Source organism: Pararobbsia alpina (assembly GCF_902859895.1).
Taxonomy (GTDB): domain Bacteria; phylum Pseudomonadota; class Gammaproteobacteria; order Burkholderiales; family Burkholderiaceae; genus Pararobbsia; species Pararobbsia alpina.
Map to the genome: position 1 here is coordinate 1 of NZ_CADIKM010000009.1, position 174424 is coordinate 174424.

General features: G+C 60.7%; 148 protein-coding genes and 2 pseudogenes. 78 read left to right on the forward strand and 72 right to left on the reverse strand.

Translation table 11 applies throughout. From position 1 onward, the window contains the following. The 3 genes from HV670_RS11905 to HV670_RS11915 all read right to left on the reverse strand — a co-directional run. A partial coding sequence (locus HV670_RS11905; protein ID WP_175104994.1) for an LON peptidase substrate-binding domain-containing protein occupies positions 1-333 on the reverse strand: 333 nt, incomplete at its 3' end. Between the two features lie 631 nt (positions 334-964). Further along, on the reverse strand, positions 965-1234 hold the full coding sequence (locus tag HV670_RS11910; RefSeq protein WP_175104995.1) for a hypothetical protein: 270 nt from the start codon (positions 1232-1234) through the stop codon (positions 965-967). A gap of 1148 nt (positions 1235-2382) precedes the next feature. Further along, positions 2383-3864, reverse strand: a complete 1482-nt coding sequence (locus tag HV670_RS11915) for an ATP-binding protein (protein WP_175104996.1) — start codon at positions 3862-3864, stop codon at positions 2383-2385. A gap of 490 nt (positions 3865-4354) precedes the next feature. Between HV670_RS11915 and HV670_RS11920 the strand changes: the two genes are divergently transcribed. Both HV670_RS11920 and HV670_RS11925 read left to right on the forward strand, forming a co-directional pair. Then, on the forward strand, positions 4355-5260 hold the full coding sequence (locus HV670_RS11920) for a trypsin-like peptidase domain-containing protein (RefSeq protein ID WP_175105124.1): 906 nt from the start codon (positions 4355-4357) through the stop codon (positions 5258-5260). Between the two features lie 18 nt (positions 5261-5278). Next, a complete protein-coding gene (locus tag HV670_RS11925) occupies positions 5279-5947 on the forward strand; it encodes a response regulator transcription factor (RefSeq protein WP_175104997.1) in 669 nt (222 codons plus the stop codon). A gap of 97 nt (positions 5948-6044) precedes the next feature. Here the strand turns inward: HV670_RS11925 and HV670_RS11930 are convergent, their stop codons facing one another. Together HV670_RS11930 and HV670_RS11935 are read right to left on the reverse strand one after the other, a co-directional pair. Then, a complete protein-coding gene (locus HV670_RS11930) occupies positions 6045-7433 on the reverse strand; it encodes an amidase family protein (protein ID WP_175104998.1) in 1389 nt (462 codons plus the stop codon). Further along, positions 7430-8512, reverse strand: a complete 1083-nt coding sequence (locus HV670_RS11935) for a tartrate dehydrogenase (RefSeq protein ID WP_175104999.1) — start codon at positions 8510-8512, stop codon at positions 7430-7432. The genes HV670_RS11930 and HV670_RS11935 overlap by 4 nt, the downstream gene beginning before the upstream one ends. A gap of 117 nt (positions 8513-8629) precedes the next feature. Between HV670_RS11935 and HV670_RS11940 the strand changes: the two genes are divergently transcribed. The 6 genes from HV670_RS11940 (at position 8630) to HV670_RS11965 (ending at position 16924) form a co-directional block, all read left to right on the forward strand. Continuing rightward, positions 8630-9529, forward strand: a complete 900-nt coding sequence (locus HV670_RS11940; protein WP_175105000.1) for a LysR family transcriptional regulator — start codon at positions 8630-8632, stop codon at positions 9527-9529. Positions 9530-9713: 184 nt separating this feature from the next. Further along, the gene (locus HV670_RS11945; protein WP_175105001.1) at positions 9714-10934 is read left to right on the forward strand and encodes an aspartate racemase/maleate isomerase family protein; all 1221 of its coding nucleotides are present in this window, start codon (positions 9714-9716) and stop codon (positions 10932-10934) included. Positions 10935-11027: 93 nt separating this feature from the next. Further along, positions 11028-12323 carry an MFS transporter gene (locus tag HV670_RS11950; protein ID WP_175105002.1) on the forward strand — a complete coding sequence of 432 codons (1296 nt, stop codon included), beginning with the start codon at positions 11028-11030 and terminating at the stop codon, positions 12321-12323. A gap of 177 nt (positions 12324-12500) precedes the next feature. Next, a complete protein-coding gene (locus tag HV670_RS11955; RefSeq protein ID WP_175105003.1) occupies positions 12501-13649 on the forward strand; it encodes a porin in 1149 nt (382 codons plus the stop codon). A 229-nt stretch (positions 13650-13878) separates the two neighbouring features. Beyond that, positions 13879-15423, forward strand: coding sequence for a methyl-accepting chemotaxis protein (locus HV670_RS11960; RefSeq protein ID WP_175105125.1), 1545 nt, complete (start codon positions 13879-13881; stop codon positions 15421-15423). A 97-nt stretch (positions 15424-15520) separates the two neighbouring features. Continuing rightward, the gene (locus HV670_RS11965) at positions 15521-16924 is read left to right on the forward strand and encodes an MFS transporter (RefSeq protein ID WP_175105004.1); all 1404 of its coding nucleotides are present in this window, start codon (positions 15521-15523) and stop codon (positions 16922-16924) included. Between the two features lie 42 nt (positions 16925-16966). Here the strand turns inward: HV670_RS11965 and HV670_RS11970 are convergent, their stop codons facing one another. Beyond that, positions 16967-22444, reverse strand: a complete 5478-nt coding sequence (locus HV670_RS11970; protein WP_246257257.1) for a trifunctional serine/threonine-protein kinase/ATP-binding protein/sensor histidine kinase — start codon at positions 22442-22444, stop codon at positions 16967-16969. 191 nt (positions 22445-22635) lie between these two features. Continuing rightward, positions 22636-23565, reverse strand: coding sequence for a LysR family transcriptional regulator (locus tag HV670_RS11975; protein WP_175105005.1), 930 nt, complete (start codon positions 23563-23565; stop codon positions 22636-22638). A gap of 170 nt (positions 23566-23735) precedes the next feature. Between HV670_RS11975 and HV670_RS11980 the strand changes: the two genes are divergently transcribed. Continuing rightward, positions 23736-24440, forward strand: coding sequence for an SDR family NAD(P)-dependent oxidoreductase (locus tag HV670_RS11980; RefSeq protein ID WP_175105006.1), 705 nt, complete (start codon positions 23736-23738; stop codon positions 24438-24440). A gap of 101 nt (positions 24441-24541) precedes the next feature. Here the strand turns inward: HV670_RS11980 and HV670_RS11985 are convergent, their stop codons facing one another. The 5 genes from HV670_RS11985 to HV670_RS12005 form a co-directional block, all read right to left on the reverse strand. Next, the gene (locus HV670_RS11985) at positions 24542-24925 is read right to left on the reverse strand and encodes a VOC family protein (RefSeq protein WP_175105007.1); all 384 of its coding nucleotides are present in this window, start codon (positions 24923-24925) and stop codon (positions 24542-24544) included. 313 nt (positions 24926-25238) lie between these two features. Next, the gene (locus HV670_RS11990) at positions 25239-25799 is read right to left on the reverse strand and encodes a dioxygenase family protein (protein WP_246257259.1); all 561 of its coding nucleotides are present in this window, start codon (positions 25797-25799) and stop codon (positions 25239-25241) included. Between the two features lie 194 nt (positions 25800-25993). Then, positions 25994-26212, reverse strand: a complete 219-nt coding sequence (locus HV670_RS11995) for a BON domain-containing protein (RefSeq protein WP_246257265.1) — start codon at positions 26210-26212, stop codon at positions 25994-25996. Between the two features lie 44 nt (positions 26213-26256). Beyond that, entirely contained in the window at positions 26257-29085 is a 2829-nt protein-coding gene (locus HV670_RS12000; protein WP_175105008.1) for an ATP-dependent Clp protease ATP-binding subunit, read from the reverse strand. Positions 29086-29354: 269 nt separating this feature from the next. After that, positions 29355-30245, reverse strand: a complete 891-nt coding sequence (locus tag HV670_RS12005; protein ID WP_175105009.1) for a helix-turn-helix domain-containing protein — start codon at positions 30243-30245, stop codon at positions 29355-29357. A 351-nt stretch (positions 30246-30596) separates the two neighbouring features. On the opposite strand from HV670_RS12005, the gene HV670_RS12010 reads away from it, so the two are divergent. Then, a complete protein-coding gene (locus HV670_RS12010) occupies positions 30597-31163 on the forward strand; it encodes a phosphate-starvation-inducible PsiE family protein (RefSeq protein ID WP_175105010.1) in 567 nt (188 codons plus the stop codon). A gap of 350 nt (positions 31164-31513) precedes the next feature. On the opposite strand, the gene HV670_RS12015 is transcribed toward HV670_RS12010, so the two are convergent. Further along, the gene (locus HV670_RS12015; protein ID WP_175105011.1) at positions 31514-32080 is read right to left on the reverse strand and encodes a lactonase family protein; all 567 of its coding nucleotides are present in this window, start codon (positions 32078-32080) and stop codon (positions 31514-31516) included. Positions 32081-33122: 1042 nt separating this feature from the next. Here HV670_RS12015 and HV670_RS12020 point away from each other — a divergent pair. Continuing rightward, positions 33123-33440 carry a hypothetical protein gene (locus HV670_RS12020; protein WP_175105012.1) on the forward strand — a complete coding sequence of 106 codons (318 nt, stop codon included), beginning with the start codon at positions 33123-33125 and terminating at the stop codon, positions 33438-33440. A gap of 804 nt (positions 33441-34244) precedes the next feature. Here the strand turns inward: HV670_RS12020 and HV670_RS12025 are convergent. After that, the gene (locus HV670_RS12025) at positions 34245-34724 is read right to left on the reverse strand and encodes a VOC family protein (protein ID WP_175105013.1); all 480 of its coding nucleotides are present in this window, start codon (positions 34722-34724) and stop codon (positions 34245-34247) included. Between the two features lie 147 nt (positions 34725-34871). Between HV670_RS12025 and HV670_RS12030 the strand changes: the two genes are divergently transcribed. The 6 genes from HV670_RS12030 to HV670_RS12055 all read left to right on the forward strand — a co-directional run bounded on the left by HV670_RS12030 (position 34872) and on the right by HV670_RS12055 (position 39481). Next, the gene (locus HV670_RS12030; protein WP_175105014.1) at positions 34872-35795 is read left to right on the forward strand and encodes an SDR family NAD(P)-dependent oxidoreductase; all 924 of its coding nucleotides are present in this window, start codon (positions 34872-34874) and stop codon (positions 35793-35795) included. Beyond that, on the forward strand, positions 35770-35913 hold the full coding sequence (locus HV670_RS12035; protein WP_246257267.1) for a hypothetical protein: 144 nt from the start codon (positions 35770-35772) through the stop codon (positions 35911-35913). Before HV670_RS12030 ends, HV670_RS12035 begins: the two co-directional genes overlap by 26 nt. 157 nt (positions 35914-36070) lie before the next feature. Beyond that, positions 36071-36793 carry a 2'-5' RNA ligase family protein gene (locus HV670_RS12040; RefSeq protein WP_175105015.1) on the forward strand — a complete coding sequence of 241 codons (723 nt, stop codon included), beginning with the start codon at positions 36071-36073 and terminating at the stop codon, positions 36791-36793. 159 nt (positions 36794-36952) lie between these two features. Next, entirely contained in the window at positions 36953-37657 is a 705-nt protein-coding gene (locus HV670_RS12045; protein ID WP_175105016.1) for a hypothetical protein, read from the forward strand. A gap of 246 nt (positions 37658-37903) precedes the next feature. Beyond that, entirely contained in the window at positions 37904-38224 is a 321-nt protein-coding gene (ppnP, locus tag HV670_RS12050) for a pyrimidine/purine nucleoside phosphorylase (protein WP_175105017.1), read from the forward strand. Positions 38225-38668: 444 nt separating this feature from the next. Next, positions 38669-39481 carry a sulfite exporter TauE/SafE family protein gene (locus HV670_RS12055; protein WP_175105018.1) on the forward strand — a complete coding sequence of 271 codons (813 nt, stop codon included), beginning with the start codon at positions 38669-38671 and terminating at the stop codon, positions 39479-39481. 16 nt (positions 39482-39497) lie between these two features. On the opposite strand, the gene HV670_RS12060 is transcribed toward HV670_RS12055, so the two are convergent. The 7 genes from HV670_RS12060 to HV670_RS12090 form a co-directional block, all read right to left on the reverse strand. Next, on the reverse strand, positions 39498-40268 hold the full coding sequence (locus HV670_RS12060) for an SDR family NAD(P)-dependent oxidoreductase (protein ID WP_175105019.1): 771 nt from the start codon (positions 40266-40268) through the stop codon (positions 39498-39500). A gap of 12 nt (positions 40269-40280) precedes the next feature. After that, positions 40281-41276, reverse strand: a complete 996-nt coding sequence (locus HV670_RS12065; RefSeq protein WP_175105020.1) for an acetamidase/formamidase family protein — start codon at positions 41274-41276, stop codon at positions 40281-40283. Positions 41277-41337: 61 nt separating this feature from the next. Then, positions 41338-41475: a hypothetical protein gene (locus HV670_RS12070; RefSeq protein WP_246257271.1), complete on the reverse strand. Its 138-nt coding sequence runs from the start codon at positions 41473-41475 to the stop codon at positions 41338-41340. A 302-nt stretch (positions 41476-41777) separates the two neighbouring features. Continuing rightward, positions 41778-42236: an MEKHLA domain-containing protein gene (locus HV670_RS12075; RefSeq protein WP_175105021.1), complete on the reverse strand. Its 459-nt coding sequence runs from the start codon at positions 42234-42236 to the stop codon at positions 41778-41780. Then, on the reverse strand, positions 42233-43816 hold the full coding sequence (locus HV670_RS12080) for a tetratricopeptide repeat protein (RefSeq protein WP_175105022.1): 1584 nt from the start codon (positions 43814-43816) through the stop codon (positions 42233-42235). Before HV670_RS12080 ends, HV670_RS12075 begins: the two co-directional genes overlap by 4 nt. 99 nt (positions 43817-43915) lie before the next feature. Continuing rightward, positions 43916-44578 carry a dihydrofolate reductase family protein gene (locus tag HV670_RS12085; RefSeq protein ID WP_175105023.1) on the reverse strand — a complete coding sequence of 221 codons (663 nt, stop codon included), beginning with the start codon at positions 44576-44578 and terminating at the stop codon, positions 43916-43918. Positions 44579-44770: 192 nt separating this feature from the next. Then, complete coding sequence (locus HV670_RS12090) at positions 44771-45031, reverse strand: hypothetical protein (RefSeq protein WP_175105024.1); 261 nt, start codon at positions 45029-45031, stop codon at positions 44771-44773. A gap of 132 nt (positions 45032-45163) precedes the next feature. On the opposite strand from HV670_RS12090, the gene HV670_RS12095 reads away from it, so the two are divergent. Then, entirely contained in the window at positions 45164-46534 is a 1371-nt protein-coding gene (locus HV670_RS12095; protein ID WP_175105025.1) for a diguanylate cyclase, read from the forward strand. On the opposite strand, the pseudogene HV670_RS30960 reads toward HV670_RS12095, so the two are convergent. Then, a pseudogene (locus HV670_RS30960) lies at positions 46535-46773 on the reverse strand (cysteine hydrolase); the annotation flags it as partial. It lies immediately after the preceding gene. Between the two features lie 621 nt (positions 46774-47394). After that, a complete protein-coding gene (locus HV670_RS12100) occupies positions 47395-47847 on the reverse strand; it encodes an NlpC/P60 family protein (protein ID WP_175105026.1) in 453 nt (150 codons plus the stop codon). 693 nt (positions 47848-48540) lie between these two features. Between HV670_RS12100 and HV670_RS12105 the strand changes: the two genes are divergently transcribed. The 8 genes from HV670_RS12105 to HV670_RS12140 all read left to right on the forward strand — a co-directional run bounded on the left by HV670_RS12105 (position 48541) and on the right by HV670_RS12140 (position 59913). Then, a complete protein-coding gene (locus tag HV670_RS12105) occupies positions 48541-49242 on the forward strand; it encodes an AfsR/SARP family transcriptional regulator (protein WP_175105027.1) in 702 nt (233 codons plus the stop codon). A 215-nt stretch (positions 49243-49457) separates the two neighbouring features. After that, positions 49458-51881, forward strand: a complete 2424-nt coding sequence (locus tag HV670_RS12110) for a hypothetical protein (protein ID WP_175105028.1) — start codon at positions 49458-49460, stop codon at positions 51879-51881. After that, complete coding sequence (locus HV670_RS12115; protein WP_175105029.1) at positions 51878-53143, forward strand: hypothetical protein; 1266 nt, start codon at positions 51878-51880, stop codon at positions 53141-53143. The genes HV670_RS12110 and HV670_RS12115 overlap by 4 nt, the downstream gene beginning before the upstream one ends. Positions 53144-53161: 18 nt before the next feature. Next, positions 53162-53497, forward strand: a complete 336-nt coding sequence (locus HV670_RS12120) for a hypothetical protein (RefSeq protein WP_175105030.1) — start codon at positions 53162-53164, stop codon at positions 53495-53497. Beyond that, the gene (locus HV670_RS12125) at positions 53494-54639 is read left to right on the forward strand and encodes a hypothetical protein (RefSeq protein ID WP_175105031.1); all 1146 of its coding nucleotides are present in this window, start codon (positions 53494-53496) and stop codon (positions 54637-54639) included. Before HV670_RS12120 ends, HV670_RS12125 begins: the two co-directional genes overlap by 4 nt. A 26-nt stretch (positions 54640-54665) precedes the next feature. Further along, positions 54666-57935 carry a M15 family metallopeptidase gene (locus HV670_RS12130; RefSeq protein ID WP_175105032.1) on the forward strand — a complete coding sequence of 1090 codons (3270 nt, stop codon included), beginning with the start codon at positions 54666-54668 and terminating at the stop codon, positions 57933-57935. Positions 57936-57987: 52 nt separating this feature from the next. Continuing rightward, complete coding sequence (locus HV670_RS12135; protein ID WP_175105033.1) at positions 57988-58899, forward strand: NlpC/P60 family protein; 912 nt, start codon at positions 57988-57990, stop codon at positions 58897-58899. A gap of 300 nt (positions 58900-59199) precedes the next feature. Continuing rightward, positions 59200-59913, forward strand: a complete 714-nt coding sequence (locus tag HV670_RS12140) for a hypothetical protein (protein WP_175105034.1) — start codon at positions 59200-59202, stop codon at positions 59911-59913. Positions 59914-60115: 202 nt separating this feature from the next. Here HV670_RS12140 and HV670_RS12145 read toward each other — a convergent pair whose 3' ends face one another. Continuing rightward, positions 60116-60352 carry an esterase-like activity of phytase family protein gene (locus HV670_RS12145; protein ID WP_217478411.1) on the reverse strand — a complete coding sequence of 79 codons (237 nt, stop codon included), beginning with the start codon at positions 60350-60352 and terminating at the stop codon, positions 60116-60118. Positions 60353-60357: 5 nt separating this feature from the next. Here HV670_RS12145 and HV670_RS12150 point away from each other — a divergent pair, with 5 nt between their 5' ends. From HV670_RS12150 to HV670_RS12165, 4 genes are read left to right on the forward strand one after another with little or no spacing between them, the layout of a single operon-like run. Beyond that, positions 60358-61563, forward strand: coding sequence for a substrate-binding domain-containing protein (locus HV670_RS12150; RefSeq protein WP_246257273.1), 1206 nt, complete (start codon positions 60358-60360; stop codon positions 61561-61563). A gap of 59 nt (positions 61564-61622) precedes the next feature. Next, positions 61623-63170: a sugar ABC transporter ATP-binding protein gene (locus HV670_RS12155; RefSeq protein ID WP_175105035.1), complete on the forward strand. Its 1548-nt coding sequence runs from the start codon at positions 61623-61625 to the stop codon at positions 63168-63170. A 27-nt stretch (positions 63171-63197) separates the two neighbouring features. Then, a complete protein-coding gene (locus HV670_RS12160; RefSeq protein ID WP_175105036.1) occupies positions 63198-64193 on the forward strand; it encodes an ABC transporter permease in 996 nt (331 codons plus the stop codon). 8 nt (positions 64194-64201) lie between these two features. Continuing rightward, the gene (locus HV670_RS12165; protein WP_175105037.1) at positions 64202-65194 is read left to right on the forward strand and encodes an ABC transporter permease; all 993 of its coding nucleotides are present in this window, start codon (positions 64202-64204) and stop codon (positions 65192-65194) included. Between the two features lie 20 nt (positions 65195-65214). On the opposite strand, the gene HV670_RS12170 is transcribed toward HV670_RS12165, so the two are convergent. Next, the gene (locus HV670_RS12170) at positions 65215-66390 is read right to left on the reverse strand and encodes a GGDEF domain-containing protein (RefSeq protein ID WP_175105038.1); all 1176 of its coding nucleotides are present in this window, start codon (positions 66388-66390) and stop codon (positions 65215-65217) included. A gap of 227 nt (positions 66391-66617) precedes the next feature. Next, complete coding sequence (locus HV670_RS12175) at positions 66618-67391, reverse strand: hypothetical protein (RefSeq protein WP_175105039.1); 774 nt, start codon at positions 67389-67391, stop codon at positions 66618-66620. A gap of 275 nt (positions 67392-67666) precedes the next feature. Between HV670_RS12175 and HV670_RS12180 the strand changes: the two genes are divergently transcribed. Both HV670_RS12180 and HV670_RS12185 read left to right on the forward strand, forming a co-directional pair. Then, a complete protein-coding gene (locus HV670_RS12180; protein WP_175105040.1) occupies positions 67667-67960 on the forward strand; it encodes a porin family protein in 294 nt (97 codons plus the stop codon). A 266-nt stretch (positions 67961-68226) separates the two neighbouring features. Beyond that, complete coding sequence (locus tag HV670_RS12185; RefSeq protein WP_175105041.1) at positions 68227-69984, forward strand: FAD-dependent oxidoreductase; 1758 nt, start codon at positions 68227-68229, stop codon at positions 69982-69984. Here the strand turns inward: HV670_RS12185 and HV670_RS12190 are convergent, their stop codons facing one another. Beyond that, entirely contained in the window at positions 69985-70611 is a 627-nt protein-coding gene (locus HV670_RS12190; protein ID WP_175105042.1) for a cysteine hydrolase family protein, read from the reverse strand. It lies immediately after the preceding gene. 249 nt (positions 70612-70860) lie between these two features. On the opposite strand from HV670_RS12190, the gene HV670_RS12195 reads away from it, so the two are divergent. The 4 genes from HV670_RS12195 to HV670_RS12210 all read left to right on the forward strand — a co-directional run bounded on the left by HV670_RS12195 (position 70861) and on the right by HV670_RS12210 (position 75690). Next, positions 70861-72219: an epoxide hydrolase family protein gene (locus HV670_RS12195; RefSeq protein WP_175105043.1), complete on the forward strand. Its 1359-nt coding sequence runs from the start codon at positions 70861-70863 to the stop codon at positions 72217-72219. 253 nt (positions 72220-72472) lie between these two features. After that, positions 72473-73219 carry an SDR family oxidoreductase gene (locus HV670_RS12200; protein ID WP_175105044.1) on the forward strand — a complete coding sequence of 249 codons (747 nt, stop codon included), beginning with the start codon at positions 72473-72475 and terminating at the stop codon, positions 73217-73219. 97 nt (positions 73220-73316) lie between these two features. Next, positions 73317-74045, forward strand: a complete 729-nt coding sequence (locus tag HV670_RS12205) for an SDR family oxidoreductase (RefSeq protein WP_175105045.1) — start codon at positions 73317-73319, stop codon at positions 74043-74045. A 187-nt stretch (positions 74046-74232) separates the two neighbouring features. Then, positions 74233-75690: an NCS1 family nucleobase:cation symporter-1 gene (locus HV670_RS12210; RefSeq protein WP_175105046.1), complete on the forward strand. Its 1458-nt coding sequence runs from the start codon at positions 74233-74235 to the stop codon at positions 75688-75690. A 60-nt stretch (positions 75691-75750) separates the two neighbouring features. Here the strand turns inward: HV670_RS12210 and HV670_RS12215 are convergent, their stop codons facing one another. Continuing rightward, complete coding sequence (locus HV670_RS12215; RefSeq protein WP_175105047.1) at positions 75751-76680, reverse strand: LysR family transcriptional regulator; 930 nt, start codon at positions 76678-76680, stop codon at positions 75751-75753. A 119-nt stretch (positions 76681-76799) separates the two neighbouring features. On the opposite strand from HV670_RS12215, the gene HV670_RS12220 reads away from it, so the two are divergent. The 3 genes from HV670_RS12220 (at position 76800) to HV670_RS12230 (ending at position 79339) form a co-directional block, all read left to right on the forward strand. Next, positions 76800-77720 carry a dihydrodipicolinate synthase family protein gene (locus HV670_RS12220; protein ID WP_175105048.1) on the forward strand — a complete coding sequence of 307 codons (921 nt, stop codon included), beginning with the start codon at positions 76800-76802 and terminating at the stop codon, positions 77718-77720. A gap of 147 nt (positions 77721-77867) precedes the next feature. Further along, positions 77868-78929, forward strand: coding sequence for an aldo/keto reductase (locus HV670_RS12225; RefSeq protein ID WP_246257281.1), 1062 nt, complete (start codon positions 77868-77870; stop codon positions 78927-78929). Between the two features lie 89 nt (positions 78930-79018). Further along, the gene (locus HV670_RS12230) at positions 79019-79339 is read left to right on the forward strand and encodes an L-rhamnose mutarotase (RefSeq protein WP_343054409.1); all 321 of its coding nucleotides are present in this window, start codon (positions 79019-79021) and stop codon (positions 79337-79339) included. 144 nt (positions 79340-79483) lie between these two features. Here HV670_RS12230 and HV670_RS12235 read toward each other — a convergent pair whose 3' ends face one another. Next, positions 79484-80311 carry an arylamine N-acetyltransferase family protein gene (locus tag HV670_RS12235; RefSeq protein WP_246257283.1) on the reverse strand — a complete coding sequence of 276 codons (828 nt, stop codon included), beginning with the start codon at positions 80309-80311 and terminating at the stop codon, positions 79484-79486. Between the two features lie 259 nt (positions 80312-80570). On the opposite strand from HV670_RS12235, the gene HV670_RS12240 reads away from it, so the two are divergent. From HV670_RS12240 to HV670_RS12270, 7 genes and pseudogenes are all read left to right on the forward strand, one after another. Further along, positions 80571-81032, forward strand: a complete 462-nt coding sequence (locus HV670_RS12240; protein ID WP_175105050.1) for a DUF4126 family protein — start codon at positions 80571-80573, stop codon at positions 81030-81032. 162 nt (positions 81033-81194) lie between these two features. After that, the gene (locus HV670_RS12245; RefSeq protein ID WP_175105051.1) at positions 81195-81959 is read left to right on the forward strand and encodes an SDR family oxidoreductase; all 765 of its coding nucleotides are present in this window, start codon (positions 81195-81197) and stop codon (positions 81957-81959) included. 176 nt (positions 81960-82135) lie between these two features. Beyond that, a pseudogene (locus HV670_RS12250) lies at positions 82136-83505 on the forward strand (MFS transporter). Between the two features lie 147 nt (positions 83506-83652). After that, positions 83653-84405 (forward strand): SDR family NAD(P)-dependent oxidoreductase, encoded by a 753-nt coding sequence (locus tag HV670_RS12255; protein ID WP_175105052.1) that lies wholly within the window; start codon positions 83653-83655, stop codon positions 84403-84405. Between the two features lie 42 nt (positions 84406-84447). Then, positions 84448-85551, forward strand: coding sequence for an alpha/beta fold hydrolase (locus tag HV670_RS12260; protein WP_246257285.1), 1104 nt, complete (start codon positions 84448-84450; stop codon positions 85549-85551). Between the two features lie 363 nt (positions 85552-85914). Continuing rightward, positions 85915-86607 carry a 4'-phosphopantetheinyl transferase family protein gene (locus tag HV670_RS12265; RefSeq protein ID WP_175105054.1) on the forward strand — a complete coding sequence of 231 codons (693 nt, stop codon included), beginning with the start codon at positions 85915-85917 and terminating at the stop codon, positions 86605-86607. Positions 86608-86945: 338 nt separating this feature from the next. After that, positions 86946-87146 carry an MbtH family protein gene (locus tag HV670_RS12270; protein ID WP_175105055.1) on the forward strand — a complete coding sequence of 67 codons (201 nt, stop codon included), beginning with the start codon at positions 86946-86948 and terminating at the stop codon, positions 87144-87146. Between the two features lie 715 nt (positions 87147-87861). Here HV670_RS12270 and HV670_RS12275 read toward each other — a convergent pair. Further along, positions 87862-90102: a thioesterase domain-containing protein gene (locus tag HV670_RS12275; protein WP_217478412.1), complete on the reverse strand. Its 2241-nt coding sequence runs from the start codon at positions 90100-90102 to the stop codon at positions 87862-87864. Between the two features lie 1151 nt (positions 90103-91253). Here HV670_RS12275 and HV670_RS12280 point away from each other — a divergent pair. Further along, the gene (locus tag HV670_RS12280; protein WP_175105056.1) at positions 91254-93002 is read left to right on the forward strand and encodes a cyclic peptide export ABC transporter; all 1749 of its coding nucleotides are present in this window, start codon (positions 91254-91256) and stop codon (positions 93000-93002) included. A gap of 27 nt (positions 93003-93029) precedes the next feature. Here HV670_RS12280 and HV670_RS12285 read toward each other — a convergent pair whose 3' ends face one another. Then, positions 93030-94052: an AraC family transcriptional regulator gene (locus HV670_RS12285; protein ID WP_175105057.1), complete on the reverse strand. Its 1023-nt coding sequence runs from the start codon at positions 94050-94052 to the stop codon at positions 93030-93032. A 347-nt stretch (positions 94053-94399) separates the two neighbouring features. On the opposite strand from HV670_RS12285, the gene HV670_RS12290 reads away from it, so the two are divergent. Continuing rightward, positions 94400-95233 (forward strand): class I SAM-dependent methyltransferase, encoded by an 834-nt coding sequence (locus HV670_RS12290; RefSeq protein WP_175105058.1) that lies wholly within the window; start codon positions 94400-94402, stop codon positions 95231-95233. 16 nt (positions 95234-95249) lie between these two features. After that, positions 95250-95387 (forward strand): DUF3563 family protein, encoded by a 138-nt coding sequence (locus tag HV670_RS12295; protein ID WP_175105059.1) that lies wholly within the window; start codon positions 95250-95252, stop codon positions 95385-95387. Positions 95388-95471: 84 nt separating this feature from the next. Here the strand turns inward: HV670_RS12295 and HV670_RS12300 are convergent, their stop codons facing one another. Both HV670_RS12300 and HV670_RS12305 read right to left on the reverse strand, forming a co-directional pair. Further along, positions 95472-96029 (reverse strand): BON domain-containing protein, encoded by a 558-nt coding sequence (locus HV670_RS12300; protein ID WP_175105060.1) that lies wholly within the window; start codon positions 96027-96029, stop codon positions 95472-95474. Between the two features lie 62 nt (positions 96030-96091). Next, positions 96092-96838: a dienelactone hydrolase family protein gene (locus tag HV670_RS12305; protein WP_175105061.1), complete on the reverse strand. Its 747-nt coding sequence runs from the start codon at positions 96836-96838 to the stop codon at positions 96092-96094. A gap of 303 nt (positions 96839-97141) precedes the next feature. Here HV670_RS12305 and HV670_RS12310 point away from each other — a divergent pair, with 303 nt between their 5' ends. Further along, positions 97142-97369 carry a hypothetical protein gene (locus tag HV670_RS12310; RefSeq protein ID WP_175105062.1) on the forward strand — a complete coding sequence of 76 codons (228 nt, stop codon included), beginning with the start codon at positions 97142-97144 and terminating at the stop codon, positions 97367-97369. A 141-nt stretch (positions 97370-97510) separates the two neighbouring features. On the opposite strand, the gene HV670_RS12315 is transcribed toward HV670_RS12310, so the two are convergent. After that, positions 97511-98002 (reverse strand): cupin domain-containing protein, encoded by a 492-nt coding sequence (locus tag HV670_RS12315; protein ID WP_175105063.1) that lies wholly within the window; start codon positions 98000-98002, stop codon positions 97511-97513. Between the two features lie 252 nt (positions 98003-98254). On the opposite strand from HV670_RS12315, the gene HV670_RS12320 reads away from it, so the two are divergent. Next, a complete protein-coding gene (locus tag HV670_RS12320) occupies positions 98255-98677 on the forward strand; it encodes an LEA/WHy family protein (RefSeq protein ID WP_425511417.1) in 423 nt (140 codons plus the stop codon). Between the two features lie 256 nt (positions 98678-98933). On the opposite strand, the gene HV670_RS12325 is transcribed toward HV670_RS12320, so the two are convergent. Then, positions 98934-99227: a GYD domain-containing protein gene (locus tag HV670_RS12325; RefSeq protein ID WP_175105065.1), complete on the reverse strand. Its 294-nt coding sequence runs from the start codon at positions 99225-99227 to the stop codon at positions 98934-98936. Between the two features lie 349 nt (positions 99228-99576). Here HV670_RS12325 and HV670_RS12330 point away from each other — a divergent pair, with 349 nt between their 5' ends. After that, positions 99577-100320: an SDR family oxidoreductase gene (locus HV670_RS12330; RefSeq protein ID WP_175105066.1), complete on the forward strand. Its 744-nt coding sequence runs from the start codon at positions 99577-99579 to the stop codon at positions 100318-100320. 350 nt (positions 100321-100670) lie between these two features. On the opposite strand, the gene HV670_RS12335 is transcribed toward HV670_RS12330, so the two are convergent. Together HV670_RS12335 and HV670_RS12340 are read right to left on the reverse strand one after the other, a co-directional pair. Further along, complete coding sequence (locus tag HV670_RS12335) at positions 100671-101018, reverse strand: carboxymuconolactone decarboxylase family protein (protein WP_175105067.1); 348 nt, start codon at positions 101016-101018, stop codon at positions 100671-100673. Between the two features lie 280 nt (positions 101019-101298). Beyond that, positions 101299-101721, reverse strand: coding sequence for an ACT domain-containing protein (locus HV670_RS12340; RefSeq protein ID WP_175105068.1), 423 nt, complete (start codon positions 101719-101721; stop codon positions 101299-101301). A gap of 304 nt (positions 101722-102025) precedes the next feature. Between HV670_RS12340 and HV670_RS12345 the strand changes: the two genes are divergently transcribed. From HV670_RS12345 to HV670_RS12355, 3 genes are read left to right on the forward strand one after another with little or no spacing between them, the layout of a single operon-like run. After that, complete coding sequence (locus HV670_RS12345; protein ID WP_175105069.1) at positions 102026-102586, forward strand: DUF2760 domain-containing protein; 561 nt, start codon at positions 102026-102028, stop codon at positions 102584-102586. Beyond that, positions 102583-104430, forward strand: coding sequence for an Hsp70 family protein (locus tag HV670_RS12350; RefSeq protein ID WP_175105070.1), 1848 nt, complete (start codon positions 102583-102585; stop codon positions 104428-104430). The genes HV670_RS12345 and HV670_RS12350 overlap by 4 nt, the downstream gene beginning before the upstream one ends. Before the next feature lie 5 nt (positions 104431-104435). Then, positions 104436-107207 carry an Hsp70 family protein gene (locus tag HV670_RS12355; RefSeq protein WP_175105071.1) on the forward strand — a complete coding sequence of 924 codons (2772 nt, stop codon included), beginning with the start codon at positions 104436-104438 and terminating at the stop codon, positions 107205-107207. A 154-nt stretch (positions 107208-107361) separates the two neighbouring features. On the opposite strand, the gene HV670_RS12360 is transcribed toward HV670_RS12355, so the two are convergent. After that, entirely contained in the window at positions 107362-109287 is a 1926-nt protein-coding gene (locus tag HV670_RS12360; RefSeq protein ID WP_175105072.1) for an AAA family ATPase, read from the reverse strand. Between the two features lie 558 nt (positions 109288-109845). Between HV670_RS12360 and gltS the strand changes: the two genes are divergently transcribed. From gltS to HV670_RS12380, 4 genes are all read left to right on the forward strand, one after another. Continuing rightward, positions 109846-111033 carry a sodium/glutamate symporter gene (gene gltS / locus HV670_RS12365; RefSeq protein WP_175105073.1) on the forward strand — a complete coding sequence of 396 codons (1188 nt, stop codon included), beginning with the start codon at positions 109846-109848 and terminating at the stop codon, positions 111031-111033. Positions 111034-111035: 2 nt separating this feature from the next. After that, entirely contained in the window at positions 111036-112529 is a 1494-nt protein-coding gene (locus HV670_RS12370) for a TAXI family TRAP transporter solute-binding subunit (RefSeq protein WP_175105074.1), read from the forward strand. A gap of 122 nt (positions 112530-112651) precedes the next feature. Further along, entirely contained in the window at positions 112652-113107 is a 456-nt protein-coding gene (locus tag HV670_RS12375; RefSeq protein ID WP_175105075.1) for a RidA family protein, read from the forward strand. Positions 113108-113220: 113 nt separating this feature from the next. Then, positions 113221-114339: an FUSC family protein gene (locus tag HV670_RS12380; protein WP_175105076.1), complete on the forward strand. Its 1119-nt coding sequence runs from the start codon at positions 113221-113223 to the stop codon at positions 114337-114339. A gap of 33 nt (positions 114340-114372) precedes the next feature. Here HV670_RS12380 and HV670_RS12385 read toward each other — a convergent pair whose 3' ends face one another. The 7 genes from HV670_RS12385 to HV670_RS12415 all read right to left on the reverse strand — a co-directional run bounded on the left by HV670_RS12385 (position 114373) and on the right by HV670_RS12415 (position 121596). After that, complete coding sequence (locus HV670_RS12385) at positions 114373-115506, reverse strand: MFS transporter (RefSeq protein WP_217478413.1); 1134 nt, start codon at positions 115504-115506, stop codon at positions 114373-114375. 504 nt (positions 115507-116010) lie between these two features. After that, entirely contained in the window at positions 116011-117384 is a 1374-nt protein-coding gene (locus HV670_RS12390) for a sigma-54 interaction domain-containing protein (RefSeq protein ID WP_175105078.1), read from the reverse strand. A 274-nt stretch (positions 117385-117658) separates the two neighbouring features. Next, positions 117659-119176 (reverse strand): succinyl-CoA:acetate CoA-transferase ScpC, encoded by a 1518-nt coding sequence (scpC, locus tag HV670_RS12395; protein ID WP_175105079.1) that lies wholly within the window; start codon positions 119174-119176, stop codon positions 117659-117661. 52 nt (positions 119177-119228) lie between these two features. Then, positions 119229-120008, reverse strand: a complete 780-nt coding sequence (locus HV670_RS12400; protein WP_175105080.1) for an alpha/beta fold hydrolase — start codon at positions 120006-120008, stop codon at positions 119229-119231. Positions 120009-120314: 306 nt separating this feature from the next. Beyond that, positions 120315-120566 (reverse strand): hypothetical protein, encoded by a 252-nt coding sequence (locus tag HV670_RS12405; RefSeq protein ID WP_246257287.1) that lies wholly within the window; start codon positions 120564-120566, stop codon positions 120315-120317. Positions 120567-120654: 88 nt separating this feature from the next. Beyond that, complete coding sequence (gene rclC / locus HV670_RS12410) at positions 120655-121233, reverse strand: reactive chlorine resistance membrane protein RclC (RefSeq protein WP_175105081.1); 579 nt, start codon at positions 121231-121233, stop codon at positions 120655-120657. A 9-nt stretch (positions 121234-121242) separates the two neighbouring features. Beyond that, positions 121243-121596 (reverse strand): carboxymuconolactone decarboxylase family protein, encoded by a 354-nt coding sequence (locus HV670_RS12415; protein WP_175105133.1) that lies wholly within the window; start codon positions 121594-121596, stop codon positions 121243-121245. A gap of 235 nt (positions 121597-121831) precedes the next feature. Here HV670_RS12415 and HV670_RS12420 point away from each other — a divergent pair, with 235 nt between their 5' ends. Next, entirely contained in the window at positions 121832-122836 is a 1005-nt protein-coding gene (locus HV670_RS12420) for an AraC family transcriptional regulator (RefSeq protein WP_175105082.1), read from the forward strand. Between the two features lie 76 nt (positions 122837-122912). On the opposite strand, the gene soxR is transcribed toward HV670_RS12420, so the two are convergent. Further along, positions 122913-123398 carry a redox-sensitive transcriptional activator SoxR gene (gene soxR / locus HV670_RS12425; RefSeq protein ID WP_175105083.1) on the reverse strand — a complete coding sequence of 162 codons (486 nt, stop codon included), beginning with the start codon at positions 123396-123398 and terminating at the stop codon, positions 122913-122915. 172 nt (positions 123399-123570) lie between these two features. Between soxR and HV670_RS12430 the strand changes: the two genes are divergently transcribed. Further along, a complete protein-coding gene (locus HV670_RS12430) occupies positions 123571-124149 on the forward strand; it encodes an NADPH-dependent FMN reductase (RefSeq protein ID WP_175105084.1) in 579 nt (192 codons plus the stop codon). A gap of 84 nt (positions 124150-124233) precedes the next feature. Here the strand turns inward: HV670_RS12430 and cynR are convergent, their stop codons facing one another. Further along, entirely contained in the window at positions 124234-125151 is a 918-nt protein-coding gene (cynR, locus tag HV670_RS12435) for a transcriptional regulator CynR (RefSeq protein ID WP_175105085.1), read from the reverse strand. 122 nt (positions 125152-125273) lie between these two features. Between cynR and HV670_RS12440 the strand changes: the two genes are divergently transcribed. The 5 genes from HV670_RS12440 to HV670_RS12460 all read left to right on the forward strand — a co-directional run bounded on the left by HV670_RS12440 (position 125274) and on the right by HV670_RS12460 (position 129051). Beyond that, entirely contained in the window at positions 125274-125933 is a 660-nt protein-coding gene (locus HV670_RS12440) for a carbonic anhydrase (RefSeq protein WP_175105086.1), read from the forward strand. Between the two features lie 41 nt (positions 125934-125974). Beyond that, the gene (cynS, locus tag HV670_RS12445; protein WP_175105087.1) at positions 125975-126445 is read left to right on the forward strand and encodes a cyanase; all 471 of its coding nucleotides are present in this window, start codon (positions 125975-125977) and stop codon (positions 126443-126445) included. Positions 126446-127100: 655 nt separating this feature from the next. Continuing rightward, a complete protein-coding gene (locus HV670_RS12450; RefSeq protein WP_175105088.1) occupies positions 127101-127847 on the forward strand; it encodes a GntR family transcriptional regulator in 747 nt (248 codons plus the stop codon). A gap of 17 nt (positions 127848-127864) precedes the next feature. After that, entirely contained in the window at positions 127865-128728 is an 864-nt protein-coding gene (locus HV670_RS12455) for a sulfite exporter TauE/SafE family protein (protein WP_175105089.1), read from the forward strand. A gap of 23 nt (positions 128729-128751) precedes the next feature. Then, on the forward strand, positions 128752-129051 hold the full coding sequence (locus HV670_RS12460) for a DUF1634 domain-containing protein (protein ID WP_175105090.1): 300 nt from the start codon (positions 128752-128754) through the stop codon (positions 129049-129051). A gap of 161 nt (positions 129052-129212) precedes the next feature. Here HV670_RS12460 and HV670_RS12465 read toward each other — a convergent pair whose 3' ends face one another. After that, positions 129213-129968 carry a hypothetical protein gene (locus HV670_RS12465; RefSeq protein WP_246257289.1) on the reverse strand — a complete coding sequence of 252 codons (756 nt, stop codon included), beginning with the start codon at positions 129966-129968 and terminating at the stop codon, positions 129213-129215. 369 nt (positions 129969-130337) lie between these two features. Here HV670_RS12465 and HV670_RS12470 point away from each other — a divergent pair, with 369 nt between their 5' ends. From HV670_RS12470 to HV670_RS12480, 3 genes are all read left to right on the forward strand, one after another. Then, positions 130338-131084 carry a Pr6Pr family membrane protein gene (locus HV670_RS12470; RefSeq protein ID WP_175105092.1) on the forward strand — a complete coding sequence of 249 codons (747 nt, stop codon included), beginning with the start codon at positions 130338-130340 and terminating at the stop codon, positions 131082-131084. A 422-nt stretch (positions 131085-131506) separates the two neighbouring features. Further along, entirely contained in the window at positions 131507-133318 is a 1812-nt protein-coding gene (locus HV670_RS12475; RefSeq protein WP_175105093.1) for an L-lactate permease, read from the forward strand. Between the two features lie 268 nt (positions 133319-133586). Continuing rightward, complete coding sequence (locus HV670_RS12480; RefSeq protein WP_175105094.1) at positions 133587-134939, forward strand: dicarboxylate/amino acid:cation symporter; 1353 nt, start codon at positions 133587-133589, stop codon at positions 134937-134939. Here the strand turns inward: HV670_RS12480 and HV670_RS12485 are convergent. From HV670_RS12485 to HV670_RS12535, 11 genes are all read right to left on the reverse strand, one after another. Next, entirely contained in the window at positions 134908-135036 is a 129-nt protein-coding gene (locus tag HV670_RS12485) for a low affinity iron permease family protein (RefSeq protein WP_175105095.1), read from the reverse strand. The two genes, HV670_RS12480 and HV670_RS12485, sit on opposite strands and share 32 nt — an antisense overlap. Positions 135037-135424: 388 nt before the next feature. Continuing rightward, positions 135425-137701 carry a catalase/peroxidase HPI gene (katG, locus tag HV670_RS12490; RefSeq protein WP_175105096.1) on the reverse strand — a complete coding sequence of 759 codons (2277 nt, stop codon included), beginning with the start codon at positions 137699-137701 and terminating at the stop codon, positions 135425-135427. Positions 137702-138180: 479 nt separating this feature from the next. Then, positions 138181-139878, reverse strand: a complete 1698-nt coding sequence (locus HV670_RS12495; RefSeq protein WP_175105097.1) for a long-chain fatty acid--CoA ligase — start codon at positions 139876-139878, stop codon at positions 138181-138183. Positions 139879-140047: 169 nt separating this feature from the next. Beyond that, positions 140048-141274 (reverse strand): acyl-CoA dehydrogenase family protein, encoded by a 1227-nt coding sequence (locus tag HV670_RS12500; RefSeq protein WP_175105098.1) that lies wholly within the window; start codon positions 141272-141274, stop codon positions 140048-140050. 49 nt (positions 141275-141323) lie between these two features. Beyond that, complete coding sequence (locus tag HV670_RS12505; protein ID WP_175105099.1) at positions 141324-142415, reverse strand: phosphotransferase; 1092 nt, start codon at positions 142413-142415, stop codon at positions 141324-141326. Between the two features lie 205 nt (positions 142416-142620). After that, positions 142621-143364, reverse strand: coding sequence for a GntR family transcriptional regulator (locus tag HV670_RS12510; RefSeq protein ID WP_175105100.1), 744 nt, complete (start codon positions 143362-143364; stop codon positions 142621-142623). 122 nt (positions 143365-143486) lie between these two features. After that, complete coding sequence (locus HV670_RS12515) at positions 143487-144590, reverse strand: mandelate racemase/muconate lactonizing enzyme family protein (RefSeq protein WP_175105101.1); 1104 nt, start codon at positions 144588-144590, stop codon at positions 143487-143489. 140 nt (positions 144591-144730) lie between these two features. Next, positions 144731-145558, reverse strand: coding sequence for an ABC transporter permease subunit (locus HV670_RS12520; RefSeq protein WP_175105134.1), 828 nt, complete (start codon positions 145556-145558; stop codon positions 144731-144733). 142 nt (positions 145559-145700) lie between these two features. Next, complete coding sequence (locus tag HV670_RS12525; RefSeq protein ID WP_175105102.1) at positions 145701-146603, reverse strand: carbohydrate ABC transporter permease; 903 nt, start codon at positions 146601-146603, stop codon at positions 145701-145703. Positions 146604-146692: 89 nt separating this feature from the next. Beyond that, the gene (locus HV670_RS12530; protein ID WP_175105103.1) at positions 146693-148021 is read right to left on the reverse strand and encodes an ABC transporter substrate-binding protein; all 1329 of its coding nucleotides are present in this window, start codon (positions 148019-148021) and stop codon (positions 146693-146695) included. 94 nt (positions 148022-148115) lie between these two features. After that, positions 148116-149222: an ABC transporter ATP-binding protein gene (locus tag HV670_RS12535; protein ID WP_175105104.1), complete on the reverse strand. Its 1107-nt coding sequence runs from the start codon at positions 149220-149222 to the stop codon at positions 148116-148118. 392 nt (positions 149223-149614) lie between these two features. Between HV670_RS12535 and HV670_RS12540 the strand changes: the two genes are divergently transcribed. The 5 genes from HV670_RS12540 to HV670_RS12560 all read left to right on the forward strand — a co-directional run bounded on the left by HV670_RS12540 (position 149615) and on the right by HV670_RS12560 (position 155117). Next, a complete protein-coding gene (locus HV670_RS12540) occupies positions 149615-150394 on the forward strand; it encodes a FadR/GntR family transcriptional regulator (RefSeq protein WP_175105105.1) in 780 nt (259 codons plus the stop codon). A 152-nt stretch (positions 150395-150546) separates the two neighbouring features. Continuing rightward, on the forward strand, positions 150547-151731 hold the full coding sequence (locus HV670_RS12545) for a PAS domain-containing sensor histidine kinase (protein ID WP_175105106.1): 1185 nt from the start codon (positions 150547-150549) through the stop codon (positions 151729-151731). Then, positions 151728-152183, forward strand: coding sequence for a response regulator (locus HV670_RS12550; protein ID WP_175105107.1), 456 nt, complete (start codon positions 151728-151730; stop codon positions 152181-152183). Before HV670_RS12545 ends, HV670_RS12550 begins: the two co-directional genes overlap by 4 nt. Then, complete coding sequence (locus HV670_RS12555; RefSeq protein WP_175105108.1) at positions 152183-154078, forward strand: hybrid sensor histidine kinase/response regulator; 1896 nt, start codon at positions 152183-152185, stop codon at positions 154076-154078. The genes HV670_RS12550 and HV670_RS12555 overlap by 1 nt, the downstream gene beginning before the upstream one ends. 385 nt (positions 154079-154463) lie before the next feature. Then, a complete protein-coding gene (locus HV670_RS12560; protein ID WP_175105109.1) occupies positions 154464-155117 on the forward strand; it encodes a peroxiredoxin in 654 nt (217 codons plus the stop codon). 353 nt (positions 155118-155470) lie between these two features. Here HV670_RS12560 and HV670_RS12565 read toward each other — a convergent pair whose 3' ends face one another. After that, entirely contained in the window at positions 155471-155836 is a 366-nt protein-coding gene (locus tag HV670_RS12565; protein WP_175105110.1) for a MarR family winged helix-turn-helix transcriptional regulator, read from the reverse strand. A gap of 288 nt (positions 155837-156124) precedes the next feature. On the opposite strand from HV670_RS12565, the gene HV670_RS12570 reads away from it, so the two are divergent. Further along, entirely contained in the window at positions 156125-156880 is a 756-nt protein-coding gene (locus tag HV670_RS12570) for an SDR family oxidoreductase (protein ID WP_175105111.1), read from the forward strand. A 49-nt stretch (positions 156881-156929) separates the two neighbouring features. Here HV670_RS12570 and HV670_RS12575 read toward each other — a convergent pair whose 3' ends face one another. From HV670_RS12575 to HV670_RS12595, 5 genes are all read right to left on the reverse strand, one after another. Beyond that, positions 156930-157352, reverse strand: coding sequence for an ester cyclase (locus HV670_RS12575; RefSeq protein WP_175105112.1), 423 nt, complete (start codon positions 157350-157352; stop codon positions 156930-156932). 211 nt (positions 157353-157563) lie between these two features. Then, positions 157564-159972, reverse strand: coding sequence for a xanthine dehydrogenase family protein molybdopterin-binding subunit (locus HV670_RS12580; RefSeq protein ID WP_175105113.1), 2409 nt, complete (start codon positions 159970-159972; stop codon positions 157564-157566). Further along, on the reverse strand, positions 159966-160466 hold the full coding sequence (locus HV670_RS12585) for a (2Fe-2S)-binding protein (protein WP_175105114.1): 501 nt from the start codon (positions 160464-160466) through the stop codon (positions 159966-159968). The genes HV670_RS12580 and HV670_RS12585 overlap by 7 nt, the downstream gene beginning before the upstream one ends. Continuing rightward, the gene (locus HV670_RS12590) at positions 160459-161334 is read right to left on the reverse strand and encodes an FAD binding domain-containing protein (RefSeq protein ID WP_175105115.1); all 876 of its coding nucleotides are present in this window, start codon (positions 161332-161334) and stop codon (positions 160459-160461) included. Before HV670_RS12590 ends, HV670_RS12585 begins: the two co-directional genes overlap by 8 nt. Positions 161335-161349: 15 nt before the next feature. After that, on the reverse strand, positions 161350-162003 hold the full coding sequence (locus HV670_RS12595) for an SRPBCC family protein (protein ID WP_175105116.1): 654 nt from the start codon (positions 162001-162003) through the stop codon (positions 161350-161352). Between the two features lie 158 nt (positions 162004-162161). Between HV670_RS12595 and HV670_RS12600 the strand changes: the two genes are divergently transcribed. Next, positions 162162-162953, forward strand: a complete 792-nt coding sequence (locus HV670_RS12600) for a TetR/AcrR family transcriptional regulator (protein WP_175105117.1) — start codon at positions 162162-162164, stop codon at positions 162951-162953. Here the strand turns inward: HV670_RS12600 and HV670_RS12605 are convergent. Beyond that, a complete protein-coding gene (locus tag HV670_RS12605; RefSeq protein WP_175105118.1) occupies positions 162910-163851 on the reverse strand; it encodes a LysR family transcriptional regulator in 942 nt (313 codons plus the stop codon). The genes HV670_RS12600 and HV670_RS12605 overlap by 44 nt on opposite strands. A gap of 111 nt (positions 163852-163962) precedes the next feature. Here HV670_RS12605 and HV670_RS12610 point away from each other — a divergent pair, with 111 nt between their 5' ends. Next, positions 163963-165474 carry a CoA-acylating methylmalonate-semialdehyde dehydrogenase gene (locus HV670_RS12610; protein ID WP_175105119.1) on the forward strand — a complete coding sequence of 504 codons (1512 nt, stop codon included), beginning with the start codon at positions 163963-163965 and terminating at the stop codon, positions 165472-165474. Between the two features lie 27 nt (positions 165475-165501). Here the strand turns inward: HV670_RS12610 and HV670_RS12615 are convergent, their stop codons facing one another. From HV670_RS12615 to HV670_RS12625, 3 genes are all read right to left on the reverse strand, one after another. Continuing rightward, on the reverse strand, positions 165502-167037 hold the full coding sequence (locus HV670_RS12615) for an MASE4 domain-containing protein (protein ID WP_217478414.1): 1536 nt from the start codon (positions 167035-167037) through the stop codon (positions 165502-165504). 524 nt (positions 167038-167561) lie between these two features. Next, positions 167562-168215, reverse strand: coding sequence for a DUF6064 family protein (locus HV670_RS12620; protein ID WP_217478415.1), 654 nt, complete (start codon positions 168213-168215; stop codon positions 167562-167564). Next, a complete protein-coding gene (locus HV670_RS12625) occupies positions 168215-169099 on the reverse strand; it encodes an aldo/keto reductase (RefSeq protein WP_246257298.1) in 885 nt (294 codons plus the stop codon). The genes HV670_RS12620 and HV670_RS12625 overlap by 1 nt, the downstream gene beginning before the upstream one ends. Positions 169100-169420: 321 nt before the next feature. Here HV670_RS12625 and HV670_RS12630 point away from each other — a divergent pair, with 321 nt between their 5' ends. After that, complete coding sequence (locus HV670_RS12630; protein WP_175105122.1) at positions 169421-170497, forward strand: AI-2E family transporter; 1077 nt, start codon at positions 169421-169423, stop codon at positions 170495-170497. 30 nt (positions 170498-170527) lie between these two features. Here HV670_RS12630 and HV670_RS12635 read toward each other — a convergent pair whose 3' ends face one another. The 3 genes from HV670_RS12635 to HV670_RS30975 form a co-directional block, all read right to left on the reverse strand. Next, a complete protein-coding gene (locus HV670_RS12635) occupies positions 170528-171856 on the reverse strand; it encodes a sialidase family protein (RefSeq protein WP_175105123.1) in 1329 nt (442 codons plus the stop codon). A gap of 187 nt (positions 171857-172043) precedes the next feature. Beyond that, on the reverse strand, positions 172044-173060 hold the full coding sequence (locus tag HV670_RS30970; RefSeq protein ID WP_246257304.1) for an Ig-like domain-containing protein: 1017 nt from the start codon (positions 173058-173060) through the stop codon (positions 172044-172046). Then, positions 173057-174334, reverse strand: a complete 1278-nt coding sequence (locus HV670_RS30975) for an SdiA-regulated domain-containing protein (protein ID WP_246257305.1) — start codon at positions 174332-174334, stop codon at positions 173057-173059. Before HV670_RS30975 ends, HV670_RS30970 begins: the two co-directional genes overlap by 4 nt. Positions 174335-174424 lie beyond the last annotated feature (90 nt).

Below are 174424 nucleotides of genomic sequence, written 5' to 3' on the forward strand. Positions count from 1 at the left end.
CGATTCCTGGTCTTCGATCGACAGGGTGCGCGCACGCTGAAGGCCCTCGACGAGCACCTTCACGGTCCCGTCGGGAAGCTTGAGCATCTGGAGAATGTTGGCGACGCAACCCACTTCGTACATGTCCGCTGGGGTCGGCTCGTCTTTCTCCGACGTCTTTTGTGCGACAAACATGATGTGCTTGCCGCCCTCCAGCGCCACCTCAAGAGCCTTGATGGACTTCGGGCGACCGACGAACAGCGGGCTCACCACACGTGGGAAAACGAGGACATCTCGCAGAGGCAGCAGCGGGAGCGTCGTGCGCTCGGAAGGAAGGCGCTGGGTTGCTGACATTTTCATTCCCGATAAGTGGCGCATCTACCGCCAAGTCCAGTTTGGTGAGCAGTCAGCCTGGCGGAAGACCGAGCGCTTGTGGACCGCAAAGTCCATGGAATCACGATAAACGAGCGCTCCAATGAAAACCATTCTACGAACGGACGCAACAGTCCTCCGTGGGCATAACGCGCTCATACGATTGGATATCTCGAGGTATCTAGGAAGCGAGTGTTCGAGACGTGGCGACGAAGCGCCCATGCGTGCGCGCAGGAGGCGCGGGTGATCGAGTCGTTGGTTGAGGCTGCGGTGCCACGGGTGACGATGATCGTCCCGGCACGAGGACTGCCTCTGCCTTCAGAGGCATGGAGTTCCGACAGTTCGGCGCGAGGAAGTCCGAGGGTTCGCCGCGGCATGCCACTGAAGCGAATGTGCTGTCTTGTCAGATCATCGAGTGCGGCCTGGCGCCATTCATAGGATCTACGCGCCCGGTGCAGACGGCGTGCTCGCCTCGGCTTTTACTCTGATGAAACGGGTCAGCGAGACTGTCAACGTCTCGCTGCCGTTCGCCTTCCGAAGGTGTGTGTGACTAAAGTGGCGTTCGCAATTGGAGAGCGTACCCTTACCCTCTATTACTGCCCGGGCTCAGGCGTTAGTGGATATCGCCGCGGCTCCCACCCTGCACTTCCGGCTCCTGCGCCCGCTGTCGCGCCTGCAACTCCTGATCCGCGTGTCGCAGGAGGCCATAGTGCTGTTCGATCTGTTCAAGATGGTCTTGCAGACGCTTGAATGCTTCCTGGGACACTGTGTCGTCCCGGTCCCTAGGGGCGGCGACCACCTGAGACGCCAACTCGTGCAGGCGGCCGAACGCGACAGCCAACTGGACCGTGCTTTGAAGTAAGCTGTCTCTGTTCTGTTCCATGCTGAAACTCCAGTAGGTGATGGGTAGACCACGGCCCATCACCGGTTGGACTGACGTGCGCCCTGTAGTTCACCTCGCTGATTCCCAACGTGTCAACTCCCTGGAGAGCGCAGCTTTCCCGCTCCTACTGCCCGCCCTCAGACACTAGTGGACATCGCGGCTATCGCGGCTACCAGCCTGTTGGCGCTCCGCCCCCTGCTGTCCGCGCTGCCGGCCCTGCCACTCTTGATCCCGCTGCCGGCCCTGATCCGCGTCGCGGGGGAGCCCATACAGCTGTTCGTTCTGCTCGATTTGATCTTGCAGGCGGTTAAATGCTTGCCGGGACACCGTTATAGTGTCGTCCCGATCTCTAGGGCCAGCGTTAACCAGCTGAGACGCCACGTCGTGCAGCCGGCCAAGCGCGACTGCTAACTGGACCGTGCTTTGAATTGAGTTGTCTCTATTCTGTTCCATGCTGATACTCCAGTTGGTTACAATTTAGGGCAAGTCGCGATTACCCGCTCATTGCAAGGCGCTCCTGGAAGATCTATCCACGCAGGACTGCGACAACTGCCCGTTGGGAGAACAGACAGGTCCACGGCTCACAAGGCGGCTATGGAGATCGAGCTAACTCACAAACCGCCCGCTACACCTTGGATGCCTATTCGATCGGTGTGGAATACTAAATAAAATCGAAACAGGAAACCTATCGAAGCGTTCAATTCCTCGGGGTTAGGACGCAGGTAGGTGGCTAGTTCCGTGCAACATAGAAGCAGTCCGATAGACTGCAACCGTCTTTGGCGCGTTGCTTTGTAAGCAAGCTGCTACACAACAGATCCAGACGAACAAGATAGCTTCCGCCCCAGAGAACGTTTTATCCCGTAGGATTCCTCACCACACCGCACTTCTCTAGGAATTTGAAGACTAGCCCGTTGCCCGTCATATTCAATGATACTTTTGTAACGCTAGTTATCGCCCAGGGCGACGATGTCGTATCCCCGCGTATCTGCCCCTTGGCAGTAAAACTGCAGCGGATTTGGCTCGGCCGGTTCCACACAGTCAAGCGACGGTCAAACGTCTTCATAGACGTGCGGACCTAGGACCGCAACTGGCCGACCATGGTCCCACGGCGATCCAAAATGCATTTTTCGACGGCGATTGTCAAAAATCTACGCATCTCGTTCGAATGGAAGACTGAACTCGAACCTTGCGCCGTATCCGGCATTGTTCATCACACGCAGCTCTCCGCCGTGAGCTCGAACAATTGAACGGCATATCGACAACCCAACCCCCATGCCCTGAGGCTTCGTGGTGAAGAAAGCCTCAAAGAGCTTGCTGGCGTTCTCGGCATCAATCCCCTTTCCCGAATCTTGCACCGCGACAATCACACTGCCCTCGTCGCTGCGCCGCAACTCTATCAAGAGCTCGCGAGCCCGATCCTCAACGCTGTCCATCGCCTGGATGCCATTCATGATCAGGTTAGTCATCACTTGCGCCAACTGGATCCGATCACCGAGGACGACGGGCAGGCCTGTCGCAAGCTTCGTCCTCAACGTAACGCTGTGATTCAAGACCTCACGTTGCACGAGGGGGAGAACGTCGTTGACCACCTCGTTGATCTCGAGTCGCGTCATCTGTGGGGGGGTCCGCTTGGCTAGCATGCGCACGCGCAAGAACAGTTCCGTCAAGCGTTTGCTTTCACAAACGACACGTCGTAGGCCGGGCAGTGCCTCCTCCAAGTTGGGCGTGTCCCGGTCGAGCCATCGTAGAGACGCTGTGGTGTCAGCGGAGATCGCGCAAAGCGGCTGCGCAAGTTCGTGAGCCAACGATGCACCCAATTCCCCAACCGTCGTCAAACGAGTCACCTGCTGCAGCGCTTCTTCCTTCCGCTTGCGTTCAGTAATATCCGTGCTCGTTTCGAGCGTCGCGATCGGTCGACCCTGATCATTTCGCAGCAGCGCCCAGCGGGTTGCCACTGCGGCTTCTAACCCGTCTCGCCGGGCATTGATCAATTCCCCCTCCCAGCGGCCCGTTGCAGACAGAGATTCCTTGATATCTCCGAGCGTCACGGGAAAACGCGTGCGCAGGACGGAGTGAGCAACCTTTCCTAGCACCTCTTCCTTCTTCCATCCGTAAAGCGCTTCGGCACCGTTGTTCCAATAGGTAATCACGTCTTCCATATCTCGAACCATCACGCAATCGTGGGTGAGGTCGAGAAGCTGCGCCTGCTTCCGATGGACTTCACTAAGTCGACGAGCCCGGTGCACGAGCGAGGTAACAACAAGGGATGTGGTGAGGAAAGCAAGCAATGCTGCGACATTCTGCACGCTATCTACTCGGAAGCTGAAGATCGGTGGCGCAAAGAAAAATTCGAGGCAGCCAACAGCAATCACCGAGAAGATGGCTGAGCAAACGAGGCAGTCCAATAGAGACAGCAGCAAGATCTCAATCAGATAGACAAACGCCGCGACCGTCAAGCCGACATCAAATCCGAAACACAGCCAGGTCGCGAGCGCCAAGCCAATGCCTCCCCCGGACAAGATTTTGGCAATCGAGCGCGATCTGACGATCCGGTCGGCCTTCGTGTCTGAGTGCAACATTTGGTAGGCACGGTACGAAGAGCGATCGTTCATTCCAGTATCGAGTGTCATGGCAACCCCAGCCGCCGATCCGACAGTTCCGTCAGACGCCGATGGTGAACCACCCGGTCGCGTTTTCCCTCATCAGCAGAATTAGGGCGCCATCCGGACTCCGCCATGTGAGCTTACTCGCATCAGCCTCGGCGTCCATCGGCGGCAACCCTCCTTAAGTCCTCACCTATCGCAAAGTTCCCTTTTCCGCTTCACGTTGGCTCAACTGGACCGATGACTGATGCCGATAACGGCGGTAAAGGCTGCTTAGGGGAAGCAGGCGTCCGAGGTGCTGACGCAACTGGCGCGCTACGCGATGTACCGGCTACCTCCAGCCAACTACCCGTTCGGGTGGTGTGCGTCCCTTGACGTTCTGTCATTCTGAATCCGCCCGTCGCCACTCACTAACACAGGATCCGTGTGCAATGGGCGGTGTCAGGCGCGAGCAGGTCGCGTCGCAAATGACCGGAGACTTCACATGGAAAATACATCGTCAAGCGCAAATCCGTTGCTGGAGCTATCCGCCAATCTGGCGGCAATCGTCGAGCGCGTCGGACAAAGCGTCGTCGCGGTACACGGTCGGCGTCGCATTCCGTCAAGTGGAGTAGTCTGGCGGCATGGCATCGTTGTCACCGCTGCGCACACGCTCAGACGCGAGGAAGGAATCGAGCTCACCCTGCCCGATGGCCGTGTAGCCGCCGCGGTCCTGGCGGGGCGGGATACGAGCACCGACGTCGCCGTGCTGAAACTGGACGGCGTGGACCTGGACCCCGTCGAGTCCGGCGATGCCCGCTCGCTCAAGGCGGGTCATCTTGTGCTCGCGGTCGCGCGGGCAGATGAGTTTGGCACCAGTGCCGATTTCGGCGTGGTCGGCAGCGCTGGCGGTCCCTGGCGCACTTGGCGCGGCGGTCGGCTCGATTCCTTCGTGCGACTGGATGGCGGCCTGCACCCGGGTTTCTCCGGCGCAGCCGTCGCGGATGCGCGCGGGCGGGTCATGGGCATCTGCACATCGGCGCTGGCGCGTGGCTTCGGTATCGTGATTCCCGGGATGACCGTGGAGCGCGTCACGGACGAATTGCTGGCTACCGGGCGAGTCTCACGGGGCTACCTTGGCGTCGGCACTCAGCAGGTGACCCTGTCGGATGCGTGGATCAAGAAAATGAACCTGTCTTCCAACCGCGGATTGCTGGTCAATTCGCTCGCGCCGGGCGGTCCCGCCGAGGTGGCGGGCGTGCTCCTGGGCGATGTGCTGATCGAACTGGACGGCAAGCCGTGCCGCGACATGGACGACGTGCAAACCGCACTTGGCTCCGTAAGCATCGGACAGCCCTTGAAAATCGGGCTGATCCGGGGCGGCGAACGCACCGAGTGCTCGGTCACCGTCGGCGAACGCCCACAACGGGATTCATGCAGGTGAACGCCGGGAAACGGTCAAATGTCGGATGGCCAGATGGCACAGATGGGCGCAGTCCAGGTCGCGGTCATTGCGGATTCGCCGCAGGTGCGCGCAAGCCTGCAAGCGCTTGTCGAGACCAGTCCGGCACTCAGATTCGTGGCCAGCGCAGCGGACGCCGAAATGCTAGCCGACCGTCTTGCCGGTTCAGTACCGGATGTGATCGTGATCGACGTGGAGCCCGCGGCCAGCAACGCACCCCAAGATGGACTGGACGCAGGGCACGCGCCATCGGCGCTCGTCCTGTTGATCGACGAGGCGGATGGCGACTGGATCCTGGATGCATTGCCGGGTGATGCGATGGCGATCGTGCTGCGCAACGCGATGCCAGGCGAAATCGTCGCATCGATCGAAGCCGTGGCCGCGGGCCTTGACGTGATGTCGCCGGAGATCCTCGCGCGACTGCTGGCCGCACGTAAACTGCCCCGGCAGACGGCGCCCGAAATGCCCTTCGAAGCCCTGACCTTGCGCGAGATCGAAGTACTGACGATGCTCGCCGACGGACTCGTCAACAAGGAGATCGCTCGGCAACTCGATATCTCGGACAACACGGTGAAATCCCACCTCTCCTCGATTTTCGGCAAACTGGGCGCAAGCAACCGCACTGAAGCGGTGATGCTCGGTATGCGGCGAGGATTCATCATGGTGTAGCGAATCGACGCGATGCCGAAGTGGGTCTATGGCGGGCTGCAGTCGGATGCAACCGACTCATATCGACACAGGGGTACAAGTCCCATTGCGAGCGTCTTCACGGATTCTCGCCTGCGATGATCGGCGCGAGCCCGACACCGGCGCGAAGCAGTCGCGCTTCGTGCGTGGCCGGCGCGCTGAGCAACAGGCTGGTCGGCATCTGCGCGGCGCCCAAGCCGTTCGGCAACGCAAGCCCGCAAGTATTGAGCATATTGCCAAGCAACGTATTGCAGATCGTCTTCAGGTTCACACGGGCGAACACGTCGGGATCGGCCGCAAGCGGCGCAATCGGCGGCGCGACGTGCGGCACCGTCGGCATCACGAGCAGCGCGTCGCCGAGCGTAGCCCATAGCGAGCGCTGCAAGGCGACGCGGCCACGCTGCAATGCGTCGAAGTCCTCTGCCGACATCGTCTTGCCGCCCATCATCCGCTTATAGACGGTCACATCGATTTGCGCATGGCGCGGGCTCTCGAGCAGTTCGCGATGCGATTGATAACCCTCGGCTGCAGCAATATTGCCGTGACGCGCGATCAACTCGCGCACCTGCGTAAGCTCCGGGACAGGTTGCCAGCGCACTTGCACACCGGCGGCCGCCGCTCGCTCAAGCGAAGCGACGAAGTTGCGCCGCACTTCTGGCTCAACCTCATCGAGTATCGCGTTTTCCGGAGCGACCAACGTCAGCGATGCCAACGACGTCGCGTCGGGTGCGAGCGATGGGGCCTTAAGGCCGCGCAATGCAAAGTCGAGCAAATAGCAATCGGCGACGTCGTGCGCGAACACGCCGATCGTGTCGAGCGTGCGCGACAGCGGGAATACACCGTCGGTGTCGATCCATTGCTCGGAGGTCTTGAAGCCGACCACGCCATTGAATGCCGCGGGCGTGCGCACAGAGCCGCCCGTATCGGTGCCGATTGAGACCGGCACGAGTCCTGCGGCGACGGCCACAGCGGAGCCTGAGGACGAGCCTCCGGGCACGCGCGGCATGTCGCTTGCGCGCGGATTCAACGGCGTGCCGAAATGCGGATTAAGCCCGAGCGCGGAGTAGGCGAATTCAGACAGATTGGTTTTGCCGAGCGTCACCATACCCGCGGCGGCGAGATGGCGCACGATCGGCGCATCATGCTGCGCTGGTGGCGCGTCCCGATAGACGGCTGACCCAGCGGTGGTCGCGAGACCTTCGATATCGATCAGGTCTTTCCATGCGACGGGGACGCCATCAAGCGGACCAAGAGGCCGACCGGCTCGATAGCGAGCCGCGCTTTGCGCCGCCTCGCGTCGCGCCCGTTCGAAGCAGGTGGACGTAAAGACGCCCGAGTTTTTCCCCCTCTCGATACGCTCGACGAAGTAGTCGGTCAGCTCGCGCGGTTCGACTTTGCGATCATGCAACAGGCGGCCGAGCTCCGCCGCCGTGAGCGCTTCAAACGGGGAAGACGATATGAACGTCATTGTTCCAATGCGGCGGCGATGGCCTTGCCGACGCCGGTAGTATCGGCTGTGCCGCCGAGATCCGGGGTGCGCGGTCCTTCGACCAGTACCGTTTCGATTGCATGGATGATCGCATCATGCGCCTCGCGGTAGACACCGCTTCCGTTGCCGAGGAAATCGAGCATCATCGCACCTGACCAGATCATCGCGATCGGATTGGCAATATTTTTGCCGTAGATGTCGGGCGCCGAGCCGTGAACCGGCTCGAATAGCGACGGGAACCGGCGATCCGGGTTCAGGTTCGCCGACGGCGCGATGCCGATGGTGCCGGCGCAGGCAGGGCCCAGGTCCGAAAGGATATCGCCGAACAGATTCGAGGCGACGACGACATCAAAGCGCTCCGGGCTCAGCACGAACCGCGCGGACAAGATATCGATGTGATATTTGTCCCAGTGCACGTCCGGATAGCACTTCGCCATCGCCTCGACGCGTTCGTCCCAATACGGCATCGTGATCGAGATGCCATTCGACTTCGTCGCCGAGGTCAGATGCTTTTTCGGCCGGCTCTGAGCGAGATCGAAAGCAAAATCGAGAATCCGGTCGACGCCCTGGCGCGTAAAGACAGTTTCCTGAACCACGAACTCGCGGTCGGTCCCTTCGAACATGCGGCCACCGACCGACGAATATTCTCCTTCGGTGTTTTCGCGCACCACATAGAAGTCGATGTCGCCCGGCTTGCGCCCTGCCAGAGGACACGGCACGCCGGGCATCAGGCGCACCGGACGCAAGTTCACGTATTGCGAAAAATCGCGCCGGAAGCGCAGTAGCGAACCCCACAGCGAGATATGGTCCGGCACGGTCGCGGGCCAGCCGACCGCGCCGAAAAAGATCGCCTCGAACTGCATCAACTGGTCGAACCAGTCGTGCGGCATCATTTCGCCGTGCTGTGCGTAGTAATCGCAGTTGGCCCAATCCATCGTGGTGAATTCGAGGTTGATGCCGAACCGACGTGCCGCCGCTTCGACCACGCGCATGCCCTCCGGCATCACTTCCTTGCCGATGCCATCCCCGGCGATAACCGCAATCTTGTGTGTTTTCATTGACTCTCTCGTCTTGCAATGGGCTTACCGGAACCAACGAAGCCTTACCGAGGCGAATCATAGCGCGCACGCTTCGCGATATAGTGATCGCTTGCGTGATCCAATCGACTACAAAAAGTGAACAATCTCCCATCGATGGAAGACCTGCGCCTGTTCTGCATGGTCGTGCGTAAGCAGAGCTTCGCCGCCTCCGCACTTGAAATGGGCGTGTCCAAAGCCTTGATCAGCAAACGCATCGCTGTGCTCGAGAGCATGCTCCAGGCGCGACTACTACATCGCACCACGCGGAAGGTTTCGGTTACCGAGAGCGGACATATCGTCTATCAGTGGGCACAGCGCATCCTGGAGGATGCCGAGCACATGGCCGAGGCGATTTCGTCCTCGAAGATTGTGCCTCGCGGACTACTGCGCGTCTGTACTAGTTCAGGTTTCGGCCGTAATCATGTGTCGCGCGCGGTGTCGGCAATGGCGCAGCATTACCCGGAACTCGAATTTCAGTTGGAGCTGCTCGACCGGCCCGTCGACCTGGTGCGCGAGGGGTTCGATCTAGACATCCGGATCGGCGCGGTGCATGAGGAGAGTCTTATTACGAAGCTGATCGCCCGCAACGCACGCGTACTATGCGCGTCGTCGAGCTATCTAGAGCAGTGGGGAACTCCGGCGCGCCTCGCCGACCTGGCACAACATAAATGCATCGTCATCCGCGAGCGCGATCAGGAGTTCGGCCGCTGGAAGCTGGAAGGCTCCAACGGCGCAGAAACGGTGCGCATCAGCGGACCGCTTTCCGCAAATAACGGCGAGATCGCGCATCGCTGGGCAATCGACGGACACGGGATCATCCTGCGCTCGATGTGGGACGTCGGGCCCAGTTTGAAACGCGGCGAACTCAGCCGCGTGCTGCCCGAATATCAGCAGGATGCCAATGTATGGGCTGTTTATCCATCCCGGCTGTCGACGTCAGCCAAGGTGCGCGTATGCGTGCAATTCCTCGAGGAATGGCTCGCAAATAACGTTTGAAGCCCTGTCATGGCCGGTCGCCGGCACGCGCGGGGGCACCATTCATACCAGCTAAAAAATCTGAGCGCAAACTCTGATCGTTCACATTTTGTGTCTTATGTTTTCACGAACCGACCGATTAGCTAGCAACCTATAGACACTACAATGCGGCGAGCTTGGCAATTAACCTGATCAAGGAACGCTGATGGGAAAGCAAACGAAACAGCTGGCGAGTCTTGCAGATGTGAAGAAGGTCGGTTTTATCACGCCGTCGTCGAATACGGCATTGGAGCCGATGACGATGGGAATGACCGACCAGATCAGCTCGCGGATCTCGACGCATTTCAGTCGGGTTCCTGTGACGTCGCTGACGCTCGACAGCAAGGACGTCAACCAGTTTCAGACGCAGAAAATGGTGGATGCGGCGGCGCTCCTGAGCGACGGCGGTATGGACGCTATCCTGTGGAACGGCACCTCTGGCAGCTGGACCGGCAAGGGGTTCGAAGCCGACGTCAGCTTGTGCGAAGAAATCAGCCGAGTCACGGGAGTGCCGGCGTCCACCTCTTCACTGGCCCAGATCGACGTGTTGAAGCAATATGGCATCAAGCGCTTCGCGCTGGCGGTGCCGTACGTCGAGGAACCGACTCGCAAGATCGTCGAGACTTATGGCAACCAGGGGTTCACCGTGGTCAACACCGCCAGGCTCGATCAAACCCAAAACGTCGTGATCGGCAATACGCCATTTGAGCGGATCAAGCAGTTGCTGCGCGATGCGGATTCGCCCGATGCCGAGTGCATCGTCGTCGCCTGCACCAATTTGCCGGCGACCACCGTGGTCGACGAGATGGAGGCGGAACTCGGCAAGCCGATTTTCGACAGCATCGCGGTAACGTTGTGGAAAGCGCTGAAGATGACGTCGATCGACGTGCCGCTCCATGGCTTTGGCAAATTGCTCAGGGCCAGTCCCGTGCTTGCCGAGCTTGAGCGTGTCATGGCCACCCTGCGCGAAGTGACCGGCGGCAGCCGCACCACATTGCGCATCGACATTCCCGAGCACAACTGCAATGTCGACAGGGTCTGCGCTGAATCGGTCGCGCCGGGCATCCCCGAGCTGAAACTGAATACCTCGTTGAATCAGCGCAGCCTCGCGACCGTGCAGTGGCTCACCGCGACTCGCAAGCCGTTGGCCCAGGACGACTGTGCGAACGCGGAGGTAAAGCCGCCGAAGGCGCTGATGGAAGTCTATGGTGTCAAGGCACAGATGCTGGTCGGCCTCGAGGCGGCCAATGGCGAGGTGATCGGATGGATCTCGGTCCATTACGTGCCGAGCACGCGCAAGTGGACCGACGCTGACGTCGCGGCGTTGCAAAGCGCAGCCGATCAGGTCCGCACCATCTTGCAGCAAAGCAACTGGGCGTCCTTTTAATAAGTAGTCGCTACCGGAGTTGGCCGTTCACACAAAGATTGTGTGCGGCCTATCGATCATTCTGTAGGACTACACACAATATAAGGGGAGACCATGAGCATACCTGTCGAGAATGTCGCCGTTCAGACCAAGACAGCGGTAAGGTGGAAAATCTTTATCGTATTGCTGGGGCTGGTCGCGATCAACTATATCGATCGCGCCTCGCTATCGGTCGCGATGCCGCTAATCTCGAGGGATTTCAACATAAAGCCGGCGTTGCAGGGCTTGATTTTTAGCTCGTTCTTCTGGACCTATGCATTGATGCAGGTGCCCGGAGGCATGCTGGTTGACCGTTTCAAGCCGCGCATCGTGATCGCCGCCGCTGCGGTCCTCTGGGGTGGGTTCCAGGCAATCGCGGGCCTGGCCACCAACGCCACCACGTTGCTGCTGACCCGGTTCGGATTGGGTGCGGCCGAGGCTCCGATCTATCCGTCCGGCGGCAAGCTGAACGGGATCTGGCTGACGCAGAACGAACGCGGCCGCGGCGCAACGTTGCTGGACGGTGGCGCTCCGTTGGGCGCGGCGGTCGGCGCGATATTGATTACCTCGTTGATCACCTTGCTGGGATCGTGGCGCCTGGCGTTCATCGTGGCCGGCGTCGGCACGGTGCTGGTCGGGTTCTACGCGTGGCACTTCATTCGCAACAGCCCGCGCGAGCATCGCGGCGTCAATGAAGCGGAGGCCACCTATATCGAGCAGGCCCGGGCGATCGAAAACGAGAGCGAGCCGACCCAGGTTAGCGGCAAGAGGCTCCACCTGTTCAAGTACCGGACCGTATGGCTCATGTTCTTCGGCTATATGTGTGCGAACGTCGTGTTCTACGGCTTGTTGACCTGGATGCCGAATTACCTGAGCAAGGTACACGGCTTCAATATCCAGCAGATGGGCGGGGCGAGCTTCATCATTTTCCTCTCGGGATTCGTTGGCGAACTGGTCGGCGGCTTTCTATCCGATAAATGGAAAAGTGCCGGCGGGTCGCCGAACAAGGTGATGCGCACCTTGCTCGCTTTCGCCTCGATTGTCGTTACCCTCGCCGTATTCTCAGTTGCCTACGCAAGCGGGCCCGCGCTGACGGTCGTACTGTTGTCGCTCACGTTGTTCTTCCAACGCTGGACCGGCCTCTACTGGAGCATTCCCTCGCTCATCGGGACGCGCGACAGAGTCGGCCTGCTCGGCGGCTTGATGAATCTCGGCGGCAATATCGGCGGGGTAGCCGTCCCGCTCGCGGTCGGCATGATCGTGCAGCTGACCGGCTCATACTTCCTCGCAATGATGGTCTTCACCGGTGCCGGTATCGGTCTGCTGCTCTGCTCGATGTGCATCAACTACGAGAAGAAGATCCCGGTCTGAGGTGCCTGCACGCAACGGGGGACGGTGCCGGTCCTGCAATGCAGGTCCGGCGCAGCCGAAGCGACGCAAAGCGAAACAAAACAAAACAATCGTCGGGGTACGCCATTGGTGGACAAGCTACTTCCGGACTGACAATCAAGACCAGTAGAAAAAATTTAAAAAAACTTAGAATAGCTAATGAAAATCAAAAACTACACCTCATTGCTGCCCACTCGCTACATTCTTACTTTTGCAATCCTCGCGTCACTGATCGCCGCCGCGCCTCACGCCCGCGCGCAAAGCAGCGTGACCTTATATGGGCTGATCTCGGTCGGAATGAGCTATTCGTCCAATGCGGGCGGCAAGCCTCTCTATCAGATGCAGAGCGGGCCCCAGCAACCGTCTCGCTTTGGTTTGAAGGGACAGGAGGATCTGGGCGGCGGGCGATCGGCTATCTTCGATCTGGAAAACGGATTCTCGGTCACGAATGGTTCCGCATCTCAGGGGGGGCGGTTGTTCGGTCGCCAGGCGTGGGTCGGAATCGCGGACAAGGAACTGGGTACGATCACAATGGGCCGTCAGTATGACGAGATGACCAAGCAGTTGAACTGGACGGAGTCCGCAGTTCAGTTTGCGACCTACGGTGCGCACATCGGTGACAACGACAACATATACGATGCGGTGCGGTTACAGAATTCGGTTCGCTATGAGTCTCCAGTTATCGATGGTCTTTCGTTCGCCGGGCAATACGCTTTCTCGAATCAGGCCGGGGCCTTTTCGAACAACAGCGCTTTCAGTGCCGGCAGCACCTATGTGCGCGGACCCTTTAAAGTAGCGGTCGCGATGTCGCAATTCAACCACCCCGCTGCGCCGGACAATTCTTCGGGGGCCATCAGCGACAACTACGGATTCACTTCCCCGTTTACGACGAGCCAAGGTGGTTCAGGCGTCGAGACGCAGCGAATTTTTGGCATCGGGGCGGGATACGATTTCGGAATCGTGCGAGCTACCCTCGCCTACACGAATGTGCTGTTCGACTACCTGGATACGACTGGCCTTCGGCTGCAGAACGCCGAGATATCGCTGACTCACAACATCACTCCAAGTCTCCTCGTCGGCGTAGGGTACATCTATACGACGGGTGAATATTCAGACTCGGAAAAGCCGCACTATAACGAGGTCAATCTGGGGATCGATTATTCGTTTAGCCCCCGTACGGATGTGTATCTCGTTGGCCTTTACCAGCGCGCCGGCGGTGCAGCGCAATACGCGCAGATTTTCTCCACGGCTGCCTCAACCTCCAATTCGGAAACGCAGGTCATCGCCGGGATAAGGACGCGCTTCTGACGGAGCGATTTACATTGGCACGGGGTCCCTGGTGTCCGTTTCGGCGAGAGAGTATGCCCATGACTAAGCGTCGAAAATGGCAAGCTCGATAAGGCGCTCGACAAAGCACCAGGCAAAGGATGGTTCGTTGTCGCCTTGAAGGCAGATTGGCTATCTGTGTTTCGAGCTGTCATCCCTTGCTGACCACTAAAGCTGCACGCTTGCGCAACCCAATCAGGAGATTTAGGTGATCAAGTTGTCTTTTTCGCAAAAACTCTGGCTGCCGCTGGTTCTCTGTCTTCTGTGCTTCGCCGGACTCTCGGTGATCGAGGCCTATAGCACTCGAGACGTTCGTCTAGAAGAAAGAAAAGCCGATCTAGTGCATGCCACGGAACTCGCCATTGCAGTCGTCAAGACGTTCGCCGATCAGGCTGCTGCCGGAACGATCACGGTCGACGAGGCGAAAAAGAAGGCCGCGGAGGCCGTGCGCCGCATGCGCTACGCGGGCTCTGACGGCTACTTCACGATCATCGACTCGAAGCACGTTCTGATGCATCCAATCTATCCGGAGATCCAGGGCCGGGACGTGAGAGAGTTCAAGGACCCGAATGGCGTACTCACCTTCCAGGTCGCCATCGATATCGTGAACCGAGAGGGCAAAGGCTTCACTCGTATAGGGTTTTCGAAGCCTGGTGTAAGCGGCGTCTTCCCGAAGATCACGTATGAGGACACCTATCGCCCGTGGGGCTGGATTATTCTGACGGGTGTCTATCTCGACGATATTAACGCTGCTTTCCAAACATCCTTGTACGAGAGCGTCGGTTTGCTTGTCGTGGTCGGCGCTTTGCTAAGCCTCGTAGTGATCTTGCTCAATCGCGGCATTCTGCGCTCGCTCGGCGGCGAGCCCGGTTACGCGACCGAGATCGCGACGCGTGTTGCGAACAACGACCTCACCGTCATCGTCAAGACCGCGCCGAGCGACCGCAGGAGCCTGCTCTACTCGATGAAGCGGATGCAGGATCAACTGACGGAGACAATCCGCACGATTACGACGTCGGCCGAGTCGATCGCATCGGCAACGGGCCAAATCGCCGCCGGCAACCGGGACCTCTCGCAGCGCACGGAGGAGCAGGCGGCGGCATTGCAGGAAACAGCTGCGACCATGGAAGAGCTCACCTCGACAGTCAATCAGAACGCCGACAACACCCGTCAGGCAAGTCAGGTCGCCGCGCAGGCGGTACAGGTCGCGCAGCGCGGCAGCGGCGTCATCTCGCAGGTCATCGATACGATGAACGGCATCCGAGCGAGCTCGGACAAAATTGCCGATATCGTCGGCATGATCGAAAGCGTCGCGTTCCAGACCAACATCCTCGCGCTCAATGCTGCCGTCGAAGCCGCTCGCGCGGGCGAGCAGGGCCGGGGGTTCGCCGTCGTTGCGAGTGAAGTACGCTCGCTCGCGCAGCGCTCGTCGTCGGCCTCGAAAGAGATCAAGGGGCTCATTCAGGACTCCGTGGAACGCGTGCGAGCCGGCGCCGAGTTCGTCAACGCGGCCGGTCTGACAATGGACGAGATCACACGATCGGTGCAGCGTGTCACCGACATCATGGGCGAGATCGCCGCGGCGTCGATCGAGCAGAGCAATGGTATCGGCCAGGTCAGCAAGGCTGTCACGCAGATGGACTCGGTAACACAGCAGAACGCGGCGCTCGTCGAGCAGGCTGCCGCGGCCGCGAGCTCACTCGAAACGCAAACCAGCGATTTGCGCTCGTCGGTGGCGGTCTTCCGGTTGCCGTAGGGAGTGTACAGGCAGTGGACTCACTTCGACTCATGCGCATCTTAGCGAAACGATTGTCACGCATTCACTTTAACTCACGGCAAAAAAACGGATTCCGATGACTTACCCAACCGATATCAGAGATGTCGAGACAATTGATCGCGGCACGCGAGTGCGGGCGCTGTTGGCCAGCGGGATCGGTAGCACCATCGAATGGTACGACTTCATCCTTTACGGAACCATGGCGGCGATCGTTTTTGGCCCCTTGTTCTTTCCCGCCCACGATCCGTCGATCGCATTGATGCTCTCGTTCGCTTCATTTGCGCTGGCGTTCGCGATGCGCCCCATCGGCGGCATCGTCTTCAGTCATATCGGCGACAGGATCGGCCGCAAGAAAACGCTAGTCATGACGCTCTCGCTCATGGGCGGCAGCACCCTGGCTATGGGACTTTTGCCCGATTACAACGCCATCGGTGTCTGGGCTCCTATCCTCTTGACAGTACTGCGCGTCATTCAGGGAGTCGCGCTTGGGGGTGAATGGGGCGGAGGCGTCCTGCTGGCGGTGGAGTACGCGCCCAAGAAATACCGGGGCCTTTTCGGCGCGGTCCCGCAAGTCGGAACCATGCTGGGCCTTGCTTTGGGTTCGCTGGCAGCATCGGAGGCGAGCGCGATCTTCTCGAAAGAGGAGTTTCTCAGGGTCGGCTGGCGGATTCCGTTCATTCTGTCCTTCGTCCTGGTCATCATCGCTTTTTGGATTCGCCGCTCGGTCGATGAAACTCCGTCCTTCAAGAAGGTCCTTGCGAGCGAGAGCGCGAACAAGGTTCCATTGCTGGAAACCATCAAATTCCACTGGCGGGCAGTGCTGATGACCATCGGGGCGAAGTTCATCGAAACCTCGGTCTTCTATATCTTCGCAGTGTTCTCGATTTCCTACACGATCGGCCTCGGCTTCGAGCGGACCGATACGCTCAATGCAGTGTTGGTTGCCTCGCTTTTATCTGCTCCGATGGTCCTCTTCAGCGCGTGGATTTCCGACCGAATCGGCCGGAAGAAGATTTTTATTATCGGCGCCCTCGCTAGTATGGCCTTCGTTCTACCCTTCTTCTGGCTCGTTCATCAAAGATCGATCGCGTTGCTGTACCTGGCCATCGTTGTGGGCTTCGCCGTCATCTATCCCATGGTCGGCGCTGTAATGGGTCCGTTGTTTGCCGAGAATTTCCCGCCGGAAGTTCGATACACAGGTATTTCGCTGGGTTACCAGCTCGGAACCGCACTGGTTGGTGGTCCACTCCCACTTATCGCTACGGCGCTCCTGGTTGCCTTTCACGGTTCCTATGTCCCAATCGCCATTTTCGTAGGTCTCTGCGGCATCGTTTCCTTAATTGCCATCTCGTTTGCCAAGGAAGGCCGCGGCCAGGATCTCGACGCCAGGAGGACCGTTCTTCCATTGGAGGTAGAACCTGCGCTCGACGCCGCCGAACGCCCGCCACGGCTCAGTAACCCAGTATCCGATAACGGATAAGACATGCCTGAGCCGGACGAGCCGGAATCAAACAGGTAGTCGTCATACCATGGCATTCGGCCAGCCGTGCTCGGGGCGAACGGCCTCGTGTCGTCCGTCAGGCAGGGTGAACTGAAAGGCGGCACCCCCTGGTTCATTCGTGCAAGCCCACAGCCGCCCCCCGTGCGCCTCGATGATCGAACGGGAGATGGGTAGACCCATGCCCATCCCGCTGGCCTTGGTCGTGTAGAAGGTCTCGAACAGGCGGTCCATATGCTTCGGGTCCAGGCCCGGCCCCGAATCCCGCACCGTGACGAGCACGTAGCCCGCCTCACCTTCCTCGGACCTGATCAACAGCTCTCGCGCTGCCTTGCTGACGTCGGTCATGGCCTCGACGGCGTTGATGATCAGGTTCAAGAGTACTTGCTGCAACTGGACCCGGTCACCGTAAATGAGCGGCAAACCGTCCGCGAGGTCCGTCCGCACCGAGACATCGTTCCTCACGATTTCACCACGGGTGAGCTCAATCACCTCGCGTATCGCCTCGTTGATGTTCAAGCGATCGTTCTGGGGCGGTGCCTTATTGATAAAGGCACGGATCCGGCCAAGGACCTCGCCCGCGCGATGGCCATCGGTGACAATGCGCGTAACCGCCTCGCGTGCTTCATCCAGTTCCGGTGGTCGATGGCCGAGCCAGCGCAGCGCCGCATCGGCGTTGGTGACCGTCGCCGCAATGGGCTGGTTCACTTCATGGGCAATCGAAGCTGTGAGTTGCCCCATGGTGGCGACACGGTTTGCGTGGGCCAGTTGCATCTGCATCGAGCGCAATGCCTCTTCGGCCCGCTTGCGCTCGGTCAGATCGAGCACGAAGGCGACACCCTGTTTGCGGGCTTCATCAAAGCTCGTTGAGCCGACGAGCACGGGCGCACGACTGCCGTCTTTCCGAAAGTACTCCTTCTCGTACGGTTGCACGCGCCCGGTCAACTTGAGTTCCGGAGTCCACCAGCGTTCATCGCGATCGAGCCACTCCGGGGGCGTCAGCTCAGTCCAGCGCAGTCGACCCGCGGCGACATCCTCACGGTCGTAACCCACGATCCGCAGAAACGCGTCATTGGCCCCGAGAATGGGACCTTCAAGGTCCCAGAAGAAGATCCCGATGATATTCGCCTCGACCAGGCAGCCAATCTTCGCTTCGCGCTCCGCGAGGTCGTGGTACAAGCGGGTGTTCTCCAGCGAGATGGCGGCCTGGGAGGCGATCAGCCGCAGCACCGAGGTCCGGGCCGGCGTGAAGACCCCCGGAGCCAGGTTGTTCTCGAGGTAGAGCACGCCGATGAGCTTGCTCTGGTTGACCAGGGGCAGGCAGAGAATGGACCGGGCCTGGTGCTGCCGGATGTAAGGATCCGCGGCAAATGCGGGTTCGGCCGCGGCATCGTCGAGGATCATGGCCTCGTGCGTACGAAGGACGGTCTGGACGATCACCTCAGACAGGGCCGTTGCGCTCAAGGCCTGGTCACGCAGCCGTACGACGATGGTATCGCCACCCGTCGTGGCTTCCGCCGCGATCCGCTGCTCGACCTCGTGGGAAAGAATCAACAGGCCTCGCTCGGCCCCAGCATGCTCGATAGCCGTGCGCATGAGCGTGTCGAGCAACTTGTCCAGCATCATCTCGCCCGAAACGGCTTGGGACACCTTGAGCACGGTCGCGAGATCCAGATGTTCGACCGGCGCTCGGATCGTGCTCGTCGGCCCGGGTGCCGGCTCTTCCTCGCCCAGATGGGGATAGAGCTGATCGAGTTGCCTCACCTTCCCGTCGGCGCCCCAACTCAGGTAACAATGCCGGGCGTTTCGCAGATACGCGTCAGCCATCGTCGGAAAGCCGCGCGTCGTACAAAACCCTGCGGCGCGTTCGTGGGCCAAGGCTTCGTTCTGGATGAACCCCCCCTCGCGCGAGAGCCGAATGGCCTCTTCATAGAGGCGTATCGCGTCCAGGTCCCGGCCTTCGAGGCGTGCCATCTCGGCGCCTACCAATGCCACGCGGTTCGCGAACGTTGCGGGACAGTTCTCCGCCCAGACCGCGAGTTGCTTGTGATGCGCTGCCAGCGCTTCCAAATGCTGAGGTCGCTGCTCAGCCGAGGTCAAATCGCAATGCGCCGCCCAGGCGAGTGCCCCATAGAAATGGTACTCAGCCCATTCAAATTGGGTCGGAGTCGTCCAAAGCAGCGGAGCCGCTTTCGATACAGCCGCCATAGCAGATGCCTCGTCCCTCATGAAGAGGCTCGCTTGCAGCCTGCGAATCCAATAGTAGGACGCGCCAACGGCCAACTGGGGATTGTCCTCCAGGTGTTGCTCGAAGCGGCGCTCGTCGAACGCCTCGTCATTGGAAGCGATGAAGTCCGGTGTCAGTCCACGAAGCATCCGGATGAACCTGAGCTGCCCGATGAGGCAGTCGCTGATGAGACCAAACCTGACTTTCCGCGCGAATTCAAGCCCATGCTTGACCTCTCGCTCGACCTCACCAAGCGAATCTCCGGTGGCAATACGGTTTGTGATCATGTCGACGCAGCTGTAGGCTGCATAAGACAGGTCACCGGCTTCCAGCGCCGTCTCAGAGGCGCGCTTCAGGAAGGCGCGAGACGTCTGCAAGGGCTGAGTCCAGTCAGCGACATGGACGGCGAAGACCAGATAGACGCGGGCCCTGAAGCGGTCCAGCCCGCGCTTCTCCACCAGATCCAGGCCAAGCATACCAAAGCGGAACCCTGCCTGGTATTCACCGAAGTACGTCCCCAGCACGCCGCCCAGCCATGCATAGCCGAGGGATGATCCGTCGCTGTTGCCATACTCCAGGCTGAGGGTAGCCATCTGACTGACGACAAGCCGGAACAGATTCAAGTCGGTGAACAAGGCCGGCGATGTGAGCACCGTGAGCACGTTCATGGTCGCGCATCGCTCCGGGTCTCTCATCAAAGGCAGGTCGAGCAGTGCTTCGATCGAGCCCGCCCCCAGCCGTTGCCACAATCGGTCATAGGTCTGGCGAACGTCCTGTGCTGTCGGGTGCGGCGACCATTGGCGGCCCACTCTGCGAAGAAACTCCAGGCCCACCTCGACAGCGTTGTCACTCTGGTCCAAGGTCGTGTAGAGATTGATGCGCACGCAGGTAACGGCCGCGGCGTCAACCGTGGTCTGCGCGAGAATCGACAGCATGGCGAGCCGTTTTTGCGCCGATGCCAACTCCCCGATCAGGTATTTGCACTCGGCCCAATTGAGCTCGAGGTCGAAGGTGAGCCGGTAGCACTGTTCCCATCCAGTCTGCGCCAGCAACGCCAGCCCGGCGGTGAAATACTGCAGTGCTGCATCATAGGCGGTTGCCGCCTTGGCACGCTCGCCCGCCATAAGGTTGAGCCGGGCGACCTGTTCGCGTTCCTCCTGCGTGCTGATGAGTACCGCGCCGCGACTGAACTGATTCACAATTTCAAAGATATTTTCCTCGAGGTCCTCCGGGGGCGTCCTGGCCGCGAGAATTCGGCCGATCCGAAGATGCGCCATCGCCCGCGTGCCTTCAGGGATGAGCTCATACGCCGCCTCTCGGATACGATCGTGAAGGAATGTGTAGGTGCTATCCGAGCGCAGGACAAGGCCGGATCGCACAGCGTCCCAGAGCGCCGCGTGCGTCGCCTCCTCGGCCTGCGCATGCACCACGGCGAGCGTATCCGCCTTTGCGACGCTCCCCAGGCAGGCTAGCTGTCCCAACGCTTTCTGAGTCTCTTCGGGCAGGCGGCTCAGCTTCGCCGCCATGAGACTCGCGACGTTATCGGTGAAGCCCTTCGCTCGGATGCGTGTCAAGTCCCACGTCCAGGCGGCCACGCCGGGATCGAATACCAGTAACGCCTGCTCAGCCAAGGCGAGCAGGAATTGGATCGTGAAGAACGGATTGCCAGCCGTCTTCTCGAACACCAGCTCGGCCAATGGCCGCACGCGCCCTGGCTCCATTTGCAGCGACTCCGCCAGCAGCCGCGCCACATCCTCCGGGCAAAGGGGCGCTAGTACGATCTCACGCACCCGCCCGCCGGCGCCGCGAAGTCTCGCCAGCATCCGCGCTAGCGGGTGCGCGGGATCGACTTCGTTGTCACGGTAGGCCCCGACCAGCAGCAAGTTGCGCATGTCCGGATGCGCAATCAAATGCTCGATCAAATCAAGGGTCGCCAAGTCCAGCCACTGGAGATCATCGAGGAACAACGTTAGAGGGTGCTCCGGCCGCGCAAACACGCTGAGGAAACGCCGGAATACCATCTGGAACCGAGCCTGCTGGTCCTGTAGCGAAAGTTCAGGCGGCGGCGGTGGCTCACCGATGATGAGAGCCAGCTCCGGGACGAGCGTGACCATGAGCTGGCCATTCGGACCCAGGGCCTCTTGCAATGCGGCGCGCCATGAACTCATCTCCGTGTCGCTCTTGCCGAGAATCTGAGAGACAAGGTTCTGGAAGGCCTGAGCCAGCGTCGCATAGGGGATATTTCGTTTGTACTGGTCGAACTTGCCTGATGCGAAAAGCCCGCGTGGCGGCACGAGCGCCTTGTGCAGCTCATTGACGACGGAGGTCTTGCCGATCCCGGAATAGCCGGAGACCAGCACCAACCCCGGAGTACCTTCGTAGACCACCCGATCGAAGGCGGAGAGCAAGGTCTCGATTTCGCGCTCTCTTCCGTACAATTTTTCGGGGATCAGCAGCCGGTCGGGAAAGTCGCGTTCGCCCAGCGGAAAGGGATTGATTTGGCCAACCGCTTCCCATTCAGTCAAACAACGGCGCAGATCATGCAGGAGGCCAACCGCCGTTTGATAGCGTTCCTCGGCCGTCTTGGCGAGCAGCTTCATGACGATGCGCGAGATTTGAGCCGGAATGCGCTCGACCCGCTCACTCGGTGGTACCGGCTTTCGTGCGATATGGCAATGAATCCATTCCATCGGCTCGGATGCAAGGAACGGCAGCGAGCCCGTGAGCATCTGGTAGAACGTGACGCCGAGCGAGTAGAGGTCGCTGCGCGCATCGATCGAGCGATTCATCCGGCCGGTCTGCTCCGGCGCCATGTAGGCGAGCGTGCCGGCAATGGTCTCGGGCGGTGCGGGCGATTGGCGCTCGCGTGGCACCCGTGTGGCGAGCCCAAATCCCGTGAGTCGCACAGATCCGATCGATTCGTCGACAAGGATATTGGCGGGCTTGAGGTCCTTGTGGACGAGGCCGCGCAGATGGACCTCGCCGAGAGCAGCGCAAATACCGATCGCGAGCCGCATGAAGCGATCCGTTTCGAGCGGCGCGCCCAGCAGCCGCTCGAGTGGCTCGCCGCCCAGGTCCTCGAATAGCAGCACGGTCCGATCGCCTTGACGCACGAGTTCCAGGGGCCGCACCGCCCATGCACTGTCCAGCTGCTCCTTCAAGCCGTATTCGTGCGACAGGCGATCCAGGCTGGCAGCCGTCGGGGGCTCGCCGGTAGACCACGCGGCCAGCACGGAAGTTTGCGTGCCGTCTGAGTTGACGTGCCACGTCCTCAAGAAGGCACGGTCCCTATCCTTTCCCAAGACCTCGAAGCTCGTATCCACGACTTCACCGACCCTATAAATCAGGTTCGATTGCCGGTCTGCGCCATCGAGCCGGTCGCCACGCCAGGTGGAGAACGCGAATTGCGCTTCGGCAGGTCAGAACCCTAAGATGCTAGTCTGCCACAGTACGGACGGCCGACGTTTCACAGCGGTACCCTTTGCCGACATACAGTTAGCACCAGTTGCCGAAGCCAACGATGAACCGGATCGACCTCTAAACGAGGATGCCACATCTGCGATACCGTAATTTTTTCGGTCTTCACAGGCAACTCGAAAGCAAAGGTGGCGCTGGATAGCGCCGATTCTTGATGTTCGGGTGGATTGCCCAGAAAAGACGCAGGCACGAGCGCTATCAAATCGGAGGCTCGAGCGACAGCCAACGCTGCGGGAAAGCTGGGCACCATGGCGACGATCGTTCGTTCAATTCCTAGCGCAGCCAACGCTTCATCCACGGGTCCGCTTGGGCGCTCGCGGCGCGAAGCGACAACGTGGCCGAAGGCGGCGTACCGTTCGGCTGTTACCTCGCGCTCCAATTCGAGCGGATGCCCCTTTCTGACAACACCGAGAAAGCGATCACGGAATAGCGCCTGCACGCGAACTTCCGGCCCCATTTCGCCCAGGACACCGATCTCAAGGTCGGCGGCACCCTCTCGCAATTGCGCTGCCGTCTTTTCAGTTTTTGGCGCGAATCGCAACTGCACGCGTGGGGCAACTGCCGTCGCCGCGGCGATGAGCGGAGCGCCAAAAGCTTCCACAAAGGCGTCGTTGGCTCGGATGGTAAAAGTTCGCTGCAACGTTGGAAAGTCCGGCTCTGTCATCGAGGGACGGAGTATGGCGCGGGCCTCATGAACCACATTTTGAGTGCGTTGACGCAATGCCTCCGCGTGTGGCGTCAGCACCATACGGCGCCCCGCACGAACCAACAAAGGGTCGCCGATCGCCTCTCGCAACCGGGTCAACGTTCGACTCATTGCCGAGGCACTCAATCCCAGTCGACGCGCAGCGCCGGCCACGCTGCCATCGGCAAGCAATTCGTCTAGCGCAATGAGTAGGTTCAAATCGGGTTCGTGCATGCCCGATCGTAGCACTAACCGTCCAGGCATGGCGTTTGGTGCATGTTATAGGTGCACACGCTGCGTCTTCCGCCATGTCTCCCGCATCGATATATTCGCTGGACCGACTCACCAACGAGCGCGCAGTTAGTCAATGCCGTTCAATCAGGTTTTATAACAGGGAGCTATCAATGCAAGACTTATCTCCACAGAAAGCCGTTCTCCTTGTCGGTGCATCCCGCGGCCTTGGCTTCGCAATGGTCGAGGAATACCTCAAGCGCGGCTGGCGAGTGATAGCCACTGGGAGGGAGGGCTCTACAGAAAAGCTTCATCAAATCGCGAAAGCCTCCCACGGCGCACTCGAAGTTGAAACGGTCGACATCACAATTCCTGAGCAAGTCGCCGCGCTACGCAGTCGTCTTGAAGTTCGGCGAATGGATGTGCTCTTCGTGAACGCGGGTGTCATAAACGACCATCGTGAGACGATCGCGGATGTCTCGACCGAGGAATTCATACGCGTGATGGTGACGAACGCGTTGAGTCCAATGAGAGTAGTCGAGGCGTTTCAGGACCTCGTGCAGCCGACCGGAACGATCGGCGTCATGTCGTCCGGGCAGGGTAGCCTCACTAACAACACTAACGGAAATTATGAGGTCTATCGGGGCAGCAAGGCAGCACTCAACATGTTCATGCGTAGCTTTGCTGCGCGCCACCGAAACGACGCGAGAACCTTGTTGCTGATGGCGCCCGGATGGGTACGGACGGATATGGGCGGTCCTGAAGCGCGTCTGAGTATCGAAGAAAGCATCCCGAACTTGCTGAGCACGATCGAGGCTTGCGAAGGGCATTCCGGACTGCAATATCTGGACTACCTCGGGAGAGTCGTTCCTTGGTGAACGGCGGCAAAAGACTCGCTGGTTCACGAGAAGTCCGGTGACGGCATCCTCGGCGCAATCACGCGGTACGCGGGCGCCGATCCCCGTTGAATTTCAATTCGCTAGGCGCCAATTTTATAAGGGCGGGTCATGACCTCAAGAAAATGACCGTCAGGATCGTTGAAATACATTCCCCGGCCGCCGTTGTGGAGGTAGGTTTCGCCGGCACGCTGTTTGCCAGGATCGGCCCAGTACTGAAGCCCTCTGTCACGAATACGAGCGAAGACCCGGTCGAACTCGTCCTCACTGATCAGAAACGCGTAATGTTGCATGGAAATCGCGCTGTCGCGTTCGAAGAAGTCGAGCGAGACGCCATTGTCGAGTTGAACGACCAGCATCTGTCCGAACTCAATGGGACTCGGAAGCCCCAGGATGTCCATGAGGAAGCTTGTCGACTTCTGCTTGTCGCTGCACCAGACGATTGTGTGGTTTAGCTGTACGCCCATGTTGTGACCCTCACTGAATGTGGCCAAATATGCCCTTCAGGCCAAGACGCGACGCTTGTCTCGCCATGGATCCAACATAGCCGACGCCTGATGGCATTCAAGTGAAATGTAAGTACGACCGGCAGATGATGGGCCGACAACTGCACGACGCAAGCGATCGAAAATAGACGGATCCTTGAGGGCATCGCGCGCGAGATCGGACTGTGGCGGTGGCAATCGGGCTTCGAAGTTGGTAAGCGCTGCGCCACTACCATGACAATTGTGCAGCAGGCTGCTGCACGAATTCTGCGTCAGGCCCCGACAGGTCACGGCTTCACGTAGACCTGCGCTTATCAAACGTGAGCACAAAATCAAACCGGGCCGCCTTTTGCTCGCCGTGGTCGGCGATCGTCATCAACAGCCGGCGATCGAAGAGGAAATCGCGAGCGTTGCGCTGCTCTGCGGGGAAGTACAGTTGGGTTGTGAGGATCGGCCCGTTTGGCGACTGCACCGTCACATGGAAGTGTCGCGTGCGTCCCGGATATAGACCCGGCACGATGGTTTGCAGGCGATAGCGTCCCTCGCTGTCGGCGAATTGGTGGCCGCGCAGCCGGAACCCCTCGAGGTCGTACTCCCCGGTGTCATTGGCCTGCCAGAAATCGAGCAATGCCCCGGGCACTGCCCTACATTCTGTCGACAGTACCCGCCCGATCAGGACGATCTTCGTTCCATTGATTCCCGGTTCGAGCAGCGATGCGCGTTGCGGCGAGTGCAGCAGGAAGAACGGACCTGCCGTCTGTTGCGGCGTCGGTTGGTCATCGTCCATGCAGGCGGGCGTAGCTGGAACTGCGCCTGCCCGGCGATAGCTGCCATTTCCGAGGGCCAACAGCAGCAACGTGGACGGGACTGCACCCGACCTGCGAAGAAAATTGCGCCGGCCCCGGCTCACACTTCGTGTCCGCATGTGAACGCTCCTTGCTTCCCGCTCGATCGTCACGCTGCGCCGGGCGCCCTGCGGAGCCGGCGAGCATCCGTGCGGGCGTCGTCGCGGTTAACGGAGCCTGCACCTGTGCCGACCATGGCAGCCCGTCAGTACTCGATGGTAATCCGGTTGTCGACCCTCATCACACCGGGAGCAAGCCATGCGACCCGCTCGGCTTCCTCGCGTTCGGCCCACGAGCGGACCGCTCCGAGCAGGACCACCTTACCGCCGTCGGCCTCGACGGTGATGCGCTGCGCGTCGACTTCCGCATTGCGCCTGGCGCGTTCATCGAACCGGGCGAATCGTGGATCTGGTAACGGGTGCAATCGGCGGCGTTGACTCCACCGGCCGCACCCGTCGTTTCCGCGCCTTAGGCCGAGGTTGCGGTGGCTTTCCTGGCATCTTCACTGGTCGATTCCTGCTTCGCCAGCTTCTTCACACGTACGGCCTTTTCGCCGGCATCCCAGCGGATTTCGTCGCGATCGCCGCTGCGCACATCGCCTCTTAACAGCGAGTCGGCGAGTTCCGATTCCACTTCCTGACGGATCTTGCGCTTCAACATCCGCGCGCCGAACTCGGGATCGTATCCAACCGTGGCCAGATGATCACGCAGTGCATCGTCGAACGACAGCTCGATATTCTGCGCGGCCGCCGTGCGCTGCACGCGCTGAAGCTGCAGGTCGACGATGCGGCGGATCTGCTCCTTGCCGAGCGCATGGAACACAACCACTTCATCGACACGGTTCAGGAACTCCGGCTTGAAGTGATGCCGCAAAATTTCCATCAGCCGGTCGCGCAGCGCGGGATAGTCGAGCTGTTTCGAATCGGCCTTCATGTTGTCCTGAATCATCTGCGAGCCGATGTTGCTGGTGGCGATGATCACGGTGTTGGTGAAATCCACGAGCCGTCCCTTGCCGTCCGTCAGACGTCCTTCGTCGAACAGTTGCAGCAGGATGTTGTGCACTTCGGAATGCGCCTTCTCGATCTCGTCGAGCAGTACGACGCTGTACGGGTGGCGCCGCACGCGCTCGGTCAGCTGGCCGCCTTCTTCGTAGCCGACATAACCGGGGGGCGCGCCGACGAGGCGGGCCACCGTATGGCGTTCCGAGTATTCACTCATGTCGATGCGCACGAGCGCGTTCTCGTCGCCGAACACCGCGGCAGCGAGCGCCTTCGCGAGTTCGGTCTTGCCGACGCCTGTCGGTCCTAGAAAGAGGAAGCTGGCGATCGGCTTGCCAGCTTCCGTCAACCCCGCGCGTGAAAGTCGCACGGCCTTTGATACGGCCGCTACGGCTTCGTCCTGGCCGACAACGCGTTCCCTCAAACGGTCTTCCAGACGCAGCAGCTTTTCGCGATCCTCGGCCGTGAGTTCGGAGACCGGCACGCCGGTCAGCGAGGATACGATCTGCGCGATGTCTTCCGCCGTGACTTCCTGCGAACTGGTGCCGCGTTCCTTCTTCCAGACCTCGGTCGACTCGTTCAGACGCGCTTCCTCGGCCGTGATTTTCTCCTGCAGTTCCTTCGCCTTGTCGAACTGTTTGGCCGCGCTCGCCGAGTCCTGCTCCTGACGCAGACGACGGATAGCGGCCTCGATATCGTGCAGCGCCTGCGGCCGCGAGTTCGACGAAATGCGCACGCGTGCCGCAGCCTGGTCGAGCAGGTCGATGGCCTTGTCGGGCAGGAAGCGGGCGGCGATATAGCGATCCGACAGCTTCGCCGCGGCCGTGATCGCCTCTTCGGTGATCTTCACCTTGTGATGCGCCTCGAGCCGGTCGCGCAGGCCGCGCAGGATATCGATCGTGTCCTCGATGCTCGGCTCGGGCACCATCACTGGCTGGAAGCGCCGTTCGAGCGCCGAATCCTTTTCGATGTACTTCTGGTATTCATTGAGCGTGGTCGCGCCGATCAGATGCAGTTCGCCGCGCGCAAGCGCCGGCTTGAACACGTTACCGATATCGAGCCCGCCTTCGCCGCCGCCCTGGCCCGCGCCGACGATCGTATGAAGCTCGTCGATGAAAACGATCAACCGGTCCTGGTTCGCGACGATCTCGTCGAGCACCTGCTTGACGCGCTCTTCGAATTCGCCCCGATACTTCGCGCCCGCCACCACGCTGTTGATGTTTAGCTCGACCACGCGCCTGCCGCGCAGCACTTCAGGGATCTGGTCCTGCGCGATACGTTGCGCGAGACCTTCGACGATCGCCGTCTTGCCGACGCCCGGCTCGCCGATCAGCACCGGGTTGTTCTTGCGGCGCCGCGCGAGCACTTCAATGGTGGTTTCGATCTCCTTGTCGCGGCCGATCACCGGATCGAGCTTGCCGCGCTTCGCCAGCTCGCTCAGATCGCGTGCGTATTTATCGAGCGTCGGGGTGGAGGAGCGGCCTTCGACGCTGCCATCTTCCGCGCCCTGGCCCACCACCTTCGCTGCTTTCTGACGCAGCGATTGCGACGTCAGCCCGAGTTTGCGCAGCAGCTCGCCGGCGAAGCCGTCTTCTTCCCCGACGAGACCGATCAGTATGTGTTCCGGGCCGACATAGCTATGGTTGAGCTCGCGCGACGCCACGAGTGCATTTTCGAGCGCGCTCTTTGCGCGCGGCGATACGCCGATGCGGGCCTCGTCGCCATCGGTTTTGGCCGTACCGCGCGGCGCGTCCTGTTCGATGGTGCGTTTGATATCGTCGGCATCGAGCTTGAACTCGCGCAGGATTTCGTTGACGACGTTGTTATCGGCGAGCGCGAGTAGCAGATGTTCCGTGTCGACCTCGTTCTTGCCGAACTCGACAGCTTTCTGCGCGGCCGCCTGCAGCCGGTCAAGCCCGCTTTCGCTCAGAAAGCTCTGCAGGTCGACGGCCTCGCGTGCACGCCTGCGTCGGCGAGGACGGGCACCGCTGCTGTCGGGGCCGCCCGCTGCTTCAGACGGACCGGACGACCCGGCCGAACCCGACGCGCGGCCAGGCGCGGAACGCCCGGCCCGCTGCCAGTCCGTGCCGCCGTTTTCGAATGGCGACCATCCCTCATCGAACAGGCGCTCGAACAGCCCGCCGTGGAAAAGCGACTCGAGCGGCGACAGACTGCGCTGATGACGTGCCATGAACTCCATGTGATGTTCATCGCAAAGCATTAACTGGCGGCGCTGGCCGTTCTCGGTGATCGTAATCTGTGTAGTCGCCGGTTTGCCGCAAACACTGCACTTGGCCATGATGTTCCTCTTCAGGTTCTGCCCACGCGTTGTGCGTTGCGATGTGGGCGGCTGGGCTGTCCATATCCTGGGTATTTCTGCCTCGCTGACGCACTGCTTCACGATCTCTCGCGGCGAAACGTCGCGAGGTTCGCGCGTCACCTGATCTCGATCTGCTTTGCGGTCTGCTTTGTCTCGCCCGCCTTGGGAGCAATGAACTGTATTCGCCTCTGGCGGAGCCATTGAAGCGATGCATTCAACACTACGCGCCGACAGAAGCGACTTCTTTCTCATTCCTGCGAAGACGTGTCGGGATTCTGCGATCCTGGCGTGCGCCTCCCGGATGCCGGCACTTCGCTTCGCGCGGCAAGGCGGAATGCGCGGGGAGTCATTCCCGTGTAGCGATGAAATACTTCGGTGAAATGCTGCTGGGTCTGGAAACCCGTGCGGGCCGCAACGTCGACGAGCGGCAATCGACTCGAAGACAGCATCCATTTGGCGAGCGTCAGGCGCTCGGTCGTCAGATGAAAATGAGGTGGGGAACCGGTGGCTTTCTTGAATGTACGCGCGAAGTGCGACGGACTCATATGCACCAGCGCGGCGAGATGCTCAACCTGAATGTTCTCGGCGATATGTTCGCTGATGTAGATGTTGATGCGCATCAGTTTTTGCTGGTCGATCGGTATTTCGGGGTCGCTCGCATGAGCGTTGCGGCTGTAATGGTACGAGATATGCAGGGCAATGGCGTCGACGAAGGCGTCGAGGCAGCCGACTTCCACGGCGGCGGTTTGAGAGAGCAAAATCAGCGTGTCGGCCGCCGCGCGCAGGAACGGATCCCAGGCCTGAAACCACAGTGGCAACTCACGGGCCGCCGATGCGAAAACCTGTCGTGATTTGGTTTTGAGCGTGTGCGAATCGAGCGTGATGACGAGCCCTTGCGGATCGCCCCTGGGCGCGGCTAATTGCGCGGTGGCTGGAACGAAGGCGATATACGGTGCACGAACGCTGATGTGGTTACTTTTGCCGGTTGCGTCACGGCTGCTTGCTTCTACGGCTGTCCTGTCGGCCGGTACCAGCAGGCAGATGTCGGGACGTATATCAGCCGACCGGTCGACGCACGCTGCGTGGGTCGGGTAGTGGAGTAATCCTTGAATGGGCGCGGGGGAAGCGGTACGTTCCATGTTGCGCTGTCGAGGTGCGGCCTCTGGGTCTGTTGCTTCTACTCCTGCTCTTGCTCCTACTCCAAGCTTAGTAGGTGTTTCGTGACATGCCAGGGCTCCTGCCCGCGAATATAAACAATGGCGCATTCGCCGATCCGGAGGGTGCGCGCAGGCGGCGGTGACTTATAACCTTCAACAACGACATCCGCCCGTTACGTTTTCAAGCAGCTATCTGCAAAGAAACAGCATGAACCCGAAAGACCGTGGCGCATGGGCTGCCGCATCGTCAACTGACCTGTGCACGGCGCATGTGCAATCCGCACGCCCGCTGTGTGCGCGCGCCGTATCGGCGGCCGCCCGGGGAGCCAAATCATGGACAGAAAGAAAAGCTGGCTGCGCAGGGATTTCGATGCGCTGCGTCTGCAGTGGGACGTACTCACCTTTTATGAGCGCTTCGAACAGCTTGTCGCGCATGTGCTGAGCGTGGTGATCTCCGCCATCATTCTCGTGTCGCTCTGGCAATTGATCCACGCGGTTACTGCATTGCTGGTTTCGGACGCGCTGAACCCGCTCGATCACGCAGTGTTTCAAACGGTCTTCGGGATGGTCATGACGTTGCTGATCGCATTGGAATTCAAACATTCGATTACGCGCGTGATGGCGCGGCGCGATCATATCGTTCAGGTCAAGACGGTGGTTCTCGTTGCGCTGCTCGCCATCGCCCGCAAATTCATCATTCTCGATCCGGCCAGCGCACCCGCGCAGATCGCGGCGCTTGCGTTTGCGCTGGTGGCGCTGGGGAGCGTCTACTGGCTGATGCGGCAGCGCGACGATCCGGTCGACGCGACCGCGGCGGCGCACGCCGAACTCGACCGGACCATGTATGCACAGCGGCAGCAGGAAACACGATCCGGCGAAGGCGCGCGGCGGGGCGATTGACTGGGGCCGCCGCGCAATGACAGCGAAAGCGCCGCTTTAGCGAACGTCGTCGACGGCCTCTTCGTGACCGCCCAATTACCTATGCTCTTGGTCGGACTCGGTTCGGCGCGTTGGGCCGAGTTCGACCCACTGCTGTCGCTCGAACTAGAGCTGCTATGAAGGCAGCTTTCAACTCCACAGCGGTCAATTGTCGACCACGTCGGCCGGTGTCTCGCGAAACCGATGGCGTTTAGCGACGTCAGTCGACCGTCGCCGATGCCGAGAAGAACGGTTACGCTATGTCGCACGCGCAGCCACTCCTCTCCAATCGCGAATCTCGACCCGGGCACTCGGTGTTCGGACCGTAGCACCTATTGCAGCGCGATCCCAAAAGGGGAATTCAATCCATTGGCACCTGAGTCGACGCAGTTCGACAGCCCACCATTTGCTCCAACGGTGCACTGAGTCACGGTGTTGTTCCCGCGATTAACCACATAGGCGAACCCGCCGAATATCGTCATCGCTATCGGCTGATTAAATATCGCGCCTGCTCCCGAGTCCACGCAACCGGTCAGCATCCCGGTACTGTTATCTACCCTGCATTGGAGGACCGTATTATTGGCCGTGGTGGCGTATGCAAACGCCCCGTTGAATACGACCGCGTCAAGAATAGCAGGCGCTGAATCCGTGACGCAGGCGGACACCAATCCCGAGGCGCCGATCGCACAGCGCAAAATAGACGTTTGATTTACGGGAAACACATAGAGCGTCGATCCATTGACGGCAACTTGCCCGATGAACCCGCCGCTAACCGGCAGTCCCGTGCAGCCTGTCAGATCCCCGGTCAGATCGATCGAGCACTGGAATATCGTGCCGGATGCCTGGTCGGACACGTAGGCCGTCGATCCTTTGATCGCCAATCCGATCGGGGAAGACATACCGTTGCCTGTGCTGGTACAGCCCGATAGCCCCGTGCTGTCGAGACTACATTTATTTACCGTGCCACTGGGATTTCCCGTCACATAGAGTCGACCACTACTTATGTTCATTCCCGTAGGAAGGCTGAACAGGGAGGATGTCTGCGGTGTGCAATCAACGAGTTGACCGGCAACCCCTACCTCGCACTGGCTCACTGTATTTGCGAAGACATTCGATATAAATGCGAAATGACTATTGGCGCTGTACGCAATAGTCAGGCTACTCGTTTGAGGTTGACCGCTATTGTCCGTGTAAGCGTACTGGAGCACCAGGTTGCTCGAAGCTGTTGTAACCGTCGGTGTATAGGTGAGCGCGAGCGTGCATGCCCCGTTTGCCACGACAGCAGCGCAGGGTAACGTCGAGCTTACCTGGCTCCAACCGACCGGTAATGCTGATGTGATTCGCAGGTTTGTGTCGGTGCTTCCGTCGCTACTATTGAAAGCCACCGTGACAAGCGCATTCGCACCTACAAACGCGCTAACGGGCCCCGCGGGAGTGGGCGTAGCCACGACCGTGCTCGGGGCCATCGCAATATAGGGTATGTTGACAGTTCCAGCCTCAGCCTGCCCTGCGTTATTCGTATAGCTATAGCCGAGCGTCAATGTGCTGGACGGTCGCGCCGCAGTGGGCGCATAGGAGAGGCCTAGTTGGCAAGACGTACCTGTTGTCAGGCTTGCGCAAGGTAATGACGAAGTGTCCACGCTCCAGCCGGGCGGCAAGCTTGACAGCCCACTGGCAATGTTGAGATTAGTAGCCGGCGTGCCGTCGCTTGTCGCGAATGAGACGCCGACGGGGTTCGTTGTTCCCACCAACGCCTGGATCGTTCCAGTGGGCGTTACGGTAGCGACTGCGGTATTTGCCAGTGTCGCCGAAAACGTCAGGTCGACGGTTCCCATGCGCTGTGCACCGGAACTGTCTATATAGGCGAAGCCTAAGGTCAGTACCTGACTTGTTGCTGCGGCGACCGGCATGTAGCGCAAGGACAACTGGCATCCGTTCCCATTGGAAACGCTCGGGCAGGCGAAGCTCGGCGTCATGGTGCTCCACCCATCCGGCAAGGAAGACAGACCCGTGGTGACTGCCAGGGATGTTGCCGGCTGCCCGTCCGTCGTGTCGAAGGTGACGGTCACCGATGTATTGCCGCCCACACTTGCAGCGATCGGCCCCGGACTATTGGTAGTGACCGTCACCGCGTTTGCCGGAGCGGCGACGGCCGGTGCGCTAGCCGCGGTTACTGGGGGCGCCGCGCTAGTCGCTTGCTTTGTGCTGCCATCGCCGCAGCCGAGCAGAAATGTGCAGGAAAGGATCGCGACGCAGTAATGGCGATAATCGCGCTGTCGAATAACTCTTATTAATTTCATCACTTTGTCATTAGCAAAGCCCCAGCCTTGCTCCCCGTTAATTTTTATTGCTGTTACATAGCGATTTTTATAAACATTACCACAGATCTACTTATTTGCGAGGCTAGTCTGAACCGCCCCGGGGCGGTTCAAGTCCTTGTGACATCTGGCCTTGTAATCGCCTCTGATATGCGAGCCCGGATCGGACACGTGCGCGACATGGGATTGTAAGTGAGGACCGGTCGGTCAGGCTATCCAGACAGGCCCACTTGAGCTCGGATTGTCCAATTTCTACCAGGCGCAAATTACCGCTTAACAAAGAAATAATTCACGGAATCGCACTGACCGCACATGCCGGCCCAGACTCCACGCAGTATCTTGGAGTGGCAAGCGACGGCGCCCAGACAGCGCCCACATCGGGCTAATGCAGATTTCGCGTCGGCTTTTTACTTGGTGCGCATGCCTTTTAAGGCTGGTCACTTGTAAGGCCCGAATGTGCCGATTCATATAGAGTTAGATTCAAGCAGTCGTTCCGAATTGACTACGACGCGGAAGACGCAAATGGAGAGTTGGCCGACGACCCGGTGGATAGCAACGTCCAATGAAGGGCCGCTGTCAGTGGGTATGCCGACGGTCAAATGTCCTCGCATCGGCTCCGATGAACGGCCGTGGCTGGCCGGTTGCCGGCCGACGCGGTCGACCAAAGGCAACCCGGAGCAGCCGTTCCCGGCCAACCCAAGCGGACGCTTAGTCGCGACGCGGGGCTGGCTCGGCATCGGGAGCGTCAGCCGCGTCGAGCGGCTTCGATCGCAGCTATGTCGATCTTTCTCATCCCCATCATGGCTTCGAACGCGCGCTTGGCTGCCGCTCGATCAGGATCGACGATCGCGTCCATCAGGACGCGTGGCGTGATCTGCCACGACAGTCCCCATTTGTCCTTGCACCAACCACATTCGCTTTCCTGGCCGCCGTTTTCGACAATCGCGTTCCATAAGCGGTCCGTTTCTGCCTGATTATCGGTCGAAACCTGGAACGAGAATGCCTCGTTGTGCTTGAACCCCGGGCCTCCGTTCAGGCCGAGACAAGGAATGCCGATCACCCTGAACTCGACCGTCAAGACATCGCCCTGCTTGCCCGCAGGATAGTCGCCGGGGGCGCGATGGACCGCTTTCACTGCGCTGTCCTGGAACGTCTCGGCGTAGAACGTCGCGGCGTCCAACGCGGTGCCGTCGTACCATAGACAAATGGTGTTCTTGCTAGTCATCTGAGCTCTCCTGAATGGGGACAATTACCTGCATTCAAGCCGCGCAGGCACTCGGGGCTGACACGCATGAGCGATCGCCCGCCACGGCGCCGCTTCCCATTCATTCTAGTCTGCACATCCTCAACGCAACGAAAATGGGTAAAGGACATGACGACGAAACCCGAACTCGACCGCCCGATCCTGGTAACCGGGGCGGCTGGCGCTGTGGGCGGCATCGGCCGCAGCCTCACCGAAATGCTTCTTTCCAAGGGGCACAAGGTGCGCGCCATGGTCCGCCGCGAGGATGAGCGCGCGGAAGATCTGCGCCGGCTTGGCGCCGAGGTCATGCAGGGCGACCTGACTGACCTCTCTTCGATGCACCGCGCCATCGAAGGCTGTTCGCGCATTTACTTTGGCATGTCCGTCTCCCCTTCTTATTTGGAAGCCGCGGTCAATACCGCCGCAGTCGCGCGCCACCACGGCGTCGAAGCCTTCGTGAACATGTCTCAGATGACGGTCACACAGATGAGCATCACTGAAACCACCGACAGTCCCCAGCACAAGCTGCACTGGCTCGCGGAGCAGGCACTGGAATGGTCGGGGCTACCGCTTGTCACGATGCGGCCCACGGTCTTTTTCGAAGGCTTCTTTCGGCTTCTCGCCGCAGAGGGCGTACGCGAACGAGACGAGCTGGCGGTGCCGCTTGGCAACGGCAGAACGTCGCCCGTCTCAGCGGTAGATGTGGCGCGTGCTGTGTCCGTGATCCTCGACGATCCGGCACCGCACATTGGCAAGGTCTACAACCTGACGGGACCCGAGTCGGCCGACCTGGAGCACTATGCACGCGTCTTTTCTGAGGTGCTCGGCCGAACGATCCGCTACCGCGACGTGCCCGTTTCGGCGTGGGCGGCCAAGCTTCGGGAGATGGGCGTGGCCGAGCATCTCGTCAAGCACTTTTCAACCATGGGCGAGCTTCACGCGCAAGGGCGGTACGACCGCATGACGGATGACGTGTTCAAGCTCACCGGCAAGACGCCAATAAGCATGCTCGATTTCGTGAAGCAACATGCCTCTGACTTCACTCGTGCGTGAAGCAGTAATGCTGCGTGAATCGCTGGGCGAAGAAGTCGAGCGGCTCGGGCCGGAGCTGTTCGAATTTGGCGGCAGGCATTGCGATCGCATCGTCACAGCCGTGCTCGAACGGCTGTGACAGCCATAGTGAGGGTCGATATGCTCCCAAAGACCTGTACTTTTCTTTACATCGCCAGTGTGTTGGAAGCCAGCACTGGCGCCTTAGCTCAATCCATTCGTATCGAATCCGGTACCTACGGCGCCAACTGCTGTTCGCGCCAACAAGGGAGGCACACATGGGTAAGCATTTCGACATCTTTTCGTCCGTTGGTCTCGGGTTGGGCTTGGTGTTGGCGCTTGCAGAAGGGTCGGTCGCGCAACAAAACCCGGTGACGGCGATCGACATCGCGCTCGAACCCGACGCGACGATGATTCAGCATGCGATGGACGCCAACGCTCGTCTGCTCAAGGATTTTCCGAAGGGCTTCACGCTGGATGAGACGCACCACCCTCACATCTCCATATTGCAGCAGTTCGTCCGCACAGATGATCTCGACAAGGTATATGCGGCAGCGAACGCCGTTATGGCCAAAGAGAAGCCCACAACATGGACGTTAAAGGCGTTCAAGTATTACTACATCCCATCTCCGCCGGTTGGCCTCGCGGGAATTGTGGTCGAACCGACTAAAGACCTGCATCGGCTGCAAGATGAACTCATTGCGGCCGTTAAACCCTACACCGTGAAGACCGGTACCCCGGCGGCCTTCTTCAGCGAAGAGGGCGGCCGCGACATCCAAAAATTCCTGATCAGCTATGTCGGCAATTTCGTTAGCGACGCGGCGGGCAAGCGCTTCAACCCGCACGTGACCATCGGCGTCGGAACGGAAACGTATTTGAACACGATGCTGGCGGAGCCATTCTCGTCGTTCACATTCTCGGCGGCCGGCGCGTCGGTCTACCAGCTTGGCAGCTTTGGCACAGCTCGGAAGGAGCTGAGTGCATTAACTGCGCCCCCCTGAGGCGAAACTCAGGTTTCGGGCGTTGCGTTCAATCGTGGGGGGAGCGGTCATCCAGCGGCCCGATGTTAACGTCTCCTGCTGGCCGATATGCGCCAAAAGAGATTTTTTTGAATGGTTACAATGCTGCGGATGCCCCCTCAACAGCATCCAGTGCGAGACATGCTGACCTCTTATTTCTGGAGTGGCGACGCCATCCGCAGTCGACGCGTAAGTGACATCGTGCTATCAGGCACGGTCGACGTCCCTGTGCCCCCTCCTCGTCTGCTTGCGGATTGGAAAAGAGAAACATCGTCGCGCATGGTCCTGGAGCCTGGGGACGTCGAGGCCATGCCTTTGCCGCGAGCGCGGGTGCGTTGGCCGGACTACACGCGCTGCGTGCAGGCAGTGTCCGATTGGGCGTGCGCGCTTGGACTGCCCTCGGTGCTTGCCTCCAGTGACGTTGCCCTCATGGCCTGCCGCGGCGCGAAGTACCACCATGACGGTGCGCAATATGGCGGTGCGGCCTTCTGTAATCTCTTCCTGAGCGAGGACCGGGGGCTGGACTTGCATTTTCCCGCTTTGGGCCATCGCATTCCCTTGACCCGGGGAACGGCTGTGATATTCGATACGGGCCAGCCTCATGGCGTCATTCAGCGTCACAGCAGTGGTTTCAATGCGGCTGACTTCGCGCCGGACCAGGATTGCATCCAGATATTCCTGACCTGGGAGCTTCCCATCGAAGATGCCCATGTCGGGCACGCACTCGAGGTTGCCTTCGACATCGCCCCTTCGACCTCGTTGCAACTTGATGCAGAGCAAGTTTGCCTGAACGGCGAACCGGCCATTGTGTGCCCGGATTCCGGTCGTTGGTGCCGGCTCGACTGATCGTCAGGGTCACACAGGTCATGCGTTCACATGCGTACGTCAAATAGCCAGGCATCCGGCGGCAAGCCGGAGGACGCACATGGCAAGTCCAATCACGTCGCTGACGGGCGCCGCCGACCGCCTGTATGATGGCGGGCCTGCGCGCGACCGAAAGCCCGCGCAGGCGACCCGCGCAGATCGCGCACCGCCCCGCTGCCGCTACGCGGCGCCAAGCATTCATTCACAGTGACCCAGAGGAAGACCGCCATGACGGCCGCAACGCAATTCGATCAGGTTTCCGTTATCAAACGAGCCAACGTCTACTTCGACGGCAAGTGTGTCTCGCACACCGTTCTCTTCGCCGACGGCACGCGCAAGACGCTCGGCGTGATCCTGCCCGGCCCGCTCAACTTCGGCACCGAAGCGCCGGAACTCATGGAGGTGCAAGCCGGCCAATGCCGCATCCGCCTCGAAGGCAGCGACGTGTGGAAGACGTATGGCGCGGGCGAGTCGTTCTCGGTGCCGGGCAAGAGCCGCTTTGATATCGACGTGATCGAAACGCTCGACTACATCTGCAGCTATCTGTAAGAAAGAAGGCGCCCATGGCGCCGGTGTGGCAGCGAACTGCAGCGGCAGGCCAGGTTGATGTCCGAAGTGGTAGCGCAGTTTCGACTGGGCGGGGCATAACCGACCGCAGGAGTTGATTCGCATGCCTGCACGGCGCGAGGCAGAATGGCCGGCGCGTCGTCTTACTGAGGCCCCGTGTTGGCAGTTGCGTGGCGCGATTTGATCGCCACGCTTCGATCAACTAGACGATGCTGTCCGGTGTAGCGCCGCGCTTATCACGTGAGCATATATGCGTAGCGAATTTTCTTCGTTGCCCTAAAGTGGGCACGCCAGTATATTGCCCGGCTCGCGTCGCCGACAGCGCTGCTGATCGGCCCTGAAGCACATTTTGAATGACACCCCGTCATTGGCCATATGAAGATTCCCCTACGGATCGAGGGCCTGTAAACGCTCCTATTGCATACAATGGCCCTGCCACACTTTGATTTGCCACACATTGATCCGATTTACTCGCTGTCCGGCCTGGGGGTCGGGTTCCTCGTCGGCCTGACCGGCGTCGGCGGTGGCTCGTTGATGACGCCGCTACTCGTGCTGCTCTTCGGCGTACATCCGGCCACGGCCGTCGGTACAGATCTGTTGTACGCCGCCGTGACGAAAGCCATTGGCACGCTCGTGCATGGTCTGAAAGGATCGGTCGACTGGCGTGTGACAGGCCGGCTCGCAATAGGCAGCGTGCCGGCCGCGGCCGTCACGCTATGGCTGCTCCACCGCTACGGCCTGCATTCGCCAGGCGGAGCAGCGCTGATACAGCGCGTGCTCGGCGCGGCGTTGTTGATCACGTCGGTGGCTCTCATATTCCGTCCGCAACTGGCCGCCCTTGCCGCGCGCCCCGACTCCCCCGTGCGTCCGGCCTCGCCCGTGCGCACGACGCTCTGGACGATCGTAACGGGCGTCGTGCTCGGCGTGGTGGTCTCGATGACCTCGGTGGGCGCGGGGGCCATCGGCGTGACGGTGTTGTTGCTGCTTTACCCCATGCTGCCGACGTCGCGCATCGTCGGCTCCGACGTCGCACACGCGGTACCGCTCACTCTCGTCGCCGGGATCGGGCATTGGATGATCGGCTCGGTCGACTGGGCCATGCTGCTTTCGCTGTTGATCGGCTCGGTGCCCGGCATCGCGCTTGGCAGCCATCTTTCGAAGCGCGCGCCCGAAGCGCTGCTGCGCAATCTGCTCGCAGCAGTGCTCGTGCTCGTCGGCGTGCAGCTCGCCGCGGCCTGAGCCGCGGCAGGGCCACTTAGAGCTGCACCCCGCGCGTGAGCGCGCCATCCACTACAAGATTCGCCCCGCTCACGAAGCTCGCCGCCGGACTCGCGACAAACGCGACCGCGTTCGCGATCTCCTGCGGGCGCGCCATGCGTCCGCTGGGATTCAACGCGAGTGCTTCCGCGAACAACTTCGGATCGCTGTGTTCGATTTGATCCCACACACCGCCTTCGAAATAGACGTTGCCCGGCGACACGGCGTTCGCGCGGATGCCCTTCGGCGCGAGGTGGAACGCGAGGCCTTGCATGTAGTGGATCAGCGCCGCCTTGAAAGTCCCGTAAGGTCCGGCGGCAAAGTCGATCTCACGGCCGGACACGCTCGATATCGCGATGATCGAGGCGGCCTTGCTCGCTTCGAGAAACGGCAGCGCGGCGTCGACCAGGTTGACCGTACCCATCAAGTCGGTTTCGAACTCCTTACGCCATGATTCGAGATCGTTGCCGATCGACAGCGCACTCACATTAGCGACCACGATGTCGATGCCGCCTAGTTGCGCGGCGGCGGCGCGTGTCCAGGCCTGTAACGCCGGACCGTTCGAAACGTCGACCGAGGCGCCGCACACCTTCACCGCACCACCGGTGAGCCGCGCGATGTCGGCCACCGTCTGTTCGACGACGGCGCCATCACGCGCGCAAAGCGCGACGTCCGCGCCTTCGGCTGCCAGCGTTTGCGCAATGGCGCGGCCGATACCCTTGGTGCCGCCGGTTACAAGTGCCTTCAAACCTTTGAGTTGCAAATCCATGGTGGCGTCTCCTCAGTCAGCCATTGCGAGATATTTCTTGCTGATCGCCGCACCGACCGTATATTTCGGGTCGACGAAATTGCCCAGTCGCACCTTGCCGCACTGGCTGAGCATCATGTAGGCATCCCAGCGGTCGAAGCCGAATTCCTTTTCCATCCACAACACCAGTTCGTGGTACGCGATGCGCGTCGCGTCTTCAAGCGGGCGCGCACTGCCGATCGCCATCAGCAGCTCATCGGTTTCGAGGCGCGGCCAATCGATGTTCCAGCCCTTGATCAGATCGACGTGGATCGTGGTCGTGCTGGAGTATTCGACGGCGGTGCCGCACACTTCGCCGTCGCCCTGGCAAGCGTGCGCGTCGCCGATAAAGAGCCGCGCACCGGCGGAGCGAACCGGCAGATAGGTGATGCTGCCCGGGCCCATGTCGGGCACGTCCATATTGCCGCCGTGGTTGTCCGGCGTGAGCGAATTGATCGAGTCGATTTCCGGCGACAGGCTCAGCGTGCCGATATGCGGCTTGTACGGCAGCGTGACGCGCTTGCTCCAATAGACGCCTTCTTCGTCCAGGTCGATCTTGCGGGTGATCTCGGGCAACGGCTCATTGAGTGTTGCGGTGTATTGCGTACCGGTCAGCGCGCCGAAGTGCGGAATCAGGCAGCAGGTGCCACGCGGATTGTCGCCGCGCGGCAGCATCGATTCGATGTACACCGCCACCACGTCGCCCTTCTCCGCGCCTTCTATCATGATCGGGCCGTTTTGCGGATTCAGGAACGGCACCCGCAGCTTCTGACTCGGCAGATCCTGTTCCGTGACGATCTTGCCGTCAAATGCATCGCGTGTCTGAACCACAACCCGGTCGCCCGGGGCGATGTTCATCACCGGCGTCGAGTACGGTCCGATGGTGTAGTGAAATTCGCCCTGACGGGATTCGTTGAGTTCATGCGTTTCGCGGACTTTGCCGCGTGCGACGCCGCGCGTGTACATGATTGATTGTTCGAGCCAGGTCATTACGGTGTTCCTGTTCAAATAAGGGTTGTCGAAGTGAATGGGCGCAACAGCTGACGCCGCATTACCGTGAAATTAATGCTTTGATGTTGTTGGCTGGTAGCCGGTCGCCGGTGCAGGCGCCGTCGGCGACGTCCAGCGACGCGTCGTGCAACGTGTGGCTGCCGTCGTAGTACTGATTGAGTGCGGATATATTCAGCATGCTCACCGTCTGAGATAAACCTGAATCACGCGTGCATCGTTACGCACGCTCTCCATTGATCCCGCGCCCAGCAACGGGTCTTTGTTCGGAAGAGGGGCTTGCCGATCAGTCGGGGTTCGGGTGGAACTGCGCGATCATAGGAAAGCAGGTGGCAATCATGCCATACAACGCCAGACCGAACAGGGCGAGGCACGCAAGCGTAAGAAGACTGAATGAATGAGGCCGCGGCTTCTGCGCGGTACGGACTGCCGCCGGCGACTGCTGGCAGGCTGCCCACCGGAGGAATCGGTTGGTATGTGCGATCAGATGTCGCGCGTGCGCGGGATGACAACCGCCTGGCCGTGCTGTTTGCCGTCCGCGTCGAGAAGTTGCCACAGCGTGGCTTCCTCAATCATGAAGCGCTGGCCTGACTTGGTGACGCGCACGCCCTTGTAGCCCGCCTCGTAGCCGAGCCGCTCTACGCGTGCCAGGAATTGCTGCCGCTCCTCGCGATTCGGGGCCTCGGCTGAGAGTCGGGACGGCAGTCCGGTGATTTCATCCCAGCTATATCCAAAGCGGCGCTGCGCGGCCTTGTTGCCGTAAATAAAAAGCGGGTCGGGATCGGTGTTGTGCGCGAGTACCGCGAACGGGGCACTCTCATAGAGCCATTCGGTAGCTTCGCCCGCGGGCATGGACTGCGGCACTAGGGGGCGACCAAGCAGCCGGGCGTAACTGTCGGCAAGGAGCTGATAGAAAGCTGGATTGCGGTGAAGTGGGATCATCTTGCTGTACTTCCGGCGTCCCGCAAGGCGTCGAGTTCTGTGCGAAGCGCAGCGACTACGCCAGTCCAATCACCTCGCGTTGTTTGTCGAAACAACCGCGCCTGTGCGTACCATGGACTATCGCTTCTGTCGAGTTGCCATCTCCAGTCCGGCATGAACGACAAAGCAATCCATACGGGCTTCCCGAGCGCCCCCGCTAGATGCGCCACGGCTGTGTCGACGCTGATAACGAGGTCGAGGCGAGCGATCAGCGCAGCGGTATCAGCGAACGAGGTGAGCCGCGCGGAAACATCGAGCAGCACCCCGCGCTGCTCAAGCTGCGCGAGGCACGCACGATCACTGTCGCGTACATCCCGTTGCAGTGCGAAGAACTCCGCGTCGGCATCCAACAACGGCTTCAGTTGCTCGAGCGATATAGATCGATTGCGGTCATTCACATGCGTCCGGCTTCCCGACCACACGATCCCCACTCTCGGCCGTGGAGCGGAGCCTGCAATCAGATCGTCCCATTGAAGAACAAGCGCGTCGTCTGCGTGAACATACGGACCGGGCACCGCGAGATCGGCTGCACGAACCTTGAGCGCAAACGGCAGACTCAGGGTCGGAATATGAAAATCGAAATGCGGCACTTGTTCCGTCTCACCAATGACTTCCGCCGCGCCCTGATAATTTTGGAGAAGCGGCAGCAGTGCATCCTGAACACGCAACACGACGCGAGCGCCAGCCGCACTGAGCCGATCCACGAAGCGTACGAATTGCAGCGTGTCGCCGAATCCCTGCTCGTAATGAACGAGTATTGTGCGGCCCCCTATCGGTTGGATGCCAGTCCATAGGGTGCTTTGTGGAAAACCGTGGGTATCGGTGCCATCACGCCAACGCCATTCGTGTTCGCGCCAGCCGTGTTCGAATTCGCCGAGCAGCAGATTCGTCTGAGCTCGATTGGTGCGGGCGCCGACGTCGTTTGGATCGAGCGAAAGCGCCTTCTTGAATTGAAGCAACGCCTCATCGAAGCGCCGCAGATCCCGCAACGCGACCCCAAGATTGACGTATGCGCGCACGAAACGCGGCTTGAGCGCGATCGCCTGCCGATAGGCATCCAGTTCGTCCTCATAGCGCTCCAACGTACCGAGCAGCGCTCCCCGGTTGTAGTGCGCTTCGGCTGAGTGTGGCTGGATTTTGCACAGATGCACCAGCACCTGGAGCGCACGCTGCGATTCGCCAAGCTGTATCAGCGACATTGCGACGCCATGCAATGAGGCGGCATGATTCGGAAACTGGGCAAAGCAGCGCTCGAACAGCGCAATCGCATCGTCGCGTCGGTGCGCCAACTGACACATCTGCGCGGCGAAATTCAGTTCCTCCATCGACATGGGCATATGCGCCGATGCCTGTATCAGATACTCTGCTGCGCGCGCATGATCGCCCTGTTTAGCGGCGACGTAACCAAGGCCTGCAAGAGCTTCACCGTGGTTGGGGGCGCTCGCCAGAATACTGCGCAGCACACGAGCCGCATCGTCGAATTGGCCGGCCAGGGAGTTCTTTTGCGCCGCGGCGAGAGCGTGTTCAATATCGTGGTTCATGGCGAGGTAGGCCGGTGCAAAATGCGACCTGTCGACGGATTAAAAACGGCTGATTGTACGGGATGAAACACAGCGGCAACGTCGGCCTTCAGCGAGTGGTTAGGCGTCCGTGTGCCCCTGGCGCCGTAGGACGACATGCGTGGCCTTCTCCGACGCTACGAATTCAACGCATTCGTATCCCAGAGCCCGCAAGTCAACCCCTTCGAACAGCGATTCTCCCCGGCCGAGTAGGACCGGCGCGATAGCAATGTGCAGTTCATCAATGAGGTCCTCACGAAGATACTGCTGGATTGTGTCCGGCCCACCGCCGATCCGCACGTCCATTCCGGCAGCGGCCTCGCGTGCACGGTCGAGCGCCTCGCGAATGCCGCCTGTTATGAAGTGGAACGTCGTGTCGCCTTCCATCTCGATGGGAGGACGAGCATGATGGGTCAAGATGAAGACTGGAACGTGATACGGCGGATTGTCTCCCCACCAGCCTTTCCAGTTTGTGTCCGGCCAGTCCTCACGAATGGGTCCGAACATGTTCCTCCCAAGAATCCAGGCCCCAACATTCTGAAAGCCACGGGCGGCGAAATCATCGTCAACCCCGGTCGTACCGCCGCCCTTGCCGAACAAGGCCCGCTGGAACGTGCGTGTTGGGACTAGCCACTGGTGCAGTTCCGTCCCGCCAGCGCCGAGCGGATTGTCGATGTCTTGATTCGGGCCTGCTCCGTATCCGTCGAGCGAGATGGTGAAGCCTTCAACGCGAACTCGTGTCATCGTTTGCCTCCGTTTAGACGCCCAACGCGATGTGGACAGAAAATCTGCATTCGCCCGGCGAAAACGTGTAAAGCCAACCCATCGTCCAACGTGTTCTTGCCTTTATAGATAAATCCGCTCGATCCCATCTGCGCTGATCTTTTTTCTGGCGCCGGACATAGAGCTCCGTTGCACTGTTGGGGTGAACAATCTTCACAAACTGATACGCATGGTCAAGCCTTGCAAAAAAAATCGATCAGAATGCCGTCTGTTGATAAACACCGGTCCGGGCTCTGTTGAAGAACCTGCCCAAATGAAAAAGGCCGACCGGGTTACGGTCGGGCTTGCCTTGCTCGTTAATACTGACACTAACGATTCCCCTCTTTTGCTGGTAGCAGGATACCCGCGTCGCGGCAGCGGCAGAAGCGCACGCTCGATGACACGACGGCGCAACGCCAGTTCCTTGTCGAACATCCGTTCCGCCGGGCTACCTGCTCCGTTCTCCCGACCCTTGCCCGCGGATACACTCGAAGAGAGGCTCGGGACCCGCGAGGTGCCGCTCAACTATGCCCCAAGCTTGGCCGATCATTTGCGTTGGCAGTATATTTGTCCCTGATAGTATGGGACTCCGCGTTCTCTGAGGTTGCAATCATCAAGATCCTGTTTGCAGGGGTAAGCCCCGCTTTAATCACCGTCCTCGAGCCACTCCTTCAATCCGCCAGCGATATGATCTCCGTCTCCGATGGACGCGACGCGCTCGATACGTTCTGCACCGAACCCGTCGATCTGATATTGATGGACATCGATTTGCCTGTCATATCGGGACTCGAGGTTGCGGGCAAGATCCGCGTGATCGAGGTGATGCAGGAAATGCCATGGACACCGATAGTTATACTCACCCCACCGGATTCGTTGGAAAACCCTGTCACTGTTATTCAGGCTGGAGCTGACGATCTTGTTTCGCAGACAGCGCCTGAAGATGTCCTGAAAGCGAAAATCCTCGCCATGGTCAGGACGTCGACAGTGAGGCGTCAGTTGGAAACGGCGAACGGCACGCTGAACAATATCCTGAACTCGGTTAGTGAGGGGGTTCACGTTCTCGACATGCGCGGCGTGATCATCGCCGAGAACGCCGCGTCTATGATCATGTTTGGCTGGGAAGAGGCGGACAACCTGGTCGGCAGGCCCGGGCACAAAACGATCCACCACCACCATGCCGACAACTCGATTTTTCCTGTCGAAGACTGTCCGATCCATGCCGTGTTATCGGATGGCCAGTACCGCCACGTCCAGGAAGACGTATTCTGGCGCAGGGACAATACCTCCTTTCCCGTTGAATACAAGTGCGCTCCCTTGCGCGATAACGCCGGCAACATGTACGGGGTGACCGTGGTTTTCCGAGATATCTCGGAGAGAAAGAAAGCCGAGCAGCACATCCTCTATCTCACCCAGCATTGCCCCCTCACCGATCTTCCTAACCGCGTTCTGTTTGGCGACCGGCTTAAGCAGGCCATACTCAACGCAAAACGCTCGCGTACGAAATTCGCCCTGCTGTTTGTCGACATCGACGGGTTCAAGCCGGTCAACGATCGCCACGGACATGCCGTGGGGGACATGTTGCTGCAGCGCATCGGAAAACGTATGAAGCAATGCCTACGCGAGTCGGACACTATCGCTCGCATCGGTGGAGACGAGTTTGTAGCCATTTTACCGGCCGTCAATGAGGCTGAAGACGCGGTTTCGATCGCCGAAAAGCTGCGTCAGTCCATCGAAGAGCCCTTTGCAGTTGAAAATTGCATCCTGGGGGTTTCGGCCAGCATCGGCGTGGCTATTTACCCGGATGACGGACTGGACGAAAAGACTCTGCAGGTCAATGCCGACCATGCGATGTATCAGGCCAAAAGCCATGGAGGCAATGCCGTCGTGCTAAATGAGGCAGGCATTGCTGGTAAATGCGCCTCGTCGGCTAGACCGTAGGCGATCGGTCGGGAAAAAGTAGTGTGGCGAGATAAAGACCGCAAACTCTTTGCCGCCTTGAAGATTCGCAGCATGTTTTCTACCGTCTTGTTCTCGGTCACGCTTGCTCCGACCGCGCCCCAGTTCTTGCCTTGCTTGCTTAAGACATCGACTTGCGGGTCGATGAAAACCATGGCCGTCTCAGTTCGATCAAAGGACACTTCGGGTCTCCAATGACGTGCATGACGGCTCACCGGCATTCATCGACTCGAGCCTCTTTGGGCAGATTAAAAAATGGAGGCTGGAAAAGCAACGACAGACCGACAGATTTTGATGCCGCATCGAGGTCCCTGGAGGTGGGCGCCGAGTGACGGGGCGCCTGATTACCCAGCGATGTCCACTCTGGGGGGCCTAGTAACTACAGGGAGGACGAAAGCGCACGCTGAACATTAGTGTCGAAATGATCCTGATACCATTTAATCATTCCCCGCATATAGCGTTCAGCGGGCGGCGCATCCTCCTCAGCGTATCCCGCACGTTCCAAGCCCTCACAACTATCGATGGCAGCGTTCAACACTTCACGAATCAACGTTCAATCAGTCTTCATTTCGCGCCCTTGGAGATAATGTCGATCAATATTTCGATGTTTCAAGTCGTATGAAGTCCACCCGAGGATTGTTGCTGATTCGAGGAGCCGAGTCGAGGTCCGCAGGTGGCCGCTCTCCGTTTCATTCAAGTGGCATACGGAGCCTGAACGCGAGTCGCCGATCGGCTGCTCGCGACCCTGAACGGTCAGCCGTGCTTCCCCGTAGGGGACATTCACACGAGCGCAGAAGACTCTCCAAAATCAGCGCCTTGCTTTTCAGTGAATACAGGTGGCGTCAGAACGACTGCGGCCATCGATAGCCGAGCACCGAGGCGACCGGGTAGGCTAACTCGCGAACCTCATCCAATTGGTTTCCGCCAAAGAGATAAATAAATTCATCGTCATGGCGAAGATAGAAACCGACATGCCCCCTCCAGCTTGTGGGATCTTCGCGCGTTAGGACCACAATACAGCCGTAGATCGGGCGCTCAAGCGCGATGCCCCAATCGAGCCATGACCGCGCCAATGCTGATCCCGTACCGCGAACTCCGGCGCTTGCCAGGCACCAATTAATGAATGAGGAACACCAAGAGATTTTGTCGTCGTAACCAACGAGGTTGGTTTCGTTGTTGTATTCGACTATCCGTGGATTCGTCTCGCCAACCGGAAAACGTCTGACGCCGCGTTCAGCAATCGCCACAAACATCCACGCAGGTTTGGCGGGGCCATCTCTGGTATCTATGATCATTCTCGTTGGAGGGTTTCTTTTGTGCTTCCCGCGATTGTCGCCGATTCGAGCCACGTGGTCGACTGGCCGTTCCTGGCCGAACTCGGAAGTACGCGATCAAGCCGAACAGCACCGGCCTCGGTCGCAGGAATTAGAGTTGACGAGCCCTTCTCGCGCTGACCTCTTCACCCCAAATACAATGCTGCATTATGTCTTTGGGAATTCCGGGGGCCGGCAAAAAATGACGCTATGTGGGCGGAGTGAGGCAAAGGGCGTAGATGACCCGGCGCTCCCTCGCATGGCAGAAGCGGTGCCGATGATCTAAGCTGTTTTCATCGAGGCGCCGCCCCTCGGGAGGCATCATGCATAAGCGACTTCTCGCGGCGCTACTCTCGGTAAGCGTTGGTCTCACTGGTGTTGCAGCTCAGTCGGACGGCAGGAAGCCAGCAACAAGTCAGGGCGCACCTAAGTTCACCATTGCTCCAACCGACAGTCATCAGGCGTTCTTCAGGGAGTTGGAGGGTTAATGACGAAGTATCCCGCTTCGGCCACGCGATTCGCCGTAGCGGACCGACAGGTTCGCGCGCCGAGGCTCAGCAAGTTGGCGCAGCGAGCCCACCAATGTCCGAAAGGACAGGGCTGCGCGTCGCCGGGCACTTTCGAGTCTTGTGAGCGCAACTTCCACCCGAAGTAACGCTCCGTCGAGTCGAAGGGATGGAACGACCCCACGACAACGTCAAACGCCGAATCGCGATCGTCGGACGCCTCGGCGTGTACCCGATGATGCGCCTTTCCTTGCCTGGCCGCCGCCTCCTGGCATATCTGGCGCTTCGCAGGCAACCCGCTGTACGCGGGTTGGCTTCGGCCCAACTTTGGCCAAGTGTGCCGGACGACGTAGGACGCGCGAACCTTCGCCGTGCGTTATGGCACGTGCCGCGCGGCTGGGTGACGACGATTGGCGACGAGCTGATGCTCGATGCGGAATGCGACCTGGAAGAGGCGCACCGTAGCGCGGCGCGTGCGCTGGCCGGTGAGCCCCTGTCGCTCGATGAGATCGCGCTCCTGTCCGATGACATCCTTCCCGGATGGTACGAGGAATGGGTACTGCCGGTGCAAGACGCGTTCCACATGCTGCGTGCGCATGCGCTGGAGGCGGCCTGCCGCACGATGGCATCATCGGGCCAGTACGGCCTGGCCGTACAGGCGGGCACTGCCGCCGTCGCCACCGAACCGCTGCGCGAATCCGCGGCCGAAGCGCTGATCGACGCGCATCTCGCGCAGCGCAACCGCTACCAGGCGATGCAGTGCTATCACATGCTCGCGCAACGACTCGCTCATGAGTTGGGTGTCGAGCCAGATCCCGCGCTGGCTGCGCGTGTCGTCGGAATCGACCACGCCAAACGGCGCTCGAGTTGACCACACTCATTTTTTCACCGCGCCCGCGTCGGCGCGGCATCGGCTCGCGCGTGGACGCAATACGGACGCATGCGCGACGCTGGGCGGTCAGACCCGCCTCGCCCCGGCAACGAAGCCTCTACCCGGCAGGGATGCCGGCGCGACGCTACGGCCTACGTCCGCGGACGGCGCACATGGTGTACTTCCACCATGAACCACCGACGCGGAGTCGTGACATGACGATCGTCCAGGAAGCGTACGAACGCGAATGGAGCGTTCGGTCCGACCAGAACCCCTTTGCCGAGGCGATGCCCGAAGCCGAGGCCCCATCGGCCACGGCCGATCGCGTCGCCTCCTTCAGCGAGAGTTCCACTCCATTCGCCGAAACCACAGGCGGCATGCTTTCCGAAACCGAATCCGATCGCCTGCTCGCGCAGGCATTCGCCGAGTTGCGCGACGAAGCGTTCGACGAAGCGATCGCCTTCCTCACGGAAGAGACTGAACAGGCTGTCGCCGACCGCTTCACCGACGAATCGCCATCCTCGAGCGCCGAACGCGAGCGCTACGCCGAAGCCCAGCTGTCATCCGTAAGATTCGAAGCACAGCAATACCTGGAATCGCTCGAAGCCGGCCTCGGCGGCAAGGACATCGAGTCGCTGACCGATGAGCAGCTCGACGAGGTGCTCGATCGCCTCGACCCGCAATCGGGTGAACTGACACCAGCCGGCGAGGAATTCATAGGATCGCTCGTGCGCAAGGCGAAGAAGGTGGTCAAGTTCGTCGCCAAGACCGCAAAGAACGTCGGCAAAGCCGTGGGCAAGGTCGCCAGCGCCGTGCTCGGGCCGATCCTCAAGAAACTGCGTGGGCTGATCAATCCATTGCTGAAGCGTGTGCTGTCGATCGCGATCGGCAGGCTCCCCGCACCCTTGCAGCCGGCTGCCAGGGCGCTGGCGGCACGCATCACATCGGAAGCGTCGGAAGACGAGGGCTACCTCTACGAAGGCATGCTGTACGAAGGTGCTCTCTCGCCGACCAATCTGACCGATGTCGAAACGTTGGCCGAATCCTTCGACGCGGCTCTCGCCGAAGCGATGACCGACGATACCGCGGGCGAATTCGTCGGCGAGTCGTACGAGGAGCGCGACGGCGAGTCGGGCGCGGACGGTCGTGAACTCGAGCGCCTGGCCGAGGCACGCGGCGTGCTGATCGATCGCCTTCGTACCGCGGGCGATGAAGAAGACCCGGCGCCCGCAATCGAGCAATTCGTACCGGCCCTGCTCGGCACGCTACGCATTGGCATCAATCTGGTCGGGCGTCCCAAGGTCGTCCACTTTCTCGCCGGCTACCTCGGGCAGCAGATCAAGCGCTGGGTCGGCCCCAACCTGTCGGGCCCGTTGTCGAACGCCATCGTCGACACCGGCTTGCGCCTGATCGCGCTGGAGGCTGAAAAAGACGCCACGGAGACGCGCACCGACGAGGCCGCGCCGATTGCGCTGGCAAGCGTCGTCGAAGACACCGTGCGACGCCTGGCCGAGAACGAGAACTACATACTGGAGAACGAGGACCTGATGCAGCTCGCCGCGGCGAATGCGTTCGGCGAGGCGGTGGCGAGCCATTTCCCACAGCGCTTCGTACGCCCTGCCCTTCGCCAGGCCCCCTCGATCGGTGGCACCTTCATCGCGCATCGCCCGCGCAGCGTACGCACGTACCGCAAGTACAGCCGAACGCCCGAAGTGGAACTCACCGCGCAGATCGCCGACGCGCTGCCGACGTTCGGCGGCAGCACCGTAGGTGCGGTGCTTCGCGCCGCCGGCGCAACCTTCCCGATCCGCGCGCGCATGCACATCTATCAAGCCGCCGTCGGCACTACGCTGCCGCGCATGATCAGGGTGGATCGCGCCAATGGCGGTGGACGCGTTCGTGCCGCATCGTCGCAGGTGCATCCGTTGACGCCGCAAGCCGCCGGCCTGCTGCTGCGCGAGCCGAAATTGGGCGTCGCGATCGCGCCGGCCTACCTGCGTTCGCGCAACCGCATCGCGGTCGGTCAGCGCTTCTACCTGTTCGAACCCATCGGCGCGGCGGGCGCGCTGGCGCTGTCCGGCGCCACTAATGCGGTGGCTGCACGACTGACTCCGAGCCGTGCCTGGACGGTGGTCAACCTGCGACGCTCCAAGATCACGGTCGGGTTGTATCTGTCCGAGGCCGATGCGCAGGCCGCCGCCGAAGGCATACGCCAGGGCCGCGGCAGTACCGCGCTGCTGCAGGCGCTGACGAGCGTGTACAAGGCAGCTGCGCAACCGACCGCCGCGGCACCCAACGGCCACCTCCGCATCGTGCGCGAAGACAGCGAGGACCATGAGGAGTTCGCTCCCGCCAGTCCTGCGCTGCCGCCCGCTACAACCGCAGTGCTGCGCCGGCAACTCGATGCCTGGGTGCTGCCTGCCCTCGCCGCCTGGGCGCGCGACAACGGCGAAGCGTTCGCGCGTGCCGCCGCGCATCCGGATCCGGGCGTTACCGTGCGCATCCGGCTGACATCGGTGCCCGGACTGGACGCAATCGCAGTAAGCACGGGCGGCACGAGCGCGGCGGCCGCGAAGAACGCATTGCGCGGCACGCCAACGATTTCGATCAGCGTAACGTCGGGCAGGCTCCGGAAATGAACCAGGTCGCGTCACTCGACCATGCCCTCGTCGTCGCCGACCTCGAGCGACAGGTCGCGCATTGGCTGGCCGCCTCGCGCACATTCCGCGATGCCGAGGAGTTCGCCTCGCTGGCGGCGTGGAAGTCGGTCGAACGCGAGACAGGCACACCGCTGCGCAAGCAGTTGCACGCCGCCGTCGAGGAATTGATCGCGCTTGGCGATGCCACCGTGGCACTGATCGTGAAGGCGCGCCAGGATCCTGCGCTGGTTGAGCAGGCCGCGACCGCAGTGCAGCGCTTCCGTCGTCGCTACGGGCAGGTCGATACGACCCTGGACTTCCTGGGCGACGCGGTCAATTCGCGTACCAGCCCGCTGCTGTGCGCAGCGCTGACGACGCTGGACCAACTGGCCGTGGCGAGCATGGCACCGGTCCTGCGGCGCGCGAACAAGCCGGTGCCGCGCGTGCTGGTGTATCAGGACAAAGGCACGGGCGCATCGATCCTGCGCGCAGGTGTGCGCCTGTGGGCACCCGGCACGATCATGCCCGTCGCCGCAATCAAGATCGTGCGCCACAACCTGTACCGGCCGACCTCGCTCTTCCACGAGACCGGACACCAGGTTGCGCACCTCACCGGGTGGGTTCCCTCGGTGCGCGCCGCTCTCGGGCGTGCCCTCGCCGACGACAGGCAACTGCAGGGGATGTGGACGCCGTGGGCCTCGGAGATCGCGGCTGACGTCTATGCCTTCCTCCTCACCGGCTATGCCTCGGTCGCCGCGCTCTACGACGTGGTAGGCGATGCGGAGACGATCCTGCGCTGGCCGATCGGCGACCCGCATCCGATCGGCTGGCTGCGAACGGCGCTGGGTTGCGCGTTCTCGACGCAATGCTTCGGTCCCAGCGGGCCGTGGGTGCAACTGCAGCGCGCGATGGAAGCACGCCATACGTTGTCGTCCGCCGACGAGAGCGTGCAACCGCTGCTCGTGCGCTCGCTGGCCGCGATGCCGCGCATAGCCGCCGCGTGCCTGTCCGCGCCCGTGCCCGCACTGCAGAACCGGCCGATAACCGACGCCCTAGATCCGCAACGCGTGTCGCCGAAGGCGCTTGCCGTGCTCGAGACTAGTGCTGCCGCGGCACTGTGGACCTCACCGCACTGGCGCCTGACCGAGGGCATCCGGATCGTCGCGCTGGCGGGCCTTCGCGAAGCCGAACATCCCGAAACCGCCTCGCACTGGATCGATCGGGCGAGAACGTGGTTGACTACCGAAGTCAAAGCAGCCTGATAGAAGAGGGCAATCACCATGGCAATCGATACACAGTCAGGCTCGAGCAGCGCAGCGCTCGAAGCGCGCATCGCGGTACTGGAGGAGCTGTTCGTTCGCCTTGCACAAGCTGGTGCGACGGAAAGCATCCTCGACAACGGATTCAAGACCATCGCCGAACGCCTGGAAACCATCGCCCAGCAGATGATGCCCTTGCGTGCACTCGGCCCCGAAGAGCCAACACTGACGGAGGATCAGGACCTCCGTGTGCGGAATCTCACGGCTGCGTTGGTATCGCCCGACTGGAAGGCAAAGCCGAGTCCGCGTGAACAAGACAGTGCCGCCAGCGTCCAGCAAATGAGGAGTGAGTCATGATCCGCCAACTCGTCAAGGGCATCTTCACCCTGGGGCTTCCTGCTGCACCGTCGTACCCGGTCGTTCCGACAGGCGATCTGGACAAAGCAACAGAGGCCATCCTGATCGCCGATCCGCTCGATTTGACGCTCTACATCGAGCAGTTCTGGGACTCCTACAGCCCTTCGGCCGGGCCGGCGCGCCGAAATCTGTGGGCGTCGGGTCGATTCTCCACGATCAACCCGCCTGCGCCCATCGCCCTGCCCAATCCCCCAGGTGACCCGGGTGTCCCGAGCTGGGACCACCTGGCCTACAGCTATGTGCTCGAGAACACGCGGGCAAGCCAGATCCTGCGTCGCGTGGTCCGCGAGTATCGTTCAGGCGAAGGCCTGGGCGTTCCTTCGCCCCAAACACGGCGATGGCTTGAATCTACAGAGGCGCTGCTGCATGGTGCGGGAAACCTGATCGCGCCCTGGCTCTCCACCAGCGCCGCCCGTCAGGACGCGGAGGGCGTCCGCCGCAATGCATACTGGCGTCTGCTCGGCATGGATCTGGCCTTCGGCACCGAGGACAATCGCCCAGCCGATTACGTCAAGGCGAGCGCAGCAAATACGGACTTCATCAGGTTGTTCGAAGAACTTCTGTACGAGTTGTGGCGTGCGATCTCCAACATCAAGAACCTCGTCGCCGGCAACGAAACCGACCAGGACCGCATCTTCCGCATTGCCCAGGAACTCCAGTTTGTACTGAGATCCCGCCGCCTTGGCGAAATGCTCGATCGCGAAGAACTGGCGGCTGCCACCGTTCTGGGCTGGATCGAGCTCACCCTGAGCAACGACAACTTCGTCGTAACCGACCTCAAGGCGCAATCCACTTCATCGGCCAATCGCTTGAGACTGATCGGCAATCGGGTCGGGCTGCAAGCGCACAGCAAGTCCGCCGCGCTGCTGTCCATGAGCGAGCACATCTCGATCCTGCTCAGGACAATCGAATCCGCGGTGATCACCGAGGCCACCGTCGCGATGCTGTATCAACCCGGCTTGGCCATCGGCGAGGCCACGCGTCGTGTCATCACCGAGTGGTCTGCTGCGACCGGCAGGGACCTGAAGGCGCGCGCCAAACCCGTCGAAATGAGCCGACCCCGGCTCGTCAGCGTGCAATGACACAACGCCTCTTCTGAGGAAAGACCATGTCCGCCGAAACCCCGACCCATCCGTATGACCCGCTCGGACTGGATGCTCCGTTTGCGGAAGGCAATGACGAGACGGATCGCTACGAAGCCGGGCCGGCATGGCACGAGCAGGGCGAGTCGCCGTACGCGGAGGCAACGCAGACCGCCGGTGTTTGGAACGAAGATCTGCAGCGCACCAGCGTTGGCGAAGAGGGCCTGGCCTGGCTCGACGTGGAGGCGGAGAGCGACGGCGCGGAGACGTCCGCCGAAGACCTCGCGCTGGACGGCGAGAAATTGGATGAACGCGAATACGAGCACGCTCGCGAATGGCAGCGCGACGCAACGGCAAGCGAAGCGGAATACCTCGATGACGAGGAGCGCGATGCCAGCGAATCCTCCAGCCAGAACGCGCAGCAGGAGTGGTTCGAGCTCGAAGACGATGCGGGCGGCGCTGCGCGACCGACGGCGCAGCTGTCTGCACAACAGCGGAAGTGGGTCCTCGCGCTCGACCGCTCCGCACTTGAGCGGCTGCCAGATCCGGCACAACGGACGCGCTTCCTGCAACAGGACTGGTCCGTCATCGAGTTCCCCGGCAACGTGCCCCGGGGGCAGTCCGCCACCGTCGAGATCAAGCGCAATTGGGCCCTCGCCCGCGAGCTGTTCGGTGCCATGGCCGGCGTCGTGCCAGAGCGCCGGGTGCCGAAGACGATCCGCTTCCGCGATCGCCCCGTCCGGCCCGTTCCCGGCCAACCCAGGCAGCAGCTCTTCGGCGAAGCGCGCGACGCGTTCGTCCGGATGCGCGAGGCCGCGCGGCAGGACGGCGTTGAGCTCTTCATCCTGTCGTCGTGGCGCAGCCGTGCGCGCCAGGCGACGGCGAGCGCGAATCAACCCAACCCCAACGCTGTCGCGCGCAAGGCATCGGCGCACATGTACGGGCTCGCGATCGACCTACGCATGGGCGTCGCGGGCCTACCGGTCAAGGAGATCAACACGCGGGTCGATCGCGCCACTGCCGCGAAGGCGGGCACTGCCGCGAAGATGGGCAACCTGGTGCGCATGTACCGCTCGCCGGTCTACAAGTGGATGTCGCTGCGCGCACGCGAGTTCGGCTGGTACCCCTATCGCAACGAACCCTGGCATTGGGAGTACAACCCACCCGGCCTGAAAGCGCGCTTCGAAGGCGACGCGAGCCACGAGTTCGAACAGGCCGCGGGCACCGACGAGTCGCGGGACACCGAGGCCGCATCGGAGGAATACGTCTACGAAGACGCGCTCCATGCCGAAGCGCGATGCCATTGCCAGGACGAAGAAGCGGCCTCGCCGTCGCTGCTGTGCACATTCACGGCGAAGGCGCTCGGCGTGAAAGTCGCCATCCTATTGACGCAGGCTGCGCGGACGTCGCGCCAGGTCGAGATGCTGGTGTTCGCGCACGGGCTGGATCTTTGCCGCCCGGTACGCAAGAACCGCCCGGCGACGTTCATTACCGCCCCCCCCTTCCACCTCGGCAACCTGGTCGAAGCGTCGGGCCGTCCCATCGTGCTGCTGGTTCCGTTCCTGGACTGGGAGCATATGGATGCGAATGGCATGACGTTCGGCAGGAAGTGGCACCGGCTGGCCCAGCCTGCCGTCTTCAACCAGGTCGCAGCCGAAGCGTTGGAACAGGTTCGGACGATAACGGGTAGCGCCTCTGCGCCGGCATTGCAGCGCTTGATTTTGTCCGGACACTCGCGCGCCTACGGCTTCTTCGACGCTCTGGCGCACGCGAGCGCTTCCCCCCAGATGCATTCGGGCGCACTGGGTCGCCCGCTACACATCTGGGCGCTGGACACGACCTACTCCGCACCGATTGCCGACTGGAACGCATGGCTGCAATCGCGCGACGATCTGCAGGCCACTGTGGTTTACCGCCACGGCACCTACAAGCCCAGGGGCTCGACCGCCGCGCGCGAACTGACGACTGGCATTCGCGGCAAGCAGTTCGGTAAGCTGGCAGCGAGCAGCCAGGGACGATTGACGGTGATACCCGTGGCTGCCGGCAAGGTTTCGCATTGCGCCATACCCAACACGTATTTGCCCGGCCTGCTCGCGGCGCTGCCGGCGTTGACGACGGGCGAACTCGAAGCCGAAGCGGAGAAATTCGGCTACGAAGAGGGCGAGGATTTGGCCGGACTCGAAGCCGAAGCGGAGGCATTGGCTCCGGGCGACGAGGCGGTCGACGAATGGGCTGAAGGCTTACCCGGCGAAGCCGCAGGCGCGCCCGCGCGCTTCGATGCGTTCGGCGATGAGCGCGATTCGGAGTGGTCGTCCGAGTCAAGCGAAGAACTCCAATCGCGCAACAACGTTGACGAGGAGCCCGAACAGCCACTGTCGTTCGAGTACGAGGAGCAGGAAACCAGCTTGGCCGGCAGCGGCCTGACGGTGGCCGAACAGAAGGCCGTGGAGATCACCAGCTTGTTCGAAACCGGCAAGCGCGGGGGCTTTTACGGACTAAGCGGCAACTTCGACGGACAGGGCCTGTCGTTCGGCCTGGTCAACTGGACGATCGGCACCGGTAGCCTGCAACCGCTGCTACGCGACTTCGCGAGGGAGCATCCCGCGCACTGGGCGTGGGTCTTCGGTGCCGACGCCTCGAGCTTCCTGCAGTTGATGGCACGCAGGAACGAGGACGCGCGCAAAGAGCAACACCGCTTCGCCGTCGAACAGATGAATACCGTCTCGACCGGATCGCACGGCAAGCGCATCTGGACCGTGCGCCAGCCGTGGGTCGGCTATTTCAGGCGCCTGTCGGAGGATCCCGCCTTCCAGCAGATCCAGGTGCGCTATGTGCGCGACCTGCTGGCGTCCGCAGCGGGCTACTGCCGCCGCTTCCACTTCACCAGCGAACAGGCGTTCTGCTTCATGTTTGATGCGGTGGCCAGTCATGGGAAGTGGTGGCTTCGGAAGAAGTTCGGTGGCGTCGAGAGGCGCAGGGGCCTCGTCAAACAGGCCTTCGAGACGCTGGCCGCGCGATTCGGCGTGGCGCGAGTGCCGGAGAGTGAGGCACTGCTTGCGATTGCAGACGTGCTCGCTACCACCTCCGCACAGCGTTGGGCCGACAAGGTGCGCCGCCGCAAGCGCTGGTTCGTCACTGGACAGCATCCGCGCGAACGCGAGTTCCAGGGATTGAGGCCGCGCGCGAATGTGCCCTACTCCACGTCGGGTGCGACCGCCGGTGAACAAGAGTCCCTGTCGTCGGAACGCGATGCCGGGGAATGGGAAGACGTGTTGGTCGACAGCGTGGCAGAGTGAAGGGGACGTCGGAGTAGGCGATGTCTAGCTTCATGCAGACGGGAATATGGCGATGCCCAAGACGATCTACGAAGTCAGAACCCGATCCCATGACGGCGCGGTACGACAGGTGTCGATGTTCGACCCCGGCAGCGGACGATGGCTGGCGTCGTTCACCATCGGCGCGCATACCGCGACTCTCCCAGGCCCGCTGCGGACATTCCGGGAGGAGCAGCACGTCGTCGGGCATGCGACGTGGGTACGCACCTACCCGCAACCTTTCCACGACGAATCCTTCGACCCGGACTGGCTTGCATCGGCACTCGAGGCAAACGCGCTTAATGAGCCCGACATCCTCGCGGTTGCCATGCAGTACATCGCCGGCAGCGCCCCCATCCACGCCGACGATGATCCGCAACTCCAGATCGCGGGCGATGCCAGTTACGGGCCGGAAATCGGAGACACGCGAGCAGAGGGCTCGGACTTCAACGACTACCTTGGGATCGCATGGCCTTACGTGGATGAAGGCACGGATCAGCCGGAAAGCCGGCAATACCGCTGCCTGGACTGCTCGGGCTACGTACGCATGGTGTTCGGCTATCGCCGCAACCTGTCGGGGCGCGATTCCGGAAACATCGCGTTATGTCGGCACCCTCGCGAGGACAGAGCGGCGATTCCGCGACGCGCCCATGAAATGGCAAGCCACGCCCCCGGCGTGCTCATCCTGCGCATGGCCACGCATCAGGCGACGGATTTTCTCAACCTCGCTGCGGGCGACCTCGTGTTCTTCGATGCCGATCCGGACGACGGTCCGCAGATCGACCACGTCGGCATCTATCTCGGACCCGACACCAGAGGACATCACCGCTTCATTTCCAGTCGGAAGCGGAGGGACGGTCCGACCATGAGCGACATCGGAGGGCGTTCGACCCTGGACGGCGACGGTCTGTATGCCCAGGCGTTTTGCGCTGCGCGACGTTTATAGGAATGCGCTCGGTGAAGAACCCCATCCGGAGGTGGGTCATGTCCAGGTGATTGATGTCGCATTCAACGCACTACAACATGGTGGCGCTGGCTCATAGAAATCATAGCAAGCGTCGGTGCGTTCCTCGCACCGACCTATGCCCACGCGGAGGTGACCAGCTACAGCTACGACGCCTTCGGTGCGACCACGACGGGGGCAAACGACAGCAGCCAGCAATTCACGGAGCGAGAGGACGACTGAACAGGGCTGTAGTTCTATCGGGCGAGCCACTACAGTCTGCGGAAACCCGATCGCAGCTTCGTGCTTGCCGATCAACCCGCTCTCGATCCGCTCATCGGTGGAACACCACGTTCGATCATCTATGTGACCGTCGAGATCAAACTGGCCAGCGAGGGCGGCGGTCTCTCGGTCAGCATCAAGAGCAGCGGCACGCTCAGCGATAGCGAGCGCGACGCGCCGGCACAACTCGCCGGCGGTTTTCAGCAGGCCATCGACGGCCTGAGCGCCGCCCCGCCCAAGCTCGACCTGACCGGCCTGACGCAGTTCGATACGTCGGTGCTCGCCTCCGTGAGCTTCCAATACAACGTCACAGGCGACGGCGACACCGACATCTCGGCGAGCTACTCGCAGGACAGCGCGTCGCGAAGCCTGAGCGTCACGAACGCCTCGGGCACGATAAACGTCAAGGTCGATACGAGCAATCCGGCGCTCTGGGGAACGAACGCGCAACGCGCCCAGTCAGTGGCGAGCTTTCTGCGGCAGTTCGAAAATGCCAATTCGCGTGGGCACGGCGACGAATCGCTGATGTCGATGTTCGAGAACGGCTTCGCGCAATTGAACGAAGTCTATGGAACGCCGTCGCCGCAGACATTACCGGGTGCCGCCTATACGCCATGGTTACAGCAATCGGATCAGGCGATGTTGACGGGACTCGCCGATTTCAGCGCATCGATCACGGATACGGCGACCTCGTCCAATCCGATGCGACCGAACGAAGGCGATACGTTCGCTTAGGAGGTATCGCAAAGCACCAAGCTTGATGGCACGGCGCTCACCGGCACCATCTCGCAGCACCAGCATTCGCATCTGCACGCGAGCTACCATAAGGCGCTGTCGGGCGCCGGCGAGCCGGTCCTTACGTCATCGATGTCGTCGCAGAACTACGACTACGTGTCGGACTATTCTGTCGCCCACTCAGCGAGTTTCGCCACAGTGTTCATGTTGCGGGCGGTGCCGGACCGAGGTACTTGCCGTCGGGGGTGAGGGTGAGGCCTTCCATGCCCTTGTTCGGCTTGCGCTTCTTCAGCTCGGCGGGCAGCGGCAGGTTGTTGCCCCGAACCCCCTTATTTTTGTTGGGTGGTTTCTTAAAAAGAAGAAAGCCTATATTCAGAAAATGAAAAGTTTGTGGCAAGGAGGATGTCTGGCATTCGTCAGAAAACAGTAGCGCTGCCATATTCCTTGACAGGGCTACTGCCATTGACCAGACTTATTCGGGCAAGGGTAGTACTCCGTCTAACCGATGGGAGTCGCTCAATGAAAAGCCTACAGAAAGTTCTTCGCCCCACAGTGGTTGGAACGCTGCTGGCAGCCGCGTTATTGACGCAGGCCTTTGCGGCCGGCCCGCAGGTGGTGAGCGGACCGGGCGTAGATCCAGGCTGTTTCAAACCGCAATCGGCCGACACGAAATTCTTCCAGTGGCCGGCCAAGCCTGGCCCCTACCGGATCGCCCTGGTGAACGGGTTCATCGCCAATGACTGGCGCGTCCAGATGATTCGGGTCGCCAAGGCCTATGTCGCCCAGCCCACGGTGCAGAAGGACATCAAGGAATTCAAGGTCGTCTCCGTCGGCCAGGACATCTCCGCGCAGATCGCCGCCGCCAACAATTTCATCGACCAGGGTTTCGACGCGATCATCGTCAACGCCAATAGCGCCGCGGCCTTCAAGGGCGTGGTGCGCAAAGCCAATGAAAAGGGCGTGGTTGTCGTGTCCTTCGACAACGTGATCGACAGCCCGGACCAGATCTCGGTCAATGTGAACCAACTCGGCCTCGGTGAGATGGCCGCCACCTTCTTGCTGAAGGAAGCGAAGAAGACGGGCGACCTGACATTCCTGCACGTGCGTGGACCGTCCGGCCAGCCGGTGGATCTCGCCCGCGACAAGGGCTTCCACGAGGTGCTCGACAAGTCGGGACGCAAGGTGAAGGTGGTCGACGTGATCGGCAACTGGGCACCCGGCGACGCGCAAAAGGCGACCGCCGACGCCATCGCCGCGGGCGGCGTCTTCGACGGCATTTTCGTTCAGGGCGGATCGCAGGGCACGGTTCAGGCGATGCTCGACGCCAACAAGTTCAAGGCGCCGATCTCGGGCGAGACGGAAAATGCCTATCGCATGCTCTGCGACAAAGCCGGACTGACCTGCCAGTCTGGCGGCACCGGTCCCGCGCAGAGCGCGGTGGCAATCAAGACCGCGATCGCGGCGCTGCAAGGCAAGATGGTTCCACAAAGCATTGCCCTGCCCACTTCGGTCGACTACTCGCCGTTCACGCCCGGCAAGAACGTCTTCCCGAAACTGCCGGGCAGCTTCTTTACCGGCAACGACTTCCCGAGCTGCAACATCGGCTTTTCGGCCGAGGAGATTGCGACGCAAAGCAGCCAGAACAACTGAACTGCAGGGCGCCGCAGGGATCGTCCTTGCCGCGGCGGGCAGGAGGGAGAGGCAAGGAGATGATCGAGCGGACGCCGGGTCCACTGCTGTGGGTGGAGGGTGTTTCGAAGCAATACGGCGGCGTTCGGGCGCTGGAGGACGTGCAATTCTCCTGCCGCGCGGGCTCGATCCACGCGCTTCTGGGGGAGAACGGGGCGGGAAAGTCCACATTCATCAAGATCCTCTCCGGAGTGGTACAGCCTGACCGCGGCCGCATCTTCCTTGGTGGTGCGCCAGTCAGCTTCGCTACGCCCGGAGCGGCGGCGGAGGCAGGGATATCCTGCATCTTCCAGGAGCTTTCGCTGCTACCCGATCTCTCCGTGGCCGACAATATTGGTATTACCCATCCGCCGCGCCGGTTTGGGCTGATCGATAAGAAGGCACAGCGGCGGTGGGCGGAGGAGATGCTGGCGCGGGTTGGCGGCGAGGACATCCATCCCGCCGCCCCGGCGGGGACCCTGCCGCTGTCGCGCCAGCAGATGGTGGAAATCGCCAAGGCCCTGGCGCGGCAACCGAGGGTGCTGATCCTGGACGAGGCGACCTCGGCCTTGACTGCGGCCGATGTGGCCAAGGTCTTCACGCTTCTGAAACGACTCCGCGCGGAGAACATGGCAATCATCTACATCTCTCACCGGATGCATGAGATCGCCGAACTTGCCGACGAATGCACCGTTTTCCGCAACGGCCGCTACATCGAGACCTTCGCCGCAGGCACCAAGTCGGATGACGCCATCGTCGAGATGATGATCGGCCGAGAATACTCGAGCGCCTTTCCGCCGCTCGGCGGGACCAGGCGCGAGGGGAAACCCGCGCTTGCGGTCCGCAATCTTTCCTGGGCGGGAGAGTTGAAGGATGTCTCGCTCGAGGTGCATCCAGGTGAAGTGGTCGGCCTTGGTGGGCTCGACGGCCAAGGCCAGCGGCAATTCCTGCTTGCGCTCTTTGGCGCGCTGATCGGTGTCGAGGGCGAGATTGAAGTGGCCGGTATGCCGGTCAAGATCTTGAGCCCCCGTCAAGCGAAGTCGCCCGAGCTCGGGTTGGCCCTGATTCCAGAGGACCGCAAGAATGAAGGGCTGATGCTGCCGATGACGGTGCGCGAGAACCTGTCCTTCGCCGCACTCGATGCCGTGAGCGGATTCGGCTGGATCGACCGTAAGGCCGAGGTAGAACGGATCGATGCAGTGGTGCGCCAACTGGCGATCAAGTCGGACGGGCTCGACGGCCCAGTGGCCGCGCTTTCCGGCGGCAACCAGCAGAAGGTGGTAATCGGCAAATGGCTGATGACCAAGCCGCGCATTGTGCTCCTGAACGATCCGACAAGAGGGATCGACGTTGGCACCAAGCAGGAAATCTACCAGTTGCTGCGGCGGCTGGCTGAGCAAGGGACGGCCGTCCTGTTCTATTCCACCAACTACGACGAACTGATCGGTTGCTGCGACCGGGTCGCCATCTTCTACGACGGCACCATCAGTCAAATGCTGCAAGGCGCAGAGTTGACCGAACACAACCTGGTCGGTGCCGCGCTGAACCTGACATCGGCCGCGCAGCGGCACGACTCGAATATCACCTAGCCAGACGAACGCCGCACGAGGCAGACCATGACGGGCAGACCGCGCGAGGGCAATTGGCACTACTGGTTCGCGGCGCAGCGCGGCGCGCTGGTCGCCATCGCCATCTTCCTGGCAATGTTTGGCGTCTATGGAGTGGCCCAGCCGATCGGGCTGAGCGCCGATGTCGTCAACACGGCGGCCAACAAGGGTGCGCTGCTGGCGCTCGTTGCCATGGCGCAGACGTTGCCGGTACTGACCGGCGGGCTCGACCTTTCGGTCGGCATGATCTTCATGCTGGCCAACTGCCTGGCATCGACCATCGTCACGGGCGATCCGGCGATGACAGCGCTCGGCATCGTCGGCGTGCTCGCAGCGGGCCTGCTTTGCGGGCTGGTGAACGGGTTGATCGTCGTCTACGGCCGGCTGCAGCCGCTGATCGCCACACTTGCGACCAGCGCGATCTATTTCGGCCTCTCCCTCGCCCTACGTCCGCAGCCGGGCGGTGAGATCAACAACGAGTTCGCCGATCTGATGACGCGGTCGACCTTTGGCGTGCCCTCCTCGTTACTGTTGATCCTGGGTGCCATCGTCTTCGTCTGGATGCCCTACCGGAATTCCACGCTAGGACGGGCGGCCTATGCGGTGGGCTCGTCGGAACAGGCGGCTTACATGTCTGGCGTCCCGATCGCACGGGTAAAGCTCTGGGCCTATACGCTCGCCGGGCTCTTCGCCGCCCTGGGCGGGCTGCTGCTGACCTGCATCACCTTTTCCGGCGAAGCGCGGGCCGCGCTCGGCGCCGACTACACGCTGAACTCGATCGCCGCCCTGGTGATCGGCGGCACCTCGCTCTTCGGTGGCTCCGGCGGAGTGGTCGGTTCCATCTTCGGGGCTTTCGTGATGCGGACGGTGGGCGATCTGCTCGTCGTGTTCAATATCAATCCGGTGCTACAGCCGCTGTTTGTCGGTGTCGTCCTGCTTTTCGCAGTCAGCCTCGGCTCGCTGCGCTTGCTGCGCGTTCGCAACAAGCTGGACCTCTTTCGCTAGCGCCCGCCATGCTTCGCTTCTTGCCAAGGATCGACGCCGCGACGCTGATCGCATTCGGCTGCATTCTGCTGCTGCTCTTGTTGGGCGCCGCAGCCAAGCCGGGCTTCCTGTCAGTCGACTATCTCGCCCAGCAACTCCAGATCGCCTCCTTCCTCGGCACGATTGCGACGGGGGCAATGATCGTGATCCTCATAGGGCAGATTGACCTGTCGATCCCCTGGACGATCGCCATCGGCGGCATGATGGCCACCGGCGCCTCGGGGATCCTCGGGGACGCCCTCGGCGTGCCGCTCGCCATCCCTTTCGGGATCTTCTGCGGTCTCCTGGTCGGGGTGGTGAACGGCTTGGGGGTTGCCTATCTGCGGGCGCCTTCAATGATCTTCACGCTGGGCATGAACGCCGTCGCCCAAGGCCTGATGGTCTTTCATACCGGCGGCTTCGCGCCGCAGGATCGAGCCACCGGGCTCATGGTCGCGATCGCTAGCGGCCAGTTGATCCCGGGAATTTCAAATCCCCTACTCGTATGGATCGTGCTCGGGGCAGTCACGGTCTACATGCTGACGAGCACCCGGCTCGGCCGCCAGATCTACGCGATCGGCAATCGGGAGCGGGCCGTGTTTCTCTCCGGCGTGGACAGCCGACGGGTTACCGTGATCGCCTTTGCGCTGTCCGGCACCTGCGCCGCGGCCGGCGGCGTGCTGCTTGCCGGCTGGGCGAATCGCTCCTATCAGGCGATGGGCGACCCCTATCTGTTGCCTACGATCGCGGCGATCGTGCTTGGCGGCACGAATGTGCTCGGCGGCCGCGGCACCTATCTCGGCACCGTCGCGGGCGTGATCCTGATTACGCTTCTGCAATCGATCCTCTCCGTGCTACAGCCGCAGGACTATTTCGCGGAGATTGGCATCAGACTGCCGGCCGACGTCTTCCGCCAAGTGGTTTTCGGTCTGGTGATCATCGTGATGATGATGTTCTATGGTCGCGAAAAGGTGGTTCGGTAGGCGCTGTTCACCCCAAATCATCAGGCAGCTGAGCGGCGTGCGCCGGGCTGTGCCAAATCGAGCCGGTTACCGCCCAGCGATTTCGCGATGTATAACGCTTGGTCAGCAGCTGCCAGCAGGTCGGTAAGCGTGGAGGCTGTGCTTCCAAGCTGCGCCAGGCCAATGCTGACCGTGGCCTTTACCTCAGTTCCGTTGACGCGATGAGAGATCTTCTCAGCGAAACGTCTAACTACGGCCTCGCCCACCTCTTTGGCACGGATGCTGTCATGACCAGGCAGCAGCGCAGCAAATTCTTCTCCGCCAAGGCGAGCGAGAATCGCCTCGGAACCCACCGCGCTCCTGACAACTTCGCTAAATGATTTCAGGATCTGGTCCCCCGCCTCGTGACCGTATCGATCATTGATCGCCTTGAAGCGATCAAGGTCGAAGGCAAAAAGTGAAATGGGCAGGGATGCTTCGCCGTCGCGAATGACGCGCGCGCCCTCTTCGAAGAACCATCTGCGATTGCCGAGACCGGTCAGATAGTCGGTTTGCGATTCCTGCACAAGCTGGCCATGGGCTTCCTCGCGGACGAGTCTGAGCAGCGACATCGGCAGAATGACCGAATACAGCACGCCCTCGTACATCGTGATTGTGCTGGCAATGGACTCAACATCATGCCCGTACCCTGTCACCAGCCAAGGCAAGATGAATGCCCTGAAGGCATAAAACAGCGCATGGACGCCCGACACCAACATGGTGATGTTCCGGGATTGCAACCCTTTCATCCCGTCGTTTCGCAGCAGTTCGAGAGATGTCATGCCGCAAACCAACCCGATTGGAAATGCGCATCCGTAGTACCAGATTGCATCCGGCCACTGCGCGCCTCCAACTGCCCACGTCAGCGCCATTGCGGCAAGCAGGCCCATCGAAGCTGCGCGGTATTGCCGTTTGTTCAGCGATGCGACACCGTGCAGAATCAACAGATAGCCGCAAAGGAGGATGAGGTTGCTCAAAGCAGAGCCTGTCACGCCGGGAAGGTCGTGACGTAACGTCACCGCAGCGCAGCCGATGGCAAGCGTCGCGTATCCCGCTGCCAATATCCCCAACTCCCTGCTGCGCTTTGGATGTATCCGACGCTCCCAAAGCGTCAGTGCAGAACTGGCGAACAGCGTCCCGATCGCAAGTAGATAAACGGTAATAAGATCAACGTGCATCTCTGATGTAGTAGCGCCCGATATATCGCGGCGGCAGGCGCATTTTCGCTCGCCGTGTATATCTATAACGGCCCGGAGGCGGAAAACTTGAGACTACAGCCCGTTCCGGTTGGACATTGGCTCAATAGCGTTGTTGTATGCAACGACGAGTGCGAGCGTGGATGTCCGTGATGGATTGCCAGCCACCTGACGTCTGCTTATCGGCCGGATGCGGCTGCGGGTCTTAGTCAGTCGCGTTTTAATACAGCGCTGTAAGCCAGATTGCCATCGGCGACGGCAAACAGGAAGTCGTTATCTCTTCCACTCCCGTCATCGACGAGGGTAGCGAGACCGGTCAGCGTTTGGCTGCCCACCTGCAGGGTCATGCCATAGGCATCGACCGTCGGATCGATAACGAATAACGTGCCAGGGAAAGCCTGTCCGGCCGCATCCCGGTAAGAGAGAATTCCGTTAACATCGATACTCAGAGCGGTGAGTGTCTGTGTGAATGAGTAGGCCCCTGCGGCGCGCGGCAGTGTACCCGGCTCGTTAAAGTAGTCCGGATAGAAGTTCAGGAACGAGATCGTCCCGCTGTCATCGGCAGTGGTGTAGTTGGCGAATGCGGTGCCGGTACGATCATCGAACTGTCCAACGATCTGGAAAGGTTGCACAGGCCCGGCACTAGCGGTCGGCGACACCAGCGTGACATCTGTCCCATCACAGTTTGTCTGTAGATAGGTCGTGCCGGCACCGGAAAAAAAAGGTCCGTTTGCTGCGATGTTTGCACTGATCTGCTGACAGTCGTTGGTGATAAGGCTCAACGCACCGTCCGCTGTCACGATCACGAACATGCCCGTGTCGCCGCCATTCAAGTTCGAGTGCAGATTGCCGTTCCAGATGCCTTCCATGATGCCGGCAACCCCGAACGGCCTTTGGGTGCTGTGATCGTCGTGGCCGCCGCCGCATGCCGCCACGCTGCCTAGCAGGACAGCCGACAATAGCCAAACCCAGAACGTCTTCATGGCTTCACCTGCATGTTACATAGACCCGAAAGTGGCCTGGCAAATAATGCAGCGGCGTAAAGCGGGGTCAGTGTGTCGTCGGCATGCGATTCGTCGCAAAGGCCAAATATCTGAGCAAGATCGATTCCCGCGGAGAAGCCGCCGCCGCCGGTTACCTGGTTGCTATGGCGTTTTAAGCGGCCATCGCCGAAGACTCAACGTAGCGATGGTGTTCCGTACACGGACCTCGGACGGCGGGACATGGAACTCGTGGAAATTCGACAACTTCGAGATCAATGATCAGTACTTCTTTCGGCCAAACTTTTGGCTCGGTGGCGGCTATATCTTTACCGACGCGCGACTCGCTTCGACCGTCGGCGGTTTCAAACCCGAGTTGGCATCAGATCACCCTGATGCTCGACTACGATGTAACCAAGCGGACGTCGCTCTATATGCAAGCTGAGGGGCAGCACGTGGTCAGCGCGCACACGGGCACGGAGTTTGACTATGCGGATAGCTTGGCAGCAGCGGATATGTCCTCGGGTGAAAACCAGGTGGTCTATCGCGTCGGAATCACTCACCGCTTCTGACGGGCGCCGCGCCTTGTGGCGTTTCCAAATCTCAAGATTCCCTGGCTGCCCCGCGACAACTCGATTACTCTTTTCATTGCTATCGCACTGGCGGCCAGGCACCCCGTCACTCCCTTGCGCGCCGGTGACCGCTGAAGAAGGGAGAGCGGAAATATTCAGCAACCGTTCCATCCTTATTTGACGTTGCGGAGCCTTCGGCTGCCGGCAGCGGCGGCAGCCGACCAGACGGTAGCGGCTTCGACCAGTCGCTGAAGGAGGAACTCGCGATGAGCAACGAGTCAAGACCGGGCGACGGTACGCCCGCCGATCAGATGGCAGGCGATGCGAGCCGTATCGACGATGAGGCGGTACTCGAGGATCCGAGCGTGCGCGACCATCCACGCTACCACCAGATGTTTCCGGTCCTCACGGAGGTCGAAGTCGACAGGGTGCGTCGCTTCGGCAGCCCGTTCTGCTACTTCAAAGGCGAATTGCTCTATCGTGCGGGAAGCCTTTGCCCGGGAATGTTCGTCCTGCTCTCGGGCAAAGTCCGGATAGTCGGTCGTGATGGCCTCGGCCACGAACGGATCATTCACACCTACACGCAGCGCGGCGAGTTCACCTCGGATGTCACCCAACTCTCGAGCAAGCCCGCGGTTGTAGACGCGCATGTTGTCGAAGATGTCCAGGCGCTGTTGGTGCGGCCCGACGAACTCAGCGCCATGATGATCAGCGAAGCCGATCTTGGCGAAAAGATCATGCGCGCACTGATTCTGAGGCGCGTCCTCGTGATCGAGCGCGGACAAGGTGTTGTTCTTGTCGGCACCTCCGGTAACCCCCACCTCCTCGCCTTGCAGAATTTCCTGCGCCGCAACGCTTTTCCTAACATGACGCTCGATGCGGACCTGGACATGGAAGCCATTGCGCTACTCGAGCGCCTGACGCCGAAGCCCGACGACTTCCCGCTCGTCGTTTGCCCGGACGGCACTGTGCTGCGAAACCCCGATGAGGGGCAGCTCGCATCTTGCCTCGGACTGATTCCCGAGTTCGATCCGACGCACGTCTACGATGTGGTAATCGTCGGCGCAGGCCCCGGCGGGCTTGCGACGGCCGTCTACGCGGCATCAGAGGGAATGTCGGTCGCGGCGCTCGATGGTCGCGCACCCGGTGGCCAGGCCGGTACGAGTTCGCGCATCGAGAACTATCTGGGCTTCCCCACCGGCATCTCGGGGAACGCTCTCGCGGGCCGCGCCTTCGTTCAGGCGCAGAAGTTCGGTGCACATATCGGCATCCCCTGCGAGGTCAAGGCTTTGTATTGCGACAAGCAACCGCCTGCCGTGGGGCTTGCCGATGGCCGCCGCATTACCGCGCGCACGGTGGTCATCGCCAGTGGCGCGGAGTATCGGCGGCCGGTCGTCGAAGACCTCGCGCGCTTCGAGCGCTGTGGTGTCTATTACTGGGCTACGCCGATCGAGGCGAGGCTGTGCCGCAAGGAGCCGGTGTTGCTGCTCGGTGGCGGCAATTCGGCTGGGCAGGCGGCGGTCTTCCTGGCATCACATGCCGAGCATGTGCATATGTTCATTCGAGGCGCGAGCCTCGAGCACAGCATGTCGCACTACCTGAGCGAACGTATCGCATCGCTGCCGAACGTTACACTTCATACGCGCATCGAACTGACCGCGCTTGAGGGGGATGCGCGACTCGAACGCGTGCACTACCGTGGCGCCGGTGGCATTGAAGGATGCATGACGGCACATCATCTGTTCGTATTCATCGGCGCGGATCCGAATACTGGCTGGCTCAACACATGCCGCGTGTCGCTCGACCGCAAAGGGTTCGTATTGACGGGCACTGACCTTGCGGAAGCTGGCGTGCAATCGATGCCGTTACAGACGAGCGTCGAGGGCGTCTTCGCAATCGGCGACGTTCGTTCAGGATCGACCAAGCGCGTCGCGTCGGCAGTGGGCGAAGGCGCAGCCGTGGTGGCGCAGATTCATCGTTTCCTGGCTAGTGCGCGAGAAAGCATGTCGAGTCCAGTCAGATAGTCATGCCGCGGGAAGGGCTGCGACCAGCTCCCGCGTCGTCAAGATGGCGTGCGCATAGGTGGGCCCGTTCAGCTCGTGTGCCGCATGCATCATCTCGTGCTTGAACGCGGCCGTAGCGTCCTTTACAAGGGTCACGTGGTAGCCGAGTTCCGTTGCAAATCGCGCGGTGCACTCGATGCAGGTATTGGCAAGCAGCCCCACTAGCACGACATGTGTGATGCCATGTTGTTTTAGCTGGAAGTCAAGATCGGTATTGGCAAAACCGCTCGAGCCCCAATGTTCGAGCGCGATGATGTCGCCCGATTGCGGTGCGAACTCTGGATGCCATTCCCCTCCCCACTCGCCCTTGGCAAAGTGGTGGCCTTGCATGATCTTGCGCTGATTCGGACTCGGATGGCACCAGCATTCGTAGTCGCCCGGCTGCCACCGGCGGTGCGGTGCGATAACGACCTGGATACCGGCATCCCGGACAGCCTTGTTGATGGTGCGAAGATTGTCGAGCAGTCCGACTTCTTCGGCAACGTCCTTGATAAACGGCCACACCTTGCCGCCTTCTGAGAGAAAGTCGTTATAAGGGTCGACGAGCAACAACGCCGTCGACTTTGCGCTGTAGGTTATCTGGCTCATACGAATTGCTCCAGAACAGGATGTCGCCATTTTATCGCCATGCTCGCCACACTTGGCGTGACTATACGTACTCCTTGACTATAAGTTTGGCGCCGCGCTTACTGTATCGGCCGGCGCGGAACCCAAACTACTTCGAAGCGAGACAATCTCCTCGTGAATTCATACAGGGCTCCAACACTTGAACACCACGCCCACCCGTACAGTTGAGCCTCTCGGGTTCTCCTAGTCTCCTCGCCAATCGGAGATCGTATGCCAGACAACATCCCTCCCCCATCGCCGTCTCGTCGCCGTTTTGTTGGTGTGGCAACGGCAACCGTTGCCGCAGGCACGATGAGTCGGCCCGCGTTCGCAGAAACGAATCAAGCTATCACTGAAGTTGTACAACCGGCGGGCGGCGACAAGACCGCTATTCGTCCGCTTCGCGTGCATGTGCCTGAATCACAACTTGTCGACTTGCGAAGACGCGTCAAAGCGACAAGGTGGCCTGACCGGGAAACGGTCACCGACGACTCGCAAGGCGTGCCACTCGCGATGATTCAGCTTCTCGCGCGCCATTGGACGACAGACTACGACTGGCGCAAGTGCGAGGCGAAACTGAATGCACTACCGCAGTTCGTGACCGAGATCGATGGGCTGGATATTCATTTCATCCACGTTCGTTCGAAACATGAAAATGCGATGCCGCTCATCGTCACGCACGGCTGGCCCGGCTCGGTCATCGAGCAGTTCAAGATTATCGATCCGCTGACCAATCCCACGGCATATGGCGCGAGCGCGTCGGACGCCTTCCATCTGGTGATCCCGTCTTTGCCCGGCTACGGGCTCTCAGGCAGACCCACCACTTCCGGCTGGGGTCCCGACCGCACCGCCCGTGCCTGGGTCGTGCTGATGAGGCGCCTTGGGTACACGAAGTTCGCGTCGCAAGGCGGCGACCTGGGTGGGATTATCTCGAATGTGATGGCCAAACAGGCGCCGCCGGAACTGCTGGGCATTCACGTCAACTTTCCTGCGACCGTGCCAGCCGACATCATAAAGGCGATCCAGGCAGGCGATCCGCCGCCATCCGGTCTCTCGGACGATGAAAAACACGCGTACGAGCGACTGAGCATCAACGCCATGAAGCGACGCGGCTACGCGATCGAGATGGCAACTCGCCCGCAAACGCTCTACGGACTCTCGGACTCGCCCGTGGGCCTCGCAAGCTGGCTCCTCGACCACGGTGACGGTTATGGCCAGCCGGCAGGCGCACTCACCTCGGCGGTGTTTGGGCGCACAGTCAACGGACTATCCCCGGGCGAGTTGACACGAGACGACCTCCTCGACGACATCACGCTCTACTGGCTGACGAACACGGGGATTTCCGCGGCGCGCTTCTACTGGGAAATTCACTTCAACTATCTCCTTGCTGCCGACGTCTCCGTGCCGGCTGCCGTGAGTGCCTTCCCAGGTGAGAACTATCAGGCTCCCCGGAGTTGGTCGGAACAGGCGTATCACAAGCTCATCTATTACAACAGGCCTGACAAAGGCGGCCACTTTGCAGCGTGGGAACAGCCGCAATTGTTCGCTAATGAGGTTCGCGCGGGCTTGAGACCGTTGCGCCAAGGCTGAAGGAGTCATCGTATGGGCGCAGCGAGCAGCAAAACTGTCGAGGCAATCGCCAAGAGGTCTGCCCGCAATGCATGAGCCTAGGGTTTGTCCCGAGGTTCGCTGGCCACAAAGGTAGCAAAACCCAGCGCTTCGATATCAGTGATGGACTAGGATTTTATCTGTTGTTACGCTCATCGGGCTTCAGCATGGATCGTCGATGCAGGAAGCGAAGCCTGCCTCAACCACTCCATGGCGAAAGCGACCATCGGCAAAAATGACAAACAACGCACTACAGGATTTCGCCGGGAAATCCGTCCTGGTTACGGGCGCCAGCAGAGGCATCGGTCGAACCATCGCCAAGATGCTGGCAGCACGCGGCGCGACCATTTCTGCGATGGGACGTTCGTCCGAAGATCTTGATTCGTTGCGCGCCGAAATCGGGGGGACCAGCCTGCCGGTCGACTTGGAGGACCTGGCCGCAACCCGACTCGCGGCCGAGGCGGCGATGCCTGTCGACTATCTGGTGAACTGCGCGGGCATGACCATCCTTGAACCCTGCCTCGATGTTTCGATCGAGACGTTCAACCGCGTGCTGACGATCAACACCCTCGCCCCCGTCATTCTGGCGCAAGCGTACGCACGTGATCGCATCAAACGCGGAGTGCCGGGCGCGATCGTGAATGTGTCGAGCGATGCTGCGTTCATGGGCATCCAGGATCATCTGGCCTATTGCGCGTCCAAGGCCGCGCTGGATGCCGTCACGCGGGTTTTGGCTGTGGAACTCGGGACGAATGGCATTCGGGTCAACAGCGTCAACCCGCACGTCACGATGACGGACATGGGCCGCATGGCATGGAGCGCACCAGAGAAGGCCAACCCGCGCCTCAATCGGCTGCCACTAGGCCGCTTCCTGGAAACGGACGAGGTCGCCGAGTCCGTCATCTTCATGCTGACCCACGGCGCGCGGATGGTGACCGGCCAGAGCCTGCGCGTCGACGGTGGCTACAGCGTGATGGGATAGTCGTCATCTTTTTCCGCTCCGTCCGCGCAGGTTGAATCCAGATGAGATGCCTGCAAGGACGGCCAATCAGAAAAACCAGAGATCAAGGACAGAGAGCATGGCAAGAGAATTGGAAGGCAAGGTCGCCGTTGTGACTGGGGCTGCATCAGGCATTGGGCTGGCCAGCGCAAAGGCGCTGTTGGCGGCCGGCGCGCGCGTGGTGCTGGTCGACCGCGACGAGGCAGCCCTGGCGGCAATTTGCAGCGAGCGCGGCGATGCGGCGATTCCGCTGGTCATCAATCTGCTCGACCCGAAGGCCTGCGCGACGCTTGCACCGCGCGTCCTGGAACTGGCAGGGCAGATCGACATCCTGCATGCCAATGCAGGCAGTTACGTCGGCGGCGAACTGGTCGACGCCGACACGGAGGCGATCGACCGGATGCTGAACCTCAACGTCAACGTCGTGATGAAGAACGTCCACGACGTCTTGCCCCATATGATCGGCAGACGGACCGGCGACATTATCGTGACGAGTTCCCTGGCTGCCCACTTTCCGACGCCATGGGAGCCGGTCTATGCATCGTCCAAATGGGCGATCAACTGCTTTGTACAGACGGTGCGGCGCCAGGTCTTCAAACACGGAATCCGCGTCGGTTCCGTCTCACCCGGCCCGGTCATTACCTCACTGCTCGCCGACTGGCCCGAGGAGAAGCTGAGCGAGGCCAAGGAATCGGGCAGCCTGATCGAAGCCAGTGAGGTCGCCGAGGTGGTGATGTTCATGCTGACGCGGCAGCGCGGCATGACCATTCGCGACGTGATCATGATGCCCACCAATTTCGATCTCTAGGGAGACCAATGACGGTTTTTGTCATGGTACGTTTTTCCATCTCGCAAGGGCGCGTACCCACCGGTTGCGGGCCGAGGTCGAAGTCCATACCGCTCTTGCATTCCTGCTTGCTTTAGACGCGGGGCATCGGCGCCCAGGGACCTCTGGCGGCGTTTGCTCCGTTCCACGAGTTCAAAGGAGTTGAGAGATGGAAATCCGCGACCCCTCCCCCGGCCTCTACAACGAAGATCTCGCGCCTGCCAAGGAACGCAACTGGGGGGCCTTCAGCATCTTCAACGTCTGGACCTCGGACGTGCACAGCCTCTGGGGCTACTACCTTGCCGCCAGCCTGTTCCTTCTGTGCGGCAGCTTTGTCAACTTCGTGCTGGCGATCGGGCTCAGCTCGCTGGTGATCTTCGCGCTGATGAACCTGATCGGCTACGCCGGCGAGAAGACCGGGGTGCCTTACCCCGTTCTGGCGCGCGCTTCCTTCGGCGTCTGGGGTGCCAACCTGGCGGCACTGGTGCGCGCCATAGTCGCATGCTTCTGGTACGGTGCGCAGACGGCAGCCGCTTCAAGCGCCATGGTCGCGCTATTGATCCGCAATGACAGCCTGATGGAGTTCCACAAGGGCACCCACTTCCTCGGTCACTCGGGGCTGGAGGTGATCTGCTACTTGATCATCTGGGCGCTGCAGCTGCTCGTCATTCAGAAAGGCATGGAGACGGTGCGCAAATTCCAGGACTGGGCCGGTCCGGCGGTGTGGGTCGCGATGCTGATCCTGGCGATCGGCCTGTGCGTCAAGGCCGGCGGCTTCACATTGGACCATGGCATGCCGATGAACCTGCTGCTCGAGAAGACCAAGGACGCCGGTGTCAGTGGCGAACCCGGCTCGGTTTCGGCGCTGATGGCAGTGGGCGCGACCTGGATCACCTACTTCGCTGCGCTCTACCTGAACTTTTGCGACTTCTCGCGCTACGCGAAGAACCGCAACGCAGTCAAGAAAGGAAATCTGTGGGGCCTGCCCGTCAACCTGGTCGCGTTCTCGCTGGTCGCCGGCGTCACCACCATCGCCGCCTTCAGGGTGTACGGCGAAATGCTGCTGCACCCCGAGCAGATCTCGGCCAGGTTCGACAGCTGGGTGTTGGCACTCATCGCGGCGCTGACCTTCGCAGTCGCCACGCTCGGCATCAACGTGGTGGCCAATTTCGTTTCGGCTGCGTTCGACATCTCCAACGTGTTCCCCAAGCAGATCAGCTTCAAGAAGGGCGGCTATATCGCCGCGACCATCGCGCTGGTGCTCTACCCGTTCGCGCCGTGGGAAGGCAATGCCGCGCACTTCGTCAACGCCATCGGCGCCACGATGGGCCCGCTGCTGGGGATCATCCTGGTGGACTACTATCTGGTGGCCAAGGGCAACATCAACGTCGCGGCGCTTTACCAGGAGCATGGCGAGTACCGCTATGAAGGCGGCTGGAACGTCAACGCGCTCGTCTCCGCGGCGGTCGGCAGCGTGTTTTCGACCTTCCTTCCCAACTTCACCAATCTGCTGCCGACCTGGTGGAATACCTATGGCTGGTTCTTCGGCGTGTTGATCGGCGGCGGCATGTACCTGATCATGGCGACGCTGCGGCCCCGTAACACAATTGCACCAACCCGCGCCTAACGGCGCTCAACGGGTTTGTCGGGTCGCTGCATGCGGTTACGCGCGTCGAGCTACCTCAATCTATCTGCCCGCGCGTTTCAATCGGTCGATGAACTGTAATGCCGGCGGTGACAATACGCCGAGCTTGCGCGTCACGATTCCGAAGGTGGGTGACTTCGACTTGAATTGAACCGGCAGGATGCGCAGCATGCGATGCCGGGTGAACAGGCTCGCGACCGCTGTCGGCAGCAGCGAGACCAGGTCGATACTGCATTGCAGAAGCGCGACGGTGATAAAGGTCGAGGCGGTGGAAATCGCGCTGATGGGCATCGCCGCACCCGCCAGTTCCATTTCCCGCTGGAGCAGTGCCTGCATCGGCATCGTGCTCGGATAGGTCACCCAGCGATGTCCGCCGAGGTCGGCGAAACTCAGCTCGCGCTTGGGCAGCGGCGCATGATCGAAGCCGACCACGACCGACACGGGTTCGTCGCCCAGCGATTGATATCGATACTTCGAGGGATCCTGGCTGACTGCCGAGCGCCCGATCACCAGATCCAGCCGGCCGTCGTCGAGCAGGGCGAGCATGCGCGCGCTGGTGTCCTCGACGATTTCGATCGACAGTCCGGGGCTGCTCTCCTGAAGTTCGTTCAGGATCGGCACGACCACCTCCGGAATGGCGCCCATGATGGCGCCGACCGCGAGACGACCGCCGGTGCCGGAGCGGATATCCGCGACCTCCTGGCACAGCGAGCCGAGTTCGGAGGCCAGCAGCCGCGCATAACGGATCACGCAGTGACCGAACGGGTTCGGCACGAGCCCGGTCTTGGTCCGTTCGAAAAGCGATGCCTCAAGCATCGCCTCGAGCTCGGCAAGCGCCTTGCTGGCCGCGGACTGCGTCATCGACATCGCGGTCGAGGCCTTGTGCAGCGACTTATGGTCGTCGAGCGCAATCAGCAACTGAAGCTGCTTCATGCGCAGGCGGGTCATCAGAACGTCGAGGGCGGTTTTCATGGGGCGGATTTCAGGCGCTTGGTATGAGTCCTGAAAGCGATCACAGGATGGAAAGCTTTCACTATGCAGCATCGGAGTCGCGCGGCATAGTGGCGGGCACGATAAAAGCGGAGACATTCATGCCCCAACCCGTATACAAAGGCGTATTCCCTGTCGCGCCCACGATTTTTGACGAGGCGGGACGGCTCGATCTCGACGGACAACGCCGCGCGATCGATTTCATGATCGACGCGGGATCGCACGGCGTCTGCATTCTTGCGAACTTCTCCGAGCAGTTCGCGCTGACCGACGAAGAACGGCTCCAGGTGCAGGACACGGTGTTGACCCACGTGGCAGGCCGGGTGCCGGTGATCGTGACGACCACCCACTTCAGCACGCAGGTCTGCGCGCAGCGCAGCCGCGCCGCCCAGGATGCGGGCGCGGCCATGGTCATGATCATGCCGCCGTACCACGGCGCGACCATCCGCGTGGGCGAACGGGGCATCCAGGAGTTCTATAGCCGCGTCTCCGACGCGATCGACATCCCGATCATGATCCAGGATGCGCCCGTGGCCGGCACCCCGCTGTCCGCGTCGTTTCTGGCAAAGCTCGCGAAAGAAGTCAGGAACGTCTCGTACTTCAAGATCGAAACAGCGCAGGCCGCTTCGAAACTGCGCGAGCTGATCGAACTCGGCGGCGATGCGATCGTCGGTCCCTGGGACGGTGAAGAAGCGATCACGCTGATCCCGGACTTCGATGCCGGTGCAACCGGCGCGATGACCGGCGGGGGCTATCCGGACGGCATTCGCAAGATAGTCGACGCCTATGCGGGCGGTGACACCGCCAAGGCTGCCGAGCTGTATCAGCAATGGCTTCCGCTGATCAACTACGAGAACCGTCAATGCGGTCTCGCCGCATGCAAGGTGTTGATGAAGGAAGGCGGCGTGATCCGCTCGGATGCGACACGCCATCCCTTTGCGCCCATGCATCCCGCGACCCGCGCCGGCTTGCTGAAAGTGGCGCGTCCGCTCGACCCGCTCGCGCTCAGGTGGGGAAAGTAGGCCGCCCTACTCGGTCGACGGGTAAGCACGGATAGTTCCAAAATGAACAACGTATACATTGGACTTTGTATAACGTATGCGTTATCCCTATCCGTGCTGTACATGAGCTAAAGCACATCCCCAACCATTTCCAAAAGGATCCCTGCCGTGTCGCAAGCCTTATCGAACTTGTCGGACCCACGCCTTTTCACGAGCCGCTCCGGCCGGAAACTGAGCTTCACCTCACTGGGTTTCGGCAGCGCGCCGCTAGGCAATCTCTATCGTGTCGTGAGCAACGAGCAGGCGCGGCACACCCTGGAGGCAGCCTGGGAGGACGGCGTACGCTATTACGACACCGCCCCGCTCTACGGCTATGGCCTCGCGGAAACGCGGGTCGGTTCGTTTCTGCGCGAACGGCCGCGCGACGACTATGTGCTCTCGACGAAGGTCGGCCGACTGTTGCGGCGCTGCGCACCCGAGCAGCGTGACGGTATCGGCAAGTTTTTCGACGTGCCCTCGCGTGAGGTCATCTACGACTATTCATACGACGGCGTCATGCGCAGCTTCGAAATTTCGTTCGAGCGCCTCGGTGCCGACCGCATCGACATCGCGCTGTGCCACGACATCGACATCTTTTCGCATGGCAGCGCAGAGGCCAGCGCGCAGCGCACCCGTGAATTTCTCGACGGCGGTGTGCGCGCGCTAAGCGACTTGCGCAGCCAGGGCGTGGTCGGCGCGATCGGCATCGGTGTCAACGAATGGCAAGTGTGCGAGACCGTGGCACGCAATGCCGATGTCGACCTGTTTCTCCTCGCCGGCCGCTACACGCTGCTTGAACAGGAATCCCTCGACTCGTTCCTGCCGCTATGCCAGCAAAAGGGCATGGGCGTCATCATCGGCGGCCCGTTCAATTCGGGCATCCTCGCGACCGGCCCGAAGCCCGGTGCGTATTTCAACTACGCCCCCGCCTCGCCGGAGATTCTCAAGCGAGTCGGCGATATCGAGAACGTATGCCGTTCGCATGGCGTGCCCTTGCGCGATGCCGCGCTTCAGTTTCCGTTGATGCACCCGGTCGTGGTCAGCGTCATCCCGGGTGCGATCACACCCGCCGAGGTCCGCGGCAACGTCGAGTCCATGCGCACCCCGATTCCCGCCCAATTGTGGAGTGACCTCAAGAGCGAAGGCCTGCTGCGTGCCGATGCGGTCATCGCCGATCGCCAAGCGGCTTGAGGCGCATGCGGGAAGCTTTCGAGCGCTACTAAAAACCGAATTCGCCCCACGGGGCGCAAAATAAATCGGGGAAACACACGATGGAACGAATGGGCTTTGTGCTCGGCATCAAGGCGGACGCCATACCAGAGTACAAGCGGCTGCATCGCGAAACCTGGCCTGAGATTATCGACATCATTTCCAGGGCCAACATCCGGAACTACTCGATCTTTCTGAAAGAGCCGGAGAACTTGTTGTTCGCCTACTGGGAGTATCACGGCAGCGACTTCGCGGGCGATCAGGCACGGCTTGCCGCGGAGCCGCGCATGAAAGACTGGTGGATGCTGTGCGAACCGATGCAAGCCCCTCTCGAAACACGACAGCCCGGCGAGTGGTGGGCACGCCTGGAGAGCGTGTTCCTCAAGCCATGAGTGGTCCACGGGACCGCTAACTCACGCGGCCATGCAGCCACGGTGGTTCATGGCCGGGAGGACGCCCCGGCCAGGCATCGCGCAGCAAACCCCACGGCTATGGGCAACAGAAGTGAACTCGCCGGACTCGACCCTGCACCCGCTTCAACTCGAGATCGCCAGGCGCTCCAGCAAGGGTCGCCATGCCGGCTCGACCGCGAGACCGAAGATATCGGCAAGCGCCGTCTCGAGTTCGTCAATGTGCAGACCGCGCTGTTCGTGAGAGCCGCCGCGATGTCGGATCGTCAGTCGTCCGTCCATCAATGAGAACCGGGCGTCCCGCGTGGCCCGGGCGACCATCAGATGCGCTTTGAACGGCGATGCCGGATGCGTCGACGTGAACCAGTTCAACGGCTCATAGTCCACGTCGAGCAACGGTGTCCCCGAGACTTCGTAGAGTGCTCGCCAGATGTCACCGGCATGAGCCTCCACAGTCGATGTGTCGCCGTTCGGCACGATACGGTAAATCTCATGCCGCGTCGGTTGCGCTTCGATAGCGTTGAAGCGAAGCGGGGAAACAGGGACGGTGCCGCCAAATCCGACGTCGACGAGCCAGGGCTCTCCATCGATCGTCACGCGCAGCGCCATATGGGTACGCGGTCGCGGCGGATCGTTTTCATGTCGGCCCCACAATACGCGGGCGGCCAGGTTTTCGACGTGGAATCCAAGTGTGGCGAGTACCGCTCCCAACAACCGATTTTGCTCGAAACAGTAGCCACCCCGCCGCCGCTCGACCAGTTTCGCCTCGATCGCCGCGAGAGAAATGTCGATGGGGCGTCCAAGCAAGACATCGATATTCTCGAATGGAATCGCTGCAATGTGGTGCTCGACGAGATCGGCCAGGGTCTCCAGGGTCGCATCCGACGAGCCTGTATAGCCGGTTCGTGAATAATATCGGTCGAGGTTGATCATCGGCTTGCCGTCGTTGCTCATTCGGGGAAGTTCGCTTTAGTTCAGTCCTCAAGCACGCGCTCAGAGTATGGCATATGGCTTTGATCACGAACGATCCGCATCAGCCGCTCCGAGAGACGTCGGGCTGCGGGCAGGAGGCGATGCTCGTACACTAGCTGCAGCCTGCGCGCGATGAACATGCGTGCGCGGTTCGCGCCGTCCACGGGACGTCGCAACCGCCATGCCGGCCACCTTCGCAGGCATTGCAAGCCCCGTGTCCTGATCAACCAGGGAGAGCCACATGCTTGTCTACGTTCTGGCACTATTGATCGGCATCGTCGCCGGTCTGCGCACCCTGACCGCGCCGGCAGTTATCAGCTGGGCAGCCTATCTAGGCGTGCTGCCTTTGCTGGACACGCCGCTCGCCTTTCTCGCTCATCCCGTCACGCCGTACATCCTTACCGTGCTCGCGATTGCCGAGCTGATCGCTGACCAGTTGCCCAAGACGCCGAGCCGCAAAGTCCCGCTTCAGTTCGGCGCGCGACTCGTGAGCGGCGCACTGTGCGGCGCCGCGATTGCCGCTCCGAGCGGAATGATTCCGGCCGGATTGATCATCGGCGTAATCGGCGCGGTCATCGGAACGTTGGGCGGAGCAAAAGCCCGCGCGATTCTTGCCGCCGCTCTGCGCCGCGATGTCAAGGCTGCACTGATCGAGGACGTCGTCGCCGTGGCCGGCGCGGTGGCCATCGCCGCATCGCTCTGAGCGCGTTGCCGGATGGCGGCCGGACGGAGACAACTTGACGCGCTTTGCGCGTAAGTCATCTTGCGCATACTCGACGCCAAGGCTTCCGGTCAATGAGAGGTATCTTCGGGTTCCATGGCGTCGAGGCCATTCCCTCGACAGACATTTCACGGGGGGGTCAAGATGAATCGGCTCGATGGAAAAGTCGCGATCGTTACCGGTGCGAGCGCAGGGATTGGCCGGGCGACCGCGCTCCTGTTCGCAGCGGAAGGTGCAAAGGTCGTGGTCGCGGCGCGCCGCGCAAGCGAACTCGAAGCGCTGGTCGGCGAGATCAAGGCCAAAGGCGGCGATGCGGCCTTTCTTGCAGGTGATGTCACGTCCGAAGCCTACGCCAAGGCACTCGTCGCGCTTGCGCTCGAGCGGTTCGGACGACTGGATGTGGCGTTCAACAATGCGGGCTCGCTCGGCGAACCGGGGCCCAGCACGCAGGTCTCGGAAGCCGGCTTCAGCGCGGCGTTGGCGACCAATCTCACGAGCGCCTTTCTCGGTGCGAAGCACCAGATACCCGCCATGCTGTCTGGCGGTTCTGGCTCGGTCATCTTTACGTCGACCTTCGTCGGCTATTCCTGCGCGTTTCCAGGCACCGCCTCGTACGCGGCAAGCAAGGCCGGCCTCATCGGGCTGACTCAAGCGCTCGCGGCGGAGTTCGGGCCACAAGGCATCCGCGTCAATGCCATCCTGCCCGGCGCGGTCGACACGCAAATGTATCGCGACATGAACGACACTGCGGAATCGCAGGGCTTTATCAGAAACCTGCATGCGTTAAAGCGTGTGGCCATGCCCGAGGAAATCGCACGCTCTGTCCTGTATCTTGCTTCCGACGACGCTTCGTTCGTCACCGGCACGGCGTCGCTGGTCGATGGCGGAGTGTCCATCACGCGAACATGAGTGGGGCGGTCGCGAGCCGAAAGACGACACTTTTGTCGCTGACTTTGCGCGCCGCCATTCACGACATCAATACCCGACATTTTCAATAGCCGGTGGAAGACTGTCCGTTACTGGCCCAGAATATGGCCCGATAAGCGAATTCCCCCTTCGCTGACAATTAAATAACGGAGACAGCAATGAACGCGAAAGGGAGCATCGACGTCGGCAAGGTCATTGACGGCGGACGCGTCAACGGTTTGCAGATCGGGCTGCTCATCATGTGCGGCCTGTGCCTCGTGCTTGACGGCTTCGACGTTCAGGCCATGGGCTATGTCGCGCCGGCCATCATTCACGCATGGGGCATCTCCAAGGCATCGATGGGACCTGTCTTCGGCGCCAGCCTGTTCGGATTGATGCTGGGTGCACTGGGCCTGAGCGTGCTCGCCGACAAGATCGGCCGCCGCCCGGTACCGATCGGTGCGACGTTCGCCTTCGGCTGCCTGATGCTGGCAACCACACGCGTCACGAACATTGACGCTCTGCTCGTGCTGCGCTTCGTCACGGGATTGGCATTGGGCTGCATCATGCCCAATGCGATGTCGCTCGCGGGAGAGTTCAGCGCGGCTCGCATGCGCGTGACCAGCATGATGTTGATTTCGTGCGGTTTTACCGCGGGGGCCGCCGCCGGCGGTTTCGTCAGCGCGGCGCTGATCCCCGCGTTCGGCTGGCCGTCGGTGTTTATTGCCGGCGGCGTGCTGCCCCTGATCCTTGCGCTCGCCATGGCGATTTGGCTGCCCGAGTCGACCAGTTCCTGGTCCTCAAGCATCGCGTGACAGGACGCAGCCGCGCACGCGTCACCCGCTGGCTCAAGCTGTTTGAACCCGGGCTGACCATCGACGACCGGACCACCTTCGTCCTGGCGGAGCAAGGTCACCGGGGTGTGCCTGTGGCCATGCTGTTTGCGCACGGACGGGCGAAGTTCACGGTGCTGCTGTGGATCGTGAACTTCATGAACCTGATCAATCTGTACTTCCTTTCCAACTGGCTCCCGACCTTGATTCACGACGCGGGCTACAACACGCGAACCGCGGTACTGGTCGGCACGACGCTCCAGGTCGGCGGGGTGATCGGCACGCTGCTGCTCGGCAGGTTCATCGAACGGTGGGGATTCATCAAAGTGCTCGCGACCTCGTTTGTGATCGCATGCATTGCCGTTGCCGCCATTGGGCAAACGTCCCATGCGCTGGTGCTGCTGGAGATCGTGGTCTTCGTCGCGGGCTTCTGCATTGTGGGCGGACAGCCCGCGGTCAACGCCTTTGCGGCAGTCGGTTATCCGACGGATCTGCGGGCAACGGGAATTGGCTGGAGCCTGGGGATCGGCCGGATTGGTTCCGTGCTGGGTCCGATCGTCGCGGGCATGCTGATCGCACGGAACTGGTCGACCCCCTCCCTGTTCCTCGCGGCAGCTGTACCGGCCCTGGCTTCCTGTGTGCTGATGCTGGCGCTTGGGCGGACGACCGCACGCCGGTCGGACTGGGAAATGTCGTCGGGAACGGCGGCTCGGTAACGCAGTGCTTTCCTGAAGATCAAGGCTCTGTGCCTATATCACGGCCCTTTGGCGGCAAGCGTTGACGGTTTGAATGCGGGCCTACGCTGACGAAACCTGGAAGATCCAGCCATACTGACGCTCACGTCAATGTCTGGAGGCAAATTCATGGGGTTCGATTTCAACGGCAAACGCGTCGTCGTCGCGGGGGGCTCGCGCGGCATCGGCCGCAGCATCGCGCTCGGGTTCGCGCAGGCAGGCGCCGCCGTGTCCGTCTGTGCACGCAACTTGGAAGGATTGAAAGCGGTCGAGGCCGAACTCGCCGTCCATGGCCATCCGGTCCATACCGCACCTTGCGATCTCGCTGACGGCGAGGCGATCACCGCTTACATTGGGACCGCTGCCGAGTCGCTCGGCGGTATCGACATCTTGATCAACAACGCATCCGGTTTCGGAGGCGGGGATACCGAAGCCGGCTGGGAGGCCGGCATTCAGGTCGACCTGATGGCAACGGTGCGCGCGGGTCATGCCGCACTGCCATTCCTGCGGCAGTCGGCCAACGCCGCCATCGTCAATGTGACGTCCATCGCAGCGCTGCGTCCGTCGACACGTACCCAGTCTTACGCGGCGATCAAGGCAGCGGTCGTGCACTACACGGCTTCCCATGCATTGACACTCGCCCCGGATCGAATCCGTGTCAACTCGGTTGCGCCCGGCTCGATTGAATTTCCCGGTGGATCGTGGGAACAGCGCAAGACTTCGGATCCCACGCTGTATGAGCGGATACAGCGTTCGGTTCCGTTCGGCCGACTCGGAACGCCTGCGGAGGTCGCGAGTGCGGTGCTGTTTCTCGCCAGCTCGCACGCGGGCTGGATCACCGGCCAGACATTGGTGGTCGATGGCGGGCAGGTGCTGACGTAGAGGTCAAGCGGAGCGTTTACGGCGCGTTTGTCGATGCGCTTGATGCCTGTCCCTCCATTGCGGCCATGGGCTATTGCGCTTGCCGCGATCATTGCGGCCACCATTACTTCTACTTCACTGACGATTCAACAGATGGATGATTATTTCACCTTCGATGCCGGCAACGTGGTGTTGCAATCCGGCACGACCTTCCGTGGGGCGAAGCTTGCTTACCAAACTTACGGCACGCTCAACAACGACAAATCGAACGTCATTCTCTATTTGACGTCGTTTGCCGCGCATCACTACGACATCGACTGGATGGTCGGGCCTGGCAAGGCACTCGACACCGACAAGTATTTCGTCATCATCCCGAGTTTGTTTGGCAATGGGCTCTCGTCTTCGCCGAGCAATGCGAGCGTGCCCTACAACAGCGACCGCTGGCCGAACGTCACCATGATGGACAACGTGCGCATCCAGCATCGGCTCTTGATGGAGCAACTGGGCATCCGCTCGGTGCGCCTGGCGCTCGGCTGGTCGATGGGGGGCATGCAGGCCTATCACTGGGCGGCCCTGTATCCAAACATGGTCGAGCGCCTGGTCGTGCTGTGCGGCGCGGCGAAGTGCTCACCGCATAACCAGGTTTTTCTCGAAGGCATTCGCGCCTCCCTGACGGCCGATTCCGCGTTTGAAAACGGCTATTTCGTGCGGCACCCCGAACGAGGCTTGCGCGCGATGGCGCGCAGCTACGCGGCGATGGCCATGTCCCAGACGTTCTATCGGTCCGAGATGTGGCGAGCGTCCGGGCACTCGTCGCTTGAGGACTATCTGGTCTTCTCTTGGGAAGGCAACTTCCTCAAGCGCGACGCCAACAATCTGCTGTCGCACCTCTGGACGTGGCAGCACGCCAATATCGCGGACAACGAACTCTATCGCGGCAACTTCGATGCGGCGCTGCGTGCGATTACCGCCAAGGCCCTGATCATGCCCGGGGATACCGATCTTTACTTCCAGGTCGAGGATAACCGGCTCGAAGTGGAGCAGATGTCCAATGCACGGCTGCTGCCGATCCGCTCCGACTGGGGACATCGCGCTGGCTTGCCGTCAGTATGCAAGGAAGACGCCGACTTCATCACCGCTTCGATCAGGAGCTTGCTGGACGATTGATCCCCTCGCGTGGGGCACGCATGTGCCCCACCGCCGCACACGAAACCCTCTTTACCCTATTTTTACTTGCAACACGCTTTGGGGGACGCCAATATTTATGGCGTGCTGCTGGGGCCGACGCCGGGGACGCGTCTCCTGTCAAAGTGCGAAAACGCCGAGCGAAATTGAACGTGCTATGGAAATGTTGAAATCGGAGATTCATCCAAGAACGGCGACCCACTGCGAATTGCACTATGAGTGTCGTGCGTGATCTAGCGGGAAATTCCACACGCTATGCTAACGCTGGCTCGAGGTCGGGTTGACTTATGGGCCTGCTTCTACTCCGAAATCCATGATGAGGCGTTGCTAAACCGATACCGGGCAATGATGTCCGGCGCGGAACGGCAAAAAGAATTGCGCTTCCGATTCGCTGAGGACCGGCGGTGCTACGTCGTGACGCGCGCCCTGCTAAGAACCGTGCTGTCCCGTTATGCTGCGCTCGATCCTTCGCAATGGTCGTTTGCGCTCAATGCCTATGGAAAACCAGAAATTGGCAACCCTTACAGGGCGAAACAGCGCATCAGCTTTAATCTCTCCCATACGGATGGCTTGATCGTGTTGGCCATCACTGCCGGTTCGGCGCTGGGCATCGACACGGAAAACGTACGCACCCGACGAGCCCCGATTGACATTGCTGACAGCTTTTTTGCAGCCGACGAGGTTGCGGCGCTCCGCCAGCTTACCGTTGAAGAGCAAGACAAGCGATTTTTCAGCTACTGGACCCTGAAGGAAGCGTATGTCAAGGCACGCGGCATGGGATTGTCCATTATTCCGCTTGACAAGTTTAGCTTCCATCTTTCCGGCGATCGGGGAATTGGAATTTCGTTTCGTTCGCCGCTGCATGACCCGTCTACTTGGCGTTTTTGGCAGTTTTGCCCGTCGCCCGACCATCTTGCGGCGCTGTGTATCGAATGTGACAACCCGATTTCCATAGAGTCGGAAGTTGCAATCAGGAAAGCCGTCCCACTGCATGGAGAAGAAACTATTACCTGCCGCGTAATTCGACAATCCATGTAGTGATATCAGTTGCGGGTAGTTCACTTGACTGTGTGCGCAACCTGCAGGCACGAGGACGGCGTAATCGACCTTACATCTCGTCAGCCCGCAAAGACCGGATTCGAAGGTTTTCGCGTTTTACCGACTTTTTAACACGCACTTCGATAAGATATCAATCGGTATGTCATATGTGTGGGTAGGCCACTCAGTCGCGATTTCCAAGGGGCCGATCATACTGGCCTGTCAGCTGCCAAGCAATCAATCGTCGATCAACTACGTGTCGTAATCATACGGCCTGTCCTTTAACTGATTGTCCTTATAGTGACAGAATACATTCATTATTTACCACAAGACTTGTTATGAGCGAAACCAGCGAAGAAATCTATATCGTCGTCGTCAACCACGAAGAACAGTATTCGATCTGGCCTGAATACAAGGCTATCCCGACAGGCTGGAAAACCGTCGGCAAGAGCGGACCGAAGCAGGGTTGCCTCGACTACATCAAGGAAACTTGGATCGACATGCGCCCGCTTAGTCTGCGCCGGCAAATGAGTCTCTGACTCAGGCACAATTGCGTGCGCCCCGACAACGGAGGCGCGCATGCAACTGCGGCCCCATTTTGAATGCCCCCCTGTAAGCAGCGGCCCGCCGCGCCGGTAGGCGTCCCGTCAAGAGACACCTACCGCCGAGCGACGCGTGCCGCTGCATGAAACGATCACGCCATTGGCCTTTTACGTCTCGACGGTACAGGTTGGAGTTCGCCTTCTCCTCGCAGATCGTATCCATTCAGAGTTAGTTCCAGCGTCCCACGACTAATGGGCGTGTCGCGTCCTCTCAGTTATCTATTGGCCACATCTCGTTCCCGACGTACCGGTTTGGCTTCGGCCTTTGCCCGGCGAGGTCGGTTCGACCGCAACCCACACGTAACGCTTCGCTTGTAGCGCTCTTCCCGCTTCCTTGCTCACTGTTGTCTCGTCGGCGGACACAATTTCGCAGTCGAGCAGGTGATCAAAAGCATGTTCACTAGCCGGTTGATCGAAAGCAAGCGCTGTTTGCCGGGCAGGTTAGGAATTCGTTCAGACCGCAGGCAAAAGTGTCACCTCGATAGCGCATCGCCCCAGTGTTTCGAGACCGGGGCGGTAACACTTCTAATTTGATCTATGGCTGGTGTGCAGCCGGAATCCAAAAAGGGGAGCGCCGAGTTGCCGAAAATCTCGGCGCTCCCCCGCAGCGAACTCAATTTTGAGATGCTTGCGGCCTCTGCTAAGAAAACGGCTACATGGACTCGTTAGCGACCTCCTGCTCGCTCCTCCCCTCGAAAGCTGTCCGCCACCAAACCGCCAGCTCCTGCACATGGGGTGCTTTGAGGACGGTGAAATGGTTCCCCGGAACATGCCAGACGCAGAGGTTGGGCGCATGTCGCCTCCAGCCCTCAATCGTCTCCCGCTGCGCGAGCTGGTTGGACGCAACGTCGAGCGCTGGGTCGTCGACCACCACCAACCTTACGGGCCCGGTATAGGGATGCCGCGGCAGGTAGATCGTGCGCAGCGCGGTCCCGAAGACCCGTGCCGGCCCGCGCATCGCGTCGGGTGTCGAGCGTTGCGGGAGCATGCCAACACGCACCATGCCGGAATGCAGCTGGCGCATCTGGCCAGCATCGTCCTGCGCGCGGAGCACCGCAGCATCGATGCCGAACGACTCGCCCGCCGCAAGTTGCATGGCCTCGACTAGCCGCTCCAATACGCCTGTTGCCGTATAAGGTTTGCCGACCATGCCGTCGCCCCCCGGGGCTTCACTGTCGATCAGCGTCAGCGAAGCCACGATACGACCTCGCGCGAGCAAGCGGGATGCCATCTCAAATACAACCCAGCCACCGAAGGAGTGTCCGATCAGGTGGATCGGGCCGTCGGACTGAACTGCGTCGATTGCCTTCAGATTGGCTTCGGCCGCGGCTTCTACACTACTGTATGGCACCAAAGCGCCGTCCAGTCCGCGCGGCTGCAGCCCGTGCATCGGCCAAGCCGGTCCGAGCGTATCTGCAAGCCCGACGAAGCCGGTTACGCTGCCTCCCGCGCCGGGGACACAAAAGACCGGAGCGTGACCGGCGCCACCGTTTTGGATAGTCACCAGTGGCTGATAGGACATTTCCGATAACACCGGAATTTGCCGCGCGGTGATTGTGCACACTGCCTCGCTGATGGCACGACCCAGCGCCTGGACATGCGGCGCCTCCATCATGGTCAGGTGGTCGCCCGGCACCGTGACACAATGCAACCGCGCCCAGGGCAGAACCTCGTCCCAGCCCAGACTGCCGGTAAGCGGCGGCGCGTCCTCACGACGCTCCTCGGCGACGAACACGTGCACAGGCACGGAGATCGGAAACACAGTGTAATTCGCCAGCGCATGGCCGTGCGCCACCTCGCGGTCAACGTATTGCCAAAGTTCGCCCGCGCTGTAGGCTGCCAGTTCCGGATGGAGCACCCCTTTCTCGCGGCACCGCCGCACTAGGCCGTCAAAGTCAACGCTGCCGACGTCCGCCCGCAAGCCGGACAATGTCCGCACGATCGGTTCAATATCCGTCTCGGCTGGCGCCTGCCTTTTCCAGAATATGTCGCATTTCTCCAGCAGAATCCGCTTGTGAGCGCTCTGGGGCAGCCAGCGCGACTTGTCGTTCTCCACTAGCTTCGGCAGAGAGGTATCGATCAGCCCGACGAACTCAACCTCCTCGTCCTGGCCAACGAGTTGCATCGCGATCTCATAGGCCAGCACGCCGCCGAACGTCTGCAACTGTGTTTCCCCCCAGGGGATGCCAGACAGTCCGTAGACAGGGATGTCCGGATCGATGTGCGCGGCCAGCGCCGGAAAATAGAGATCCAGGCCGGTGAACTCGTGCATCAGGAATAGCGGTCGTTGCGTGCCGCCCGTGCGCACCGGCACGATCGTGTCGCGCCGCTGAGTGTCTGGCGTCCGGCCCTGCAGCATCGACGCCATCGACGCGACGCTCTGATGCGCAAACAGCTCGCCTACCGCCAGTTCCACGTCCAAGCGCTGGCGCACCTGTGAGATCAGCCGCACTGCCAGCAACGAGTGCCCACCCAACTCGAAGAAGTGGTCGTGACGCCCCACCCGCTCCACACCGAGCACCTCGCACCACAGCCGCCCCAGCGTCTCTTCGAGCTCGCCTTGCGGCGCTGCGTAGCCGCGTGTGGCGTAGGCATCGGCCTCCGGCTCAGGCAGCGCTCGGCGATCCAGCTTGCCGTTCGGCGTCAGCGGCAAGCTGTCCAGCCGCACGTAGGCTGCCGGCACCATGTACGCCGGCAACTGTGCTTGCAGGTGCGCGCGCAGGTCTTCCGCTTCCGCTCCCGCGTTCTCCTCTTGCGCCGTGTAGTACGCCACCAGCCGCTTGTCGCCCGGCGCGTCCTCGCGCGCCATCACCACGGCGTCTTTCACGCCTTCGTGTTGGGCCAGCTTCGCTTCGATCTCGCCCAGCTCGATGCGGAAACCCCGGATCTTCACCTGATCGTCGTTGCGGCCCAGGTATTCGATGTTGCCGTCCGGTGTGATCCGCGTCGCAATTACCCAACGGATACCACTCGATCTGCGGCTTAAGGAGCTGCAGGCTCATGAGACGGGACCATCGTCATGCGGAAGCCAACCCGCAGATATCAGCATGGTCCACCGTCGATCTTCGGGCGCGATCGCGCAGTCACGGATGCCGGCTGATCGACAAATGTGCGATTCAGCTTGTGCCGCCCAAGACACGCAATCACACGACACAAGATGAGATGAATAACTCGACCGAGTCGAGATTGCACTCGAATCGCCGCAACACGATTAACACCGCGACTGATGTAGGCCACTTGCGGCCTCGTTGTCGCGCGCTGCAACGACATAGCTTGCTCCAGCTTCAATACCGAAGCCGAGTCTAGTAGTGCCGGTTGCGTGGCGGCAAGAAAAAATCTAGTAAACACTGACGAGAACCGCGGACCGATCAAGATTCGCGCCCACTGCGGCCCTCCGTTGTTGACCCGCATGCGAACTGCGCGCGCTTAGTAAACAAGGCATGCTCTGCTTGAAATCGAAATGTTCCGCAGTGGGAACGACCGGCGTCGGCTCGCTTTACATATTGATTTCACTGACCGCGCGCATGCGTGTTCCTGTCGGCAACATAACAATTGTGGAGGTTCGGGTAGCAGCGAGATTGACGTTGCGTAAGATTGCCGGCATGTGGGTGATTCGATATACAAGCCGCCCCGCACGGACGCTGCTGCGATCTTTAAATCTTCTCCTCAGACGGCCGTATTTTTGCGCGAGATTTATCTCGTGGAGCTTATGCTAGCTGTCCCAAACAACGGGGCGGCGACGCCCGGATAGCATGGCTTTCACACAACCACTCGATGTCCCCGACGTACTCGCCGAGGTGCGCAATGATCGAAGGGGCAGCAGGTCGCGCCGCACTGGGAGACCGGCGACGTGACAGCTACCAAAGTGCCCTGCCGCACGGGCGATCGTTATTCAACGGTGTGCACAAGATGCTCTTGCGCACGACTGAAACCGGCTCGCCCGCTACGGTGCCGGAGCATGACGCAGCCGCGCTGGTGCGGTGCTGAAATCCATGTGGCCCGCCGGATCCTTTTCAACCCACTACTTTTGGATCAGCCATCAGCATGTTGAGAGACATGTATCGACAGTCGCTGTCGTCGTTCTTGCTGGTGATCATCGTTGCACTGTGTGCCGGCATCGGCGGGGCGGGTGTCGTTCACACGATCAGCAAAAGCGTATCGAACGGCGCATCACTGCGCGCCCTCGCGCCACAGTTTTTCTTCTTCTGCCTGTTGCAGTTGTTGTCCAAGACGGGCTCGCAGTTCCTGTTGATGAGTCTGAGTCAGGAAGTGGTATGCCGCCTGCGCATCGATTTGTGCCGAAAGGTGTTGCTCACGCCTCATCGAAAGCTTGAAACCCTCGGCAAAGCGCGGCTTCAGGCAATCCTGACCGCCGATATCACCACTGTGACACAGGCTGCGCAAGTGATGCCCTCGGTGTTCGCGAGCACTATCGTGATCGCCGTCTGCATGGGCTATATCGCATGGCTGTCCTGGTGGGTGTTTGCCTGTTTTTGCGCGCTCTTCTTGTGCGGGGGCAGCGCTTACTACTTCGCGGAGCGGTGGCCGAGAAAACGCATGCGCAAGGTTCGTGAACAGCTCGACACGGTGTACGAGCATTTTCGCTCGCTGCTGGCAGGTTCGCGCGAGCTGCAGCTAAACGAAGTGCGCGCAAAGTACTTTGTAGACCATGTCGTCACTCCATCGGCCCGGAACTTCCGGACGCTGTTTCTGCGGGGGATGGGGGCTTATTCGCTCGTCGATAACGCCGGCAACACGCTGTTCTATCTGACCATCGGCCTGCTACTGTTTGTCATGCCGGCCTGGCATCCGCAGCCGGGATCGGTGATGACCACGCTGACCTTTCTACTGCTGTTCCTGATCCAGCCGATCACCGATGTCCTGACCGCCTTGCCGTTCATTAGCCAATCATCAATCGCCCTGGCACGCATCCGCCAACTCGAAGCGGACCTGATGCCGGGCACCGAGGCGAATTCCCAACTTTCCACGGCCGATCCTTTCGCGCATGCCGAAGCGAACGCGCCTTTCCTAAGGTTCGCATCGGTCTATCACCAGTTCCCCGGCCTCTCGGACGACCGGCCGTTCATGCTGGGCCCCGTCGATCTCTCGATCGAAGCGGGCGAACTGATCTTCGTGGTGGGCGGCAACGGCAGCGGTAAGACGACGCTCGCCATGCTGCTGCTGGGTCTCTACGAACCCGAGCGGGGGCGCATCGAGCTCAACGGCGTGCCGGTCGATCGACAGAACATAGCGCACTATCGCCAACATTTCTCGGCCGTATTCGCCGATTTTCATCTTTTCGATGAGATCCTCGGCGCGGATCACCAGGACATTGGGGATCGGGCCACGCAGTACCTCGACGCGCTCGGCCTTTCGCACAAGGTGAAAGTCGAGTCTGGGCGGTTCACCACCACCAGTCTGTCGACTGGGCAGCGCAAACGGATGGCGTTGGTGTCGTCGTATCTCGAAGATAGGCCGGTATACCTGTTTGATGAATGGGCGGCTGATCAAGATCCGGCATTCAAACGTGTCTTTTACCGGGAGCTATTGCCCGAACTCAAGCGCCGAGGCAAGACGGTGATCGTCATTTCGCATGACGACGCGTATTTTGATTGCGCGGATCGCATCGTTACCCTCTCTGAGGGAACACTGACTGAAGCCCCCGCCGCAGCATCAAGCCAATTCATTCACGCGGAGTCCGAGGGTAGTGAACGGGCAGCCCAAAGCATTTATCGCAATGGGCAACCATTAACCAAAACGGCGGTTAAGCCCCTGTCGAACACTCAAGCATAGACTTGCAAACTCACTGATCGATTTCGATCAGAGTGAGATAGTCGGCCCTGCAAAATTCAAGGACGCGCTATCGCTTTGCGCCATATGGCTCTTTCGCCATGCAGCCGGCGGCATCCCGAATTCGCGCTTGAATGCCCGATTGAACGTCGGCTCCGAATCGTAGCCGACCTGCTCCGCTAGCGCGGCGAGCGACTTGCTCCCGATCAGGAGTTCATGCGAGGCGATCTGCAGACGCCACCGCGCCAGGTACTGCATGGGCGGCTGTCCTAACAGGTCAGTGAACCGTTGCGCAAACGCCGAGCGTGATAACCCCACCTTTCGCGCGAGTTCATCAACGCTCCAGGAGTGGGCTGGCTGAGCATGAAGCATCGATAGCGCAGGCCCGACGAAGCGATCGCGCACGCCCGCCAGCCATCCCTTCCGGTCTGCGGGCAACGTATCGATACAGCGGCGCACCGCCTCGACAAAGAGGAGTTCGGATAGCCTGGCAAGGACAATCGCACTGCCAGCGCGCCACTGCGCCGCTTCGGCAACAGCGAATCGAAGCGATGATTCAAGCCATGCCGATTGAGGATCGTTGCGCATATCGATCTTGAAGAGCCGCGGCAGCGAGGACAGCAACGGGTTGCTCAAGGTACCGTCGCAGGCCAGAAAGCCGCACACGACACGCGTTGACGGTCCGCCCCCGCCATAGGAGAGTGTCATCACCTGGCCTGGTGCCGTTTCCATTTGAATGGCCAGCAGGGGGCCAGCAAGCCCAGGAGAAAGGTCCAAGGCGCTGCCGAAAATATGCGCTTCGCCTTGTGGCACCACCAGCAGTTCGCCGGCATTGAGGTGAATAGCCGAGCCGGGGTCATCGGCCAGTCGCGCTGAACAACTGCCTTCGGTAATCAGATGGTATGAGATCACGCGTTCTGATCCTGGCAGGAACGCGGCGCAGAGAGCCGCATCCGCCTGGCCAAACAGACACCAAGGGGTGGTGAAGTCTCCGTTGAGGTACACGGCACCGCTTAGCCGCACAACCCGAAGGACGTCGGAAAGGGCATCCATCAAAAAGATCCGTCAATCCCGGCGTCCTGCACAAGAGAACTGGACGCCTGGTCATTTATCAATATGACCTGCGAGTTGATACTAGCACCCACCTCAACGCACAACAACACACCTTTCAGGGGTTCGACGACGGAAGCAGCAGATGCAATGCAAAACCACCAAGGAGAACACATCATGCGCTTACAAAGGCGGCTGCTTTTTGCGACGCGGTTCCATTCACGGTCAGTGGTGATTCAGCCGGAATGGGCTATTTTCATTGTGATACATGCCGTCAGTAGGACTGAGCAAGCGTACCGCGTTGCCGCACCAAAAGCCTGTTCCTATTCAAAGTTACCTGGAGCACAGTCATGTCCGCACTCACATCCACTCCCTCGCCCGCCGTCGATCTCGCGGCTATCAAGACCCGTCAGCAAGCCGCCTGGTCCACGGGGAACTATGCCGTCGTGGGAACCACCCTGCAGCTCGTCGGTGAGCAGCTCTGCGAGGCACTCGATCTCCGAGCAGGCAGCCGCGTGCTTGATGTCGCCGCCGGTAACGGCAATGCTACCCTTGCCGCCGCGCGCCGCTGGTGCAACGTCACTTCCACCGACTACGTGCCTTCGCTGCTCGAATCCGGGCGGATGCGCGCCCAGGCCGAAGGCCTCACGGTCCATTTCCAGGAAGCCGACGCGGAAAACCTGCCGTTCCCCGATGCGTCGTTCGATGCGGTGATGTCAACCTTCGGTGTGATGTTCACGCCGAACCAGGAAAAGGCCGCTGGCGAACTCGCGCGCATGTGCAAGTCCGGTGGCAGGATCGGCGTGGCGAACTGGACGCCCGAAAGTTTCATCGGACAGCTGTTCAAGACGATCGGCAAGTACGTCCCTCCTGCGCCAGGCGTCAAATCACCCGCACTATGGGGCACGCGGGCAAGGCTCGAGGAGCTCTTCGGCGACACCGCGCGGGAGATCCGCACGACCAGCCGCGAGTTCACCTTCCGCTACCTCTCGCCGGCACACTGGATCGAAGTGTTCCAAACCTACTACGGCCCAGTGAACAAGACTTTCGGCGCGCTCGATGCCGAGAAGCAGGTGGCCTTCACCCAGGACTTGCTGACGCTCATGGAGGGCCGCAACCGTTCTGGGGACGGCACGCTGGTGCTGCCGAGCGAGTACCTCGAGGTGGTGATCGAGCGGAAGTGATGCACTGGAGTAGATCATGTTTGCATACCTTGCCAAGACGTTCCGCCACTTGCTTGAACGGGCTGAACATAGTCGCCGTGACGCATACCTCGATTCGTCGGTCGATCTATGCGACCTGGAACGCCGCATGCGCTCGATCGAGACCAACGGCTAGCGAAACAACAAGGCCGCATCGCCCTCGACCCGGGAAACCCAGGATGCGGCCGCCGAGCAGTTCATTGACTTCCGCGCTATCCGTCTACGGCATCGAGCTGCCGACCGCACCCGCTTTCATGCTGCCTTGCGATGACGGGCCCTTGTGGAACTGCGTATAAGGCACCCCCCGCTCCGGATGCGCAGTCGTTTCATCGATGACCCGCTCGACATCGGGAACCTCGCGTAGCGCGGCCATGAACGGCGCCACCGGAAAGCCTGGTGCCACGCAGCCCTGGATCTGGATCCAACGCCGCCACACCGTCACCCACAAGGTACTCTGCCGCCCACCCGGCAGGTTGGCCGACAGCCATTGCAGCCGGCGGCGCGTGCTGTCGGCAATTTCCTCATCGTAAGCGTAGGCATTCGGCAGGCGGCAGCGCCCTTCCAGCCAACAGTGGTTGCCGTGCTCGATGCGGTGATGCGATTCGCGCTTCCACTCGGCTTCATTCACGCGCGGGCCGGCGGGCTCCGGGCAGTTCGGTATCGCAGAGGAGACCTGGAAGAACGGGTCATGACCGCGGTTCTGCAGGTCGTCCTCGGCATGCGCGCCGGGCGTCACCAGCATCAGCGCGCACAGCATGCAGCGGTAGTCGATCGTCATCGATGTCCTTCGCAAAACGTGCGGGACTTCGCGCCCAGCGGTCCGATTTCAAAGTGAAGAGGTCAAACTCGACTTTTGAGTATCCGATCAAAAAACTCAATCATCCTTGACCATCCTCGCTCGGCAGCTACCGGATCGTAGACTGGGAAGTCTGGCTTCATCCAGCCGTGCGCTGCTCCGATATATGTCTCTCCAAAGTACCGTACACCGGCTTGATCGAGCGCGTTCTCGAGGCGCTGCGCCATGGGTAACGGATAGCTCTCGTCGCCTTCGGCCGCTGCGATATAGAGTTCGGCCTTCAATTGCGGTGCATAGCGATGTGGGCTTCCAGGTGCGTCGGTCGCGAGATTGCCACCGTGAAAGCTGGCTACAGCCGCAAAGCGGTCGGGATATGTACCTGCGGCGGCAATGGCCATGCCACCACCCATGCAGAAGCCGACTGCACCTATGTTTTTATGGTCGACATCCGTACGCGTGTCCAAGTAAGTTAGAAGCGCTCCCGTGTCCTCAGCTGCCTTTTCGTTGCCCGTGGTCGCCATCAATGGACCGAGGATCGACCGCACGTCACCCTTGAACACTTCCACAGGATCAAAAGGCCCATAAGGGCCGTACCGATAAAAGAGGTCGGGCAGCAGCACAACATAGCCGGCGTCCGCTAAGCGCTGAGCCATTCCCAATACAGCAGGCCTGACGCCCCCCGCATCCATATAGAAAATAATGGCAGGCAAGCGCGTTCCTGCATTGGACGTAAAAACGTGAACAGGGCAAACGCCATCGCGAATTGAAATGTTCACCTTTTCATAAGTCATGATCGTACCTGTAGCGGACGACAATAAATGGAACGTTTCACGGAGTCGCTTGAATTGAGATCACGTACTGCGAGCACGAAAGAAAATGAGCTGAGACCGGCAAGGGATTCAGGCATCGCGCCAGCTCCTTTCAAGGGGGAAGGCCAGCCGGCATTTGCCGAGCGATTGTCGACGATTCTACTCCCTACACTGAATACCCTTTGTGGCAGGAAAGGGGCCCTCCGCCCGCCGGCATCTGCCTTACATCACTGCTAGCGGATCGTGCTAGATTGCACTGACGATGCCTTCAACGGAGTTTCTCGCATGGATACCCGTACAATTCTCGGCATGATTCATGCTGAGGAGGCTTTGGTGGTCTCCCTCGTTCGGGCGTTGCCATCGGACATAAGACGCAAGGTCGCCAACGACTTCCAAGAGCAGGTCGAACTCGCCGAGACATCGCACCTGAGCTCGACAAGCGATCGCGAAACGAGGGACGCGTTCAGGGCTCATATCAGAAGGCTGTCGATCATGCTTGCCTCGCTGTCTTAACGAAAAATCGACGAATCCGAGGGGGTTCGCATGCGGCGTGTCGCCAGGACTTCATGAAGTGACAGTCGGGGCTGCTGCGTGAACGGCTGCATATCTGCCAAGCTTGACTGAGGGACCGTCTGCTGTCGTCGGGCGGACTGATCATTCGGCGCGCGGCTTGCCATTGTGCGCGCCGAGTGGACGCGACGGCCAATCGTCCCACCGATTTTCACGCGTCACCGCAAACGACGATTCGTTCAAGGGATAGTAAATGCGATTCTCTGGTTTCGTGACCTCGCCTATCACGAGCAGCCTGACTTCCTCACTGGTATTGTTGAGAAAGCTATGGCAAATGCCGGTGCCTGCAGGAAACGCTACCGAATCGCCCGGCCGCAGCCGGTGCAAATTGCCGTCGACCCAAACATCCGGCGTTCCCTCGAGCACATACACGAACTCTTCCTCCGCACTTTCCGCGTGAGGATACGAAGTGCGACGCCCGGGAGGTAGGCGATTGTGATGAATTCCAATGCGTTGAAGTCCGAGTTTTCGAGCCAGGGGGGCTCCGATCGCCATGAGTTCCGAATCACCCGGATAGTGGTTGCTGTCGCCATCCTCAACCTCGGTCCAGTGCCGAATAAAGCTGGGGCGTTGCATTCAAGCTCTCCTTGGAGGCGATTCGCCTCATGACAACAGATCCAAAATGTCCCTCGATGGCATCCCACAGGGGCGGCAATCTTCCGCAGTCGCCCCCAATCCAGTCACTGGTCACCTTCAAATCACGAGAGTCCCGCGCGAAACCCACTAAACTAACCGTGACATGCGTTCTTTCTGCGCGAGGTGCCCGCCATGCCTCCTCTCGATGCGGGGCGTTCGGTTCGCCTCCTCTGCATCTTCCTGTGCATCGTCATGTCGTTTGGCGGCTGTGCCGGGTTCATGGGACAAGAGCCGCTGCGAGTCAACGTAGCGGGTGTTGCCCCTCTCGAAGGTGAAGGGTTGGAGATGCGCTTGAACCTCAAACTGCGCGTCCAGAATCCGAACGATTCTCCTGTCGAATACGACGGTATGTCATTAGAACTGGAACTGAACGGCGAACCGTTCGCGAGCGGCGTTAGCGATCAACGCGGGGTTGTGCCGCGCTTCGGCGAGACACTGATCGAAGTGCCAGTGACCGTACCCGCGTTCGCTGTCGTGCGCCAGGCTTTCGCTTTCGGAAACAGCGAGCACGCCGGTGGCTTTCCATACACGCTGCGCGGACGGCTGGGGGGCGGCATGATTGGCGGCACACGTTTCGTCCATGAGGGCACGCTGTCACTGCCGGCGGCCCCATGACGGGCCAGTGACGGGGCGCTTCTCCCTGTGTTGCGGGTCTAAAAAAGCGACTGCAAGTGCCGCGGAGACTCTCGCCGGATGCCACTGTCGTCAAACCGACAGAATGCGAAAGATGAACTCAGTGCGCGGCTTCGAATTTGGTTTGCTTAATGAACAACAGTCCTATTAGCGTCCGCATAACACGCCAGACGCGTGACCGTTCATGGCCCGCGTCGCGAAAAGATACCGGCCCGCTTGCCGAATGCCCGTATGGTCTTTATGGGAGTTTCCCGATAATCGAGCTGAATTCATCTTTCGTGAACGCGCGGAGTGTTTGCGTGCGAACGTTGCCTGCAGAGCCGAGTGCGTAGCCGAACGACATGAGGCTTTGCTCATTGGGTGCCTCGATGACAGTGACAACGTCATATTTGCCTAACGTCCAGTAGATCTCTTTCATTTGACAGCCAAAGGACTTGGCTAGCTCCGCCGCCTGGCTGGCCCGCTGCGGGCTGTTTTTGATGGTACGGATGCCCTGATCAGTGAATTGTGAAAGAACCACATAAGTCGCCATGACGATTCCCCTTACGATTAGTACGAGAAGGAATTCACGCGTGCGAGTCAGATTGCAAACGGCATTACGGTGGCATTACCCGAAAGCGATCTACGCGTAGTCTGAGTGTATGCAACGGATGCACATGCCACCCGCTTTTTGCCTTCGGGGATATAGAACTTGTCTCCTCGCTCCACCGAATGTGATCTTGAGACGCGTACTCTTCACGTGCGACGCCTTCAACGCGATTGCCGCAAACCACGTACACTCTCACGCGGCCGCGGTAGCGCATCAATCGATCGTTAGGCAGCACGTGCTGCGTTGCGCTGGGCGCCGCCGCGTAGACCGCCTTATCACGAAAACGTCAAGCATGGGAAACAGCCAACTTACCAGCATTACTCTTCAACAAAGCCGGATCGTCGTGGCCGGGGGCACGTCAGGAATTGGTTTTGCCGTAGCCGAAGCTGCGGCGCGTTCCGGAGCCGACGTCATCATCGCCTCAAGCAAGCCGGAGCGCGTCGCGGCTGCACTGGAGCAACTACCTCAAGGTACACGCGGCGAGGCACTTGACTTTACCGACGAGTCGCAGGTGCGCGCGTTTTTCGCGCGCGTTGGTCCGTTCGATCATCTTGTCTACACGGCCGGGGAATCACTGCTCCTGCAAAACCTTGCTGAACTCAGTATCGAAGCCGCGCAGCGAGCCTTCGAAGTGCGCTACTGGGGCGCGCTCAAGGCCGTCAAATACGCGGCGCCCCTGATTCGCGCAGGTGGCTCCATCACCCTTACAAGCGGAGTGGCATCGTCGCGTCCGCTGCCTGCCTGGACGATCCCGTCCAGCATCCTGGGTGCGATCGAGTCACTCACGCGGACATTGGCTGTCGAGCTTGCGCCGCTACGTGTCAATGCCGTGGCGCCCGGCGTCTTGCGTACCGCCTTGTGGGACAACATGAGCGAAGCCGATCGCGAGGGTCTTTACGACTATATCGCCGAGAAGATGCCGGTACGGCGGGTCGGGGAGGCAAGCGACGTTGCCCAAACGTATCTTTACCTGATGCAGCAGGGTTTTAGCACGGGACAGGTCATCGTTGTAGACGGTGGCCACGTGCTGGTTTAACGGACGACAACTCGCCTCCTTCGCGAGTTGTCCTCATCGAAAGGCATGACCGGGCTCGCACTCAGCAGTCCGGTCTCTCTGCGAAACAGGCGTCTGAACGTCCAAGACACGGTATGCCGACCCGTTGTTGCCGGTCGGACGAAGTCTTTGACCGACTCATCTTGCGCCAACATGAGACGGTCGCCGCGTGCGCATCGACCTATCGGTCTTCGGTCATTACAGGACGCACATATTCGAGCCCGAGCGGGCAGTGGGGAATGGCCGCCCGCGCGGATGTTGCCCGTACCGGCAACCCGCTTGAGCCGCTCATCAAAGATCCAGGCTCGCCGAGCGGCCCACTGTGCAGACGCTTATTCCTTTGCCGAGAAGGCCGAGAAAGCGTCCATGACTCGGCCAGAATAGGCGACAGCGGCGCCGGCGTTCATCGCCACAGCCACGCCTAGCGCCTCGGCGATCTCCTCACGAGTCGTGCCGAGGTCGATCGCTTTCTTCGTGTGATTCGCGATGCATCCGTCACTGCGAGTGGTAACAGCGACCGCCAACGAGATCAACTCGCGTGTTTTCGCGTCGAGGTGTCCCGTTTGAGCGTCAGCGGCGCAAATCTGGCGGTAACCGCCGACTGTCTCCGGGCTGGCCTCGGCTAGTTCTTTCACGCTCCCGCCAACTTTAGGGAGAAACGACTTCCAGTCAATAAGCATAGGGATGGTCTCCGCAGGAATATCATTTTTAGTGGTCGAGGTGAGAGCCTCAGTGACGGTATCGATATGCCAGGATGAGTCGTTCTTTCATCTGAGGGAACCGTCAACGGGCGAGACTATCACGATTAACTGGGCGAGATAATCATTTTGGCCGGCGCACGGTCACTCGGCCCGGTGCCAGCCCTCAAACCCGCCGACTACGTCGAAACCCTTCATGGGTGCCTACGTTCACCGGCCGCGAAAGAAGAACGAGGCGGGTTCGCGGGCCGGCACGGACGCTTCAGGCCCTCTGTAAAATGTCCATCGCCTTTTCGGCGTCGTCCACTGACTCGATCGCAAGGTAAGCAATAAATTGTGTACCCAGTACAGCGGCCGAAACACCGCGGAGGTCGACGCCTTCGTCTGCCAACATCTGGGTCAATTGCGCGATGATCCCCAGTTGGTCCATACCCATGACACGGACGGAGTGAAGACTAGGGGTGACGCTGAATCCCACCTGTGCGGCAGCCTTGATCTCCCTGTCCCCCTGCAGCGGTGCAACGAACACGACCCCCTTGCCCGGTGATTCCGGTGTGCGACGAGCAACGACCAGCTGCAGGTCTACGCCCGCATCCCGCAAGGCGCTTAATACCTGTGCAAGCCCGCCCGGTCTGTCCTCGATGGTAGCCGTCCAAACATCTACACGTTCTACGCTCAGTTCCATGACAGACCTCCCGCCTAACGCATCCATAAGAAAATCTACTTCACCGACGACACGCAAGCAAGGCAGCGCTCAGTTCGTTCCCCTGCGGCCATTGCTTTGCCGACGGCGAGAGCGGTGTGTCGTAGTTGCCAAAATGCTCGTGTTCTACGGCTCTCGATCACATCAAGGCAAAATACGGCTTTTGACCCCAGTTGGGCTCAGGGATTAAATGCCGGCAGCGGGCCTTCAAAGCTTTCATCGGGCCTTGTCCCGCGTCCGGAAGGATAGCTCGTCGTCCACGCGAGCCTACAGGAGCAATTTTTTTATGACCGAATCGAACATATCTTTCCTCGGCAGACTTTCGCTTGCCTTCGGAACATTTTTCGCCGTGCTCGGCGACCGCGAATACGCCGCCCGCGTGCATCGGCTGCGCGACGGGGCAGAAGTCTCGGCACCCGTCACGGCGCCCCAACCCGCAGCAACGGCCGCACCCACGATCAAGGCCGCAAGCCCAGAGGCGGCGCTTCAGCTTCTGGGACTTCTCCAGCGTGACGCGCGCTTCGTCGACTTCGTCGAAGAGGACATCGCAAACTATTCCGATGCGGACATCGGCGCTGCCGCAAGACTCGTGCACGACGGTTGCCGCGCGACGCTGCGCGAACATTTCACGATTCGCCCAGTGCGTGAAGAGCTCGAAGGTAGCCGCGTGACGCTCACCGACGGCTTCGACGCAACTGCGATTCGACTGACGGGCAATGTGGTCGGCAAGCCGCCGTTCAACGGCAGCATCAGTCACCGCGGCTGGCGAGTCGAGGAAGTCAGGCTGCCGATGTTGACCAAGACGCATGATGCGACGGTGATCGCACCAGCCGAGGTGGAACTATGAGTGAACCGCGCTATTCGATCGGCATCGATCTGGGCACAACCCATTGCGCCCTCTCGTACGTCGACCTCGGTGCCAGTGACGGCGAGAAGACGCATCAGGGCGTCCTGCCAATCACGCAACTCACCGCAGGGGGAGTCATTGAAGCGCGCGAGCTGCTGCCCTCGTTTCTCTACCTGCCCCATCCGAGCGAACTGACGCCGGGTGACCTGGCCTTGCCGTGGACCGCCGAGCGCGACTTCGCGGTCGGTGAAATGGCGCGAAGCCGAGGCGCAGGCACACCGATCCGTCTGGTGTCGAGCGCCAAAAGCTGGCTCTGTCATCCCGGTGTGGACCGTCGCGCGGCAATTCTGCCGAGCGACGCGCCACCTGAAGTGACGCGCGTCTCGCCACTCGAGACCTCGGTTCGCTATCTCACGCATGTGCGTGAAGCATGGAACCACGCGCATCCCGATGCGCCGTTCAGCGAACAGGAAATCACCGTCACCATCCCCGCTTCTTTCGATCCGGCCGCCCGAGAATTGACGGCCGAAGCGGCGCAAGCGGCTGGCTATGCTCGCATGACGCTGCTGGAGGAACCGCAGGCGGCGCTCTATAGCTGGATCCAGAAAAGCGAGGGCGCCTGGCGCAAGCAGGTGAAGGTCGGCGACACCATTCTGGTCGTGGACGTGGGCGGCGGCACGACCGACCTGTCGTTGATCGCGGTCGTCGAACGCGAAGGCAATCTCGAATTGCATCGTGTCGCGGTCGGAGAGCATATCCTGCTGGGCGGCGACAACATGGATCTTGCGCTCGCCCACGTGGTCGCGCGCAAGCTGGTCGCCCAGGGGACGCAGGCCGATCCGTGGCAGTTGCGCGCCCTCACCTATGCGTGCCGGACAGCCAAGGAAACGCTGTTGACCGACCGCAGTACCGATACGGTGCCGCTCGTCGTGCCGAGCCGCGGATCGAAACTGGTTGGAGGTTCGATCCGCACCGAACTGACCCGCGCCGAACTGACGCAGACGATTCTCGACGGCTTTTTCCCGCAAGTCGATGCATCGGCTCGCCCGATGAGCCGAGCGCGAGCCGGCCTGACACAGATCGGCCTGCCGTATGCGCAGGATGCGGGCATCACGCGGCACGTCGCCGCGTTCCTCGGCCGACAGGTCGCGGCGCTCGCCGAGCTCGACGGTTTGCAGCACTTGCCGGCCGAGGGTGCGAGCTTCCTGCATCCGACAGCGGTCCTGTTCAACGGCGGCGTGTTCAAGTCACCCCTGCTCGTCGAGCGAATTCTCGAGACCCTCAACGGCTGGCTCTCCGCCGACGGCGCGGCGCCGGCGCGCCTTCTGGGCGGCGCCGATCTCGACCTCGCGGTCGCGCGCGGCGCTGCGTACTACGGCTACGTCAAGCGCGGCAAGGGCGTGCGCATTCGAGGCGGCACGGCACGCGCTTTCTATATTGCGGTCGAGTCGGCGATGCCGGCCGTGCCAGGCATGGAGCCGCCTGTTCAGGCCTTGTGCGTCGCGCCCTTCGGTATGGAAGAAGGAACGGACGCGGCATCGCTCGCTCAGGAATTCGGTCTCGTGGTCGGCGAACCCGTGCACTTCCGTTTTTTCGGTTCGTCAGTGCGTCGGCAAGACCAGGTCGGCACGATGCTCGACTCCTGGTCGCCTGACGAGTTGCAGGAGCTGGATGAAATCCAGGCCACGCTGCCGCCCGAAGGACGCACGCCCGGCGAAGTCGTGCCGGTGAAGCTCCATGCGCGGGTCACTGAAACCGGCACACTGGAGCTCGAAGCCATGCCACGCGGCACAAGCGAGCGCTGGAAAGTTGAATTCGATGTGCGCGGCAGCGTGGGCGCCTGAGTGCAATGAAGCAATACATCGTCGGCATCGATCTCGGCACGAGTAATACGGTCGTTGCGTACGCCAAGGCGGGTGCTGACGAGATCCGCGTCTTCGATGTCGATCAGCTCGTGGGCCTCGGCGAGGTCGGCGCGCGACCGCTGTTGCCGTCCGTGCGCTATCACCCGGCGCCGGGCGAGCTTGCATCCGGAGACCTGCAATTACCGTGGAGCGGCGCCGACGACCGCGAGACACAACCGGCCGTGATTGGACGCCTCGCTCGCACGCTGGGCGCGCAGGTGCCAGGCCGGCTCGTGACGAGCGCGAAAAGCTGGCTGTCGCACGCGTCGGTCGACCGTCTCGCGCCGATTTTGCCGTGGGGCGTGGGCGATGAAGTCGGCAGGGTCTCGCCAGTGACCGCCAGCGCCAGCTATCTGGCTCACGTACGCGCGGCGTGGAACCACCGTTTTCCGCACGCGCCGCTCGAAGATCAGGACGTGGTACTCACCGTGCCCGCATCGTTCGATGAGGGCGCGCGTGCGCTGACGCTGGAGGCCGCGCGCATCGCGAAGCTGGCCACCCTGCGCCTGCTCGAAGAGCCTCAGGCCGCGTTCTACGACTGGCTGTTTCATCATCGCGCGACGCTGGGCGCCGAGCTCGCCCAAACGCGGCTCGTGCTGGTCTGCGATGTGGGCGGCGGCACGACGGACCTCACACTCATCAAGGTGCATTTCGAGGACGGCGAGCCGCAACTGACCCGCATCGGTGTCGGCAACCATTTGATGCTCGGCGGCGACAACATGGACTTCGCGCTGGCGCGTCTGGTCGAGACGCGCATTGCCACGGAGCAAACGCGCCTGCCGGCCGCGAGCCTGTCGCAGCTCGTCGAAAGGTGCCGCGCCGCGAAGGAACAGTTGCTCGGCGCACAGGCGCCCGATTCCGTCGCGATCACGCTGCTCAGTGCAGGGGCCCGGCTTGTCGGCGGCGCACGCACGACGGAACTGAGCCGGCGGGAGGTCGAGCAGGTCGTCGTGGAAGGGTTCTTTCCAACGGGCGGCCCGGATGAATTGCCTCGCCGGTCGCGGGCCGCGATCGTCGAGTTCGGCCTGCCCTACGCCGCCGATCCGGCAATCACGCGGCACATCGCGGCGTTCCTGAACAGGCTCGCCGCGCAATCGCGCGACGCATTGGGCACGCCCGATACTGCGCAACCGTCGTTGCCGATACCCGATACTTTGCTGCTCAACGGGGGCGTCTTCCGCGCCAAAGCGCACGCCGACCGTCTGGCGAGTTTGCTCGGCACATGGCGCCAGCAGCCTCTGCATGTGTTGCAAAACGACCATCCCGACGTCGCCGTCGCGCGTGGTGCGGGCGCTTATGGGCTGGCCCGCGCGGGACACGCGCCGCGCGTCGGCGGCGGCTCGCCGCGCAGCTACTTCCTCGTCCTCGACGATGCGCAGGCATCGCGAGGCGTGTGCCTGTTGCCACGCGGAACCGAGGAAGGACACGAGGTACATCTCGAGGATCGCGTGTTTGCGCTGCGACTCGGACATCCGGTGCGCTTCCATCTGACCTCTACCGTCGCCGACACAGTTTGGAAGCCAGGCGAGCTGGCCGACCTCACGACGGGTGACTTCGTCCGCCTGCCGCCGGTCGCGACCGTGGTGCAGCAGCAGGACGCGAGCGGCCCTCGCGAGCGACTGGTCAAGCTCACGACGTCGCTGACGGAAGTCGGCACGCTGGAGACGCACTGCATTGCAACCGACGACCCTTCGGAGCGTTGGTTGCTCGAATTCCAGTTGCGACGCGACGATGCTGAACACGACGTCTCCGAAGCCGCCACGCGTCACCCGTCGCTCGACAAGGCCATCGAATTCATCGACCGCACGTTCGGCGCGCGCGCGGCGAATGTCGACCCCAAGGAAGTGAAGCGCTTGCGTGCACAGCTTGAACAACTGCTGGGGCCGCGTCAAAGTTGGGATAGCGCACTGCTTCGCGAACTGTTCGGGGCGCTCTGGGAACGCGCGGGCCGGCGGCGGCGTTCCGCGGATCATGAACGCCTGTGGTTGAATCTGGCCGGCTATTGTGCGCGGCCGGGATTTGGCTATCCGCTCGACGAGTGGCGCATCGAACAGCTTTGGTCGCTATTCGACGATGGCATTCAGTATGTCAACGAAGGGCAGGTGTGGTCGGAATGGTGGACGCTATGGCGTCGCGCGGCCGGCGGGCTGCATGAGGACGCACAGCTTCAGGTGCTAGATGCAATGGCCTGGCTTCAAGCTGCTGCGGGAACGAAGCGGCACAAGCTGCCCTTCGATCCCGCGAAGGTGGGCTACGCGGATATGGTTCGCCTTTACGCATCGCTTGAACGCATCGCCGTTGATCGCAAGATCGAATTCGCGCAACAGCTTATGGTCCGGCTTCAACGGCCCTCGGAAAATCACCAGGGCTGGTGGGCGGTTGGACGCATCGGTTCGCGTCGCCCGTTCTATGGCAGCGCGCATGGTGTCGTGCCACCGGACGTAGCGACCCGATGGCTGGACGCAATCTTCGCGCTCGACTGGAAAAAGGTGGAGCCGGCGGCATTTGCCGCCGCGCAAATCGCGCGCATGACTGGCGACCGCTCAAGGGATCTGCCGCTGCCGGTCCGCGAAACTGTCGTGCGACGACTCGAAGCCACTAGCGCATCGCCAGCGTGGGTCGAAATGGTTCGTGAAGTCGTGACACTCGATAATGCCGACACGGGACGCGTGTTCGGTGAGTCACTGCCTGCCGGATTGAAATTGATCGTCGAATAACAGGTCTTTCAAGGCATCGGCCGCGTTTCGTGTCGGACTGAACGTTGCGTTTGAGCGCCGACGTCGGCCCGTGCCCCCTTCAAATGAATCGCCACCACACTCGGCGAGCGGATATCGCGAAGCGCCTCGCGCCCGCGAGATGATGATCTCCGCTCTAAGCTCGCACCTCTTCCAGACGACTGCTCGCGAGGTGCATGCGCCCCCTGGAGGCCGCCGCGTGTTCCTTGATGAGGCGATAGACGGTATCGCCAGGCACAGTCTCTGATTCGAGCAATAGGTCGGCGATCGCGCGCAACACCGGTTCGTTGGCACGGAGCAGTGCATAGCAGGCGTCGTTCAACTCCTTGAGCAGCACGTTCGCGTGCTCGATGGCGTTCTTCAACTGCAGGCCAGCATACTCCTTTGGAAGTGCTGCAAGACTGAACAGGCTACTGTCGACGTTGAAGCCGAACTTCGACACCATGTCGAGGCCGATGCGCGACGCCTCCTGTAGATCCTGTGCGGCACCGCTCGATGCTTCGGCGAAAATCAGCAATTCGGCGTTTCGCCCGCCGAGCAGGACCTCTATCTCGTTACGCATTTCCGTTTCGCGGTACAGATACTTGTCCTGCGTCTTTGTGACCAGTGCGACGCCCAGTGCGCCGCCTCGCGGCAGTATCGTCACTTCCTCGAGCACCCCGGTGCCAAGCAATGCGGCAACGAGTCCGTGCCCGGCTTCGTGAACGGCAATGCGAGTGCGTTCTTCTTCCGACAGCGCGCGTTCGGCACCGCTGACATCGCCAATGCGCGCAATCTTGATCGCCTCGATGAAGTGCGTCGAGCTCACTACATCGGCGCCAGCCTTGCGCGCCACCAGACCCGCCTGATTGACGATCATCGAGAGCGTGGCGGGCGACAGGCCAGTGGTCAGGCGAGCGAGCTGGGTGAAGTCGATGTCGTTGGACTTCGCCGTTAGTTTCGCTGCGTAAAAGCGGAGGATCTCGGCGCGATCTTCGAGATCCGGCAGCCGCACCTGCACCGTGCGATCCAAACGGCCTGGGCGGCGCAACGCTTCATCGAGATTGTCGGGGTGATTCGTCGCTGCCACGATGATCACGCCTTCATTCGACTTGAAGCCGTCCATCTCGGCCAGCAACTGGTTGATGATGCGATTGCTCTCCGCTTCTACGGGGCCGCTACCCGTGTCCGTACGCTTGCCAAGACCGTCGGCTTCGTCGATGAAGATAACGGTCGGTCCATTCTTGCGTGCCAGATCGAAGAGGTGCTTGACCTTCTGAATGCCCACGCCGTAGTACTTCGCGCTGAAGTAGCTTCCAGTAATGGAGATGAAATTCGCGCCGCATTCGCCGGCGAGCGCCTGCGCAAGACGCGTCTTGCCTACACCCGGACCACCCGTCATCAGAATTCCGCATGGAGCGCGTACGCCCATGCCGATGAACTGGGTTGGGTCGGTCAGGTAGGCGTGCACGTCGGCAAGCGCGGCTTTCGCTTCACCCGCGCCAATCACGTCATCGAAGCGTATTGCCGGGGACTTCTCGAGCAACATGGCCCCGCCTCTCATCTCACGGCGCATGAACCATGCGAGGCCGCCTATCAACAGAAGTGGCAGAAGCAGGCTCAACACATCGCGCGTCTTGTCGAACACATCGGCCCAGCGTGCCATGCCCGGGTGGATGTTCGTGTCCGACAACCAGACCAACTGATACGGCGAACTGCTGCCGGCTTTCATTTCGCCAAGCAGGAGCGCATTCGAGAACGCGGCATTGTGATCGGTGACGAAGTATTTTTCGCCCCCTCTTGTCGACACGAGGATGGCGTTCCTGCTCACGCCGATCCCGACGACGTGGTCCTCGCGAAGATCACGCAACATCTCCGATGCATCCTTTTCCTCGCGAGTCCACGCAGACGCGTCGTTGCGCATCTGACTGGCGATGCCCGTCAGAGCGGCATGAGCCTTGGCGTCGCGCTGTTCATCCCGCCAATGCAGGAACACTACCGTTGCCGTAAGCGCCGTTGCGGCCGCACCCAAAATCACGTAACGGCCAATTCGTGACCACAGTGAATTCCTTGCCGGTTTCATCAATCAATTTCCAAAATGGGCCGCATGTAGAGCGCCACGGCTAGCTTCCTGGGAAACGCGAGAGGTGAACGGGCCCGTCGCTGGCGCGCGCACCGCCTGCCGGAGGCTGCAACATCAGATCGGCGCACGGCTGATCCGCTAGATGTCTCGGGGCGTCGAAATGACCGAGGCAGGCATGCTGTTGCTCAATGTCCGGCTTGACTCAAGGTACATGTGTAAGGTAGGCAAAACCATACTACCAACGGTCAGGACTGCTTCTACATCCGGGTAGCGATCTCATACATACGTATAGCGCGCGCAGTCGGGCGAAGCACGCTTAGTGGGTCCGCCGCTGGTCGGACTGCATCCTGCGCAAGTCGTAGCGGCGCGCGCAACGGCCTCCCGGATCCTGCGGGCTCTGTCGTTCGTCTCGCAGCACACCGTGCAAGCAAGCGGCGGACACCCCAAGAGGTGCCGCTCGCGGCGCTGGGTACCTGAACCGCTACTTGACAGCCCGTTTCCACCAGCTATGGTCAGTAATACGGGTCGCACCAGAACAAGCATCCAACGGGATATCCGATGAATCTTGACCCCCTTAGCTCCTTGCTGGCGGCTGTAGTTGTCCTGTTGATCGGTACGCTGGTCAATCGCAGGGTCGCCGTGCTGTCGAGATACAACATCCCGGATCCCATTACCGGCGGCCTGCTGTTCGCGGTGCTTGCCGCGCTGGTCTTAGAGACCACGGATTTCAAGGTCACCATCGACCAGAGCATCAAGCCGGTGCTGCTGCTGATGTTCTTCGGCGGCGTGGGGCTGGGCGCCGACTTGCGCACACTCCGGCGCGGCGGCAAGGCGCTCATCATTTTCCTGATCATCCTGTTTCCCTACATCGTCGTGCAGAATGCGGTCGGCGTCGCGATGGCAAAGGCCCTGGACCTGCACCCGATCTTCGGGCTGGTCGGCGGCTCGATCACCCTCGTCGGCGGCCACGGTACCGGCGCAGCCTACGCCGAACGCTTCGCGGAAGTGAACAACCTTCAGTCCGTGATGGACCTGTCGATGACCGTGGCCACGCTGGGCCTGATTGTCGGCGGCATCATCGCCGGTCCGGTCGCGCAGTACCTGATTACGCAATACCGGCTGCGAAGCGAGGCGAAGGAAGCCGCGAGCGACCGCGCACAGGAAGTGGCGACGCCCATTGCCACCGTTGGCGCGATCGGCGCGCTCGCCGGCATTTTCGCTGCGGTCGTCTTCAGCCGGTGGCTGGCTGCGCAGGTCTCCGGCGGCGCGATCACGATACCGGCTTTCCTGTGGTGCATGATGACCGGCATCGCCATTCGCAACCTGAGCCCCTTCATTGGCCTGCGCTTCGACGACCGCGCCACAGAACTCATCGCGAACGTGTGCCTGTCGCTGTTCCTGGTGATGACGATGATGGCGCTCGACCTGGTCGAAGTGGTGCTCTCGGCAGGGCCATTCCTTGCCATCATTGCCATGCAGGTGGTGTTCATCGTCCTGTACGTTGTCTTTATCTGCTTTCGCTTCATGGGCCGCGACTACGAGGCGGCAGTCACCTCTGCGGCGTTCATTGGCTTCAATATGGGCTCCACCGCAACCGCGATGGCGAACATGCAGGCGATCACCGCGAAGCACGGACCTGCGCCGACCAGCTACCTGATCGCTCCACTCGCCGGTGCGTTCTTCGTCGACCTGATGAACGCCTTTGTGCTGACGTTGTTGCTTGCGCTGCCGTTCATGGGAGGTTGACCATGCGCGCCACCATCGCCGTGCTCCTGGCGGTCTGCATGACCGTATTCCTGGCTGGCTGCGGCGGCGGCCCGGATGTCACAAGCCTGCGGGCCGGGGTCAACGCTCGTCTGGCCCAGGCGCTGCCCGCCGGGACCGTGGAGCTGGTCGGCCTCGAGCGGCGAGGCTCCAAGGCGGACACAAAGGCGCCCGCGGGCGAGACGCGCAGGACCGTCTATTTCGATGCGCAGCTGCGGCTCGCGCGCGACTTCAATTTCGGCGGGTGGGACGCGCCGGGCGTCGCCGGCCTGGTTTCCGCGCTGGGCGCGGGCCCGAAGGGCATTTCCGGTGTGACCTCGGGCGGCAACAAGGCGGGCGACATCATCCGCGCCCACGGTACGGCGCTCTTCAAGCGCGAGGGGGATCGGTGGATCGCGGTCACGTCCGGCGGCTACCGGCCGGCCGAGGCGCCGGGCTATGCCACCAACGCTGCGCCAGGCGCCGCGGCCATCCTGGATGCGATGCGCAAGGTGGTCGATTCGGTTCCGAAGGACGCTTCGCCCGCCGAGCAAGCAGCGATACAGCAGGAGCTATCAGCGGCCTACGCCAACATTCGCTCACGGCTTGCGCGCGCGGCGGACGGCTACGCCATCGCTGCCGGCGCGGAGCACGGACAGTACCTACGCTTCGCCCGCGCGCTGGCCGATGAAACCAAGGTGCGGGTGGTGCCCCTGATCACGCGCGGCGGCGAAGAGAACCTGCGTCTGCTGCGGGCGGGCAAGGTCTCCGTTGCGCTTGCGCAGGGCGATGCCGCGCTCGATGCCTATGAGGGCAAGGGCTCCTTTGTCGCGGACGGGCCGTACGCTTCGCTGCGAGCGGTAGGAAGCTTGTATCCGGAAGCCGTCCATGTTTTGGTGCGGGCCGACGACTCGCTCACATCGCTCGCGGATTTGCGCGGCCACAAGGTCGCCATAGGCGAACCGGGCTCGGCGTCGCGCCTCACCGCGCTGCGCGTGCTCGAGGCGCATGGGCTTGGCCTGAAGGACATAGCGCCGCAGGAATTGAGCATCGGCGCCGCGCTGGTGGCGCTACGTCAGAAGCAGGTCGATGTCGTGATCCAGGTGATCGGCGTGCCGGCGGACAGCGTGCGCGACGCGCTTACGGACGTACCGATGCGGCTGTTGCCGCTCTCGGAGCGCGGCATTGCCGCGTTGGCTAGCGCGAATCCCGCGTACTTTCCCTACACGCTCTCGCGGGGCGTCTACCCGAACCAGCAGCAGGACGTGCATACCGTCGCGACCGCGGCGCTGCTCCTCACGGCTACCGACCTTTCCGATTCGGAGGTGGCCGCCCTCACCCGCCTGGTTTTCGCGAACGGCAACGATCTCGCGGCGCGCGGCAGCGCGCAAGGCGCGCAGGTTTCCGCAGCGACGGCGTTGCAAGGGCTGCCTGTGCCCCAGCATCTCGCCGCGTCAAAGGCACTCGATGCGATGACCGGTGGCGTCAAGCGTGAGTAGCCCGACTAGTGACACTCGCGCTTTCATCGACTTACACATGACCAGGAAACGAGACCACAATCCTGTAGTGCCGTGTCGACTCTTGCACGCTATTGCCCCTTCACATCTCCCCCGAGAAAAACATGAACGTATCCGAACGCCTCGCGCAAGCGGGCCTCGAATTACCGCCGCCCGTCAACCCGCTCGGCTCCTATCGAACGGTCTCCGTTTCGGGGAACCAACTCTATGTTTCCGGTCTTGGCCCCTTCGAGGATGGCAAGCCAATCGTCGGAATCGTCGGCGGCGATATGTCTCTGGAAAGGGCTCAGCATGCGGCACGTCTGACGATGCTCATGATCTTGGCCTGCGTCGATCAGGCATGCGGGCTCGACAACGTAGAGAGATGCAGCCGGCTGACAGTCTACGTGCGCGCTGAACAGTCGTTCACTCAGCATCCGCAAGTGGCCAATGGTGCCAGTGAGCTCTTGCTGACGTTGTTTGGGCAAGACAGGCTTCCGGCTCGAAGCGCGCTGGGCGTGCACACCTTGCCGATGGGCATGCCGGTCGAGATCGACAGCATCTTCGAGTTGAAGCGCTAAGAATCTGCCGAGTCACACGATACGCCGCCCTGTGTGACGGTTACGATTGCACATCCTTGTTCTCGGGCGCATTGCTGCTCGCATGTGCCCTGGAAAAGATCACGGAAAAGCGCATGAATGACAACCGGCAAGGCTCTGCGGATCTTCGTTGGAAATTTCTCCGGGGCATCCTGCTGCCAGTAGCGGCCGTTGGCCGTTGGCTGGACCGGGTTGACCCCGGTACGCACCGTCGAATCAAAGGGTTGCGGCTCGTGACGGCGTACGGCATCGCGGCAGCACTCGGGACGTTGCAGGATATTGCCCACAGCGTGCCCAGCAGCATCTCGCTGGGTTACCTTGCCGGAAGTTTCGCTCTTTGGGCGAGCGTGTCCGAGGGGAAGGCGACGCGCGTCGAGTCGAGCCGTGATCTCATGCTGCTGAGTCTTGCCGCCGCGCTAGGCGCAGTCCTGTTCGTGGTTCTTTCCCGGCCGTTGCAACTTGTGGGTCGAGCGGAACCGGAACTGGTTCTCGTGACCGGTGCGTTTCTGGTCGGATATCTCAAACGATTCGGCATTCTGGGCGCAGGAATCGGATCGCAAATCTTTATTGGGGAGTTGCTCGCATACGGCGCCCGTCTGACGACTGACGATCTTTGGGCTATTGGGGTTGCCGCGCTGATCGCCGCGCTGGCGTCGGTCGTGCCACGCGTGCTAAGCGGCCCCGCAGAGCGGCCCGTCGCGGTGGCGGCGCTCGCTGCCGGACCGGCACCCGCTCCCGGGAGGCGCTCGCCTGAGTTGTTCATGGGACTGCAGGCGGCCATCGGCGCGTTGATCATCGTCGCCCTGAACGGCTTGATTGGCCTCGAGGAGTCTGCCTGGGCGATCACCGCGTGCACCTATGTCGTCGCAGGCTCAGCGACCGGCACGATACAACGTGTGCGTCGCCGGATTCTGGGTACGTTGATTGGCGTTCCATTAGGTCTCGCCTGTCTGCCGATTGCTGAGCATGCGCCCCTGCTGATCTGGGCTGCAGCCGCACTCGCGATGGTAGTGTATGCGATGGCCTTACCAGAGCGTTACGACATCGCCTGTGCAGCGTTCGCTTTCACGTTAATTGTGACGCTTGCCGCAAGTGGTGTGCATTCAGTCGCCCTGCTTGCAGCCCGTGCCTGGGAGACGCTTCTCGGCGGGTCAGTCGGCCTGGTTGCCGCCATGATCATTTTTCCGCTCCAATCTTCGGGCTCCAAGAAATAGGCTGAGTGAAGCGCGCGAAGAGACTGGCCGAGATCAATACACCTTGAAGCTTTCGGTGCGTGCCATCACTGCCAGTCCGATAACGGCAATACCCGCGAAGAGCGCTGGCAGCAGGAAGACATTGGGCAGGCCCAAGAATGCAACCCCGAAGCCGCCCGCGACGCCTCCTAACGCCGAGGCGAGAGCCGTCGAGCTCATGAAGATTGCCGACGCCGTCGCTACCGCGTTGGGAAGCAGGCGTTGAGCGACGATGATGCCCAGAACCACGAATATGCCCCAAACACCACCCATGAGGATCTGTCCGGCGAACATGCCCACTGCGGACGACCAGAGCGCAAAGCAAAGATTGGCAAACACCCCCATGGAGGCCGCGATACACATCAACCACACGTTGCCAAGTTTGCGGCCCAGCCCGATGCTGAAGGGCATGATGAGCAGCTCGATGAATGGCTGTATCCCGATGACCGCTCCCCGTACTGCCGGACTTAGCTTGAGGTGTTCTTCCATGTGGATCAGCAGGAATCCGTACTTCACCGGCTCCCCCGCGTAGACCAAGACGAAGAGTCCTGTGAACGTCAGCAGTGGAAGCATGGCACGTAGGCTGGAGTGACGCGCGGGCTCACTCGCCGACTCCGGCTTGAGCTTGATGGTCGGATTCAGCGTTCCGAGAGGTGCAATCTGTAAAAGCATGCAGATGGCGGTCATCCAAAGCATGGGGCGCAGGCCATAGGCAGCCGCCAGCCACGCTCCTAAGACAGGACCGACGATCCATCCGCCGGTAAGCGCCATACGGATGATGGCAACGACACTTTCATTTGCGTTGTCGGGCTTGTGGCTGAGTTCATCGTGGACGGCCGCAAAAATTTGCGAGGCGGTAGCACCGGAAACGGCCAGCAAAGCGACGGCGATGATGAAGGGCATCCAGACCGAAGTAGAGAGGGCCAGCCCTGCCCAGCCCACAAAGCCCGCCGCAGCACACATGCGAAAAAGACCGAGGCGATTCCCTGTGTGATCGGAGTAGCGGCCGACGAAATACCCCGCGACTGGAGCTGCAAGGCTGGTCAAGTAATAGAATCCCGCCAACGGCAGCGAGGCGCCGAGTTCCTTCGCCAAGAACAGAACGATCTGTGGAGCAGCCGCTGACGTGCCGAGACCCGACAGAAACATCGCAATCGTTGCGCCGAGAAGTAGCCTCGAAGCTGCAACTTGACGCAACGCAGATTGACTACCGGTTCGGTCAGACATCGTGACAGATTGACTACCGCTTTGCTCAGACATCGTGAGACGAACCCCCGGGTTATGCTCGTCAACTTGTTCGGCAACGACGGTCCGTCCGGCGCGCACGCTGGAGATTATCGCGACCGCCTCTCGATTGCTATGGTCAGGTCGAACTGGTCACTTCCGCATTGCCGAAACAACGGGCTAAAGCTTGAAATTGAAAACGCTTGAGCAGTCCGCGTTGGTCAACCGCGGTCATCCGATCCGGCGGTCGCGATGGCCGCAACTTGCCGGACTCAGACGGACGACGACCGTCCCAGATCGACGCGTCTCCGTCGTTCAAGTCTACGCTATCGCCATGGCCGCTTCCTGGGGGTACAGCAGTCATTCTTTAGCAGCGGCAGCAATCCCATCCGGGTCCCTCCGAAAACGGGCACTTTCCGCCTTCGTCGGTCAGGGCACCTGCGACTCCTGCCCGATGTCCTTGAGCTCGCGATAAAGCGTCGAACGACTCACCCCGAGCAGATCTGCTGCCCCATCCTTGTCACCGTTTGCACTCGTCAACGCACGTTGCATGTGCTTCGCCTTTTCTCTCTGCAAATGCTCATGCAGCGGTACGAACGGGCCATCCTGATCCGGAGCCGCTGCGTCCATCTGCGACGATGCGTCATCGAGCTCAAGCTCGCCGGACACGAGAAATCGCATCAGCACGGCCTCGAGCTCACGGACATTGCCTGGCCACGAATGCGCTCGCAAACGCTCGATTTCGACGCGAGACAAGTCTCGCGCGGCCCTGCCATGCTGTCGCGTCAATCGCGCCAGCAACTGCTCGACGAGGAACAGAAGATCCTCGCGCTCGCGTAACGCCGGCAGCTGCACTCTCAGGATGTTGAGCCGATAAAACAGATCCTGTCGGAATTGCCCCTCCTTCACCAGTCTGGCGAGGGGCCTGTGCGTGGCGCACACGACACGCACGTCGACCGGTACCGGCACGAGCCCTCCCACGCGCACAATCTGCTGGTCGTTGATCGCTCTGAGCAGACTCGCCTGCAGGTTCATCGGCATATCGCCGATTTCATCAAGAAAGAGCGTACCGCCGTTCGCGATTTCGAACTTCCCCGGCTTGCCGCGCGTACGCGCCCCCGTGAATGCGCCGCCCTCGTAGCCGAACAGTTCGGCATCGATGAGATTCTCTGGAATTGACGCGCAGTTGACCCATACAAAAGGCCGATCTGCACGCTCCGACAACGTATGAATCGCGTTTGCGACAAGCTCCTTGCCCGTGCCGGTTTCCCCCTGGATCAGCACGGGCAATGCATTTCTCGCGGCGGTGTGAATGCCGCGCGTGACCCCCTCCATGCGCGGGCAGTGGCCGAACAAATCGCTCTCGCGAAATCGCGCCACCCATCCGGAGTTGTGGTTTTCGACCGCAACACTGCGATCTGACGCAAGCGCATATGCCTTCTTCAGAAGGCCGAGGTTGGAAAACAACGCCATGCCCACGGCACCGACAATCCGGCCGTCCTGATACACGGGCACCTGCCGCGTGATCAGTCGATGTCCACGCACCTCGAGCAGCTGTGCGACGACCACGCTGCTGCCTTGCGCCACGAGATGCAGTGGGGATTCCGGTGATATTGCGGCCGTCACGTGACGGCCGATGAAATCCTCCTCGTTGCCGCCGAGCAGCCGGCAATATGGCCCGTTGATGAACACGATGCGCCCATTCACGTCGACCGCGACGAGACAATCCGACACGTGATCGAGAAGGCTGCGAAAGAAGCTGCTTTCGTCCTGACCGGACGTGAACCAGTGGGGAATAGGCATAGAAATGATCGGATGTCCTTTCTCCTTTTCTGTCATGGCATTGCACACACAGGCTGTTGTGGTGCCGTGGATGGCACTGTGCTTGGCTATCGTGGTTCGAAGGCCTATTCCTGTGCCGAGCTTGAGAAGGTCGGCGCGATTCGACGCCGAACTTCAGCGATTTATCAGCCACCGGTTCGACGATTCGAGACAGGCCGCCGGCCACTCCCGGCGGCCGATGCCGAATGGAAAGTGGCCATGTACCCATTAGCGACGTATTTCGTCTTTTGGACGGTTACGGAAGTCGCATCGAGCTACGCTGGACGTAGTTCTGATGCCAGGACAACGCCTCCTGAAGCAAATGCGGCGTGTGTTTGCCGTAACTCTCGCGACAAGCTCGGTCGAAATAATCCTGCAGCATGGACCGGAAGTCTGGATGTGCACATTTTTCGATGACTTTCCGGGCCCTTTCTTTTGGCGAAAGTCCACGCAGATCGGCCAAGCCTTGCTCGGTTACGAGCACCGCAACATCATGCTCGGTGTGGTCGACGTGGCTCGCCATAGGCACAATCCGCGAAATGGTCCCGTTTTTGGCCGTGCTCGCGGAAAGGAAACAGGACAAGTAGGCGTTGCGCGCGAAATCGCCTGATCCTCCAATGCCGTTCTGGATCCTTGTTCCCATGACGTGCGTCGAGTTCACGTTCCCGAAAATGTCGGCCTCGATCATCCCGTTCATCGCTATGCATCCCAGTCTGCGCACGAGTTCAGGATGATTGCTGATTTCCTGCGGTCTCAGGATAAGGCGTTGGCGATACTTCGCAATATGATTGGCGAACCGCGCAAGACCAGCCGGACTCAGCGAAAGGGAAGTTGCAGACGCCGCGTCCAATACGCCGTCCCCGAGCAGGTCTAGCATACTGTCCTGCAAGACCTCGGTGAAGGCGGTCAAGCCACCGAAACCCTCCTTGCCGAGTTCAGCCACGACTGCATTTGTGATGTTCCCTACCCCTGACTGCAACGGCAACAGCGTTGGCGGCAAGCGCCCATGGCGGATTTCGTGACGCAGGAAATCAATAAGGTGGCCGGCGATCTGCCTTGAAGTTTCGTCGGGTTCAGAGAACGCGTTTGAGCGATCGGGGGCCTCGGTCTTGACGACAGCGAGGATTTTTTCAGGCGGACAACGCAGGTAAGGCCCGCCGATCCGATCGCCAGGGTGAAGCAGTGGGATCGGCTTGCGATGAGGTGGCAAGGCCGTTTGATAGTAGATGTCATGCATGCCATCAAGCCCACTGGGCTGATGCTCGTTGACTTCCAATATCACGCCTGCGGCACGCTCAATCCATGTCTTGTTGTTACCGACTGATGTAGACGGTATCAACTGACCGTCGGGGCGGATTCCGCTTACTTCAATAACAGCGATATCGATATCACCGTAAAAACCGAACCACGCATGTTGTGCGACGTGGCTCACATGGATATCGAGGTAGTCGACTTCCCCTGCATTTATCTTTTCTCGCAATGTAGGATCCGACTGATACGGCAGCCGCAGCTGAATGCCGTCAACGCTGGCCAGCTTTCCGTCGAGTTCCGGTGCGGTAGATGCGCCCGTGAGGAGGCGAACGCGAAAGTCTTCGCCTCGTGCGTGCGCTGCTTCGATCCGCTCCGCGAGCGCACCCGGTACGGCCTTGGGATAACCCGCTCCCGTGAACCCACTCATCGCCACGGTCATGCCAGGACGGATGAGGGCAGAAGCGTCGTGTGCCGACATCACGGGGGTGCGCAGACGCGCATTCAGGCTAGTTGTACTATTCACTTTTTTACCTCATATCAATGTTTTCATGGGTTTGTCTCGATCGTTCACGCGCTCAGGCATCGATCGACTCGATAAACCGCTGAAGTTCCGCATTGAATCGTGCCGGTTGCTCGAGCATCGGAAAATGTGCCGCGTGCGGGATCATCACGAGCTTCGAGCCGGGTATACCGGACGCAAGCGCACGCGACTCTTCGGGCGGCGTGATGCGGTCATCTTCCCCGCAGAGCACGAGCGTAGGCATGCCGATGTCCGCGAGACGGTCGCGCAGGTTGGTGTTGTTCAGAGAGATGATCGCCTGTCTTGCGACGAACTCTGGCGTCTGTATCACTTCGTGCCTGGCAAAATCAACGAGCGAGTCGGACGCGTCTGCTCCGAACGATCGCACGGCCACGTCGCAACTTGCTTGCGCGATGCCGAGCCGTTCGATTGCCGCAAGTACATTGTCTGCTTTCACCGCCTCTCCGAGGCCGCTCGCTGTGGTGTCAACGAGCACGAGGCCGCGCAAACGCCGGGCATGAGCAAGCGCAAAGCGTTGTGAAATGACGCCGCCCATCGAGAGCCCGACAAGGACCGCCGGTTCGAGATTCAACTCGTCGAACAGCATGGCGAGATCGTCGACGAATGCATCGACTGTATAGGCGCGATCCGTCGGACGGCTCGACGTGCCATGACCGGGCAAATTCAGCGCAATGACCTGATATGCATCGGCGAATACGTCCACCTGCTCACGCCAGAACGCACTCGTAGTTGTAAACCCATGACAGAACACGACTGGCTTCCCCTGTCCGTGAAGCTCGACTCGCATGTCCCCGATGTTGATTCGCTGGCTCATATCACCCCTTCTCAAGAATGGCGCAGGAACGACCCTGCGACCTACAATATGCAAATACGGTGCCACTCCATGGCGCAACAACAGCCTGCGAACGCAATGCCAAAACTTATAAGGGAGAAAGGCACGTCCAGCCATTGCAATAGGGGTTCGCGCCAGGCGAGATCATCGCCAGAAATCCTATCTTTGGGATTCGAGTGTCAAATGTGAGACGAATGCTATGCGGACCCCGACTGATTCATGTCCGTCAGGACCGAAGCAGTTCCTTTCGAGGTCTTCCCGGAAACGGCGTCTGGCGAGTCAGCTTGGTTAGCCGCCGAAGTAGATGTCGCAGAAGCTGATCGGACCGACGCACCGGTCCTTCTTTTCCGCGCGGCTATCCTGCTTCGCGAGGCCTTCCGTGCGGGCTCCGGCATTCGTGCGAGCCTGCGACACTGTTTGTGCCGAAGCGTCGACGGGTGGCGCCCCACTTTCCTGGGCATTTGCGGCGGCGGCGGCGGACATCGACACCGCAATCAAAACACACTTGAGCGATTTCATTTGAAAATGAAGATTTTGCATTTAAGAGTCCTATGTTTTACTGTCAAGAGAAAGACACTGTCTACATCTGTCTACATTACGGATAGCACAGAGAATCCTGGACTAAAAATCAAGTGGACGGCTGCGCCTTGAGCAAGGCCCGGGCGCCATCGGCCATCACCAGCAGCGCACCGGCCAGCATCATCACATCCTTCAGCACCAGCCGGCCCGCTCCCGAAAGGTACGGGAAGCCGTGTTGGGCATCACCCAGCGCCGCCACCCAGGCCTCGGGCGTGGTGAACAGAAAGGACAGCGTCACGATGGGAGTGAGGAAGGCCAGCGCCGCCCCCACGAAACCCAGCCGTCGCGAAAACAACCCCGCCAGGGTGAGCAGGCCGATGGACAGTTCCACCGTGCCCAAACCCTTCGAGAAAACGTAAGTGTCGTTCGCGGTCTGCCAAGCCCGCTCAGACGGCTTCAGCTCACCCTCGTGGGTGAGGTGGGTCTTGTACTCTTTAGGGTGTTCGTAGAAGAAAAACATCACGGGGCTGTTGGCCACGAAGGGTGTGATGCTGTCCGCTTCGTAAGGCACGAACTTCAGCGAACCGATCCATAGAAAGACGATTGCGATGGCGATACGCATCAAGTGACTGCCAAAGCGGTTCGAACCGGCAAGCCAGACAAGCAAGGGGCGCAAAGAGTGGGTCATGTTCGGTGCTCAGGCGTTGGCCTGCTCCTCGCCGGTGGTGTCGAAGGCATCGAGCGCACGGGTTGAATAAACTATGGCCGCTCCCGCGTTGATGGCCACAGCCACCCCGAGGGCCTCGGCGATCTCCTCCTTCGTCGCGCCGAACTTGCGGGCCGCGGCGGTATGCACGGCAATACAGCCATCGCAGCGCAAGCTGACGGCAACCGCCAGGGCAATGAGCTCGCGCGTCTTGTCGCCGAGGTGATCGGTCTTCTGACCGGCACCGCTTAGGGCGACATAGCCCTTGACCGTGTCGGGGCTGTGCTTGCCGAAGCCGCTGACGCCGGCGGAAAGTTGCTTGCGATACTGGGTCCAGTCGTGCATGTGCATGTAGATCTCTCGTTGGGTGTAGGTGACACACATAGTAGATATCAAAAGGAAATGGCTTTTGTTCGCGACGCGCAATTCGTATGCCGATCGGCTCAATGAGCAGGACGGTGCGCACCATGGCCGACGCCAGCGACGAGTTGCTTGCGATAATGCTTTCAGTCGTGCATGTTCATAGATCTCTCGTTGGGTGTAGGTGACTCACATAGTAGATATCAAAAGGAAATGGCTTATGTTCTCGACGCGCAATTCATATGCCGATCGGCTCAATGAGCAGGACGGTGCGCACTTTGGCTCGCCCCCCACCCCTGACTCGTTGAGTGCCATCTCACCGCTGCTGCGAGTGCGGCCGGAACTGCAAGAGGTGTGCAGGTTCACCTCGCAATGGAAGACCGTGCACGAAGCGGAATCTCCGGGCTGGGCTCAGTTTCATATTGTGACCAAGGGTAGCTGCTGCCTTGAACTGCAAGGTGGGAAGTGCTTCCAGCTGGAGGCGGGCAATCTGCTGCTGCTCCCGCATGGCGATGCCCACGTCGTGCGCTCGAACCGCCGTGGCCGGAGCACGGGGGTGCCGATTCAACTCGAATGCAACGACGCAATCACGATCAAGACCAACACCGACGATGAGAGCGACACCGAATTGATCTGCGGCCGCCTACACTTCGAAGAGGTTCCCACCAGCCTCGTCATCGCCGCGCTGCCCAAGATGATGCTACTAAGTCTGGGCACGGAGCAGTTGCTTGGCCACCTGCGAATACTGGTGCAGATGATCGATGAGGAGTTGGAGGCTGCCCGTCCGGGAGCGGCGGCCGTCGCGACCGATCTGGCGAGCGCGCTCTTCGTAATCATGCTTCGCACTCATTTCGAGCAGGCGGAATCCGCCAGCGATCTTATAAGGCTGCTCGCAACGCGCGCTTCCGCCCGGGCCGTCAATGCAATGTTGAACGATCCGGCGCATGGCTGGACGTTGGAGGAGCTTGCCGCGGAGTCGCACGTCTCGAGGGCCACCTTGGTGCGCACCTTCCAGAAGGCGGCCGGCATGGCCCCGCTCGCCTTTCTCACCGAATTGCGTCTGGGGTTGGCCCGGCAAAGCCTCACCGCCACGAATGCACCGCTCATGAAGGTCGCAATGGCGGTCGGTTACGACTCCGAAAGCGCCTTCGCGCGGGCCTTCAGGCGACGCTTCGGGATCTCGCCGGGCAAGCTGCGCGGTATCCATCAAAAGCGGGCTGATTGAAACGGGGGTGCGAATGTCTAGTGCAAAATGTCTTAAATCTGCGGATCGTCGTAGATGGTGTGGAAACAGAGCCGCATCAATTTTTCTGCTTATCTGAGATATCGCCTGTCGTTACGACGCGCGGTACGTCGCCGAGCAAATATCGGGGACCGCTCCCGCGCCGTCGAGCAACGTCCTCGGGATTTTGGAGCGAACAGGATTTCAGAGACAGGCACCCACAACCCACGCAGGACGCGAGCTGGTCGCGCAATGCGATGAGCCGGTCGATACGCTCCTGCAGCACAGGCTGCCACGCGCGCGAGAGTCGTTCCCAATCCTGCTTTGTCGGAGTGCGCTGCCCAGGTAACGTTTCGAGGGCCGAACGAATCTCCGAAAGGTTCAATCCGACCGCCTGCGCGGCGCGGATGAACCCGACCCGACGGAGCGTCGCCCTCGGATACTGCCGGTGCCCCCCTTCTGTTCGGGTACCGCGAATCAGACCCTGATCCTCATAGAAACGTATCGCACTCGCCGCTACGCCCGAGCGCTTCGCAAGTTCGCCGATTGTAATTGCCTCGCTCATGACGTTCCCCAGAATTTACTCTTGACTTCAAGTGTACTTGAACTTGAACAATGCCGTTTCTTTCCTTGTATCGTGTGAGACGGCAAAAACGAAGGGAATCACCACGCTCCACATCGTGTGGACCAAGGGGGGAAATATTTGCCCAAACTTTTACTTTTGTCAGAGAATTTCAATGAAAGACAAGCACGCCTCTATTCGGCTCATCGGTATCCCGGGAAGCCTTCGTCGTCACTCGTATTGCACAGCGATTCTGCGGACGCTGCGAGATGAACTCCTGGAGCATGTCACGCTCGATATCTTCGAGCTTGGTCAGATCCCGCTCTTCAACGAGGACCACGAAACTGAAGATTTCCCCTCTTCGGTCCAGACGTTCAAGGACGCTGTCGCACAGTGCGACGGCGTGGTCATCGTATCCCCAGAGTACAACTATGGCATACCAGGCGTTTTCAAGAACGCTTTGGATTGGGCCTCTCGACCCATGAACGCGTCGCCCTTCGCGGGCAAACCGACCTTGGTGATGACGGCCTCCCCCGCCTTCACAGGCGGCGTTCGAGCTCAGGTCCAAATCGCTGAGACGCTACGTGCGATGTTGGCCCATGTCGTTTCTTCTCCTCAAGTGGTGGTTCCCGCGGCACACACCAAGATTGAGGACGGGAGGCTCAAGGATCCTGTCTCGCTTGACTTTGCGATGAAGGCCATTGACGCGCTTGTCGTCGCTATCAAGGAACGCCGACTTATCACCGTTGATTGACGTGAAAAAACCCGCCGCGGCTGGCGGGTTATGGAATAGGGGTCAAGCCAGTCACGCCGCCTTCCGGTTCGGACTGTTTACGTTTTACGACGCCGCCTTTGCCCATCGGCCGCCCGGCTCAGCCGTGCTTTCCTCAAGCGCCAGCGTGATGAATGCCCGTGCTGCCGCGCTTCGATATGCGCCTTGGCGCAGTAGCAACGCAGCGGTTCGCTGCGGCAGCGCCGGCTCCAGGTCCACCAGACACAGTTGTCTGTGCTCACGCGCAATGGCGGCCGGGAGCAGCGTTGCGAGCGCGCTGCGCTGCACGATCTCGATGACCGCGCTGATCGAATTGACCTCCATCGCAATGCGCGGAGCGACGCCATGCTGTCTGCAATATCGATCGATGTAGCGGCGCGTTGCAAACTCTTCGTTGAGCAGCACGAGCGCTTCGCGCTCGAACTCCTGAAGCGTCAGCGGGCCGCGCTTCTTCTTTGCGTACGGGTGAGACTTGCCAACCACCATCGCCAGGGCTTCGACGAACAGCACCTGGGTTTCGATCTCGGGGAATTGTGTATCGCTGAACGCGATGCCGACATCGAGCGCATCTTCATTCAACAACGCCTCCATCCGCTCTTGCGGCATTTCGCGGATGTTCAGCGTGATGTTCGGATAGCGGCGGTTGTACTTCTCCAGCAGTGGACCGATCAGGTAAGCGGTAAATGTGGGGGTCATCGCAAGCCGCAGCGAGCCGCGGCTCAATTCCTGCACGTCGTGGATCGCCCGGCTACCCGCCTCCAAATCCTGCAACGCACGCTGCGCGTAGTGCATATAGGCCGCGCCGGCGTCGGTCAGCTGGATCGTGCGGCCTGACCGGTCGAGCAATTGCACACGCAGGGAATCCTCGAGCTGCCTGATCTGCTGCGACAGCGTTGGCTGCGACACATGTAGCGCCTCGGCCGCACGCGTGAAATTACGGTGTTCCGCGACCGCCAGAAAGTAACGGATATGCCTCAGCAACATGGGTGCCTCCAAACTATTGGTGTTTCCTATAATGGCAATCATAAACCGGTCTTGGACGCTATGGTTCGGCCGGCGCATTCTTCGTCCATCGGTTCTCAACCAACACCCAGATGGAGCGAAACATGCAAGAAATCATCAACGGCTTCCTGAAGTTCCAGCGCGACGCGTTTCCGCAGCGCTCCGAGCTTTTCAAGCAACTGGCCACGAGCCAGCACCCGCGGACTTTGTTCATCTCGTGCTCGGATAGCCGGCTCGTTCCGGAACTTGTCACGCAGCGCGAGCCGGGCGACCTGTTCGTGATCCGCAACGCCGGCAACATCGTGCCGTCGTACGGCCCAGAACCGGGCGGCGTGACTGCCACGGTCGAATACGCGGTCGCCGCACTCGGCGTCACCGACGTGGTGATCTGCGGTCACTCCGATTGCGGCGCGATGACAGCCATCGCCACCTGCAAGTGCATGGACCACATGCCGGCCGTACGCAATTGGCTGCATTACGCGGATTCCGCGAAGGTCGTCAATGAGGCGCGTGAGCACAAGAGCGAACATGACCGGGTCGACTCGATGGTCCGCGAAAACGTGATCGCCCAGCTCGCGAACATCAAGACTCATCCTTCTGTACGGCTCGCACTCGAACAAGGACATCTGGCTCTGCACGGCTGGGTGTACGACATCGAAACCGGCTCGATCGACACGCTCGATGGCACAACGAACCGCTTCGTTTCTCTTGCAGAACATCCGCGCGCTTGCGCAACCCCAGCACGACTGAACCTCGCTGCCTGACCCCCCTGCTGTCAACTTTTCATATCTCAAGGAGCATCATCATGACGCAAACACAATATAGCCAGGCCCCCCGTCAAGCACTGACCGACGCGATCATTGACGCGAAAATTCGCAAGGATCTGACGTTCGAGCAGATCAACGAAGGCACCGGCTTGAGCCTCGCCTTTGTCACCGCCGCGCTGCTCGGCCAGCATCCGCTGCCCACGGACGCCGCGAAGGTCGTAGCCGACAAGCTGGATCTGGGCGAAGACGCGGTTCGCCTGCTGCAAACCATCCCGGTACGCGGCAGCATTCCGGGCGGTGTGCCGACTGATCCGACGATCTACCGCTTCTATGAAATGGTGCAGATTTACGGTTCGACGCTGAAGGCACTGGTCCACGAAAAACTCGGCGACGGCATCATCAGCGCGATTAACTTCAAGCTGGACATTCAGGTGGTCGACGATCCCGAAGGCGGCAAGCGCGCCGTCATCACGCTCAACGGTAAATATCTGCCGACCAAGCCGTTCTGAGGAAGCCAGGGAGTCGTCCTTACGGGAAGGACTCCCCATATTGATTCGGCATACATATTCCAACTGAAAATACAAAGGTCTCAGACGCACTCGTCAAACTTTTATTCTCAATGGAGAGAGTCATGAATATCCGCATTCTTTCTGCCTGATTTATAGTGGAAACGGAAAGTATATGCAATCCAAAAGGCAACCTCTAACGCGCAAACTGACATGGCTGTTCGCGCTTACATCGGGCCTGGTTATCGCCAATATTTACTATTCGCAACCGCTGCTGGCTGTCGTTGCCGGTGAATTTGGTCGCTCGACAACGCATCTCGGCTTCCTGGTTACGTTCGATCAACGAGCCCGACGTGTCGAAGCTATCGCAAAGCACAGTGCTGTACTCGGGCACTTTTTGTGAGCGTCGAATGTATCGGGCGAGATGTCGCGCCAGTGCGCGCCGTGAAGAATCACAAAGTAGTTCATGGCCGGCTCCGTAGTGACTTTCGAGAAATCCTAACGAGACTGTACGGCTATATGATTATCAAAGGCCGCGCGGTGTCGAAAAAGGCGTGGTGACCGGCTGGCCATCATTGGGGCGCCAGCCGTCAGTGACGCGACCGTTCTTCGGTTGCTACGATTTGACATGCCGACATCATGACGTCATGATGTCGGCATGCGTACGAATCGTGACAGCCAACTTCCCCTTTACGCGCAAGTGGAAGCCGCTCTAATGGCCAGTATTGCCGACGGGACCTACGCCCCGGGAACGCAACTGCCAAATGAAGCCAGCTTGCTGTCGACGTTCGGGATAAGCCGGACAACCCTTCAGAAGACCGTGCAGAATCTCATTAGCCGAGGGTTGATTGAAATCCGCCGCGGGAAGGGCACATTTGTTTCACAACCGCGCCTTACACAAGAACTCACTGAACTGAGCGGCTTTGTGGAGGACATGCGCATGCATGGCCGCCATCCGACAGCGCGGCTGATCGGCAAGCAAGTTGAAAACGCGAGCGATCCTGTCGCTCACAAGCTCTCGCTTGAGCCCGGTGCACCGGTGGTCCACATTCAGCGCATACGCATTGCTGATGGGACACCGCTATCGTTCGACGAGACATGGTTGCCGAAGGACATCGGCGAGAAGATCATTGAGAACGACCTGGAGGTCGAGCCGATCTTTTCGTTGCTTGAGCAGAAGTACGATACGCCACTCATCGAGGCGGAGTACAGACTTGAAGCGATCGCTGCAGACAAGGTTGTCGCGCGAGCACTTGAGATCAAGGCGGGCAGTCCGATTTTTCTCATTGAACGCACGTCGTACAGCGAGCAGGGCCGTCCCATCGATTATGAAAAATTGTATTACCGCGGCGACCAGATCCAGTTCGTGACGCACCTCACTCGGCGCAAGCCGCACGGCCGGTAGGGCGGCGCGGGGTCATCATGGATACCGACTACGCAGTCTGGCTGTTTGCCGTGTCGCTTGGGGCTAGTGCGCTAGGCGGAATGCTGGGTATGGCGAGCGGCATTTTCATCGTGCCCATCCTGACCGTGTTCGGCCACATCGATATTCATATCGCAGTGGGTGCCAGCATCGTCTCGGTCATCGCGTGTTCTTGCGGCGGCGCCGCACCGTTTCTTCGTGGTCGTTTGACCAACGTCCGGCTTGCCATTGTTCTGGAAATCGCCACGACGCTGGGGGCATTATCTGGCGTGGTGATGAGCGGTCTCGTCCCAGTACCCGCGCTCTATTTCATTTTTGCCGTGATCCTGATGCTGTCAGCACAGCAAATGCTTGCGAGGCGTTCCGATCCTGTCGTTGCCGCCCCCGCCGCAAGCATCGATTCGTGGAGTTCATCGTTATGTCTGGATTCCCGCTACCCGGATCATGCGCTCGGACGCGAGATCGAATATCGCGTGCATCGCGTCGGGCTTGGCATGTCCTTAATGTACGGCGCCGGACTGATTTCAGCGTTACTTGGCATCGGTAGTGGCGTCCTCAAGATCCCGGCAATGGATACGGCATTGCGCCTGCCGATCAAGGTTTCCTCCGCGACGTCGAATTTCATGATCGGAGTGACAGCGGCGGCAAGCGCTGGCGTCTACTTCGTGCGCGGCGAAATCGTGACCGCGATTGCCGCGCCCGTGGCGCTGGGATCAGTCGTGGGCGCGGTGCTCGGGGCTCGTGTCCTCATGCGGGTATCGAGCGACAAATTGCGCGTGCTTTTCGTCGTCGTGCTCGTGATCCTTGCGGTGCAGATGCTGCTCGAGGCATTTGGTATTCGCCTTTTCGGCGTTTCGGCATGAGATGCGCGGCATCGAATGCGCCAATGCTTGAACGGTGGCTGGCCGGACTACTGTATTACGGCACGTTGGTGGCCGCCAGTACGGTCGCCGCAGGACTCACGATGACGCTGCTGGGCCCATCGGCTCGCGGTTGGCCCTCCGCAACGGCTGTTGTCGGTGCCCATATCACCACTGTAGGAATTGCGCTCTTCATCCTCCTCCCGATCATGCGTCTGATATTAATGCTGGGTGTTTTCCTGCATCAACGCGACTATCGTTTCAGCGCGATTGCCGCACTGGTGCTGATGATTGTGGTTGCCGGATCGATGATCGGCGCATCGTGAGTTGCGGTCATACGATGGGGGAGCGCGAAACTGTTCCATTTTTTGGTTAAGCGCCCGTTGTCGATGGTGTTTGAGACGTTCCATGACGGATCTGCCGCACATGCCGAGGTCCGCATATGGCCGACTTCTGCCTGATGACGCCAGCCTCAAACTGCCTCAGTTCACATCATGCCGCCGGCAGCGCTCCCCGTGCCACCAGTGCCGGATGTAGGTTTGGACGTCGTTGTGAGCGGATGGGCGAGACCCGCCGCGGACAGCAGCGAGACCGCAGCCGGATCGGGCATGCCATTGACGTCGATGGCGCCGGCTGTCGCCAGCACGCCGAGATCGCTGTCGACCCCTGCTTGCCCGACGATAAACGGCGTCGTCAGAAACGCCGGTGCCGTCAGTGTGACCGCATAGTGCTGCTGCAAATTCGTGACGACGGCCGATTGCGCAGCCAGTACATCGGTCTGATTTCCCAGCACCCGCTGGAACTGTGAGTTGCTCGGGAAGCTCGCAATCAGGCTGGTCTCGCTTGTGCCAAGTTGCGAAGCGAGGTAGACAAACATCAGTTCGGTCTCGGGTGTCGTATTGAAAGTGCCGCCGGCAAATGCCAGCGAATGCAGGGTCGTGCTGCCGGAGTTCACAGCGAGGATGCAGGGAAGCGTGGCGTTGAACGTAATACTGTAGTGTCCACCGCCGTCTGACAGAGTGGAGCCCGAACCCGACGCACAACTGAAGGTAACCATCGCGCTGGCGAGCGCCTTGCCGATGGCTGCCGTGCCGGATAGAGCGACGTTTGGCATCCCGTTTCCGCCGCCACAGCCGTTGAGGCCGAAGCAGGCGCTTCCGCCACACGCGACGAGTGTTGCGAGCGAAGCCCCGCAAAGTGCGGCCAGCGCCGGGCGAACGAAACGCACATTGTGAGTGTTCATGGCCGCCTGCCGTCGATAGAAGAAGATAAGGCGAGCCGCCCCACACAAAAGGACCGGCACCATTTTTAATTTTAGGCCCTATACGCCGAAGCCGTTTGTCGCATCAGTCACATTCGCCGCGTTATCGGCCATCGCAGTTATCGGAGATTCGTCGTTTCAGCATTGTGCGAATGTCAGCTTCCGACCGAAGCGTCGGCTTTCGCATGACAGGCAGTGCTCTCCCTCACCGACGATATGCTCTCCGGTGTTCCCACGCCAACCAACGGCACGTATGCAGCAACAGGCGTACCTTTCAGGACAGCGGCGCCACACTCATGCGCCGAAAAGCAGACAGGCTTATACTCGATTTCAATCAACCGGACTCCGGGTATGCCAAACCGCTCCGCTCATTCTGGGCCGAATCAGACTGAACTACCGCTCCCTGCACCGAGCTTCGCGTCAGTGCCCATGGCGGCGCTGATTGCGGTTCTCGCATGGTTGGCCTTTGTCGCGCAGAGCGACATTACGATTGGCAGAATGCTGGTGCGCGGTCTGAGCGTGATAGACGGTATCGAGCGGCTCAGCAGCTACCTGACGAACCTCACGATGCTCGCCGTCGCGATCAGTTTTTCTTGCGTGGCCATGCGAGTGCGCTTCGCACCCGCGCGCTTTTTCCGCAAGTCGACGGTGCTCACCGCGGTCGTCGTCTATGTCGTGTTCGTCGGCGTCGCCTATAACACCCTGCTGCGCCATCTATGGACGCCGTCGGGCTACCGCGCACTGCTGAACGAATTAATGCATACGGTCATACCGCTGCTGTGCGCGCTGTACTGGCTGCTGTTTGTCCCCCGCTTTCATCTCCTGTTGCGCGATTCCCTCTTCTGGCTGGTCTATCCGCTTTGCTATCTCTTAATCACATTTTGGCGCGGTAGCGAAACCGATTTTTATCCTTATCCGTTCATTGATGTAGGCGCACTCGGTTACGAGCGCGTGCTTATCAATAGCCTGTCACTGCTGTTCGGATTTTTCCTTTTGATGGCTGTCTTTATAGCGATCAACCATCGTCGCCCACGCCCGACGCCTGCGGCCGATCCTTTCCAACAGCCCGACGGCAACGTATCGAGCACCCTTCGCTGAACTCGTGACCAACGGGTGGCACGGGCAGCCACCGAGCTCCGACCGAGAGCGTAATCACACGACGGGGCGATTTCGGCGCACCGTTGGAGGGACCCTCGTGCGCCCCGTTCATCAAGATCAAAGACAGGTTTTCCTACACCGCGCGCGCCTGGTCGAATGTTGACTTCCGCACGGTGGAACGAAACTTTTCTCCGGTTTTTGGCGGCCCGAGGTTTTCCGGAAAACGTCTCGAGCCATAAACACGCACCCTCGCAATCGCAAAACTTGAAATCGACGACTACGCCCGCTATACCTCTCAAGACGTCCGTCGTAGATCGGTAAAAAATTAGCGTTGCTGCGGCGCTATCGACGTTTCCCGATGGCTGTGAAGCCCCGAATGGACTACGAACAAGGTGTGAATCCCAAGATCAATAAGGAAAAACATGTACCAGCAGATCTACAACCCGTTGGGCAATGCATTCCTTTCCACGATCGTTGCCGCGATCCCGATTCTGACGCTGCTTTATTTCATTGCCTTGCACCGCCACCGCGATGCGCAGGGCAATGTGCATTTGGGCATCTCGGCGCCCTACGCGGCTTTTTTCGGTGTCATCGCCGCCTTCATTATCTCGTGTCTGGTTTTCAGGATGCCGGTGGCGACGGCCGTCTCGGCCTTTGCGCTCGGCTCCCTTTCCGGATTTCTGGGGATTATCTGGATCGTGTTGGCCGCAATGTTCCTATACACGATGAGCGTCGTGAGTGGAAAGTTCGAGATCGTCAAGGAGTCGATCGTCCACATCTCATTCGACCGGCGGTTGCAGTGCGTATTGATCGCCTTCTCATTCGGCGCAATCATCGAAGGCACCTCGGGATTCGGGACACCCGTCGCGATCGCAGGGGCTGTGATGGTGGGCCTCGGCTTCAGGCCATTTCAGTCAGCGGTGCTGAATCTGCTCGCCAATACTGCGCCCGTCGCCTGGGGCGCGATCGGCACGCCGATCGTTACACTCGCGGCCGTGAGCGAACTCGATCAGCTCACGCTTTCCACGATGGCAGGCCACCAGTTGCCGTTCATATCGGTTCTCGTGCCCTTCTGGCTGGTCGCGACCTTCGTGAAGATGGAAGGGGGATCATGGAAGGAAATCTTCGAAGTCTGGCCGGCGATGCTGTGCGCGGGTGGGTCGTTTGCGCTCATGCAGTTCTACGCTTCCGGGAGCAGCTCACTCCACCTGATGACCGACGTGGTATCGGGCGTCTTTTCGGTGGTCTGCACGGCGCTGTTCCTGCGCTTCGTCTGGCACCCGAAGACACGCTTCCTGCTTCGCTCCGAACGTGAGGCACTCGCGCGAGCGGGCAAGAGCACGGCAACACCGACGACAGAAAGCACCGAGTGGAAGTACAAGTACTCGGCCGCCGAAACCGCCTATGCGTGGATGCCGTGGGTGATTCTGATCGTCTGTTGTGCACTGTGGGGCGTACCGGAGTTCAAGAAGTTCCTTAACAACCTGTTTGCCGGAATCACATTTTCCACGACGATGTTCGGCTCGCCGTTCAAGGGTTCGCTTTCGCTGCCTGTCTGGGACATGCCTGCGCTGCATAACCTCGTGCAACGGATGCCGCCCGTCGTACCCATCGACGCGAAAGCGGAGGCGGCCCGATTCACGATCAACTGGTTGTCAGCCGCGGGCACAGGCGTTTTTATCGCAGCGGTGCTTTCCGGTCTCGTACTCAAGCTGAGCGCAACGCAATGGAAGGACGCCTTCATGCAGACCCTGCGCAGGATGAAGATTCCGGTGCTGGTCATTGCCCAGGTGCTGGGCTTGGGGTTCCTGACGCGCTACTCAGGCACCGACGCAGTCCTCGGTCTTGCATTCACGGGGGCCGGCGTTCTCTATCCGTTCTTCGCGGCGTTCCTGGGTTGGCTCGGAGTCTTCCTGACGGGTTCCGACACGGCATCAAACGCCCTCTTCGGCAGCCTGCAGCGCATCACCGCGCAGCAACTCAACCTGAACCCCATCCTGATCGTCGCGACAAACTCGACGGGCGGCGTAATGGGCAAGATGATCGATGCCCAATCCATCATGGTCGCGTGCGCCGCCTGCTACGACGATCCGAAGGAGCGGTCATTCGCGCTTGGACCGATTTTCCGGACTGTGTTCTTTCACTCGATCGCTGGCGCGGCGCTGATCGGTGTGATCGCCATGCTGCAGGCGTATGTCTTCCCGTGGATGATTCCGATACCACCCGCCGGTTAATAAATGCACTGAGCCAGGGTCTTTGCTGCAGTGCACGCTCGGGTTTGCCCGGTTGTCGCGGACGGATGCGAAGCATAGCCTTCGTAATGCTTTGGTAAGAATCTATTCGCAGCTTGCCAGGTAAGCCAGCCTTACCCGCGATCTGCGCAAACCGCACAGGTATCACGGCTGCGCTCCACAGCTCGGTGCCGGGATGCTTGCCCGCCGTCATAGGGGTCGTGTCAAACGACGCTCTGAATGACGACTGAAGTGACTACCTTGAGCTCAAATGGCTTCGCACAAACCGCTTTATAAGTCACTTTATTTTCAGGTGATCGTCGCGATCGTCATCGGTATTGCGTTGGGATTTTTCGCCCCGCACGCCGGCGAGGCGATGAAGCCGCTCGGCGACGCATTCATCAAACTGATCAAGATGATCATCGCCCCCATCATCTTCTGCACCGTGGTCGTCGGCGTCGCCGGCATGGAAGACATGAAGAAGGTGGGCAAGACCGGGGGATTGGCTTTGCTCTACTTTGAGATCGTCAGCGGTATCGCGCTGGTGGTCGGATTGGTGATCGTCAACGTGATACAGCCCGGCGCCGGCATGAACGTGGACCCGACGACGCTGGACGCGAAGGCAGTGGCTACGGTCACCAGCGGGCGGAAGATTGAGAGCACGACCGAATTCCTGATGAACATTATCCCCTCGACCGTGGTCGACGCGTTCGCCAAGGGCGAGATCCTTCAGGTTCTGTTGTTCGCGCTCCTGTTCGGCTTCGCGCTGCACGCGTTCGGCGGTAGAGGCACACTGATATTCGACTTTGTCGAGAAGATCTCCCATGTGTTCTTCCGCATCGTCGGCATCATCATGAAAGTGGCGCCGATCGGCGCCTTTGGCGCGATGGCCTTTACCATCGGCAAATACGGCATCGGCAGCATACTCTCGCTTGGGATGCTGATGCTCACGTTCTATGCGACCTGCCTGTTCTTCATCTTCGTTGTGCTGGGACTGATTGCCCGGTTCCATGGTTTCAGCGTGTGGAAGTTGATCAAGTACCTCAAGGAAGAACTGTTTATCGTTCTTGGCACCTCCTCATCGGAAGCAGCGCTGCCTCGCGTCATGGTGAAGCTGGAGAATCTTGGTGCGAAGAAATCGGTGGTTGGACTCGTCATTCCTACCGGATACTCTTTCAATCTCGATGGCACGTCGATCTACCTCACACTGGCTGCCGTCTTTATCGCCCAGGCGACAAATACGCCGCTGGACCTCACGCATCAGCTCACGTTGCTAGCCGTATTACTGCTGACCTCCAAAGGCGCTGCTGGTGTTACGGGCAGCGGGTTCATCGTGCTTGCGGCAACGCTGTCTGCGGTCGGACATGTACCCGTTGCAGGTCTTGCGCTTATCCTTGGTGTCGACCGCTTCATGTCCGAAGCGCGTGCGTTGACGAATTTCATCGGCAATGCTGTGGCCACATTGGTGGTCGCCAGGTGGACCGGCGAACTGGACAAACCCAGAATGCGTCGGGTTCTGGATAGCGAGACTCAGGAGGAGGCGGACCAGCCGGAAATGGTGTTTGACCGTACGGACGAAAGGATGCCCCTCGCTACGGCGGGACCGCGATCGCATGACGTATAGGGTCTTTCGACGTGTCGATCACGCGTTGCCTTGTGTCGCTGTAGCGAAAGAACGGACCGGTGATCGCCCATACAATCACAAGGGCGACGCCCACCACAAAGGTGGTGGGCTACCGGTCATCTACTCGCGGCCAGGATGCTTGGCGAGCGTCCTGGCTCGATTCAACTGACCGGCCTCGATAGGATCAACGGGCTTCCCGCGCGATGAAGCGATCGACACTATGCACCCTTGTCATTGCTGCTCAAGCTCCTCCCTCCTCCTGAGTATCGGGCTGGATACGTCGTCATAGCAAACCGTCACCCTATCGAGCGCGGCGAGAAAATCCCTGGCATCAAAAATTTCTCCAAGACTTGAGACACCCCCTCGCGACCTAGCCTTGCCGTTCAGCAGCCGTTGGGTCGCCTCCAATGGCGGCGTTGCTGAGGGCCAAATGAAGACGCCGTCAGAGCGTGAACCCTGACGGCGCCTTGCGACTACCTACTCACTCAGGCCAGATCGAACCGATCCAGGTTCATCACCTTGACCCAGGCTGCGACAAAGTCACGAACGAACTTCTCCTGCGCGTCCTCGCTTGCATAGACTTCGCACAGGGCCCGGAGCTGCGCATGCGAACCGAAGCTCAGATCGACGCGGGTGCCGGTCCACTTTTTCTCGCCCGTCTTGCGATCACGTCCCTCGAACAGCTCCCGTGCCGATGAAACCGCCTGCCATTCCGTACCCATGTCGAGGATGTTGCGGAAGAAGTCGTTGGTAAGCGTTTCCGGCCGGTTGGTGAAGACGCCGCGCGCATTCTTCCCGGTATGCACGTTCAGGGCGCGCAAGCCGCCGACGAGCACCGTCATCTCGGGGGCGGTCAGCGTCAGCAACTGCGCCTTGTCTATCAGCAAAGCCTCGGCCGGAACGCGGAACGTGCCCTTCAGGAAGTTGCGGAAGCCGTCGGCGAGCGGTTCGAGCATCGCGACGGATTCCACGTCGGTCTGGTCCTGCGAGGCGTCCATGCGGCCCGGCGAGAAAGGCACCGTCACCTTGCTGCCAGCCCTCTGCGCCGCCTGCTCGATGGCCGCACCGCCGGCCAGCACGATCAGATCGGCGAGCGAGATCTTCTTGGCGCCCGACTGTGCGCCGTCGAATTCGCCCTGGATCCCTTCAAGGACCTTCAGCACCTTCGCGAGCTGCTCGGGCTCGTTGGCCGCCCAGTCCTTCTGCGGCGCGAGGCGAATGCGCGCGCCGTTGGCGCCGCCGCGCTTGTCCGAGCCGCGGAAGGTGGAGGCCGACGCCCAGGCAGTCGATACCAGCTCGGAGATCGACAGCCCCGACGCCAGGATCTTTTGCTTGAGCGAGGCGATGTCGTTGTCATCGACCAGGAGATGATCGAGCGCGGGAATCGGGTCCTGCCAGAGCAGCTCCTCGGTGGGCACTTCCGGGCCGAGATAGCGCGGGCGCGGTCCCATATCGCGGTGCGTCAGCTTGAACCAGGCGCGGGCGAAGGCGTCGGCGAACTCGTCGGGCTTCTCCCAGAAGCGCCGCGCGATCTTCTCGTAGGCCGGATCAAGGCGAAGCGAAATGTCGGTGGTGAGCATCGTCGGCCGCAGCTTCTTCGAGGGATCGTGAGCATGCGGGATCGTTTCAGCGGAATCCTTGGCGACCCATTGATTGGCGCCAGCGGGGCTCTTCGTCAGTTCCCATTCGTGGCCGAACAGATTCTCGAAGAAGCCCATGCCCCACTTCGTCGGCGTTGTGCTCCAGGTGACCTCCAGGCCGCTCGTGATCGTGTCGGCGCCCACGCCGGTGCCGAAGCTGCTTTTCCAGCCGAGGCCCATGTTCTCGAGATCGGCGTCCTCGGGTTCGGGGCCAACGTTGTCGGACGGACCGGCGCCATGCGTCTTGCCGAACGTGTGGCCGCCAGCAATCAGCGCGACGGTTTCCTCGTCGTTCATGGCCATGCGCGCGAAGGTCTCGCGGATATCATGGGCCGCTGCGACCGGGTCCGGATTGCCTTCCGGGCCCTCCGGGTTGACATAGATGAGCCCCATCTGCACGGCGCCTAGGGGCGTTTCGAGGTTGCGCCCGCTCTCGGTGCGGCTTTCCTCTTCACCGTGCAACTCTTCGTCGGCCACGATCACGCCCTGGTCATCCTCGTTGCCGGCCTCGCCCTTGGCGGCGGCGCCCTTGCCATAGCGGACATCCCCGCCGAGCCACGCCTTTTCGTTGCCCCAATAGACGTCCAGATCCGGCTCCCACGTGTCCTCGCGGCCGGCGCCGAAGCCGAAAGTCTTGAAGCCCATGGTTTCGAGCGCGACGTTTCCGCTGAGGATCAACAGGTCGGCCCAGGAAATCTTCTGACCATACTTTTGCTTGATCGGCCAGAGCAGGCGCCGGGCCTTGTCGAGGCTCACGTTGTCCGGCCAACTGTTGAGTGGCGCGAAACGCTGCTGGCCGCGTCCGCCGCCACCGCGGCCGTCGGCGATGCGGTACGTGCCGGCACTGTGCCAGGCCATGCGGATGAACAGCGGTCCATAGTGGCCAAAGTCCGCAGGCCACCATTCCTGCGACTTGGTCATCAGCTCCCCGAGGTCCTGCTTCAATGCAGCAAAGTCGAGGCTTTCGAACGCCTCGGCGTAGTTGAAGCCCTGGTCCATCGGATTGGACTTGCCGGAGTGCTGGCTGAGCAGATCCAGCCGCAGTTGCTTCGGCCACCAATCGCGATTCGTCGTACCGCCACCGGCGGTATGGCTGAACGGGCACTTTGCATCGTTTGACATGCCTTGTCTCCTAGAGAATACGTATTCACGCGCCAGCAATTACTGGCGCATCGACGATCTCACGCCCTCGTGTCTGGCGGCGCGCTCATTTGTCAAGCATCCCTCACGGCTACGCGATTGTCCTGGTTCGATAAGCAATCCAACTTGAATCGGACGAGCATCGCACGCGTCGGCGTTCATACCTCCAACTAACTAAATATATGCGCGAGAGACAAGCAACAGAATTAGTTTCGTGCAATGCCGTCGATAGGTCAGTGCTATTGCGCGGCCGTCGCCCGTACGCGACTGGATAGCAAAAAACTATCCGCATCATCAATGGAAGCGATTGGCGCTGACCACGCGCGCGACGCGCAGGTGCGGGATACCGGGTCCCAACGCACCTCGACGAAATGCGCGCCGAACGACATGAACGACAGCTTGCCACCGGCGCGCCGTACACCGCGCCTCACAAGCGAGGCGCGGTGAGCGCTACACGAGTTCTATTCTCCCGTGGAAGCACAAGCGGCGGCGCGCTCGGCCTCGAGTTCCTGCAACTGTCGCCACAGGATCTTGCCCGTGGCCGACTTCGGCAGAGAAGGCACGAACTCGACGATGCGCGGTGCCTTGTACGAAGCCATCACCTCGTGTGACCAGTCGAGTATCTCCTGCGCGGTGACGCTACCCGCCTGCGACGGCTGGAGCACGACGAGCGCCTTGACGGATTCGCCACGACGCGGATCGGGCGTGCCGACCACGCAGACCTCCAGGATCGCGGGGTGCCGGTACATCAGCGCCTCGACCTCGGCCGGCCACACCTTGTAACCCGAGGCGTTGATCATGCGCTTGAGCCGGTCGATCATGAAGAAATAACCGTCTTCGTCGATGCGCGCGAGATCACCTGTGCGCAGGAAGGGCTTGCCGTCGAGCTCGATGAAAGCCTCCCGGGTCGCCTGCGGATTGCGCCAGTAGCCGCGCATGATCTGCGGTCCGTTCACGACGATCTCGCCAGTCTCGCCCTGCGCGAGTTCAACGAGCGAAACGGGATCGATGATTCGCGCATCGACGTCATAGACCGGAATGCCGAGACATTGCGCCTTCGGCCGATGGGTCGGGTTGATATGGGTCGCGGCGATCGTTTCCGACATGCCGTATCCCTCGACGAACTCGAGTCCCGTGAGATTCCTGAGTTTAGCGACAATCGCATCGGGCATCGCGGCCCCCCCGCCGCGCACGCCACTCAGTGTGGACAGGTCGTATTCGTCGAGCCGCGGATTCGAGAGGAAATCGACCATCATGGTCGAGATGCATTGCCAGGCGGTGATCCCATAGTGGCCGATACTGCGCGCGGCCTCATCGCGGTCCCAGCGCGGCATCACGACGATCGTCGAGCCCACGTAGAGCGGTCCGTTCATGCCGCCCTGCATGCCCGTGACATGGAAGAGCGGCAGCACGGACAGATGCACACCCTGCTGCGAATTGCAGAACCAGTTGACGCCGTGGACGAGCGTCGCCATCACGCTCCGATGCGTGTGCATGCATCCCTTCGGTTTGCCCGTCGTGCCCGACGTATAGGGCATCACGCAGAGATCGTCGGGACCGGCGGTCGAAGGTCCGGGCACGCGCCGCAGCGCAAGCATATCGGTCCAGAGTGTGACGCCGGGACCTGCGATCGACTCACGCGGGGCCGACACGAACGGCGGCGGCGGAGTGCCGACGGGCTGTTTCAGATAGTCACTATAGGCCGCCACCAGCACGCGGCGAATGCCCTGCTCCGGCCCCTCGCCGACCAGCGGCGCAATCCGCGCATAGAGGTCCTGCGGCACGATCACCACCTCGGCCTGGCTGTCGTCGACGAAATGACGCAGTTCGTCCGTCAGGTTCATCGGGTTCACGGGCACCACGACCGCGTTCGCCCGGAGGATGCCGTAGTACGCAAGGATCCACTGAGGGCTGTTCTGCATGTAGAGCAGTACGCGGTCACCCGCCTTGACGCCGCAGTCCTGTTGAAGAAAACCCGCGATGCGTTCCGACTCGTCCTTGAACTCGCCGTACGTGAGCGCCGTGTCGTAGAAAATGATGAAGGGCTTGTCGGGAAAACGCGTAGCCGATACTTCGACGTTGTACGACAGGCTGGTGTTCGGCAATGGCAGGCTGAGCGACTGTCCTGGCGGCCAGTGCTTATGGTGAAGGGATGACATGTCGTCTCCAGACTGTGCGCGTTGCGCTGACGCCTTGCTTTGGCTTCGGGTTTGCTTTGATATGGCGTTGCCGCGCGCCTCGCTTTGGGCCGTGGTCGTCTTCCCTGCTCGTCTTACTTCCCGCTTCATATTTCCTGCTTCACGTTCCCTCTTTTCGAATTTCCCGCCGCTATTCCTGCTCGAGATACCGGCCGAGCTCCATCTTTGCGATCGCGTTGCGGTGGACTTCATCGGGGCCGTCGGCGAAGCGCAGCGTCCGCGCGTTCGCATAGGCGCGCGCCAGGCCGAAGTCCTCGCTGACGCCGCCGCCCCCGTGTACCTGCATCGCCCAGTCGATGACCTGGCAGGCCATGTTCGGCGCGACGACTTTGATCATCGCGATCTCCTGGCGTGCATCCTTGTTGCCGACCGTGTCCATCTTGTGCGCGGCGTTGAGCACGAGAAACCGTGCCTGGTCGATCATGATGCGCGCATTGGCGATGCGTTCGCGCGTCACGCCCTGCTCAGCGAGCCTGCGGCCGAATGCGACGCGCTTCAGCGAACGTCGGCACATCGCTTCGAGCGCGCGCTCGGCGACTCCGATCAGGCGCATGCAGTGGTGAATGCGCCCCGGCCCGAGCCGGCCCTGTGCGATCTCGAAACCGCGGCCTTCGCCGAGCAGGATATTTGAAACCGGCACGCGCACGTTCTCGAACAGCACCTCGGCGTGGCCGTGCGGCGCATCGTCATAACCGAACACGGGCAGATGGCGCACCACCTTGACACCGGGCGTGTCCATCGGCACCAGGATCATCGACTGCTGCTGGTGACGGTTCGCGTGGCCGGGATCGGTCTTGCCCATGAAGATCAGGATCTTGCAGCGCGGATCATTGGCGCCCGAGGTCCACCACTTGTGCCCGTTGATCACATACTCGTCGCCATCGCGCTCGATGCGCGACTGGATATTGGTCGCATCGGACGAAGCGACCTCGGGCTCGGTCATGGCGAAGCCCGAACGGATCTTGCCTTCGAGCAGCGGTACGAGCCACTGCTTCTGCTGCTCGGGCGTCGCATAGCGCACGAGCGTTTCCATATTGCCGGTGTCCGGCGCCGAGCAATTGAACGGTTCGGCGCCGAGCGGCGAGCGGCCCATGATCTCGCAGAGGGGCGCGTATTCGAGATTGGTCAGGCCCGCGCCATATTGCGACTCAGGCAGGAACAGATTCCAGAGCCCGGCCGCACGCGCACGCTCCTTGAGGGTCTCCATCACGGGTGCGGGCTGCCATGCATTGCCCGCCTTGCGCGCGGCGTCCATCTGCTGCGCGAACACGTCCTCTGCCGGGTACACGTACTCGTCCATGAAAGCGGCGACGCGTTGCTGCAGATTCTTGACCTTGTCTGAATGGTGGAAATCCATGAAGCAAGTCCTTGTCGGGAGAGCGGGATGCCGTGAGCAAAACGCGACATCAAGCGCGCATGGCATCCACCTGTTGCGCAAGCTTCCACGCATGCTCGGCAAGTGGACGCGTGCGTTTGCCGGCCTCGAGGGCACCCGCGCTCGACGCATTGCCCTGCAATGCGCGTGCGGTGATGCCCTGGAGAATACCCACAAGCCGGAACATATTGAATACCAGGTAGTAACCCCAATCGACCTCGGAGACCTCGGCAAACTGCCCCCGTCCCGTGCGCCGCAGATACGTCCGCAGGTAGTCGGCCTCGCTCGGGATGCCGAGCGCGGCGAGATCGGCACCCGCAAGGCCGCGCGCCTCGCCCTCGATCATGCGCCAGGTCATGCAGTGGTAGGCGAAGTCCACGAGCGGATGGCCGATGGTCGACAATTCCCAATCGAGCACGGCCAGGATGCGCGGTTCGTCGGGATGAAGGATTACGTTGTCGAGCCGGTAGTCGCCGTGCACGATGCGGCTTTCGTCGTTCGCGGGAAGATGACGCGGCAGCCAATCGATCAGCTGATCGGCCGCTTCGATACGTTCGGTTTCGGCAGCGCGATATTGCGTGGTCCAGCGTGCGACCTGGCGCTCGATATAGTTGCCGGGACGACCGTAGTCGGCGAGGCCGATCGAGGCGGGATCGATCATGTGCATCGCGGCGATCACGCGGTTCATCTCGTCATAGATCGCGCCTCGCTGCGCGGGGGCCATGCCGGGCAGCGCCGGCTCCCAGAGCACGCGTCCTTCGATGTACTCCATGATGTAGAACGCCGTGCCGATGACCTCGGGTGCCTCGCACAACGCGTATGCACGCGGCACGGGCACCTCGGTGCCGGCGAGCGCGCTGATCACGCGGAACTCGCGCTCGACGGCATGCGCCGAGGGCAGCAGCACACCGGAGGGCTTGCGGCGCAGCACGTAGCGCTGCCCACCGGCCTGGAGCCGGAACGTCGGGTTCGATTGGCCACCCTTGAACTGCTCGACCTCGAGCGGTCCCCTGAACCCTTCGACATGCTCGCGCATATAGTCTGCAAGCCGGCCGACATCGAACGAATAGGTCGGTGCGACAGGTCGCGTGCCCGAAAAATCCGCACTTCCGGAAGCATTCATCAGTGTCTCCGAGAACTGTATGACGTGCCCGCCGTGCTGTGGAGCGCTGCAGGCATGCCGGCCTCGATTCCCGTTTATTGGGAACGAGCCCTGCGCAAGCCGGTCGCTTTGCATTTCTTCTACGGACTTTACAAGGCCTTCTTTCGCTCAGGAAGGGTTGAGCGTGCATCAAGCCCCGATGATCGCACCGCCTGCGAGACCGGAATCAGTCGATTGATTCGGTGCCATCGAACAAGCCGATGCGTGCGTCGAATTCCTTTTGCTGGCGCTGGAACGCTTCATCGAGATGGGCCTGCAGTGCACGTTCGGCCGCGTCCGGATCGTGCGATGCCAGCGCATCGAGCACGTTCTGATGCTGGCTCAGGGTCATCTCGCCGACAACCGGATCCCGTACGGTGATATGACGCACGCGATCGATCGGGGCGCGTACCAGATCGATCAGTTGCGAGACCTTGGGCAGATGCGCGGCGCGGCTGACAGTCGAATGGAAGGCGTTGTCGTGAATGATCGCGGCCACCGCATCGCCGCGCGTGATCGCGCGGCGATGCGCGTCCTGAATCGTGCGAAGCTGCTCGATCTCGTTGAAGCTGATGATTTCCGCGGCGCGCCGGATGCTTGCGGTCTCGAGCACCCGCCGGATCAGCGCGCTTTCCATGAACTGTTCGCGTCTGACCGGAGCCACGAAGGTCCCGGACTGCGCGGCGATCAGCACAAGTTCCTCGCGTGCGAGCTGAAGCAAGGCCTCGCGCACGGGCGTGCGCGAAATGCCGAGCGTCTCGGCGAGCGCACGCTCGAAGATCACATCCATCGGATGCAATTGCATCGTGACGATGGCATCGCGCACCACGCGGTAGATCTGAGCGGACAAAGGCTTGGACCGGTCCAGCACATAGCCGGGCGGCAGCACGCGGGCACCAAATTCCTGCGGATCGTTGCGGTCAGATTTCATGTCGTCCGGGTCTCCGGCGGTGCCGCATGAGCGCACACCGGCCAATGGGTCTCCTGCCTCGAAGTCCTACTAGTATAGTAGGCTCAGCCGATCGCCCGGACTGGCACCCTGCGGCCCGGGTTCTATCGAACCGTATGCCTGACCAGGCTGCGCTTTTCAATCTCCGCCCAGTCCCACTCGATGCCGAGCCCGGCCTGCGTCGGCGCCTGCGCATGGCCGTCGCGAATCACCATGGTCTGCGTGGTCACTTCGTCGAGTTGCGGAATATGTTCGACCCATGCCGAGTTCGGCACCGCGCAGCACAAGCTCACGTGGAGTTCCATGAGGAAGTGCGGACTGACCGCCACGTTCATGCACTCGGCCATGTGCGCGACCTTCAGCCACGGCGTGATGCCGCCAATGCGCCCCACGTCGACCTGCACGATCGAACAGGCGTCGAGCCGCAGGTAGTCGCCGAACTGGCCCGGGCTGTACAACGACTCCCCGACGGCGATCGGAATGCGGCTGCGCGCATTGAGCCGCGCATGGCCGGCGACATCGTCGGCAGGCATCGGCTCCTCGAGCCACGCGAGCCCGATTTCCGCAAGGGCATCGGCGCGACGCAACGCCTCACTGATCGTGAACGCCTGGTTCGCATCGACCATCAGCTCGAATTCGGAGCCGACCGCCTCGCGTACCGCGCTCAGGCGCGCCACGTCTTCGGCCCCGCGCGGCTTGCCGACCTTGAGCTTCGCGCCGAGAAAGCCCTGCTCCTTCGCGGCGACGGTCTGCTTCACGAGCGTATCGACCGGCAATTGCAGCCAGCCGCCTTCGGTCGTATAGCAGGGCACCTGCGATTTCGCGCCACCGAGCAGACGCCACAAGGGCAAGTCGGCCTGGCGGGCGCGCCAATCCCACAGCGCGGTGTCGATCGCCGCCAGCGCGATGCTGGTAATGGCGCCGACCGCGGTCGCATGAGTATGAAACAGCATCGCGCGCCAGTGCGCCTCGACCTCGACCGGGCTCTTGCCGATCAGCATCGGCGCCAGATGATCCTTCAACAAGGCCATGACCGACGACCCGCCTGTGCCGATCGTGTAGCTGTAGCCGATGCCTTCACTGCCATCGTCGCAGACGATGCGCACCACCGGAGTTTCCTGCGTGACAAAAGACTGAATGGCGTCCTGGCGCGTCGTTTTCGGCGCAAGGTCGACCTGCATCAGTTCGATACGTTCGATGATCGGCATAGTGGGATCTGTGTAGGTGCCTGGATAGTTCGCTATCCATGAATCTGTGTCAGGTTCGGGTACGGGTACGGAACCGCGGGTTCGGGGCCGCCGCGAGGCGGCCCGTCGTGGTACGGCATGGCCTCGCGCGGCCTTCTGCTTCAGCCCTTCACACCACCGAGCGTCAGACCCGCGATCAGGTGCTTCTGGACGATGAAGGTCAGGATCAGTGCGGGAACGATGATGATCACGGCCATCGCACACATGCCGGCCCAGTCGATCGTGAACTGCGCGGTGAAGTCCATCAGCCCGACCGGCAGCGTCTTCGTGTCGGTGCTGCGCGTCAGTTGCGAGGCCAGTGCGAATTCATTCCACGCGGTCAGGAAGGCGAAGATGCCCGCCGATGCAACGCCCGATTTGGCGAGCGGAAACTCGACTTGCCAGAACGCCTGCCAGCGCGTGCAGCCATCGATCTCGGCCGCCTCGGCGAGTTCTTTCGGAATCTGCCGGAAAAAGCCATCGATCAGCCAGACCGAGAACGGCACGTTCATCGCGACATACACGAGGATGGTGCCAAACTTCGTATCGATGAGGCCGAGCCACGACCAGATGATGAACACCGGCAGCGACAACGCGATGCCCGGCACCGCACGCGACAGCATCAACCCGACGAACAGGGTGTTCTTGTAGCGGAACTTGTAGCGCGCGAAGGCATAGCCGCCCGCAAGGCCGATCAGGATCGCGATCACCGTGCTCGACACCGAGATGATCAGGGAGTTGGTGAAGTACTGGCGCACCGGAATGGCCGCGACATCGCCGTAGCCGAAGATATTGCGGAAATTGTCGAGCGTGTACGTCGATGCCGCGAAGATGTTGTCGCGCGCGAGGATCGAGACATTCGAGCGGAACGCGTTGAGCACGACCCAAAGGCCCGGCAACAGGATCACGCAAAGCGAGACGAAGACGCCGAAGCGCACCGCCCAGCGCATGAACAAGGCATGAGGAAACCACGGTTTGCGATAGTCGACGGGCGCATCGCGTTCGGCGAGGCGGTCCGCCTTGATCTGCGTGTGCAGCGAAGCGGCGCCGGACACGGTCTGTTCGGTTCGGTTTGAAATCGGCTCGGTCATATCAGGCATCCGCCTCGTTCAGGAACTGCCGCGCGGCGTTGAGCTTGCGGAAAAAATAAAGCGTGAAGGCGATCGACAGCAGCACCGCGATATACGACATCGCATTTGCATAGCCCATGCGCGCGTCCTCGTAGCCCGCGCGCGCGGCAAGCGTCCAGATCAGTTCGGTGCGGCCCGCCGGACCGCCGTCGGTCATGATCTTGACGATATCGAATGCACGCCCGACGTCGAGTGAGCGAATCGTCATCGCGATATAGACGAAGGGCATCAGGAACGGCAGCGTCACGTGGCGGAAAGCCTGCCACGATGTGCAGCCGTCCACCCGTGCCGCTTCGAGCGGATCCTGCGGCATGGCCATGAGGCCCGCGAGCAGCAGGATCGCGAAAATCGAAGTCGAATTCCAGATCTCGGCAACCGCGAGCGAGAAGAACGCGAGCTTGCCGTCGACGAGCCAGGGAATCGCCTGGGTCACGCCGAAGCCATGCTGGAGAATGTGGTTCACGATGCCGATGTTGTCGTTGAACATGAACTTGAACTGAAAGCCCACGAGCATCGGCGAGAACATCATCGGGAACATCACGATCGTACGGATCGCACGTTGCCCGAGCGTGATCTGGTGCACGAGCAAGGCGATGCCCAGACCGAGCAGCATCTCGAGGTTCAGCACGACAGTCAGGAAAGCAATCGTGCGACCGAGCGCAATCCAGAATTCCGTCGAGGCGAACAGGCGGAGGTAATTCTTGAAGCCGATCACGTCGAGGATCGAATCGGGGCGCGTGAGCCGGTAGCTCGTAAAGCTCGTATACAGCGAAAACAGCAAGGGGACCGCAACCACGATCAGTATCACGACAAACGACGGCAGCAACAGGCGGGCGGCCGGCGATATCCTTTGCGACAGGCTCATTGATTCGTTCTCGAACAGTACGGCTCAGGCAAGAAAAGCGGGAGGAAGCCAGCCGCGACGGCCGGCTTCATCCCCAGGCTCACAATCTATTACTTGTAGTAGCCGGCATCGTCCATCATCGCTTGGACCGACTTGGCGGCGTCGTCAAGGGCTTGCTGCGAGCTCTTGTCGCCGACGATCGCCTTTTGCAGTTGCGGCCAGATCAGGTTCGACGCTTCGATCCATTCGGGGATCAACGGCGGCGTGAACGATTCGTCACGCATCGCGCTCGAGAACGTCTGGAAGACGTCGGCCATATACGTGTCGTTCTTCGCCTTGAACTCGGCCAGCGCAGCCTGCTGCGCATCGAGACGCGACGGGATCAGACCGCGGCGCGCTTCGAGCATCTGCGCGTCGTGGCTCGTCAGGAACTCGATGAAGTCCGCGGCGGCCTTCGGGTTGTCGCATAGCGTCGTGATCGAGAACGAATGCGAACCCGACCAGCCCGTGCGGACCCCCGCCGAACCCTTCGGTGCCGGCGCGATGCCCACCTGACCCGCGATCTTGCTGCTCTTCGGGTCATTAAAGTAGCTCGCCCAGCCGCTCCAGTCGAGGTCGAACGCGACCGAGCCGCTCGCGAAACCGTTGCCCAGATCGTCCCACACATAGTTCGGCGAGCCCTTGGGCACCGCACCGGACTTGTAGAGGTCGACAAACCAGTTCAGCGCCTTCACGCCGGCCGGCGAATTGAAGGTCGGCTTCCACTGCTTGTCGAACAGCTGGCCGCCGTTCGCACGAAGCATTTCATAGAAGCGCCCCGAGATCGCCTCGTCCTTGCCCGCGAACTGCGTGCCGTAGAACTGCGGCGGCTTCGCGAAGAACTTGGCTTGCTGCGACGCTTCATCCCATGTCGTCGGCGGCGCGAGATCCTTGCCGAACTTCGTCTTGTAGGCGGCCTTGATCGCCGGGTCGTTGTAGGTCTTCTTGTTGTAGTAGAGCTCGCTGATGTCCGAATGGCGCGGGATCTGCAGCAGCTTCCCGCCGACGGTCGACTGTTCGATCACGCGCGGCGCGAAGTTCGCGATGTAGTCAGCCGGGATCACGCCCTTGAGGTCGCGGAACAAGCCCGGGTACTGCGGCGCGAAGCTGGTGTGGTTCGAGCCGACGCAGTAGTCGATCTTCCGCGCGGCGATGTCCTGCTTGTATTCGCGATCGAGATCGAAGTAGTTCTTGCGCGAGATGATGTCGACCTTCGCGCCCGTCTTCTTTTCCCATTCGGGAATCAGGGTGTACAGCGGCTCATACTGGGCCCCACCGATCAGCTTGACGCGCAGCGTATAGCCGTCGTAGGCGCCGGCGAGCGCGGGCGTCGCGGGCGCAAGCAACACGCCGACGAGTGTCGACGTGAGCAGCAAGGAGGGAATGAAGCGTGCTTTCATGTGGTCGTCTCCATTAGGTACTTCGTTGATTTTTGTAGGTGATGAAACGTTCGGCTCGCGGCCGTGCGGATGCAGGGTGCCGCGCCGTGGATACTCAATGCAGCGATTGCCCGGGCGCTGGTGTCGGCGTCGGCAGGCGGATTTCAGTCTCGCGATCGAACAGGTACAGGCGTCCCGGCTGCGGCGCGAGCCGCACGACCGAACCCGGTTTCGCGTCGAAGCGGTCACGCAGCGTCGCGCTGATCTCGGTTTTACCGAGCGTCATCACGAGATGCGTGTCGGCCCCCGTCGGCTCGGTCACACGAACCTTCGTCAGCAGGCCGACGTCGTCCGTGGCGACGCTCAGATGCTCGGGACGCACGCCGAGCCACACCGTCTGCCCGCTCTTGCCAACCGGCTGACGGGCGGCCACCCAGCGCTGCCCGTCTTCGAGATCGACGAGCGTCTGGCCGTTTTCATGGCGCAGCACACCGGGCAGGAAGTTCATCGACGGCGAGCCGATAAAGCCTGCGACGAACTTGTTGACAGGATTGTCGTAGAGCTCGAGCGGCGTGCCGACCTGTTCGATCAGGCCGTCATGCAGCACGACGATGCGGTCGGCCATCGTCATCGCTTCGATCTGGTCGTGCGTCACGTAGACCGAGGTCGTGCGCAATTCCTGATGCAGTGCCTTGATATCGGTACGCATCTTCACGCGCAGCTTCGCATCGAGATTCGACAGCGGTTCGTCGAACAGGAAGACCTTCGGGTCGCGCACGATTGCACGCCCCATCGCGACGCGCTGCCGCTGACCGCCGGACAATGCACGCGGAAAGCGGTCGATCAGCGCGCCGAGTCCGAGCATCTGCGCCGCGTTCTGCACGCGACGTCCGATCTCCTCTTCGGCCTTCTTCTTCAGACGCAGCGCAAAGCTCATATTGCCGCCGACCGACATATGCGGATAAAGCGCGTAGTTCTGGAACACCATCGCGATATCCCGATCGCGCGGCGGCAGCTTGTTGACGACGCGATCGCCGATGCGGACCTCGCCGCCGCTGATTTCCTCGAGCCCTGCGAGCATGCGCAGGAGCGTCGACTTGCCACAGCCCGAAGGACCCACGAGCACGACGAACTCGCCGTCCTCGATCTTGAGGTCCACGCCGTGGATGATGTGGGTGTCCCCGTAATGTTTCTTGACCTGCGTAAGCGTGACCGAAGCCATTGAATATCCCTGTGAACCAACCGGCACGCAGCAACGATGCTGGACGGGCCGTACCCAATACAGAATTTGCGATTACTTGTTAAAACCCTCGAAGCGAGCGATATACTTGAACAAAGGTTCAATGGTCAGGCCATTGGGCAAACGATAGGTTTTGACAGCAAGGGTTGTCAAGCAATTTGGAACCGGGTTTACCTTGATATCGGCGGTGCTGCGTTGCAATGTATCGGGCACTAAACAACGGCATTTTCAGGGCTCATGGTGAGCGTGCGCGAATGCCGTTAGCTCGTGGGCTAAAGCAGATCTGCGAGCGAGCTCCAACCGTGCGCACGGACCGGGGAACGACTATGACGCCGCGCATCAACCCAATCGCATTCCGAGAGAGAGATAACGAGATGGTGCAAGCGCTTCCGCAGATCGAATCGCGCAGGCTGTATCGACAAATTGCCGAGCTGATTGGGCGGTATATCGACAGCGGCCACTTTCCGCCGGGCACGCTGCTGCCGGCCGAGCGCGAGCTCGCGCAGCAGCTCGGCGTGAGCCGCGCCTCCGTGCGCGAGGCATTGATCGCGCTCGAGGTCGAAGGCCGCGTGACGGTCAGGGTCGGCAACGGCGTGACGGTGCTCGATACGCCGCGCGCGTCTGCCAGCAGCCCGGACGTGGGAACCGGTGCGCCGAGCTACTGGCACGATGTCGGACCACTCGAGCAGATCGAGGCGCGCATCCTCGTCGAATCCGAGAACGCCGCGCTGGCAGCGCGCCACGCGACGTCGGCCGACATCGAGGAACTCGAGGCGCATCTCGCCTCGCTATCGGTCGAGCATCGTCAGTTGCATCACGATCAGCCGGCTGATCGGCGCTTCCATATGAAGATTGCCGAGATGAGTGGCAACCAGGCGATGGTTCATCTGGTCGCCGCCCTGCTCGACCAGCGCAACAGTCCCGTGTTCGCGCGCTTCGAAGATCATTTCGTGACGCCGCGACTGTTCGAGGATGCGAACCAGAATCACAAGCGCATTCTCGATGCGATCAAGGCGGGCGATAGTACGGCGGCACGCGCGGCGATGCGGCGTCACCTGCGGGCGTTGCGTCAGGAGTTTTCTCGCGCATTGTCGAGCGCGGGGGATGAGGTCGCGGAAGCGCAGCCCACGACGTCGGGCGAGATCGAAACTTGATCGTTGAGGTGAGCCATACATCTTGGGGCGATACTCGTTTCCCAGCCAGGCTGGCTCGGCCAAGCCCAGCAATGGGAACATGAAATATAATAAAAACCCTTGTGGAATGATCCACAGGGTGCAGCGAGGCAACGGTAGCAGCGAGGCAAAGCTTGGCGCGCTGGGACATACAGTTGCAAGGCGTCCGCCCACCTGTACCGCGTTACGGCTTTGCAGTCGTATGCGTGGGAATCGCGCTTGGGCTGGCGCTAGCATGCCAACATTATGGCTTCAATGAGGTCGAAACGCCGCTTTTTGACCTGGCCATCGTGCTCGTTGCCTGGTATGCCGGGATAGGACCATCCGGGCTAGCCGTTTTGCTATCGGGGGCCAGCGTCACCTACTTCTTTACCCCGCCCCTTTACTCTTTCGAAATCTCTTCACAAGATCTACCGTACTTTGTTCTTTTCGCAGTTTGGTCGGTAGTTATTGCTTTTTTTGTGACCATTCGACGTCGAATTGAGGACAAGCTTCTCGCCGCGCGGAATACCCTTCAAATGGAGGTGGAAGTGAGTCGGCAACGAGAGACCGAAATTCTGAGGCTCAATCAAGCACTCGCCACACGCGCCGCAGAGCTTGAAGCGACTAACAAGGAATTGGAGTCTTTTTCCTATTCCGTTTCCCACGATCTGCGAGCGCCAATTCGGCACATAATGGGGTTCTCGGAGCTGCTGCAGAAACAGGCGTCCTCTTCCCTTGACGACAAGGGTCGTCGGTACATACAAACGATTCTCGAGTCAGCAAAAAGGATGGGCGATCTGATCGATGATTTGCTGGCCTTTTCCAGGATTGGGCGAGTTGAGACCAGGATGACCGTTGTGAGCCTCGAGCCGCTCGTGAAGGAAGTCATCTCGGACATCGGGCAAGACATAGGGGACAGAGACATATCCTGGGAAATCAAGGCTCTTCCAGTCTGTTACGGCGATCGTTCCATGCTGAGGCTGGTTCTCGTCAATCTTGTTTCCAACGCGGTCAAATTCACGAGCATGCGAACGCGTGCCCAAATCGAGATTGGCTGTATGGATGTCAATAAAAAGGAAGTCGAGATATTCGTAAGAGATAATGGCGCGGGTTTCGACATGCAGTATGTAAATAAACTGTTCGGGGTCTTTCAACGGCTGCATCTGCCGGAACAGTTTGAAGGTACGGGTATAGGTCTGGCTATTGTTCAGCGCATTATCGTCCGCCATGGCGGAAAGGTCCGCGCCGAGGGGGCGCCCGACCACGGCGCCACTTTCTATTTCTCCCTGCCTAAAGCAGAGGGTGCACCGACAAACAGGATTGCGAGCATGCCATGAGCGAACTTGGACGCATTTTGATCGTTGAGGACGACCCGCGAGACGTCGAGCTCACTTTGGCCGCGCTGGCTGAATACAACTTGGCGAACGAGGTTGTGATCACCCGAGACGGAAAAGAAGCTCTGGATTACCTCTATTGCAGGGGAGAATTTTCCTCTCGCTCCAACGAGAATCCCGCGGTGTTGCTACTTGACCTTAAACTACCCAAGGTCGATGGGTTGGAAGTCCTGGAGACAATCAAGTCGGACGAGCGTCTTAAAATAATACCTGTGGTGGTGCTGACATCGTCCCATGAGGAGAAAGACATGGTGAGAAGCTATAAGCTCGGGGTGAACGCATATGTAGTAAAGCCCGTCGATTTTCACGAATTTATCAACGCCGTCAAGGAGCTAGGCGTCTTCTGGGCCCTCATCAATGAGCCGCCGCCAGGCAGTATCAAAAAGGCACGATAATGTCTGCGCTCCGCATTCTGTTGCTGGAGGATAGTAGCCATGATGCCGAGCTCATTCAGGAGCTCCTCGAAGGAGATTATCGCACCTGCCAAATAGACCTCGTCCAGTCTCGTGCGGAGTTCCTGGCCGCTCTAAAAAACCCTGAAATTGAACTGATTCTCGCCGACTATAAACTTCCTTCATTCGACGGCCTCTCGGCTTTAAAACTCGCGTTGAGTTTCCGCCCAGAACTGCCGTTTATCTTTGTTTCCGGCACGCTTGGCGAAGAATTGGCTATTGAAGCGCTCAAGATTGGGGCTACGGATTATGTTCTGAAAACACGACTATCAAGGTTAGTGCCCTCAGTTGAACGAGCGTTGCGCGAAACCAAGGAACGGGTTGAACGCAAGAAGGCTGAAGAGGCGCTACGCCGGAGCGAAATGTATCTGGCGGAGGCGCAGAGACTCAGCCACACGGGAAGTTTCGGCTGGAACGTTACGAGCGGTGAAATTTATTGGTCCGAAGAGACTTATCGAATATATGCCCTTGACCCTGCGATAAAGCCTACGGTTGAGATGGTGATCAACCGGACTCATCAGGACGACCGGGCGCGTTTGCGCCAAATCCTCGACCGCGCCTCAGCCGATAGGTGCGCCTTCACGGCGGAGCATCGCCTGGTGCTGCCTGATGATTCCGTCAAATACGTTCGAGCTGTGGCTCATGGTGTCACCGGCGACAATCCGGATAGTTTTCTTTTCGTCGGAGCGTTGACGGATGTTACAGAGCGAAAGCTCACGGAAGAAACACTACGAGAGCAGGCAAGTTTGCTCAATTTGACGCATGACGCTATTTTCGTTTGCGACATGAACAGAGTCATCACCTACTGGAGTCGTGGCGCGGAGGCGTTGTACCAATGGTCGGCCGAGGAGGCCAAAGGCAAGCTTGCTCCCGAGCTGCTGAAGACGATCTTCCCTGTACCGTTTGAGCGAATCAAGGCGGAGCTGCGTAGTAGCGACCAATGGGAAGGCGAGCTTGTGCGTACGAGGAAAGACGGAACACAGATACCGGTGGCGAGCCGTTGGACATTGCAACGAAATGCGCGGGGTGTGCCGGTCGCAGCTTTGGAGTCGAGCAACGACATCACCCATCGAAAGCGTGCCGAGATAGAGCGCGAACGTTTGCGCCAACTGGAGACAGATCTCGCGCACATCAACCGCGTCAGCATGATGGGCGAACTGGCCGCCTCGTTAGCTCACGAAATCAAGCAGCCGATGGCCGCCGCGGTCACGAGTGCAGGCGCGTGCATGCGATGGCTCGGTCGCGATGCACCGGATCTCAGCGAAGCACGCAACTGCGCCTCGGCAATGGTCGAGGCCGTCATGCGCGCCACCGGCATCATTGACGGCATTCGCTCACTCTACAGGCGAAGCACCCCGGAGCGGGAATTGCTGGACTTGAACGAGATCATTCAGGAGATGGCGGTTTTGCTGCGGGATACCGCCGATCGGAGGTCCGTTTCGATCCGAACCGAACTCGACACGGGACTTCCGAGAACAACAGCACATCGCGTACAGCTTCAACAGGTCTTGATGAACCTGATGCTCAACGGCATCGAGGCAATGCAAGACACGGGGGGTGAACTGATCGTCACATCGAAGAGGATCGAGCATCGCCAGCTATTGGTCTCGGTGAGCGATTCGGGCATCGGGCTTCCCACCGATGAACCTGAGCGCATTTTCGAGGCGTTTTTTACAACGAAACCGAAAGGCACCGGAATGGGACTGTCCATCAGTCGCCGGATCATCGAGGCGCATGACGGTCGTTTGAGCGCGAGTCCAAAAACAGGACGGGGTGCGAAGTTTCAGTTCACCTTACCAGGCGAGGAGACGCGTCCGGAAAGTGTCGCGCTGCTATAAGCCAAGTCAGCCGGCTCGCCCCACATTTGCGGCACCCGCGGCGATCCGCTGTTGTCCCCTACATCGCCGGAAGCCAACGCGGCCAGCCAGCGAACTTGTCGCCCCAAAGGCGGATTCGACGTGCATGTTAGCCACAGCGGAAGTTTTTTGTCCTACGCTATAAGCGCGACCCGCAGCGCGTCCCGAGTTTGCCCCGCATCACGGCCATTGGGCAGAAGCTCTGAATCCGCCGCGCCCGCAGATGCTCCCCCCGCGCGATACAGTCCAATGAGCCGGAAGTTGAGCGTTAGTCGACCTACAGCCTGACTGCAACCCAGGCCGCCGGGGCCGTCGTTCCGACTGCGGCGGTCGTACCTTGACGCATCCACCCTTATGGAGGACGAAGATGTCGATTCGATTAGGAGAAGAAGCTCCCGATTTCACCGCCGAAACCACCGAGGGGACGATCCGTTTTCACGAGTGGATCGGCGACCATTGGGTCATCCTGTTCTCGCATCCGAAGGATTTCACACCCGTTTGCACCACTGAACTCGGATACATGGCCGGACTCAAGCCGGAATTCGATAAACGCAACACCAAAATAATCGGACTCAGCGTGGATCCCGTCAGCGACCACCAGAAATGGGTGAAGGATATCGAAGAGACGCAGGGACACAAGATCAACTACCCGCTGATCGGTGACCCGGACCTGAGCGCCGCGAAGCTCTACGATATGATCCACCCGAACGCCAGCGGCGGCCCGCGCACCGCAGCGGACAACGCGACGGTACGCTCCGTGTTCCTCATCGGACCCGACAAGAAGGTCAAGGCCATGCTCGTGTATCCGATGAGCGCAGGCCGCAATTTCGACGAGGTGCTGCGTCTGCTCGATTCGCTGCAACTCAACGCGAAATACACGGTGGCGACGCCCGTGAACTGGAAACCGGGCGAGGACGTCATCATTCCGACTTCCGTTTCGAACGATGACGCAATGCGGAAATATCCGCAGGGTTTCAAAACCGTGAAGCCTTACCTGCGGTACGTGGCACAACCGAGATAAGGTTCTCGCTGTGCGAAGCGGCGAGCGCCGGGCAATTCGGAGCCCGGCGCCCGTCAATCCGGCGAACTGGCCACTCGGCGCGGGTTATGGCCGTGGCCAATTTGATCTGTCGATGCCGTCCACGCCCGCGCTGGATTTTGCGAGTCAGCCACAGGCAGCGGCTCCCGATCGCGCCACTCGCCGCACTTTGGCATCATGCCGCTCGTGCGGTCGTTCCCACCTGCTGGTACCCCGCCATCTCGAAGCCAATAAGTGTCTCGACGACAGGCATGTCGAATTTTTTGCGGCGAGAGAACGGGATACGCTCGCCGCATGTCGCAGGGATGCCGGTGGCAAATGTAGCGCCCTTGACCTCAGGAAGTCTCTTGATCGATGGTCAAGTCCAGTTCCGCGACCCGAGCCATCAATCGCCGCATCGCCAACGCCCTCTCCGTTCCAAACTCCTTCTCGAAGCATGCCTGCGCCTTCAGCCACGATGCCTTACTTTGCGCCTCGATTTGTGCGCCTAGGGTAGACAACGCGACTTCACGCTCCCGGCGGTCTTCTCGCCCAATTTGAATCGTGATCAGTCCGTCGCGCTCGAGTGGGCGGAGGTTGTGTCCCATCGTTGCCCGATCCATCGACAACACATCGGCAAGCGCGGCCATTGTCGTCGGCCCGCGAGTAGCAAGGAGATTCAGGATCGTGTATTGCGTAGCCCGCAAACCGGTTTCCGCCATGCAGGCATCATAAAAGCGAGTCAAGCGCCGCCCGGCTTTACGCAGAGCGGTGCTGTTACATACCATACCGGGATCGATGGCCTGCCGAGCCGCAGTCATGTTGGATCAAACGTTAGGACCTTTAAGGAAAGAGTAGTGGGCATATAAGACCATTGTCAAGTGAGTTCATCGATTGCCTATCGACACCTTGCATCTGCCGGCATTCATCCTATGCTCGTGACGGTATGGGGTCGAAACGTGCGTCTCTTTTTGCACGCACTGGACCGGTGCTCGAAAAGGATGGTAACCATGAAGATCGTCGTCATCGGCGGCACCGGCCTGATCGGCTCGAAGACCGTCGCCATTCTGCGCCAGGGCGGCCATGAGGTCGCCGCCGCCTCGCCCAAAAGCGGCGTCAACACCCTCACCGGCGAGGGGCTCAAAGAGGCCTTGGCCGGCACGCAGGTGGTGATCGACCTTGCCAATTCGCCCTCATTTGAAGACAAGGCTGTGCTGGAATTCTTCGAGGCCTCCGGCCGCAACCTTCATCCGGCCGAGGCCGCGGCCGGGGTCCGGCACCATATCGCGCTATCTATTGTTGGAATCGACCGGTCGCCCGACAATGGCTATTTCCGAGCCAAGGTTGCCCAAGAAAAATTGATCGAGGCCTCCGGCATCCCCTACACCGTCATCCGCTCGACCCAGTTCTTCGAATTCCTCAAGGGCATTGCCGCTTCAAGTGCGGATGGAAACACGGTCAGGCTTTCACCCGGCCTGTTCCAGCCCATCGCGGCGGACGACGTTGCTGCCATCGTCGCCGATGTGGGACTCGCGTCGCCGCTAAACGGCATTGTCGAGATCGCGGGCCCGGAACGAGCGCCGTTCAACGAAATCGTCGCCCGCTATCTGAAGGCAGTCGGCGACCCGCGTGAGGTCGTGCGTGACCCAGATGCCCGCTACTTCGGCAGCCGGGTCGAGGAGCACTCGCTTGTACCCTTGGGCGAGGCGCGCCTTGGTCGCATCGGCTTCGACGAATGGTTCCGACGCTCACAGGCGGGAGCCTGATCCCGCATCCGTCAATCGAAGGATATGGGAGGGCAAGCTCGCCTGCCCGCTATTGCCTGGACGCGGAGGGGGCCACACCGAGTTGCATCATCAACCCGAGAGTGTCCATGATGATGCGGCTCTCCTTGATCCTGCCCTCTTGAACGCGGTCGATGACCACACCCCAGACGCGTACCGGACGCCCGGTGGCCGGCACGCCGAGAAACTCTCCATTGTGCGTACCCGTCCATTCGAAGCGGGTGACCACCCGGTCTGCTTCGGAGAGTTGCTCCTCAATGCGCCAATGCATATCCGGGAATCCGGCCCGCATGCCCCGCAGGACGTCCTTCAGGCCTTCGAGACCGGGGCCTTGGCCAGGGAATGGGGCCTGTTCCACCATGTCCTCCCAGAAGAACTTACCCGTGGCATCGATACGCCCCTGGTTCAGAACCTCCTCGACAAATCCGCGAACGGTACCACTGATCTCATTCATGGGATGGGCTCCTGGCAGTGGATTGAACGATTAGTGGGCCAGCATCGACCGGAAACGCGGTGCTCGCTGGATCCGTTCACTAAGACTAGTCGAAAAGCCGGCAACCGGGCAAACGCCGCTGAAATAGTGTCCGTTGGACCTTGGGGACGGTCCCACGACCGTATCGCCGCGATCCGTGACTTCCGGTTCGCACCTCATGTCATGGAAAGTCTCACCGTTCAGCGGCTGTGACAGGTTTCACTTTCCCAAGTGCCACCAAGATCTTCTCGGGCGTAATGGGTTGTGAAGTGACTCGGGCATGGAATGGCGCGAGTGCATCGTTTATTGCATTCATCACAGCTGCTGGTGCCCCTGCCGATCCCGCTTCCCCCGCCCCTTTGGCGCCGAGCGCCGAAGTTTTTGTCCGCGTCTCTACGTGAGCGATTTCGATGTCCGGCATTTCGGAGGCCATCGGCACAAGATAGTCTGCCATGCTGCCATTTTTTAGAAGGCCTGCTTCGTCGTAAAGACATTCTTCAAACAGAACTCCGCCAATGCCCTGCACGACCGCGCCACGAATCTGTTCGTCCACCAACATCGGGTTGATGACGCGTCCGCAATCTTCAACGACCCAGTGTTTCAGCAACTTCACCATGCCGGTATCCACGTCGACCTCGACGTATGAGACATGCACGCCGTTGGTAAATACGAATGGATAATCGCGCTGCGAATAGTGTCGTGTCGCGGATAGCTCAGGCTGGAAATCCCTCGGCAGCGTGTCCGGGCGAAAATAGGCCTGATTCGCCAAGTCTCTAAGGTCACTCAGGACGGTGCCGCTTTCTGCGTCCATCACCTGTCCGTTGAAAAGCTTGAGCCCTTCGGGCGAGCGCTGGTGCACCGCAGAGGCAAACTCGATTAACTGCATCCCCAATGCGTTCGACGCCTGAAGCACAGCCTCACCGCCTATGCCGGCCCCTCTTGAGGCCCACGTCCCACCACCATACGGTGTGACTGACGTGTCACCTGTAATGACGCGGACCCTTTCGATTGGCATCGAAAGAGCGTCCGCAGCAATCTGGGCGAAGATGGTCTCGCTCCCTTGGCCCTGCTCTCCAACGCTAACCATGACTGTCATGCCACCACCGGCATCCAGACGGACGGTTGCCCCGTCCTGCGCCGCGATGCGCGCACCACCGATGCCATAGAATGCCGGGCCGGGATTGGTCAGTTCGACCATCGCGGCGATGCCAATTCCGCGAAACACACCGCTCTCCCGTAAACGGCGTTGCTCGTCGCGAAGCCCCTCGTAGTCCGCCAGTTTTTCAATCCCGGCGAGGCACGCGTCATGAGAGAGCCCTTCAAGCTTGATCCCGGATGCCCCCGTGCACGGATAGGCATCGTCATGAATCACATTTATTTTTCTGAACGCAAGCGGGTCCATTCCGAGCCTTGAAGCGGCCAGGTCGACAATCCCCTCGGTGACGGCACATGCGATCGGATGTCCGACTCCCCGGTACTGGCTCATGGGGGGCTTGTTCTGGAACACGACGCGCAGTCGTGCTCTATAGTTCGCATGCTGGTAGGGACCGCCCGTGATGTTGAGAACTTGGTTACCCTCGATGCCGCTCGTCCGTGGATACACTGAATACGGCCCAACGCCGGTAAGATCATCGATTTCGAACGCCAGGATACGGCCATCTTTTGTCGCGGCGAGCCGTGCCTTTACAAGATGGTCTCGCGCATGGACGTCGCTCACGAATGACTCGAGTCGGTCGGCAACGAACTTGACGGGACGTTTCAGAAGCTTCGACAGGGCTACCGTCGCGAAGTCATCCGGATAGGAGTGCACCTTGATTCCAAATGACCCTCCCACGTCCTTGCAGATGACGCGCACGGATGTTTCCGGAAGGTTCAGATGCCGACTGTACAAATCCTGCATCATGTGCGGCGCCTGATGCGAGTGATAGACGGTCAAAGTGTGATCGGCAGCGTTGAAGTCGGCCAGTACCGAGCGCGTCTCCATGGTCACGCCAGTGTGACGTCCGAACCGATACGACTCTTCAACCACAACGTCAGCACTCGCAAACGCAGCATCGACCGATCCGGTGTCGATTGTCCGCGTAAGGCACAGGTTATCGCCCAGTTCCGGGTGAATGAGGGGCGAGTCGGGGTCCAGCGCCCGCTCCATATTCGCGACGACGGGTAGCTCTTCCCATTCAATCCGCAGGTAGGCGAGTGCATCTTCAGCCTGATGCCGGGTTTCGGCAACCACCGCAAAGACCGGTTCGCCTTGCCAACACAGATGCCCACGCGCAAGTGGATATTGCGGCGGGGACTTCATCCCGGGCAAGTGAGCAAGCGTACCCACCCATGGCGTACAGATATCGGCAATATCCTCTGCCCCGAATACCCCTATCACGCCAGGCATCATCGTGGCAAAGCTCGCGTCGAACGAGGTGATGCGGCCATGCGCAATCGGACTGCGCCAGTAAACAACGTGGGCCATGCGTGGCAGCACAATATCGTCCACGTACACGCCTCGGCCCTGCAGTAGTCTCAGAGCGTTCGGTCTCGGCACTGGCGCGCCGATGTAGCGCAGTTCGTCAGCGATACGCTGTTCGCTTTCCAGTGGCTTCAGCATTTTTGCCCCCCAGCAACGCCTCCAGGGCGAGTGCTCAGAACGTCCTCGATCGCGTCGACAATGGCCTGGTAACCCGTACAGCGACAGTAGTTGCCCGACATGTATTCCCGGATCTCCTCGCGGCTGGAATTCGGCCGGGTCGCAACCAGCTCCGCTGCTGCGAGCAGCATACCTGCCGTGCAGTAGCCACACTGCAAGGCATTGCGCGCATGGAAGGCCGCCTGCAATGCAGCGAGATCGCCACGGTCACTTGCACCTTCGACGGTTTCAACCGTGCAGTTTGCCGCCCGGACCGCGAGCACGAGGCAACCTCGCACCATCTGCCCGTTCAGGCGGACAGTGCATGCCCCGCAGACCCCATGCTCACAACCCACGCGAGCCCCTTTAATCTGTAATTCATCCCGCAAGAAATCAATCAGGTGCATCCGGGGCTCGACTGTTGTCGTCACACTCTTTCCGTTGACAACCAGCCGGATGGGTTGACGTTCAGCCATGTTGAGGCACCTCCAGTGTCTGAGCCAATTTCGCCAGTAGTCTCTCGAGGGTCACCCGCGCAAGATGGAGCTTGGTTTCGGCCGAGTTGTAGAGATCGCCTCCGGGGGTGATGTCGAGCGCCCGCGCAAGGTTTGCCGCCGCAGCACGCGTAAGGGGTGTCGTCTCTAGTTGCTGCTCGACCGCATGCGCCCGATCTGGCTTGTTACCGGTACCGAAGAAGACAATTCGCGCATCTTTGAGAAAACCCTCGTTCGAGGCGTCGCCTGTGACGACTGCACCAACGATGGCGTAATCGCCATGACGCCGCGTCAATTCATCGAATGCGTGGATGAACTTTGGTCCCCTGAGAGGGATATCCAACGCGACGATGATTTCGCCCGGTCGTAGCGCAGTCGTGTAGAGATCGATAAAGAACTCGTCGGCCGGAATTCGACGCTGACCTCCAAGCCCTTGTGCAATCACGACTCCCCTCATTGCAACCAGAATGCATGGCCACTCCGCAGCGGGATCCGCGAATGCGATCGATCCGCCGAATGTGCCCAGATTGCGAATGGCACGGTGTGCGACAAAGGGCGCAACTTCCGAAAGCAGTGGGGCATGCTCGCGTACCACAGCCGAATCTTCTATCTCCGCATGTGTCACCAATGTGCCGATACGCAAGACATCGCCAACGACTGACACTTGCTTCAGGTCTGACAGGCCTGTGATGTCCACCAGAATTTGAGGCTCGGATAGCCGCATGTTGATGGTCGCGAGCAGCGTCTGACCACCCGCCAAAATCCTCGCCTCATCGCCATACTCGTCCAGTAGCGCGAACACCTCTTCAAGTGAGCGGGCTCGCACATAGTCGAATTCAGGAGCTTTCATGGGCAGCCCTTCTTATTAGAACGAATGCTTGAGCAATAGGGTGACTGCCACACCAAGCGCGAACCAGCCGACGCGGTAGAGTTCGGCCGCAAGGCCGCCACTCCAAGTGCCGCGTCCCACCGACGTATCGCGCGCAGAAGGCTTCTCGGGAGCGGACCTTGGCAGGTCGGCAATATCCGCGACTTTCGTAGTTGGCGCCGGCTCCCGTCCGCTCTCGCGCGGAAGCGGCTTTCCTGTCAAATAGCGATCTAGCGATCCAAAGAACTCATCGGCCATTTTCTTGGCGGATGAGTCGATGAGCCGTCCACCAATCTGCCCAAGCTTGCCCCCCACGGACGCTTCAACAGAATAGGTGAGTTTGGTCGCACTTCCCTCGTCGGACAGTTCAACCCGCGAGGATCCTTTTGCGAATCCGGCAGCTCCGCCAGCACCCTCGAAGGTGAGCGTGCATCGCTCTGCCGGCGTGACGTCTGACATGAGCATCTTCCCGGTAAATCGGGCGCGCACCGGGCCGAGTTTCACTGCGACCCGTACCCGAGTCTCTTCACCGGATATTTTTTCGATGTCCTCGCACCCTGGAATGCATTCGAAAAGCGCCCGGGGGTCGTTTAATGCGTCCCAAACCGCTTGTCGCGGTGCAGCGACAATCTGCTGCCCAGAAAGCTCCATGGACCTGTCTCCTTTCAATAGCGAAGCACGTTCGACCGGGTCGGTACTGGCATGTATTCCAGCGATACCAGCGTAACATAAATTACCGACCGGCAACTAGTGTCCGGGAAGGTGTCGAAGCTATTTACCGAACGGTACCTCGCGGGTAACCTGATGAGATGACCAAACCGATCGAGAAGGCTTCCGCGACACGCACTGCTCGCATCCCGCCAACGGACGCCGCCCCGCTACGGCGGCGACGCCTCGCGCCTGAGGATCGCGAACGGGAAATTATCGAGGGCGCCGTGAGCTTCTTCGCCGAAGTGGGATTCGACGGAGGGCTACGGGAGCTCGCACAGCGACTTGGCATCACGCACCAGAATCTCTTCCGGTACTTCCCGACCAAGGAGGCGCTGATTGACCGCGTGTACCAAGAGGTTTATCTCAGCCGTTGGCAGCCCGAATGGGAGAGCCTGCTGCGTCAGCCGAAGCGATCACTGGAAGCGCGTCTGACGGATTTCTACAAAGTCTATCTCCACGCCATATTCCGCTATGAGTGGGTGAGGATTTTCGTGTTTGCTGGCCTGAAGAACGTCGGCATCAGTCAGCGCTATCTCACGCTAATTCAGGCAAAGGTCATCGCGCCCTTGGCCATCGAGTTGCGGTCATTGGCAGAGGGACCAAAAGCGCGAAAATCCCCTCCTTCTGCGCAAGAGATGGAAGTGGCTTGGGGGTTGCACGGTGAACTGTTCTATCTGGCCGTGCGCCGTTGGGTGTACAACATGCCCGTTCCGGATGACCTCGACGCAATCATCGAGGCCGCGATTACCCGTTTCATGCAGGGCGCTCCCGCCGCTATGCGTAGCCTTTCAAAGCAACGCCCTAGCGTAAAGACCCGCGCGCAGGCGGCAAGTAATCTGGAGGAACCTAGCCGCCGAAGCCGTTCTCGAACGCCTTTCGCAGATGGGTGACGAACGCGGATACGGCGCGCGGTACATGCGAGGAGTAAGGTCGCAGCACGTAGAGATGGTTGGCGAAGGAGCCGACTGGCAACCAGTTGGGCATCACTCTTACCAGCTTGCCTGAACGCAGGCCCTGCTGGGCGGAAAAGTCGGGAAGCAAGGCAATCCCCAAGTCGTCCAGCACTGCATCGCGTAAGGATTCACTGTTGTTTGCGGCGAATGATCCGGCAATCGGAACCGTCACGCGGTCTGCAACAGCCTTGCGGGTGTTTGTCCGTTCGAACGTCCATGCAGGGACTTCCTGAGCACGAGGATAAAACAGGCAGTTGTGACCAGACAGTTCGTCGGGAGATCGTGGCGTGCCGGCGCGTTTCAAGTACGCGCGCGTTGCCACGATGACTGTCGCCGTATCACAGAGTTTCCAGGCAACGTGCGTGTCTGGCGCTGCCGCGCTATGCCTGATTGCAAGATCGAAGCCCTCCGTCGACAGCGAACTCAGGCGATCGGATAGTTCCAGCTGTAGCCTCACTTCGGGATGGGCACGCAAGAACGGCGCTATGTGCGGAGTAAGCTGCTGCCGCGCGAACGCGACAGGCGCTGTCACCCGCAGGACTCCGCGCGCAACACCGGCCGAATCCCTGACGCTGGAAAAGCTACGCGAGATTTGCTCGTACTGCCCCCCGGTTTCATCCACAAGCCGTTGCCCTGCTTCGGTCAGCCGCATGCTTCGTGTGGTTCGCTGGACCAGGGACACCCCTGCTGCATGCTCCAGTTCAACGATACGTTGGCTCACGGCTGCCTTGCTTACGCCCAGCCGGGTTGCCGCACGCGTGTAGCTGCCTTGCTGGGCAAGTATCGTGAGCCAGTGAAGGTGCGTCCAGAGTGACTCGATCTTTTTAACTTCCATGACGTCTATTGTTCATCATTGAAAACAATCAATTCAATAATAGCGCCTTCGCAAGCCCGATGAAGCTTTCTAAACTTGGCCTTTCTTCATCGAGTTTCCAAGGACTTCATCATGCAAAGCTTCGTCGATACGGCGGCCGTCGGACATTTCATCAATGGTCGCATCGTGCCCGGTGAGGGCACGCGTGTTCAGCCGGTGTACAACCCGGCCACGGGTGCCGTAGCGAGAACGCTGCATCTTGGTGATGCGAGCGATGTGAGCGCAGCGGTGGCAAGCGCCCGGCACGCGTTTCGCGCCTGGAGCAATACGCCGCCGATCCGTCGCGCACGCGTGATGCTGCGATTCCTCGAACTCATGAACACACATCGCGACGAACTGGCGGCCATCATCACGGCGGAACACGGCAAGGTCTTTAGCGATGCGCAGGGCGAAGTATCGCGCGGCATCGACGTCATCGAGTTCGCGTGCGGCATTCCTCAACTGCTGAAGGGAGACTATACGGAGCAGGTCTCGACAGGAATTGATAACTGGACCACGCGTCAGCCCTTGGGCGTTGTCGCTGGCATCACCCCGTTCAACTTTCCCTGCATGGTGCCGTGCTGGATGTTCCCGGTAGCGATCGCTGCGGGCAACGCGTTCGTGTTGAAGCCTAGCGAGCGCGACCCATCGGCGGCCCTGTTCATGGCCCGGTTGCTCAAGGAAGCGGGTCTTCCCGACGGCATCTTCAGCGTGGTGCAGGGCGACAAGATCGTCGTTGATGCACTGCTGGAGCATCCGGACGTCAAAGCGATCAGCTTCGTCGGTTCGACGCCTATCGCCAACTACATCTACGAGACCGCCGCCCGGAACGGGAAGCGGGTTCAGGCGCTCGGCGGCGCAAAGAATCATATGGTGGTGATGCCCGACGCCGACATTGAGCAGGCGGTCGACGCACTGGTTGGCGCAGCGTATGGTTCCGCTGGCGAGCGTTGCATGGCGATCTCGGTTGCCGTGCTTGTCGGGGACGTCGCCGACAAAGTGATTCCGAAACTGGCCGAGCGGGCACGCGCATTGGTAGTCAGGAATGGGATGGACGCGGACGCGGAAATGGGGCCGATCGTCACCCGTCAGGCGCTTGAGCGGATCGAAGGCTGTATCGCGCTCGGCGTCGATGAGGGGGCGACGCTCGTCGTTGACGGTCGTGGTTTGAAGGTGCCGGGGCATGAGGAAGGCTTCTTTACCGGCGGAACGCTGTTCGACCACGTGACGCCTGAGATGCGGATTTACAAGGAAGAGATCTTTGGCCCCGTATTGGCGTGTGTGCGTGCGAATGACTTTACGGAAGCGGTCGACCTGATCAACGCGCATGAGTTTGGCAACGGCGTGGCGGTCTATACCCGCGATGGCAATATCGCGCGCGAATTTGGCCGCCGCATCGAGGTGGGAATGGTCGGCATCAACGTACCGATTCCGGTACCGATGGCCTGGCACGGTTTCGGTGGCTGGAAACGCAGTCTGTTTGGCGACCTGCACGTGTATGGCGAAGAGGGTGTGCGCTTTTACACCCGACAGAAATCGATCATGCAGCGTTGGCCGGAAAGCACTGAGAAAGGTGCCGAGTTCGCGATGCCGACGTCCAAATAAGAATCCGGAGCGCTTCAGCGGCGCGAACTAGACGGGAGACCGTTGAGTCGCGCTCTTCGCGGGAGTATTCGCAGAGGTCGCGCCTTCTGCGCGCAGGACAAACTGAAAGATGGCCCCATGCGGATTGTTTGGGGCTACCCAAATGCGGCCGTTATGTGCCTCGATAATCGAGCGGCAAATCGCCAGGCCCATTCCCATGCCTTCAGATTTCATGGTGAAGAGCGGATCGAATATCCGGTTGATGTCGTGCCGGATGACTCCTGTTCCGCTGTCCGTTACCGATACGGTTACGCTGCCGTCGTCGTCGAGGTCGGATTTTACGCACAGGACCCGCGGCTCATCCACGGCCACCATCGAATCAATGGCATTTGCGATCAAGTTCAGAAGCACTTGCTGCAGCTGGATTTGATCCCCTACTACCGGTGGCAGCTGTTCAGTCAACTCCGTCCGGACCAGTACCCGGTGCTTCTGCAGCTCGGCGCGCATCAAGGGAAGGGTTTCCCCAACGAGACCGTTGACGTCGAACACCGTTCTGTTCAGTTCACCCGTTCTGAACATTGCCCGAACTCTTTGGATCACCGCCGCCGCGCGATGGCCATTAGCGACGATCTGCTCGAGTGTCGCCTTCGTTTCATCGAGATTGGGCGTCGCGTGATTAATCCAGCGCAAGCCCGCATCGGCATTCGTAACCATCGCCGACAATGGCTGCGTGACCTCGTGAGCAATCGTGGCCGCGACTGTCTCCCCGGTCACCAGCCGTGCCTCGCGTTCGCGGCGTTGTGCGAAGACCGCGCGAAGCAGTTGTGCGTAGAGCGTCGTTATCTCGTACAGCAGGACAAACAGGACGAGACTGCCGGACAGGAACCCGCAGACCCGGCCGGCATACCAGCCGAGCGAGTAGCGAGCCGGAACCGGGAAAGAGATCAGACAGATTTCTATCACATACGCGCACATGACCACCATCAGCCACATATCGAGTATTGAACGCCGCCAGACCCAGAGCACGATGAGGGCAAGAACGCTCAACAGCGCCGCGGATCCGGCAGCGTAAAACCAGGCCGTGGAGAGATTGACCGTATCGAGCAGGAGGCGGGGCAGTAGCGCATGTCCGGCTGTGACAATAAATGTCGCTATACACACGACCGCCGCGGTCATGGCAACGCTCAAAAGGATGGCCGCACCCGCGGAGCCTCGCCACAACCGCTTGGCCGGATCGACATCCTTCAACAGGGCATAGACGATGACGAACAGGGGGAAGCCGGCGTGCCACAGAATGTAGAGCCAAGCCGTGGTCTGCTGCCCGGCACCGAGGAGCCCACTTGGCGAGAAGATGCCCGGAAACGTCAGCATCCACGGGATCAAGACGAGCGCTGTGAAGAGATATCCGCTCGCGATGACGAGCAGTGCACGCGAACGCAAAATGGAGAACTGGGCAAACAGCAGGACGGCGGTGATCGAATCATTCACGAACATCGCCGTGGCATAGATCGGGACGAATGCGTCGATCCGTGGCAGATGGACGGGCGAGAGCCGCCCGGCGATGGCGAAAAAGGCGACCAACAAGGCGAGCACGACGGCAAGGGCAAGCCGTCTCTGCGCCCGGCCGGGCGTCAAGCTCGATAGGATGAAATGCTGTTCCTCTGGGGCAACGGCGGCTGTTTTCACCATCGGAGCGACTCTTTGCGGCGGCTGGGACGCGGGGGGGCGAAGCTCACACCGCTTCGCCACGCTTATTCCGCGCTGCCTTGGTTCGCCGCCATTTCTTCAAGATCGCAGTTGGCAGGATTCCCGCGGCGGCGAAGGTGATCGCGCCAGTGACCCACTTCACAACACGTTTCTCGGGCCATCGTCCAAGCTCTCCCCGGCCCCAACCGGTCACTTGACGTGACCCCAATGTATCTCGTTTGCGGGCACTTGTCTTCATCTACCCGGAGACCGCTCATCAGTGTTTCCTTGCCTCCGCGGCCTTCAGGCCTCGCGCCGCATAGTGCACAAACGCTCAATCGCATGAGCCAGGTACCCATCGTGCTGCACGAGCCTCGTCCGGGACGCGAGGCAGCGATCTCCCGTTCAACTGCCCTGCTCCGTCATCCAGTGCGCCGAAACACCCATGCGCCGATGGCCAGCCCGACTGCCAGGAGCGGTACCCAGGCGTCGGGCGTGCCCATTGTTTGCAATGTCGCCCAGCTTGCAACGCACCAGGCTACCGGCACGAAGAATAGCCACCCTGCCCCCCGCCCGGATGCCATCAGCACGAGCCCAAGGGTCGCTATCGCCGTCGGGTCCGGCATGATGCCGAAGACTTCCACCGCCCATATCGATCGCCCTAGCGCCAGCCCGGCGCAAGGGTGCAGCACCAGCGCGTAGAGGAAGAGGCCGAGGCCGGCGAAGCCTCGCATCGACCGCTCGAACGACCAGCGCAGCCGCGCTCCTACTCCGACCAGCAGCAGAGCCTGCAATACGAAGACCGGCGCCACATAGGCGGCCGCCCAATTGATGGTGGCATAGGTCCCCCACAGAAAGCTCCAGGCGACCCAGCCCCAAGCCACGGTCAGCACGCCCGCCACCGCGCGGCCCGACCAGGGACGTGGCCGGAACAAGCAAAGCACGATAGCTGCGCCCGCTAGCAGCGCGAGGACCTGTGCCGGCCACAGCGCCTCGTTGTGCCGCTCGATCAGTCGCCAGTAGCTGCGGGGAGAGAAAAGAAGAAAGTCCTCGGCCGAGTAGGTCCACAAGCGCATCAGAGATCCCGGACGTAGGCCGCCATGCGTCGGCGCATCGCCGCATCGGGCAGCGGCCCTGCGGCGGCGGCCACGTTTTCCCGCACATGCGCGACTTGGCTTGTCGCTGGAATCGCAACGGTCACGGCGGGATGCGAGATGACGAATTTGAGAAGGAACTGTGCCCAGCTGGAGGCGCCGATGTCCCCGGCCCAGACGGGCAGACGTTTGCCCGAAAAGTACCGCAACAGGGCGCCCTGCTGAAAAGGGCGGTTGACGATGACGCCCATTTTCCGGTCCACCGCCAGCGGCAGGATTCGATCCTCCACATTGCGGTCGATGATGCTGTAGCTGACCTGAATGAAGTCGAGCGGCTGGCGGCGCATGATGTCCTCGAAAAGGTCGTGACGCCGGCCTTCCGAAGTCGTAATCCCGACGTAGCGAACCTGCCCCGCTGCCTTCATCGCAAAGAGCGTGCTCAGATTCTCCTCCCAGGCCAGGAGGTTGTGCACCTGCAGCAGGTCGAAGCGTGGAATGCCCCACGCGCGGCGCGACTGCTCGATTTGGGAGGGGCCCCGGCTGCCCGGGGAAGTCCAGACCTTGTCCGCCGCGAACAGACCCGCCGGCCGCCCGAGCTTGCGAAGGCCATACCCGATCACCTCCTGCGCGGAGCCATACATGGGCGAGGAGTCGATCACCTGACCGCCTGCCTGGAAGAAAGCCTGCATGACCGCCGCGCATGCATCGCGCAGCTCGTCGTCCGCTCCGACGTTAAAGGTGATCCATGTGCCCAGGCCAACGCGCGTAATGGCCTCTCCGCTCGAAGGGATAGGCCGCCGCGCGGGTGCACCGGTCTGCGCCCAACTTCCGTCCATGGGTATCGCGGCGGCCGCCGCGGCCGCCAAAGCACTTCGGAGGATGGCTCGTCGTTTCGCCCTCATCTCGTTATCTCCGTATCACGACTTTCGCGCGATGTCAGGGGATCGGTATCGATGGGACATTGCTCTCGGATTCAAGAGCAAGCCGTTCTCGAGTAACCCGCGGGTGGCTCATTTTTTCAAGCATATGTGAAAGATCGAAAATCGCCATCAAAGGCGAAAAAGTACGTCACGAACAATATAGACTCGGCCGGTAGCGGGCTCGCCGTGATGGCCGCTTGGTGCTGCGCGTGACAGGCGTCGGCGCGCCCGCTCCTTCTCCACACAATCACAAAGTGAAGGGGTTTCATGGACGAGAGCTATCCGATGCCGCTGGTCAAACGCGTCATTCTCGTGGTTCTTCTGGGGGGGCTCGTTGGACTGGGCTACGTGGTCTTACATCTGTTCTTGGCGCCCATGGCCTGGGCCACTATCTTCGCCTATGTCACATGGCCCGCCTATCGCCGCTTGCGCTCGCTGATGCGCGGAAACGGTACCGGCAGCGCGCTGCTGATGACGACCATTCTTACGGCAGCGTTCGTTCTTCCGTCGATCTGGCTGATCACGCTGCTGCGTGGCGAACTGGTCGCAGCCTACCAGGCCGTCGCCGGCTACTTCTCCAGCGGCCCGCACCCATTGCCGGAATTGATCGCGCGCATTCCCTGGCTTGGACAGTGGCTGCAAGAGCTTCTGAGCCAGGTAGCAGTTGATCCGACGGCCTTTCGCACGCAGTTGGCGAAGTGGGCTCAGCAATGGACCGGGGAGTTCGGCCAGTTGGTCGGCAGCGTGGGTCGCAATGCGACGAAATTGGGCGTTGCCGTGCTGACGCTGTTCTTCGTGTACCGGGATGGCGAAAGCGCATTGGACCAGGTGCGCCGTGTCTTGCGCCGTGTTCTGGGCGACCGGCTGGACGGCTACCTCGCCGCTATCGGCGGCACAACCAGGGCGGTCGTCTACGGGCTCGTGCTGACGGCACTGGCACAGGGCGCACTTGCCGGCCTGGGTTACTGGGTTGCGGGAATGCAGGCGCCACTGTTGCTGGCTGCGTTTACAGCGCTGATTGCGTTGGTGCCCTTTGGCACGCCATTCGTGTGGGGATCGATCGGTGTATGGCTCTTCATAACAGGACATACACTGGCCGGAGCCGGCCTTTTGCTCTGGGGGGCACTGGTCGTTAGCTGGGTGGATAACCTGATCCGCCCGCTCGTCATCAGCAGCGCTGCCCGGATCCCCTTTCTTCTGGTCGTGTTTGGGGTACTCGGTGGTCTCGCGGCCTTCGGTCTGATAGGACTGTTCGTGGGGCCGGTCATCCTCGCAGTCCTGATGGCCGTGTGGCGTGAGTGGTTGGAGGAACAGGCAACCGCGAGTCCCGGAACACAAAGCTAGTACGGAACACCATATGCAGTGCGGTCTCGCCTAGCGGCCGGCGGTGCTGGTCACACTCAACCGCCCGAGCATCAGCCACACCCGGCTGCGCTCGCCCAACGTCAAGCTGCTGTTGACGACGGCAATCCTGCCGTCGTCGCCGACAGCAAGTTTTTTGCCCAGAAGTCCCTGATGGCTGCCATTCGTCCCGCCCCGGTCGTCCTGGCTGCCTGGCACGCGTTGCGGCGACAAGAAACTGCGGCCATTATCGCGCGAGACCGTGAACTCCAGTCCCTGCGGACGGGTTGAAGTACCTTGGAACAGTTCCCATGCCACGTACAGAGTCCCTTGCCGGTCGACTGCTACAGCCGGATACGCGGCGCCGTTGCCGGCATGTCGCTGCGGCTGCGAGATAACCCGCGGAACGCCGAACTTGCCCGCACCGCTGATCGATTGGGCGTAGCGCACGTGGTAGCGGCGTGACGGCCCGTCTTCGCTTTGCGCATACACCAGGTGCAGCGTGCCGGTTCGCCCTGCGGCCAGCCGTGGCGCGTCGGCATAGCCGGGGCCGGCCCCAACCACGTAGGGTCGGCCGAAAGTTTGGCCGCCGTCGTCCGACTGGCTCACGCTGATATCGGCGCTGCGATCATTGCCGACCGTCCAGGCAAGGTAGACAGTTTGGCGAGGACCGGTTGCCAGCGAAGGGCCACGCGCCGGCCGCCTGCCGTCACCGGCTACACGCACAGGCCGCGAAAAACTGGCGCCGCCGTCGGTCGAACGGGCCAGCCACAGCATGCCGTCGTACTCTGTCCACGCGGCCAGCAAGGTGCCGTCCGGCGCGATCGCCAGGTCAAGGCTGCCGTTTGACCAGGTATCGCGATCGAGTCGGCCTTTGCCATCCCCGCCACGCGAGTTCGACAAATTGATGGGCGCGGAAAAGCTGACGCCACCGTCGGTGGAACGCGCGAACAGGATATCGCCGCCATGCGATCCGCCGGAGAAAATGATCTCCTGCCAAAGCAGAGCGATCTTGCCTGGGTGCCCGGGCACCACCACGATGCGAGGCGCCCAGGAGAATGTCGCCGGATTGCGCGACACGTTGACCGGTTGGCCTTGCGCAATTCCGTTAGCTGATAGCGACCGATAGAGAACATCTTTCTTCTTCTGGTCGACCCATGCCACCTTGAGACCATCGGCGGAATCGAAGGCAACCGTCGCGTCATCGACATAGTCGTAGCGCGAGTCGTTCTGGCGCCACGCCCCTTTGTCGCCGCGACCCTCGGCGATCTGGGCAATGCCGGTCCACTCGACCGACGAGGCAGCAGCCGAGAAAGCAGGCATTGCCGCAAGGGCCAGCAGAGCGGCGGCGATCGTATTCATGGGTCCTGTATGGACTGGAAATCCGCGGTGTTCGCCCGCCAATTGTCGACCATCTTGGCGGGGGTGTCGAATGAGCAGAGGTGGGTCAGAGGCGCGTCACGAACTAACGCGTAAAGACCTTAAAAAAAAACCGCCCGACAAAGTCGGACGGTTCTTCGCCATGCTCATGCCGCAAAGCGGCGGGAAATTACTGTCCAGGCGAACCAATCGACGCAGGTTTTTGCGGTTCGAATATGCCGCCGTGCACGCCAACCACTGCCTCAACATAGTTTGGTGTCGTTGTCGAAGAAACGATATCCCAAACTGCGGAAACCTTCGCATTGCCACCGACGAAGACGGCACCAGCATGATTTTGGGCGGCAACGAGGGTGGCATCTGCGCCCAAGGCCGTTGGAATCGCTATCGTCGTGCCGTCGCCCTGCGCTGCAGCGAGCGGTGTGCCGTAGTTCATTGCGGCCGCGACTTTACCGTTCGCATCATAGACGATCACCGCATCGCCTTTACCCAAACCGATCGGATTCGCTGGGTCGCTATTGACGTTCAACATCGCAACGACCGGAACCGTCGCAGGGAGGCCCCAGGTTCCGCGGAACGTATTTTCGTCCGTTCCTGGCACACCCGGGACAACGACCAGATGTTCACCTGGTTGAAGCAACGTACCGGCCACAAATGCCGCGCTATTGTTGGCATCGTTGACGTCAGCATGATTGTCGCCCCACTTCCAGCCGGTCAGATCAATTGGCGTGCTGCCATAGTTATAGATTTCAAAGAAATCCTGGCCCCCGTCTGCGTTCGAGTTCACCTCCGAGATCAGCACGGTCGGCGCTGGCGCACCTGCTGCTGCAGTCGTGAAGCTCTGCGTCGTGCCCGCATATGCGTTGCCATACAGGTCAGTGATAACGCCACCGGCCAATTGTACGGTGTAACGAGAACTATCCTGCAACGGTGTCGCCAAGGTGATGGTGACCCGACCGCCGTTGAATTTGACCGGGGTCGTGTCATTGACGGACACATTACGCGTATCAGAGCCGTTGCTGATAACGATGTTACCTGTGCCCGCCTGCACGACTTCGCTGAACGACAGTGTCATGTGGTTGCCGATGATGCCTGTCGCGCCATCGACCGGCGCAGTGCTGGTCAATGTCGGGGCTGTGTGGTCAACGGTACCAATCGGCGTGAACGAGAATGTCGATAAGGCGGTCACGGCAGAGGTATCCCCCCCGCTGTCGTCTTGATCGCCCCCTTTGGATATGTGACGTGGTAGGTGGTGCCGGCAACCAGGTAGAACTTCGGATGAATCTTCATCACATTACCACTGAACGTCACTTGCGATGTGTCGCTCACAGGAATCGACCGCGTATCGTCGGCGCCGTTACTGAGAACGATATTACCCGCTCCCGCCGTCACCGGTTGATCGAACGTCAAGTAGAGGTTGTTGCCAATGCCGACATTGTTTGCGCTGGTGGTTGGCTGGAAGATGGTCAGGCCTGGCAGGCTCGGCCCCGCGGCCTGTTCACCGACCACATAAATGGTGCCATCCGAGCCCATCGTCACACCCTCATTCTGGGCAGTGGCACTCATATACAGGCTGCTCACCAAATTGCCGGCACGATCCATCTTGACGATCTTGCCATCCGGCGCGCCGATGATGATGACCTTGTCGTAATCCGGAGCGTTGCTCGCTACGATATTCGACAACGAGAAAACGTCATTGAACGCAGAAAGGCCCGTCTTGGCCGCATCAAACAGCACCGGCGGATTGTCTGTCGTCGGCAATATGGGCGTACCGTCCGAGGCCGTCGCCGACCCGCCTGCGAAATTGATTGCGGCCTGGAAGATGCTGGTGGGCTGCGACTGGCGCACGGCAATGTAGCCGTTTGTTTTGGGATCGAAAGTAACACCCTCAATACCGACGTTGGCAACCGTTGCACCCAATTTGACGGACTGTACGTCTGCTCTGTGCAGTGTTCCATTTGGAACGTAAGTGAACAAATCGACTTGACGGAGACGCTCTTCCACCAATACGAACTTGTTGCCACCGACATAGGTGATGCCTTCAGTGTCCTCGAAGTCGCCGGCATTGAGCACCATGGAATCGATAACGTGACCATCGGTCTTTGCAACCTGCACGACTGAGGTCGCACCGTCGCCAATGACAAACAGCGAATCGGTATCCTTGTCATAGGTCACGCCGGATGCTTCTGCGTTCAACAGATTGGCGCCTGTCGTAGCGAACTGCAGAGGAATCATTGCTGTCTGCGTGTAGCTATTCAAATCATAGGTGCTTTGCGGATCGTTAAATGCAAGCGCAGGACTTTTGCTATCTACTACAGGCACAGCACTGCCACTGTCACCAAGAGTGCTGCCGCCATTATCGCCCCCGCCACATGCGCTAAGACCGGCTGCGAGAATCGCAGAAACTAAGAGCTTTATTGAGAGCGCAACTTCCGCTTCACGGTAAGCGCGCGGCAAACCCATCTTGACGATGCGGTGCGAGATCCTGCCGATCAGTTTGAGTTCGACGACTGCCAGCGATGTGGCAGCAGTTCATCGACACGACTGGCTGCA

Bases quoted from the DNA above. Each gene is read 5' to 3' on its own strand.
- HV670_RS11910 (WP_175104995.1), bottom strand. From the start codon at position 1,234: ATGGAACAGAACAGAGACAGCTTACTTCAAAGCACGGTCCAGTTGGCT.
- HV670_RS11915 (WP_175104996.1), bottom strand. From the start codon at position 3,864: ATGACACTCGATACTGGAATGAACGATCGCTCTTCGTACCGTGCCTAC.
- HV670_RS11925 (WP_175104997.1), top strand. From the start codon at position 5,279: ATGTCGGATGGCCAGATGGCACAGATGGGCGCAGTCCAGGTCGCGGTC.
- HV670_RS11930 (WP_175104998.1), bottom strand. From the start codon at position 7,433: ATGACGTTCATATCGTCTTCCCCGTTTGAAGCGCTCACGGCGGCGGAG.
- HV670_RS11935 (WP_175104999.1), bottom strand. From the start codon at position 8,512: ATGAAAACACACAAGATTGCGGTTATCGCCGGGGATGGCATCGGCAAG.
- HV670_RS11945 (WP_175105001.1), top strand. From the start codon at position 9,714: ATGGGAAAGCAAACGAAACAGCTGGCGAGTCTTGCAGATGTGAAGAAG.
- HV670_RS11950 (WP_175105002.1), top strand. From the start codon at position 11,028: ATGAGCATACCTGTCGAGAATGTCGCCGTTCAGACCAAGACAGCGGTA.
- HV670_RS11955 (WP_175105003.1), top strand. From the start codon at position 12,501: ATGAAAATCAAAAACTACACCTCATTGCTGCCCACTCGCTACATTCTT.
- HV670_RS11965 (WP_175105004.1), top strand. From the start codon at position 15,521: ATGACTTACCCAACCGATATCAGAGATGTCGAGACAATTGATCGCGGC.
- HV670_RS11975 (WP_175105005.1), bottom strand. From the start codon at position 23,565: ATGCACGAACCCGATTTGAACCTACTCATTGCGCTAGACGAATTGCTT.
- HV670_RS11980 (WP_175105006.1), top strand. From the start codon at position 23,736: ATGCAAGACTTATCTCCACAGAAAGCCGTTCTCCTTGTCGGTGCATCC.
- HV670_RS11985 (WP_175105007.1), bottom strand. From the start codon at position 24,925: ATGGGCGTACAGCTAAACCACACAATCGTCTGGTGCAGCGACAAGCAG.
- HV670_RS12000 (WP_175105008.1), bottom strand. From the start codon at position 29,085: ATGGCCAAGTGCAGTGTTTGCGGCAAACCGGCGACTACACAGATTACG.
- HV670_RS12005 (WP_175105009.1), bottom strand. From the start codon at position 30,245: ATGGAACGTACCGCTTCCCCCGCGCCCATTCAAGGATTACTCCACTAC.
- HV670_RS12010 (WP_175105010.1), top strand. From the start codon at position 30,597: ATGGACAGAAAGAAAAGCTGGCTGCGCAGGGATTTCGATGCGCTGCGT.
- HV670_RS12015 (WP_175105011.1), bottom strand. From the start codon at position 32,080: ATGTCTTCCCCGATCGGATTGGCGATCAAAGGATCGACGGCCTACGTG.
- HV670_RS12025 (WP_175105013.1), bottom strand. From the start codon at position 34,724: ATGACTAGCAAGAACACCATTTGTCTATGGTACGACGGCACCGCGTTG.
- HV670_RS12030 (WP_175105014.1), top strand. From the start codon at position 34,872: ATGACGACGAAACCCGAACTCGACCGCCCGATCCTGGTAACCGGGGCG.
- HV670_RS12035 (WP_246257267.1), top strand. From the start codon at position 35,770: ATGCCTCTGACTTCACTCGTGCGTGAAGCAGTAATGCTGCGTGAATCG.
- HV670_RS12040 (WP_175105015.1), top strand. From the start codon at position 36,071: ATGGGTAAGCATTTCGACATCTTTTCGTCCGTTGGTCTCGGGTTGGGC.
- HV670_RS12045 (WP_175105016.1), top strand. From the start codon at position 36,953: ATGCTGACCTCTTATTTCTGGAGTGGCGACGCCATCCGCAGTCGACGC.
- ppnP (WP_175105017.1), top strand. From the start codon at position 37,904: ATGACGGCCGCAACGCAATTCGATCAGGTTTCCGTTATCAAACGAGCC.
- HV670_RS12055 (WP_175105018.1), top strand. From the start codon at position 38,669: ATGGCCCTGCCACACTTTGATTTGCCACACATTGATCCGATTTACTCG.
- HV670_RS12060 (WP_175105019.1), bottom strand. From the start codon at position 40,268: ATGGATTTGCAACTCAAAGGTTTGAAGGCACTTGTAACCGGCGGCACC.
- HV670_RS12065 (WP_175105020.1), bottom strand. From the start codon at position 41,276: ATGACCTGGCTCGAACAATCAATCATGTACACGCGCGGCGTCGCACGC.
- HV670_RS12070 (WP_246257271.1), bottom strand. From the start codon at position 41,475: ATGCTGAATATATCCGCACTCAATCAGTACTACGACGGCAGCCACACG.
- HV670_RS12075 (WP_175105021.1), bottom strand. From the start codon at position 42,236: ATGATCCCACTTCACCGCAATCCAGCTTTCTATCAGCTCCTTGCCGAC.
- HV670_RS12080 (WP_175105022.1), bottom strand. From the start codon at position 43,816: ATGAACCACGATATTGAACACGCTCTCGCCGCGGCGCAAAAGAACTCC.
- HV670_RS12085 (WP_175105023.1), bottom strand. From the start codon at position 44,578: ATGACACGAGTTCGCGTTGAAGGCTTCACCATCTCGCTCGACGGATAC.
- HV670_RS12090 (WP_175105024.1), bottom strand. From the start codon at position 45,031: ATGTTCGACAAGGAACTGGCGTTGCGCCGTCGTGTCATCGAGCGTGCG.
- HV670_RS12100 (WP_175105026.1), bottom strand. From the start codon at position 47,847: ATGATCATAGATACCAGAGATGGCCCCGCCAAACCTGCGTGGATGTTT.
- HV670_RS12105 (WP_175105027.1), top strand. From the start codon at position 48,541: ATGGAACGACCCCACGACAACGTCAAACGCCGAATCGCGATCGTCGGA.
- HV670_RS12110 (WP_175105028.1), top strand. From the start codon at position 49,458: ATGACGATCGTCCAGGAAGCGTACGAACGCGAATGGAGCGTTCGGTCC.
- HV670_RS12115 (WP_175105029.1), top strand. From the start codon at position 51,878: ATGAACCAGGTCGCGTCACTCGACCATGCCCTCGTCGTCGCCGACCTC.
- HV670_RS12120 (WP_175105030.1), top strand. From the start codon at position 53,162: ATGGCAATCGATACACAGTCAGGCTCGAGCAGCGCAGCGCTCGAAGCG.
- HV670_RS12125 (WP_175105031.1), top strand. From the start codon at position 53,494: ATGATCCGCCAACTCGTCAAGGGCATCTTCACCCTGGGGCTTCCTGCT.
- HV670_RS12130 (WP_175105032.1), top strand. From the start codon at position 54,666: ATGTCCGCCGAAACCCCGACCCATCCGTATGACCCGCTCGGACTGGAT.
- HV670_RS12135 (WP_175105033.1), top strand. From the start codon at position 57,988: ATGCCCAAGACGATCTACGAAGTCAGAACCCGATCCCATGACGGCGCG.
- HV670_RS12145 (WP_217478411.1), bottom strand. From the start codon at position 60,352: ATGGCAGCGCTACTGTTTTCTGACGAATGCCAGACATCCTCCTTGCCA.
- HV670_RS12155 (WP_175105035.1), top strand. From the start codon at position 61,623: ATGATCGAGCGGACGCCGGGTCCACTGCTGTGGGTGGAGGGTGTTTCG.
- HV670_RS12160 (WP_175105036.1), top strand. From the start codon at position 63,198: ATGACGGGCAGACCGCGCGAGGGCAATTGGCACTACTGGTTCGCGGCG.
- HV670_RS12165 (WP_175105037.1), top strand. From the start codon at position 64,202: ATGCTTCGCTTCTTGCCAAGGATCGACGCCGCGACGCTGATCGCATTC.
- HV670_RS12170 (WP_175105038.1), bottom strand. From the start codon at position 66,390: ATGCACGTTGATCTTATTACCGTTTATCTACTTGCGATCGGGACGCTG.
- HV670_RS12175 (WP_175105039.1), bottom strand. From the start codon at position 67,391: ATGAAGACGTTCTGGGTTTGGCTATTGTCGGCTGTCCTGCTAGGCAGC.
- HV670_RS12180 (WP_175105040.1), top strand. From the start codon at position 67,667: ATGATCAGTACTTCTTTCGGCCAAACTTTTGGCTCGGTGGCGGCTATA.
- HV670_RS12185 (WP_175105041.1), top strand. From the start codon at position 68,227: ATGAGCAACGAGTCAAGACCGGGCGACGGTACGCCCGCCGATCAGATG.
- HV670_RS12190 (WP_175105042.1), bottom strand. From the start codon at position 70,611: ATGAGCCAGATAACCTACAGCGCAAAGTCGACGGCGTTGTTGCTCGTC.
- HV670_RS12195 (WP_175105043.1), top strand. From the start codon at position 70,861: ATGCCAGACAACATCCCTCCCCCATCGCCGTCTCGTCGCCGTTTTGTT.
- HV670_RS12200 (WP_175105044.1), top strand. From the start codon at position 72,473: ATGACAAACAACGCACTACAGGATTTCGCCGGGAAATCCGTCCTGGTT.
- HV670_RS12205 (WP_175105045.1), top strand. From the start codon at position 73,317: ATGGCAAGAGAATTGGAAGGCAAGGTCGCCGTTGTGACTGGGGCTGCA.
- HV670_RS12210 (WP_175105046.1), top strand. From the start codon at position 74,233: ATGGAAATCCGCGACCCCTCCCCCGGCCTCTACAACGAAGATCTCGCG.
- HV670_RS12215 (WP_175105047.1), bottom strand. From the start codon at position 76,680: ATGAAAACCGCCCTCGACGTTCTGATGACCCGCCTGCGCATGAAGCAG.
- HV670_RS12220 (WP_175105048.1), top strand. From the start codon at position 76,800: ATGCCCCAACCCGTATACAAAGGCGTATTCCCTGTCGCGCCCACGATT.
- HV670_RS12230 (WP_343054409.1), top strand. From the start codon at position 79,019: ATGGGCTTTGTGCTCGGCATCAAGGCGGACGCCATACCAGAGTACAAG.
- HV670_RS12235 (WP_246257283.1), bottom strand. From the start codon at position 80,311: ATGAGCAACGACGGCAAGCCGATGATCAACCTCGACCGATATTATTCA.
- HV670_RS12240 (WP_175105050.1), top strand. From the start codon at position 80,571: ATGCTTGTCTACGTTCTGGCACTATTGATCGGCATCGTCGCCGGTCTG.
- HV670_RS12245 (WP_175105051.1), top strand. From the start codon at position 81,195: ATGAATCGGCTCGATGGAAAAGTCGCGATCGTTACCGGTGCGAGCGCA.
- HV670_RS12255 (WP_175105052.1), top strand. From the start codon at position 83,653: ATGGGGTTCGATTTCAACGGCAAACGCGTCGTCGTCGCGGGGGGCTCG.
- HV670_RS12260 (WP_246257285.1), top strand. From the start codon at position 84,448: ATGCCTGTCCCTCCATTGCGGCCATGGGCTATTGCGCTTGCCGCGATC.
- HV670_RS12265 (WP_175105054.1), top strand. From the start codon at position 85,915: ATGATGTCCGGCGCGGAACGGCAAAAAGAATTGCGCTTCCGATTCGCT.
- HV670_RS12270 (WP_175105055.1), top strand. From the start codon at position 86,946: ATGAGCGAAACCAGCGAAGAAATCTATATCGTCGTCGTCAACCACGAA.
- HV670_RS12280 (WP_175105056.1), top strand. From the start codon at position 91,254: ATGTTGAGAGACATGTATCGACAGTCGCTGTCGTCGTTCTTGCTGGTG.
- HV670_RS12285 (WP_175105057.1), bottom strand. From the start codon at position 94,052: ATGGATGCCCTTTCCGACGTCCTTCGGGTTGTGCGGCTAAGCGGTGCC.
- HV670_RS12290 (WP_175105058.1), top strand. From the start codon at position 94,400: ATGTCCGCACTCACATCCACTCCCTCGCCCGCCGTCGATCTCGCGGCT.
- HV670_RS12295 (WP_175105059.1), top strand. From the start codon at position 95,250: ATGTTTGCATACCTTGCCAAGACGTTCCGCCACTTGCTTGAACGGGCT.
- HV670_RS12300 (WP_175105060.1), bottom strand. From the start codon at position 96,029: ATGACGATCGACTACCGCTGCATGCTGTGCGCGCTGATGCTGGTGACG.
- HV670_RS12305 (WP_175105061.1), bottom strand. From the start codon at position 96,838: ATGACTTATGAAAAGGTGAACATTTCAATTCGCGATGGCGTTTGCCCT.
- HV670_RS12310 (WP_175105062.1), top strand. From the start codon at position 97,142: ATGGATACCCGTACAATTCTCGGCATGATTCATGCTGAGGAGGCTTTG.
- HV670_RS12315 (WP_175105063.1), bottom strand. From the start codon at position 98,002: ATGCAACGCCCCAGCTTTATTCGGCACTGGACCGAGGTTGAGGATGGC.
- HV670_RS12320 (WP_425511417.1), top strand. From the start codon at position 98,255: ATGTCGTTTGGCGGCTGTGCCGGGTTCATGGGACAAGAGCCGCTGCGA.
- HV670_RS12325 (WP_175105065.1), bottom strand. From the start codon at position 99,227: ATGGCGACTTATGTGGTTCTTTCACAATTCACTGATCAGGGCATCCGT.
- HV670_RS12330 (WP_175105066.1), top strand. From the start codon at position 99,577: ATGGGAAACAGCCAACTTACCAGCATTACTCTTCAACAAAGCCGGATC.
- HV670_RS12335 (WP_175105067.1), bottom strand. From the start codon at position 101,018: ATGCTTATTGACTGGAAGTCGTTTCTCCCTAAAGTTGGCGGGAGCGTG.
- HV670_RS12340 (WP_175105068.1), bottom strand. From the start codon at position 101,721: ATGGAACTGAGCGTAGAACGTGTAGATGTTTGGACGGCTACCATCGAG.
- HV670_RS12345 (WP_175105069.1), top strand. From the start codon at position 102,026: ATGACCGAATCGAACATATCTTTCCTCGGCAGACTTTCGCTTGCCTTC.
- HV670_RS12350 (WP_175105070.1), top strand. From the start codon at position 102,583: ATGAGTGAACCGCGCTATTCGATCGGCATCGATCTGGGCACAACCCAT.
- HV670_RS12355 (WP_175105071.1), top strand. From the start codon at position 104,436: ATGAAGCAATACATCGTCGGCATCGATCTCGGCACGAGTAATACGGTC.
- HV670_RS12360 (WP_175105072.1), bottom strand. From the start codon at position 109,287: ATGAAACCGGCAAGGAATTCACTGTGGTCACGAATTGGCCGTTACGTG.
- gltS (WP_175105073.1), top strand. From the start codon at position 109,846: ATGAATCTTGACCCCCTTAGCTCCTTGCTGGCGGCTGTAGTTGTCCTG.
- HV670_RS12370 (WP_175105074.1), top strand. From the start codon at position 111,036: ATGCGCGCCACCATCGCCGTGCTCCTGGCGGTCTGCATGACCGTATTC.
- HV670_RS12375 (WP_175105075.1), top strand. From the start codon at position 112,652: ATGAACGTATCCGAACGCCTCGCGCAAGCGGGCCTCGAATTACCGCCG.
- HV670_RS12380 (WP_175105076.1), top strand. From the start codon at position 113,221: ATGAATGACAACCGGCAAGGCTCTGCGGATCTTCGTTGGAAATTTCTC.
- HV670_RS12385 (WP_217478413.1), bottom strand. From the start codon at position 115,506: ATGTTTCTGTCGGGTCTCGGCACGTCAGCGGCTGCTCCACAGATCGTT.
- HV670_RS12390 (WP_175105078.1), bottom strand. From the start codon at position 117,384: ATGCCTATTCCCCACTGGTTCACGTCCGGTCAGGACGAAAGCAGCTTC.
- HV670_RS12400 (WP_175105080.1), bottom strand. From the start codon at position 120,008: ATGAGCCAGCGAATCAACATCGGGGACATGCGAGTCGAGCTTCACGGA.
- HV670_RS12405 (WP_246257287.1), bottom strand. From the start codon at position 120,566: ATGCAAAATCTTCATTTTCAAATGAAATCGCTCAAGTGTGTTTTGATT.
- rclC (WP_175105081.1), bottom strand. From the start codon at position 121,233: ATGACCCACTCTTTGCGCCCCTTGCTTGTCTGGCTTGCCGGTTCGAAC.
- HV670_RS12415 (WP_175105133.1), bottom strand. From the start codon at position 121,596: ATGCACGACTGGACCCAGTATCGCAAGCAACTTTCCGCCGGCGTCAGC.
- HV670_RS12420 (WP_175105082.1), top strand. From the start codon at position 121,832: ATGTTCTCGACGCGCAATTCATATGCCGATCGGCTCAATGAGCAGGAC.
- soxR (WP_175105083.1), bottom strand. From the start codon at position 123,398: ATGAGCGAGGCAATTACAATCGGCGAACTTGCGAAGCGCTCGGGCGTA.
- HV670_RS12430 (WP_175105084.1), top strand. From the start codon at position 123,571: ATGAAAGACAAGCACGCCTCTATTCGGCTCATCGGTATCCCGGGAAGC.
- cynR (WP_175105085.1), bottom strand. From the start codon at position 125,151: ATGTTGCTGAGGCATATCCGTTACTTTCTGGCGGTCGCGGAACACCGT.
- HV670_RS12440 (WP_175105086.1), top strand. From the start codon at position 125,274: ATGCAAGAAATCATCAACGGCTTCCTGAAGTTCCAGCGCGACGCGTTT.
- cynS (WP_175105087.1), top strand. From the start codon at position 125,975: ATGACGCAAACACAATATAGCCAGGCCCCCCGTCAAGCACTGACCGAC.
- HV670_RS12450 (WP_175105088.1), top strand. From the start codon at position 127,101: ATGCGTACGAATCGTGACAGCCAACTTCCCCTTTACGCGCAAGTGGAA.
- HV670_RS12455 (WP_175105089.1), top strand. From the start codon at position 127,865: ATGGATACCGACTACGCAGTCTGGCTGTTTGCCGTGTCGCTTGGGGCT.
- HV670_RS12460 (WP_175105090.1), top strand. From the start codon at position 128,752: ATGCTTGAACGGTGGCTGGCCGGACTACTGTATTACGGCACGTTGGTG.
- HV670_RS12465 (WP_246257289.1), bottom strand. From the start codon at position 129,968: ATGAACACTCACAATGTGCGTTTCGTTCGCCCGGCGCTGGCCGCACTT.
- HV670_RS12470 (WP_175105092.1), top strand. From the start codon at position 130,338: ATGCCAAACCGCTCCGCTCATTCTGGGCCGAATCAGACTGAACTACCG.
- HV670_RS12475 (WP_175105093.1), top strand. From the start codon at position 131,507: ATGTACCAGCAGATCTACAACCCGTTGGGCAATGCATTCCTTTCCACG.
- HV670_RS12480 (WP_175105094.1), top strand. From the start codon at position 133,587: ATGGCTTCGCACAAACCGCTTTATAAGTCACTTTATTTTCAGGTGATC.
- katG (WP_175105096.1), bottom strand. From the start codon at position 137,701: ATGTCAAACGATGCAAAGTGCCCGTTCAGCCATACCGCCGGTGGCGGT.
- HV670_RS12495 (WP_175105097.1), bottom strand. From the start codon at position 139,878: ATGTCATCCCTTCACCATAAGCACTGGCCGCCAGGACAGTCGCTCAGC.
- HV670_RS12500 (WP_175105098.1), bottom strand. From the start codon at position 141,274: ATGGATTTCCACCATTCAGACAAGGTCAAGAATCTGCAGCAACGCGTC.
- HV670_RS12505 (WP_175105099.1), bottom strand. From the start codon at position 142,415: ATGAATGCTTCCGGAAGTGCGGATTTTTCGGGCACGCGACCTGTCGCA.
- HV670_RS12510 (WP_175105100.1), bottom strand. From the start codon at position 143,364: ATGAAATCTGACCGCAACGATCCGCAGGAATTTGGTGCCCGCGTGCTG.
- HV670_RS12515 (WP_175105101.1), bottom strand. From the start codon at position 144,590: ATGCCGATCATCGAACGTATCGAACTGATGCAGGTCGACCTTGCGCCG.
- HV670_RS12520 (WP_175105134.1), bottom strand. From the start codon at position 145,558: ATGCGCTGGGCGGTGCGCTTCGGCGTCTTCGTCTCGCTTTGCGTGATC.
- HV670_RS12525 (WP_175105102.1), bottom strand. From the start codon at position 146,603: ATGAGCCTGTCGCAAAGGATATCGCCGGCCGCCCGCCTGTTGCTGCCG.
- HV670_RS12530 (WP_175105103.1), bottom strand. From the start codon at position 148,021: ATGAAAGCACGCTTCATTCCCTCCTTGCTGCTCACGTCGACACTCGTC.
- HV670_RS12535 (WP_175105104.1), bottom strand. From the start codon at position 149,222: ATGGCTTCGGTCACGCTTACGCAGGTCAAGAAACATTACGGGGACACC.
- HV670_RS12540 (WP_175105105.1), top strand. From the start codon at position 149,615: ATGGTGCAAGCGCTTCCGCAGATCGAATCGCGCAGGCTGTATCGACAA.
- HV670_RS12550 (WP_175105107.1), top strand. From the start codon at position 151,728: ATGAGCGAACTTGGACGCATTTTGATCGTTGAGGACGACCCGCGAGAC.
- HV670_RS12555 (WP_175105108.1), top strand. From the start codon at position 152,183: ATGTCTGCGCTCCGCATTCTGTTGCTGGAGGATAGTAGCCATGATGCC.
- HV670_RS12560 (WP_175105109.1), top strand. From the start codon at position 154,464: ATGTCGATTCGATTAGGAGAAGAAGCTCCCGATTTCACCGCCGAAACC.
- HV670_RS12565 (WP_175105110.1), bottom strand. From the start codon at position 155,836: ATGGCGGAAACCGGTTTGCGGGCTACGCAATACACGATCCTGAATCTC.
- HV670_RS12570 (WP_175105111.1), top strand. From the start codon at position 156,125: ATGAAGATCGTCGTCATCGGCGGCACCGGCCTGATCGGCTCGAAGACC.
- HV670_RS12575 (WP_175105112.1), bottom strand. From the start codon at position 157,352: ATGAATGAGATCAGTGGTACCGTTCGCGGATTTGTCGAGGAGGTTCTG.
- HV670_RS12580 (WP_175105113.1), bottom strand. From the start codon at position 159,972: ATGCTGAAGCCACTGGAAAGCGAACAGCGTATCGCTGACGAACTGCGC.
- HV670_RS12585 (WP_175105114.1), bottom strand. From the start codon at position 160,466: ATGGCTGAACGTCAACCCATCCGGCTGGTTGTCAACGGAAAGAGTGTG.
- HV670_RS12590 (WP_175105115.1), bottom strand. From the start codon at position 161,334: ATGAAAGCTCCTGAATTCGACTATGTGCGAGCCCGCTCACTTGAAGAG.
- HV670_RS12595 (WP_175105116.1), bottom strand. From the start codon at position 162,003: ATGGAGCTTTCTGGGCAGCAGATTGTCGCTGCACCGCGACAAGCGGTT.
- HV670_RS12600 (WP_175105117.1), top strand. From the start codon at position 162,162: ATGACCAAACCGATCGAGAAGGCTTCCGCGACACGCACTGCTCGCATC.
- HV670_RS12605 (WP_175105118.1), bottom strand. From the start codon at position 163,851: ATGGAAGTTAAAAAGATCGAGTCACTCTGGACGCACCTTCACTGGCTC.
- HV670_RS12610 (WP_175105119.1), top strand. From the start codon at position 163,963: ATGCAAAGCTTCGTCGATACGGCGGCCGTCGGACATTTCATCAATGGT.
- HV670_RS12620 (WP_217478415.1), bottom strand. From the start codon at position 168,215: ATGCGCTTGTGGACCTACTCGGCCGAGGACTTTCTTCTTTTCTCTCCC.
- HV670_RS12630 (WP_175105122.1), top strand. From the start codon at position 169,421: ATGGACGAGAGCTATCCGATGCCGCTGGTCAAACGCGTCATTCTCGTG.
- HV670_RS12635 (WP_175105123.1), bottom strand. From the start codon at position 171,856: ATGAATACGATCGCCGCCGCTCTGCTGGCCCTTGCGGCAATGCCTGCT.
- HV670_RS30975 (WP_246257305.1), bottom strand. From the start codon at position 174,334: ATGGGTTTGCCGCGCGCTTACCGTGAAGCGGAAGTTGCGCTCTCAATA.